This is a genomic window from Ruegeria sp. CE8 (assembly GCF_056537465.1).
In genome coordinates this window covers 1-227,956 of sequence record NZ_JBQFRP010000003.1, presented here as the reverse complement: position 1 = coordinate 227,956, position 227,956 = coordinate 1, and the positions used below count along the sequence as shown (strand labels likewise).

The 227,956-nt window shown below is 57.9% G+C and carries 218 protein-coding genes, 1 tRNA gene and 1 riboswitch (1 of these 220 cut by a window edge); of the genes, 120 read left to right on the top strand and 99 right to left on the bottom strand.

What is annotated here, in order from left to right; translation table 11 throughout:
• Window positions 1-516, bottom strand: the 5' portion of a protein-coding gene (locus ACR0AA_RS06765; RefSeq protein WP_480755838.1) for a cryptochrome/photolyase family protein. It extends 918 nt beyond the left edge of the window; 516 of the gene's 1,434 nt are visible here — the first part of the coding sequence; the start codon lies at window positions 514-516; its stop codon lies beyond the left edge, outside the window.
• Between the two features lie 47 nt (window positions 517-563).
• Window positions 564-1,790, bottom strand: a complete 1,227-nt coding sequence (locus ACR0AA_RS06760; protein ID WP_480755706.1) for an aminotransferase class V-fold PLP-dependent enzyme — start codon at window positions 1,788-1,790, stop codon at window positions 564-566.
• Between the two features lie 274 nt (window positions 1,791-2,064).
• On the opposite strand from ACR0AA_RS06760, the gene ACR0AA_RS06755 reads away from it, so the two are divergent.
• Window positions 2,065-2,442, top strand: coding sequence for a VOC family protein (locus tag ACR0AA_RS06755; protein ID WP_480755705.1), 378 nt, complete (start codon window positions 2,065-2,067; stop codon window positions 2,440-2,442).
• Window positions 2,443-2,495: 53 nt separating this feature from the next.
• Here ACR0AA_RS06755 and pyrH read toward each other — a convergent pair whose 3' ends face one another.
• Window positions 2,496-3,251 (bottom strand): UMP kinase, encoded by a 756-nt coding sequence (gene pyrH, locus ACR0AA_RS06750; protein ID WP_480661407.1) that lies wholly within the window; start codon window positions 3,249-3,251, stop codon window positions 2,496-2,498.
• A gap of 97 nt (window positions 3,252-3,348) precedes the next feature.
• On the opposite strand from pyrH, the gene miaA reads away from it, so the two are divergent.
• From miaA to ACR0AA_RS06720, 6 genes are all read left to right on the top strand, one after another.
• The gene (gene miaA / locus ACR0AA_RS06745; protein ID WP_480755704.1) at window positions 3,349-4,242 is read left to right on the top strand and encodes a tRNA (adenosine(37)-N6)-dimethylallyltransferase MiaA; all 894 of its coding nucleotides are present in this window, start codon (window positions 3,349-3,351) and stop codon (window positions 4,240-4,242) included.
• 324 nt (window positions 4,243-4,566) lie between these two features.
• Window positions 4,567-6,237 carry an ABC transporter substrate-binding protein gene (locus tag ACR0AA_RS06740; RefSeq protein WP_480661405.1) on the top strand — a complete coding sequence of 557 codons (1,671 nt, stop codon included), beginning with the start codon at window positions 4,567-4,569 and terminating at the stop codon, window positions 6,235-6,237.
• Between the two features lie 136 nt (window positions 6,238-6,373).
• Window positions 6,374-7,420: an ABC transporter permease gene (locus ACR0AA_RS06735; RefSeq protein WP_480755837.1), complete on the top strand. Its 1,047-nt coding sequence runs from the start codon at window positions 6,374-6,376 to the stop codon at window positions 7,418-7,420.
• A gap of 13 nt (window positions 7,421-7,433) precedes the next feature.
• Entirely contained in the window at window positions 7,434-8,897 is a 1,464-nt protein-coding gene (locus ACR0AA_RS06730) for an ABC transporter permease (protein ID WP_480661404.1), read from the top strand.
• A gap of 92 nt (window positions 8,898-8,989) precedes the next feature.
• Window positions 8,990-11,077: a dipeptide ABC transporter ATP-binding protein gene (locus ACR0AA_RS06725; protein ID WP_480661403.1), complete on the top strand. Its 2,088-nt coding sequence runs from the start codon at window positions 8,990-8,992 to the stop codon at window positions 11,075-11,077.
• A 447-nt stretch (window positions 11,078-11,524) separates the two neighbouring features.
• Window positions 11,525-12,082: an MFS transporter gene (locus ACR0AA_RS06720; protein WP_480755703.1), complete on the top strand. Its 558-nt coding sequence runs from the start codon at window positions 11,525-11,527 to the stop codon at window positions 12,080-12,082.
• A 10-nt stretch (window positions 12,083-12,092) separates the two neighbouring features.
• Here the strand turns inward: ACR0AA_RS06720 and ACR0AA_RS06715 are convergent, their stop codons facing one another.
• Complete coding sequence (locus ACR0AA_RS06715; RefSeq protein ID WP_480661401.1) at window positions 12,093-12,671, bottom strand: lytic transglycosylase domain-containing protein; 579 nt, start codon at window positions 12,669-12,671, stop codon at window positions 12,093-12,095.
• A 206-nt stretch (window positions 12,672-12,877) separates the two neighbouring features.
• On the opposite strand from ACR0AA_RS06715, the gene ssb reads away from it, so the two are divergent.
• On the top strand, window positions 12,878-13,384 hold the full coding sequence (ssb, locus tag ACR0AA_RS06710) for a single-stranded DNA-binding protein (protein WP_239335674.1): 507 nt from the start codon (window positions 12,878-12,880) through the stop codon (window positions 13,382-13,384).
• Window positions 13,385-13,402: 18 nt separating this feature from the next.
• Entirely contained in the window at window positions 13,403-14,473 is a 1,071-nt protein-coding gene (locus ACR0AA_RS06705) for a site-2 protease family protein (protein WP_480755702.1), read from the top strand.
• On the opposite strand, the gene aroB is transcribed toward ACR0AA_RS06705, so the two are convergent.
• A complete protein-coding gene (gene aroB / locus ACR0AA_RS06700; protein ID WP_480661399.1) occupies window positions 14,474-15,586 on the bottom strand; it encodes a 3-dehydroquinate synthase in 1,113 nt (370 codons plus the stop codon).
• Complete coding sequence (locus tag ACR0AA_RS06695; RefSeq protein ID WP_480661398.1) at window positions 15,587-16,174, bottom strand: shikimate kinase; 588 nt, start codon at window positions 16,172-16,174, stop codon at window positions 15,587-15,589.
• 79 nt (window positions 16,175-16,253) lie between these two features.
• Between ACR0AA_RS06695 and ACR0AA_RS06690 the strand changes: the two genes are divergently transcribed.
• From ACR0AA_RS06690 to ACR0AA_RS06675, 4 genes are all read left to right on the top strand, one after another.
• Window positions 16,254-16,403: a hypothetical protein gene (locus ACR0AA_RS06690; protein ID WP_480755701.1), complete on the top strand. Its 150-nt coding sequence runs from the start codon at window positions 16,254-16,256 to the stop codon at window positions 16,401-16,403.
• Window positions 16,393-17,916, top strand: a complete 1,524-nt coding sequence (locus ACR0AA_RS06685; RefSeq protein WP_480661397.1) for a hypothetical protein — start codon at window positions 16,393-16,395, stop codon at window positions 17,914-17,916. Before ACR0AA_RS06690 ends, ACR0AA_RS06685 begins: the two co-directional genes overlap by 11 nt.
• Before the next feature lie 2 nt (window positions 17,917-17,918).
• Entirely contained in the window at window positions 17,919-18,875 is a 957-nt protein-coding gene (locus ACR0AA_RS06680) for a tyrosine recombinase (RefSeq protein ID WP_480755700.1), read from the top strand.
• Window positions 18,876-18,938: 63 nt separating this feature from the next.
• A complete protein-coding gene (locus tag ACR0AA_RS06675; protein WP_480661395.1) occupies window positions 18,939-20,246 on the top strand; it encodes an HlyC/CorC family transporter in 1,308 nt (435 codons plus the stop codon).
• A 64-nt stretch (window positions 20,247-20,310) separates the two neighbouring features.
• Here ACR0AA_RS06675 and ACR0AA_RS06670 read toward each other — a convergent pair whose 3' ends face one another.
• Window positions 20,311-21,879, bottom strand: a complete 1,569-nt coding sequence (locus ACR0AA_RS06670; protein ID WP_480661394.1) for an ABC transporter substrate-binding protein — start codon at window positions 21,877-21,879, stop codon at window positions 20,311-20,313.
• A 195-nt stretch (window positions 21,880-22,074) separates the two neighbouring features.
• On the opposite strand from ACR0AA_RS06670, the gene ACR0AA_RS06665 reads away from it, so the two are divergent.
• The 5 genes from ACR0AA_RS06665 to ACR0AA_RS06645 all read left to right on the top strand — a co-directional run bounded on the left by ACR0AA_RS06665 (window position 22,075) and on the right by ACR0AA_RS06645 (window position 29,536).
• Window positions 22,075-24,492: a GcvT family protein gene (locus tag ACR0AA_RS06665; RefSeq protein ID WP_480661393.1), complete on the top strand. Its 2,418-nt coding sequence runs from the start codon at window positions 22,075-22,077 to the stop codon at window positions 24,490-24,492.
• 31 nt (window positions 24,493-24,523) lie between these two features.
• The gene (locus tag ACR0AA_RS06660; protein ID WP_480661392.1) at window positions 24,524-25,123 is read left to right on the top strand and encodes a nucleotidyltransferase family protein; all 600 of its coding nucleotides are present in this window, start codon (window positions 24,524-24,526) and stop codon (window positions 25,121-25,123) included.
• A gap of 752 nt (window positions 25,124-25,875) precedes the next feature.
• Window positions 25,876-27,312, top strand: a complete 1,437-nt coding sequence (locus ACR0AA_RS06655) for a Do family serine endopeptidase (protein WP_480661391.1) — start codon at window positions 25,876-25,878, stop codon at window positions 27,310-27,312.
• Between the two features lie 180 nt (window positions 27,313-27,492).
• On the top strand, window positions 27,493-28,173 hold the full coding sequence (locus ACR0AA_RS06650) for a response regulator transcription factor (RefSeq protein ID WP_480661390.1): 681 nt from the start codon (window positions 27,493-27,495) through the stop codon (window positions 28,171-28,173).
• Window positions 28,166-29,536, top strand: coding sequence for a sensor histidine kinase (locus ACR0AA_RS06645; protein ID WP_480661389.1), 1,371 nt, complete (start codon window positions 28,166-28,168; stop codon window positions 29,534-29,536). Before ACR0AA_RS06650 ends, ACR0AA_RS06645 begins: the two co-directional genes overlap by 8 nt.
• Here the strand turns inward: ACR0AA_RS06645 and ACR0AA_RS06640 are convergent.
• Genes ACR0AA_RS06640 through ACR0AA_RS06625 form a run of 4 tightly spaced genes read right to left on the bottom strand, consistent with a single transcriptional unit; the run spans window position 29,533 to window position 32,455 of the window.
• Window positions 29,533-30,000 carry a CYTH domain-containing protein gene (locus ACR0AA_RS06640; RefSeq protein WP_480661388.1) on the bottom strand — a complete coding sequence of 156 codons (468 nt, stop codon included), beginning with the start codon at window positions 29,998-30,000 and terminating at the stop codon, window positions 29,533-29,535. The genes ACR0AA_RS06645 and ACR0AA_RS06640 overlap by 4 nt on opposite strands.
• Window positions 29,997-30,752, bottom strand: a complete 756-nt coding sequence (locus ACR0AA_RS06635; RefSeq protein WP_480661387.1) for a ParA family protein — start codon at window positions 30,750-30,752, stop codon at window positions 29,997-29,999. Before ACR0AA_RS06635 ends, ACR0AA_RS06640 begins: the two co-directional genes overlap by 4 nt.
• 3 nt (window positions 30,753-30,755) lie before the next feature.
• Complete coding sequence (locus tag ACR0AA_RS06630) at window positions 30,756-32,270, bottom strand: CHAD domain-containing protein (protein WP_480661386.1); 1,515 nt, start codon at window positions 32,268-32,270, stop codon at window positions 30,756-30,758.
• Window positions 32,270-32,455, bottom strand: a complete 186-nt coding sequence (locus ACR0AA_RS06625) for a hypothetical protein (RefSeq protein WP_480661385.1) — start codon at window positions 32,453-32,455, stop codon at window positions 32,270-32,272. Before ACR0AA_RS06625 ends, ACR0AA_RS06630 begins: the two co-directional genes overlap by 1 nt.
• A gap of 149 nt (window positions 32,456-32,604) precedes the next feature.
• On the opposite strand from ACR0AA_RS06625, the gene ACR0AA_RS06620 reads away from it, so the two are divergent.
• Window positions 32,605-32,952 carry a TfoX/Sxy family protein gene (locus tag ACR0AA_RS06620; protein ID WP_480755699.1) on the top strand — a complete coding sequence of 116 codons (348 nt, stop codon included), beginning with the start codon at window positions 32,605-32,607 and terminating at the stop codon, window positions 32,950-32,952.
• A 56-nt stretch (window positions 32,953-33,008) separates the two neighbouring features.
• Here ACR0AA_RS06620 and ndk read toward each other — a convergent pair whose 3' ends face one another.
• Window positions 33,009-33,431: a nucleoside-diphosphate kinase gene (ndk, locus tag ACR0AA_RS06615; protein ID WP_170352964.1), complete on the bottom strand. Its 423-nt coding sequence runs from the start codon at window positions 33,429-33,431 to the stop codon at window positions 33,009-33,011.
• Between the two features lie 114 nt (window positions 33,432-33,545).
• Complete coding sequence (locus tag ACR0AA_RS06610; protein ID WP_480661383.1) at window positions 33,546-34,748, bottom strand: multidrug effflux MFS transporter; 1,203 nt, start codon at window positions 34,746-34,748, stop codon at window positions 33,546-33,548.
• 108 nt (window positions 34,749-34,856) lie between these two features.
• On the opposite strand from ACR0AA_RS06610, the gene ACR0AA_RS06605 reads away from it, so the two are divergent.
• From ACR0AA_RS06605 to ACR0AA_RS06575, 7 genes are all read left to right on the top strand, one after another.
• On the top strand, window positions 34,857-36,710 hold the full coding sequence (locus ACR0AA_RS06605; RefSeq protein WP_480755698.1) for an ABC-F family ATP-binding cassette domain-containing protein: 1,854 nt from the start codon (window positions 34,857-34,859) through the stop codon (window positions 36,708-36,710).
• A complete protein-coding gene (locus ACR0AA_RS06600) occupies window positions 36,707-37,330 on the top strand; it encodes a MarC family protein (RefSeq protein ID WP_480661381.1) in 624 nt (207 codons plus the stop codon). Before ACR0AA_RS06605 ends, ACR0AA_RS06600 begins: the two co-directional genes overlap by 4 nt.
• A 41-nt stretch (window positions 37,331-37,371) precedes the next feature.
• Window positions 37,372-37,953, top strand: coding sequence for a retropepsin-like aspartic protease family protein (locus tag ACR0AA_RS06595; protein WP_480661380.1), 582 nt, complete (start codon window positions 37,372-37,374; stop codon window positions 37,951-37,953).
• A gap of 60 nt (window positions 37,954-38,013) precedes the next feature.
• Window positions 38,014-38,634 carry an ImuA family protein gene (locus ACR0AA_RS06590; protein ID WP_480661379.1) on the top strand — a complete coding sequence of 207 codons (621 nt, stop codon included), beginning with the start codon at window positions 38,014-38,016 and terminating at the stop codon, window positions 38,632-38,634.
• 62 nt (window positions 38,635-38,696) lie between these two features.
• A complete protein-coding gene (locus ACR0AA_RS06585) occupies window positions 38,697-39,911 on the top strand; it encodes an MFS transporter (protein ID WP_480661378.1) in 1,215 nt (404 codons plus the stop codon).
• The gene (locus ACR0AA_RS06580; protein ID WP_480661377.1) at window positions 39,908-40,504 is read left to right on the top strand and encodes a YceI family protein; all 597 of its coding nucleotides are present in this window, start codon (window positions 39,908-39,910) and stop codon (window positions 40,502-40,504) included. The genes ACR0AA_RS06585 and ACR0AA_RS06580 overlap by 4 nt, the downstream gene beginning before the upstream one ends.
• An 80-nt stretch (window positions 40,505-40,584) precedes the next feature.
• Window positions 40,585-41,808, top strand: coding sequence for an MFS transporter (locus ACR0AA_RS06575; protein WP_480661376.1), 1,224 nt, complete (start codon window positions 40,585-40,587; stop codon window positions 41,806-41,808).
• A 135-nt stretch (window positions 41,809-41,943) separates the two neighbouring features.
• On the opposite strand, the gene ACR0AA_RS06570 is transcribed toward ACR0AA_RS06575, so the two are convergent.
• The gene (locus tag ACR0AA_RS06570; RefSeq protein ID WP_480661375.1) at window positions 41,944-42,882 is read right to left on the bottom strand and encodes a hypothetical protein; all 939 of its coding nucleotides are present in this window, start codon (window positions 42,880-42,882) and stop codon (window positions 41,944-41,946) included.
• A gap of 174 nt (window positions 42,883-43,056) precedes the next feature.
• Between ACR0AA_RS06570 and metG the strand changes: the two genes are divergently transcribed.
• The 3 genes from metG to ACR0AA_RS06555 all read left to right on the top strand — a co-directional run bounded on the left by metG (window position 43,057) and on the right by ACR0AA_RS06555 (window position 49,381).
• Window positions 43,057-44,775 (top strand): methionine--tRNA ligase, encoded by a 1,719-nt coding sequence (gene metG, locus ACR0AA_RS06565; protein ID WP_480661374.1) that lies wholly within the window; start codon window positions 43,057-43,059, stop codon window positions 44,773-44,775.
• A 286-nt stretch (window positions 44,776-45,061) separates the two neighbouring features.
• Window positions 45,062-46,240 (top strand): efflux RND transporter periplasmic adaptor subunit, encoded by a 1,179-nt coding sequence (locus ACR0AA_RS06560; RefSeq protein WP_480755697.1) that lies wholly within the window; start codon window positions 45,062-45,064, stop codon window positions 46,238-46,240.
• A gap of 3 nt (window positions 46,241-46,243) precedes the next feature.
• Window positions 46,244-49,381, top strand: coding sequence for an efflux RND transporter permease subunit (locus tag ACR0AA_RS06555; protein ID WP_480661372.1), 3,138 nt, complete (start codon window positions 46,244-46,246; stop codon window positions 49,379-49,381).
• 52 nt (window positions 49,382-49,433) lie between these two features.
• Here ACR0AA_RS06555 and glpD read toward each other — a convergent pair whose 3' ends face one another.
• Window positions 49,434-51,026: a glycerol-3-phosphate dehydrogenase gene (gene glpD / locus ACR0AA_RS06550; RefSeq protein WP_480661371.1), complete on the bottom strand. Its 1,593-nt coding sequence runs from the start codon at window positions 51,024-51,026 to the stop codon at window positions 49,434-49,436.
• A 212-nt stretch (window positions 51,027-51,238) separates the two neighbouring features.
• On the opposite strand from glpD, the gene ACR0AA_RS06545 reads away from it, so the two are divergent.
• The 6 genes from ACR0AA_RS06545 (at window position 51,239) to ACR0AA_RS06520 (ending at window position 55,988) form a co-directional block, all read left to right on the top strand.
• Entirely contained in the window at window positions 51,239-52,000 is a 762-nt protein-coding gene (locus ACR0AA_RS06545) for a DeoR/GlpR family DNA-binding transcription regulator (RefSeq protein ID WP_480661370.1), read from the top strand.
• Window positions 52,001-52,115: 115 nt separating this feature from the next.
• The gene (locus tag ACR0AA_RS06540) at window positions 52,116-52,271 is read left to right on the top strand and encodes a DUF5993 family protein (RefSeq protein WP_239337747.1); all 156 of its coding nucleotides are present in this window, start codon (window positions 52,116-52,118) and stop codon (window positions 52,269-52,271) included.
• A gap of 9 nt (window positions 52,272-52,280) precedes the next feature.
• The gene (locus tag ACR0AA_RS06535; protein WP_480661369.1) at window positions 52,281-52,850 is read left to right on the top strand and encodes a disulfide bond formation protein B; all 570 of its coding nucleotides are present in this window, start codon (window positions 52,281-52,283) and stop codon (window positions 52,848-52,850) included.
• 34 nt (window positions 52,851-52,884) lie between these two features.
• Entirely contained in the window at window positions 52,885-53,247 is a 363-nt protein-coding gene (locus tag ACR0AA_RS06530; protein ID WP_480661368.1) for a DUF3302 domain-containing protein, read from the top strand.
• Window positions 53,248-53,268: 21 nt separating this feature from the next.
• Window positions 53,269-54,414 carry an HlyD family secretion protein gene (locus ACR0AA_RS06525; RefSeq protein ID WP_480661367.1) on the top strand — a complete coding sequence of 382 codons (1,146 nt, stop codon included), beginning with the start codon at window positions 53,269-53,271 and terminating at the stop codon, window positions 54,412-54,414.
• A gap of 11 nt (window positions 54,415-54,425) precedes the next feature.
• Window positions 54,426-55,988 carry an efflux transporter outer membrane subunit gene (locus ACR0AA_RS06520; protein ID WP_480661366.1) on the top strand — a complete coding sequence of 521 codons (1,563 nt, stop codon included), beginning with the start codon at window positions 54,426-54,428 and terminating at the stop codon, window positions 55,986-55,988.
• Window positions 55,989-55,991: 3 nt separating this feature from the next.
• Here ACR0AA_RS06520 and mprF read toward each other — a convergent pair whose 3' ends face one another.
• Entirely contained in the window at window positions 55,992-58,601 is a 2,610-nt protein-coding gene (mprF, locus tag ACR0AA_RS06515) for a bifunctional lysylphosphatidylglycerol flippase/synthetase MprF (protein WP_480755696.1), read from the bottom strand.
• 97 nt (window positions 58,602-58,698) lie between these two features.
• Window positions 58,699-59,127 (bottom strand): Lrp/AsnC family transcriptional regulator, encoded by a 429-nt coding sequence (locus tag ACR0AA_RS06510; protein WP_480661364.1) that lies wholly within the window; start codon window positions 59,125-59,127, stop codon window positions 58,699-58,701.
• 86 nt (window positions 59,128-59,213) lie between these two features.
• On the opposite strand from ACR0AA_RS06510, the gene rocF reads away from it, so the two are divergent.
• Genes rocF through ACR0AA_RS06495 form a run of 3 tightly spaced genes read left to right on the top strand, consistent with a single transcriptional unit; the run spans window position 59,214 to window position 62,104 of the window.
• Window positions 59,214-60,134, top strand: a complete 921-nt coding sequence (gene rocF, locus ACR0AA_RS06505; protein ID WP_480661363.1) for an arginase — start codon at window positions 59,214-59,216, stop codon at window positions 60,132-60,134.
• Entirely contained in the window at window positions 60,134-61,054 is a 921-nt protein-coding gene (ctlX, locus tag ACR0AA_RS06500; RefSeq protein ID WP_480661362.1) for a citrulline utilization hydrolase CtlX, read from the top strand. The genes rocF and ctlX overlap by 1 nt, the downstream gene beginning before the upstream one ends.
• Before the next feature lie 6 nt (window positions 61,055-61,060).
• Window positions 61,061-62,104, top strand: coding sequence for an ornithine cyclodeaminase (locus ACR0AA_RS06495; protein ID WP_480661361.1), 1,044 nt, complete (start codon window positions 61,061-61,063; stop codon window positions 62,102-62,104).
• 52 nt (window positions 62,105-62,156) lie between these two features.
• On the opposite strand, the gene ACR0AA_RS06490 is transcribed toward ACR0AA_RS06495, so the two are convergent.
• From ACR0AA_RS06490 to ACR0AA_RS06480, 3 genes are all read right to left on the bottom strand, one after another.
• Window positions 62,157-63,560, bottom strand: a complete 1,404-nt coding sequence (locus ACR0AA_RS06490; protein ID WP_480661360.1) for a TRAP transporter large permease — start codon at window positions 63,558-63,560, stop codon at window positions 62,157-62,159.
• A 3-nt stretch (window positions 63,561-63,563) separates the two neighbouring features.
• A complete protein-coding gene (locus ACR0AA_RS06485) occupies window positions 63,564-64,193 on the bottom strand; it encodes a TRAP transporter small permease subunit (RefSeq protein WP_480661359.1) in 630 nt (209 codons plus the stop codon).
• A 63-nt stretch (window positions 64,194-64,256) separates the two neighbouring features.
• On the bottom strand, window positions 64,257-65,273 hold the full coding sequence (locus ACR0AA_RS06480; protein ID WP_480661358.1) for a C4-dicarboxylate TRAP transporter substrate-binding protein: 1,017 nt from the start codon (window positions 65,271-65,273) through the stop codon (window positions 64,257-64,259).
• Between the two features lie 428 nt (window positions 65,274-65,701).
• On the opposite strand from ACR0AA_RS06480, the gene acs reads away from it, so the two are divergent.
• The 8 genes from acs to ACR0AA_RS06440 all read left to right on the top strand — a co-directional run bounded on the left by acs (window position 65,702) and on the right by ACR0AA_RS06440 (window position 75,122).
• Window positions 65,702-67,666 (top strand): acetate--CoA ligase, encoded by a 1,965-nt coding sequence (gene acs / locus ACR0AA_RS06475; RefSeq protein WP_480661357.1) that lies wholly within the window; start codon window positions 65,702-65,704, stop codon window positions 67,664-67,666.
• 7 nt (window positions 67,667-67,673) lie between these two features.
• Complete coding sequence (locus ACR0AA_RS06470; protein WP_480661356.1) at window positions 67,674-68,357, top strand: adenylate kinase; 684 nt, start codon at window positions 67,674-67,676, stop codon at window positions 68,355-68,357.
• A gap of 185 nt (window positions 68,358-68,542) precedes the next feature.
• Complete coding sequence (locus ACR0AA_RS06465; RefSeq protein WP_239337767.1) at window positions 68,543-68,827, top strand: DUF4212 domain-containing protein; 285 nt, start codon at window positions 68,543-68,545, stop codon at window positions 68,825-68,827.
• A gap of 5 nt (window positions 68,828-68,832) precedes the next feature.
• Entirely contained in the window at window positions 68,833-70,617 is a 1,785-nt protein-coding gene (locus ACR0AA_RS06460) for a sodium:solute symporter family protein (protein WP_480661355.1), read from the top strand.
• A gap of 109 nt (window positions 70,618-70,726) precedes the next feature.
• On the top strand, window positions 70,727-72,550 hold the full coding sequence (locus tag ACR0AA_RS06455; protein ID WP_480755695.1) for a DUF294 nucleotidyltransferase-like domain-containing protein: 1,824 nt from the start codon (window positions 70,727-70,729) through the stop codon (window positions 72,548-72,550).
• A gap of 49 nt (window positions 72,551-72,599) precedes the next feature.
• A complete protein-coding gene (locus ACR0AA_RS06450) occupies window positions 72,600-73,118 on the top strand; it encodes a hypothetical protein (RefSeq protein ID WP_480755694.1) in 519 nt (172 codons plus the stop codon).
• 1 nt (window position 73,119) lies between these two features.
• On the top strand, window positions 73,120-74,532 hold the full coding sequence (locus tag ACR0AA_RS06445) for a 3'-5' exonuclease (protein WP_480661352.1): 1,413 nt from the start codon (window positions 73,120-73,122) through the stop codon (window positions 74,530-74,532).
• A gap of 89 nt (window positions 74,533-74,621) precedes the next feature.
• Complete coding sequence (locus ACR0AA_RS06440) at window positions 74,622-75,122, top strand: flavin reductase family protein (protein WP_480661351.1); 501 nt, start codon at window positions 74,622-74,624, stop codon at window positions 75,120-75,122.
• Window positions 75,123-75,125: 3 nt separating this feature from the next.
• Here the strand turns inward: ACR0AA_RS06440 and ACR0AA_RS06435 are convergent, their stop codons facing one another.
• Genes ACR0AA_RS06435 through ACR0AA_RS06425 form a run of 3 tightly spaced genes read right to left on the bottom strand, consistent with a single transcriptional unit; the run spans window position 75,126 to window position 77,358 of the window.
• Entirely contained in the window at window positions 75,126-75,605 is a 480-nt protein-coding gene (locus ACR0AA_RS06435; protein WP_480755836.1) for a DUF6505 family protein, read from the bottom strand.
• Window positions 75,605-76,300: a biotin/lipoate--protein ligase family protein gene (locus ACR0AA_RS06430; protein WP_480661350.1), complete on the bottom strand. Its 696-nt coding sequence runs from the start codon at window positions 76,298-76,300 to the stop codon at window positions 75,605-75,607. The genes ACR0AA_RS06435 and ACR0AA_RS06430 overlap by 1 nt, the downstream gene beginning before the upstream one ends.
• Window positions 76,297-77,358 carry an Mrp/NBP35 family ATP-binding protein gene (locus tag ACR0AA_RS06425; protein WP_480755693.1) on the bottom strand — a complete coding sequence of 354 codons (1,062 nt, stop codon included), beginning with the start codon at window positions 77,356-77,358 and terminating at the stop codon, window positions 76,297-76,299. Before ACR0AA_RS06425 ends, ACR0AA_RS06430 begins: the two co-directional genes overlap by 4 nt.
• Window positions 77,359-77,490: 132 nt before the next feature.
• Here ACR0AA_RS06425 and ACR0AA_RS06420 point away from each other — a divergent pair, with 132 nt between their 5' ends.
• Window positions 77,491-78,219, top strand: coding sequence for a c-type cytochrome (locus ACR0AA_RS06420; RefSeq protein ID WP_480755692.1), 729 nt, complete (start codon window positions 77,491-77,493; stop codon window positions 78,217-78,219).
• Here ACR0AA_RS06420 and ACR0AA_RS06415 read toward each other — a convergent pair.
• Entirely contained in the window at window positions 78,213-80,165 is a 1,953-nt protein-coding gene (locus ACR0AA_RS06415) for a 4Fe-4S binding protein (protein ID WP_480755691.1), read from the bottom strand. The genes ACR0AA_RS06420 and ACR0AA_RS06415 overlap by 7 nt on opposite strands.
• A gap of 263 nt (window positions 80,166-80,428) precedes the next feature.
• Between ACR0AA_RS06415 and ACR0AA_RS06410 the strand changes: the two genes are divergently transcribed.
• From ACR0AA_RS06410 to ACR0AA_RS06365, 10 genes are all read left to right on the top strand, one after another.
• Window positions 80,429-80,983 (top strand): DUF3305 domain-containing protein, encoded by a 555-nt coding sequence (locus ACR0AA_RS06410; protein ID WP_480661346.1) that lies wholly within the window; start codon window positions 80,429-80,431, stop codon window positions 80,981-80,983.
• Window positions 80,980-81,552 carry a DUF3306 domain-containing protein gene (locus ACR0AA_RS06405; RefSeq protein ID WP_480755690.1) on the top strand — a complete coding sequence of 191 codons (573 nt, stop codon included), beginning with the start codon at window positions 80,980-80,982 and terminating at the stop codon, window positions 81,550-81,552. Before ACR0AA_RS06410 ends, ACR0AA_RS06405 begins: the two co-directional genes overlap by 4 nt.
• 4 nt (window positions 81,553-81,556) lie before the next feature.
• On the top strand, window positions 81,557-82,168 hold the full coding sequence (locus ACR0AA_RS06400; RefSeq protein WP_480755689.1) for a TorD/DmsD family molecular chaperone: 612 nt from the start codon (window positions 81,557-81,559) through the stop codon (window positions 82,166-82,168).
• A 61-nt stretch (window positions 82,169-82,229) separates the two neighbouring features.
• Complete coding sequence (locus ACR0AA_RS06395) at window positions 82,230-82,418, top strand: ubiquinol-cytochrome c reductase iron-sulfur subunit N-terminal domain-containing protein (protein ID WP_480755688.1); 189 nt, start codon at window positions 82,230-82,232, stop codon at window positions 82,416-82,418.
• Between the two features lie 104 nt (window positions 82,419-82,522).
• Window positions 82,523-85,417: a formate dehydrogenase subunit alpha gene (locus ACR0AA_RS06390; protein WP_480755687.1), complete on the top strand. Its 2,895-nt coding sequence runs from the start codon at window positions 82,523-82,525 to the stop codon at window positions 85,415-85,417.
• 11 nt (window positions 85,418-85,428) lie between these two features.
• Window positions 85,429-86,022, top strand: a complete 594-nt coding sequence (gene fdh3B / locus ACR0AA_RS06385; protein WP_058273836.1) for a formate dehydrogenase FDH3 subunit beta — start codon at window positions 85,429-85,431, stop codon at window positions 86,020-86,022.
• 73 nt (window positions 86,023-86,095) lie between these two features.
• Window positions 86,096-87,301 (top strand): formate dehydrogenase subunit gamma, encoded by a 1,206-nt coding sequence (locus ACR0AA_RS06380; protein WP_480661341.1) that lies wholly within the window; start codon window positions 86,096-86,098, stop codon window positions 87,299-87,301.
• Window positions 87,302-88,564: a c-type cytochrome gene (locus tag ACR0AA_RS06375; protein WP_480661340.1), complete on the top strand. Its 1,263-nt coding sequence runs from the start codon at window positions 87,302-87,304 to the stop codon at window positions 88,562-88,564.
• Window positions 88,565-88,577: 13 nt separating this feature from the next.
• Entirely contained in the window at window positions 88,578-88,703 is a 126-nt protein-coding gene (locus ACR0AA_RS06370; RefSeq protein ID WP_480661339.1) for a hypothetical protein, read from the top strand.
• Complete coding sequence (locus tag ACR0AA_RS06365) at window positions 88,704-89,576, top strand: substrate-binding domain-containing protein (RefSeq protein ID WP_480755686.1); 873 nt, start codon at window positions 88,704-88,706, stop codon at window positions 89,574-89,576.
• A 6-nt stretch (window positions 89,577-89,582) separates the two neighbouring features.
• Here the strand turns inward: ACR0AA_RS06365 and ACR0AA_RS06360 are convergent, their stop codons facing one another.
• From ACR0AA_RS06360 to ACR0AA_RS06320, 9 genes are all read right to left on the bottom strand, one after another.
• Window positions 89,583-90,398, bottom strand: coding sequence for an ABC transporter substrate-binding protein (locus tag ACR0AA_RS06360; protein ID WP_480755685.1), 816 nt, complete (start codon window positions 90,396-90,398; stop codon window positions 89,583-89,585).
• 19 nt (window positions 90,399-90,417) lie between these two features.
• Complete coding sequence (locus ACR0AA_RS06355; protein WP_480755684.1) at window positions 90,418-91,152, bottom strand: ATP-binding cassette domain-containing protein; 735 nt, start codon at window positions 91,150-91,152, stop codon at window positions 90,418-90,420.
• Window positions 91,145-91,858 (bottom strand): ABC transporter permease, encoded by a 714-nt coding sequence (locus ACR0AA_RS06350; protein WP_480755683.1) that lies wholly within the window; start codon window positions 91,856-91,858, stop codon window positions 91,145-91,147. The genes ACR0AA_RS06355 and ACR0AA_RS06350 overlap by 8 nt, the downstream gene beginning before the upstream one ends.
• 152 nt (window positions 91,859-92,010) lie before the next feature.
• On the bottom strand, window positions 92,011-93,000 hold the full coding sequence (locus tag ACR0AA_RS06345; protein WP_239337797.1) for an ABC transporter substrate-binding protein: 990 nt from the start codon (window positions 92,998-93,000) through the stop codon (window positions 92,011-92,013).
• A gap of 59 nt (window positions 93,001-93,059) precedes the next feature.
• A complete protein-coding gene (locus ACR0AA_RS06340; protein ID WP_480661334.1) occupies window positions 93,060-93,905 on the bottom strand; it encodes an ABC transporter permease in 846 nt (281 codons plus the stop codon).
• On the bottom strand, window positions 93,902-94,819 hold the full coding sequence (locus ACR0AA_RS06335; protein WP_480755835.1) for an ABC transporter permease: 918 nt from the start codon (window positions 94,817-94,819) through the stop codon (window positions 93,902-93,904). Before ACR0AA_RS06335 ends, ACR0AA_RS06340 begins: the two co-directional genes overlap by 4 nt.
• 7 nt (window positions 94,820-94,826) lie before the next feature.
• Window positions 94,827-95,621 (bottom strand): ABC transporter ATP-binding protein, encoded by a 795-nt coding sequence (locus tag ACR0AA_RS06330; protein WP_480755682.1) that lies wholly within the window; start codon window positions 95,619-95,621, stop codon window positions 94,827-94,829.
• 54 nt (window positions 95,622-95,675) lie between these two features.
• A complete protein-coding gene (hydA, locus tag ACR0AA_RS06325; protein ID WP_480755681.1) occupies window positions 95,676-97,130 on the bottom strand; it encodes a dihydropyrimidinase in 1,455 nt (484 codons plus the stop codon).
• 74 nt (window positions 97,131-97,204) lie between these two features.
• Window positions 97,205-98,455, bottom strand: a complete 1,251-nt coding sequence (locus ACR0AA_RS06320) for a Zn-dependent hydrolase (RefSeq protein WP_480661331.1) — start codon at window positions 98,453-98,455, stop codon at window positions 97,205-97,207.
• 171 nt (window positions 98,456-98,626) lie between these two features.
• Here ACR0AA_RS06320 and ACR0AA_RS06315 point away from each other — a divergent pair, with 171 nt between their 5' ends.
• A complete protein-coding gene (locus tag ACR0AA_RS06315; protein WP_480661330.1) occupies window positions 98,627-99,235 on the top strand; it encodes a TetR family transcriptional regulator C-terminal domain-containing protein in 609 nt (202 codons plus the stop codon).
• 370 nt (window positions 99,236-99,605) lie between these two features.
• On the opposite strand, the gene ACR0AA_RS06310 is transcribed toward ACR0AA_RS06315, so the two are convergent.
• The 4 genes from ACR0AA_RS06310 to ACR0AA_RS06295 all read right to left on the bottom strand — a co-directional run bounded on the left by ACR0AA_RS06310 (window position 99,606) and on the right by ACR0AA_RS06295 (window position 103,695).
• Complete coding sequence (locus ACR0AA_RS06310; protein WP_480755680.1) at window positions 99,606-99,890, bottom strand: hypothetical protein; 285 nt, start codon at window positions 99,888-99,890, stop codon at window positions 99,606-99,608.
• Between the two features lie 328 nt (window positions 99,891-100,218).
• Window positions 100,219-101,523, bottom strand: coding sequence for an NAD-dependent dihydropyrimidine dehydrogenase subunit PreA (preA, locus tag ACR0AA_RS06305; protein ID WP_480661328.1), 1,305 nt, complete (start codon window positions 101,521-101,523; stop codon window positions 100,219-100,221).
• 45 nt (window positions 101,524-101,568) lie between these two features.
• A complete protein-coding gene (locus ACR0AA_RS06300; RefSeq protein WP_480661327.1) occupies window positions 101,569-102,903 on the bottom strand; it encodes an NAD(P)-dependent oxidoreductase in 1,335 nt (444 codons plus the stop codon).
• A gap of 159 nt (window positions 102,904-103,062) precedes the next feature.
• Window positions 103,063-103,695, bottom strand: a complete 633-nt coding sequence (locus tag ACR0AA_RS06295) for a cupin domain-containing protein (RefSeq protein WP_480661326.1) — start codon at window positions 103,693-103,695, stop codon at window positions 103,063-103,065.
• 173 nt (window positions 103,696-103,868) lie between these two features.
• On the opposite strand from ACR0AA_RS06295, the gene ACR0AA_RS06290 reads away from it, so the two are divergent.
• The 3 genes from ACR0AA_RS06290 to ACR0AA_RS06280 all read left to right on the top strand — a co-directional run bounded on the left by ACR0AA_RS06290 (window position 103,869) and on the right by ACR0AA_RS06280 (window position 106,943).
• Entirely contained in the window at window positions 103,869-104,864 is a 996-nt protein-coding gene (locus tag ACR0AA_RS06290) for a hypothetical protein (protein WP_480661325.1), read from the top strand.
• Between the two features lie 72 nt (window positions 104,865-104,936).
• The gene (locus ACR0AA_RS06285; RefSeq protein WP_480661324.1) at window positions 104,937-106,229 is read left to right on the top strand and encodes an O-acetylhomoserine aminocarboxypropyltransferase/cysteine synthase family protein; all 1,293 of its coding nucleotides are present in this window, start codon (window positions 104,937-104,939) and stop codon (window positions 106,227-106,229) included.
• 3 nt (window positions 106,230-106,232) lie between these two features.
• Window positions 106,233-106,943: a GNAT family N-acetyltransferase gene (locus ACR0AA_RS06280; protein ID WP_480755679.1), complete on the top strand. Its 711-nt coding sequence runs from the start codon at window positions 106,233-106,235 to the stop codon at window positions 106,941-106,943.
• A 2-nt stretch (window positions 106,944-106,945) separates the two neighbouring features.
• Here ACR0AA_RS06280 and ACR0AA_RS06275 read toward each other — a convergent pair whose 3' ends face one another.
• The gene (locus ACR0AA_RS06275) at window positions 106,946-107,641 is read right to left on the bottom strand and encodes an SIMPL domain-containing protein (protein WP_480661322.1); all 696 of its coding nucleotides are present in this window, start codon (window positions 107,639-107,641) and stop codon (window positions 106,946-106,948) included.
• A 209-nt stretch (window positions 107,642-107,850) separates the two neighbouring features.
• On the opposite strand from ACR0AA_RS06275, the gene ACR0AA_RS06270 reads away from it, so the two are divergent.
• On the top strand, window positions 107,851-109,746 hold the full coding sequence (locus ACR0AA_RS06270) for a hypothetical protein (protein ID WP_480755678.1): 1,896 nt from the start codon (window positions 107,851-107,853) through the stop codon (window positions 109,744-109,746).
• Window positions 109,747-109,801: 55 nt separating this feature from the next.
• Here the strand turns inward: ACR0AA_RS06270 and hppD are convergent, their stop codons facing one another.
• Window positions 109,802-110,899: a 4-hydroxyphenylpyruvate dioxygenase gene (hppD, locus tag ACR0AA_RS06265; protein WP_480755677.1), complete on the bottom strand. Its 1,098-nt coding sequence runs from the start codon at window positions 110,897-110,899 to the stop codon at window positions 109,802-109,804.
• 146 nt (window positions 110,900-111,045) lie between these two features.
• Between hppD and ACR0AA_RS06260 the strand changes: the two genes are divergently transcribed.
• Together ACR0AA_RS06260 and ACR0AA_RS06255 are read left to right on the top strand one after the other, a co-directional pair.
• Complete coding sequence (locus ACR0AA_RS06260) at window positions 111,046-111,501, top strand: Lrp/AsnC family transcriptional regulator (RefSeq protein WP_239337826.1); 456 nt, start codon at window positions 111,046-111,048, stop codon at window positions 111,499-111,501.
• A 19-nt stretch (window positions 111,502-111,520) separates the two neighbouring features.
• Entirely contained in the window at window positions 111,521-113,401 is a 1,881-nt protein-coding gene (locus tag ACR0AA_RS06255) for a monovalent cation:proton antiporter-2 (CPA2) family protein (RefSeq protein WP_480661318.1), read from the top strand.
• Window positions 113,402-113,429: 28 nt separating this feature from the next.
• On the opposite strand, the gene cobT is transcribed toward ACR0AA_RS06255, so the two are convergent.
• Entirely contained in the window at window positions 113,430-114,443 is a 1,014-nt protein-coding gene (gene cobT, locus ACR0AA_RS06250) for a nicotinate-nucleotide--dimethylbenzimidazole phosphoribosyltransferase (RefSeq protein ID WP_480661317.1), read from the bottom strand.
• A 79-nt stretch (window positions 114,444-114,522) separates the two neighbouring features.
• Here cobT and cobS point away from each other — a divergent pair, with 79 nt between their 5' ends.
• Complete coding sequence (gene cobS / locus ACR0AA_RS06245) at window positions 114,523-115,287, top strand: adenosylcobinamide-GDP ribazoletransferase (RefSeq protein ID WP_480755676.1); 765 nt, start codon at window positions 114,523-114,525, stop codon at window positions 115,285-115,287.
• On the opposite strand, the gene ACR0AA_RS06240 is transcribed toward cobS, so the two are convergent.
• From ACR0AA_RS06240 to ACR0AA_RS06215, 6 genes are all read right to left on the bottom strand, one after another.
• Complete coding sequence (locus tag ACR0AA_RS06240; RefSeq protein ID WP_480661315.1) at window positions 115,284-116,054, bottom strand: potassium channel family protein; 771 nt, start codon at window positions 116,052-116,054, stop codon at window positions 115,284-115,286. The two genes, cobS and ACR0AA_RS06240, sit on opposite strands and share 4 nt — an antisense overlap.
• Window positions 116,055-116,167: 113 nt before the next feature.
• Window positions 116,168-116,683: a CarD family transcriptional regulator gene (locus ACR0AA_RS06235; RefSeq protein ID WP_480661314.1), complete on the bottom strand. Its 516-nt coding sequence runs from the start codon at window positions 116,681-116,683 to the stop codon at window positions 116,168-116,170.
• 284 nt (window positions 116,684-116,967) lie between these two features.
• Window positions 116,968-117,306 carry a ferredoxin FdxA gene (gene fdxA / locus ACR0AA_RS06230; protein WP_480661313.1) on the bottom strand — a complete coding sequence of 113 codons (339 nt, stop codon included), beginning with the start codon at window positions 117,304-117,306 and terminating at the stop codon, window positions 116,968-116,970.
• Between the two features lie 66 nt (window positions 117,307-117,372).
• Window positions 117,373-117,738: an RNA-binding S4 domain-containing protein gene (locus ACR0AA_RS06225; protein ID WP_480661312.1), complete on the bottom strand. Its 366-nt coding sequence runs from the start codon at window positions 117,736-117,738 to the stop codon at window positions 117,373-117,375.
• A 6-nt stretch (window positions 117,739-117,744) separates the two neighbouring features.
• A complete protein-coding gene (locus tag ACR0AA_RS06220; protein WP_480755675.1) occupies window positions 117,745-120,564 on the bottom strand; it encodes a helicase-related protein in 2,820 nt (939 codons plus the stop codon).
• Window positions 120,565-120,586: 22 nt separating this feature from the next.
• The gene (locus ACR0AA_RS06215; protein WP_480661310.1) at window positions 120,587-121,156 is read right to left on the bottom strand and encodes a tetratricopeptide repeat protein; all 570 of its coding nucleotides are present in this window, start codon (window positions 121,154-121,156) and stop codon (window positions 120,587-120,589) included.
• A gap of 70 nt (window positions 121,157-121,226) precedes the next feature.
• Between ACR0AA_RS06215 and ACR0AA_RS06210 the strand changes: the two genes are divergently transcribed.
• The 3 genes from ACR0AA_RS06210 (at window position 121,227) to ACR0AA_RS06200 (ending at window position 124,389) form a co-directional block, all read left to right on the top strand.
• Window positions 121,227-121,517, top strand: a complete 291-nt coding sequence (locus ACR0AA_RS06210; RefSeq protein WP_480661309.1) for an SCP2 sterol-binding domain-containing protein — start codon at window positions 121,227-121,229, stop codon at window positions 121,515-121,517.
• A complete protein-coding gene (locus ACR0AA_RS06205) occupies window positions 121,517-122,494 on the top strand; it encodes an alpha/beta fold hydrolase (protein WP_480661308.1) in 978 nt (325 codons plus the stop codon). The genes ACR0AA_RS06210 and ACR0AA_RS06205 overlap by 1 nt, the downstream gene beginning before the upstream one ends.
• A gap of 74 nt (window positions 122,495-122,568) precedes the next feature.
• Entirely contained in the window at window positions 122,569-124,389 is a 1,821-nt protein-coding gene (locus ACR0AA_RS06200; RefSeq protein ID WP_480755674.1) for a M3 family oligoendopeptidase, read from the top strand.
• On the opposite strand, the gene ACR0AA_RS06195 is transcribed toward ACR0AA_RS06200, so the two are convergent.
• From ACR0AA_RS06195 to ACR0AA_RS06185, 3 genes are read right to left on the bottom strand one after another with little or no spacing between them, the layout of a single operon-like run.
• Window positions 124,386-125,276, bottom strand: a complete 891-nt coding sequence (locus ACR0AA_RS06195) for a DMT family transporter (RefSeq protein ID WP_480755673.1) — start codon at window positions 125,274-125,276, stop codon at window positions 124,386-124,388. The genes ACR0AA_RS06200 and ACR0AA_RS06195 overlap by 4 nt on opposite strands.
• A gap of 13 nt (window positions 125,277-125,289) precedes the next feature.
• Window positions 125,290-125,559, bottom strand: a complete 270-nt coding sequence (locus tag ACR0AA_RS06190; protein WP_480755672.1) for a DksA/TraR family C4-type zinc finger protein — start codon at window positions 125,557-125,559, stop codon at window positions 125,290-125,292.
• A gap of 58 nt (window positions 125,560-125,617) precedes the next feature.
• Window positions 125,618-126,592 carry a Gfo/Idh/MocA family protein gene (locus tag ACR0AA_RS06185; protein WP_480755671.1) on the bottom strand — a complete coding sequence of 325 codons (975 nt, stop codon included), beginning with the start codon at window positions 126,590-126,592 and terminating at the stop codon, window positions 125,618-125,620.
• A 418-nt stretch (window positions 126,593-127,010) separates the two neighbouring features.
• Here ACR0AA_RS06185 and ACR0AA_RS06180 point away from each other — a divergent pair, with 418 nt between their 5' ends.
• Window positions 127,011-128,093, top strand: a complete 1,083-nt coding sequence (locus ACR0AA_RS06180) for a fasciclin domain-containing protein (protein WP_480661303.1) — start codon at window positions 127,011-127,013, stop codon at window positions 128,091-128,093.
• A 42-nt stretch (window positions 128,094-128,135) separates the two neighbouring features.
• Here the strand turns inward: ACR0AA_RS06180 and rpoH are convergent, their stop codons facing one another.
• Window positions 128,136-129,032 carry an RNA polymerase sigma factor RpoH gene (gene rpoH / locus ACR0AA_RS06175; protein ID WP_170421709.1) on the bottom strand — a complete coding sequence of 299 codons (897 nt, stop codon included), beginning with the start codon at window positions 129,030-129,032 and terminating at the stop codon, window positions 128,136-128,138.
• A gap of 146 nt (window positions 129,033-129,178) precedes the next feature.
• Window positions 129,179-130,213, bottom strand: a complete 1,035-nt coding sequence (locus ACR0AA_RS06170) for an RluA family pseudouridine synthase (protein ID WP_480661302.1) — start codon at window positions 130,211-130,213, stop codon at window positions 129,179-129,181.
• On the opposite strand from ACR0AA_RS06170, the gene ACR0AA_RS06165 reads away from it, so the two are divergent.
• Window positions 130,212-130,517, top strand: a complete 306-nt coding sequence (locus ACR0AA_RS06165; RefSeq protein ID WP_480661301.1) for a DUF6476 family protein — start codon at window positions 130,212-130,214, stop codon at window positions 130,515-130,517. The two genes, ACR0AA_RS06170 and ACR0AA_RS06165, sit on opposite strands and share 2 nt — an antisense overlap.
• Before the next feature lie 3 nt (window positions 130,518-130,520).
• On the opposite strand, the gene ACR0AA_RS06160 is transcribed toward ACR0AA_RS06165, so the two are convergent.
• From ACR0AA_RS06160 to ACR0AA_RS06140, 5 genes are all read right to left on the bottom strand, one after another.
• Complete coding sequence (locus ACR0AA_RS06160) at window positions 130,521-131,504, bottom strand: hypothetical protein (protein WP_480755670.1); 984 nt, start codon at window positions 131,502-131,504, stop codon at window positions 130,521-130,523.
• 31 nt (window positions 131,505-131,535) lie between these two features.
• Window positions 131,536-132,534, bottom strand: coding sequence for a glycosyltransferase family 2 protein (locus ACR0AA_RS06155; RefSeq protein ID WP_480661299.1), 999 nt, complete (start codon window positions 132,532-132,534; stop codon window positions 131,536-131,538).
• A 109-nt stretch (window positions 132,535-132,643) separates the two neighbouring features.
• On the bottom strand, window positions 132,644-134,641 hold the full coding sequence (locus tag ACR0AA_RS06150; protein WP_480755669.1) for a tetratricopeptide repeat protein: 1,998 nt from the start codon (window positions 134,639-134,641) through the stop codon (window positions 132,644-132,646).
• Window positions 134,638-135,612 carry a hypothetical protein gene (locus ACR0AA_RS06145; RefSeq protein WP_480755668.1) on the bottom strand — a complete coding sequence of 325 codons (975 nt, stop codon included), beginning with the start codon at window positions 135,610-135,612 and terminating at the stop codon, window positions 134,638-134,640. Before ACR0AA_RS06145 ends, ACR0AA_RS06150 begins: the two co-directional genes overlap by 4 nt.
• The gene (locus ACR0AA_RS06140; RefSeq protein ID WP_480755667.1) at window positions 135,588-136,571 is read right to left on the bottom strand and encodes a glycosyltransferase family 2 protein; all 984 of its coding nucleotides are present in this window, start codon (window positions 136,569-136,571) and stop codon (window positions 135,588-135,590) included. Before ACR0AA_RS06140 ends, ACR0AA_RS06145 begins: the two co-directional genes overlap by 25 nt.
• 517 nt (window positions 136,572-137,088) lie before the next feature.
• Here ACR0AA_RS06140 and ACR0AA_RS06135 point away from each other — a divergent pair.
• The gene (locus ACR0AA_RS06135; protein WP_480755666.1) at window positions 137,089-137,805 is read left to right on the top strand and encodes a hypothetical protein; all 717 of its coding nucleotides are present in this window, start codon (window positions 137,089-137,091) and stop codon (window positions 137,803-137,805) included.
• Window positions 137,806-137,845: 40 nt separating this feature from the next.
• On the opposite strand, the gene ACR0AA_RS06130 is transcribed toward ACR0AA_RS06135, so the two are convergent.
• On the bottom strand, window positions 137,846-138,079 hold the full coding sequence (locus ACR0AA_RS06130; protein ID WP_480755665.1) for a hypothetical protein: 234 nt from the start codon (window positions 138,077-138,079) through the stop codon (window positions 137,846-137,848).
• Window positions 138,080-138,234: 155 nt separating this feature from the next.
• Here ACR0AA_RS06130 and ACR0AA_RS06125 point away from each other — a divergent pair, with 155 nt between their 5' ends.
• Complete coding sequence (locus tag ACR0AA_RS06125) at window positions 138,235-138,489, top strand: hypothetical protein (RefSeq protein WP_480755664.1); 255 nt, start codon at window positions 138,235-138,237, stop codon at window positions 138,487-138,489.
• 242 nt (window positions 138,490-138,731) lie between these two features.
• On the opposite strand, the gene ACR0AA_RS06120 is transcribed toward ACR0AA_RS06125, so the two are convergent.
• Complete coding sequence (locus ACR0AA_RS06120) at window positions 138,732-139,523, bottom strand: hypothetical protein (RefSeq protein ID WP_480755663.1); 792 nt, start codon at window positions 139,521-139,523, stop codon at window positions 138,732-138,734.
• Window positions 139,524-139,798: 275 nt separating this feature from the next.
• A complete protein-coding gene (locus ACR0AA_RS06115; protein ID WP_480755662.1) occupies window positions 139,799-140,071 on the bottom strand; it encodes a hypothetical protein in 273 nt (90 codons plus the stop codon).
• Between the two features lie 734 nt (window positions 140,072-140,805).
• Between ACR0AA_RS06115 and ACR0AA_RS06110 the strand changes: the two genes are divergently transcribed.
• From ACR0AA_RS06110 to ACR0AA_RS06095, 4 genes are all read left to right on the top strand, one after another.
• Window positions 140,806-141,351, top strand: a complete 546-nt coding sequence (locus ACR0AA_RS06110; RefSeq protein ID WP_480755661.1) for a recombinase family protein — start codon at window positions 140,806-140,808, stop codon at window positions 141,349-141,351.
• 1,114 nt (window positions 141,352-142,465) lie between these two features.
• Window positions 142,466-142,774, top strand: a complete 309-nt coding sequence (locus ACR0AA_RS06105) for a hypothetical protein (RefSeq protein WP_480755660.1) — start codon at window positions 142,466-142,468, stop codon at window positions 142,772-142,774.
• A gap of 20 nt (window positions 142,775-142,794) precedes the next feature.
• On the top strand, window positions 142,795-143,289 hold the full coding sequence (gene rnhA, locus ACR0AA_RS06100) for a ribonuclease HI (protein WP_480755659.1): 495 nt from the start codon (window positions 142,795-142,797) through the stop codon (window positions 143,287-143,289).
• Between the two features lie 481 nt (window positions 143,290-143,770).
• Window positions 143,771-145,261: a reverse transcriptase domain-containing protein gene (locus ACR0AA_RS06095; protein ID WP_480755658.1), complete on the top strand. Its 1,491-nt coding sequence runs from the start codon at window positions 143,771-143,773 to the stop codon at window positions 145,259-145,261.
• A gap of 136 nt (window positions 145,262-145,397) precedes the next feature.
• On the opposite strand, the gene ACR0AA_RS06090 is transcribed toward ACR0AA_RS06095, so the two are convergent.
• Together ACR0AA_RS06090 and ACR0AA_RS06085 are read right to left on the bottom strand one after the other, a co-directional pair.
• Window positions 145,398-146,735 (bottom strand): tyrosine-type recombinase/integrase, encoded by a 1,338-nt coding sequence (locus ACR0AA_RS06090; RefSeq protein WP_480755657.1) that lies wholly within the window; start codon window positions 146,733-146,735, stop codon window positions 145,398-145,400.
• A gap of 100 nt (window positions 146,736-146,835) precedes the next feature.
• A tRNA-Leu gene (locus ACR0AA_RS06085) sits at window positions 146,836-146,922 on the bottom strand.
• A 144-nt stretch (window positions 146,923-147,066) separates the two neighbouring features.
• On the opposite strand from ACR0AA_RS06085, the gene ACR0AA_RS06080 reads away from it, so the two are divergent.
• Window positions 147,067-147,726 carry a DsbA family oxidoreductase gene (locus ACR0AA_RS06080; RefSeq protein WP_480661295.1) on the top strand — a complete coding sequence of 220 codons (660 nt, stop codon included), beginning with the start codon at window positions 147,067-147,069 and terminating at the stop codon, window positions 147,724-147,726.
• 39 nt (window positions 147,727-147,765) lie between these two features.
• On the top strand, window positions 147,766-148,422 hold the full coding sequence (lipB, locus tag ACR0AA_RS06075; RefSeq protein WP_480755656.1) for a lipoyl(octanoyl) transferase LipB: 657 nt from the start codon (window positions 147,766-147,768) through the stop codon (window positions 148,420-148,422).
• A gap of 299 nt (window positions 148,423-148,721) precedes the next feature.
• Here lipB and ACR0AA_RS06070 read toward each other — a convergent pair whose 3' ends face one another.
• Window positions 148,722-149,663, bottom strand: a complete 942-nt coding sequence (locus ACR0AA_RS06070) for a cation diffusion facilitator family transporter (protein ID WP_480661293.1) — start codon at window positions 149,661-149,663, stop codon at window positions 148,722-148,724.
• A gap of 84 nt (window positions 149,664-149,747) precedes the next feature.
• Between ACR0AA_RS06070 and ACR0AA_RS06065 the strand changes: the two genes are divergently transcribed.
• A complete protein-coding gene (locus ACR0AA_RS06065; protein ID WP_480755655.1) occupies window positions 149,748-150,173 on the top strand; it encodes a MerR family transcriptional regulator in 426 nt (141 codons plus the stop codon).
• 10 nt (window positions 150,174-150,183) lie between these two features.
• Here the strand turns inward: ACR0AA_RS06065 and ACR0AA_RS06060 are convergent, their stop codons facing one another.
• Window positions 150,184-150,603 (bottom strand): HIT family protein, encoded by a 420-nt coding sequence (locus ACR0AA_RS06060; RefSeq protein ID WP_480755654.1) that lies wholly within the window; start codon window positions 150,601-150,603, stop codon window positions 150,184-150,186.
• Between the two features lie 287 nt (window positions 150,604-150,890).
• On the opposite strand from ACR0AA_RS06060, the gene ctaD reads away from it, so the two are divergent.
• The 4 genes from ctaD (at window position 150,891) to ACR0AA_RS06040 (ending at window position 154,983) form a co-directional block, all read left to right on the top strand.
• Window positions 150,891-152,549, top strand: a complete 1,659-nt coding sequence (gene ctaD, locus ACR0AA_RS06055) for a cytochrome c oxidase subunit I (RefSeq protein ID WP_480661290.1) — start codon at window positions 150,891-150,893, stop codon at window positions 152,547-152,549.
• A 161-nt stretch (window positions 152,550-152,710) separates the two neighbouring features.
• Window positions 152,711-153,739 (top strand): bestrophin family protein, encoded by a 1,029-nt coding sequence (locus tag ACR0AA_RS06050; RefSeq protein WP_480755653.1) that lies wholly within the window; start codon window positions 152,711-152,713, stop codon window positions 153,737-153,739.
• A 105-nt stretch (window positions 153,740-153,844) separates the two neighbouring features.
• Window positions 153,845-154,444: a DsbA family protein gene (locus ACR0AA_RS06045; RefSeq protein WP_480661288.1), complete on the top strand. Its 600-nt coding sequence runs from the start codon at window positions 153,845-153,847 to the stop codon at window positions 154,442-154,444.
• Window positions 154,445-154,488: 44 nt separating this feature from the next.
• Window positions 154,489-154,983: a DUF2244 domain-containing protein gene (locus ACR0AA_RS06040; protein WP_480661287.1), complete on the top strand. Its 495-nt coding sequence runs from the start codon at window positions 154,489-154,491 to the stop codon at window positions 154,981-154,983.
• A gap of 21 nt (window positions 154,984-155,004) precedes the next feature.
• Here the strand turns inward: ACR0AA_RS06040 and ACR0AA_RS06035 are convergent, their stop codons facing one another.
• A complete protein-coding gene (locus ACR0AA_RS06035) occupies window positions 155,005-155,487 on the bottom strand; it encodes a GatB/YqeY domain-containing protein (RefSeq protein ID WP_480661286.1) in 483 nt (160 codons plus the stop codon).
• A gap of 183 nt (window positions 155,488-155,670) precedes the next feature.
• Between ACR0AA_RS06035 and carA the strand changes: the two genes are divergently transcribed.
• Both carA and ACR0AA_RS06025 read left to right on the top strand, forming a co-directional pair.
• Window positions 155,671-156,837 (top strand): glutamine-hydrolyzing carbamoyl-phosphate synthase small subunit, encoded by a 1,167-nt coding sequence (gene carA, locus ACR0AA_RS06030; protein WP_480755652.1) that lies wholly within the window; start codon window positions 155,671-155,673, stop codon window positions 156,835-156,837.
• An 81-nt stretch (window positions 156,838-156,918) separates the two neighbouring features.
• Window positions 156,919-158,793: a glycosyltransferase gene (locus ACR0AA_RS06025; protein WP_480755651.1), complete on the top strand. Its 1,875-nt coding sequence runs from the start codon at window positions 156,919-156,921 to the stop codon at window positions 158,791-158,793.
• Window positions 158,794-158,796: 3 nt separating this feature from the next.
• Here ACR0AA_RS06025 and ACR0AA_RS06020 read toward each other — a convergent pair whose 3' ends face one another.
• Entirely contained in the window at window positions 158,797-159,444 is a 648-nt protein-coding gene (locus tag ACR0AA_RS06020) for a GntR family transcriptional regulator (RefSeq protein WP_239337894.1), read from the bottom strand.
• Between the two features lie 101 nt (window positions 159,445-159,545).
• Between ACR0AA_RS06020 and ACR0AA_RS06015 the strand changes: the two genes are divergently transcribed.
• The 3 genes from ACR0AA_RS06015 to ACR0AA_RS06005 all read left to right on the top strand — a co-directional run bounded on the left by ACR0AA_RS06015 (window position 159,546) and on the right by ACR0AA_RS06005 (window position 161,798).
• Complete coding sequence (locus ACR0AA_RS06015) at window positions 159,546-160,190, top strand: pyrimidine 5'-nucleotidase (RefSeq protein ID WP_480755834.1); 645 nt, start codon at window positions 159,546-159,548, stop codon at window positions 160,188-160,190.
• Window positions 160,191-160,276: 86 nt separating this feature from the next.
• A complete protein-coding gene (locus ACR0AA_RS06010) occupies window positions 160,277-160,525 on the top strand; it encodes a hypothetical protein (RefSeq protein ID WP_239337897.1) in 249 nt (82 codons plus the stop codon).
• 76 nt (window positions 160,526-160,601) lie between these two features.
• Complete coding sequence (locus ACR0AA_RS06005; RefSeq protein ID WP_480661283.1) at window positions 160,602-161,798, top strand: UbiH/UbiF family hydroxylase; 1,197 nt, start codon at window positions 160,602-160,604, stop codon at window positions 161,796-161,798.
• A 12-nt stretch (window positions 161,799-161,810) separates the two neighbouring features.
• Here the strand turns inward: ACR0AA_RS06005 and ACR0AA_RS06000 are convergent, their stop codons facing one another.
• Window positions 161,811-162,938, bottom strand: coding sequence for an aminotransferase class V-fold PLP-dependent enzyme (locus ACR0AA_RS06000; RefSeq protein ID WP_480661282.1), 1,128 nt, complete (start codon window positions 162,936-162,938; stop codon window positions 161,811-161,813).
• Between the two features lie 231 nt (window positions 162,939-163,169).
• Between ACR0AA_RS06000 and ACR0AA_RS05995 the strand changes: the two genes are divergently transcribed.
• Window positions 163,170-163,871, top strand: a complete 702-nt coding sequence (locus ACR0AA_RS05995) for a GntR family transcriptional regulator (RefSeq protein WP_480755650.1) — start codon at window positions 163,170-163,172, stop codon at window positions 163,869-163,871.
• Window positions 163,872-163,877: 6 nt separating this feature from the next.
• On the opposite strand, the gene ACR0AA_RS05990 is transcribed toward ACR0AA_RS05995, so the two are convergent.
• Both ACR0AA_RS05990 and ACR0AA_RS05985 read right to left on the bottom strand, forming a co-directional pair.
• The gene (locus ACR0AA_RS05990) at window positions 163,878-164,336 is read right to left on the bottom strand and encodes an Lrp/AsnC family transcriptional regulator (protein WP_239337907.1); all 459 of its coding nucleotides are present in this window, start codon (window positions 164,334-164,336) and stop codon (window positions 163,878-163,880) included.
• A complete protein-coding gene (locus tag ACR0AA_RS05985; protein WP_480755649.1) occupies window positions 164,333-164,788 on the bottom strand; it encodes an Lrp/AsnC family transcriptional regulator in 456 nt (151 codons plus the stop codon). The genes ACR0AA_RS05990 and ACR0AA_RS05985 overlap by 4 nt, the downstream gene beginning before the upstream one ends.
• A gap of 131 nt (window positions 164,789-164,919) precedes the next feature.
• Between ACR0AA_RS05985 and ilvC the strand changes: the two genes are divergently transcribed.
• Both ilvC and ACR0AA_RS05975 read left to right on the top strand, forming a co-directional pair.
• Window positions 164,920-165,942: a ketol-acid reductoisomerase gene (ilvC, locus tag ACR0AA_RS05980; RefSeq protein WP_480661278.1), complete on the top strand. Its 1,023-nt coding sequence runs from the start codon at window positions 164,920-164,922 to the stop codon at window positions 165,940-165,942.
• 73 nt (window positions 165,943-166,015) lie between these two features.
• Window positions 166,016-166,918, top strand: coding sequence for a DMT family transporter (locus tag ACR0AA_RS05975; protein WP_480661277.1), 903 nt, complete (start codon window positions 166,016-166,018; stop codon window positions 166,916-166,918).
• Here the strand turns inward: ACR0AA_RS05975 and glmM are convergent.
• From glmM to ACR0AA_RS05930, 9 genes are all read right to left on the bottom strand, one after another.
• Window positions 166,915-168,258, bottom strand: coding sequence for a phosphoglucosamine mutase (glmM, locus tag ACR0AA_RS05970; protein WP_480755648.1), 1,344 nt, complete (start codon window positions 168,256-168,258; stop codon window positions 166,915-166,917). The genes ACR0AA_RS05975 and glmM overlap by 4 nt on opposite strands.
• Window positions 168,259-168,292: 34 nt before the next feature.
• Window positions 168,293-169,291, bottom strand: a complete 999-nt coding sequence (gene folP, locus ACR0AA_RS05965) for a dihydropteroate synthase (RefSeq protein WP_480661275.1) — start codon at window positions 169,289-169,291, stop codon at window positions 168,293-168,295.
• Entirely contained in the window at window positions 169,288-170,208 is a 921-nt protein-coding gene (locus ACR0AA_RS05960) for a dihydroneopterin aldolase (RefSeq protein ID WP_480661274.1), read from the bottom strand. Before ACR0AA_RS05960 ends, folP begins: the two co-directional genes overlap by 4 nt.
• Window positions 170,209-170,310: 102 nt before the next feature.
• Window positions 170,311-171,684 (bottom strand): multicopper oxidase family protein, encoded by a 1,374-nt coding sequence (locus tag ACR0AA_RS05955; protein WP_480755647.1) that lies wholly within the window; start codon window positions 171,682-171,684, stop codon window positions 170,311-170,313.
• A 73-nt stretch (window positions 171,685-171,757) separates the two neighbouring features.
• Entirely contained in the window at window positions 171,758-172,399 is a 642-nt protein-coding gene (locus ACR0AA_RS05950) for a cell wall hydrolase (protein ID WP_480661272.1), read from the bottom strand.
• A gap of 186 nt (window positions 172,400-172,585) precedes the next feature.
• A complete protein-coding gene (locus tag ACR0AA_RS05945) occupies window positions 172,586-175,126 on the bottom strand; it encodes a putative PEP-binding protein (RefSeq protein WP_480755646.1) in 2,541 nt (846 codons plus the stop codon).
• Window positions 175,127-175,190: 64 nt separating this feature from the next.
• Window positions 175,191-177,410 (bottom strand): glycine--tRNA ligase subunit beta, encoded by a 2,220-nt coding sequence (glyS, locus tag ACR0AA_RS05940; RefSeq protein ID WP_480755645.1) that lies wholly within the window; start codon window positions 177,408-177,410, stop codon window positions 175,191-175,193.
• A 9-nt stretch (window positions 177,411-177,419) separates the two neighbouring features.
• Window positions 177,420-178,634: a sodium/glutamate symporter gene (gltS, locus tag ACR0AA_RS05935; RefSeq protein ID WP_480755644.1), complete on the bottom strand. Its 1,215-nt coding sequence runs from the start codon at window positions 178,632-178,634 to the stop codon at window positions 177,420-177,422.
• Between the two features lie 7 nt (window positions 178,635-178,641).
• Window positions 178,642-179,166 carry a DUF6446 family protein gene (locus ACR0AA_RS05930; RefSeq protein WP_480755643.1) on the bottom strand — a complete coding sequence of 175 codons (525 nt, stop codon included), beginning with the start codon at window positions 179,164-179,166 and terminating at the stop codon, window positions 178,642-178,644.
• Window positions 179,167-179,257: 91 nt separating this feature from the next.
• On the opposite strand from ACR0AA_RS05930, the gene ACR0AA_RS05925 reads away from it, so the two are divergent.
• Window positions 179,258-179,890 (top strand): MarC family protein, encoded by a 633-nt coding sequence (locus ACR0AA_RS05925; RefSeq protein WP_480755642.1) that lies wholly within the window; start codon window positions 179,258-179,260, stop codon window positions 179,888-179,890.
• An 8-nt stretch (window positions 179,891-179,898) separates the two neighbouring features.
• On the opposite strand, the gene ACR0AA_RS05920 is transcribed toward ACR0AA_RS05925, so the two are convergent.
• Complete coding sequence (locus tag ACR0AA_RS05920; protein ID WP_480661266.1) at window positions 179,899-180,828, bottom strand: glycine--tRNA ligase subunit alpha; 930 nt, start codon at window positions 180,826-180,828, stop codon at window positions 179,899-179,901.
• A gap of 205 nt (window positions 180,829-181,033) precedes the next feature.
• On the opposite strand from ACR0AA_RS05920, the gene ACR0AA_RS05915 reads away from it, so the two are divergent.
• The gene (locus ACR0AA_RS05915; protein ID WP_480755641.1) at window positions 181,034-182,767 is read left to right on the top strand and encodes a serine protease; all 1,734 of its coding nucleotides are present in this window, start codon (window positions 181,034-181,036) and stop codon (window positions 182,765-182,767) included.
• A 53-nt stretch (window positions 182,768-182,820) separates the two neighbouring features.
• Here the strand turns inward: ACR0AA_RS05915 and ACR0AA_RS05910 are convergent, their stop codons facing one another.
• The 5 genes from ACR0AA_RS05910 to metZ form a co-directional block, all read right to left on the bottom strand.
• Entirely contained in the window at window positions 182,821-184,395 is a 1,575-nt protein-coding gene (locus ACR0AA_RS05910; RefSeq protein WP_480755640.1) for a thiamine pyrophosphate-binding protein, read from the bottom strand.
• Window positions 184,395-185,843, bottom strand: coding sequence for a TrkH family potassium uptake protein (locus ACR0AA_RS05905; RefSeq protein ID WP_480755639.1), 1,449 nt, complete (start codon window positions 185,841-185,843; stop codon window positions 184,395-184,397). Before ACR0AA_RS05905 ends, ACR0AA_RS05910 begins: the two co-directional genes overlap by 1 nt.
• A gap of 50 nt (window positions 185,844-185,893) precedes the next feature.
• Window positions 185,894-186,601 carry a hypothetical protein gene (locus ACR0AA_RS05900; protein WP_480661262.1) on the bottom strand — a complete coding sequence of 236 codons (708 nt, stop codon included), beginning with the start codon at window positions 186,599-186,601 and terminating at the stop codon, window positions 185,894-185,896.
• A 279-nt stretch (window positions 186,602-186,880) separates the two neighbouring features.
• Window positions 186,881-187,984, bottom strand: a complete 1,104-nt coding sequence (gene folE2, locus ACR0AA_RS05895; RefSeq protein WP_480661261.1) for a GTP cyclohydrolase FolE2 — start codon at window positions 187,982-187,984, stop codon at window positions 186,881-186,883.
• A gap of 168 nt (window positions 187,985-188,152) precedes the next feature.
• Entirely contained in the window at window positions 188,153-189,343 is a 1,191-nt protein-coding gene (gene metZ, locus ACR0AA_RS05890; RefSeq protein WP_480755638.1) for an O-succinylhomoserine sulfhydrylase, read from the bottom strand.
• 65 nt (window positions 189,344-189,408) lie between these two features.
• A riboswitch (SAM riboswitch) is annotated at window positions 189,409-189,486 on the bottom strand.
• A 207-nt stretch (window positions 189,487-189,693) separates the two neighbouring features.
• Here metZ and ACR0AA_RS05885 point away from each other — a divergent pair.
• Together ACR0AA_RS05885 and ACR0AA_RS05880 are read left to right on the top strand one after the other, a co-directional pair.
• A complete protein-coding gene (locus tag ACR0AA_RS05885; RefSeq protein ID WP_480755637.1) occupies window positions 189,694-190,554 on the top strand; it encodes an alpha/beta hydrolase in 861 nt (286 codons plus the stop codon).
• 23 nt (window positions 190,555-190,577) lie between these two features.
• Window positions 190,578-191,267: a glutathione S-transferase N-terminal domain-containing protein gene (locus ACR0AA_RS05880; protein ID WP_480755636.1), complete on the top strand. Its 690-nt coding sequence runs from the start codon at window positions 190,578-190,580 to the stop codon at window positions 191,265-191,267.
• Window positions 191,268-191,309: 42 nt separating this feature from the next.
• Here ACR0AA_RS05880 and ACR0AA_RS05875 read toward each other — a convergent pair whose 3' ends face one another.
• The gene (locus tag ACR0AA_RS05875; RefSeq protein ID WP_480661257.1) at window positions 191,310-192,260 is read right to left on the bottom strand and encodes a hypothetical protein; all 951 of its coding nucleotides are present in this window, start codon (window positions 192,258-192,260) and stop codon (window positions 191,310-191,312) included.
• Between the two features lie 97 nt (window positions 192,261-192,357).
• Entirely contained in the window at window positions 192,358-192,741 is a 384-nt protein-coding gene (locus ACR0AA_RS05870; protein ID WP_480661256.1) for an OB-fold nucleic acid binding domain-containing protein, read from the bottom strand.
• A gap of 127 nt (window positions 192,742-192,868) precedes the next feature.
• Here ACR0AA_RS05870 and ACR0AA_RS05865 point away from each other — a divergent pair, with 127 nt between their 5' ends.
• A complete protein-coding gene (locus ACR0AA_RS05865; protein ID WP_480661255.1) occupies window positions 192,869-193,192 on the top strand; it encodes a 2Fe-2S iron-sulfur cluster-binding protein in 324 nt (107 codons plus the stop codon).
• A 164-nt stretch (window positions 193,193-193,356) separates the two neighbouring features.
• On the top strand, window positions 193,357-193,977 hold the full coding sequence (locus tag ACR0AA_RS05860) for an FG-GAP repeat domain-containing protein (RefSeq protein WP_480661254.1): 621 nt from the start codon (window positions 193,357-193,359) through the stop codon (window positions 193,975-193,977).
• Between the two features lie 82 nt (window positions 193,978-194,059).
• Here the strand turns inward: ACR0AA_RS05860 and purD are convergent, their stop codons facing one another.
• Entirely contained in the window at window positions 194,060-195,322 is a 1,263-nt protein-coding gene (purD, locus tag ACR0AA_RS05855; protein WP_480661253.1) for a phosphoribosylamine--glycine ligase, read from the bottom strand.
• A gap of 74 nt (window positions 195,323-195,396) precedes the next feature.
• Here purD and xseA point away from each other — a divergent pair, with 74 nt between their 5' ends.
• Entirely contained in the window at window positions 195,397-196,890 is a 1,494-nt protein-coding gene (gene xseA / locus ACR0AA_RS05850; protein WP_480661252.1) for an exodeoxyribonuclease VII large subunit, read from the top strand.
• Between the two features lie 11 nt (window positions 196,891-196,901).
• Here the strand turns inward: xseA and ACR0AA_RS05845 are convergent, their stop codons facing one another.
• Window positions 196,902-197,297 (bottom strand): hypothetical protein, encoded by a 396-nt coding sequence (locus tag ACR0AA_RS05845; protein WP_480661251.1) that lies wholly within the window; start codon window positions 197,295-197,297, stop codon window positions 196,902-196,904.
• A gap of 133 nt (window positions 197,298-197,430) precedes the next feature.
• On the opposite strand from ACR0AA_RS05845, the gene ACR0AA_RS05840 reads away from it, so the two are divergent.
• From ACR0AA_RS05840 to ACR0AA_RS05820, 5 genes are all read left to right on the top strand, one after another.
• On the top strand, window positions 197,431-198,069 hold the full coding sequence (locus tag ACR0AA_RS05840; RefSeq protein ID WP_480661250.1) for a lysoplasmalogenase family protein: 639 nt from the start codon (window positions 197,431-197,433) through the stop codon (window positions 198,067-198,069).
• Window positions 198,070-198,127: 58 nt separating this feature from the next.
• Entirely contained in the window at window positions 198,128-199,291 is a 1,164-nt protein-coding gene (ftsY, locus tag ACR0AA_RS05835; protein WP_480661249.1) for a signal recognition particle-docking protein FtsY, read from the top strand.
• 87 nt (window positions 199,292-199,378) lie between these two features.
• A complete protein-coding gene (locus ACR0AA_RS05830; protein ID WP_480661248.1) occupies window positions 199,379-200,281 on the top strand; it encodes an EamA family transporter in 903 nt (300 codons plus the stop codon).
• Between the two features lie 16 nt (window positions 200,282-200,297).
• Window positions 200,298-200,903 (top strand): inner membrane-spanning protein YciB, encoded by a 606-nt coding sequence (locus ACR0AA_RS05825; RefSeq protein ID WP_480661247.1) that lies wholly within the window; start codon window positions 200,298-200,300, stop codon window positions 200,901-200,903.
• 160 nt (window positions 200,904-201,063) lie between these two features.
• The gene (locus tag ACR0AA_RS05820; protein WP_480755635.1) at window positions 201,064-201,732 is read left to right on the top strand and encodes a Crp/Fnr family transcriptional regulator; all 669 of its coding nucleotides are present in this window, start codon (window positions 201,064-201,066) and stop codon (window positions 201,730-201,732) included.
• Between the two features lie 232 nt (window positions 201,733-201,964).
• Here the strand turns inward: ACR0AA_RS05820 and ACR0AA_RS05815 are convergent, their stop codons facing one another.
• The 6 genes from ACR0AA_RS05815 to rpiA form a co-directional block, all read right to left on the bottom strand.
• On the bottom strand, window positions 201,965-203,401 hold the full coding sequence (locus ACR0AA_RS05815) for a Do family serine endopeptidase (protein ID WP_480661911.1): 1,437 nt from the start codon (window positions 203,399-203,401) through the stop codon (window positions 201,965-201,967).
• A gap of 185 nt (window positions 203,402-203,586) precedes the next feature.
• Window positions 203,587-203,781 (bottom strand): DUF2065 domain-containing protein, encoded by a 195-nt coding sequence (locus tag ACR0AA_RS05810; protein ID WP_480755634.1) that lies wholly within the window; start codon window positions 203,779-203,781, stop codon window positions 203,587-203,589.
• Window positions 203,781-204,659 (bottom strand): protease modulator HflC, encoded by an 879-nt coding sequence (hflC, locus tag ACR0AA_RS05805; protein WP_480661244.1) that lies wholly within the window; start codon window positions 204,657-204,659, stop codon window positions 203,781-203,783. The genes ACR0AA_RS05810 and hflC overlap by 1 nt, the downstream gene beginning before the upstream one ends.
• On the bottom strand, window positions 204,659-205,801 hold the full coding sequence (gene hflK, locus ACR0AA_RS05800; protein WP_480661243.1) for an FtsH protease activity modulator HflK: 1,143 nt from the start codon (window positions 205,799-205,801) through the stop codon (window positions 204,659-204,661). Before hflK ends, hflC begins: the two co-directional genes overlap by 1 nt.
• 72 nt (window positions 205,802-205,873) lie before the next feature.
• Entirely contained in the window at window positions 205,874-207,232 is a 1,359-nt protein-coding gene (gor, locus tag ACR0AA_RS05795) for a glutathione-disulfide reductase (protein WP_480755633.1), read from the bottom strand.
• A gap of 608 nt (window positions 207,233-207,840) precedes the next feature.
• Window positions 207,841-208,626 (bottom strand): ribose-5-phosphate isomerase RpiA, encoded by a 786-nt coding sequence (gene rpiA, locus ACR0AA_RS05790; protein ID WP_480661240.1) that lies wholly within the window; start codon window positions 208,624-208,626, stop codon window positions 207,841-207,843.
• Window positions 208,627-208,793: 167 nt separating this feature from the next.
• Here rpiA and ACR0AA_RS05785 point away from each other — a divergent pair, with 167 nt between their 5' ends.
• From ACR0AA_RS05785 to ACR0AA_RS05770, 4 genes are read left to right on the top strand one after another with little or no spacing between them, the layout of a single operon-like run.
• Window positions 208,794-209,495, top strand: a complete 702-nt coding sequence (locus tag ACR0AA_RS05785) for a glutathione S-transferase family protein (protein ID WP_480755833.1) — start codon at window positions 208,794-208,796, stop codon at window positions 209,493-209,495.
• Window position 209,496: 1 nt separating this feature from the next.
• On the top strand, window positions 209,497-210,870 hold the full coding sequence (locus tag ACR0AA_RS05780; RefSeq protein ID WP_480755632.1) for an L-serine ammonia-lyase: 1,374 nt from the start codon (window positions 209,497-209,499) through the stop codon (window positions 210,868-210,870).
• Between the two features lie 24 nt (window positions 210,871-210,894).
• A complete protein-coding gene (locus tag ACR0AA_RS05775; RefSeq protein ID WP_480755631.1) occupies window positions 210,895-211,305 on the top strand; it encodes a GFA family protein in 411 nt (136 codons plus the stop codon).
• A gap of 40 nt (window positions 211,306-211,345) precedes the next feature.
• Complete coding sequence (locus ACR0AA_RS05770; RefSeq protein ID WP_480755630.1) at window positions 211,346-212,260, top strand: DMT family transporter; 915 nt, start codon at window positions 211,346-211,348, stop codon at window positions 212,258-212,260.
• On the opposite strand, the gene ACR0AA_RS05765 is transcribed toward ACR0AA_RS05770, so the two are convergent.
• A complete protein-coding gene (locus tag ACR0AA_RS05765) occupies window positions 212,205-212,912 on the bottom strand; it encodes a thiamine diphosphokinase (RefSeq protein WP_480661236.1) in 708 nt (235 codons plus the stop codon). The genes ACR0AA_RS05770 and ACR0AA_RS05765 overlap by 56 nt on opposite strands.
• Before the next feature lie 122 nt (window positions 212,913-213,034).
• Between ACR0AA_RS05765 and ACR0AA_RS05760 the strand changes: the two genes are divergently transcribed.
• Together ACR0AA_RS05760 and ACR0AA_RS05755 are read left to right on the top strand one after the other, a co-directional pair.
• Complete coding sequence (locus ACR0AA_RS05760; protein WP_480661235.1) at window positions 213,035-214,693, top strand: hypothetical protein; 1,659 nt, start codon at window positions 213,035-213,037, stop codon at window positions 214,691-214,693.
• A 188-nt stretch (window positions 214,694-214,881) separates the two neighbouring features.
• Window positions 214,882-215,445 carry an N-acetyltransferase family protein gene (locus ACR0AA_RS05755; protein WP_480661234.1) on the top strand — a complete coding sequence of 188 codons (564 nt, stop codon included), beginning with the start codon at window positions 214,882-214,884 and terminating at the stop codon, window positions 215,443-215,445.
• 11 nt (window positions 215,446-215,456) lie between these two features.
• Here the strand turns inward: ACR0AA_RS05755 and ACR0AA_RS05750 are convergent, their stop codons facing one another.
• The 5 genes from ACR0AA_RS05750 to nthA all read right to left on the bottom strand — a co-directional run bounded on the left by ACR0AA_RS05750 (window position 215,457) and on the right by nthA (window position 218,825).
• Window positions 215,457-215,699, bottom strand: coding sequence for a DUF2842 domain-containing protein (locus tag ACR0AA_RS05750; RefSeq protein WP_480661233.1), 243 nt, complete (start codon window positions 215,697-215,699; stop codon window positions 215,457-215,459).
• The gene (locus ACR0AA_RS05745) at window positions 215,699-216,994 is read right to left on the bottom strand and encodes an adenylosuccinate synthase (RefSeq protein ID WP_480755629.1); all 1,296 of its coding nucleotides are present in this window, start codon (window positions 216,992-216,994) and stop codon (window positions 215,699-215,701) included. Before ACR0AA_RS05745 ends, ACR0AA_RS05750 begins: the two co-directional genes overlap by 1 nt.
• A 210-nt stretch (window positions 216,995-217,204) precedes the next feature.
• Entirely contained in the window at window positions 217,205-217,540 is a 336-nt protein-coding gene (locus tag ACR0AA_RS05740; protein WP_480661231.1) for a nitrile hydratase accessory protein, read from the bottom strand.
• Window positions 217,537-218,214 (bottom strand): nitrile hydratase subunit beta, encoded by a 678-nt coding sequence (gene nthB, locus ACR0AA_RS05735; protein WP_480661230.1) that lies wholly within the window; start codon window positions 218,212-218,214, stop codon window positions 217,537-217,539. Before nthB ends, ACR0AA_RS05740 begins: the two co-directional genes overlap by 4 nt.
• The gene (gene nthA / locus ACR0AA_RS05730) at window positions 218,211-218,825 is read right to left on the bottom strand and encodes a nitrile hydratase subunit alpha (RefSeq protein ID WP_480661229.1); all 615 of its coding nucleotides are present in this window, start codon (window positions 218,823-218,825) and stop codon (window positions 218,211-218,213) included. Before nthA ends, nthB begins: the two co-directional genes overlap by 4 nt.
• A gap of 150 nt (window positions 218,826-218,975) precedes the next feature.
• On the opposite strand from nthA, the gene secG reads away from it, so the two are divergent.
• From secG to ACR0AA_RS05675, 11 genes are all read left to right on the top strand, one after another.
• Window positions 218,976-219,341: a preprotein translocase subunit SecG gene (secG, locus tag ACR0AA_RS05725; protein WP_480661228.1), complete on the top strand. Its 366-nt coding sequence runs from the start codon at window positions 218,976-218,978 to the stop codon at window positions 219,339-219,341.
• A gap of 158 nt (window positions 219,342-219,499) precedes the next feature.
• Window positions 219,500-221,143 (top strand): CTP synthase, encoded by a 1,644-nt coding sequence (locus tag ACR0AA_RS05720; RefSeq protein ID WP_480755628.1) that lies wholly within the window; start codon window positions 219,500-219,502, stop codon window positions 221,141-221,143.
• A gap of 102 nt (window positions 221,144-221,245) precedes the next feature.
• Window positions 221,246-222,022: an isocitrate lyase/PEP mutase family protein gene (locus ACR0AA_RS05715; protein ID WP_480755627.1), complete on the top strand. Its 777-nt coding sequence runs from the start codon at window positions 221,246-221,248 to the stop codon at window positions 222,020-222,022.
• Between the two features lie 114 nt (window positions 222,023-222,136).
• Window positions 222,137-222,586 carry a tellurite resistance TerB family protein gene (locus ACR0AA_RS05710; RefSeq protein WP_480661225.1) on the top strand — a complete coding sequence of 150 codons (450 nt, stop codon included), beginning with the start codon at window positions 222,137-222,139 and terminating at the stop codon, window positions 222,584-222,586.
• A 20-nt stretch (window positions 222,587-222,606) separates the two neighbouring features.
• Window positions 222,607-223,044, top strand: a complete 438-nt coding sequence (locus ACR0AA_RS05705) for a tellurite resistance TerB family protein (RefSeq protein WP_480661224.1) — start codon at window positions 222,607-222,609, stop codon at window positions 223,042-223,044.
• Window positions 223,041-223,793, top strand: coding sequence for a phosphate/phosphite/phosphonate ABC transporter substrate-binding protein (locus tag ACR0AA_RS05700; protein WP_480661223.1), 753 nt, complete (start codon window positions 223,041-223,043; stop codon window positions 223,791-223,793). Before ACR0AA_RS05705 ends, ACR0AA_RS05700 begins: the two co-directional genes overlap by 4 nt.
• Window positions 223,794-223,918: 125 nt before the next feature.
• On the top strand, window positions 223,919-224,695 hold the full coding sequence (locus tag ACR0AA_RS05695; RefSeq protein ID WP_480661222.1) for an ABC transporter ATP-binding protein: 777 nt from the start codon (window positions 223,919-223,921) through the stop codon (window positions 224,693-224,695).
• Window positions 224,696-224,727: 32 nt separating this feature from the next.
• The gene (locus tag ACR0AA_RS05690) at window positions 224,728-225,441 is read left to right on the top strand and encodes a transporter substrate-binding domain-containing protein (RefSeq protein ID WP_480661221.1); all 714 of its coding nucleotides are present in this window, start codon (window positions 224,728-224,730) and stop codon (window positions 225,439-225,441) included.
• 72 nt (window positions 225,442-225,513) lie between these two features.
• Window positions 225,514-226,401: an ABC transporter permease gene (locus tag ACR0AA_RS05685; RefSeq protein ID WP_480661907.1), complete on the top strand. Its 888-nt coding sequence runs from the start codon at window positions 225,514-225,516 to the stop codon at window positions 226,399-226,401.
• Entirely contained in the window at window positions 226,398-227,204 is an 807-nt protein-coding gene (locus tag ACR0AA_RS05680; RefSeq protein ID WP_480755626.1) for an ABC transporter permease, read from the top strand. Before ACR0AA_RS05685 ends, ACR0AA_RS05680 begins: the two co-directional genes overlap by 4 nt.
• A 420-nt stretch (window positions 227,205-227,624) precedes the next feature.
• Entirely contained in the window at window positions 227,625-227,864 is a 240-nt protein-coding gene (locus ACR0AA_RS05675) for a hypothetical protein (RefSeq protein WP_480755625.1), read from the top strand.
• Window positions 227,865-227,956: the final 92 nt, after the last annotated feature.

Genomic DNA, 227,956 nt, shown 5'->3' with positions numbered 1-227,956 from the left:
TTGCACATCGGTTGGTACGATTTTTGGCGCGGGAACGTCCCGGTTTTGCACTGCCCTCCACATCGGTGTGAACACGCGGAAAGGCTGGCCGGACTTTGTCGCTACAGTCCAAGGTTCGAACAAAAGATGCCCAGCAAAGGACTTGGCCAAAACGCCTTGTTCAGTCAGACCCGTTTTGATCTTCGTATCCCGCGCGATCGCGTCGGGATCATAAGCGCGCGACCAGAAAACGTGTTTTGCCCCGGTTTGGGAAATCAACTCTTGCAGTACAGACAGCGCATCCCCGCGCCTTAGGATCAGGCGGCTGCCAACCTGTTCAAGCGCGCGGTCAAAAGTTTCAAGGCCCAATCCCAGACGCCATTTCGGAGCTGCCCCAAGGGCCTCGACAGTGCCGTCCAGAATGAACACTGGTATGACCGGACGCCCCGACTCAACAGCTGCAGTTAGCGCCGGATGGTCCGACAGGCGCAAATCCCGTCGGAACCACATTATTACTGGTGACCGCTCGTTTTCCATATCCGCCCTGGTGTTTTCTTCGGATACGAAGCAGAGCGGAAACTGGATCACAAAACGTCGTCAAGTGCATTCAAAAGCTGATCAATTTCCTGTTGAGAGGTGTAGTGCGTAAAGCTTACCCGCAGCACCCCTTCATCCAGATCGACTCCCATCGCCTGTAGTGGGCGCACGGCATAAAAGTCGCCGCCACCCGCCATGATACCATGCCCGACCAGATCGGCGGAAACGGCTTCGGCGTTGCGGTTCAGCGCCAATGCGACCGTGGGCGCACGGCGATTGGCATCGGACGTCCCGATCAGGCGCACAGCATTGCGATCCTTAACAGCATCCAGAACCGGTTGCAGCAGAGCGACCTCTTGCGCGCGCATCAAGTCGTGAACGAAGGCGCCGCGTTCGGTTGCGCCGGATTCGGGCCCGTTGTGATGAGTGCACAGCAGATCGACATAATCTGCCATACCAGCGCTGGCTGCGATCTGGGCGTGGTCGGGACCCGCCGGGGTGAACCGTTTGTACAAAACGTCCCCGTTGAAATAGTGCGCCTGGTTCGGCAGCATTTCACCCAAGGTACGACGGATCACCATGCAGCCCTGATGCGGACCATATGTCTTGTAGGCCGAGAACAGGTAGATATCCGGGCCCAAGTCGCCCACATTCGGAAACCCGTGCGGTGCATAAGATACGCCGTCCACACATACAAACGCGCCGGCGGCATGGGCGATCGCGGTGATTTCGGTGACCGGGTTGATCTCTCCGATTACGTTGGAGCAATGGGGAAAGCACACCAGACGCACGCTTTCGTCCAGCATGTTCTCCAGATCCATCGGGTTTAGCGAACCCGTTTCAGGATCAATCTGCCACTCACGGATTTCAATGCCTTCATCGGCCAGACGCCGCCACGGACCGGAGTTTGCCTCGTGATCCTGATTGGTGACAATGATGGCCTCGCCGGGCTTCATCCATTGGCGAAAAGCCTGTGCCAGAACATACGTGTTTTGCGTAGTTGAAGGCCCAAAACTCAGTTCGTCGGTGTCGACACCGAGAATGGCAGCCATCCGGGCGCGGGCCTCGTCCATTTCCTCACCGGCCAGGCGGCTTGCTTCGTAGGGGCCATAGGGCTGAACTTTGCGCTGCGTATAGTACCGCGTCAGACGGTCGAGCACCGGCTTGCAAGTGTATGACCCGCCTGCATTCTCGAAGAATGCTTGCCCCTGCAGGTTGGGTTCCGAAAATGCCGGAAACTGCGCCCGAACAAAATCAATATCAAGGGATGTCATCCCGCCTCACTCCTTGGTCGTTGTCCACGTCTTGATTGTCGGTCCGCACATGATCCCGGACCGCTCCGAAAACATGGCAGGTCTTCCAGCCAAGCCGCAGCCCAGTCACGAGTCCTCGGTCCGGCGGCAGCCACAGGGACAGTTATCCTCCCGCTCCTGCGACGGGCTCAGATAACCTGACGATTACGACCCGGTCAAGCTCTGCCGCTGATGCCGGATTCTGTCATCAGCCTTTGGCACTCTAGCCACATTCAAACGACCGTGAGGAACGAACATGAGCTTCAAACCCAAGGACTTTCTTGTATGGGGAGAATTACCTGTGCGGGATATGCAACGGGCCATCGCCTTTTACTCTACAGTAACCGGCGCGACACTGGAATTGGAGCAGGATGCGCCCAACCCCATGGCGGTGTTCAAGCCCGCCGATCCCGCGACCGGAGTTGCCCTGCATCTTTACCCCGGCAAACCTGCCGAAAATGGGAAGGGACCGACATTGCACCTGGCCGCTGATGGCGCCTTGGAAGACGTTATGAAACGAGTCGAAGATGCAGGCGGGAAAGTCGTGTCCGAGCCGATTCAAATACCAGCCGGTCGGTTCTTTTATGCGACAGACCCCGATGGCAACTCCGTTGGTTTCTTTGAAAGCACCTAAAAAAAAAGGCCGGGCAGCTTGGCCCGGCCTTATTCAGGATCAAGAGACAGTCGTTAGCCTTGTACCTTGGTATAAGTCCCCTCGCCCGCCAGAATTCCGCGGAACCCGCCGGGCTCATCTAGTCCGAACACGATCAGAGGCAGGTTGTTGTCGCGCGCCAGCGCAATGGCCGAAGCATCCATGACCCGCAGCCGTTTGGCCAGCACATCGTCATAGGTGACCGTGTCATAGCGCACCGCATCCGCGTGCTCTTTGGGGTCTTTGTCATAGACCCCGTCCACGCCATTCTTACCCATGAAGATCGCCTGACAGGCCATTTCGTTCGCGCGCAACGTCGCAGCAGTGTCGGTAGTGAAATATGGGTTGCCGGTGCCGGCGGCAAAGATGCAGACCCGTTTCTTTTCCAGGTGGCGCACAGCGCGGCGGCGGATATAGGGCTCGCAGACTTCGTCCATACGGATGGCCGAGATAACCCGTGTGAACACGCCGATCTCTTCCAGCGCGGACTGCATCCCCAGCGCGTTCATCACCGTGGCCAGCATGCCCATATAGTCGGCCGTCGTCCGCTCCATCCCCTGCGCCGAACCGCTGAGACCGCGGAAGATGTTCCCGCCCCCGATCACCATGCAGATCTCGACGCCCAGATCGTGCACCGATTTGACCTCTTGCGCGATACGCTGAACGGTTGGCGGATGCAGGCCAAACCCCTGATCGCCCATAAGCGCTTCGCCCGAGATCTTCAGCATCACGCGGTCATACTTTGTCTTGGGGGTTTCTTCGGTTACGGCGGCGGTCGGGGAAAGGCTCATGTTGCGCTCCGGGCTGGCACGGGTTTATTTTCCGGCGCAAAATGAAGCAAAACCGCCGCAGGTTCAATGCGGTTGGTAAGGAATGAGGCGGCGCTTAATGACCGATCCCGCAGAAACGCAGATTTTGGACCGCCTGCCCCCAATTCCCAACGACGCGCCCTTGCTGATTGCCGGGCCGACGGCGTCCGGAAAGTCAGCGCTCGCCCTGCTGATCGCCGAGCGGTTCGGCGGCGTGATCGTGAACGCCGATGCAAGCCAGGTCTACAATTGCTGGCGTGTGGTTTCTGCCCGGCCGTCGGCCGAGGAAGAAGCCCGCGTACCGCATCTGCTGTACGGCCATATCCCCTATGACCAGACCTATTCCACCGGCCACTGGCTGCGCGAGGTGAAACCGCTGCTGCAAGGCGGTACGCGCCCGATCATCGTTGGCGGCACGGGGCTCTACTTTTCCGCGCTGACCGAAGGGATGGCCGACATACCTGCCACACCACCCGAAATCCGGGCCGAAGCCGACACGCTGACACTGGAAACCCTGATCGAAGGGATTGATGCCCGGACGCTGGCCCGGATCGATACCCAGAACCGCGCGCGGGTTCAGCGTGCGTGGGAAGTGCAACAGGCCTCGGGCCGTAGTCTCAGCGACTGGCAAGAAGAAACCCCGCCGCCAGTATTGGATGTTAAGAATACTGTTCCCATCGTGTTTGACGTAGACAAACAATGGCTTCTGGAACGGATAACGCGCCGATTTGATCAGATGCTGGAAACAGGTGCGTTGCAAGAAGTGGAAAGGATGCGCGAGCAGTACGATCCAACCCTGCCCGCATTCAAGGCCATCGGCGTACCCGAACTTATGGCCTATCTGAATGGCACCATAACACTGGAAGAGGCCCGTGATCGGGCAACGATTTCAACGCGGCAATTCGCAAAGCGACAGCGCACCTGGTTCCGTGCGCGTATGAAATCCTGGAATCGGATTGATTTATCAAATTGATACATCAAAAAGCTGAGGTGAAAAAACAGCAGTCAGGCGCGTAGGAACAAAGCAGCGAATCCTCTTTGCTTTAAGGGGTGAACAAAGTGGTCTCCCCAAGCTTGGCTGAGCCGAGCATGGTAAACTCTGGTCACCAATGTCGTTTTTGTACCGCGAATGACGATTTCGAACATTGACCTAACCCGATTTCTGGTGCGGAATGTCGGTATGGGGATGTTCAGAATCCGAAATAAGAAAAACCATGAACCTGCCAACCGGAGCATGCCGGCCTGAGCGGTTCCAAGCTACATCCAAAAAATTACTGTATCACAGGGAGTAATGTTAATGAAAAACCAAACAACGACCGGAGCACCGATTCACTGGGCGGCTGAAATGCATGCTCAGGAATATCGGGACGGTAAACTGAACCGACGCGAATTCCTGACCCGCGCCACCGGGCTTGGCGTCACCGCAGCAGCAGCCTATGGCATGATCGGCCTGACCGCGCCGGTACACGCAGCAGGCGAAGACGCCAAGAAAGAAGGCGGCACTTTGCGCGTTCAGCAGGAAGTACGCGCACTGAAGGATCCACGCACCTATGACTGGTCGCAGATCGCGAACGTCACCCGCGGCACGCTGGAGTACCTGGTCGAGTACAACTCGGACGGTACCTTCCGCGGCATGTTGCTGGAAGGCTGGGAAGTAAACGACGACGCGACCGAGTACACTCTGAAAGTCCGCCCGGGCGTCAAGTGGAATAACGGTGACGACTTCACTGCGGATGACGTGGCCCGCAACATCGGGCGCTGGTGTGACAAAAGCTCGGAAACCAACTCGATGGCCGGTCGCTTTGCGACACTGATCGATCCGGAATCCGGTCAGGCAATCGACGGCGCAATCGAGATTGTCGATGCCAACACCGTCAAGCTGAACCTGCCAGCCTCTGACATCTCGCTGATTGCGGGCATGGCGGACTATCCGGCGGCCATCGTTCACAGCTCGTTCAGCGAAACGGACCTTCTCAACAACGTTGGGACAGGACCATACCTGGTTCAGGACCTCGAAGTTGGTGTTAAGGCCACTCTTGTTCGCAACGAAAACCACACATGGTGGGGTGAAGAGGTGTTTGGTCGCCCGGCGTTGGACAGCATCGTCTACATTGACTACGGAACCGACCCGTCCGCATGGCTGGCGGCGCTGGAATCCGACGAAGTGGACATGCTGTATGAATCGGTTGGTGAGTTTATCGACGTGATGGACAGCCTCGGGTACATCAAATCCGAAGTTGTGACCATGAACACCATCGTCATCCGTCCGAACCAGCTGGCCGAGATCGACGGCAAGAAGCCTTACGAAGACAAACGTGTACGTCAGGCCCTGCAAATGGCCGTTGATAACTCGATCTGCCTGGAACTGGGCTATGGTGGTCGTGGTTCGCCTGCGGAGAACCACCACGTTGGTCCGATCCACCCGGATTACTTCGAACTGCCACCGCAGAAGGTCGACCCGGAAGGCGCACGCGCGCTGATGGAAGAAGCCGGAATGATCGATTTCGAGCACGAACTGATCTCGATCGACGACGACTGGCGCCGGAACACCACCGACGCGGTTGCAGCTCAACTGCGCGACGCAGGTATCAAGGTCAAGCGGACCGTTCTGCCGGGCAACACCTTCTGGAACGACTGGGCGAAGTATCCGTACAGCTCGACCAACTGGAACCACCGTCCTCTGGGTGTTCAGATCTGGGCTCTGGCCTATCGTTCTGGCGAAGCCTGGAACGAGTTCGGTTGGGCGAACCCTGAGTTCGACGCCCTGCTGACCGAAGCTCTGGCCATCGCGGATGCGGACAAGCGCCGTGAAGTGGTCGCCAAGGGCGAAGCGATGATCCAGGAAGAAGGCGTGACCATTCAGCCCTACTGGCGTTCGCTGTATCGCCACATGAAGGACGGTCTTGTCGGCACCGACATGCACGTGTCCTTCGAGCACCACCACTACAAGTGGGGCTGGGCAGCCTAAAACCTGCCGGACGATAAACGGGGGCGCCTGATCCGGGCGCCCCTTTCCAGCCGCAGACAGGCCGACACGGGGTCGGATGTCCGAGGCCAGCAAATGGTCCAATGATCTGCGGAACACCCGAACAACAGGGGCCATCATGGGACTATTCATCCTTCGACGGTTCGGCGTCATGCTACTGACAGCATTGTGCCTGACTTTCGTGGTCTTTTTTCTGACCAACCTCTACCCGAACCTGGAAAAGCTTGCGAAAACGCAGGGCAACCAGCGTATGTCCGACCAGCAGGTCGAAACCTGGCTGGAAAACCGCGGTTACCTGCAGCCCACGCTCGTAAAATACGGCCAATGGCTGGGCGTCATGCCGGGCTTTACCAAAACGCTGGAAGACGGCACGTTCGTGGGCACCTGCACACGACCGGGATCGACCGAAGAAACCACCCCAAGATTTTGTGGCGTTCTTCAAGGCGACTGGGGATACTCAACCGTTTTCAAGGATGAAGTCGGCAGTATCGTTAGCAAGCGCCTTGGCAATACCGGTTATCTGATGTTCTGGGTTCTGGTCCTGATGGTGCCATCCGCGCTGCTGGTCGGCGTGCTGGCCGGGATGCGCGAAGGGTCAGCCCTAGATCGGTCCCTGTCCACCTTCTCGATCATCACTACGGCGACACCGGAATATGTTTCGGGCGTTATTTTCATCGCGATCTTTACCTCGTCCACCGTTGGCCTGAAGTGGTTCAAGGGCACGGCAACACAAGCGATGGACAACCCGACATTCGAAAACTTCTTCCTGCCGGTTCTGACCATTGCGCTTTATGGCATGGGCTATATTGCCCGGATGACCCGCGCTTCGATGACCGAAGTGATGACGGCACAATACATCCGGACCGCAAGGCTAAAGGGTGTGTCTTTCGGCAACATCGTTTTGAAACACGCGCTCCGTAACGCGCTGATCGCGCCCTTCACCGTCATCATGCTGCAGTTCCCGTGGCTGCTGAACGGCGTGGTGATCGTTGAAACCCTGTTCAACTACAAGGGCTTCGGCTGGGCACTGGTTCAGGCGGCGGGCAACAACGACATCCAGCTTCTGCTGGCGATTTCGGTCGTGTCGGTCTTTGTGGTGCTGGTGACGCAGCTGATATCCGATATCGGTTATGTCTACCTCAACCCGCGCATCCGTATTTCGTAAGGGAGGATAGATCATGGAACCTCTTAGCTGGACCGGCTCTATCGCCTTTCTGAACCCTATCCTTCTGATCGCATTGGCGGCGCTGCTTGTTTCGATCGTCATCTGGATTATCGGCAGCATCATTCTGCCGGAAACACCGATGACCGTGAATGTCGACGGCACCATCAGCTCGGGCAGTGGTCTGCGCGGACTGACGCAATCGGCCTTGAGATACAGCTTTTTCGCCTGTGTCGCGCTTTCGCTTGCGTATATTCTGCTTGGTATCTTCATGGGCACCGGGGCCGGGATTATCGGAGCAATCTCGCAGCAGTTTCTGCCTGTGTGGCTGTCGTTGATCATCCTGTTCGCAATGTCGATCGCCTTCAAACGGCGCCTTGGCCTTTATGGCAAGCTGTTTGACAGCCCAATCGGCATGATCGGCTTTGGCTTGGTTATGTTCTGGGTCTTCACCGGCATCTTCGGCGCACTGGATCTGATCGTTACGCACGACCCGCTCGTGCAAGTGTCTGGCATGAAGAACAAGGTGCCCGGAACGCCCCTGCCAAGCCCGGAAGAAGGCGAGTATACCTGGTACTTGCTGGGTGGCGATAACCTTGCCCGCGACGTCTTTAGCCGCATGGTCAAGGGCGCCTGGATCGTTGTTCAGATCGCACCGCTGGCGACCATGTTCGCGTTCATGGTTGGGATCACTCTGGGTCTGCCAGCAGGGTACTACGGCGGGCGTCTGGACACGTTCTTGTCGTTCCTGGCAAACCTGATCCTGGCCTTCCCGGTTATCCTGTTGTTCTACCTGCTGGTGACGCCGGAAATCGTGGCAACGGGCGTGCCGAACTATATGGCGGCCGTGTTGTTCGTGTTCCCGATCCTGTTCATTGGCGTTCTGCTGAACTCGCGGTACTACACTCGCCCGAACTTCCGCACGCCGCTGTTAATCGGCGTTCTGGGCATCGCGCTGTGGCTGTACTTGTCACTGATTTCGACCGGCGGATACATCATCAACACTGATGACTACCGCATCTGGGGTCTGCCTACTTATCTGGATCTGTTCGATATTCCGGGCGGTATTCTTGTCGTGTTCGTGTCAGTTGTCTTTGTGAACTCGCCCACCGTGTTCCGTATCGTGCGGGGCCTTGCGATGGACATCAAGACGCGCGACTACGTGGCGGCGGCACAGACCCGTGGTGAAGGTCCGTGGTACATCATGCTGTGGGAAATCCTGCCCAACGCGCGTGGTCCGCTGATCGTCGATTTCTGTCTGCGCATCGGCTATACCACCATCCTGCTGGGAACCCTGGGTTTCTTTGGACTGGGTCTGCCACCGGAAAGCCCGGACTGGGGTTCGACGATCAACGAAGGGCGCAAGCTGCTGTCGATCTACCTGCATCCCGCTCTGCCGCCTGCGCTGGCGCTGCTGTCACTGGTTCTTGGTCTGAACCTGCTGGCCGATGGTCTTCGTGAGGAAAGTCTTAAGGACTGATGTGATCGAGGCCGGGGGCCCTGCCCCCGGACCCCCGAGGTATTTTTAGCCAGATGAAGGGGACCCCCTGACTCTCGCGAGGAGAAACACAGATGAACAAACTGGCGGATTATGACGGGCCAATTCTGGAGATCGACAAGCTGTCGATTTCATTCTTCACCCGTTTGCGGGAAATTCCCGCCGTGATGGATTTCTCGGTCAGCGTCCAACCCGGTGAAGCCGTGGGGCTGGTCGGAGAATCCGGCTGCGGCAAGTCCACGGTTGCGCTTGGGGTCATGCAGGATCTCGGCAAGAACGGCCGCGTCGTTGGAGGCACCATCAAGTTCAAAGGGCGCGATCTGTCCGAGATGAGCGCGGACGAGTTGCGCGACATCCGCGGCAATGAGATCGCGATGATCTATCAGGAACCGATGGCGTCGTTGAACCCGGCAATGAAGATCGGCAAGCAACTGATGGAAGTGCCGATGATCCACGAAGGTGTCGGGGCTGAAGAAGCTTATGCCCGTGCACTGGAAGTGGTGACAGACGTGCGCCTGCCCGACCCTGAGCGGATGCTGAACTCGTTCCCGCACCAGCTGTCGGGTGGTCAACAGCAGCGTATCGTGATCGCGATGGCGCTAATGTCGAAACCCTCACTTCTGATCCTGGACGAACCAACAACCGCGCTGGACGTGACGGTTGAGGCCGCCGTGGTCGAATTGGTCAAGGATCTGGGCAAGAAATACGGCACCTCAATGCTGTTCATCTCGCACAACCTCGGGCTGGTGCTTGAGACCTGCGACCGCTTGTGCGTGATGTATTCAGGTGAGGCGGTCGAGCGCGGTTCCATCCATGATGTGTTCGATGAGATGCAGCACCCTTATACGCAGGCACTTTTCCGGTCGATCCCCCTGCCCGGCGCGGACAAGAACTCGCGCCCGCTGGTGGCCATTCCAGGCAATTTCCCACTTCCGCATGAGCGTCCGCCGGGCTGCAACTTTGGACCACGCTGCGACTATTTCGAAGAAGGTCGCTGCGACGCGCAGAACATCCTGATGGAGGCTGTGCCGGGCAATGACCGTCACCATACACGGTGCCTGAAATTCAAGGAAATCGACTGGAATGCTCCGATCACGGTGGGCGACCAGAAGGAAAAAGGCGAGATTGGTCGAACCGTTCTGAAAATGGACAACCTCAAGAAATACTATGAGGTCGCAGCCAACGCCCTGTTCGGCGGTGGCGAAAAGAAGGTTGTGAAAGCCAACGAAACCCTCAGTTTCGAAGCCCACGAATCTGAAACGCTTGCCATCGTGGGCGAATCCGGATGCGGCAAGTCCACCTTTGCCAAGGTTTTGATGGGGCTTGAAACGGCCACGGACGGCCAAATCCTGCTGGACAACCGCAACATCGAAGACGTGCCCATCGAAGAGCGCGACGCCAAGACGGTGGGTGAAGTTCAGATGGTGTTTCAGAACCCATTCGACACACTAAATCCGTCCATGACGGTCGGTCGCCAAATCATCCGTGCACTGGAAATCTTCGGCGTTGGCAATTCCGAGGCTGAGCGCAAAAAGCGTATGCTGGAGCTGCTGGACCTGGTGAAACTGCCCCGTGCCTTTGCCGACCGGATGCCACGTCAGCTATCGGGCGGCCAGAAACAGCGTGTCGGTATTGCCCGTGCCTTTGCCGGGGATGCCCGGATCGTGGTCGCGGACGAGCCGGTCTCGGCGCTGGACGTGTCCGTTCAGGCCGCTGTCACCGACCTGCTGATGGAGATTCAGCGCGAGCACAAGACGACCCTTCTGTTCATCAGTCATGACCTGTCCATCGTGCGCTATCTCAGTGACCGGGTCATGGTGATGTATTTGGGGCATGTGGTCGAACTGGGCACGACCGATCAGGTATTCTCGCCGCCCTATCACCCGTATACCGAAGCCTTGCTGAGCGCCGTACCCATCGCGGACACGTCGATTGAAAAGCAGCATATCGTATTGGAGGGCGACATTCCTTCGGCCATGAACCCGCCACCCGGCTGCCCGTTCCAGACGCGCTGTCGCTGGAAGTCCGAAGTACCGGGCGGGCTGTGCGAGAAGGACGTGCCACCGGTCAAGCATCTGGCGGAGGGTCATCAGGTGAAGTGTCACCTCGCCGACGACATATTGGCCCGAATGGAGCCTGTCATCAAAATCGCTGCGGAGTAACCGCCACAGACAATTCCACGGCGTCGGCACAAAGTCGGCGCCGTGTCCTATTTCTGCAGGACACATCCGATGCGCTGGAAGGCCGCGTCTTACGGCATTGTGTATTAAAGGTGAGTATTCGATCACACCTCTCGGCGACAGCCGTGCGCGGGCTATTCTGGGTCTGCACTTGTCCGGGACGTTCTGCGCAAGCATAACTGCCCCGTTTATCCCATTCTAAATCGTGCCGGAACTGGGGCATCCGCCATGGCAATTCAGCGTGTACAGCACCTTGGGGATATTGCTGACTGTCAGGTTCAACCAGAGCTTCGCCGAGCGAGTGGATAATGGGCATCGGTTTGCGCCGCTAGTGAGTCTGTCCATCGCGGGTTAGGTTATACCCGCCGACGCAAGGTCTGAGGCGGCAATAACAACTGGCAAAGATGAAGCAGATACAGACAGGATTCTATGGTTGGCGGTTTCCGCCTGCCTGCTTTTTCAACCTCGCACGTGCTGTGCAGCAATGCCCTGTCCCTATTCTACGTCCGTGAGGTCAGCCTGCCAGGATTTGTGCCGGGGCTGTCGTTTTCGATCAAAACAGCCGCCAAGATTGTTGTCATTCTGACGACTCCGGCTCCGTGGCGTTTCCTTTCACCTTTGACCTGGTTGATCCACTCTCGTTGGCCGCGGCTTAGCGCGTTTCTTGTGTTGTCACAGGTCTCGAGCTTGGCCGGGATGATCGCTGGCGCCGCGCTTGAAGGTATTTATTACGGTCTTTTTGCCGGGGTCAGTCTGACCTTTGTTCAGAACCTGGCCACTGGGCGTATGGCGCGGGCCAATACGCTATACGTCAACAGCTTGTTCATCGGAGCGTTGGTCGCCGGTCCATCGGTCGGGGTCATCGCCCACTTCACCTGCTTTCAGACCGTAATTCTTGCGGCTTGCGCACCGATGGTTCCTGCTTTGATTGTATTGGTCGTGACGACTCGAACGCAGACGCCCGCGCAGTTTCGTTCTTCTGAATAACGGAAGCCGGTTAGCCGCCCCAGATCACTTTCACATAGTTCTGGGTTTCCTTATACGGCGGCACGCCGCCGTGCTTTTCCACGGCCTTCGGTCCAGCGTTGTACGCAGCCAACGCCAAACGCCAGGATTTGAACTTGCGGTACTGCCAGGACAAGTACCGAGCCCCACCCTCGAGGTTCTGTTTGGGATCGTGGGGGTTCACACCCAACAGGCGCGCTGTACCTGGCATAAGCTGAGCCAGACCCAATGCACCCTTGTGCGAAACCGCGTGCGGATTCCATCCACTCTCTTGCTGAACCAGTCTCAGGAACAGTTCTTCCGGGACACTGTGCTTTCGGGCTGCCTGCCGCGCCAGCGCCAAATATTGCCCGCGATATTTACCGTTATACCGCTTGCTGAACTTCGGCTGAGCGGTCTTTGGTTTCAGACGGTCGGAGTCGCGGTATTGGGTCGCGGCACGGGTATCCAGTATCTTTGATTGCTTCAGGAAAATGTCCTTACGGCTTTTGGTGGACAGAGTGTCAGCCGTAGCCGGGACCGAAACCAGCGCAAGGCACAGAACAAAAAAACAACCAACTAGAAATCGCATTAATGCCAATCCCGCTCGTCCTCGAACCAATCCAGTATAAATATTTCAGGAAAAAATGAAAGCTTGGTAAACAGGAACAGGGGGATTTCTTACCGACTGTTGCACTCATCAACTGTGTTTTAACCATGACGCAGGCCGTATAGGGTCGCATAGATACATCGCGCCAGATTCGGGCGCATTCGAGTTAGATAAGAACGGGGAAATACATGGCAGGTTCAGTCAACAAGGTCATTCTGGTCGGGAATCTCGGCCGCGATCCCGAAGTCCGGTCGTTCCAGAACGGCGGCAAGGTTTGCAACCTGCGCATCGCTACCTCTGAGACCTGGAAAGATCGCAACACCGGTGAACGTCGTGAGCGTACGGAATGGCACTCGGTGGCGATTTTCTCAGAGCCATTGGCGCGGATTGCTGAACAATACCTGCGTAAAGGCAGCAAAGTTTACATCGAAGGCCAGCTTGAAACCCGCAAATGGCAGGATCAATCCGGTCAGGATCGGTATTCGACCGAGGTCGTCCTGCGCCCCTATCGCGGTGAATTGACCCTGCTGGACAGCCGCGGTGAAGGCGGTGGCGGCGGCGGTTATGGTGGCGGCCAAGCGGGCGGCTATGGCGGCGGTCAGGCCGGCGGTGGCTATGGCGACCCCTATGGCGGACCGTCCAGCGCCCCTGCCCCTGCATCCGGCGGAATCGACGACGACGAGATTCCGTTCTAAAGCAAACGGAGACACGACATGACATGGTCCTTCTCACTCGGCCGCCTACTCGGGTCGGAACTGAAGGTCCATGTCACCTTTTTCCTGCTGTTGGCCTGGGTCGGGTTTGCCGCCTACTCGAATGGCGGGGTGTCGGCCGCCGTCGAAAACCTGATCTTCGTTCTGGCCCTATTTGCCTGTGTTGTCGCGCATGAATTCGGCCACGCGCTGATGGCCCGGCGCTATGGCATCAAAACCCCGGACATCACTTTACTACCCATCGGTGGGTTGGCTCGACTGGAACGGATGCCTGAGAAGCCCATGCAAGAGGTTTGGGTAGCGCTGGCCGGGCCTGCTGTGAACGTGGTGATCTGGATCGTGCTGGTTGCTTTGGGTGCCGGAATGCCACTGGAGTCATTGGCCCGGATCGACTCGACCAATGCGGGGCTGTTGAACCGGTTGGCCTATGTGAATCTGCTGCTCGCCGTATTTAACATGATCCCCGCGTTCCCGATGGATGGCGGTCGCGTGTTTCGCGCGTTGCTGTGCCTAAAGATGGACCGCGTCACAGCTACGCGGGTCGCCGCGCTAGCCGGGCAAGCTGTTGCCGTCGCATTTGGATTTCTCGGACTGAGTACGGGCAACCCGCTGCTGGTCCTGATTGCCGTGTTTGTCTTCGTCGCGGCCAATGCGGAAAGTCAGGATGTCGCAATGCGCTCGGTCGCCCGGCGGGTCCTTGCGCGTGACGCGATGATCACCGAATTCCACGCCCTGACCCCAGCTGACACCCTTGCCACGGCGGCTCAGGCCGTCATCCATACCACACAGCACGAGTTCCCAGTGCTGGAGTCGGATGGAACCCTGCTGGGTTTTGTCGCGCGGGGCACGCTCTTCGCCGCCCTGGCACAGGAAACGCCTCGGTCTGATCTGGCGACTTCAATCATGGAAACCGATATTCCACATGTAGAACTAACCAGCGGTTTGGAAACCGTTCTGGAAAAGCTGCACAAAGGCGCCCCGGCCGTTGCCGTCTGTACGCAGGCTGGTCATATGGTGGGCTACATCACCCGCGAAAACATCGGTGAGTTGATGGTGATCCGCGGGCGCTGATCAGGCCGTCGCCAGAGCATCCTCAAGCACCGACAACACCGCGTCGCGCGGAACGTCAGAGGTGACAAACGCCTGCCCGATCCCTCGCGCCAGGATAAAGCGCAGCTGACCGTCAATGACCTTTTTGTCCTGCGCCATCAAATCGACCAGCGCCTCGGCATCCGGCAAATCTCCGGGAATGTCGGCCAGATCGGTTTTCATCCCCATCGCGCGCAGATGCGACCTTACGCGGCTTGGGTCTTCCTGCGAACACAAGCCCAGACGCGACGACAGCTCGAACGCCAGCGCACAGCCAATGGCAACGCCTTCGCCATGGAGCAGACGGTCAGAATACCCGGTAGCAGCCTCGAGCGCGTGACAGAAAGTATGACCAAGGTTCAACAGTGCGCGGTCGCCTTGCTCGGTCTCGTCCCTCGCCACGATATCCGCTTTCATCTGCACCGAACGCGTGACCGCCCGTACCCGCGCATCCATTTCACCGCCCGAGACGTCAGGGCCGTTGACCTCAAGCCATTCAAAGAACTCGGCATCGCCCAGCAGGCCGTATTTTACCACTTCGCCATAACCTGACAGGAAATCTCGCTGGGTCATCGTGCCCAGCACCGAAGTATCGGCCAGAACCAGCGAAGGCTGATGAAAGGCACCAATCAGGTTTTTGCCCTGCGGCGCGTTGATCCCGGTCTTGCCTCCGACGGAACTGTCCACTTGCGCCAGCAAAGATGTCGGGATTTGTACAAACCGGACGCCGCGCCTTAGAACGGCAGCGGCAAAGCCCGCCAGATCGCCAATGACCCCGCCCCCGAAGGCGACAACCACGTCGCGACGTTCAACCTTTTCCGCCAACAGCCACTCGACTGCACGTTCGAAATGCGGCCAGCTTTTGGTGGCTTCGCCAGCGGGCAAGGCAAGCGACGTCATCTGGATCCCTGCTGCAGCCAGGCCATCGCGCAGTGCTTCAAGGTGCAGCTTCGCCACGTTCTCGTCCGTCAGAACGGCGACCTTGGGGCGATGCAGCAACGGTGCGATCAGCGAACCCGATTGGGCCAGCAGGTCGGGGCCGATTTCTACGTCATAGGACCGTTCGCCCAGCTCTACATGTACAGTTTGGTGCATCTATTTCCGTTCCAATACGTCGGGGCGTGTCAGCAAGGCGTTCACTACCCGCTCCACCATATTCTCGATCGAGGTTTCGCCATCGGACTCAGCCGTCAGATCTGCCTGCGCATAAACCGGCACGCGGGAGTCGTACAAGGTGCGCAGAGTCGCATAGGGGTCGGCCGTGCGCAGCAGAGGCCGCGTATCTTTGTGTTTGACCCTGTTCCAAAGAACGTTCAGGTCAGCCCGCAACCAGACCGACACGCCGCGTTCGGTGATCATCTGGCGGTTCTGCTCGGCCAGAAAGGCACCTCCGCCGGTGGACAGGATACCTTTTTCCTCATCCAGCAGCCGCCCTATAACCTGACTTTCCTTGGTTCGAAAGAAGGCCTCGCCATCACGCTCGAAGATTTCTGGGATTGTCATGTTGGCAGCCGATTCGATCTCGGCATCGCTATCGAGGAAAGGAACCCCAAGCCGCGCGGCCAATGCACGGCCCACGGCTGTCTTTCCAGCCCCCATCATGCCCACAAGAACAACCGTTTTGTGCAGTGCAAAGCCCGCTTCGGTGTCCCCGGAGTGGGTGTTATGCTTAATTTCGCTCATTTCACTGTGAATGACGTGATCTTAGGAAAAATGCCAGCTATAACTATGGCAAAAGACAAAATTGGGGCAGCGTTGAGCAATGGGCCGTCTGATCAAGTTCCTGATATATCTTGTGTGCCTGTGTTTTATCGGGTTGGTGGGGTACGCCTATCTTGGCCCCATTTTTGGCGTGGACTTCTCGGCGCCGCAAGGCGAAATCCGAGAGCCGGTAATTCTGAATGTTGAATAGAGCCGCAGTGGCTGCACTGTTGCTGGCCGGATCGGCACAAGCGCAGCAGGCACCTCTCTCTGTCATCGAATGGTTGAGTGACCCGCCCGAGAATTTACCGGGCACGGTCCTTCTGGAACCGCCGGTGACACAGACAGGTATCCAGCCAGATATCGAAGTCACGCCGCTTGAAGCCATATCGCAACCGCTGGGCCTTGTGTCCTCATCCGTAACCGGTCTGCCGGTAAACCTGTGGCAGAACAGCGATGCGGATCGACTGGCCGAGCTGATCGCCCATGTGCCGGTCAAATATAACCCTGCAATGCAGCGCCTGCTTTTCACCCTGATCCTGACCGAAGGGCGCGCGCCTGCCGGCTCGGACGCCGAAGAAACCCTACTGCTGGCCCGCATCGACCGTTTGATGCAGCTCGGGGCGGCCGACCCGGCGCAATCATTGGTTCAGATGGCAGGGCCGACAAACACTCGCGCACGGTTTCAGCGCTGGTTTGACGCCACCTTGCTGACCGGGGACGAGGATCGCAGCTGCACAGCTCTGATCGCCGCCCCGCATCTGTCGCAGGACTACGGCGCCCAGATATTCTGCAAAGCCCGTCGCGGAGACTGGCCCTCAGCCGCCCTGACATTGGAAGCGGCGCACGCGCTGCAAATTCTGTCGCCCGAAGAGCTGGACGTACTGGACCGCTTTCTCAGCCCCGAGCTTTTCGAGGACGCCGCATATCTGCCGCAGCCCGACGATCCGGACCCTCTGAGCTTTCGCTTGTTCGAAGCGATAGGCGAACGTCTGCCTTCCACGCCCCTGCCCCGCGCCTTTGCGAATGCAGATCTACGTGATGTGGCCGGGTGGAAAGCTCAGATCGAAGCAGCGGAACGGTTGACCCGGATCGGCGCGCTGACACCTAATCAATTGCTGGGACTTTACACCGAACGGTCCCCGGCAGCGTCCGGTGCGGTTTGGGACCGGGTCTCGGCCGTTCAACGGTTTGAGGCTGCTCTGGATTCGGGAAATGTTGAGAAGATCGCTGCAGCCTTGCAAACAGTCTGGGCGCAGATGCGTTCGGTCGGATTGGAAGTGCCCTTCGCCGAGCTTTTTGCCGCGCGCCTGTCGCAGGTAACGCTGAAAGACCCAGCGGTCGAGCAATTGCGCTGGCGTATCCTTCTGCTTTCTGAGCTTTACGAAACAGCAGCTTTGTCCGTTCCTGACGACGCCGAAGAAAATCAGTTCCTGGCAGCGCTGGCACAGGGTGACCCGGGTCGCGCCAAGTCGCCTTCACCTTTGGCAGACGCCGTCGCGCAGGGGTTTGCCTGGGCCGCTCCGGTTCCATCGAATATCGAAGCGATGCTGGACAACGATCAGCTGGGCGAGGCGATTTTGGAAACCATGGACAAGTTTGCCCATGGATCGCGTGGTAACCTTGTTGATCTGACAGCGGCAATCGCAACGCTGCGGCGCGTGGGGCTTGAAGATACCGCCCGCCGCGCGGCGTTGAGCCTGCTGATATTGCAGGACAGCTGACCATGGCAGCCCCGGCGACCCAGGAATTGTGGATTTCCACGTTTTTGCAGACGCAAGCCGCCGAGTTGGGTGCTGCGACCAACACTCTGTTGGCTTATGGGCGCGATCTTAAGGAATTTTCTGGCTGGCTGGATCGTCGCAAATCGAACTTTCCCAGCGCCGAAAGGGAACAGATCGAGCAATACCTGATCGATTGCGACGCACAGGGCCTGTCCCGCTCAACCCGTGCCCGGCGCTTGTCTGCGATCAAACAACTATATCGCTTCGCGTTCGAGGAAGGCTGGCGCGAAACGAACCCGGCCATTCAGATCAAGGGTCCCGGACGGCAAAAGCGTTTGCCCAAGACACTGGACGTTCTCGAAGTCGACCGGTTGCTGGAAGCCGCCCGACGGACCGGCCGTGCCGAAGCTGACCGGGTGCGCAACACCTGCCTGATGGAAGTTCTGTACGCCACCGGCATGCGCGTGACCGAGCTGGTTTCATTGCCCGTGTCCTCGGCCAGGGGCGATCCGCGCATGCTGCTTGTGCTAGGCAAAGGCGGCAAGGAACGGATGGTTCCCCTGTCTCCTTCGGCGCGCGACGCCTTGGCAGCGTGGCTGGTAATCCGAGATGAAACCGAGGATCAACGCGCGGCAAACGGAGGGCAGCGCTCAAAATTCCTGTTTCCATCTCGCGGCAAATCCGGGCATCTGACGCGGCACAGGTTTTTCCTGCTGGTCAAGGAACTGGCAGTGCAAGGTGGCGTTTCGCCCGAAAAGGTCACTCCGCACACGTTGCGCCACGCCTTTGCGACGCATCTGTTGGCGAATGGCGCTGATCTGAGGTCGATCCAGACCCTGCTGGGCCATGCGGATGTCGCGACCACTGAAATTTATACCCATGTTCTGGACGAACGCCTGTCCGAACTGGTGTTGCAGCATCACCCGCTGGCCAAAGACAGCACCGAGGACAATGGCTAACCCCTTGAACCGATGGGCCTGCACCCCCATAACGGTTGCAGTTACACGAACAACCAAGGACCGATGGAACCCACTTCTTCTCTAATCGACGGCGCATTCTGGTTTACCACAGGCGCCATTCTGCTTTTACTTGTCCTGTCGGGCTTTTTCTCGGGTTCTGAAACAGCATTGACCGCGTCTTCGCGCGGGAAGCTGCGTGCGCAGGCTGACAAGGGCTCGCGCGGGGCACAAAAAGCGCTGGATATCACCGATGACAACGAACGGCTGATCGGGTCGGTTCTGCTGGGCAACAACCTGGTCAACATTCTTGCCGCCTCGCTGGCGACTGCACTTTTCACACGGCTGTTCGGTGAAAGCGGCGTCGCGCTGGCAACGCTGGTGATGACACTGCTGGTTCTGGTTTTTGCCGAGGTTTTGCCCAAGACCTATGCCATCACCAACGCGGAAAAGGCCGCCGCCGCTGTGGCACCGATTATCAGCGTTGTGGTCACCGTCTTCTCCCCCATGGTTGCAGCGGTCCGTTTGCTGGTGCGCGGCGTCCTAAGGGTGTTCGGCGTCCAGATCGACCCGGACAGCAACATTCTGGCGGTGCGCGAAGAAATCGCCGGCGCATTGCAGCTTGGCCATTCCGAAGGCGTTGTCGAAAAAGAAGACCGTGACCGAATTCTGGGCGCGTTGGACCTTGGCGACCGTGCGGTCGAAGAAATCATGCTTCACCGCTCGGACATCGAGATGATCGACGCGGACGCACCGCCCGAGGCGATCCTTCAGCAATGTCTGAAAAGCCGACACACCCGCCTGCCGGTATTCCGGAATGAGCAGGAGAACATTGTCGGTGTCGTCCACGCGAAAGACTTGTTCCGGGCGATGTATGCCCACGCCGGAGGCAGTGAAAGCGATGCAAATCGCCTGCAGGAATTCGACATCCTCAAAGTTGCCAACGACCCTTATTTCGTACCCGAAACGACCACTCTGGACGACCAGATGCGAGAGTTCCTGCGGATGCACAGCCACTTTGCGCTGGTCGTCGACGAGTATGGGTCGCTGCGCGGATTGATCACGCTAGAGGATATTCTCGAGGAAATCGTAGGCGAAATTGCCGATGAATTCGACATCGAAGAAGACGTGCCCGTAACACGCACCGACGACGGGCAGTTCCTGGTCGAAGGGTCCATGACAATCCGCGACGCTAACCGCGCAATGGATTGGTCCCTGCCCGACGAAGAGGCCAACACGGTTGCCGGGCTGGTCATCCACGAGGCGCAGATGATCCCCATCGTGGGTCAGGTCTTTTCGTTCCACGGCTTCCGCTTTGAAGTCACCGAACGTCAGGGCAACCGGATCACCGGACTGAAAATCCGCCCTCTCTGACGACTTTCAACGCGTTCAAAGAAAAACCGGCGCTCAATCCTGAGCGCCGGTTTCCCGTTTCAGATCAGGCGAACCAAGTCCGGCTGGCTACGTAGCCGTCCATGAGGTCGCCGTTGGCATGCGCGCCCCATCCGACCACCTTGTCCGAGTAGCCATCAATGAACTGATTGAACATCGGGTTGATCAGGCCACCTTCTTCCCAGACGATCCGGGCCATCTGAGTATAGATCTCTTTGCGCTTGGTTTCGTCCAGCTCCGCCCGCGCCTTAAGCAGCAGAGCGTCGAACTCTTCGTTCTTGAAGCGGGTGTCGTTCCAGTCTGCGGTCGAGAGATACCCAACCGACCACATCTGGTCCTGCACCGGACGACCGCCCCAGTAGGACGCACAGAACGGTTTCTTGTTCCAAACCTCCGACCAGTAGCCATCCGCCGGTTCACGCTGAATTTCCAGCGGAATACCCGCCTCTTGCGCCGACAGCTGGAACAGCTGTGCTGCGTCGATCGCACCCGCGAACGCCGCGTCCGATACGTGCAGCACAATGGGCGAACCGTCGTGACCGGAGGCCTTGTAATGCTCAGCCGCCTTTGCCGGATCGAATTGGCGCTGCTCCATCGTTTTGTCAAAAAGCGGATAGCCTTCATTGATCGGAATGTCGTTGCCAATCGAACCAAAGCCGCGCAGCACCTTATCGACCAGCTCTTCGCGGTTGATTGCGTATTTCAGCGCCAGACGCAGGTCCTTGTTGTCGAACGGCGCGGTGTCGCAATGCATGACAAAGATGTAGTGCCCACGTCCCGAAGTGGCGTTAATTGTTACGCCGGGTGCGCGGCCAAACAGTTTTGCGGTGCGCGGCGGCACGATGTTGATCGCGTGAACCTGGCCTGCCTGCAAAGCAGCCGAACGAGCGGTGTCGTCGTTCAGAACCAGGATCTCGTGGCTGTCGTAATGACCAACACTGTCATCCCAGTGGTTGGCGAATTTCTCAAATCCGTAGCGCACGCCGGGTTCATCCGCGATGACCTTGTAGGCGCCGGTCGAAATCCCCTCGCCCGGGTTATCAATGCCACCGCCCGGCTGCATGATCAGGTGATAGTCCGACATCAGATACGGGAGGTCCGCGTTCGGTGTGGTCAGGGTGATCACCACGTTATTGCCGTCGACACGAACGTCTTCCACACCGCGCATGATGCCCAAAGCGCCGGACTGCGACTCTTCATTAGAATGCCGCGCCAGAGTTAGTTGAACATCCTCAGGGGTCAGGGTTTTGCCATTGTGGAATTCGACACCCTTGCGGATGGCAAAGATCCAAACCTTGCCGTCCTCTGACGATTCCCAGCTTTCTGCGATGCTTGGCGCAAGGCCACCGTCAGCAGTCAGCACGGTCAGCGTGTTGCCATAGGCGCGCAACGCCTTGGCCGTGACATGCGATGCAGACAGCGCCGGGTCCAGAGAATTGGTGCTTTCACCACCTTTCAGCCCCAGAACAAAGTGGCCGCCCTTTTTGGGCGTGTCCGCCAGGCCGGCTTCGGACCAGATCATGCTGGCTGCCGTTGCGCTCAGACCTAGCGCACCAGCCTTTGCCATGAATTCGCGACGGCTCAGCGTTTCGGGGTTGAGGTTGAACTTCTTCATTGGACTGTCCTTGCAGAGTGGTTGACCTGACGTTCGATCGACAGGCCAGTAGTTCGATTCTGTAAACGTCTTGTGACCAGATTTAGCAGGAATGCAAAGCGCTTGGATTGCCCTCCGCGACACTTTCTGTCGCTAGAGCTATTGCATTGGCGGTCTTCCTATTCAGACTGGCGGCGTAATCAGCAGGAGACGTTTATGAAACTCACAACCCAAGTCGCAGTCATTGGCGGAGGCGTCGTTGGATGTTCCGTTCTTTATCACCTGACCAAGCTGGGTTGGTCGGATGTGATGCTGCTGGAACGGTCCGAGCTGACCAGCGGATCGACTTGGCATGCGGCTGGCGGGTTTCACACATTGAACGGCGACACCAACATGGCGGCGCTGCAGGGATACACGATCCGGTTGTACAAAGAACTGGAAGAGATAACTGGTATGTCCTGTGGCCTGCATCATGTGGGCGGCGTGACTCTGGCAGATAATCAGGATCGGTTCGACATGCTGCTGGCCGAACGCGCCAAGCATCGGTTCATGGGGCTGGAGACCGAAATCGTTGGGCCGGATGAAATCAAGAAGATCGCACCGATCACCAACACGGATGGGGTCATCGGAGCGCTATACGACCCACTGGACGGGCATCTGGACCCGTCAGGCACCACCCATGCCTATGCCAAAGCGGCCCGGATGGGCGGTGCTACAATCGAAACGCATTGTATGGTGCGAGAAACCATTCAGCGTAGTGACGGTACCTGGGATGTGGTGACGGACAAAGGCACCATTCATGCCGAGCACGTGGTGAACGCTGGCGGCCTGTGGGCGCGCGAGGTCGGCGCGATGGCAGGTGTCTACTTCCCGCTCCACCCGATGGAGCATCAGTACCTTGTAACGGACTCGATCCCACAGATCGAAGCGATCATCGATGCCGGTGGAGAACACCCGCATGTGATGGACCCCGCCGGGGAAAGCTATTTGCGGCAGGAAGGGCGCGGATTGTGCATCGGGTTCTATGAACAGCCCTGCAAACCCTGGGCGGTTGACGGAACGCCCTGGGAGTTCGGCCATGAGCTGCTGCCTGACGATTACGACAAGATCACCGACAGTATCGAGTTTGCCTACAAACGCTTCCCGGTTCTGGCCGAGGCTGGCGTCAAATCCGTGATCCACGGTCCGTTCACATTTGCGCCGGACGGCAACCCTCTGGTCGGGCCTGTGCCGGGCATGCGCAATTACTGGTCCGCCTGCGGTGTGATGGCCGGGTTCAGTCAGGGCGGCGGCGTTGGCCTGACGCTGGCGCAGTGGATGATCGAAGGCGAGCCCGAGCGGGATGTTTTCGCGATGGACGTCGCCCGCTTCGGCGACTGGATCAGCCCGGGCTACACCCGCCCAAAGGTGATCGAGAACTATCAGAAACGCTTCAGCGTCGCCTACCCCAACGAAGAACTACCCGCCGCGCGTCCGAACCGGACAACGCCGATGTACGACATCTTCAGCGATCTGGGCGCGGTCTGGGGTCAACAATACGGGCTGGAAGTCCCAAATTACTTTGCGCAGGACGGAGAACCCGGATACGAAACTCCCTCATTCCGCCGCTCAGACGCGTTCGACGCGACGGGCCGCGAGGTTCGCGCCGTACGCAACGGCGTCGGGATCAACGAAGTCCACAATTTCGGAAAATACCGCATCACCGGCCCCGGCGCGCGCGACTGGTTGGACCGGATCATGGCCGGACGTATTCCGAAACCGGGGCGGTTGTCTCTGACACCAATGCTGTCGCCTAAAGGCAAGCTAATCGGAGATTTCACCGTATCCTGCCTGAGTGAGACAGAGTTCCAACTGACCGCCTCATACGGCAGTCAGGCCTTCCACATGCGGTGGTTCCTGCAACATCAGGAAGACGGCGTTTCCATTGAAAACGTCAGTGACCGACTGAACGGATTTCAGATCGCGGGACCAAAGGCGGCCAAGGTGCTGGCGGCATGCACCCGCGCTGACATCTCGGACCTCAAGTTTCTGGATGTGCGTCGCATGATCATCGGCATGACCGATTGCACCGTCCAGCGGGTCAGCTACACAGGTGATCTGGGCTACGAAATCTATTGCGACCCGATGGCCCAACGGCAACTCTGGTGGACGCTGTGGCAAGCAGGTCAGCCGCACGGGATGGTTCCTTTTGGCATGCGCGCAATGATGAGCCTGCGTCTGGACAAGTTCTTCGGGTCCTGGATGCGCGAATTTTCCCCGGACTACACTGCCGCCGAAACCGGACTGGATCGCTTCATTTCCTTCTCGAAGAACGTTGACTTTATCGGCCGCGCCGCTGCCGAGCTTGAACGGGTCGAAGGTACGGCGCGTCAGCTGGTGTCGTTCCAAGTCGACACCGACGATGCAGATGTAAACGCCTATGAACCGATCTGGCTGGACGGAGAGGTCGTCGGTTTCTGCACCTCTGGCGGCTATTCGCATTTTTCGGAAAAGTCGATCGCCATGGGGTTCCTACCCTCTGACCGCGCGCGGGATGGGCTGGAAGTCGAGATAGAGATTCTGGGTCAGATGCGCAAAGCCCGCGTGATTTCCGTTCCGCTGTTTGACGCGGACGGCGCGCGCATGCGCGGATGACAATGGGCTGCTCCGGCGGCTATGTAATGGCATGACCAAAATTCCCGTCATCCTTCTGGCCGCCGGACAATCCCGCCGTATGGTAGGTGCGGATAAACTGTTGCAGCGCATCGACGGTATATCCCTGTTGCGCAGATCCGCGCTGACTGCACTTAGGGCCGGACCTGTTATTGTTGCGCTGCCGCCCGCCCCGCACCCCCGTTACGAGACGCTGGCCGGGTTGGATCTGACGAAAGTGGGTATTCCAGACGCTGATGAAGGTATGAACGCCAGCTTGCGGGGCGCACTTGCGCATATGCCGCCCGATGCCAACGCTGTGATGGTATTGCTTGCCGATCTGCCAGACATTGCAGTTGAGGATTTGAAAAGCGTCATCGCCTCTGTCCACGAACAACCAGATAACTTGATCTGGCGCGGCGCGACCTCAGCAGGAAAGCCCGGGCACCCGGTCGTATTTGATCGCCAGCTTTTTGACGAGCTCACCCGCCTGACCGGTGATGATGGTGCGCAATCGGTTGTAAGAGCCCACAAGGATAAAGTGTGCCTTGTTCCTTTGCCGGGCCAGAACGCTTTGTTGGACTTGGATACGCCCGAAGACTGGGCAAGTTGGCGAATACAACGATCCACCTAAAGTGAAGCGGCCCGGTCGATTTCGACCAGGCCGCTTGCCCAAAACAAGACTACCACTTTTCACCAATCCCGAAAACGCGGCCAAAAATGTCTTAAGACACGCTGGCTATTCCGCTGCTGAACCTAAACAAGACCCCCTCGTTAACATGCCGCTCAGCGTTTCCAGTGACTGTGACAAGCCGTTGGCACCCCCTAGTGCCGTCGGCTCCCCCTCGCTTGGGCAAGATCATCGTCACCCATCCGGCGAGTCCAAACAACGTAAAATTGGAAAGAACAGTTAATTTTTTGCATGTCGGGTTGGTTTTTGCGCAACATCCCGCCGAAGGCAAATCTACCTATGAGAGACTAAAGAAATACCCCTGATACGCCAAAATCGGCATTATGCACATTCTTTTTCTGGCATATAATAATCATATTCGGCGCATATGCTTTAACTATGTACAAAGCCAAAAAACAGCCCACAACCAAAAGACGAACAGCTTCGTGCTATGATTTTCGAACGGCCCTTTGTTACCAAAACTGAATCAATTCGGGACATTTCAAAGATTGACCGTCAACTCGGCAACAATAGGCTGATTCGAATCATTTGATTCGCAGCCGGCCAATCTAACTCTTCGGGTCGGAGCGATAGAACGACACGTTTGTGGCGAAATTAAGTTTTCTTAATGCGCGGCACAGGAAACGCACAGACTGATGCCTCATCTCCTCTTTTAACGCGCGGCCGCAATCGCGCGATATAAACAGGAGACCAAAATGAGCATCCGTAAATCCTCCCTGCTTTTGCCACGTGTAAACAGTTGGGCCGGCGCATCCGCGCTTGGCGCCGCGCTGTTGGCCACAACCGCCCTGCCCTCGCTGGCGGACGAGGCACTGGCTGATCTGGTTGAGAGTGTATCCCCCTCAGTGGTGACAATCATCGCCGAGCAGGACGTCGTGCCCGCACAGGCGCAGGGACAGAACTTTGATCTCGAAGGACACCCGTTCGGAGAGTTCTTCAAGCGTTTCGGCGGCCCTGAGGGCTTTCAAATGCCGCAACGCGGTCCGGCTCAAGGACTGGGATCAGGCTTTGTGCTGGATGAAGCCGGCTACATCGTGACCAACCACCATGTCGTCGACAACGCGTCTACTGTGACCGTCCGTCTAAGCGATGATCGCAGTTTTGAGGCCGAGATTATCGGCACCGACCCGCTGACCGACATCGCCATCCTGAAAATCGATGCAGGCGAAACCCTGCAGGCGGTTGAACTGGGCGACAGCGACGTCATTCGCGTCGGCGAGGACGTAGTCGCCATCGGCAACCCGTTCGGCCTGCACTCCACCGTGACCACGGGCATCGTTTCGGCCAAAGGCCGCAACATCTCGGCAGGCCCCTACGCCGAGTTCATTCAGACCGATGCCGCCATCAACAAGGGTAACTCGGGCGGTCCGCTGTTCAACATGGAAGGCGAAGTTGTTGGCGTTAACTCGGCCATCTATTCTCCGACCGGTGGTTCGGTTGGCCTGGGCTTTGCGGTGACTTCGAACATCGTCGAACATATTGCAGCGGACCTGCGTGATGACGGTCAGGTCAGCCGCGGCTGGCTGGGTGTTTCAATCCAGAACGTCAGCCCCGAGATCGCAGCAGCCCTGGGCATTGATGCCTCGACCGGCGCGCTGGTTTCGGACGTCGTTTCCGGCAGCCCCGCCGAAGGCGTCCTGCAGCAAGGCGATGTGATCCTGACGTTCAACGACGAAGCCGTCGACTCCAGCAGCGACCTGCCGATCCTCGTCGGAACGACCAAAGTCGGCACCGACAGTGTCTTGACCGTTCTGCGCGATGGCAAGGAGCAACAGCTTGAGCTGACAATCGGTCAGCATCAAAGCGCCTCGGCCGAGATCGACAAGTCAGTGGACGAAGGCATCTCGGGCACAGCCCTGGGTGTGACCGTCGCCCCGCTGACCGACAGCAACCGCGCCCAGATGGGCGTTGCTGAAAACGTCGACGGCGTGGTCGTGACCGAACTGAAGCCCGACAGCCCTGCGGCCAAGGCTGGTCTGCAACGCGGCGACGTGATCGTGAAGCTGGGTGGCCAGGAAACCGCGACCCCAGACGCGCTGAAAGCCGCGCTGGACAGCGAAAAGACCGATCCGGCCCTCGTGCTGATCAATCGCGGCGGCAACCAGATCTTCGTGGCGGTGGAAATCGCCTGATCTTAAGCCTGTGCGCGCCATTTGATGGGGAATTCTGGCGCGCGCCTCCCTGGCGGATTGAATTGTCCGCTCTCCGCCGGGACTGCCGGGTGCTCCATAACGCACCCGGCACGTATTTTTTCAAATTCTGTGCTTTATCTGATTTTTGTGTTTAAATCCCGCTAGAAAGGAAGGCAAAACATGAGCCGTCGCTTGCTGATCGTCGAAGACGACGAAGACACCCGTGAATTCATCGCCAAAGGTTTTGGCGAAGAAGGCTACGTGGTCGAGCAGGCCGCCGACGGGCGTGAGGGTCTGTACCACGCCACGGATGGCGGATTTGACGCCATTGTGCTGGATCGCATGCTGCCGGGCCTGGACGGCCTTTCGCTGATCAGGTCCATGCGGGCAGCTGGGGTGAAAACCCCGACCTTGATGCTGACCGCGATGAGCGCTGTCGACGAGCGAGTCAAAGGCCTGCGCTCGGGTGCTGATGACTATCTGGTCAAACCGTTTTCGTTTCAGGAACTGCATGCGCGGATCGAAGCCTTACTGCGCCGCCCACAGGAATCCGAGGAAACTGCAACGTTGACTTGCCGCGATCTTGAAATGGACTTGCTGACCCGCAAGGTCACCCGCGACGGGCACGAGATTTCTCTGACCCCGCGCGAGTTTCAGATTCTTGAGTTCTTCCTGCGCCGAAAAAACCGCGTGGTGTCGCGCACCATGCTGCTGGAAGGTGTCTGGGATTACCATTTCGACCCGAATACCAACGTGGTCGACGTTCATATCTCAAAGCTGCGCCGCCAGTTGGATGAAGGCGACCGACCACCTTTGATTGAAACGGTTCGAGGCGCAGGTTACATGATATCCGATGGATAACCTGCGACTTTCGTTTAACAATTCGCGCACCCGATTAGTCCTGGCCAGCATGGTCCTCAGCACCTTGCTGACAGCAATTGTTCTGGGTCTTGTGTATTTCACCGCCAATCGCAGCATTGAGGGTGAAACCCGTTCGGTGGTTTCGGCCGAACTGACCGGTCTGGCCGATGAATATGAACGGCGCGGTCTGATCGGGTTACTACAGGCCATTGAAAGGCGCCTTCCGACCGCATCGGATCGGGACGCACTGTATCTTTTGACCGACCGCTTCGGGGTCAAGTTGGCTGGTAATCTAAAACACTGGCCCACCGAAGTTACCGCGGGCAGCGGTTGGGTCGATCTGGAACTGCGGCGGGCTGACAATGACCAATTGGTGCCAATTTCAGCAGCCTCGGTCCGACTGCCCGGTGGCGAACGCCTGTTGGTCGGGCGCGATGCCTTGGCACGCCAGCAATTCGATCGGGCACTGTTGCGCGCCGTCGCGCTGGCGCTGGCCATTGCTTTGGCACTCAGCTTTCTGACCGGCTGGCTGTTCACCCGGTTGGTGTTTTCCAGATTGTCGGACATCGCAAGTACCGCAGAAAACATCGTTTCCGGCGATCTGTCCCGACGGATGCAACTGCGTGGAACCGGGGATGAATTTGATCAGGTCGCCGGAACTTTGAACACCATGTTGGATCGTATCGAGGAACTGATCAGCAACCTGCGCACGACATCCAATTCGATCGCGCATGACTTGCGATCGCCGCTGTCCCGACTGCGCCAAAGGGTCGAGTCGCTCTCCGATCCCGACAAAAGCGATCTGGACCGCGAAGTTGATGTGGCCCGCGCAACCGCCGAGATCGATCACGTCCTACGCGTTCTTGGACAACTGACCGAAATCTCGCGTGCCGAAGCCGGCGTGGGCCGTGAACAGTTCGAGCCCGTGGATCTGCAGCAGCTTGTCAGCGATGTGGTCGAGCTTTATGAGCCCGTGGCCTCTGATCAAGGCGTTACGCTAGAGGTCACTGGATCTGCAAATGCCGTTCAGGGGCACCGCCCCCTTCTGTCGCAAGCATTGTCGAACCTGCTGGAAAACGCGATGCGCTACGCGCCGGAAGAAACGGCCATTACGATCTCCTTGTCAGAAGACGGTCCCTTCGCCTGCCTGAGCGTACGTGACCGAGGCCCCGGTGTACCCGAAGAGGAGTTGCCCCGACTACAAGTTCCGTTCGTAACGCTCGATCCTGCACGGACCGAGCGAAATGCCGGCCTGGGCCTCGCTCTGGTCGCGGCGATATCCCACATGCATCAGGGGGCATTCGAGGCGCGCAACTGCAACCCGGGCCTCGAAGCGACAATCAAACTGGCGCGCAAGCTTTAATCTGGCACACCATTGATGGCCATCGTCTTGTTTTTGTAACGATTATCCGCGGTTACATCCATTCCGAACCATGCGGGCGGCGTGTATTCCCGCGCCTCGGTTTCCGAAGTGAATTCGACCTCGACCAATTGCAAAGGCGCCAGGTCCCCCAAAAAGATATCCAGTTCAAAGACCCGTCCGTCGGGCAATTGCCCGGTGTAGCGCTCTTTTTCCACCCGGCGCCCTTCGGTCTCGGGCCAGAAGGTGTTGAACTGGTCAGCGGTGATTTCGGCCTCACGTTCGACCCGCACCATCGTGCCGCCACCCTTGAGGGTCAGAAAGTGTTTGTCATCCTTTTGTCGCAGGCGCAGTTCGGTGGAATCGTCCGGCGCCGTCAGATACCCCTGACGGACCACCGCCTTTTGCATAGCGCTCAGGTCAGGCAGATCGGTCACCAGAAACTTACGTTCAATTTCGGTGCTCATTGGCTTGAAACAACTCCGTTTTCAACCTCATCATACAGCGCTTGATAGGCGGCGCTGGCCGCGCTGTGGGGCGCAAAAACACTGACCGGCGCGCGATTTTGCCCCATGCGTTCGATATCTGCCGCGAAGGGGATCGAACTGCGCAGGAACCGTTTGCGATACAGTTTTTGCATCTCGTCCATCGTTTCCAGATGCAGGGTCTTTCGGCGCTGCACCATCGAAAAAAACGCCTTCAGTTTTTTCTTCGGCAATTTCTTGGCGTCGAAAAAGCTGACAAGCTGGTCGAATGTACGTTCCGACAAGGTCGTCGGAATGACCGGGACAACGATTTGATCGGCCGCCTTGAAGACATTTTCGGACAGGGTCGAAAAGTTCGGCGGACAATCCAGAATGATCACGTCGTAGTCGCTGCCTGCCGAAACCAAAGCCTTTTTCAGTCTGGAGCGCTTGTTTCGCATCCGCGACAGAAACACATCGAAATCCCGGAAGTTCATGTTGGCGGGCAGCACGTCCAAGCCTTCGAAATCGCTGGCGCGGATTGATGCCGTAAACCGTTCAACATCTTCGAAGAACCGCGCCTCCGTCAGCTTTTTCGACGGCTTGACCCGAAAGTAAAAGCCAGCCGCCCCCTGCGCGTCCAAGTCACATAACAAAACGGTTTGCCCTGCCATGGCGTAGGAATACGCCAGATTGACCGAAGTTGCGGTCTTACCAACGCCGCCCTTGTTGCTGTAGCAGGCAATGATCTTCAATCCTCAGCCCTCCTTCTGGTGAAACAAGCTACGGAACAGATGCCGGATATCCGGGCTGTCGAAATGCTGAAAACTTGCAACCACCCGGTCGCGCTCGGACTTTTGGCGTTGATTCAGAACTGCAATCAGCCCCCCAACTGACATGGCAATTTGTGCATTGGCACGGCCCTGATTGTTGCTTTGCTGAGCAACAAAATTCAAAAGCGCCACTTGTTGAACTGAGAAGTCGTTGAACAGACCCAGGTTATCCTGCAACTTTTTCAGAGGCTTGATAATCGTCTTGAATGATTTTGCCTTGAACAAAGGTGCAAAAAACTCCATCAGATATCGCAGCTTTTTGCAATCTATGCGCAACTTATGCACGTCTGCGTCGGAGGTGTCAGGAGTAATCCGCCGTGCCAGCTTGCAGACTTTACGATAGCGTTTCCAGATCAGGGCACATGCATATTCATATGCGGCGCGATCCGCATTTTCGCCCGGTTGAAAGTTGCCGTTATCGGCAAAAAACGCCGCCAGATCCGTCATCTTCTGATCATAAGCCTTGGAACGAAAGCGCCGGGAAAGATTGTTGAGCACTTGGGCGCGCTCTTTCTCGAACTGCGCGAACATGGCCTTGGCCCCCTCGTGAAGGTTGGGAGGGATCAGTTTGAAGTAGTCGTCTTTCTCAAGCAGATAGACATCCAGGTCCCGAACCCGGCCTGTTGGGACCATCAAGGCGGAAAACTCGCGCTTCAACTCAGCGGTTTGTTCCGGCGAAAAAACCCCTTTGAACAAGCTGATCACCGAACGCACCCGGCGCAACGAAACACGGTAATCGTGCAAAAACTCGGTATCAATGTCCGCGATTACGCCCGCCTCATTCTGGCGGGCGACGGCAAGATAGGTGCGGATGATATCTGTGGCGACTTCAATCGAGGGCTCTTGCGTGCCAATACTGATTTCAGGTTTGGCTTTGTACACGACCAACGCCGGGAACAAAGCTTGGAACAGGGGTTCGGATCCGGTCGCACCTGCCGCCATCTCATCCAGCTTGTCGCACACGGCCTGAAAGGCGCGGTCGTAACCCCGCATGGGCTGCACGGCCACAAGTGATACCTGACCGTAATCCGAGGACAACGTCATCATGGTACCACGCACCTGCGTCTTCTGCAGATCATCGAGAATGGCAAACGAACGCTTCTCGATTTGCCCTGCCCCCATGCTCATCAGCGCACGCAGTTTTGGAAACCCTGCAAGCGCATCGCGCACGGGGCCCTGGGGTAAATCCTGCGCAAACCTGCCCTTGCCCTTGCATCGCTGGGTTGCAGGGTCCCCCCTACCCAACAGGCGCAACGTTCCACCGGTTTCAATCAGAACCTTGCCCGCCACCCTGAGAGACTGGTCATGGCAATCGAGAAGCTCAAAACCCTGTGCCGGCTTCGCGACCTCAAACCGGGGTTTCAACCCCTTCAGCCCATCGGAAAACACAGCCTCGTCAAATGCACCGGGGATTACATGGATGCTTTTGACCAGAGCCATCAGGACCGTCCCTTTCGCCGCATAGCCAAAAAGTCGCCAACAAAGGCTTCCACGATCTCTTGGACGCCAATACCCTTACCGACCGCCCGAGTTTTCAATACTTTCAGTATTTTTCCGTCCAACGTTAAAAACGTGTTCTTCTTGTCCACGACGGTCCTTTCGGTGGTTTCCTTGTTCTTCGGCATGGACGACCTCATGGCAGCGTGACGTCATGAGGTCACATTCTGGAAATCGGATCAATTTCTATTTCCTTGACCCTACGTAAAAATCTAGTTGCACGGAGTATCCGTAACAATCGAATGACTCTGTCCGATCACCCGGTTAAGACATGGGCATGTCTGACGCCGTCTCATCAATCCGCAACCTTGGCCCTGCCTTTGAACAATCTTGCGCACGCGCGGGCATACACTCGGCGCAGCAATTGCGGGAATTGGGGGCAGACGAGGCCTACGCCCGCCTGTTGCAGGCAGGCACGCGTCCACATTTCATCGGATATTATGTGCTGGTGATGGGGCTGCAGGGTCGCCCGTGGAACGACTGCAAAGGCGAGGAAAAGAAAGCCCTGCGCAAAAAGTTCGACGCGATTAAATCCAGCATCAGCACGGCGCCGGAACCCCAGATGATCTCTGATCTGGATGCGATTGGCATACGGGTTGCGCCGAAGGATCTTAAACAGGTCTGAAACGAAAAAGGCCGCACCCGGTTGGGATGCGGCCCTGATCTTTGACTGGTGTCGGATTAGCCGACCAGTTCGATGCCCGAGAAGAAGTAGGCGATCTCAACAGCCGCAGTTTCCGGGGCGTCCGAACCGTGGACCGAGTTTTCGCCAACCGACTCGGCGAACTCGGCGCGGATGGTGCCGGCTGCTGCGTCTGCGGGGTTGGTTGCGCCCATCACTTCGCGGTTTTTGGCAATGGCGCCTTCGCCTTCCAGAACCTGAACAACAACCGGTGCCGACGACATGAATTCGCACAGTTCGTCATAGAACGGACGCTCGGCGTGTACTTCGTAGAACTTGCCAGCTTGCTCTTTGGTCATGTGGATGCGCTTTTGCGCAACGATGCGCAGGCCGGCGTCTTCGAACTTGGCGTTGATTTTGCCAGTCAGGTTGCGGCGGGTTGCATCGGGTTTGATGATCGAGAATGTGCGTTCCAGTGCCATGTCGGCCTCTCCTTACTATATGGCGCGAGGTCCGCGCCGAAATCCATCGCGCGCCGCCTAACACGGTATGTGCCTCATGAAAAGTGGAATGATTGCGACCAAGGGAATTGGCGATCAGATTGTGTCCGGCAAGGGCTCCAGCGCGTCGACCCGGCGAACGTAAACAACGGCGAGCAGGCCGACAAAGCTGCTGGCAAACATCATCCCAAGTACCAGGTACGGCCCGTTTTCAGGCGTAACGAAAGCGCCTGTCATTGATGTCAGCACTGCCCCCAACGCCACGATCATGGCCCCGGATAGCCCCGCCGCGCTGCCGGCCAGCTTTGGGCGAACCGACATCACCCCGGCCGAGGCATTGGCATTGGTCAGCCCGTTGCCGAAACCCACGAAAACAGCTGAGCCAAAGAACACCCAGACTGACCCTTGATCCGCCAGGAAAAGTAGCAAGCCACAGAGAGGTCCAATCGAGGCGAAAACCCGGCCGATCAGGATCATCGTCGTCAGCTGCGTTCTGGCCGCGATCCGCCCGGTAATGAAGTTGCCGACCATGAAACCACCGGTGATGATACCAATCCCGAGGCCCAGCAAGGCAGGGCTCAGATCAAACCAAACAGCGGCCACAAGGGGCGCACCGGTGATAAAGCTAAAGAAGGCACCGATCGAGAAAGCGGCGCACAGCGCATAGCCCCAGAACCGGCGCGCACGAAACAGATGCGGGTATTCCTTCAATTGGGCAGAGAACGTTGCGGATCGGTTCGTATTCGTCTCGCCCATGTCCGCCCACAACAGTAGCAGCATTCCGGAACCAAGAGCGGAGTACAATACGAACCCGGCCCTCCAGCCAAACAGCGTATCCAACGCGCCGCCCAGCATCGGTCCCAGCATCGGAGCGAGAGCCATCGCCATAGCGACGTAGCCGAGTTTGCTGGCGGCCTCATTGGGGGTATACAGGTCGCGGATCGACGCGCTGGACAGCACAGGCCCGGCCACGACGGCCGCTTGCAGCAGGCGGAAACCAAGGAATACCCAGATCGACTCGGCCAAGACGCAACCCAAAGAGGCGAGCGCGAAAATACCCATGGAAATAAGCAGGATCGGCCTGCGACCAAATCGGTCCGACAAAGGCCCCATGATCAACTGCAGTACGGCGGACACAGCCAGATAGCCAGCAACCGACAGGTTGATCAGGGCGTAGTCGACCTGAAAGTCCTCTCCCATCCGCGCAAGCGACGGCAGAAACATGTTCAACGACAACACCGACAGCGCCGTGGCGAAAATCAATGTGATCAAAGAAGGGGGCGTCTTGGCCGCGCGCATGAGGAAAACCGTCGAGAAAAATCAATCGGACCAGCGCTAACACATCGTCTGAGCTTTGAACATGTCAAGCTGCTGGCGGCTGCATCACCGCTCTGCTAAGAGCGCGTCATGCTACGGATCGAAGACATAACCTACGCGGTTGAAGGCCGCCCCCTTTTCGACGGGGCCAGTGCGACAATTCCCGACGGCCACAAGGTTGGTCTTGTGGGGCGGAACGGCACGGGGAAAACCACCCTGTTCCGACTTATCCGCGGTGAGCTGGCCTTGGAATCGGGCAATATCGTGCTGCCGAAACGCGCCCGGATTGGTGGAGTGGCGCAAGAGGTGCCTTCCTCCGATGTCTCGCTGATCAACACGGTGCTGGCGGCCGATACCGAACGCAGTTCGTTGATGGCTGAGGCCGACAGCGCCACCGATCCCGCACGAATTGCCGAGATCCAAACCCGTCTGGCCGATATCGACGCCTGGTCGGCTGAGGCGCGCGCGGCCTCGATCCTCAAAGGTCTGGGCTTTGATGACGAGGACCAGTTGCGCCCCTGTTCCGATTTCTCGGGCGGTTGGCGAATGCGGGTTGCTCTTGCAGCGGTTCTGTTCTCCCAGCCTGATCTGCTGTTATTGGACGAACCGACCAACTATCTGGACCTCGAAGGTGCCTTGTGGCTGGAAAGCTATCTGGCCAAGTATCCGCACACGGTCATCATCATCAGTCACGACCGCGGATTACTGAACCGGGCGGTCGGATCAATCCTGCATCTGGAAGACCGCAAGCTGACCTACTATGCGGTTCCCTATGACAAGTTCGCAGAACGCCGCGCCGAACGTCTGGCACAGGCTGAATCCGAGAACGCCAAGGCCAAGGCCCGCATCGCCCATCTACAAAGCTTTGTGGACCGCTTCCGCTACAAGGCGTCCAAAGCGGTTCAGGCGCAGTCTCGCCTGAAGATGATAGAACGCATCCAACTGGTCTCGACCCCACAAGAGGCTGCTTTGCGCGCGTTCTCATTCCCCGAGCCCGAGGAACTGTCCCCACCGATCATCCAGATCGAAGGCGGTGCGACCGGCTATGGCAAAACTGAAGTGTTGCGCCGTCTGAACCTGCGCATCGATCAGGACGACCGCATCGCCCTGTTGGGGAAGAACGGCCAAGGTAAATCGACCTTGTCCAAGCTGCTGTCCGACCGCCTGCCCCTGATGGCCGGCAAGATGACCCGCAGCAACAGGCTGCGCATCGGCTATTTTGCGCAACATCAGGTGGACGAACTGCATGTGGACGAGACGCCGCTGGACCACCTACGGCGGCTGCGGCCGGATGAAGCTCCCGGCAAGTGGCGCTCGCGTCTGGCCGGGTTCGGGTTGAACGCGGATCAGGCGGAAACTCTGGTCGGTCGGCTGTCCGGCGGTCAAAAGGCACGGCTGTCGTTGCTGATCGCCACCATCGACGCGCCGCATATGCTGATCCTCGACGAACCGACCAACCACCTGGACATCGAAAGCCGCGAGGCACTGGTTGAGGCGCTGACCGCCTATTCCGGTGCAGTGGTTCTGGTCAGCCACGACATGCACCTGCTGTCGCTGGTTGCGGATCGGCTATGGCTGGTCTCGGACGGAACGGTCAAACCTTTCGACGGCGATCTTGAAACCTATCGCACCATGCTGCTGGCCCGCGACAAACCGATAAAAGAAAAGCCGCAGACCGCAAAACCCAAGCGCCCCTCGCGCGAGGCGGTGCTCGCGCTGCGCGCAGACCTGCGCAAATGCGAGGACCGGATCGAGAAACTGACGGATATGCAAGAGAAGCTCTCGGCCAAACTGGCGGACCCTGCCCTGTACGAGGATAACAAGATCAACGATCTTGAGGCGTGGAACCGCAAGTTCGCCGAAGTGGTCGAAGCCATGCAAAAGGCCGAGGCCCTCTGGGTCGCCGCCGCCGAACGCCTCGAAAACGCTGAGAACGCGGCATGATGGATTTTGCCTTTTTTATCACCGCCTTCACTACCCTGTTCGTGGTGATCGACCCCTTTGGCACAACGCCGATCTTCGTGGCGCTGACACAGGGTATGGACTCCCGCGCCCGCCGTAAGGTCGCGTTGCGTACCTGTGCGACGGCCTCAGGCATCCTGATCGCCTTTGCCGCCTTCGGCGAGGCGGTTTTGGGCTTTGTCGGTATCTCTATGGAGGCGTTCAAGGTCGCCGGAGGCGCGTTGCTGTTCCTGACCGCGCTGGACATGTTGTTCGAGCGCCGCACCAAACGCCGCGAGGATCGGGTCGAAGAAGAAGAGGAACACCCGGACCCGTCGGTGTTCCCTCTGGCCATTCCGCTGGTCGCCGGACCGGGGTCAATTGCGACGATCATCCTGCTGGCCGGACAACATCCCGGCATTCTCGGCATCGCCGAAGCCTGCATCGTCATGCTGGCGGTCATGGCCGTGGTGTTGACGTTTTTTCTGTCAGGCGGCCTGATTGCGCGCATGCTGGGCAAAACCGGACTGAACGTGCTGACGCGGTTGCTGGGCATGTTGCTGGCGGCGCTGTCGGTTCAGTTCATTCTGGATGGCCTTAAGGCCTTTGGATTTGCGTCATAAATCCCCATATACCTTTAAGGTGAATTGGTTAGGGTAACAGTATGGATGGCGACAGCATTGCACGTTTGGCGTATCTGGGACTGCTTGGCGCGGCCGTGGCGGCGTGGTTTTTCTCGCAAAATCGCCAATCGCTGAACAAGACGCTGCAACAGGTGGTTGCCTGGGTGCTGATCTTCATCGGCGTCATCGCTGTTGTCGGCCTGTGGGAGGACATCCGAACAACCGTCAGCCCCGCCCCGCAGATGACAGTCACGGGCCAAACGGTCGAGGTTCCGCGCGCCTATGACGGGCATTACTACCTGCCTGTTGAGGTGAATGGAGAGCCGATCACCTTCCTTGTCGACACGGGCGCAAGCCAGATTGTCCTGAGCGAACAAGACGCCAAGCGCATTGGCGTTGATCCCGACCAACTGAACTATTTTGGTCGCGCCGCCACCGCGAACGGAGAGGTTCGCACAGCACCGGTGCGACTCGATACCCTGACCCTTGGGCCGATCACCGACCGAAACGTGTCAGCCTGGGTGAATGAGGGTGAGTTGCATCAATCGCTGTTGGGCATGGATTATTTGCATCGGTTCTCGAATATCCAGTTCGCCGATGGCCGTCTGATTTTGGCGCGCTGAACGGGTCAACGGCCCCATTCCTTAATTGAGAACAAAGTGAGAACATGCTAATCTGACGGCATGTCTACAAACCTTCTTGGCCGCAAACCCGCGCGTGAGGCGCCGGGGATACATCTCCATCCGCAGATCAGCCTGCAACTGGCCCGCGTGCACGAGGCCTGCGGCCCTGCCCGGCGCAGCTTTGCCATGTGGTTGGCTGGTCAGGCACAGGGGCCGGTGCTGTGGATTTCGCCCGCGTGGGAACCGGGGCAGCTGAACCCTGACGGGATGATGGCCTTTGCCGATCCGGCCCGGTTCCTGTTCGTCCGCCCGACCCGATCCGAAGACCTGCTGTGGTGTATCGAAGAGGCGCTGCGCAGCGGGGCCATCCCGTTGGTCATCGGTGATCTGCCGGGCGCGCCGGGCCTGACGCCAGTGCGGCGGATGCATCTGGCCGCAGAACAAGGCGGCGCGATGGGGCGGGCTCCACTGGGGCTGCTGCTGACGCCCGGTGACGACGGCGCGCAGGGGGTCGAGACGCGCTGGCACATGGCGGCGACCCACAAGGCCGAGGCCCGACGCTGGACCCTGACCCGCCGACGCGCCCGCGCCCTGCCCCCGGTCAGCTGGCACGCCACCCAGACCAAACCGCGTGCTGGCCTGCACCTGCAGCAGATCGCCACAGAAGACACACCCGTGTGATCATGCGCCCCTCACGGGAGTTGTGACTGGCCAAAACATGGGGCGAGCCCTAGCGTTTCCGCATGAGCCACGCGATCCACGATAGTTCGTACTCCTGGCTGCGCCTTGCGATCACCCTGATCATCGCAACCGTGGCAAATGTGGGAATGTGGGCCGTCATCGTCGTGATGCCCGCTGTCGAAGCGCAGTTCGGCGCCGGACGAGCCGAAGCGGCGATGCCCTACACGCTGGCCATGATCGGATTTGCTCTGGGCAATCTGTGGATGGGGCATTTGGTGGACCGGCTGGGTGTAACCAAAGCCCTGATCGGGGCCGCAATCCTAAGCGCCGTCAGCTATCTGTTGGCAACGCTGTCCCCCAGCATTGTTCTATTGTCCGTCGCACATCTTCTTTTGGGTCTCGGTGCGTCAATCGGCTTTGGACCTTTGATCGCCGATATCTCGCACTGGTTCATGAAGCGACGCGGGATCGCAGTGGGCCTCGTGGCCAGCGGCAACTACTTGTCCGGGGCAATCTGGCCCACCTTACTGTCCGGCATATTGGCGCGAGAAGGCTGGCAGCAGGTTTACCTGACACTGGCGGTCATAACGTTGGTCGTCGTCATCCCCCTATCCCTGCTATTGCGTCGCCAAGTCCCGGACGAGGCGCACAGCACCGCCGCATTCGCGGCGCAAATCAAAGCGCGAAGCGTCGGAATATCACCCCGGACGCTGCAGTATGTTCTAGGGTTGGCCGGGGTCTCGTGCTGCGTCGCGATGTCGATGCCACAGGTGCATATCGTGTCCTACTGCGTCGGGTTGGGATATGGACCCGCAGTTGGTGCCGAGATGCTGTCTCTGATGCTGTTCGGGGGGGTCATCAGCCGAGTCATCTCGGGCCTTGTCGCCGATCAACTGGGTGGCGTTCGAACAGTCCTGATTGGCTCGGTCCTGCAATGCCTCGCCCTGTTTTTGTTCCTGCCCTACGACGGGATGGTTACGCTGTACGTGATCAGCCTGCTCTTTGGACTGTCACAAGGCGGCATTGTCCCCGGCTATGCCCTAGTGGTGCGCGAATACATGCCCCCTCAAGAAGCAGGTGCACGTGTGGGGTTTGTCATGATGATGACCATCATGGGCATGGCTTTGGGAGGATGGATGTCCGGCTGGATCTACGACGTCACCGGCAGTTACCAACTGGCCTTCATAAACGGCATCCTCTGGAACGGCCTGAATATCGGCATTCTGCTGTTCCTGCTCAGCCGTTCCCGGCCGCGCAGGCAAGAGGTTCCGGCATGAGAGCGCTGACAAGACGATTCATGCTGGCGGGTCTGGCGACGTTGCCGTTGGCACGACAAACGCAGGCCGCTTTGATTCCTTACATGTTGTCTCCGGTCGGGACATCTGTCGGCTTTTCCTTCACGCTCTCTGGGGTCGCCCAGTCAGGCACGATGCCGATCCAATCCGCCAACATCCAAATCGACACCGATCAGTTGCAAAACAGCCGCGTCACCGTGGTTTTGAATGTGGCCGCTGCACGCACCAGGCTGCCCTTTGCCCGCGGCCCGATGCTGAGTCAAAGCGTTCTGAACGCACAGGACTTTCCAACCATCACATTCAAATCCACCCAAATTCAGCTTGGCCCAACCGGCCGCATCTCCGAAGGCGCGACCATAACCGGAGATCTGACCGTTCGCGGTGTGACGCGCCCGGTGACGCTCAGAGCCAATCTCTATCGCAGACCCGGCACTGCGGCGGATGCTCTGAGCGCTCTGTCCATTCGGCTATCCGGTGCATTGAACCGCAATGCGTTTGGCGCATCCGGATACCCGGATCTGGTCGCGGACACCGTCTCTCTCAACATCCGAGCCGAACTGGTCCGCAAGACCTGACACACGAAAGGCAAAAAACGACGCGCAAAAGTCGAATTAGCACGCGCAATGCGGGCTAATACAGTAATGCTGGCCCTACTATGCGCACGATCATTTCTTTTGCCGCCCTATTTCTTTCGGTCATTCTTCTGCAGCTCTCGACGGGCGGCGTGGGACCATTGGACGCCATTTCGGGCCTGACGCTAAACTTCTCAACCGAACAAATCGGTTTGCTGGGATCGGCGCATTTTCTTGGATTTTTTATTGGGTGCTGGTGGGCCCCGCGGCTTATGGGCAACGTCGGCCACTCTCGCGCCTTTGCGGTCTGCACTGCTTTGGGTGCGATGGGACTGATCGGTCACACCCTGACCGACAACCCGTATATCTGGGCAGCGCTTAGGATCGCATCCGGAACCTGCGTCGCGGGCAGCTATACTGTGATCGAGGCATGGTTGAACACCAAGGTCACCAATGAGACGCGCGGGCGCGCCATGGGCACTTACCGCATCGTCGATATGGGGGCTTCCCTCGGCGCGCAGCTGATCATCGCCGTTCTGCCACCCGCATCTTATGTCTCTTACAACCTGTTGGCGATTCTGTGCTGCGCCGCTCTTTTGCCCCTTACGATGACGCGAGCCAGTCAGCCCGAAACGCCCGATGCTCCGCGCCTGCGACCGAAACTGGCTTGGCGCAGTTCACCATTGGCGGTCGCTGGCGTGATTGTGGCCGCGTTGAGCTCGGCTTCATTCCGGATGGTGGGCCCCGTCTATGGGCAAGAGGTTGGACTGGGCGTTGATCAAATCGCCTTCTTTCTGGCCTCTTTTGTTCTGGGCGGGGCGCTTGCCCAGTATCCGATGGGTTGGCTTGCGGACAAATACGACCGGCGCTGGGTATTGATCTGGCTTTCCGTTGCCGCGGTTCTGAGTTGCGGAGTAACAATGGCAGCAAGCGGAACAGGCACGATAGGCGTCATGACGGCCGCCGTTCTGTTTGGTTTCACAACGTTCCCCATCTTCTCGGTGTCATCGGCGCACGCAAATGACTTTGCCACAACGGAACAACGGGTTGAATTATCGGCCGCGCTGATGTTCTGGTACGCGCTGGGTGCAATTGCCTCGCCCTATGTTTCGTCCACCTTGATCCAACAGTTCGGCCCGGGTGCACTGTTTGCCTTCGTGGCACTGGGGCATGTGTTCCTGATTGTTTTCGGCCTTGCACGAATGCGGTCGCGTCCGACACCGGAAGAGAGAACCAACTATGTCTATGCGCCACGCACGTCGTTCACGATTGGCCGCTTGCTGAAACGGTCCCGCGAAGGGCGATAGCACAAGAGGCGGGAGTTTCCCGGGTTGGCAACGTTATCGATTGGCCACAGATTCCTCGTGAACCGATCCGAACTCATCGACTTGCTCGATGGTCAACCTCTCAAGCGATTGCGCGGGGGGGGGGAGCCCGGAATGCTACTCCGACGGCGGCGGGGACGGGATCATTTCATCCAAAAGCGAGCCCGCTTCATAACCCAGCAGGTCAACTTCCATACGCCCCGGATCCCCGAACGCCCAGGCACCGACAAGACGTTGCATTCGCTCATAGCCGACGAAATCGGCCATCGCTTTGTTCCCATGCGCGTTTTCGGCAAACATGACCTGGCCCGCCGCGACTTTCTCGGGCATCACCCGCTCCAGATACAGTTCGACGACGTTTATTCCCGTCACATTCGACCCACCGTGATGAACGACATACATATCGTCCCAGACTTCTTTGCTGACCGCAGCGCGCGCGTCCGACACTGCCTTGTGTAACGTGGCCAGCTCAGCCCGCGCCGCTTCGCGCATGTTGGCCGCCCAAATCGGGCGCATGTCGTTGATTGCATCTGTCACGTCCTGCCGCGTGAGTGTCCCGCGTTTGACCGCCCCGCTGACAAAGCTACTAGCGCCTTCCAGCATCTGCCGTTGCCGGGCGATTTCTTCTTTCGGAAGGTCGAGGTCGTTGATCGCGGCCAGCAGGGTGTCGATTTCCTGTGCGATCGTTGCAAAATCCTGCTTCCAGCGCGGATTCTCGCTGCCTTCGTTCGGCCATGGGGTGACTGCTCCGATAATCCCAAGCAGAACGTGAGAAGTTGACTTGAAAATGAGATAGTTCGGTGCACCCCTCGGGAACGAAACCTCGCCATTGTCGGACATGATGGTGACGTCCCGCGCGATCACCATAACCGGCCGGGTTTCTGCTGTCAGCGCATCCTGACCCCGGCGAAAAATCGACAGCATCGCTTTGTCGAAGGCCCCAACAGCGTCCATGGCTTTACTTTGATCGGCCCAAACGCCGGGTGGTACCGCAAAAAGGCCCAAACAGAGAATAACGGTCAGATGTTTCAGGCGTTCAACCGAAAATAGTTTCATATTGCCCCCCGCGTGACTGATGCACCTAATTATACACGTTTACGGGAAATTACGCGAAAGCCCGTGTCAGACCCGCTCTTACCAGCCTTTCGGTCGCTTATCCGCGAATGCGGGGTTTTGCTGGCCCGTTACATAATGTAGACGGGCGCGCAGACAGTTACGCGGATACGGAACATGGCTCGGATTCTCATCACCTCGGCGATACCCTACATCAACGGGATCAAGCACCTCGGAAACCTGATCGGCTCGCAATTGCCGGCGGATCTGTACGCGCGCTACCAGCGCGGCCGGGGGAACGAGGTCATGTTCCTGTGCGCCACGGACGAGCACGGCACACCGGCCGAGTTAGCGGCCGCAAAAGCAGGTAAGCCGGTCGCAGAGTATTGCGCCGAGATGCATGGCGTACAGTCCGACATCGCAAACCGCTTTGGGCTGAGCTTTGACCACTTTGGCCGATCTTCCAGCGAGCAGAACAAGCATCTGACGCAACATTTTGCCGGTAAGTTGGACGACGCGGGCCTGATCCGCGAAGTGAGCGAGAAACAGGTCTATTCCAACGCCGATGGCCGCTTTCTGCCTGACCGTTACATCGAGGGCACCTGCCCCAACTGCGGGTATGAGCGCGCGCGCGGTGATCAGTGCGAAAACTGCACCAAGCAACTGGACCCGACTGACCTGATCGAACCGCGCTCGGCCATTTCCGGCTCGACCGATCTGGAAGTGCGCGAGACCAAGCACCTGTATCTGCGTCAATCTGCGATGAAAGATCAGTTGGACGCATGGATTGACAGCAAGAGCGACTGGCCGATCCTGACGACATCCATTGCCAAGAAGTGGCTACATGATGGTGACGGACTGCAGGATCGTGGTATCACCCGCGATCTGGACTGGGGTGTACCGGTCAAGAAGGGCGATCAGGACTGGCCGGGGATGGAAGGCAAAGTCTTCTATGTCTGGTTCGATGCGCCCATCGAGTACATCGCCTGCGCCAAGGAATGGGCGGATGCGAATGGCAAATCTGATGCCGACTGGGAACGCTGGTGGCGCACCGACAAGGGCGCGGATGACGTGCGCTATGTCCAGTTCATGGGCAAGGACAACGTGCCCTTCCACACCCTGTCTTTCCCGGCGACCATTCTGGGTTCGGGCGAGCCGTGGAAGATGGTCGATCACCTGAAATCCTTCAACTACCTGAACTATGACGGTGGCCAATTCTCGACCTCTCAGGGTCGTGGCGTGTTCATGGATCAGGCGCTGGATATCCTGCCCGCCGACTTCTGGCGTTGGTGGCTGCTGAGCCACGCGCCGGAAAGCAGCGACAGTGAGTTCACGTGGGAGAACTTCCAACAATCGGTGAACAAGGATCTGGCCGACGTTTTGGGCAACTTTGTCAGCCGGATCACGAAATTCTGTCGCTCGAAATTCGGTGAGGCCGTTCCCGAGGGCGGCGCATACGGCGAGCGTGAGCAAGCCCTGATCGACGATCTGACCAAACGCGTCCGCGCCTATGAGGGGCATCTGGAGGCAATGGAGGTTCGCAAATCCGCGCAGGAACTGCGCGCGATCTGGGTCGCGGGCAACGAATACCTTCAGGCCGCCGCGCCGTGGTCGACCTTCAAGGAAGACCCGGAACAGGCCGCTGCCCAGGTGCGCCTGGGCCTCAACCTGATCCGCCTCTATGCAGTACTCAGCGCACCGTTCATTCCGGAAACTTCGGCAAAAATGCTCAGCGCGATGAATACGCTTGATACTGGCTGGCCCGAAGATGTGTCTGCCGCGTTGAGCGCCCTTCCCGCCGGACATGACTTCACGGTCCCGGATGTGCTGTTCGCCAAAATCACGGATGATCAACGTGAAGACTGGCAGTCCCGGTTCGCAGGCACGCGGGACTAAAAAGTCATTCAGACGACCAACCGGGAAGGCAATTTTGCCCCCCCCTTTTCTTTGGTCATCCGCTGAGCCCGCCTATTGCCACGGCACCAATCCGCCGAATACTTATCGAAAAGTGCCGGTAAACCTGCCACCTGTCATGATAATTTCAGGATCCGTGTTCCGGTAACAGGCGTGAACAAGGTTGAGAAATACATTCAAACCCGCCATCCTGACGAAAAGTTCCAGCGACTCGGCCCGTCAGTGACGGTTCGGGTCGCATATAGTTTTCTTCAACGAGGCAATCGCCATGTCCCTTGTACCGACGTTTTCGAAATCCCATCACGGCAGCCGTGCCGGCAAGCTCATCTGGCCTTCCGCCGCTGTGATCTGTCTGGGACTGGCAAATGCCGCCGTCGCACAGGACCAAAGCGACGCCCCGCCACCGAAAGTCTCGATTGCAGCCGCTTATACCGAAGAGATAACGGATGAGGCCGTGTTCATCGGGCGCGCCGAGGCGATCGACAAGGTCGACATCGTTGCCCGGGTAAACGGGTTCCTGGAAACCCAGGATGTTGAAGACGGTGCGCTGGTTCAAAAAGACGACCTGCTGTTCACTATCGAACCCGATCTTTACGAGGCGACATTGGAAGCCCGCAAGGCTGATCTGGACCGAGCCGAGGCCAATCTTGAACTGGCCAAGGTCGATCTGGCCCGGAAGGAAGAGTTGTATAAACGCGACGCCACGCCAGAATCCGAGCGTGACATCGCCCGCGCCAATGAACTGGTCGCCGAGGCCGAGGTCAAAGCGGCACATGCGGCCATTCAGCAAGCCGAATTGGATTTGAGCTATACCGAGATCCACGCACCGTTTGCGGGCCGGATCGGTCGCGTGGAAACAAGTGTCGGCGACGTGGTGGGGCCAACAAACCCGCCGCTCGTGAACCTTGTGAGCGAGGCACCCATCTACGTGAATTTCTCGTTGAATGAAAAGCAGTTCACCACGGTTCTTGAACAATACGGCGAAAGCGCTGCGTCGTTGGCCGAAAGCAACAAAAGCCCGAATGTGCACCTCACACTGCCCAACGGAACAGATTTGGATGAGACCGGCAGAATTGTGTTTGTCGACAACCGCATCGACCCACTGACCGGTGCGATCACGGTTCGGGCAGAATTCCCTAACGAAAATCGGTTTATCATCGATGGACAATTCCTGAGCGTTCAGATCGAGGCGCTTGAGCCCACGCTTCAGGTGCTGGTCCCGCAGGCCGCATTGCAGCGCGATCAGCGTGGCGAGTTTGTTCTGGTGGTCAATGACAAGCAACTGGTCGAACAGCGCTATATCACCACTGGCGATACCGTCGGAACTGCGATCATCGTGCTGGATGGCTTGCGCGAAGGCGAAAGCGTGATCGTCGAGGGCCTGCAAAGGGTTCGCCCAGGTGTGGCGGTAGATGCCGTCGTCGCCTCTGAACAGCCGGGAGAATAACGGATGTTCTCGGCCCTGTTCATCAGCCGGCCCAAGCTGGCGCTTGTTATTTCGCTTGTCCTGACCATCATGGGCGGTATCGGCTATCTGGTTTTGCCGGTTGCCCAGTTCCCGGACATTACACCACCTGTGGTCAGCGTAACGACCACCTACACCGGCGCAAACGCCGAAACCGTGGAAAACACCGTTGCCGCGCCGATCGAGGCGCAAGTCAACGGTGTGGACGACATGATTTATATGACGTCTACCTCGTCCGATAACGGCTCGTATTCGCTGAATATCACGTTCGAAGTGGGCACCGATCCCGATATTGCCTCGGTCAACGTGCAGAACCGCGTGGCGCAGGCGATGTCCTCGCTGCCGTCCGAGGTAACGTCGTCAGGTGTTGTCACGCAAAAAGCGTCGACCAACATGCTGTTGCTGGTGACGCTAACATCACCGAACGGCACTTATGACAGCGTGTTCCTTTCCAACTATGCCTCGATCAACCTGAAAGACGCGCTGGCGCGGGTTCAGGGCGTTGGTAAGGCGGACGTTCTGACCAATCTGGAATACGCCATGCGTATCTGGATGGACCCCGACAAGATGGCAGCTCTGTCCATCACTCCAGGGGACGTGATCAGCGCCATTCGTGAACAGAACGTCGAGGTATCGGCCGGTTCCATCGGCGCGCCGCCGGTGCCGGAAGGACAAACCTTTCAATACACCATCAAGACCAAAGGCCGCCTGACCTCGGCTGCCGAGTTTGGTGACATTGTCATCCGCACTGGTGATGCAGGGTCAATCGTGCGTGTCAAAGATATCGCCAAGGTGGAGCTAGGCGCGCAATACTATGCTGCTTCGGGCTATTTCGACAGCGTTCCTGCCACCGTTATCGGCATCTATCAGGCCCCCGGCGCGAACGCGCTGGCGGTCTCTGAACGGGTCGAAGCCGAACTGGAACGGTTGTCACGCACCTTCCCGACGGATGTGGAATACGACGTCCCCTTCAACACCACTGACTTTGTAGAACAGTCTTTGAATGACGTGGTTACAACCCTGATCCTGACTTTCACGCTGGTGATCACGGTTGTGTTTGTTTTCCTTGGCAGCTGGCGGGCAACCATCATTCCCGCGGTTGCGATCCCGGTCTCACTGATCGGTACATTTGCCTTCCTGCTCTTGTTCGGCATGTCGCTGAACACGATTTCGTTGTTCGCGCTGGTGCTGGCCATCGGGATCGTGGTGGATGACGCCATCGTTGTGGTCGAAAACGTCGAACGGATCATCGCAGATGAAGGTCTTCCACCGGCTGAGGCGACACGCAAAGCCATGGGGCAAATCACCGGTCCGGTGATTGCAACCACGCTGGTTCTGTTGGCGGTGTTTGTGCCTGTGACCTTCATGCCCGGCATCTCGGGGCGGCTCTATTCGCAATTCGCCGTGACGATCTCAACCGCGGTTGTGATCTCATCGATCAATGCTTTGACCCTTTCGCCCGCTTTGTGTGGGCTTGTGCTGAAACCGCGCTCAGGCCCGCCCAAAGGACTGTTGGCGTTGTTTGAAAACTTTATCGGCTCCATTCGGACGGGCTATGTCGCGATTGTTCGCAAGCTGCTTATTCTGCCGGTTGTCGGGCTGGGCGTCATTGTCGTGCTGGCCATGGGTACGGGCACGATCATGTCCAACACATCCAGCGGCTTCCTTCCTCTTGAGGACAACGGTTATCTGTTTGTTGATATTCAGCTTCCCGATGCCGCGACTCTGGAACGGACCGAGGTTGTGTCCGGCCGGGTCGACGATCAGATTCAGCAGATCCCGGGCGTGGCGAGCACGGTTCTGATCAACGGTTTCTCGATCCTCAACGGCACAACCACAAACGGCGCCGCGATCTTTGTGAACCTCGACAACTGGGACGACCGTCAAGAAGACGACCTGAGTGCGGATGCTATTCTGCAAAAGGTCTTGGCCATCGCATACGGTGAGTCCGCGGCTTCGATCGTGGCATTCAACCCGCCACCAATTCAAGGCCTCGGGAACTCGGCAGGTGTTGAGATGGAGGTTCAGCAAACTGGCGGCGGCACGCCGCAGGATCTGGCCTCGGCCGTGGGGTCGTTCGTCTATGCGGCGAACCAGCGCCCCGAAATCGGACAGGCCTACACCACCTTCCGCGCAAACGTGCCACAGCTGTTTGTCGATCTGGACCGCGAAAAAGCCAAAACGCTGGAAGTCTCGGTCGCCGAGGTTTTCCAGACGATGCAGGCGCAATTGGGGTCGTATTACGTGAACGACTTCAACCTGTTCGGGCGGGTCTATCGTGTAATGATCCAGGCCGAAGGGTCGTATCGCGACAATGTCGACGATATCTCGAACCTTTACGTGCGTTCGACCAAAGGTGAGATGGTGCCCTTGGGTACGCTCATCGATGTCGAAAACGTTCTGGGCCCGGTTTTGCTGAAGCGTCACAACCTGTTCAGATCCGCGACTGTGACAGCGGTTCCGGCTGAGGGTCTTTCGACCGGGGATGCGATCACAGTGATGACCGAAGAATCGGCCACCGCCCTGCCACCTGGATACGCCTTTGAATGGACCGGGACTGCGCAACAGCAGTTGGCTTCGGGTGGTCTGGTCATCGTGATCCTCGGGCTGGCGATCCTGTTTGGGTATCTGTTCCTCGTGGGGCAATACGAAAGCTGGACTATGCCGGTATCGATCCTGCTGTCGGTGATCGTGGCGCTGTTTGGTGCTGTGGCCGCTGTGGCCATCGTTGGCAGCGACATCAACCTGTACACGCAGATCGGGATGATCATGCTTGTGGGGCTCGCCTCGAAAAACGGCATTCTTATCGTTGAATTCGCGATGGAGCAAAGGGCCAAAGGCCTGTCGATCCGGGACGCCGCCGCCGAAGCCGCCTATCAGCGTTTCCGCGCGGTGATGATGACAGCCTTGTCGTTCCTCTTGGGTGTGGTTCCGCTGCTCGCAGCAAGCGGCGCGGGCGCAGCGAGCCAGAAGGCAATTGGTGTGGCCGTATTCGGCGGGATGCTGGCGGCCACACTGGTCGGCGTTATCCTTGTGCCGGTCCTCTACGCCTTGATGCAAAGCCTGCGGGAGTGGATCAAGGGAACCAAGAACGATCCCGACCCATCCGAGGAAGCCGCGTGATCCAAAACAAAAAGCCCCGCCAATCCGGCGGGGCTTTTTTCGGGCCGTTTGCCTAGGCCGTAACGACCGCCGGCGCGTTTTGATGATCCATCCAGCGCTGAATGTGCTCGATTTGCTCTGCGGTCAGTCTCAGGCCCATCTTGTTCCGGCGCCACACGACGTCTTCGGCCGTGCGGGCGTATTCCTTGTCCATCAACCACGCCAATTCCCGCGCGCTCAGAGTCGCGCCAAAGTCTTCGCCCAAATCTGCTGCAGACGTGGCTTCCCCAAGAATTGTCCGGGCTTCGGTGCCATAGGCGCGGACCAACCGCTCGGCCCAAGGGCGGTCAAGAAACCCGTAGGCCGCCAATAGTCCCTCAACCAGATCCTGCACGCCATGGACCGGAAAGTCACCTCCGGGCAACGCAACGCCAGCTGTCCATGGGCCGGGCAAATCGGGGAAATGCTCGGCCACCTTTTCCATGGCGCTTTCCGCCAGGCGCCGGTAGGTGGTGATCTTTCCTCCAAACACATTCAACACCGGCGCCCCGCCCTGCGCGTCGACCTTCAGCGTGTAATCGCGAGTCGCAGCTGTCGCACTGCTGGCCCCATCGTCGTACAGAGGACGGACACCGGAATAGGTCCATACGATATCATCGCGCGTCACCGGCTGCTTGAAGTACTTTGTAGCGAACGCGCACAGATAATCCTGCTCTTCCTCGGTACAGACCGGTGGCTCCGACGGGTCCGGATGGTCCTGATCCGTTGTACCGATCAGCGTATAGTCCCGCTCATACGGAATGGCGAAGATGATGCGCCCGTCTTCACCCTGAAAGAAATAGCACTTGTCGTGGTCGTAGAGTTTGCGCGTCACGATATGGCTGCCACGCACCAGGCGAACTCCTTCGCGGGAGTTGATCCGGATCTTGGTCTGGATGATGTCTCCGACCCACGGTCCACCCGCATTGATCAGCATTCTGGCGCGAATTTCACTTGTTTCTCCGCTTTGTTGATCGCGGATTGTGACCTTCCACAGATCATCGACCCGTTCAGCGGAGAGAACTTCAGTCTGCACCAGAATTTTCGCGCCGCGAGCCTCAGCATCGCGGGCATTCAGTACCACCAGCCGGGAGTCTTCGATCCAGCAGTCGGAATACTCGTAAGCGGTTTCGAACTTATCCTGCAGCGGCGCACCTTCCGGAGCGCTGCGCAGGTTCAGCGAAGCTGTTCCCGGCAGGATTTTGCGACCACCAAGGTGGTCGTACATAAACAACCCCAAACGGATCAGCCACGCCGGGCGCTGTCCCCGCATCCACGGCATCACGGTACTCAGCAACCGGGACGTCGGTGTCTCGGAGTCAAACCGCATGTCAGCGTGATACGGCAGCACAAAGCGCATCGGCCAACTGATATGGGGCATCGCCCGCAGTAGTGTTTCGCGCTCAATCAGAGCCTCTCTCACCAGGCGAAACTCGAAGAATTCCAGATATCGCAATCCGCCATGAAACAGCTTGGTTGAAGCCGAAGAAGTTGCCGACGCCAGATCGTTCATCTCTGCCAAGGTGACAGACATCCCTCGCCCGGCCGCATCACGGGCAATACCACACCCGTTGATCCCGCCACCGATGATGAAAAGGTCTGTGACCTCGCCACTTTGCCGTTCCATATCCGGATGATTCCCTATGCTGGAAAAGTCGCGGCCATTAACCCGGCGCAAGCGCGTTTCGTCAATGCGATTATTCGTATTTTTTCGTTTTTACTTCCAAACAGCGTTGGATTGTTTAATTTTGACCTTCACTCACTGAATTCGCGTTCGAATGCTTGCAAAATCCTCTAGTTCGAACAAAAACGAACTTACTTATTTATCCGGAGCCAAACATGTCTCTTTCCTTTCGCCAGTCGGATATTCTGAACGTAGCCAGAAAAGACGGTCGGGTAATGGTTGAAGAACTGGCTGACCGGTTCGGTGTGACGGTCCAAACCATTCGCCGCGACCTTTCCGAGCTGGCCGATATGGGGAAACTGGACCGCGTGCATGGCGGTGCGGTCCTGCGGTCCGGCGTCTCAAACATAGGTTATGAAGACCGCCGTGCGCTGAACGAAGATGCCAAGGCACGTATTGCGCTGACCTGTGCTGGTGACATTCCGGACGGCGCGTCGGTGTTTATGAATATCGGCACTTCGACCGAGGCTGTCGCGCGCCAGCTGCTAAACCATAAGGATCTGATGGTCGTCACCAACAACATGAACGTCGCCAACATTCTGGTGGAAAACCCCAATTGCGAAATTGTCGTTGCAGGGGGCGTCCTGCGTCGTTCGGATGGCGGGCTGATTGGCAATCTGACGATATCGACCATTAGGCAGTTCAAGTTCGACTACGCCGTTATCGGCTGCTCTGCGCTGGATACCGACGGCGATCTACTGGACTTTGATTTTCAAGAGGTCCACGTCAGCCAGTCAATTCTCGCCCAGACACGGCGCACATTTCTTGTGGCCGATCATTCGAAGTTTCAAAGGGCAGCTCCGGCCCGCATCTCATCCTTGGCCGAAATCGATACGTTCTACACCGACCATCCGCTGACAGCCTATCTGCGCGACCGGTGCAACGAATGGGATACTACCGTGCGCATATGCCAATAACAGCGTAAGTGGTTCGCCTAAAAGGTGAACCTTGCAACCCTTTCCTTGCCAGATACCATTTCGCCTGACAGTATCCCCGTATTGCGATCGTTGCACGGAAGGGGAGAACCGGGCCATGATAGCGCTTTTATTTGCGTTACTTACAGCCACGATGGGGCTGAACTATTTTCGAAGAACAACGGCAGCCAACACGCTGTTCATTTTCACGCTGGCGTTGAGTGTGTACTGGCTGAAGTTTCACGCCACCAGCCAGCTGACGATTCAGTTGTAGGGGGCGGCGATGACACCGGACCTGTCCCGAACATTGAATGCCATCGGCATGCTTGCCGTGAGCCTCGTGCTATTGCTGGCCTATATCTACCAGCTGACGCTGTATGAACTGCCCTGCCCGCTTTGCCTGCTGCAACGCGTTGGCTTTGTCGCCGTGGGCGTCGGTCTGGGACTGAACCTTCTATACGGAGCCCGCCCCCAACACTATGCGTTAATGCTGATTGCCGCATTGTTCGGCGGCAGCGTCGCGGTGCGGCAAATCCTTCTGCACATCGTACCGGGCACCGGTCATTACGGCTCACCCGTTCTGGGACTGCATTACTACACTTGGGCCGCCATTTGCTTTTTTCTGATCCTGCTGGGCACGGCAATCATGCTGATGTTTGAACGCCAATATGCCACCGACACGTCGGACCAACCGCGCTTTGGCGGCAGCACTTTGGCAAAGACGGCGTTCTTCGTCATGCTTGGGCTCGCTGTGCTGAACGCAGTTTCAACCTTGATCGAGTGCGGCCCGGGAATTTGCGCCGACCCGCCAACCAGCTACAAATTGATTGACGAACTAGGCACCAACAATTGAGGATGGGATAACCTTCCCAAACGGAGGCACGAACATGGGGTTACTTGGGCAGCCGCTGGACTACTATGACTACCTGACGTTTCTTGCATTGATATTGCTGCTGGCGGCGGTGATGGCTCTGTTCCTGTTCGTCATGGGTTTACCGGGACGCATCGCGATCAAACGTAACCACCCTCATGCTGAGGCGATCAAGATCATGGGGTGGATGGGGTTTCTGGCCATCGTCCCATGGGTCCACGCCTTTATCTGGGCTTTCCACGACGGAACCGTTGTCGATATTCGCCGCATGCCCGACGATGAACGGGAGGCTGTTCGCAAGGAAATCAAGCGGTTGGGTGGTGAGCTGACGGAAGAGTACCGCGACCCGCTTGACCCGGACGAGACGCAAAAAAGCTAAGGCCAAAGGAAACTACAAAATATGTTCGTCGCCCTCGGCATTACGCTTTTTTACATCATCTTCGTCTGGTTTATCTTCTTCAAAGTGAAGTGGCTGAAGTTCAGTATCACTTGGGGGATCGTGACCTTCTGGGTGGGTGCCCACCTGTTGTTGGTCTTTCTGGTTGCACTACGGTTCTTCCAACCCTTCTCGATCGACAGCCATGTGGTCCGTTCGACCATCCAGATCGTCCCGCGCCTGACCGAACCGACGATCCTGACCGAAGTGCTGGTGGAGCCCAACACGCCCGTTCTCAAAGGTGATCCGCTCTATCGCTTTGACGACACGGTCTTCTCACTTGAGGTTGAATCCGCTACCGCGCAATTGGTGGCCGCAGAGCAGAACGCCAAAATCCTCGAACAGGACGTGATTGTCGCGGCCGAAGCCGTTGAGCGCGCGAATGCCCAGTTGGCTTATGCGCAGACTCAGCAGGCGCGGTACGAAAATCTGGTGCCTGCAGGTGGTGCGCGTCAGGACGAGCTGGATCGCTGGAACGAACAGGTAACCGAGGATCAGGCACAAATCAAAGAGGCCGAAGCAAATCTGGAGAAGGCCAATCTGGCTTTGGACTCGCAGATCGACGGGATCAATACCGGCATCCTGCAGGCGCAGGCTCAGTTGGATAAGGCTCAGTATTTTCTCGACAATACCACGATCTATGCACCCGAAGACGGCATGATCGTGTCTCAACAGGCGCGGCCGGGGCTTGTCGTTGGTGATATCCGTCTGGGGGCGATTGCCAGCTTTGTAACCAAGGACAACCCCTACATTCTGGCCACTTACAGACAACAGAATCTGAAGTTTGTCGAAGTCGGTCAACCCGTCGAGGTCGCGCTTGACCTCTATCCCGGAGAAATCCTGACTGGCAAGGTCGAGGCAATCTGGTGGGCCACCCGACAGGGTCAGTATCTTCCCTCGGGCCGCCTGCCCGGGTTTGAATTGCCGAAACTGCCAGGACGTATCGCGGTGCAGATCTCGGTCGACATCCCTGACGATCACACCTTCCCTGCTGGCGGTCACGCGGCCGTCGCGATCTACACCGGGCAAGGCAAGAGCTTTGAATTTTTGCGGCGGATCAATATCCGGCTGTATTCCTTCGCCAACTTCATTCGACCATTGGATATCTGAGGACGCTTAGCATGACCCGGGCCAGACTTTACCGCCGATTGATGGGCACGGCCCTGTGTGCAACGCTCTTCGTGGGGTGCGCACCGGTCGGTCCGGATTTCGTGCGGCCCAACTCTCCGGTCGTCAAGCAGTGGATCGAGGTGAACAGTCCAAGCGCGGGACAAAGTGGGCTGACCTCGCGCAGCGCACCGGTGGTTAAATGGTGGGAAACCTTCAACGATCCCACGCTGAACAAGCTGATCGCCGAAGCGTATGCCCAGAACCTTGATCTGCAGGTGGCGGGCGCCCGTGTCCTGCAAGCGCGCGCGCAATTGGGCATCGCCTTCGGTGAGCTCTATCCGCAATCGCAGGCCATCGGCGCATCCATCGAACGCCGCCAGGTCAGCGACAACCTCGGGCCAATTTCCGATATCCGCAGGATCATCCCGCTCGACACCGAGTTTTCAACGTCTCAAGTCGGGTTCGACGCCCAATGGGAGCTGGACGTCTGGGGCCAGCAACGCCGCGGCGTACAGGCCGCGCGCTCCAATCTGGCTTTGCAGGTGGCAAACTATGACGACGCGCTGGTCACACTGACCGGAGATGTCGCGGCGCTCTACGTTAACATCCGGGCGCTGCAGGAGTCGCTGGCGGTCGCGCGCGAGAACATCCAACTACAACAGGAGTCCGCCGACCTGACCCAGCTGCGGTTTAACAACGGCGTGACCACCGAACTGGACGTTCAGGAATCGCAAGCCTTGCTGAACAACACCAAGGCTTTGGTTCCCGAAATCGAAAGCGACCTTCAACAGGCTAAGAATGCTTTGGCGGTCTTGCTTGGCGCGACGCCTTCCCGGATGACCAGCCTGCTGGGTAACTCTGGTCGCATCCCGTCGGCACGTTCCAACGTGGCGGTCGGTGTTCCGGCCGAACTGCTGCGTCGCCGCCCCGACGTCCGCGCGGCGGAACTGGCAGCAGCAACGCAATCAGCTCAGGTCGGTATCGCGCTGGCGGATCTGTATCCGCAGTTTATCCTGTCCGGCGCAATTGGCCTGCAGGCGTCGGGCGGGCGTGACCTGTTCTCGTCGACCAGCAGCACGGGACTGGCCAATGCTGGTGTGGTCTGGAACGTGCTGAACTACGGCCGGATTAAAAACAACGTGCGAGCGCAGGATGCTGCCTATCAGGCGCTGATCGCCAATTATCAGAATACGGTCCTGACCGCCTATTCCGAGGTTGAAAGCGCGATGGTGGCCTACGCACAGTCCCGCAAGCAGGTCGGGTTTTATGAAAACAGCGTCGCGGCTTCGCGCAAAGCGGCCGAGATCGCCATCGACCAGTACCGGGACGGCATCGCCAGCTATTCTCGGATCCTAAACACGCAGACTTCCCTGCTGCGGTCGCAGGCCAATCTGATCGAAGCGCGTCAGCAAGTGTCCAGCAATTTGGTTGCTGTTTACAAAGGATTGGGCGGCGGCTGGCAAATCCGCCAAAACCAGGAATTCCTGCCCGAAACCGTTCTGGCTGAGATGGCATATCGCACCGATTGGGGCGACCTGCTGGAGAAAACCCCAACGCGCGCCAGCCTGAACTGACCCTTACTTGGTCAGCCCGCGTAACCCGCCTGAGATCAAAATATTCACCTCGTACAGAATCCTCGGGGCCGCCAGACCACCAGGGCTGGCCAGATAGTTCGGGCTCCATTCCGGGTCAAACTTCTGCTTGAAGGACCGAAGCCCTTCGAAGTGATAAAACTGCTCGCCATGTTCATAAACGAACCCGCCAACCCGGTTCCAGAAGGATGCCAGTTGCCTGTTCTCGATCCCGGAAAACGGTGCAGCCCCGAGCGAGAACCAATGGAACCCCTGCTCTGCCCCCCAGGTCATCATCTCGGCGAACAGCGCGTCCATAATAAAGTTCGACCCATCAGGCTCATACCGCATCAGGTCCAGCGATAGTTCCGACTTATGCCCGCCCTGAAAGAGGTTGGCAAAGGCCACGATCTTTCCGGTAGCAGCCTTTTTCAGCACCGCGAAATCGAAATAGGACAGGTATTCATCGTCAAAGCCACCGAGCGCAAAGCCCTTTTCCTCTCCGGCCTTGTGCTCCAACCAGTCATCTGAGATTTTGCGCAACTCTGGCAGCGCCGGGGCCAGGTTTTCCTTTGGAAGGATCTCGAACACGTATCCTTCGCGTTCGGCCCTGTGCTTGGCCTGACGGAACCTTTTGCGCGGCTTTCCGTCCAGTGAAAAATCCTTCAGCGGAACACGCGCAACCTCTCCGATTTTCAGGATCGAGAGGCCCAGATCCAGAAACGTTGGCAGGTACTTGGTCGAGACGCTGTAGAACGCGCACAGCTTGCCCTCGCGATCCGCCATCTCGCGCAATTGCCAGATAAGTTGTTGGCCAGCCTTTTCTTCCCCCACAGGCTCGCCTTTACTGATCAGTGCGTTGCCGGTATCGGCATAGGCCAGAAACGCCTTGTCGTCTGGGGAAATAAGGAACTGTTTGTCGCCGGTGAGGGAAATTTGCGCCTCGGTGTCTTCGCTTTCCAGCGCCAGCCGTTCGACAACTTCCGGTATCTCGGTCCGCATCGGCTCGGGAACCTCTCGCCCAAACAGCGAGTTTACGGCCACAATACCAAGGATGACCGCCACAACGAGACTGGAACGTAAGAAGCGCGAGGCGTTACCGTTCCAGGCGAATTCCCACCAAAGGGCGTTCTGGTATTCGACATGTGAATAAGCGAACAGTCCGATCCAAAAGATGACCAGAAGCAAGGCAATAACGCTGACCAGCCACGGAATATTCAGGCGGAAGATCGACGCGCCGCTGACCCGGTAAAAGGCTCCGCGAAACGTGGCAAGCAGGGCGATGGTGCCAAGCATTGTGATTGCTTCGTGGATGTCTAGGCCCTTGGTTAGCGATGCAATGAACCCCGCGACCATCAACAACATGGCGACCACCCAGGCTCGGTACAGCTTGCGGAACAGCCCCCGCGACACGAGGAGCAGCAAAACCCCAACCGCACTGCCGGCAAGGTGAGACGCCTCAACGAATGACAGGGGCAGGAAGTCACGCAATGCGCCCAGGCTCTGGCTATTTGTGGGCAATGCTCCGGACACCAACAGGATGACCCCGGCGACGGCAGCAACCCCCGCGGCAACCATCGGGATGATCGGGCGGATCACGCGATAAACCCATGTCGCCGCCCCGCTGATGTGGTGGCGGTGCGTCAGCGCTGACGCAACCGCGATGGACAATGTGGCAATTGCAAACGGCAGAAACGTGTAGACCAACCGATAAAGCAACAGCGCTGCGATCACGTCGGACCGCCCCGAGGCTCCTAGTCCAGCGATCAGAGTTGCTTCGAACGCGCCGATCCCGCCTGGGGCGTGGCTGAGGATGCCGACGGCGATGGCGCCAATGTAGATTGTGAAGAAGAACGGATATCCAACCCCAATGTCATCCGGCATCAAAACGTATAGGGTCATCGATGCCCCGAACAGATCACCGACCGCGGCCAGCGTCAGAAGTCCGGCCAGTTTGCCGCCCGGCAGGTTGAAGCCCAACCCTCCCGTAGCCAGTCTGCGCCCGCCTCTGGAAAGCCAAATGAACAAGCTTGCCAGCGCTGCCAGCAAGCACACACCGATCACGGTTTCGGTGACATCACTTATGGGCAAAATCTTGGAGATTCCGTCCGGATGCAGCGTTAGCAATGTGCCCAACAGCAAAACAAAACCCGACCAGAAAGCGATCCATGAGGTGGCAATAACACCCGCGACCCTGCCTAAATCCAGTCCAAGAGACGCGTAGATCCGATACCTGATCGCCGTGCCCGTAATGTAGGAAAATCCAAGACAATTCGACACCGCGTACCCGCAGGCCCCGGCCATGCCAGCCACTGGCAACGGCACCTCTCCATCTGCCACACTTTGCACCGCGAATACGTCATAGAGCGACAGTGAGAAAAAGCTAAACGCTGTCCAACACAGCGCGATGAGCATCAGTTTCCACGATGTGTTCGCAACGTCCGTCTGCACATCAGCCCATTTCACGTGGGATGACAGCTCGTGTAGAACAATCAGTGCGATGAGGGTCACAAGAATCGGTATTGCGATCCTGACCACGGGCTTTTCAAGAAACCCCGACACCCGTTCCGCCAAGCGTACAGCCCAGAGTTCTTCGACGTTCTCTTGCGTTGCCATGCTTTGTCCCTGCTCTCAGGCCTTTTCACGTCCTGCGCGGTTGGATCACGCAAAGCAACTTTTGCACATTTTCTTTCAGGCTCAAAGCACTACGCGGTCAGAACCGCCCCTTTCGGGTCGAGAGCAGCAGGTTGGTCTCGGACCGGGTTATCCCCTCCATGCGGCGAATCTGGAACAGAACCTCGTCCAGCTCGGCCAGTGTTTCGGTCCAGATTTCAGCGATCAGGTCCCAGCTGCCGTTCGTGGAATGCACAGCGCGCACCTGACGCATGGCGGCGATGCGGGCCATCGTGCGCTCGGTTCCCCGGCCTTCGATTTCCAGCATCATTAAGCCGCGCACGGGGCTTTGCGCCACGTCCTGACGGGTGAGAACGGTGAACCCAACGATCTCGCCTGACTGTTTCAGGCGCTGCAACCGGCTGCGTACGGTCGTGCGTGTCACACCCAGCGTTTCAGCGAGTTCAGACAGCGATGCCCGCGCATCCCGGTGCAAAGCGCTCAGCAGCCTACTATCCAAATCGTCCATGATTGCTTTCCGGTTCGTATATCTAAGTGTCATTTTGAACATTTTGCTGCCTTTTCGCAAGCCACCCTGAGTGGCTAGATAGTCATATGGATACTGAAAACGTGATATTGGTCGGTGCGCCGATGGACGCTGGCAAACGCCGTCAGGGGTGCCGCATGGGTCCCGACGCGTATCGGGTGGCGGGCCTACAAGAAGCCCTGACAGATCTTGGGCATCAAGTAACGGATATCGGCAATGTCAGCGCCGATCCGTCGGATGTGCCAGAGCACCCGCATCTTGTCGCCCTGCCCGAATGTGTAGGCTGGACCGGTGCGCTCAGCCGCGCGGCGCAGGAAACAGCACCCAAGGGCCTGCCGATTTTCATGGGAGGTGACCACGCCTTGTCGATGGGCACCGTCGCTGGCATGGCCGCACATGCCAACCGGATCGGGCGGCCGCTGTTTGTGCTCTGGCTGGATGCGCACAGCGATTTTCACACTCCGGACAGCACCGGCAGCGGTAACCTGCACGGCACTCCCGTAGCCTACTTCACCGGGCAACCCGGGTTTGACGCCTTCCCACCTTTAGCCGCCCCCGTTCCGACAGACCGCGTGGGTATGATCGGTCTGAGGTCCGTGGATCCTGCAGAACGCGCCCGACTGGAGCAGGATCAGGCCATGCTGGCGGATATGCGCAGCATCGATGAACATGGCATCAAGGCACCGTTGATTGCATTCCTGGACCGTGTCCGGGCGGCAAACGGCCTTCTTCACGTCTCGCTGGATGTCGACTTTCTGGACCCATCTGTCGCCCCAGCCGTGGGCACCACCGTTCCCGGAGGCGCGACCGAACGCGAAGCCCATCTGGTGATGGAACTTCTGCACGAAAGCGGTCTGGTCTGCTCACTGGATCTGGTCGAACTGAATCCGTTCCTTGATGAACGTGGACGCACTGCGAAACTTATGGTTGATCTGGCCGCCTCCTTGCTGGGTCGCCGCATCTTCGACCGCCCGACCCGGAGCTTCTGATGAATTCCCTTCAATCTCCCTCTGCCGTCGTTATGGTACGCCCGCACGAGTTTGTTTCGAACCCTGAGACACGCCACGACAATGCGTTTCAGACGCTGGCACACCGATCCGCCGAAGCGACTTCAGCAGCCGCGCGCGACGAACATGATCGCGCGGTCGAACAACTGCGCGAGGCAGGTGTAACCGTTCATGTCTTTGACGATCACGGCCAATTGAACACGCCTGACAGCGTTTTTCCCAATAACTGGTTCTCGACACATCCCGGTGGGCACGTCGCGATTTACCCGATGTTTGTTCCGTCGCGCCGACGCGAACGCCGCTTAGATGTTATCGAATTGCTGAAGCAGGAATACCGCGTTCAGGACGTGATTGACTATTCAGGGCTGGAACAGGATAACCTTGCGCTGGAAGGTACCGGAGCAATGGTTCTCGATCACGTCGGGCGCATTGCTTACACGGTCAAATCCAACCGCGCTGATCCTGTTCTGCTAGAGCGGTTCTGCACGAACTTCAACTACGAACCCATCGCGTTCGAAGCTCGGGATGCTGAAGGCAGAGATGTCTATCACACCAATGTCCTGATGGGGATCGGTACGCATTATGCTCTGATCTGTCTTGACATGATCACCGACGCCGAACGCCGTGCAACCGTGCGGGCGCGATTGGAAGAATCCGGTCGCACTGTCATCGACTTGTCGCATGACCAGATCGCGAATTTTGCCGGAAACACCATTGAGCTCAGCGGGCGTGACGGCCTTGTGCTGGCATTGTCCAGCCGCGCCAGGGATGCGCTGACGCCCAAACAGATCAACATCATCGAAGACAGCGCAACCCTGCTGCCTTTGTCGGTTCCGACCATAGAAACAGCCGGTGGATCAGTACGTTGCATGATCGCCGGTATCCACCTTTCCCGCCGATAGGAGATCATGATGCAACCTTCTGACAAGGCGCTTGTGCCCTTTGTATCCGTCGACAACATGATGCGGCTGGTGCATCACATCGGGCTTGAAAAGATGATCACCCAGATCGCGGCCCAAATTGAATCCGATTTCAAACGCTGGGAGAGCTTTGACAAGACACCCCGCATCCCAGCCCACTCGCCCCATGGCGTGATCGAGCTGATGCCGACCTCGGACGGTGAGGCCTACGGATTCAAATACGTCAACGGGCACCCCAAGAACACATCCGAGGGTCTGCAGACCGTCACCGCCTTTGGCCTGCTGGCTGACGTCTATACCGGCTACCCGACCCTGTTGACCGAGATGACAATGCTGACCGCGCTGCGCACCGCCGCGACCTCGGCTTTGGTGGGCAGTTATCTGGCCCCGAAAAACTCACGCGTCATGGCAATGATCGGGAACGGCGCGCAGTCTGAATTCCAATGTCTGGCGTTCAAGGCCATGTGTGGGATCGACACGGTACGTCTGTTCGACACCGATCGCGCAGCGACCGAGAAATGTGCGGCAAACCTAAAGAACTCCGGTCTGACTGTCGTGCAGTGCAAAACAGCCGAGGATGCCATCGAGGGCGCGCAGATCATCACCACCTGCACGGCGGACAAGAAATACGCCACGATCCTGACCGACAACATGGTTGGCCCGGGCGTGCATATCAACGCCATTGGCGGCGACTGCCCAGGCAAAACCGAGTTGCATCGCGATATCCTGCTGCGGTCTGAGATCTTTGTCGAATACCCCGAACAAACCCGTATCGAAGGCGAGATTCAGGCGTTGGATGACAATCATCCGGTCACTGAGATGTGGCAGGTGATGACCGGTCAGGCCAAAGGTCGCCTGGATGACCGCCAGATCACGCTGTTTGACAGCGTTGGCTTCGCGATCGAGGACTTCTCGGCCCTGCGATACATCCAGTCCGCCATCGAAGGCACTGATTTCTTTGAACCTCTGGACATGCTGGCCGACCCTGATGACCCGCGTGACCTCTACGGGATGCTGATGCGGGCGAGCTGAAGAACCCGCACTTCACGTCGACTAGCCCCCGGCTCACCACCGGGGGCTTTTTCTATCCGGCTAATGACGGCAAGTAGAGTACGATGCCAGGAAACGCCACAAGCAATGCGATGGTCACGCCATCGGCAATGAAGAACGGCGTCACCCCTTTGAACACGTCCTGAACGCTCAGATCCGGGCGCACGCCTGCGACCACGAAACAGTTCAGACCGATGGGCGGTGTGATCAGACAGAATTCCGCCATCTTCACCACCAGAATACCAAACCAGATGGCGCACATCGGCCCCGACATGCCGAAAGCGCTGTCGGCAGCACTGACTGTTTCGCCACCGTTCAGGGCCATGACTGCCGGATAGACCACCGGCAAGGTCAGCAACAGCATCCCAATCGCGTCCATGAACATGCCAAGCACGGCATAGGCCAAGAGGATGCAGATCAGGATCAGCATCGGCGACATTTCCAAAGAGGTGATCCAATCCGAGAACGCGCCCGGCAGATCCGCAAAACCGAGGAAACGCACATAGATCAGCACACCCCAGATGATCGTGAAGATCATGGCTGTCAGTTTCGCGGTTTCCAGAAGTGCCGACTTCAACTCGGGCCACCGCATACCGTGAAACAGGGCAAAACAGAACACGATGAAGGCCCCGATCGCACCACCTTCAGTCGGTGTACCCCAGGCCTTCTCACCGAACGGGTTATAGACAAAGCAGATGATGATCAGGATCACCGCGACAATCGGAATTGCACCCGGAAGGGATGCAAAGCGCTGTTTCCAAGTGAACCCTGTGACCGGAGGGCCGACGGATTTGAATACAACTGCGATGCCCACGATCAGCAGGCCGTACACAACGGCAGAAAATGCCCCTGGAATAAACCCGGCGAGCAGCAGTTTGCCCACATCCTGCTCGACAATGATCGCGTAGATCACAAGGATCGCGGACGGCGGGATCAGCGATGCCAGCGTTCCGCCCGCAGCGACAACCCCGGCCGCGAATTGCTTGTTGTAGCCGACCTTCAGCATCTCGGGGATCGCGATCCGTGCGAACACGGCGGATGTGGCCACCGAGGCACCAGATACTGCCGCGAAACCCGCAGTCGCGAATACAGTTGAAACCGCGAGCCCCCCGGGCACCCACGCGACCCAGCGTTTCGCGGCCTCGAACAGCGCGCGCGTGAGCCCCGCGTAATAGGCCAGATAGCCGATCAGGATGAATGTGGGGATCAGGCTGAGCGTGTGCGCTGCAACCTTGGAGTGCGGCACCTGCCCCGCCGTTTTGACGGCGACCGTCAGTGCCTTGCCAAAGCGGTCGGGGTCATAGCCGAACTTCGCCCAGAATATCCAGACCAAGCCAATCAGCCCCGCAAGACCGGCAGCAAAGGCCACGCGCATTCCGGTCACAACCAGAACCAGCAGGCCACCTGTGACCCACAGGCCAATCTCAATCGTGTCCATACGCTAGTCCTGCCCTTCGAATTGCTCGGCTTCGGCGGCTGCCTGCGCCGCCGCATCCTGTATCAGAGGCACCGCAACCGGGCTTTCAACCCCCAGTAAAAAGGCACGACCATAGCCCCAAACCTGCAATAGCAGCCGCAAGCAAAGAACCGAGAATGCAACCGGGGCCAGCAGCTTGGCAGGCCAGAGCGGGATGCCGATGTCGATTGAACTGTCGCGACTCCACATCGGGGCACCGAAGTCGAACGAGCGGTCAAAGTGGGACCAGCTGCCCCAAACAAGCGCCAGCATCAGCACCAGGATCAAAATCACCGAGATCAGCTCGAACAGCCACAGTGCCCGCCCGTGCAAGCGCGAGATCACAATATCCATTCGGATATGGCCGCCATCGCGCTGAACGTAGGAAATCCCCAAAAACGCAATCAACGGCATCGCTTGTTCGATCCAGTCGACATACCCCGGCAAGGGTGCGTTGATCGCATTGCGACCGCTGACCGAAACAACAGCCAGAACCATAAGCCCAAACACGGCAACACCGCTGATTAGCGCGAGAAATCGCTCCAACCTCAGCAGCTTACGATCCAATGAACTCAGGAGGCTGTTGTCCTCAAGCACCGTGGCCTGTCCTGCCATACCGGTGTTCCCCTGTATTTTGATTGTTGTCCGGGTGCCCCCATGGGCACCCGGATGTCGCGATTAATTACCGCTGCGCTGTTGTTCCAGCGTGGATTGGACCAGATCATACAGATCCTGCGCGGGAAGGCCCTGAGCGGACATGTCCGCAATCCACTGTTCGCGGATCGGGTCAGCAGCCTTTGTGCGGAACTCGGCGATCACCGCATCGTCGATCTGCACTTTCTCAACACCTTTTTCGGACAGAACACCATCCCACTGCTCCAGCAAAGTGCCGTAGTTGGCCAGATAGTGATCAATCGCTTCGTCGATTGAGCTATCCAGCGCTTCGCGATGCTCGGCGGGCAGTGCTTCATAGGCGTCGATGTTGACCACGACCGGGCAGTTTACGGTGCCGGGGTTCAGGTTGGCTGTCCACCAGTCGGCCTCGTTGATCGTGCCGAAGGACAGATGCGCGTGCTGGGCGAAGGCCACTGTGTCCACAACGCCAGATTCCATCGCGTTGAAAGCTTCGGTCGCAGGCACCGATGTCGGAACGCCACCAACGGCTTCGAACGCCTGACCCAGACCACCCGTGGCGCGAACGCGCATCCCTTCGAATTCGGCCAGTTCATCGCGCGGCTCGCCAGTGCCAACCAGGTTATACTGCGGCATCGGAGAGGTCATGATGATGCGCGCGTTCCACTGCGCCATCTCATCTTTGACGGCGGGGTGATCGTAAACAGCGTGGCTGACCGCGACCTCTTCATCCAGATTGCTGACGCCAAGGAACGGCAGCTCTAGAACGGTAATCGCGCGGTTCTTGTCGCGGTGGTACCCGGCACAGAACTGCGCCATCTCGAACGCGCCGATTTCAATCCCGTCAAGGTTCTCGCGTGGCTTGGACAGCCCGCCATAGCTGACGTTGATGGTGAAATCGCCATTGGTCTTCTCGCTGACCAGTTCCGCGAGCTTTTCAACGTGTTCGGTAAATGCGCGGCGCTTGCCCCAGACTGAGGCATTCCACTCGGTTGCGGCGGCCTCGGACACGAACGCAACACCCAAAGCGGCCACAGCGGCGCCGCTCAACATCTTTTTCATATTGATTTCTCCCTTTGTTGCACCCCCTTGCCGAGGCGCTTGCGCTCAAAGCTAGCGCCAACATCGGTATGTGCCAACCCCCGGGCATCATTCCCTACGAGCGGTAAGCGCAGCCGTCATACGCTAACAACCAAAAGACGAGTCCCAAATGACTTCAACACTACACTGGACGGGCCGCTGCCACTGTAGAATTCCGTTACATCCTAAATGTTGTTTTCATTATTATTTTTCATTTTCTTGAGTTTTTGTTTACAGCTTTCGCGAAATGAAAGAAATGAATTTACAAACTAATCCTGAGATTTCTGTAATTTATTTCATTGTTTTCAGCTCTCCGTATTATTGGAAGCAGGGAGGATATGGGTCGACATTGCCAGTTCAGCAGGCAAAATCGGCCCAGTTCAATATAGTCCAGAGGGAGGAGCCTCAGAATGACAACCGCTGCCCAGGCAGAAGCCACGACCTTTCCGCCGTCCGCCGACACTATAGCCCGTGCGCATGTCAACGCTGAAAAATACAACGAGATGTATGCGGCCTCCATCAATGACCCTGTGGCGTTCTGGGATGAACAAGGCAAGCGGGTGGACTGGATCAAGCCCTACACGCAGGTCAAGGATGTCAGCTATGACTTCGGCTCGGTTGGAATCAACTGGTATGCGGACGGTACGCTGAACGTTTCTGCAAACTGTCTGGACCGCCACCTGAAGACCCGCGGCGATCAGACCGCGATCATCTGGGAGCCGGATGATCCAAACGACGAAGCGCAGCACATTACATATGCCGAGTTGCACCGTCGCACCTGTCGGATGGCCAACATTCTGGAATCGATGGGCGTCCGCAAAGGCGACCGGGTCGTGATCTATCTGCCGATGATCCCCGAAGCCGCCTATGCCATGCTGGCATGCGCGCGGATTGGTGCAATCCATTCGATTGTTTTTGCTGGGTTCTCTCCCGACGCTCTGGCCGCACGGATCAATGGCTGTGACGCGAAGGTTGTCATCACCGCTGACGAAGCACCGCGTGGCGGTCGCAAAACCCCGCTGAAGTCCAACGCGGACGCCGCCCTGCTGCACTGCAAGGACACCGTGAAGTGTCTGGTCGTCAAGCGCACCGGTGGTCAGACCACGTGGATCAACGGTCGTGACTATGACTACAACGAAATGGCGCTTGAGGCGGATGACTACTGCGCGCCTGCTGAGATGAGCGCCGAGGACCCGCTGTTCATCCTTTACACCTCCGGCTCGACCGGTCAGCCCAAGGGTGTTGTGCATACCACTGGTGGTTACCTCGTTTACGCGTCGCTGACCCACGAGATTACGTTCGATTATCACGATGGCGACGTTTACTGGTGTACCGCTGACGTGGGCTGGGTCACCGGCCACAGCTACATCGTCTATGGCCCGCTGGCCAACGGTGCGACGACGCTGATGTTCGAAGGTGTTCCAACCTATCCGGACGCCAGCCGCTTTTGGCAGGTTTGCGAAAAGCACAAGGTGAACCAGTTCTATACGGCTCCGACTGCGATCCGTGCCCTGATGGGTCAGGGTAATGAGTTTGTTGAAAAGTGCGACCTGAGCGACCTGAAGGTCCTTGGAACCGTGGGAGAACCGATCAACCCCGAAGCGTGGAACTGGTACAACGAGGTTGTCGGCAAAGGCAATTGCCCGATCGTGGATACCTGGTGGCAGACCGAAACGGGCGGTCACCTGATGACCCCCCTGCCCGGCGCCCACGCAATGAAACCCGGCTCGGCCATGAAGCCCTTCTTTGGCATCCTACCGGTGGTTCTGGACCCGCAATCCGGCGTCGAGATCAAAGGCGATGGCGTCGAAGGCGTTCTGTGTATCAAAGACAGCTGGCCCGGACAGATGCGCACCGTCTGGGGCGATCACGAGCGTTTCGAGAAGACCTATTTCTCGGACTACAAAGGTTACTACTTCACCGGTGACGGCTGCCGTCGCGATGAGGATGGCGATTATTGGATCACGGGCCGTGTTGACGACGTGATCAACGTCTCGGGTCACCGCATGGGCACGGCCGAGGTCGAAAGTGCCCTGGTCGCACATGCCGCGGTGGCCGAGGCCGCTGTGGTTGGCTATCCCCATGATATCAAAGGGCAAGGTATCTATTGCTATGTCACTCTGATGAATGACCGAGAGCCGTCGGATGAGCTGCTGAAAGAACTGCGCACCTGGGTCCGGACCGAGATTGGTCCGATCGCTTCACCGGATGTAATTCAGTGGGCCCCGGGCCTGCCCAAGACCCGTTCGGGCAAGATCATGCGCCGTATCCTGCGCAAGATAGCCGAGAACGACTTCGGCTCGCTGGGTGACACTTCGACACTGGCCGATCCGTCGGTTGTCGAAGACCTGATCGAAAACCGCGCGAACAAGTGAGGATGTGATGGACGCTGCCACGACCATAACTCCCGCCGTACTGATCCTTCTCGGCCCTCCGGGCGCCGGGAAAGGCACACAGGCGCGGATGCTGGAAGACAAGTTCGGGCTGGTGCAACTCAGCACCGGTGATTTGCTGCGTGCGGCCGTTGCTGCGGGCACCGAGGCGGGCAAGGCCGCGAAGGCGGTGATGGAAGCCGGCGATCTGGTCAGCGACGAGATTGTCATCGCCATCCTGCGCGACCGGCTGGCCGAGCCTGATTGCACCAAGGGCGTAATCCTGGACGGCTTCCCGCGCACCACGGTTCAGGCCGAAGCGCTGGACGGGTTGTTGGCGGAAACCGGGCAGAAAATCAATGCCGCAATCAGTCTTGAGGTCGAGGACGAGGAAATGGTGATCCGCATCTCGGGGCGCTACACCTGCGGCGGCTGCGGCGAAGGTTACCATGATACGTTCAAGGTCCCGAAGGTTGAAGGTGAATGTGACAAGTGCGGCAGCACCGAGTTCAAGCGCCGTGCTGATGACAACGCCGAGACCGTCGCCTCGCGTCTTGCGGCCTATCACGCACAAACCGCGCCGCTGATTACGTATTACCAAGACCATGGCGTTCTGAAAGGCCTGAACGCCATGGGCAATATCGAAGACATCGCTGGCAATCTGGAAAGGATCGTCAGCGACGCGATGAACTAAGGGAAGACGGCCTGCCCTGAATAAGGGCCGAATTCCTAAAGGAAAACTTCAATGGACCCGCCCTGGCGGACCGGAGAAGTCTTGCCTGACGCCAAGCCGGCGTTCGGCATATCGAAAAGCGGCCCCGCGCGCTGGAGGAATAAGACAACGGGCCGCCCTAGGAGGAAGCGAAGGAGGAACCCGCAATGGCGGATCAATCAACAAACTCCGCGCAGACTGCCGAAGCCGACAAAGGCTATTGGCAGGCCAACCTGCGTCTCATCTACATCAGCCTCGTCATCTGGGCGCTGGTGTCTTTTGGATTCGGCATTCTGCTGCGTCCGTTGCTGTCCGGCATCGAAGTCGGCGGCACCGATCTGGGCTTTTGGTTCGCCCAGCAGGGCTCGATCCTGGTCTTTCTGGTGCTGATCTTCAACTACGCCTGGCGCATGAACAAGCTGGACGCTGAATACGGCGTGGATGAGGAGTAAGCAGCATGGACCAGTTTACCATCAACCTGCTGTTTGTCGGCGCGTCCTTTGCGCTGTACATCGGCATCGCGATCTGGGCCCGTGCGGGCTCCACATCCGAATTCTACGCCGCCGGTCGCGGCGTTCACCCGGTCACCAACGGTATGGCGACAGCGGCGGACTGGATGTCTGCGGCCTCGTTCATCTCGATGGCGGGCCTGATTGCCTTTACAGGTTATGACAACTCGACCTTCCTGATGGGTTGGACCGGTGGCTACGTTCTGCTGGCTCTGCTGCTTGCGCCCTACCTGCGTAAGTTCGGCAAGTACACCGTCTCGGAGTTCATCGGCGACCGCTTCTACAGCCAGACCGCACGTGTTGTTGCGGTGATCTGTCTGATCGTCGCGTCGGTGACCTACGTGATCGGTCAGATGACCGGCGTGGGCGTGGCCTTTGGCCGTTTCCTTGAGGTGTCGAACACATCTGGTCTGTTGATCGGCGCCTGTGTGGTGTTTGCCTACGCGGTGTTCGGTGGGATGAAAGGCGTGACCTATACTCAGGTCGCTCAGTACTGCGTGCTGATCACCGCCTACACCATCCCGGCGATCTTCATCTCGCTGCAACTGACCGGTACGCCTGTTCCGGCGCTGGGTCTGTTCAGCGACACTGCAAGTGGTGAGCCGCTGCTGACCAAACTGGACGCAATCGTGACCGAGCTGGGCTTTGCCGAGTACACGGCGCACCACTCGAACACGCTGAACATGGTTCTGTTCACTCTGTCGCTGATGATCGGTACCGCTGGTCTGCCGCACGTGATCATGCGCTTCTTCACCGTGCCGAAAGTGTCTGACGCCCGCTGGTCCGCTGGCTGGACGCTGGTCTTCATCGCGCTGCTTTACCTGACCGCCCCCGCGGTTGGCGCAATGGCCCGACTGAACATCACCGACATGATGTGGCCCAACGGTGGCATCGAAGGTGGCGCTGTTTCGGTTGAAGAGATTGACACCGATCCGCGTTACGACTGGATGCAGACGTGGCAGAAAACCGGCTTGTTGGATTGGGAAGACAAGAACGGCGACGGCAAGATCCAGTACTACAACGATCAGAACGCCGATATGCAGGCGCTTGCGGAAGAAAAAGGCTGGGTCGGTAACGAGCTGACCAAGTTCAACCGCGACATCCTGGTTCTGGCCAACCCCGAGATCGCCAACCTGCCGGGTTGGGTGATCGGTCTGGTCGCTGCCGGTGGTCTTGCGGCTGCTCTGTCGACCGCTGCGGGTCTGTTGCTGGCGATCTCGTCTGCGGTATCCCACGACCTTGTCAAAGGTGCGATCAACCCGCAAATCTCTGAAAAAGGGGAACTGTTGGCGGCGCGGATCGCAATGGCTGTCGCCATCGTTGTTGCAACCTACCTGGGCCTGAACCCACCGGGCTTTGCGGCGCAAACGGTGGCTCTGGCCTTCGGTCTGGCGGCTGCCTCGATCTTCCCGGCGCTGATGATGGGGATCTTCTCGACCCGCATCAACAACACCGGTGCCGTCGCAGGTATGCTGGCTGGTCTGACCGTGACCCTGGTCTATATCTTCCTGCACAAGGGCTGGCTGTTCATTCCGGATACCAACTCGTTCACCGATGCTGACCCGCTTCTGGGTCCGATCAAGTCGACTTCGTTCGGCGCCATCGGTGCGATGATCAACTTCGGCGTTGCTTACGTCGTCGCTGGAATGACCAAAGAGACTCCGCCGGAGATCGTAGAATTGGTCGAAAGCGTGCGTATTCCCCGTGGCGCAGGCGCAGCTCAGAATAAATGAGCATGATGCGGCATATGGTAAACTTCCTTATGCCGCGTTTTTCGATCTACTGTTCCCGCCCGGCACTCAACCGGGCGGGATTTTTCAACCAGAAACCAAGGAGTGACTGATGCCCCTGTCCCATGACCAGATCACCCGGTTTCTAAAGTCCGTACATCCCTATGATGCCCTGCCCCCGGAAACATTAGATCAGGTGGCAAAGCAGATCGAGGTGTGGGAGGTCGACGAGGACTTTCCCGTCTACGAATTGGGCCACACCCTGCCCGGCGTCTTTGTGATCTACGAGGGGCAAGTTGAAATTACCGATGAGAACGACGCCGTCGTGTCCCATCTTGGCCTGCGGAACTCGTTCGGAGAGCGCGGTCTGCTGAAGGACGGTAAGGCCGCTACCAAAGCGCGCGCGCATACGCCATCGGTGTTGCTGGTCCTGCCTCCTGATCTAGTGCGCCAGCTCATTGACGGTCACGAGGTCGTTTCGAAATTCTTCAACCGGACCCGATCGAACCGGTCCGGCCCGCAGAGCCTGGCCACCAGCGCAATTGATGTTCTGATGGCACATAACCCCGCGACCTGCCCACCGGGCACGCCGGTTCAAGAAGCCGCCCGGATGATGCGCGACAGGCACATTTCCTCGCTTTGCATTACCGAGGCGGATGACCTTCTGGGCATTGCCACCCTGCGCGATATCTCGGGTAAATACGTGGCCAACGGCATGCCCGCCGACACGCCAATCTCGTCGATCATGACGGCAAACCCGATCACACTGTCGCCTTCGGATATCGGTTCGGATGTTCTTCACGTGATGATGGAACGCGGGATCGGCCATATTCCGATCAGCGAGGGTGGACGTCTGGTCGGTATCGTGACGCAGACGGACCTGACCCACTATCAGGCAGTAAACTCGGCCGAGTTGGTCCGTCGGATTGCACAAGCTTCGTCGGCGGATCAGATGGCGGCTGTGACCGCTGAAATCCCTCAACTTCTGGTGCAATTGGTTGCTGCGGGAAACCGGCATGAAATCGTAACACGCCTGATTACCGACATCGCAGACACGGCCACCCGCCGTCTGCTCTCACTCGCCGAGGATCAGCTGGGCCCTCCACCCGTTCCTTACTTATGGCTGGCCTGCGGGTCGCAAGGGCGGCAGGAGCAAACCGGCGTCTCGGATCAGGACAACTGCCTGATGCTGGATGACAGCGTGACTGACGATGACATGGGTTATTACGCGGACCTTGCGAAGTTTGTCTCCGACGGTCTCGACACCTGCGGGTATTTCTATTGCCCGGGCGATATGATGGCCACCAATCCGCGGTGGTGTCAGCCAGTGCGTGTCTGGCGCGATTACTTCAGCGGCTGGATCGCCAAACCAGACCCCGAGGCGCAGATGCTCGCCTCGGTCATGTTCGATCTGCGCCCGATTGGCGGTGCCTTCCACCTGTTCGATGATCTGCAGGCCGAAACACTGGCGGCGGCCAAGGCAAACTCGATCTTTGTCGCGCATATGATCTCGAACTCACTAAAGCACACGCCTCCGCTGGGCCTGTTGCGCGGGATTGCCACGATCCGCTCCGGCGAGCATCGCAACACACTGGACCTCAAACACAACGGTGTTGTGCCGGTGGTCGATCTTGCGCGCATCTACAGCCTTCAGGGCCAGTTGACCGAAGCCAATACCAGTGCCCGACTGAAAGCGGCGGGAGCCGCCAATATCCTCAGCCCCTCTGGCGCGCGGGATTTGCTGGATGCTTATGATTTGATTGCCGAAACCCGTCTGGAACATCAGGTCAGGCTTGTAAAAGCAGACCAAAAGCCGGACAATTTTCTGCCTCCTTCAGACCTTTCGGACTTTGAGAGAAGCCATCTTCGGGATGCGTTCGTTGTGGTAAAAACCATGCAATCTGCGGTGGGCCACGGCAAAGGAGTGCTGGGCTAGATCCGGCAAATCAAGATCGGCGGAAGCGCCTGAACTACGGAGAGACATCATGTTTCTGGAACTGATCGGCACCATTTTTGCAGGCTTCGCCTTTGCCGGTATCGTAATGGTGCTGAACAAGCTTACAGGTGGCCGTCTGCCCCGCTGGATAACCCCTGTCGCTGCTGGCTTGGGCATGATCGGCGTGACAATTGCCAGCGAATACTCGTGGTATGACCGGACGCGCGACGCGCTTCCCGAGGGTATGACTGTTATCCAAGAGGTCGAAAGCCGCGCCTTCTACCGCCCCTGGACCTATGCCGTGCCCTTCGTCGACCGCTTTGCCGCCATTGATGCGGGTACCGTGCGCACCAACGAACAAGTACCCGAACAGCGTCTGGTTGATCTGTATTTATTCGGTCGTTGGGCCCCGGTTTCGAAACTACCGGTAGCCGTCGACTGCAAGGCATTCAGCCGCGCAAACCTTGCGGACGGAGCCGAATTTGGTGATGACGGCCGCCTGTTGAACGCAGACTGGATCGACGTCACCGCCAACGACCCGATCGTCGAGGCAACCTGCGGAGTGTAACATGTTGACCCGGTTGAGCCTGCGCCTGCGCATCTTTCTGTTTTTCTGCCTTCTGGCTGTGGGATCGCTTGCAGTCAGCACACTGGCCTTGTGGTTCAGCTACCGGCGCGCTGCGAACCCTGAATTGGCCAACGCTTTCGTGTTTGCGGAAATCGTGATGGCCTTTGGCTTTCTTGCCCTGATAGCGGCGGTCTGGCTTTTGTTTGATGACAACGTCGCCAAGCCAATCGAAAGAATTTCGGCCCAACTTCGGGCGCGGGCGCATGCGGGCGTCAGCGCTGAAATGGACGTGCAGGCCGCGCGATACCTGGGAGATCTGGCGCCTGCAGCAGCCGGACTGGCAGATCAGCTGTCAGACAAAACGATGGATGTGGCACAGGCCGTCGCCGAAGAAACTGCACACCTCGCGGCGGAAAAAAAGCGTCTGACCGCCCTTTTGACGGACATCCCGGTTGCGATGCTGCTGGCCAGCCCGACCCATAAGATTGTTTTGTACGACGGTCAGGCGGCCGAAGTTCTGGCGCAAATTGCGCACCCGCGCCTGAACGCGTCCCTTTTTGAGTACCTGAAGCGTGGTCCGCTGGAGGACGCATACGCAAAACTGGCAAAAACCGGATTTGAGGTCGCCTGCACCCTGACCAGCATCGACGGCACGCAAAGCTATAGCGCGCGTCTGAAACCACTGGGTGATGCGCCGGGATACATGCTGATTTTCGACGACAGCGCGGCCAATATCGCGCCCGAAGCGGCCCGGCCCTTGGTGTACGACTTCAATCTGCTAAGCGCGGCCAGCGATGACGCCTTTGAAAGTCTCGCGCTGCGTGATTTGTGTTTTGTCGTGTTTGACACCGAAACCACCGGCCTGCTGCCTCACAAGGACGAAATCGTTCAGATCGGAGCCGTCCGGGTTATCAACGGGCGCATCGTCGACGGCGAGCGGTTGGACCTGTTGGTCGACCCGGGAATCCCTATCCCACCGGCCTCGACCAAGGTACACAAGATCAGCGACCGGATGGTTCAGGGCGCCCCCGACATCGCCGAGGCTGGTCGCGTTTTGCATCAGTTTGCGCGTGACGCGGTGATCGTGGCCCACAACGCCCCCTTTGACATGGCCTTCCTCCGGCGACATGCCAAGCGTATGAATGTCGAATGGGACCATCCAATCCTGGACACGGTGCTGCTGTCCGCAGTCCTGTTCGGCGCAAGCGACAAACACACTTTGGACGCTTTGTGCGAAAGGCTCGGCGTCACCATTCCTGAAGATCTGCGCCATACGGCGCTGGGGGATGCTGTCGCGACCGCCGAGGCGTTGGTCAGAATGCTGCCGATGCTACAGGCGCGCGGAATGAGGACCTTTGGCCTGGTTATTGAGGCAACACGACAACATGGCCGCCTGTTGGAAGACCTGAACTAAGCTGAAAAATACGCGAGCCGAACTCAGCTTTTCATGGACAATCCCGGCGCGCCATGGCACCTCAGGCGCGGCCACGGGATGAACGCGCAATGACGGAAAAACACTTTACCCCAACTCCGGATCAAAGCATCGCATTTCGCGAAGCGTTGGGGTGTTTCGGCACCGGTGTGACGGTGGTCACCACGAACACTGCGCAGGGACCGCGGGCCATCACGGTCAACTCCTTCGCCTCGGTCTCATTGGCCCCTCCCCTTGTCTTGTGGTGTTTGGCCAAAGAATCCAACCGGTTCGATGACTTCAACGCTAGTCAGCACTACTCGATTCACGTGATGGCGCTGGATCAGCAGGAACAGGCCCTACGGTTTGCGCGCGACGGTCGGGATTTCTCTCATGCCGAGTGGGCACATGATTCCGACGGCAGACCACATCTATCCGGTTGCCTGGCCCGGTTCGATTGTCAGGTCCACGCCCGACATGATGGGGGCGATCACCTGATCCTTGTCGGCGAGGTTCAGAAGGTTATGTACCGCACCGGAGAAGGCCTAATCTTCAAACGCGGCCAATTCGGCGGTTTTGCGGATCTGATCTGACGTCTACTCGTCCAATGACCCGTGAACGGCCAAGGCTTCAAGCTGGGTTTCTTGCGGTATGATTACGCGAAACGCTTCGCGCACACCTGTGACAGACAGCTCCCGAGCTACGGTCAGCAGAGTATTCGGCCCGTGCTCATCACACAGTTCGGACATATGCGCGACCTCTGCGCGCGCGACATCCATGGCGGCCTCAACCGAGGGTGCGCCATAGAATTTGACAAAGTGCTCGGCCAAGTTCTGGGTAATTCCGTCTAGTTCAGCAGGTTCAACCTGTGTGACCGCAACAAATGTCACACGCCCAAAGGTTTCAACCCCCAGCCAACCGTTTGCAAACGCCTGTCGCGACTTACCTTCCAGATCGCCTTCGCCCCAGTTCGAAAACTCGAACCCACCCGAAATGCACCACTCGCCCGTTCGGGCCGGAGAGTGGAACACGTTCATATCGCTCTCATCGAAATGGATCGCGCGGGCCAGTTTCATCATTCGTTCTCCAACAATTCCGTCAGTGGGCGAAGTTGTGTGTCGGAACCGGAGCGGATCAACATCCCGAACCGCTCATCCGTTCCCAGGAACACGCCTGCTTCCCCGTATGGCTCTCCGACGCCGTTCAATAGGCCCATCCACTCGGCGTGCAGTGGGGCGTTGCCGTCCTCCTGCCAGCGATTGAGCCATGTGAGCATATGACGTGACCAGCTTTCGACAAGCTGCGTTGCCGATACGTCCGCGCAGCCTTCGTCATATAGGGCGGTGACATCCGGCGTTTCTCCCGGCGCATCGCTGGTCTGCAACAGCGCCAGTTCCCAGCCGACGATCAGCCAGTCCGGCTCTGTTTCCACGTCCGTGCCCGAGGCCGCAACGCGGAACATGCCGCATTTCGCGCCATTGACACAAATCAACCCTTCCCAGCCAAGATGAACCGCGACCTCGGGCGGTGCCAAAGCGCCCAGCGCATTCTGAAACCCCACGGCGCAAAGCGGCATCATCGCCATCGCATCGCGCAATAGAACCTCCGGAGCAAAAACGATCGCGACGCGCAGGCGATCTGCCTGAATATTGTAGACTACCGTCCCCGCATCGCAGCCCAGCGCGGCCATCGCCTGCGCGCGCTCGAACGGGTCTTCCCCGCCCTGCACCGGGTGGCCCGTCAGCAAAGGGGGGAAGACCGGCTCGTTCATGCGTTGCCCTTGGCAATCATGTCGCGTGCGATCTTGCGGAAGGACTCAGCCTGCGGACTGTCAGGCTTGCTAACAACAATTGGCGCGCCACCGTCTGCTGCCACACGAATATCCAGATGCAACGGGATTTCACCCAGCAACGGAACGCCCAGCGCCTCAGCCTCGGAGGCGACACCGCCATGACCGAACACATGTTCCTCATGCCCGCAGTTCGAGCAGATATGGGTCGACATATTCTCGATCATCCCGACAATCGGCGTCTTGAGTTGGTTGAACATGTCGATCCCCTTGCGCGCGTCGATCAGGGCAACATCCTGCGGGGTCGAGACAACGATGGCACCGTCCACTTTGAACTTCTGGCTCAGCGTCAGTTGCACGTCACCCGTGCCCGGTGGCAGATCGACGATCAGAACATCCAGAGCGCCCCACTGCACCTGACTCATCATCTGCTGCAATGCGCCCATCAGCATTGGACCGCGCCAGACAACCGCCTGACCTTCATTGGTCATCAGCCCCATCGACATCATGGTGACGCCATGATTGCGCAACGGTAGGATTGTCTTCCCATCCGGGCTGGCCGGTCGGCCGGAAACGCCCAGCATCCGGGGTTGCGACGGGCCGTAGACATCGGCATCCAACAGACCGACCCGGCGGCCTTCGGCGGCCAGAGCACAGGCCAGGTTAGCCGATACGGTCGACTTACCCACGCCGCCCTTACCCGAAGCGACCGCGATAATCCGGTCCACACCGGGGACAGCCTGCGGGCCGGTTTGCGAGGGTTTCGGCTTTGGCTTCAAATCAGGCGGAGCCTTGTCAGAATGCGCGGTCAGCATGGCCGACACCTTGTCGACGCCGTCAACCATCTGAGCGGCCTGCTCGGCGGCAGCGCGGACGGGTTCCATCCGCTCGGCCTGCTTCGGATCGATCTCCAAAACAAAGCGCACGGTATCGCCCTCAACGTTCAATGCGCGGACAACACCGGCACTTACGATGTCCTGTCCGGAAACGGGGTCGGTGATTTTTCTCAGGTTCGCCAGAACCGCGTCACGAACACTCATGCGTCATTCTCCTTTTGGAACCCGCCTGATAGGGCTCTGCGTATCGACAAGCTGTGGTTGCCGCTCATTGCATGTGTCTCCGTCTCATTCAGTTTAATTGACGCATTTAGTGCCATACCGTTAGGCTGCGGCATGCGCTTTGTCCTCTTGTGCCTGAGCCTGACGCTCTCTGCCACCCCCTCTTGGTCGCAAGAGGCAATTGGTCTTGCAGCACCGGCTGAGGTTTCAGACTCTGGTCTGCTGCAACATATCCTTCCACGCTTTTCTCTCAAGACCGGGATACGCGTTATTGCAGATGACTCGGGCGTTTTGGTTTTGGAAACCGCCCCGCCCGGTGATCCCGTCTTTGCCCGCGATGGTGTGATCTATCACCTGCGGATCGAAGACGACGCCAAACATGAACGGTTCCGTGACTGGCTGTTATCCGATATCGGCAAGCGAACAGTTGAAAGCTTTGCGCCGGATCAGGGCGCGCCCTTCTCGGCCAGTTTCGATGTCGCGGCTGCGGAATCCGAAACGGTGATCGACGGCGACGCCCTGCGTGGCGAAGAACTGTCGATGACCCATTGCGGCAGGTGCCACGTAATCGGACCAAAGAACCGGATGAACGGTCTAGGATCGACACCATCTTTCGCGGTCCTGCGCGCCATGCCTGACTGGTCGGAGCGGTTTGAGGCGTTCTTTGCCCTGAACCCCCACCCCGCATTCACGCAGATTGACGGGCTGACCGCCCCGTTTGATCCTCAACGCCCTTCGCCCATATACCCGGTCGAGATGACGCTTGAGGACCTTGAAGCCATTCTTGCCTTCGTCTCAGTCATCAGCGCTGCAGACTTGGGTGCCCCGCTACAGCTTCAATGATCCTTTCGTTTTGAGAAGTAGTCCTCGGTCGTGACAACACGAGGCTTTGGGTTGGATTGAAACGGATTGTCCTGCTGCTGGAACTGGGCCTTCACACGACAGTTGTCGCACATCTGGATCATCCGCGCCTTGTCCGAGGTGGCAAACATCGGATGCGTGCCCGAAAGTTTCTCCATGATCCGCTCAACAGTGGATTTCACACCGAACAAGGCCCCGCATTCCACGCAGGCAAACGGTTCTTCTTCGTTCAGGACTTGCTGAGACAGGGCCGCGTCGCTCAGATCAAATTGTGGAACGAGCGCGATTGCATCTTCGGGGCAGATACCTTTGCACAGGCCGCATTGCAGACAGGCATCCTGCTGGAAGTTCAATTGCGGTTTATCCGGGTTATCGATCAGCGCGCCCGACGGGCACAGCGACACACAGCTGAGGCACAGGGTACAGGCATCCGTGTTCACCGCAATTGCGCCGTAGGGTGCGTTATCCGGCAGCGGCAATGGTGCCTCAATGCCCGGATTCAAAGCTTGCGCCGCCAACCGAGCGATCTGTCTGCGGTTGCCCAAGGGTAGAACCGGGTCAGTCAAGGGCTCTGGCACATCCTGCCGATAAAGAATGTCAGACATGGCGACCGGATCAGCCTCGTCAATCAAACCCAGAGCATTCGGGGCAGCGATGGCTTGGGCCAGCGCAAGTTCTCGATCCAGCGCATCACGCTCGGTCGTCGGGGCCAACAGGACATCGACGCGCGAAAAGCCATGGGCCAGAGCGGCCAGCATCTCGGCATGGCCAAAGCCCGAAATCACGTTCAGTTCCAGTGGGATCACGTCCGCAGGCAACCCGCGCCCAAAACGAGCCGCCAGACGGATCATCTCGGCCCCGTGGGCATCGTGAACCAATAGCCGCGGTGCAGTCCCACCTGCACGTCGGTAAGTGCGCGCGAGAATATGCATGCGTGACAACAACGCCGATACCGGTGGATCCTCATAAGTGATTGCGGTCGAGGGGCAAACCGCAGCGCACTCGCCACAGCCAGCGCAGATCATCGGGTCAATCTCTACGTGTTCTCCGGCTGGTGTGATGGCTCCAGTCGGGCAGATATCCAGACAGTTCGTACAGGCGACCTGTTCGGCGCGCGAATGGGCACACAGCGTTTCTTCCATCCGCACATACAACGGCTTTTCAAAGGTCCCGACCAACTGAGCCGCTTCAAAGGCCAGTCGCTCCACGGCCAATACGTCCTGTGGATCGGCCCGCAAGTACCCTTCGCGCTTGGCCGGGGCCTGTACGAAGGGCGTTCCCCCTGTCAGATCAAGAACAATATCACAGGCTGAACGCGCCTTGTCCCTGGCATCAGTCCAGGAAAACACACCCCGCCCGCCGGGCTCAAGCTGCTGAAACGCGTCTAATTGCAGAGTAAACCCACCCAGCGCCCCGCTGAGCGCTTTGATACGTCCCCGCACAACATCAAAAGCGCGCGACATCGGCTCGGCTTCATCGGTAACCAGTACCGTCACCGCGAGTATGTCCGACAACCGATCAGCAAGCCCGAAGGCAGTTTCACCGGGACCAATGATCAAGCAAGTCCCTTCGCTGAAGACATCAACGCTGGGCGTGACAGGTTGCGGCAACATCGCCTCCGCCGCCAGGGCAGCCATCTTGGGCGTCGCGTCCTCGCCTTGCTCGGACCAACCGGCCCGATCACGCAGATCGACAAACCCGGGGGCTTCGATATTCAGCTCTTCGGCAAGGGCCTGGAACGTGTCCTGTTCCTGCCCGCAGGCAATGATGGCGTCTCCGCCCTGCATAAACGCCGCCGCAAGCTCCATTTCGCGTGTGCATAGCGCAGTGTGAACTTTTGAGCATTCGGCCCCGCAGGCTGAGGCAATTTCCTCGGCATTCAGAGGCTGAGACCCAGCGCAATCGCATAGAAGTAGTTTGGTGCTCATGATCCTCCCCCGGAAAGTCTCCGTCGCTCCGCTTCGTAGGCTGTATCCCGCCCGCGGCAATGTAAACCCTTTGGCAAATCGAGGCGATTTCACACGCAAATGCCTGTCTTATCAAAGAAACACAGGCATCTGCGCGATGAAATCACGAATATGCTACCCCGGACTACGACTAAGGTCGTAGGGCTTGGGCTTGGCACCAAAGCGCTTTGTGTACCATAGTGGACCCGAGGAAAGACAGGGGAGAGTCTTTCGGGGAGGAGCCAGTGGCCAAGGCCGCAAGCCAGGTAGAAATGCCGATAGGCGTCGTTGTGCGCAAAACACCCGGTGTAACCCGCTGGGCGAAATGGAACTGGCGTGCCGTTGCCGTCCTGCCCGGTGCAGGTCCTGCGGACTGGCTTGAAATGCGCCGCGAGGGCGAAGCTGTCGAGTACCACGCCGCCACACTCCCTCTGACATTGTGGGCGGATGAGAGCGAAGCCTACATGGTCAACCTCTCTGACGGGCAGCCATCCATCTATCTGGTTCTGCGTGATGAGCTAAAGGGCGAACAGCCCCTGAATGCGGTGCTGGTCACGGCGTCTCCGTTCGAAGGACAGGATTACGCGGATACCGGCGAAGAGATCGTCGAGAAAATTCCAATGACCGAAGGATTGATCGCTTGGGTTCGGGATTTCGCGCTGGAACACCACCGGGAAGAAGTTTTCGTCAAACGCCGCCGAGATAAGAAACGGACCGACCTTGTTGAGGAAGGCAAGGGTGATGCCCGTATCCGGCAGGAGTCAGACGTCTACCGCGCCCCGCGGAGGATCGTGCAATGACCCAAGTCCGCGATTTCTGGTCCCGTCGCAAGGCCGCCGTTCAGGCGGAAGCCGAGGCCGAGGTTGTCGCGGCCGAGAAACAGGATGTTGCCCTTCAGCAGGCCAAGCTGGAAGAAAAGAGCGACGCTGAGATTCTGGCCGAATTCAATCTTCCCGACCCCGATCAGCTGCAGGCTGGTGACGACGTTTCAGGCTTTATGGCCAAAGCGGTCCCTGACCGGCTGCGCCGCCGGGCCTTGCGCCGGCTTTGGCGCTTGAACCCGGTATTGGCCAACGTTGATGGGCTGGTGGATTATGGCGAAGACTACACGGACGCCGCCTGCGTGATCGAAAACATCCAGACCGCGTATCAGGTGGGAAAAGGCATGCTCGCCCATGTCGAAGCGCTGGCGGCCGAGACTGACAAAGATGAGACTGACGAGACGCTCAACATTGAAGTGCCGTCAGAAGCACCTGTGGCCACCGAAGAGCCCGCACCAAAGCCGGTGTTTGTGGCGGAAGTCGACGAACCGGAAGAGGAAGATAGCCCTCCTGCCCCGCGCCGCATGAAATTTGAATTCGAAGGATAACCCTATGACCGCAAGCAACGCGCAAAATCTGGATGTCTCGGCCGAGGATCGCCTGCGCGCGGATTTCTACAACTTTCTTGGGCTGCTGCTGGCAGCCCCGCCGGATCAGATTCTGTTGGATCAGGTGTCGGGTTTGACCGGAGACGACACCGATCTGGGTCAGGCCATTCAGGCCATGGCGCGTGTTGCGAAAGTGACAAAGCCCGCAGCGGCAGAGCGCGAATTCAACGCGCTGTTCATCGGGTTGGGCCGTGGCGAGCTTCTGCCTTATGCCAGTTTCTACCTCACGGGATTCCTGAACGAGAAACCACTAGCACAGCTACGCAATGACATGGCCGCACGCGGGATCACCCGCGCCCAAAACGTGTTCGAGCCCGAAGACAACATCGCCTCGCTGATGGAGATGATGGCAGGCATGATCGTTGGGCGTTTCGGTCAGCCTGCGTCTTTGGAAGACCAGAAGGCTTTCTGGAGCAAACACATCGGCCCTTGGGCCACGCATTTTTATTCGGATTTGGAAGGTGCTGAAAACTCGGTTCTCTATGCCTCGGTCGGCACTGCTGGTCGGGTGTTCACGGAAATCGAACGCGAGGCCTTCCGAATGACGACGGCGTAAAGCGCTGTCATTCGCCGACGCCCTGAAAGGCGTCAAAGTGCAAATGGGAGAGGAGAAACCCATGAGCAAGACCAAGGAAGAAGGCGCAACCCGCCGTGACTTCCTCAAACTGGCCGGAACCGCTGCACCTGCTGCCGTTGCCGCTGCCAGCCTGACTGGACAGGCCGAAGCAGCCGAGCTGCCAGAGGACGAAAACCGGATGCAGGACACCGCGCATACCCGCGCATATCTCGACAGCGCCCGGTTCTAACCCGGACGACGTCACACCCGACTGACGGTTGCGATTGGCCCTGACGTCGGCATCAGCAGTACCAAGCCAGCCGTGGCTTACACGGCGCGCAAGGGAGGAACGAAATGCTTAGGAAAAAGACCAACGGGGTTGCGAGACGCCCCCAGCGGACAAGTATCCTGTCCCAAATCGGCGAGAAAACCGTCGATCGCCGCGCATTCCTGCGTGGCTCGGGCCTGACGATCGGCGGCCTTGCCGCGATCAGCGCCACGGGTGGAACCGTGACGCCAGCCAGTGCCCAGACCGCGGCCAATCAGGCCGTCGAGAATATCAAATCCGTATGCACCCACTGCTCGGTCGGCTGTACAGTCGTCGCCGAAGTGCAGAACGGCGTCTGGATCGGGCAGGAACCCGGTTGGGACAGCCCGTTCAACCTGGGTGCACATTGTGCCAAGGGGGCTGCGGTTCGCGAGCACGCCCACGGCGAGCGCCGCCTCAAGTATCCGATGAAAAAGGAAGGCGGCGAGTGGAAGCGCATCAGCTGGGAAGAGGCGATCAACGAGATCGGCGACGGCATGATGAGCATCCGCGAGGAATCCGGGCCGGACAGCGTCTACTGGCTGGGCTCGGCCAAGCATAACAACGAACAGGCCTATCTTTTCCGCAAGTTCGCCGCCTATTGGGGTACGAACAACGTGGACCATCAGGCCCGAATCTGCCACTCAACCACTGTTGCGGGTGTTGCGAACACATGGGGCTACGGCGCCATGACCAATTCGTACAATGACATCCATAACTCACGTGCCATCTTCATCATCGGCGGCAACCCGGCCGAGGCGCACCCCGTCTCGCTGCTGCATGTTCTGCGCGCGAAAGAGCAAAACAACGCGCCGCTGATCGTATGCGACCCGCGCTTTACACGCACCGCGGCCCATGCGGATGAGTATGTCCGCTTCCGCCCCGGCACGGACGTTGCGCTGATCTGGGGTATTCTGTGGCACATCTTCGACAACGGTTGGGAGGACAAAGAGTTCATCCGCACCCGTGTCTGGGGCATGGACCAGATCCGTGAAGAGGTTGCCAAGTGGAACCCGGACGAGGTCGAGCGTGTCACCGGAACACCAGGCTCACAGCTAAAGCGTGTTGCACGGACAATGGCCAACAACCGTCCTGGTACGGTGATCTGGTGCATGGGCGGTACGCAGCACACCAACGGCAACAACAACACCCGCGCTTACTGCGTGCTTCAGCTTGCTCTGGGCAACATGGGCACATCGGGTGGTGGCACCAACATCTTCCGCGGCCATGACAACGTGCAGGGCGCGACGGACCTTGGTGTTCTGTCTCACACCCTGCCCGGCTACTATGGCCTGTCGAAGGGTGCATGGGGCCACTGGGCACGCGTCTGGGGTGAAGAACCCGAATGGCTCGCTGGCCAGTTTGCCACGATTAAAGACAAGGAAGGCAAGGACAAACCGCTTCAGAACGAACGCGGCATCCCTGTTTCCCGCTGGATCGACGGTGTTCTGGAAGACCCGGCAAACATGGATCAGGACAACAACGTCCGCGCCATGGTGCTTTGGGGCCACGCGCCCAACTCACAGACCCGGATGACGGAAATGAAGACGGCGATGGAGAAGCTGGACATGCTGGTCGTTATCGACCCGTATCCCACCGTCTCGGCCGTGCTGCATGACCGTACCGATGGCGTCTACCTATTGCCCGCCTGTACGCAGTTCGAAACCCGTGGCTCGGTCACGGCATCGAACCGCTCGCTGCAGTGGCGTGACAAGGTGGTGGAACCGCTGTTCGAAAGCCTGCCGGACGAAGTCATCATGGCCAAGTTCGCCAACAAATTCGGATGGGCGGATCGTCTGTTCCGTAACATCGAAATGGACGACCCGGAAACACCGAATGTTGAAAGCATCACGCGTGAGTTCAACTCGGGCCTCTGGACCATCGGTTACACCGGTCAGTCACCGGAACGCCTGAAAAGCCACATGGCCAACCAGCACACGTTCGACAGAACCACGCTGCAGGCCATTGGTGGACCAAACGACGGCGAGTATTACGGTCTGCCCTGGCCCTGCTGGGGCACGGCAGAGATGGGTCATACAGGGACACCAAACCTCTATGACATGTCCAAACCGGTGGCCGAAGGTGGCCTGACCTTCCGTGCCCGCTTTGGCGTGGAACGTGATGGCGACAACCTGCTGGCCGAAGGGGTCTACAGCGCTGGGTCGGAAATTCAGGATGGTTATCCCGAATTCACGATGCAGATGCTGATGGACCTTGGTTGGGACGGTGACCTGACCGCTGAAGAGCGGGCAGCAATCGACGCCGTTGCAGGGCCAGAGACCAACTGGAAAACCGACCTGTCTGGCGGTATCCAGCGGGTCGCGATCGAGCATGGCTGTGCGCCCTTCGGGAACGCAAAAGCACGCGCGGTCGTCTGGACCTTCCCGGATCCGATCCCACTGCACCGCGAACCGCTTTATACACCGCGGCGCGATCTGGTGGAGGATTATCCAACCTACGAGGACCGTCAGGCTTATCGCCTGCCCACCCTTTATGCCTCGATCCAAAAGAACGACTTTTCAAAGGATTACCCGATAATCCTGACGTCTGGTCGTCTGGTCGAATATGAAGGCGGCGGTGATGAGACGCGGTCAAATCCGTGGCTGGCCGAGCTGCAGCAAGACATGTTCGTCGAGATCAATCCCCGCGATGCCAACAACCTTGGCATTCGTGACGGATCACAGGTCTGGGTCGAAGGTCCCGAGGGCGGCAAGGTCAAGGTGATGGCGATGCTGACCAACAGGGTCGGTGCCGGCGTGGCCTTTATGCCGTTCCACTTTGGCGGCCATTTCCAGGGCGAAGACCAGCGGCACAAATACCCCGCAGGTGCAGACCCCTATGTGCTGGGTGAAAGTACCAACACCGCCCAGACCTATGGCTATGATTCCGTGACCCAGATGCAGGAGACCAAGTGTACTCTCTGCAAGATCTCGGCAGCGTAAGGAGGACGATAATGGCTAGAGCAAAGTTTCTCTGCGACGCTGAACGCTGCATCGAGTGTAACGCCTGCGTAACCGCGTGTAAGAATGAACACGAGGTGCCGTGGGGCATCAACCGCCGCAGGGTGGTGACGATCAATGACGGCAACCCGGGCGAGCGCTCGATCTCGGTGGCCTGCATGCATTGTTCGGATGCGCCTTGCATGGCGGTGTGCCCGGTCGACTGCTTCTATCAGAATGAAGAAGGCGTCGTCCTGCACTCCAAGGACCTGTGCATTGGCTGTGGCTATTGCTTCTATGCGTGCCCCTTCGGCGCGCCGCAATACCCACAAGCAGGCAACTTCGGTTCGCGCGGCAAGATGGACAAATGTACCTTCTGTGCCGGTGGTCCCGAAGAAAACAACTCGACCGCAGAGTTCGCAAAATACGGTCGCAATCGGATCGCCGAGGGCAAACTGCCCATCTGTGCCGAGATGTGTTCCACCAAGGCCCTGCTCGCCGGTGACGGCGACGTTGTGTCCGCCATCTACCGTGAGCGCGTCGTCGCGCGCGGGTTTGGCTCGGGTGCTTGGGGTTGGGGTACGGCCTACGACCAGAAAGACGGGTAAAACCGTCTTTGGGAACCAGACAGACGACCCGCGTTCGTGGGTCGTCTGAACAGGGATTTTGACCGAGGTTCAGATGTTCCGCTTACTCGCCGTATTGCTGCTGACGTGTACGATGGCCCAGACCGCTGTGGCCCAATCAAGTGAAGCCGAAGCCCCTGCCCCTACTGACAGGGCGCAGACCGGGGGCGCGACGACGCTTGAGGATATCATGGCGCGACAGCGCGGTGAAAAGGTGGATAACAGCTATCGCTCGGGCAATACAGGCCAGGACAACGCCGAAGGTTTACTTGGTCAGTTGGGTACGCGCGGAGTTGCCTCGGACAGCGATGTCTATCGCGCGCTGCGCTATGGTTCGGCTGATGTGACAGTGTCGTCCAAAGGCCCGGCGGCCGGCGTACTAATTCAGGACGGCGGCATGTGGTGGCTGAACTTCCGTACCGGTCCGCTGCGTGAATATGGCAGCTATATTATTGGCGGAATGCTTGTCGTTCTGCTGCTGTTCTTCCTGATCCGGGGCAAGATAAGGATCGACGGCGAAAAGACGGGGCGGACCGTCACCCGCTTTGGTGGCTTTGAAAGGTTCGGCCATTGGCTGTTTGCCGGGTCATTCCTGATCCTGGGCATCACAGGTTTGTTGACCCTTTACGGTCGCGACTTCCTGATCCCGATCTTCGGCAAGGAAGGTTTCGCGGCAATCGCTCAGGGGTGCAAATGGCTGCACAATAACCTCGCATGGGCTTTCATGCTGGGGCTGATCATCGTCACCGTGAACTGGATCAGCCATAACTTCCCCAACCGGGTCGACCTGAAATGGCTCGCCGCGGGCGGCGGCCTTTTCACGAAAGGCAGCCATCCCCCAGCCAAGAAATTCAATGCCGGACAAAAGATCATCTTCTGGCTTTGCATACTGCTTGGCGTTTCGATCAGTCTGTCCGGATTGTCGCTGCTGTTCCCGTTTGAAATGCCGCTGTTTGCCAAGACATTCTCGATCGCCAACGCCACAGGCATCCCGCAAATGCTGGGGCTGAACCTGCCGGTGCAAATGTCCCCGCAGGAGGAAATGCAATACGCCCAAGTTTGGCACGTCATGGTCGCCTACGCCTTCATCGCCATTATTTTGGCTCATATCTACTTGGGTTCGGTCGGAATGGAGGGTGCATTCGACGCCATGGGAACCGGAGAGGTAGAAGAGCAATGGGCCCGCGAGCATCATTCGCTGTGGCTGGAAGAGGTGCAGGCAAAAGAGGCCAGCGAAGGAGCGGCCTCGCCCGCCGAATAAATGCGCAGGCTTGCTCTGGCACTGCTGCTGCTGCCCCTGCCCGCGATGGCCGAGTTCTTTACGCTCAAGGGCCATGGCGGACCCATCATGGGCATTGCCACGGCACCAGACGGACGGATCGCTACAGCCAGCTTTGACAACTCGGTCGGAGTTTGGACGGATGAAACCCCAAATTGGCTGGAGGGCCACGAAGCGGCCGTAAATTCCGTGGTGTTCAATGGCACTGCGATCTATTCGGCCGGAGACGACTTCACCTTGCGCCAATGGCCCGGAGGTCAGGTCGTCGGACAACACAAAGGCAAAATTGTTGGTATCGCCGCGTCGAAAACCCATGTGGCAACGGCCAGTTGGGATGGAACCATCGGACTATGGCCAGTCGATGGCTCGGCGCCATCGTTACTCGGGCCGACTGGAAGCGGTGTGAATGCCGTCGAATTCTCTGCAGACGGTTCGGAACTGTATTCCGCAGGTATCGATGGTTCACTACGCATATGGGACGTTGCCAGCGGACAGGAAACCAACCGGTTCGTGGAACACGGGTTTGGCATCAATGAGCTGGTGCTGAACGAGCAGGACAACTGGATTGCTTATGGTGCAGTTGACGGCGTCACTCGCATCCTTGATCTGACGACCGGGGACGAACGCGATTTCACGCTGGAACGCCGCCCGATTCTGGCATTGGCCCTCAGCCCTGATCGTAACATGCTGGCTGTAGGGGACGGCGAAGGCTACATCATGGTGATCGACACGGTCGAATGGCGTATCGCGCAGGATTTCAGGGCCACCTTACGCGGCCCGGTCTGGGCGCTGGCCTTTTCCACTGACGGGCAGAACCTGCACGCGGGCGGCATTGACGAGGCCATGTATAGCTGGCCAGTCGCTGCGCTAGGAGATCAGGAACAGATGGCTGCGGCTGAGCCCAGCTTTCTGAAAGATCCCGAGGAAATGGAAAATGGGGAACGTCAGTTCGCCCGCAAATGTTCGATCTGCCATAGCCTGACCCCGGATGGCCAACGCCGAGCAGGTCCGACGCTGCATGGCGTGTTTGGGCGCAAAGCAGGTACACTTCCGGGATATTTTTACTCGGACACGCTGCAAGACTCTGATATCATTTGGAATGACGAAACGATAAACACTTTGTTTGACGAAGGGCCGGACCATTACATCCCGGGGTCGAAGATGCCGATGCAACGGATTACTCAACCTCAGGACCGGGACGACCTGATCGCCTTCCTGCGCCGCGCAACGGCACCGGAAAACTGAGCCGGAGGAGACTATGAAAGCCTTTCTTGTAGCTGTCGCCGTAATGGCGGTGATAACTGTCGCCGCGCCATTTGCGCTGCAACAGATCGGCTTCAGTGCAGCAGATGCAGGGACCGGCTCGGCTGTGCGTCTCGACTGAATGTCCGAATACCTGACCACCAAAGAACTGGCCGACCTGCTGCGCATTGGCGAGCGGAAGGCCTACGATCTCGCCTCGTCGGGCGAGGTTCCCTGCGTGCGCGCCATGGGCAAGCTGCTGTTTCCACGGGCCGAGGTGATTGCCTGGCTGAACGCCTCGCGTTCCGGCCCGCAGGTGGCAGAGCCACCCCTGCCCCCGATTGTCGCGGGCAGCCATGATCCGCTGCTGGACTGGGCGCTGCGCGAAAGTGGTTCGGGTCTGGCGACGTACTATGACGGATCATTCGACGGATTGACGCGCCTCAAGGATCGAACGGCACAGGCAGCGGCACTGCATATTCATGAAGATGACGGGTTCAACACCCAAAACCTTCGAGACGCTTTGGGTGAGGCGCCGGTCGTTCTGTTCGAAGTCGCGCAACGGCAGCGTGGATTGCTATTGGCTCCGAGCGCGGCGGATATCGAGGACTTTGCGAACTTAAAAGGCCGACGCGTCATCTTGCGTCAGGACAGTGCGGCCAGCCAAAGGTTGTTCGATGCACAACTGGACGCCCACGGCATGACACGTGACGATCTGGAAACCCTGCCGACCTGCGCCCGCACCGAAGAGGAGTTGGCCATAGCCCTGCATGACAGCAAGGCCGAGGCCGGTTTCGGGCTAGGCGCACTGGCCGGGCTGTACGACCTAGGGTTTGTCCCCACGCATTCCGAGCGTCTGGATCTTGCGATCTGGCGGCGGGCCTATTTCGACGAACCGATGCTCAAACTGCTGAGTTTTCTGCAATCGGAAAGGTTCGCAACCCGCGCGGATGAGTTCGGTGGCTACGACCTTTCCGGACTTGGAACCATCCACCATAATGGTGCCAGCGGGTGATTTGCCTCAGTTTGCGTTCGGAAAGAACAACTGCTGGCCATTCAGTTGATAAGACTTAATGGCCGCCTGCCCGTCCGGGCCGACAAGCCAGTCAATAAAACGCTGTCCGGCCGCCGCACGCACGCCAGAATGTTTCTCTGGATTCACGAGGATTACACCATACTGGTTGAACAGAAGCGGGTCGCCTTCGACCAACACTTCAAGGTTTCCTCTGTTGCCAAATGATTCCCACGTCGCGCGATCGGTCAAAGTATAAGCATCCATGCCGCTGGCTACGTTCAATGTCGCCCCCATGCCGGAGCCCGTTTCGCGGTACCAAGTGCCCGAGACACCGGTCGGATCGACACCTGCGGCATTCCAATGGCGCATTTCGGCCTTGTGGGTGCCGCTGTCATCCCCACGCGAGGCAAATGGTGCCTTCGCTTCGGACACCGCAGTCAGAGCTGCCACAATATCTGATCTGCCCTTGATCTTGGCTGGATCGGATTTTGGCCCGACGAGAACAAAATCATTGTACATGACATCAAACCGTTCAACGCCCCAACCGTCTGCGACGAACTGCTCCTCGTCCGCTTTGGCATGGACCAGCAGAACGTCGCCGTCCCCGTTGATCGCGTTTCGGATCGCCTGACCAGTGCCGACTGCCACAACGCGCACGTCGATCCCGGTCTCTGCTTCGAACCACGGAAGGATGTAATCCAACAGCCCCGAATTCTGGGTCGAGGTTGTCGATTGCACCACGATAAAAGGCTCTTCGGCCAGTGCCGGGCCTGCAAAAAAGCCAAGTGAAACTAATGCTGCCCGAAAGACGTTCCGGATCATTCCGAACTCCATTTTTTTGTTATGTGACCAAGCCACCTGCCAGATACCTGCGAGAGGCATCGCTTCGGGGGGCATCCAATACCTGCTGTGCGTCCCCGTGTTCAACCACACGGCCACCGTGCATCATTACGATATCCGCCGCCAGTCGACGTGCCTGACCAACGTCATGCGTGACCATGACGATCCGCACCCCGCGGGTCGAGGCGCGCAGGATCATCCGTTCGATCATCTGTGTGGCGCTGGGATCCAGAGCGCTCGTCGGCTCGTCCAGGAACAGCGTGTCCGGGTCCAACGCCAGCGCGCGCAGTATGGCCAGCCTTTGCGCCTCACCACCAGACAGCGATCTGGCGGATTGGCGCGCCTTGCTTTCCAGCCCGCCTTCGGCCAGCAATTCCGCGATGCGCGCCTTACGAGCCGTGCGATGCAGACCCTGCCGTTTCAAAACAAAACCCATGTTGGCCGCGACTGACCGGCGCAACAGAACGGGTTTCTGAAAGACCATCGCCTGCCGCGCCTTGTGGTCCTTATTCAAGGGAACACCATCCTGTTCCACGCGCCCCCTGTCGGGTGCAATCAAGCCGTGCAGGCACCGCAGCAACAGGCTTTTACCTGCCCCATTTGGCCCAAGGATCAAAGTCGGCCCCGGCCCATCCAAATCCAAGCGCGGAACATCCAGCAAGGCGGTGCCCTTCTTTGAGATCTGCAAACCACTGACCGAGATATGACGAACCGTTTCAGGGACCAGGTCACGCATGACGCAACCCCTCCTTCTCGGCCCGCAGGCTGAGCGTGCTGACCATCGCGTTCACCGCCACCGCAATACCGATCAGGATCGCCCCTAGCGCCAGCGCCAGCGCCAGATTTCCCTTTGAGGTTTCCAACGCGATGGTCGTCGTCATGACGCGGGTGACGTGGTTTATGTTGCCGCCGACGATGATGACCGCACCAACTTCGGCAATGGCGCGGCCGAACCCGGCCAACAGGGCAGTAACAAGCGCCAGCCGCGCGTCCCACAGCAGCACAGGAACAGAGGCCAAACGAGACACGCCCAGCGAACGGAGCTGTTCCGAGTATTCCTCGGCCAACATCTCAACCACCTGGCGCGTCAGCGCAGCCACGATTGGCGTCACCAGAACGACCTGTGCGATGATCATCGCGGTTGGTGTGTAGAGCAGTTCAAGAACTCCCAAAGGTCCCGACCGCGATAACATCAGATAGACCAGCAAACCCACGACAACCGGCGGGAAGCCCATCAGTGCGTTCATGAGAATGATCAACACTCGTCGCCCGGGAAAACGCGCAACGGCCAATGCAGCGCCAACAGGCATGCCAATCAAAGCGGAAATCAAAACCGCAAAAATGGAAACTTTCAGGGAAAGCAGCACAATCGCCCAAAGCTCTGGATTCCCATTCAGGATCAGGGCGAAAGCAGTTCTGAATTCTGTTGCAAATCCCTGCATTTTATCCAATCAATCTGCCATTTCGTACGAAATGCGCTGTTATTCATAGAATTCTACGCTTTTTCCTACTCAAGTACAGACACAATTCCGACACTAGAAACAGGAAACGCGGCCCCAATTGGGACCGCGCCAAATTCTCAGTGCGACAGAGATCAGTTCAGAGCGGCATCCGTGATCTGATGCGTCCAAGCGCCATCCGGTTGTTTGGTGATCACTGGATCAGAACCACCGGCCAGCAACGTTGCCACTGTTCGCTCGAAATCCGCTGGGTCGAGCGCGCCATTTGAACCGGCAGTCAGCTTGGCAATCTCACCCATCATGCGCTTTTGATGCTCTTCGGTCTGTGCACCTGTCGCGTCATTCTCGAGCACGATGTCAGCCGCTTCTTCCGGGTTCTCTTCGGCGTATTTCCAGCCTTTCATGGATGCCCGAACGAACCGTTCCATCTTGTCGACGAAAGCCGCGTCGCTCAGGTTTTCTTCCAGAACATACAGACCGTCTTCCAGCGTCGCGACACCTTGATCTTCGTATTTGAAAGTCACCAGCTCATCGGGACTGACGCCGGAGTCGATGACCTGCCAGTACTCATTGTAGGTCATCGTGCTGATGCAGTCAGCCTGACGTTGCAGCAGCGGGTCGACGTTGAAACCTTGCTTTAGCACCTCAACACCGCTTTCGCTTTTGCCACCGGTGTCGATACCCAACTGGCTCATCCAGCTCATGAACGGGAATTCGTTGCCGAAGAACCAAACGCCCAGCGTGCGGTTTTTAAGGTCTTCGGGCGCGGCAATACCGGCGTCTTTCCAGCAGGTCAGCATCATGCCCGAGCTTTTGAACGGCTGCGCAATGTTCACCAACGGCAGACCTTTTTCCCGCGCGGCCAGAGCGGCGGGCATCCATTCAACGGTTACATCGGCACCACCCCCGGCAATAACTTGCGTTGGCGCAATGTCCGGGCCACCGGGCAGAATTGTGACGTCCAGCCCCTCTTCCTCATAGAACCCCTTGTCCTTAGCGACGTAGTAACCTGCGAACTGCGCCTGCGTGACCCACTTCAATTGCAATGTCACCTCATCCGCAGCGAAAGCCGAACTGGCGGCCAGGCTAAAGGCGGCTATCGCCCCGCTGAGTAGCTTATTCATCTTCATATCTCCTAGTTTCTGTTGGTGCCCCATTTTCGGGGTCTGTTGAATTATTGTTGTTATCCGCGTTGCGACGGGTGCCAGAATGTCACCGCCTTTTCGATCATTGCGACCAGCCCATAAAATGCTGTCCCGGCCAATGCCGCCACCACGATCTCGGCCCAGACCATATCAAGCGACAACTGCCCGACGCTGGTCGAAATCCGGAAGCCCATGCCAAGCGTTGGCGAGCCAAAGAACTCTGCCACGATAGCGCCGATCAGCGCCAGAGTAGTAGAAATCTTTAAGCCGTTGAAGATAAAGGGCATCGCGGCTGGCAAGCGCAGCTTCAGGAAACTCTGCCAGTAAGTTGCCGCGTAGGTCTCCATAAGGTCGCGCTGCATGGCCGTGGCCTCTCGCAAACCAGCGACGGTGTTCACCAGCATCGGGAAGAAGACCATCACCACGACCACGGCAGCTTTGGAGTGCCAGTCAAACCCGAACCACATCACCAGAATGGGCGCCGTACCGACGATGGGCAAAGCTGCCACAAAGTTGCCAACTGGCAGAAGCCCAAGCCGCAGGAAATCCCACCGATCCACGGCGATCGCCATCAGGAAGGCGGCGCTGCAGCCAATAATATAGCCGCTGAGCGCCCCTTTGATGATGGTCTGAAAGAAGTCTGCCCAAAGGATCGGCAGGCTATCGGCGAAGCGTACCGCGATGACGGATGGCGCAGGCAGGATGACCAAGGGTACTTCAAGACCTCGGACCACCAGTTCCCACATAGCGATGATGGTCAGGCCAAAGATCATCGGGGCCAAAAACCGTACCGCGCGACTGTCAGCCTGCGGTCCGCTGGCGAGACGGCTGTTCACCCACCACCCAAATAGCCACAGGAAGATTGCAAAGAGAACAAGGATCATTGCGACATCCCCATCCGCTTTAGCACCGAGCGTTCTAGTACGCCAAGCAACCCGACCAGACAGGCCGCCAGAATGGCTGCCGCAAACAAAGCGGACCAGATTTGAACCGTCTGGCCGTAATAGCTGCCTGCCAGCAAGCGTGCACCTAGTCCGGCGACGGCACCCGTCGGCAACTCACCCACGATTGCCCCCACTAACGATGCTGCAATACCGATCTTCAATGAAGTAAACAGATATGGCATCGAGGCCGGCAAACGCAGTTTCCAAAAGCCCTGAGACCGGCTTGCGTTGTAGGTGCGCAGCAGGTCCAGTTGCATTGCGTCGGGGCTGCGCAGCCCCTTCACCATACCGACCACGACGGGGAAGAAGCTCAGATAGGCCGAGATGATTGCTTTGGGGATGATCCCCTGAATGCCGATCGAATACAGCACCACGATGATCATCGGCGCCAAAGCGATGATAGGAATCGTCTGGCTGACGATGGCCCACGGCATGACTGACAAGTCCATAACCCGGCTATGCACGATCCCCACCGCTAGCAAAATCCCCAGACCGGTGCCGATCGCAAAGCCCAGCATCGTCGCGCTAAGCGTGACCCAGCCATGATAGATCAGGGACCGTTTCGAGGTGATTTTCTTCTCGACTGTTGTCTCCCACAACTCTTCAGCCACCTGATGCGGAGCAGGCAAGCGTGGTCGGTCTTGCTCCCAAGTCTCATCAATGGCGTAGGGGTTGTCGATTACCAGTTCAAACTCGCTCATATCGCGCCGATCAACCGCCTTAGGAGGATCAACCTGCTCTCCTGCCCGTTCAAATTCGGTCAGAACGCCCTTGATGTTCATTGGTACGCTAGCGGCGTACCAGAACAGGATAATGACGCCAACCACAGTCAGGACCGCCCCGATAGTTTTGATCCCTGTACTATTCATCCGCATGCCCTGCCCGCAGGCCCTCGCGCACGCGATGAGCGACCTCTATGAACTCGGGCGTGTCTCGAATATCCAACGGCCGCTCTTTTGGCAGCGGGCTGTCGATCACATCCGTTATCCGTCCCGGTCGCGGGCTCATTACCACGATCTTGGTGCTGAGATACACGGCCTCGGGGATCGAGTGCGTGACGAAACCGATGGTCTTTTCCGTCCTTGCCCAAAGTGCCAGAAGTTGTTCGTTCAGGTGATCGCGAACAATTTCGTCCAGCGCTCCAAACGGTTCATCCATCAACAGGATATCCGCATCGAAAGCCAGCGCTCTGGCAATACTGGCGCGTTGCTGCATTCCGCCGGACAGTTGCCATGGGAATTTCCCACCAAACCCTTCAAGATCAACGAGTTCTAAAACGTTTCTCACACGCTCATCTTGCTCAGCAGCCGAATACCCCATGATCTCAAGCGGTAGCTTGATGTTCTTGGCGATGGTGCGCCATGGATACAGACCCGCAGCCTGAAACACGTACCCGTAAGCACGGTTCCGCCGCGCCTCATCCGGGGTCATACCATTGACCGTCAGGGTTCCTCCGGTCGGTGTTTCAAGCGCAGCGATACAGCGTAGAAAGGTGGTTTTGCCGCAGCCAGAGGGACCGATGAAACTGACGAATTCGCCCTTTCCGACGGTCAGGTTCACATCTTTCAGCGCGTGGATTGGTCCGTCATTGGTTTGGAAGGTCAGATCAAGCTGCCTTGCCTCAATCACGGGCTGGGTAGTGCTTTCAGTATTCATTCCATAGCCTTGAAAAGATTTGATTTTGGGCCGCAGTTTTGCGGCCCGCACCCATCATACTCCGGTAGCCGGGATGCCCGTCCGTTCAACCGGCCTCGGCGCTGTCAGCTCTTTCCAGGTGCTCAACGCTTTGTTCACGTGACCGTTGGGTTCGCGCGCCACGAAATCGCCATGCCCTTCTTGTGTGCGAATTTCCCCGTCATGCACAGCCACATGACCGCGGGTCAGTGTAAAGCGTGGCAGGCCCTTCACCTCTTTGCCTTCGAACACGTTGTAATCGATCGAGGATTGCTGAGAATCCGCACTGATCGTCTTGGTTTTCTCGGGGTCCCAAACGACGATATCCGCGTCGGCTCCGACAAGGATCGCGCCCTTTTTCGGATAGCAATTCATGATCTTGGCGATGTTTGTCGATGTAACCGCCACAAACTCGTTCATCGTCAGGCGCCCGGTGTTCACCCCATGTGTCCAGAGCATCGGCATCCGGTCCTCCAACCCTCCGGTACCGTTCGGGATCTTGGTAAAGTCGCCGACTCCGTACCGCTTTTGCTCGGTGGTGAACGCACAGTGGTCCGTAGCCACAACGCTGAGAGTGCCGGAGTGCAGGCCGTTCCAAAGGCTGTCCTGATGCTGCTTGTTTCGGAATGGAGGGCTCATGACCCGGCGCGCTGCGTGATCCCAGTCCTGATGGAAGTATTCGCTTTCATCCAATGTCAGGTGTTGGATTAGAGGCTCGCCCCAAACGCGCTTGCCCTGCATCTTGGCCCGTCGGATCGCTTCATGCGCCTCTTCGCAAGACGTATGGACCACATAGAGCGGCACACCCGCCATATCCGCGATCATGATGGCGCGGTTGGTCGCCTCGCCCTCAACTTGCGGCGGTCGGGAATAAGCATGCGCCTCGGGTCCGGTGTTGCCCTCGGCCAGCAGCTTGGCGCTGAGTTCGGCCACAACATCACCGTTCTCGGCATGCACCATCGCAATGCCGCCTAGTTCCGCCAGACGTTTGAACGAGGCGAACAATTCATCGTCGTTCACCATCAACGCGCCCTTGTAGGCCATGAAGTGCTTGAACGTGTTGATCCCCCGCGTTTCGATCACGGTCTTGATATCATCGAACACCTGCTCCCCCCACCAAGTCACGGCCATGTGGAACGAGTAGTCGCAATTTGCGCGGGTTGATTTGTTGTCCCAGCGCTTCAGAGCATCCAACAGGCTTTCACCCGGATTTGGCAGGGCGAAATCGACAACCATTGTCGTGCCGCCAGCCAGCGCGGCACGCGTGCCGCTTTCGAAGTCATCGCTGGAATACGTGCCCATGAACGGCATCTCAAGATGCGTATGCGGGTCGATCCCGCCCGGCATCACATAACAACCGGTGGCGTCCAGTTCCTTGTCACCCTTCAGGCCCATTCCGATCTCGGTGATTATACCGTCTTCGACTTTGACGTCGGCTTTGTACGACAGATCAGCAGTAACGACGGTTCCGTTCTTGATCACAGTAGACATGTTTTTCTCCCTGCGGGCGCTTTGCGCCTCATGTTGTTTTAACTTGAGAATACGACGGTTAGGCCAATTCCCTTTTATTCAACGATTTCTGCGGTTTCGACGACGGCATGAAACAAGACGTCCGCACCTGCCGCGGCCCATTCCTTGCTGATCTCTTCTGCCTCATTGTGGCTCAAACCGTCAACGCAAGGGCACATGACCATCGCGGTCGGCGCGACCCGGTTGATCCAGCAGGCGTCGTGCCCTGCGCCCGAGATGATATCGGTATGCGAGTATCCCAACCGCTCGGCCGCATCGCGCACTGCTGCGACACAGCCCTCGTCGAACTTCACGGGGTCAAAGCCGCCGACTTTTTCGAATTCGATCTGCAGGCCCATCTCATCGACAATATCCTTGGCCGCGACTTGCAGGCGATTTTCCATATCGGTGATGACGTCCAATTCCGGCGAGCGGAAATCGACCGTGAACACAGCCTTGCCGGGGATCACGTTACGAGAATTGGGATAGACATCGATATGCCCGGCCGCACCCACAGCGTGAGGGGCATGAGACCACGCAATCTCGTCCACCTTTTCCAGAATACGCGCCATCGCGAGCCCGGCGTTTTTGCGCATCGGCATCGGGGTCGAGCCGGTATGCGCGTCCTTGCCGGTCACGGTGACTTGGGTCCAGCTCAGGCCCTGCCCGTGCGTGACGACGCCGATATCCTTGCCCTCGGCCTCAAGGATGGGCCCCTGTTCGATATGCAACTCGAAGAACGCATGCATTTTGCGGGCACCGACCTCTTCATCTCCACGCCATCCAATGCGGTTCAGCTCATCGCCGAACTTCTTGCCCTCGGCATCTTCGCGGTCATAGGCCCAGTCCTGCGTGTGCATCCCGGCAAACACGCCCGAGGACAGCATTGCCGGGGCGTAACGCGTGCCCTCCTCGTTGGTCCAGTTGGTCGCCACAATCGGGTGTTTCGTCTTGATTCCCAGATCATTCAGCGTGCGGATAATCTCCAGACCGCCCAACACGCCCAGCACGCCGTCATACTTGCCACCGGTAGGTTGGGTATCCAGGTGCGAGCCGACATAAACCGGCAGCGCGTCCGGGTCGGTCCCTTCGCGGCGGGCAAACATGTTGCCCATCTGGTCAAGCCCCATGGTGCAACCCGCATCCTCGCACCAACTCTGGAACAAGGCGCGCCCTTCCGCATCCTCATCCGTCAGGGTCTGACGGTTGTTGCCGCCCGCAACACCGGGGCCGATCTTGGCCATCTCCATCAGGCTGTCCCAAAGTCTGTCGCCATTGATCCTGAGGTTTTGCGCCGGAGCTGCCATCTTGTTCTTCCCTGTTGCTTGCGATTTAGCTCGCTTTTGGTGTCTTGATTTGACCATCTGGTCAAACTCACGCTATCACGGGTTCGACATCAGTCAAGAAATTGCATGGTGCCGCCGGAAAATTCGGCATATTTGGTGCCCGCTTGGTGGAAAAAGAGACGACCAGGAAACATGCCCAAAGACCGCGCCCCGACCCGAATTCAGAAAAAGAACCGCGCCGCGATTCTCGAGGCTGCGCTGAACGTGTTTTCCGCGCATGGCTTCCGCGGGGCAACCGTTGACCAGATCGCCGCTGAGGCCGGGCTGAGCAAGCCGAACTTGCTGTATTACTTCCCATCCAAAGAGGCGATCCACACCGCCCTGCTATCCGGCCTGTTGGAAACATGGCTGGCGCCGCTACATGATCTCGACGAATCCGGCGACCCGATGGAAGAGATCCTCTCCTATACCCGCCGAAAACTGCAGATGAGCCGCGAGTTACCGCGCGAAAGCCGCCTGTTCGCCAATGAGCTAGTTCAGGGCGCACCACGCATTCACGAGGCGCTTTCGAATGACCTTAAGGCACTGGTCGATGAAAAGACCGCGATTCTGACGGGTTGGATGGATGACGGAAAAATAGCACGGCTGCATCCCTATCACCTGATTTTCTCGATCTGGGCACTGACGCAGCACTACGCGGATTTCGATGTTCAGGTCCGTTCGATCCTGGGCCATGAAGACCCGTTCGAGGGGGCCGAACCGTTTATCGATACGCTTTATCGTAAACTACTGACGCCCTGACAAAGGGTAACGTGCGACGGCCATAGCAAGTAACTTCCGCGCGCGACGATAAGGCGACCTGCGGCGGCTTTGGCGCTGCCAATATTCTGGCGTAGCTGCGTTTCTATTTCAGACTGCTCAAAGTCGCTCAGCTTTTTTCCGTCATGGCAGCAACTGCGAAGTGAGGCGATACGTGGTTGCACGCCCCTTCGCGCTTACAGGCGACGACGAGCTATCAAGGGAATTGCGCAGTTTCGTATGGAGGTCTCGCAACGAATGTGATCCCCGCAAAAATAGCTTTTCAAGCAGCACAAGATCCGGCCGTTTCGAACGCGCTTCCTCCGAAAAAGATAATGGGACCGACAGAGTGAACAACAGTAGTCTCGAAGGCCTAATCACGAGCCCCCAGGTTGGCAGAAACAACTTCGACGAAGGTAACCGTGCTACGGACACGCGCGGCGACAAGCGTTTCGGCGAAAGCAGCGACAGCAAAAGAAGCGACAAAAGCAAAGGTGCTGGCAGCGGTAAGGGCAGTGACAAGGGGAAAGGCGGCGGCAAAGGTAAGGGCAAAGGGAAAGGCAGCGGCAAAGACAAAGACAAAGACGATGACGATTACGATTACTAAGATACCGACGGTAGCGAAAACGATGGCTCCCCAAAAAGTCTGATACTTCAAAATACCCGCCTTTTGGCTTTTGAGCGGCTTTGAGAAAGCCCGGCTTTTTCGAGGTCTCTCTCTTTCCACCAAACACACGGGATGTATTGGCCGTTACCCCGGTGACTTAGCTGGCACTCAGCTAAGCAAGGTATTCTTTTTGAACGTTTTTCCCGCCGGGCGGAAACTCACCCTTTGGTTATAGATAATAATTAATAGCGGACCATTGGGGCTTTTACCGGGCAAACATACCGCTGTCATTTCGAAGGACGAACAAATGTGTCAACGGAAATTCGGCTCCCCAAAAAGGGCCAACATTTGCCAGCCCTTTGTTGTTTTTGCAGTCGACCTACTCGGCGGCTTTTGCCATCGGGTTGTTCGGATGGGTTGTCCAGTTCGCGTATTCCGGCTGAACTTCCCGTCCGGTACGCGGATCGACCTCTCCGGCCTCCATTGGCACCATCGAGATACACCCGTCTACCGGGCAGACATCCACGCATAGGTTACAGGCGACGCATTCGTCATCCATAACCTCGAACACCCGGTCTTCGGACATCGAGATCGCCTGGTGGCTGGTGTCCTCACAGGCCGCGTAGCACCGGCCGCATTTGATGCACTGATCCTGATCAATCTTGGCTTTGGCCACGTAGTTCAGGTTCAGATACTGCCAGTCGGTGACGTTCGGAACAGCCAGGCCAACGATTTCAGAGACGTCTTTGTAACCTTTTTCATCCATCCATTTGGATAGGCCAGCCGTCAGTTCGTCGATGATCTTGAACCCATAGGTCATGGCCGCGGTGCAAACCTGAACGGTGCCGCATCCCAATGCCATGAACTCTGCCGCATCGCGCCATGTGGTCACGCCACCGATACCCGAGATCGGCAGGCCATGCGTGGCCTGCGCCCGCGAAATCTCGGACACCATGGATAGAGCGATCGGCTTCACCGCCGGACCACAATACCCACCGTGGCTGCCCTTGCCGTCAATTGACGGTTCCGGGCTAAACGTGTCCAAATTGACGCTGGTGATCGAGTTGATCGTGTTGATCAGTGACACAGCATCCGCACCACCATTTTTAGCAGCTTCGGCGGGCTTGCGGATATCGGTAATGTTTGGCGTCAGCTTCACGATGACCGGACGGTCATAGTATTGCTTGCACCAGCGGGTCACCATTTCGATGTATTCCGGCACCTGCCCCACGGCCGATCCCATTCCGCGTTCGCTCATCCCGTGAGGGCAACCGAAATTCAGCTCAATCCCGTCTGCGCCGGTCTCGGCCACGCGCGGCAGGATGGCTTTCCAAGCCTCTTCCTCGCACGGCACCATGATCGAGGCGATCAGCGCGCGGTCCGGGTAGTCAGCCTTGACCCGGGCCATCTCCTCGAGGTTCACCTCAAGCGGCCGGTCGGTGATGAGTTCGATGTTATTCAGCCCCAGCAACCGACGGTCAGCCCCGTAAATTGCCCCATAGCGCGGGCCATTCACGTTCACGACCGGCGGCCCTTCGGATCCCAGCGTTTTCCACACAACTCCGCCCCATCCAGCCTCGAATGCGCGGCGCACATTGTATTCCTTGTCCGTCGGCGGCGCGGACGCCAGCCAGTAGGGGTTCGGGCTTTCTATTCCCAGAAAGTTTGTCTTCAAATCAGCCATTTATCCGGCCTCCCTGATGCGATTCAGCATCCATGTTTTTGTGTTTCACGCGGTCAGACTTGCGTGGATATCCATCGCGGCGTCACGACCTTCGGCCACTGCTGTCACGGTCAGGTCTTCTCCACCTGCCGCGCAGTCGCCACCCGCCCAAACACCGGCCATCGATGTGCGCCCGGCCTCATTCACAGCAATCTTGTTGCCATCCAGCTTTAGCCCCTCAGGCGCGCCATCCAGCTTTTGCCCAATGGCCTTGAGCACCTGATCAGCGGGCACGCGGATCATCTCTCCGGTGCCGGAAAGCTGACCGTCCTGACTGGAAGTATACTCCAATTCGATCTCGGCCGCTGCCCCGTTTCCATGAACAGCCACGGGCTGCACGTTGGTCATGATCTTGACGCCGTGCGAGGACGCGAGATCCTGCTCATACCGGCTGGCCCCCATGGCATCCCGGCCACGGCGGTAGGCGATCGTGACATGTTCAGCGCCCAGCAGTTTCGACTTTACCGCAGCGTCCACTGCGGTCATTCCGCCGCCGATCACCACGACATTGCGGCCCACCGGCAGATGCGACAGGTCCGAGGCTTGCCGAACGTCCGAGATGAAATCGACCGCGTGGCGGACACCGTCCAGATCAGCACCCTGCGCTCGCAAGGCGTTCACCCCGGCAAGGCCGATAGACAGGAAGACGGCATCGTAATTCTCAACCAGACCGTCCAGCGAGACGCCTTCACCCAGCACAGAACCCGTTTCAATCGAGATCCCGCCGATTTTCAGCAACCAGTCGACCTCGGCCTGGGCAAAGTCGTTGGTCGATTTATACGCAGCGATCCCGTATTCGTTCAGACCGCCGGGTTTGGGGCGACTTTCGTGGATTACTACGTCATTACCCAGCATCGCCAGCCGATGCGCACAGGCCAGGCCTGCTGGCCCTGCCCCGATCACGGCAACCGTTTTGCCCGTGGGCGCAGCCCGCTCAAACGGGTGATCTCCGGCCACCATGACACTGTCTGTCGCGTAGCGCTGCAGACGACCGATCTCAACCGGCTGCCCTTCTGCAGTTTCGCGCACACAGGCCTCTTCGCACAATGTCTCAGTGGGACAAACGCGGGCGCACATGCCGCCCAGAATGTTCTGCGCCAGAATGGTCTCGCCCGCAGCTTCGGGTTGGCCAGCCTGTATCTGCCGCATGAACAGCGGAATATCGATATCCGTTGGACAAGCCGTCACACATGGCGCGTCGTAACAAAAATAGCACCGATCTGCTGCCACAGCCGCCTCATGCGCGGCCAGAGGCGGATGCAGATCCGTGAAATTCGAGGTCAGCTCATCGCTGGACAGCCGCCCGGAGACAATGCCGGAGGCAATCTGGCCCTGTGCCATCACTCTACTCCCTGTAGATATGTTCGTTATGACCTCAGCTTGCCACAATCTGATTTTTTATCAATTGGTAAAATTTGCCAAATGGTCAAAAAATCAAAAAACCGCGCATCGAGGCGCGGTTTTCAGCTGGTTTCGCCTGTTTTTCACGCAAATGGATGTTCAAATCATTTCGGACAAGTGACCGGATTTCACCCAGATACGCGCTCCTGACGACCCAGCGACGGCGTTGGACTGCGTTCCGGGCGGCAATCTCAGCCAATCCCAGGTCGCAAATTCTTCACCAGATTCCTGAAGCCCGCCCTCAATCACGAACAGTTCCAGACCCTGAGCTGCATCCAGATCCAGTGTCTCACCCGGTTCCAGATTAAGAACACGAACCTCTTCATGTTCGTCCTTAAAAAGCCGAACCGTGCCTTCACCATTGATCGAGCGGCGCAGTTCGGTCCGGTCTTCGGGGTCGAACTGGTGCAGCTTGACCAAGATCGTCGCGCCCTCTTTGGCCGACGGCGTGTGGGAAGATGTCGGAGGATTGCGAACATAGCTGCCAACAGGAAAGTCACCGGTTTCGTCCTGAAAAACACCATCCAGCACCAGATACTCTTCGCCCCCGTCATGGGTATGCGGGGCAAATGCGCTACCCGGGGCGAAACGAACGATAGTTGTGGCCCGCGCCACCTCTTCGCCAATACGATCGAGCATTTTGCGCTCGACACCAGCGGCAGGTGACGCGACCCATTCGCTCTGGTCGAAATGAACTGCGACCCGCTTGGTGAAATCCGCGTTGACCCTCATAAGCCCTCTCCTTTGCACGCCCAAAGCATTACATGGGATCGCCTCGACCGTTTTCAAATTTCCCGTCTGGAAAATCCTTCACATCTGGTTTTGACGACCCGCGCTGCGTACTGTACGTCGAGGACAAACCGAGCAGCGCCGGAATTCGGCAGGAAAATTCTGAAAGTGACCCGATGAAGGCCAACGACCAGAAATTTAACATCGTCATCATCGGGCAAAACAATCGGCTTCAATACGAGGCCCTGTTATTCGCCGCGTCTTTGCGGCACAGCAGCCCCGATTTTGCCGGTCGATTACTTGTTGCTGTTCCCCAACCCGGGCCGCGCTGGCCACAGGACCCCAGCATTCAAAATGAGGACGTTCTCAAGGCCCTGCGCCAGTTGGATGCTGAGATATTGCCATTCGACAACACGGTTTTCGGTAACAGCTATCCGCATGGCAACAAGATTGAAGCGCTTCTGGCCATGCCCGAGGGCGAACCGTTTGTTTTTTTTGACAGCGACACGCTGATCACCGGTGACCTCAACAGTGTGCCCTTTGATTTCGATCGCCCTGGCGCCTCACTGCAGGTTGAAGGCACCTGGCCCAAGCCCACTCTCTACGGCCCCGGATTTGATGGCATCTGGAGCGCGCTCTACCGGAGGTTCGGACTGGATTTCGAAAGCTCGCTGGATACCAGTCAACCGTTGGATTACTGGCGGCGCTATCTGTACTTCAACGCCGGGTATTTCTTCTATTCCTGCCCGCGAAAGTTCGGCGCGCGTTTTCTGGAATATGCCCGCACGATCCGGGATGGGGATATTCCGGAACTGGCAGGCCAGAACCTTGATCCGTGGTTGGATCAGGCCGCTCTGCCGTTGGTCCTCCATTCTTTTGGCGGCGGCCGTGATGCCCTGCCCCCGGGCCTGCTGGATGGCTCCGTCAGTTGTCACTACCGGCTGTTTCCGCTGCTCTACGCCCGTGAAAGCGATCACGCGGTCGAGGTGCTGGAAACCGTTGTGGCACCAAACCGGATCAAGAAGGTGCTCAAGGGCTATGACCCGATCAAGAAGCTGGTTATTCAGCGCAAGGGCCACAAGATCCGGGCACTGTTCGACCGTGAAAACCTGCCCCAGCGCGAGCAGGTCATTCGCAATCAGATACGCAGCAAAGGCCTTTGGATGCGTTGACAGGATTGTTGTGCGCGCGGGCCCAATCGCCTAGAGATTCAGCAACACACATTCCAACAGGAGATTTCCAAGATGTCTGACGGCCCTACCTACGGTTTTGACACGCTTCAAATTCATGCGGGCGCGCGGCCCGATCCGGCAACTGGCGCACGTCAGACACCTATCTACCAGACCACGGCCTACGTATTCCGCGACGCAGACCACGCGGCCGCTTTGTTCAACCTGCAAGAGGTTGGCTTCATCTATTCCCGCCTGACCAACCCGACCGTGGCCGTACTGCAGGAACGCATCGCCACGCTGGAAGGTGGTGTCGGCGCGGTGTGCTGTTCTTCGGGCCACGCGGCACAGATCATGGCGTTGTTCCCGCTGATGGGACCGGGCTGCAACGTGGTGGCTTCGACCCGTCTGTACGGCGGCACGGTTACGCAGTTCAGCCAGACCATCAAACGGTTCGGTTGGTCGGCGAAGTTCGTCGACACCGATGATCTGGACGCCGTGAAGGACGCCATAGATGAAAACACCCGCGCGGTGTTCTGCGAGTCCATCGCCAACCCCGGTGGTTATGTCACCGATATCCGCGCTTTGGCCGATGTGGCTGACGCTGCGGGCATTCCGCTGATCGTCGACAATACCTCGGCCACGCCTTACCTGTGCCGCCCCATTGAACAGGGCGCGACGCTGGTGGTGCATTCGACCACAAAGTACCTGACCGGCAACGGTACCGTCACCGGCGGTTGCATCGTGGATTCAGGCAAGTTCGACTGGTCGGCAAATGACAAGTTCCCCTCGCTGAGCGAGCCGGAGCAGGCTTATCACGGCCTGAAATTCCATGAGACCTTCGGCCCGCTTGCCTTCACCTTCCACGGGATTGCTATCGGCCTGCGCGATCTGGGTATGACGATGAACCCACAGGCGGCGCATTACACGCTGCTGGGCATTGAAACGCTGTCCTTGCGGATGGAGCGTCACGTCGAAAACGCGCAAAAGATTGCGGCCTGGCTTGAGGCAGATGACCGCGTGGAATACGTCACCTATGCTGGCCTGCCCTCCTCGCCCTATCACGAACGGGTCAAGGCGCATTACAAGAAGGGCGCGGGTGCGCTGTTCACCTTCGCGGTCAAAGGCGGCTATGACGCTTGCATCAAACTGGTCAACGCGCTGGAAATCTTCAGCCACGTGGCCAACCTGGGCGATGCACGGTCGTTGATCATCCATTCAGCCTCGACCACGCACCGTCAGTTGACGCCAGAGCAGCAAGAAGCCGCAGGCGCGAGCCCGAACGTTGTGCGTTTGTCTATTGGCATCGAAGACGCAGATGACCTGATCGCGGATTTGGACCAGGCGCTGGCCAAAGCATCGGCCTGACAGATGAGCGGGCACGATACCAACGATCTGGGCCAACCCATCGGACTGCCGGTGTCAGGCGACTTCCCTCGCCCGACCCCGCCTTATACGCCGATGGGCGGCCGCCATTGTTCCGTCGTGCCGCTGGACGTGAACCGGCACGCGCCCGGATTGTTCCGGGCGTTTGCCAACGACACGGATGGCCACAATTGGACTTACCTGCCCTATGGCCCGTTCGACAGTGAACACGCGTTTGAAGATTGGGCGCGTGCAAACTGTATGGACGCCGATCCAATGTTTCACACAGTACTGGACAGCAACGAAACACCCGTCGGCATGGCTTCGTTCCTGCGGATTGAACCCGCGGCGGGAGCGATTGAGGTCGGGCACATCCACTTCTCGCCCCTGCTGCAACGGAAACCTCAGTCGACAGAAACCATGTTCCTGATGATGCGCCGCGTCTTCGACGAGTTGGGATATCGTCGCTATGAATGGAAATGCGACGCACTAAACACGCCGTCATGCCGGGCGGCCGAGCGGTTGGGTTTCACCTACGAAGGCACATTCCGACAGGCTACGCACTATAAAGGCCGCAATCGGGATACTGCTTGGTATTCCATCATCGACAGCGAATGGCCCCGTATCCGCAGCGCTTTCGAGGCGTGGCTATCACCGGACAATTTCGATCAGACGGGCCAACAACGACAACCGCTGATAGCCCGCGCCAACACCTGAGATCACTCAGAGATTTCGAATTCCATCGTAACGGTGACCGAAACGGAAACCTCTCCGCCAGCGACCGGTACGCCACCCGCTTCTGCGGCGCTGAATTCACGCATCATAGCCACGGGACGAACTCCGCCGACCTGTTCGCTGATCTCCTGAACCGGTCCGAGCGTCACGTTTGCCGCCTGTGCAAGCTGTTCGGCCTTGGCCGTTGCTTCTGCAACCGCATTGGCCCTCGCCCGCGCTTCCAGCGGCTTGGGATCTTGTACACCAAAGCTCAGCCCGCCAAAGTCATTGGCGCCGTCCTGAATAACTGCGTCCATGATCGTTCCAAGCTGCGACAGGTCACGAACGCGGACGAAAACGCGATTCGATGCAACAAAGCCGGAAATCTCCGGCCGATCTCCGGTCGAGCTGTTCCGATTGTTCCAAACCGGCGACAAAGACACATCACGGGTCTGCACGTCGCGCGTTTCGATCCCAAGCTCTTGCAGGCGATTCAGCACCTGCGCCACGGCGTCCGATGTGGCTTTCATGGCGTTCGACGCCTGCGCGTCCTCATTGGTGACGCCCAGCGTTATGGTCGCCATGTCAGGCGCGGCCTGCACAGTTCCCGCAGCGTCAACAGTGATGCGACGTTCTTCCGCATGGGCGAGGCCGGCCACCGACATCGACAATACTGCGGCCAGAAAAGCGATTTTATTCAAGGTCTTCCCTCCGATTTGCTTTGTCCCAACATGGGGTGGCGGTGGTCTGCCGAACAAGGGGAAAGACCGGCTTTTTCTTTCCCTCGGCGGGATCCTGCTTTAATGTCACTCTGCGAACGAACAGTCGTTTGCACAGATGCTGACAATTATGGTTCTTCCGGATTATGAAACCCGCCTTTGCGCTGTCTTTTTCTAGCACCGGAATATCCTTGCACCACCATTCGGACGACGATTGGTTCTGCGTTGGCGAGGTCTCTCTGGATGCGCCGGACCTGAATACGCAGATCGTCGCATTGCGAGACAAAGGCTTTGCCCTCGAAAACGACCTGAACTGCAAGCTGGTTATCCCAACGGATCAGGTGCGATTTCTGTCCATAACGACCGACGGGCTTGGCCCCAAAGAAAGCGCCGACAAAGCGCGCGCCGAACTGGCCGATGCCACGCCTTACGAACTGGATGAATTGGCCTTTGACACAGCGACAGATGGTCCGGTCATCCATGTAGCGGCGGTTGCCAAACAAACCCTGGAAGAAGCGCGGAGCTTTGCGACTGAGCATGGGTTTGTCCCCGTTCAATACAGCACCCTGGTCGAAGGACAGGACTTCCCGTCTGAACCCACGTTCCACGTCGACGATGCGAACACCCCGACGGTAGCTGAGCCAGACGAGGTAGAAGCACCCTCTGCCAACGAACCCGGCCCCGCCGTTCATGCAATTGCCGAATCCGAGACCCCGACAGAATTTCGCTCCGCCCCGACGGTGAAGTCCCCAGCCAACGCACCTGCAACTCAGCCCATCACTCGGTATGCCATTCCTGCGGCTGCGGCCTGTGTGATCGTTGGCATTGCCGCGGCCATATGGTCACTGACAGGTCCCGACGATGAGGAACTTACCGCAGCGGACACCGTTCAGGTCGAGGATACCGAGTCAGCCGTTGAACCCTTGGCCAGTGACACCCAGATTACCCAAGCAGCGCCGGAACCAGAGGTAGTCGACGAGCCGGAAATTGCGGTCATTACCCCACCGGAAGCCCAGCAACCTGCGCCGGATGAAGAAGCGGCACTGGATCTTGTCGAGGAAACGGCTCCGGACCTGAGCGCCACCGACGCCGCGATCCTAGAGGCGCTGAATGTTGCGCCGACCGCCGTCGAACAGGTCGAGCAAGACGCCGAGCCTCAGCAATCTGCAACGCAGACAAGTATCGAGATTACCGCTCCAGGCCCTCTGCCTGACCCGATACTGGCACCGCCCGAAGACCTGTATCTTGCAACACTGGACAAACCAGACCTGTCGCAGGACGCCGTGGCGCTGCCCCCTGTCAGCAGTTTTGAAACCGACCTGCCGTTCGAACAGTCCGCGCTGCCTGCGCAAGCTGGTGCTCAATTCGATCTGGACGAACGCGGCCTGGTCACGCCCAGTGCCGATGGAACACTGAACCCCGACGGGGTTGTTGTTTATCTGGGCCGTCCAGCCAAAGTTCCTCCGGCCGTTCCGGTCAGGTTCGAACAGGAACCAATTGAGGAAGACCCAGCAGACCGGCTGGCGCAATACCGCCCAAAACCACGGCCCAGTAACCTGTTGGAAAGCTTTGAGCGCCAGCAACTGGGCGGGCGCACGCGCGAGGAACTGGCTGTACTGCGCCCGAAATTGCGCCCCGCGTCCGTGCAGGAAGAGACCGAGGTTGATCACACGCCGACCGCTTTGGCTGTCGTTCGGGTACCACGACCCAAAACGCGACCCGCCGGGCTTGCGCCGCCGACCAGCACTCAGACCGCTAATCTTGGGTCGACCGCTGCGATTGATCAAAGCTCCGATGAGCCAGGGTCTTTCCAACCGAAAAGCGTTGCGCCCAAAATACCCTCGACCGCTTCGGTGGCACGACAGGCGACGATCGACAATGCGATCAACCTGCGTAAACTGAACCTGATTGGTGTCTACGGCACCCCGGCCAACCGGCGCGCCCTGGTCCGGTTGCCGAGTGGCCGGTACAAAAAGCTGAAAGTCGGAGACAGGCTGGACGGCGGCAGCGTCATCGCCATCGGTGACAGCGAGCTGCGATATCAAAAGCGTGGCAAGAACGTGACCTTGAAGATGCCTCGAAGCTAAAGGCACAAAAAAGGCGGCCTAAATGACCGCCTTTCACATGATTCAAGAAGAACTTTTAAGCGGCTGAAATTTCACCGCTTTCGATCTGCTCGCGCTCGATGGATTCGAACAGAGCCTGAAAGTTCCCTTCGCCAAAGCCATCATCGCCTTTGCGCTGGATGAACTCGAAAAAGATCGGGCCAATCACGGTTTTCGAGAAGATTTGCAGCAGTATCCGCGTCTCTCCACCATCCAGAACGCCCTCGCCATCGATAAGAATGCCGTGCTTCATCATCCGGTCCAAAGGTTCTTCATGGTCCGCGACGCGGTCTTTGGACATCTCGTAATACGCCTCGTTCGGGCCCGGCATGAACTTCAGACCTTTTTCGGCAATCGCGTCGGTCGACGCGTAGATGTCTTCGCTGCCGACGGCGATGTGCTGAATACCTTCACCTTTGTATTTCTTCAGGTAAGATACGATCTGCCCGGTTTCGCCCCGGTCTTCGTTGATCGGAATGCGGATACGGCCGCAGGGCGACGTCAGCGCGCGGCTAAACAGGCCAGTGAACTTGCCCTGAATGTCGAAGAACCGGATTTCGCGGAAGTTGAACAGGTCCTCGTAGAACTTGAACCACTTGTCCATATTGCCCTTGTAGACATTGTGGGTCAGGTGATCGAGGTAATAGAACCCATCCCCGCGCGGCTTCGACTGAGTGGTCCAGTTGAACTCGTGATTGTAAGGCGATGTTTCATAATACTGATCGATGAAATAGATCAGCGATCCACCGATGCCCCTGATTGCCGGAACGTCCATGGTTTTGTCAGCCGCTTCGTAGGGTTCAGCCCCTTTAGCCACCGCGTGCTCATAGGCCTTTTGCGCATCCACAACACGCCATCCCATCGCGGGCGCGCAGGGTCCGTGCTCTTCTACGAACTTGGCTGCGAAGCTTTCCGGATCGGCATTCAGGATGTAAGTTACATCGCCCTGCTGCCACAGCTCAACGAGGGGTTTGTCCTTGTGGTGCCCGACCAATTCAAACCCCATTTTCGCGAAAAGATCGCGCAGTTCCTGAGGCTCGGGATGGGCGAATTCGACAAACTCGAACCCATCGGTTCCGGCCGGGTTTTCAGGGCTGATAACAGATTTCGGGGCGTTGTGCGGGAAAGGACCCATGGCGCGTCTCCGTAAAAACAGGAATTTCTTTGCTGATTCCAAAATACGCCTTATCAAGCGCTGTTTCTGCGCATAGTTTTCGTGTAAACTGCATACATGCGCGCAAATCACGCACGAAATTAAGAAATTTTGGAGAAATTCCGCATATGCTGGATTCCACCGATACGCGTTTGCTGTCTGCCCTGCAAAAGGACGCCCACCTGACCGCGCATCAACTGGGCGAAATGCTGAACCTTTCCCCAAGTCAGGCCGGGCGTCGACGTCAACGGTTAGAGGCCGAAGGCTACATCACTGGTTATGCCGCTCGGCTGGACCCACTGAAACTGGGGCTGCAGGTTCAGGGCTTTATTCAGGTGCATCTGGGCACCCACGGCCCAGAACAATCCGAAAGCTTTGCCCGCATGGTAAACACCCGCCCCGAGATCACCAGCGCCTGGACGATGACCGGCGAGGCAGATTACCTGCTGCATGTCTATTGCGACGATCTTTCCGCGCTCAATCGCTTGCTTCACCAAGTGATACTGCCGCATCCTGCAGTGGCACGGGTGCACAGCCAGATCGTGATGGACCAACTTAAACGCGACGCACCGTTGCCCACCTGACCGGACCGAGAGGACAGACATGGACGATTTCCTTTACCAGGCTTCAATCTATCTGGCTGCCGCCGTGATAGCAGTGCCGTTGTCGGCACGTCTGGGGTTAGGGTCAGTTCTGGGCTATCTGGCTGCTGGCATTGTCATCGGTCCCGTTTTTGGACTGGTCGGCGCCGAGACTGAAAGCCTGCAGCATGTGGCCGAATTCGGCGTCGTCATGATGCTGTTCCTGATCGGGCTTGAGCTGGAACCAAGGGCGCTATGGGACATGCGGGATCGGCTACTGGGTCTTGGGGGCCTGCAGGTTCTGCTGTCCACAGCCGCGATCGCCGCTGTAGCCATGTATGCAAACCACCCGTGGTCCGTCGCTTTGGCTGTCGGGTTGACCCTGTCTCTGTCCTCGACCGCGATTGTTCTGCAGACCCTTTCGGAAAAGGGACTTATGCAGACAAATGGCGGTCGGGCCACGTTCTCGGTGCTGCTGACCCAGGATATCGCTGTCATTCCAATTCTGGCCTTGCTGCCGCTACTGGCTCTGCCAGCAATTCCCCATCTCGAAAGCGACGGCTCGATTGATCGAGGTACGGGCGCAGCGCATGACGCGGCTCATCACAGCCTGTCTCTGGTCGAAGGCTTGCCGGGCTGGGCCGTCACGTTGGTTACGATTGGCGCGGTTGCCTTTGTCATTCTGGCGGGCATCTACCTGACACGCCCCCTCTTCCGCTTCATACACGCCACGCGCCTGCGCGAGATGTATACGGCGCTGGCGCTGATGATCGTCGTGGGCATTTCCTTCCTGATGACCCTTGTTGGACTTTCCCCTGCCCTTGGCGCGTTTCTGGCGGGCGTTGTTCTGGCCAGCTCGGAGTTCCGGCACGAAATGGAAAGCGATCTTGAACCGTTCAAGGGACTGTTTCTTGGGCTGTTTTTCATCACCGTCGGCGCTGGCATTGATGTCGGGTACTTTTTCAACGACCCGCTTGACCTGATCGGGCTGGCACTGCTGGTCATATTGGCCAAAGGGATCATTCTGTTTCTGGTCGGGCGCGCATTCCGGTTGCGCGGCCGGGATCACTGGCTGTTCACGTTGGGCTTGGCTCAGGCGGGCGAGTTTGGCTTTGTCCTGCTGGCCTTTTCGACCCAGCAGAACGTCATTCCTCCGGATCTGTCCCAAAAGCTGCTGATGATCATCGCGCTGACCATGCTGATCACACCGCTTTTGTTCATCATCTACGACCAGCTATCGCGCCGTATCGGTGACGGCGTTCCTCAGGCCGAGCCGGATGAGATCGACGAAAAAGGCCCGGTCATCATCGCGGGGATTGGGCGTTTTGGTCAGATCGTAAACCGGCTGGTCCGGGCCAGCGGATTCAAGACAGTTGTGCTGGACCATGATATCGAGACGATCCAACTGATGCGCCGATTTGGCGTCAAAGGATTCTTAGGCGACCCGACACGGCCCGAGTTGCTGCGCGCCGCTGGAATTGAAAAGGCGGCCGTATTGGTGGCCGCAATGGATGACCCCAAACAGGTCACACGACTGGTCGGCTATGCCCGCCGCCAACGCCCCGACCTGCATATCGTGGCACGGGCGCATGATCGCACCCATGTCTACGAGCTGTATCAGGCCGGTGCAAACGACATTGTGCGTGAGATGTTCGACGGGTCGCTACGGGCGGGCCGCTATGTCCTGGAGAACATTGGACTGAGCGAATATGAGGCCGCGCAGGCCGAGCAGACCTTTTACCACCATGACCGGTCTTCTGTGCGTGATCTGGCTGAATTGTGGATTCCCGGTATGCCAACCGCAGACAACAAGAAGTACATTGAACGCGCGCAGCAGCTTGAGAAAGACCTTGAGACCGAATTGCTGGAACTGGCCGAAAAACACGCGAAGAAATCGGCCTGACCCGTTTTTGCGGATCAGGCCATTTTGATCAGCCGTCCGAAACGCCCGCTTCGGCAAATGTCGCCATACCGGAATGGCACGCGACAGCGCTTTTGAGGATGTTGATGGCCAGCGCCCCGCCCGAGCCTTCGCCCAGTCGCAGCCCAAGGCTCAACAGCGGTTCCTTTCCAAGTTTGGCCAGCACAGCACCGTGCGCCCCTTCGGCGCTTTGGTGGCCTGCGACGGTGTGATCCAGCGCGCCCTCGGACGCATCGGCCAGGCAGGTCGCAGCAGCCGAACAGATAAAGCCATCCAGAATGACCGGAATACGCAGGGCACGGGCTGCAGCGATGGCACCGGCCATGGCCGCGATTTCACGCCCACCCAGACAGCGTAGGATTTCCAGCCCATCGCCGGATCCGCCATGCAGGGCCACACCTTCGGCCACGACGCGGGTTTTATTGGCCAGACCAGCATCGTCGACACCGGTACCGCGACCGGTCCAGTCCGCGGCCTCACCGCCGAACAAAGCACAAGCGATGGCAGCCGCCGGGGTGGTGTTGCCGATCCCCATCTCGCCAACCACCAGCAAATCCGCGTCAGGGTCGACAGCTGCCCACCCTACACGCAGCGCCTCCAGCAGTTCATCCTCGGACATGGCCGGGCCAGTGGTGAAATCTGCAGTTGGCCGGTCCAGATCCAGCGCGTGGACATCCATCGTCGCACCGGCCGCCTTGGCCAGTTGGTTGATCGCCGCGCCGCCATGTTCAAAGTTCATGACCATCTGCACGGTCACTTCTGGTGGAAAAGCCGATACGCCCTGTGCAGTAACGCCATGATTGCCAGCAAAAACGATGACTTGCGGGGCAGAGATCTGCGGCCGGGCATCCCCACGCCAGCCAGCGTACCAAATCGCCAGATCCTCTAGCCGTCCCAATGCGCCAGGGGGTTTCGTCAGTTGTCCGTTTCGGTCAGCGGCGCCCTGTAGCGCGTCGCCATCCGGTCCCGGCGCGTTCTTCAGAGCTTCTCGGAGAGTATTCAGGTCATTCAGTTCGGGCAGCATCCAAAGCCTCGTTGCATCAGAGTGGTCCTGTGTGTTTAACCGAAGCGTCCGAACCAACAAGACCCCGAAAGGCGCGAGAGTGAACAAAAACGACACCAAACTCTTTTCCGCGTGGGATTTTCCGCTGTCGCTGGTGCTGCTGACGCGCCTGCCGATACCGCGCCTGCCGGAAAACGTGTTTTCAAGGCAAGCCAACGCGGCCTGGGCTTTTCCACTGGTGGGGCTGGTGGTCGGCCTTCTGGCCTGCGCTTTCGGCTGGGCAGTTATGGCTGTTGGCCTGCCCGCAGTGGCTAGCGCGGCGATCCTGGTGGCGGGTCTGGTCATAGCTACGGGAGCAATGCACGAGGACGGGCTTGCAGACACGGTCGACGGTTTTTGGGGCGGTTTCACCACCGAGCGTCGGCTGGAAATCATGAAAGACAGCCATATTGGTGCCTACGGTGTCCTGACTCTGATCTTCACGCAATTGCTACGCGTCGCATTGATTGCAGCCCTACTGGCCGCAAGCGAATACGCAGGAATTCTGGCGGCCTGCGTCATTTCTCGCGCATTCATGCCGATGCTTATGTCCGTGCTGCCGAACGCCCGAAACAGCGGATTGAGCCATTCGGTCGGAGGCCCAAAGGCCGAAACTGCAGCAATTGGTTTCGGCCTTGCTTTTGGCTTGTCCTTATTGCTGCTTGGATCAAGCGCTTTGATCCCCACTGTTTTTTCGGCTCTGGCCGTCGGTTGCCTTGCTATGCTGGCCAAAGCCAAAATCAACGGTCAGACAGGGGATGTACTGGGCGCATCACAACAACTGGCAGAGCTTACGTTTTTGGCTGCAGTGACCGCAGCGATCTAACTCGTCCCACCGGTTTCAATCCTAAGCGTTTCGCCACAATGTTTGCAGTGCACTGCATCGGGGTCGTGCCGGTACAGGCCGCAATTTGCGCACCTGTGGCGCACTTTCTGCGGCATGAAGATTGCCTGGGCCAACCGGACGAACAACGCCACGCCGACAATCATGATAAAGACCGAAAACAGCTTTCCCGCGGGCGTGGCCAGAGTGATATCTCCGAACCCGGTCGTGGTTAGAGTGGCCATGGTGAAATAGAGCGCGTCGATATAAGCGTTCGGACTATTTTCGGGGATGAAGAACACCAAAACCGCCGTCGAGGTGGCGAATACGAAGACCAACAGGTTGATCGCTGCAATTACCGCGTCCTCATGCGTGCGAAAGAAATCGCTGTCGCGCCGCAAATCCCTGAGCAAATGATAGGAATGGATCAGACGCAAAGCACGCAAGATTCGCAGGAACGCCAGGTTCCACGGCAAAAAAAGATCAACCAGAAGAGAAACGATCACAACTATATCGGCCAGCGTGTAGATTTTGCGCAGCAACTTCCACCGATCTTTCGCAATCCACATCCGTGCAGAAAAATCCAGAACGATGAAAAACCCTATGATCAGACTGGCAACTGTGAAACCCAGACCGTGCTCGCCCCTAGCTGTGGCCACGAAGAAAATGATTGTGACCGCATCAAACAAGATCAGGACATACCGAAACCAGACCGAAATCGGGTCGTGCCCAACATACAGATACTTAACTGTTTGCTTCAAATTCACCATCTACGTGCCTCTGCCTATTGGGAAATTAACGGCAATTCAGACATTCACCAAGCCGCGAACACAAAAAAGCCGCCCCCTTTCGAGAGCGGCTTGGACATTGAAAACTGTTGCGGTTACGCGGCAGCAGCGCGCGAGGTCAGAACCTCATCAACCTGCTTGGCAGCAGACACTTCATCGGCACCGGAAACAGCAGCGACTTCGCGGGTCAGACGCTCCAGCGCGGCTTCGTACAGCTGACGCTCAGAGTAGCTCTGCTCGCGTTGGTCATCGGTGCGGTGCAGGTCACGAACAACTTCTGCGATGGAGATCAGGTCACCCGAGTTGATTTTCTGCTCGTATTCCTGTGCCCGGCGCGACCACATGGCGCGTTTCACCTTGGCCTTGCCCTTCAGCGTTTTCATCGCCTGGCTGATAACGTCCGGCGAGCTAAGCGAGCGCAGACCGGATTCCGTGACCTTATTGGTCGGCACCCGCAGGGTCATCTTGTCTTTCTCAAAGGAAATGACAAACAGCTCGAGTGAGTATCCCGCGACTTCCTGCTCTTCGATCGAGATGATCTGACCCACGCCATGGGCGGGGTAGACAACATAGTCGTTCGGGCGGAACTCAAGCTTTTTCGACTTAGACATACAGGTTCATCCTTGGTTACGAGAGCGAGGATCAGACAACAAAATACCCCAAACCGTGCCATCATCAGGCCCGGTCAGGCTGTGAATTTGTCAAAAAATCAGAACTCCAAAGTGTGCATACTTACGGAGTCATCCCCATCTCATTCATCATTCAGCTTCCGAGTATATCACAAAATTGCGACGCCCGAAAGGCCAGCGCCCCTGAACCTTAGAAAGCCTGATGTTTTTCAGGGGCATACGTCTTGAATTGGCAATTGAACCTACCGGTTCAATGAGCGAATCGCTTAGCCACCTTCGCCGGGTGCTTCAGAGAAATACTTCTCCATCTTACCCTCTTCACCGTCGCGTTCTTCTGCACCGGGCAAAGGGTCTTTTTTGGTCACGATCACCGGCCACTGTTCCGAATACTTCCGGTTGAACTCAACCCATTGATCCATGCCCGGTTCGGTGTCGGGGCGGATGGCGTCGGCGGGGCATTCCGGTTCGCACACGCCGCAGTCAATGCATTCATCGGGATGAATGACCAGTGTGTTCTCACCTTCATAGAAACAGTCCACCGGGCATACTTCGACGCAGTCGGTGTATTTGCAGGCGATGCAGTTTTCGGTGACAACATAGGTCATTGTGGGATTCCCATTAGCGGTTTGGGCGTCTAGCTAATCCAGTATTATACTGTCTTCAAGGGCGGATCAGCCCTCTTTGGTGCGAGAAAGATCAAGCGCGCGTCGATCTTTCTTAGTCGGACGACCTTTTCCCTCAAATCCCGGATTTTTGGAAGGCACGTCCTTCTTTTCCGTCATATCAGAGTACAACGTCTGCGCCTCGGGTGCCGGGCCGCGGCGATCGCCCAACTTCTCAACCCGTACAACCCGCACGATACGGCCCTGCGGGAAGGTCAGAACATCACCGGGGGCCACGGCCTGCGCCGGTTTCAAGACCCGGTTTCCGTTCAACCTGACGTGGCCACCGCTGACCTGCTTGGCGGCCAGGCTGCGGGTCTTGAAGAACCGCGCCTGCCACAACCATTTGTCGATCCGCAGCTTGGCCTCGGCCATAGGCGTTTAGTTACCGTCTTTCAAACCCATCAGCGCTGCTGCGAACGGGTTATCCGGATCGATCGCCTTTTCCTTCCGGGGTGGACGGGACGAGAAGGTCTTACCACCTTGCGGTTTTCCACCCTTCTTGCCCTGTGGCTTACCGCGGCCGTCCTGAGGCTTGCCACGCGGCTTGCCTTTGCCCTGCCCCTGACCCTGCCGCTGTTCACGTCTCGGGCCTCGATTGGCCTGACGCGGACGACCCCAGGTGAAGGTATAAAATACCTCAACCTCAGTCTCATCCGAAGTGGGAGCCTCGGCTGCCGCCTCCGTGCTTTCGATGGCCTCGGCTGCTGCCTCGGCGGGTACGGCGACCTCTTCAGTCGCGGCCTCGGGTGCCGGTGTTTCTGCGTCGGCAGGTTGTTCGGTCGCTTCTACCGCGGGCTCTTCGGCCTCAACCGATGCCGCCTTCACCTTTTCACGCTCACCGCGCTCGGCTTTGTAGCCCAGGCCCTGCATCAGGTCTGCGAACTGTTCAAGCGTCATGCCGGTGATCGACAGCATGTCAGGCTTGGCCTCGAACCCGCCCCGGCTGTCTTCTGCGCGCAGCATGTCGGCCAGACGCTCCAGCATATCGATACGGATGGAACGTTCGCCTGCATCGCGGTAGCCGCACATGGTGTCGTAGCCCTCGGGCGCATCCTTGGCGAACGGAACCGTGACCAGACCCGGAGGTGGCGCATCGGGGAATTCCTGCAGACCGCCGGCCAGTGCCCACAGTACCAGACGCAGACGCGTCGGGGCGGGCTTCAGCAGCAGCGGCATGAAGATGGTGAACTGGCCAAACCGGATACCGTGCTTGCGCAATGCGCCACGGGCGTCCTGATCCAGATCCTTGACCTCTTGCGCGACTCCCGCACGGGGCAGAACACCAAGCGCCTCGACCATACGGAAGGCAAATCCTTTGGCCAGGCCCGACAGTTCTTCATCCCGCGACAGATTCAGCAGCGGTTCGAACAGAGCGGCCACTTTGCGGTCGATGAAGTGCTGCAGGCGGCGCTGCACTTTCTGCTCGACTTCAGGGCCTGCGGCCTCATCCACAAACACCTCGACCATCGGCTTGAGTGGCTCTGCCCCGGCAACCAGCTTGCCGACGGCATATTCGCCCCACATCAGGCCACCCTGATCGGTAAAATCAATTTCGGTATCGGGCGCATTGTAGAAACGGTCGGCACGCAGATGGAATTGCGGCGCGAGTGCTTGCAGGGAAGCCGTTTTCAAAGCTTTCGCCTCGGTTCCTTGCGCGCTTTTGTCCGGGATAAACCGGAACCCTTCCAGACGACCGACGAATTCTCCTTCGACGGTCACTTCACCCTTGTCATTTACTTCGGCCAAAAGGGCCTCCTTCTGTTTGAGCCGGCGCAGCAACACAGATGTGCGCCGGTCCACAAATCTTTGAGTCAAACGATCGTGCAGAGCGTCCGACAGCCTGTCTTCTACAGTGCGCGTTTCGGCGCGCCAATGCGATTCGTCACGGACCCAGCCGTTTCGTTGCGCAACATATGTCCAAGTGCGAATATATGCCAACCTTTTGGACAACGCATCAATATCTCCGTCCGTTTTATCGATACGGCGGATTTGCCGCGCCATGAAATCATCTGGGATCGAACCGCGTTCGTGCAAGTGGCCGTAGATAACTTCGAGCAAGCTGGCGTGCTCGGAGTGACTGATACCGCGAAAATCGGGGATTCGGCACACATCCCACAACAATCGGATCGATGGACCGTCACTGGCGCGCGCCGCAACCTCTGCAACTTGCGAGAGCGATTTCAGCACATTCAGGTCGTCCGCAGGACGCGCCTTGATCAGATGTTCGCTGTCCGGGCTAACCTCAAGGGAGGCAATCAGGGCCTCAACCGAGCCAAACCGCAGGGCGGCATTCCGCCAGTTCAGCTTTTTCATCGGCGTAAACCGGCTGTCCATAATCGCCTGCGCGACACCTTCGTCCAGCGGCGGGGCCTCACCGGTCACGCCAAAGGTTCCGTCCGACATGCCTCGCCCCGCCCGACCGGCAATCTGAGCCAGTTCGTTTGGCGCAAGCGGGCGCATCCGCCGGCCATCGAACTTGGTCAGCGACGAGAACGCCACGTGGTTCACATCCAGGTTCAAGCCCATCCCAATCGCATCCGTTGCGACCAGATAGTCGACCTCACCGTACTGATAGAGGTCTACCTGCGCGTTCCGGGTCCGTGGGCTGAGCGCCCCCATGACCACTGCCGCACCGCCCTTTTGACGGCGCAGCAGTTCGGCAATGGCATAGACGTTTTCGACCGAAAATCCGACAATGGCACTGCGCGGGGGCATCCGGCTGATCTTTTTCGAGCCGGAATAGACCAGCTGCGACATCCTCTCGCGGCGCACGAACTGTGCCTCGGGGACAAGCGCCGAGATCGGGCCGCGCATGGTATCGGAGCCCAGGAACAAAGTTTCACTGGTGCCTCGCGAACGCAGCAGGCGGTCGGTGAAAACGTGGCCACGTTCGGGGTCAGCACAAAGCTGGATTTCGTCGATGGCGACGAAATCCGCCCCCATGCCTTCGGGCATCGCCTCAACCGTACAGACCCAATACTGAGTGCGCGGCGGTACGATCCGTTCTTCTCCAGTTACCAACGCCACAACCGACGGCCCCCGGATCGCGACGATCTTATCATAGACCTCGCGTGCCAGCAGACGCAGCGGCAGGCCGATCACACCAGTCCGGTGCCCCAGCATCCGCTCGATCGCGTAATGGGTTTTACCTGTGTTAGTCGGGCCAAGTACGGCCACGATTCGGGATGACCCGCTCACCTTTGCCCCCTGCCCCGGTTCTTTAGAGGGCCGAGCCCTCGACCTGAGGCTTCAGTCGATTCACGGCATTGGTTACTTCTTCGTGATGGGGATGTATAGCCAAAGCACGGTCATAGGCTTCCAGAGCTTTGTCGGGCTGACCGATGATCTCGAAAATCAGGCCCAATCCGTAGATGGCCTCGTAATTGTTCGGGTTCAGCGTCAGCGCATGCTCCAGATCGGCTGCGGCCATGCCGAAACGATCGATCCCGAAGAACACGGACGCCCGAACATGCCAACCTTCGGCAAATTGAGGCGCGTGATCCGTTAACGCCGTCAGATGCTCAATTGCGGCTTGTGTGTCCCCATCATCCAGCGCCTCTCGACCACGCTCCAGCAGTAAATCTGCCGAGGCTGATCCGGATTGCGCCCACAACGCCTTGAGCTGGCGATCAATGTTGATCGACTGTTCGGGGGTTGCCTGCGACAATTGCTGCAATAGCTGTTCCTCATCCCGGGAATCCGCCGTTTGTGCAGAACAAGGGAAGGAAAACGTGACTAGAAGCGCTGTTGCCGCAACGATACCTTTGAGATTGGTGCTTGCAATGCTCATAACAACGTTCAGTGTAGCGCAGCGCCCGTGGATGTCCATTCCCGGCGCACAAAACATAGTGAGGAGAATCATGAGCGACACTCTGGAAAAAGCCGCAGCCGCATTGAACGAAAAACTGTCGGGCGGCGATTTTAGCGCATCGGCAAAATTTGCCATCGCCGATCTGGGCTCGATCGTTCTGGACGCAAGCGGTGCGCGCGTCAGCGACGAAGACACCGACGTGACCATGAGCGCGGATGCCGAGACGTTCGAACAAATCCTCAGCGGTGAACTGAACCCAACCGGTGCCTTCATGTCCGGCAAGTTGACCGTAGATGGCGACATGGGCGTGGCCATGCAGCTGGCGTCGGTGCTGGCCTGATGAAACTGTCGCCGGCCCCTTTCTTTGATGACATGGCCGGCGTCCCCGCCGGTGGTAAAGCCCATTGGCTGAACACAGCGGACGATACACGCATTCGGGTTGGCCACTGGCTGCCCGAAGGCGATGCCTGCGGCACGGTTATGATGTTCCCCGGCCGTACTGAATACATCGAGAAATATGGCGACGCCTCTGCCGAGTTTACCGGCAGGGGATTTGCCTTTTTGGCCGTCGACTGGCGCGGTCAGGGCTTGGCGGACCGGCTGTTGGATGATCCCAGGATTGGTCACGTCGACAAGTTCACGGACTATCAAAAGGACGTCCAGGCCACCCTGGATCTGGCGACCGAGCTTAACCTGCCAAAGCCATGGTTCGTCATTGGACATTCCATGGGCGGTGCAATCGGCCTGCGCGCCGCGTTGGAGAAGAACTGTTTCGCAGCCTGCGCGTTTACCGGACCGATGTGGGGCATCTTCTTCACACCGATCATGAAGCCGCTCAGCCGTCTGACTGCCTATTGGGGGCCCCGGATCGGGTTGGGGGAAAAAACTCCACCCACCACGTCTTTGGAGAGCTACGTCGCATCCCAATGCTTTGAAGGCAATGTGCTGACCCGCGATCCGGCAATGTTCCAGATGATGAAGGACCAGTTGGCCGCACATCCTGAACTTGCCCTTGGCGCGCCTTCGACAATCTGGTTGCGCGAGGCGTTGGATGAATGCGCTTGGTTGATGGAACAAACAGCTCCTGAAACTCCCAGTCTGACCTTCCTGGGCAGCCATGAACAGATCGTCGACCGCAAGGCTATTCGCGCCCGCATGGCGAACTGGCCCAGTGGCACTTTGGTCGAAATCCCTGATGGCGAGCACGAAGTTCTGATGGAGGCGCCCGATGTGCGCGGGCCGGTCTTTGACCAACTGGCCGCTCATTTCAAGGCCGCGTTGCCTGATGCGGTGCCGGAACCGGTTCTGTCTTCTTAGGTCAGAACATGCACCGCTTGTGATCCCCGCCTTGCGCGCCTAGATGTTGGCGAAAGCTATTATCGAGGTGATCCATGCGCGACCTTCCCTTTCCCGTCCGTGACGCAAACGCAGTCGGAGGTGCCGAAAATCTGGGCGACCTGCCGGAATGGGATCTGACCGATCTGTACACGTCAGAAGACGCGCCCGAGCTATCCCGAGATCTGGACTGGCTGGAAGGTGAATGCGCCTCGTTTGCCGCAGATTACGAGGGCAAGCTGGCAAAGTTGGACGCCGCGGGCCTTCTGAATTGTGTTCAACGCAATGAAAAGATCAACGCCATCGCAGGTCGCGTCATGTCGTTCGCTGGTCTGCGCTACTATCAGCTGACCACCGACGCAGAGCGCGCCAAGTTCCTGTCAGACATGCAGGAAAAGATTACGATTTTCACCACCCCGCTGGTGTTCTTCACGCTCGAGATCAACCGCATCGACGATGACGTGCTGAAGGCCCATTTTGACGCCAACGCCGATCTGGCGCGCTATGAGCCCGTCTTCCGCCGCATTCGCGCGATGAAGCCCTATCAACTGTCTGACGAACTTGAAAAATTCCTCCACGATCTCGGCGTCGTTGGCGATGCTTGGGAACGTCTGTTCGACGAAACCATCGCCGGTCTGACGTTCACCGTCGACGGCGAAGAGCTGAACATCGAAGGCACTTTGAACCTGTTGACCGAGCAGGACCGCGCCAAACGTGAAGCCGCTTCGCGCGAGTTGGCAAGCGTGTTTCAGAACAACATCAAGACCTTTGCCCGCGTCCACAACACGCAGGCCAAGGAAAAGGAAATCGTTGATCGCTGGCGCAACATGCCGACCGCGCAAACCGGACGCCATTTATCCAATGACGTGGAACCTGAAGTGGTTGAAGCCCTACGTGAGGCGGTTGTGGCCGCCTATCCCAAACTGAGCCATCGTTATTACGAACTGAAACGCAAATGGCTTGGTCTGGACGTCATGCAGGTTTGGGATCGTAACGCTCCCTTGCCGATGGAAGACACCCGCATTGTCGGTTGGGACGAAGCGGAAAAGACGGTGATGGACGCTTACAATGCGTTTGACCCACGCATGGGTGAAATTGCGGCGCCCTTCTTCTCGAAAGGCTGGATTGACGCAGCTGCAAAGCCGGGCAAGGCACCGGGCGCATTTGCGCATCCGACCGTCACCGAGGTGCACCCCTATGTGATGCTCAACTATCTGGGCAAGCCGCGCGACGTGATGACGCTGGCGCATGAACTGGGCCACGGCGTCCACCAGGTGCTGGCCGCCGATCAGGGCGAGATGCTGTCGTCAACGCCGCTTACGCTGGCCGAAACGGCATCCGTGTTCGGTGAAATGCTGACCTTCCGCAAGATGTTGGACAAGGCCGAAACCCCCGAACAGCGCAAGGTGCTGCTGGCCGGCAAGGTCGAGGACATGATCAACACGGTCGTTCGCCAAATCGCATTCTACGACTTCGAATGCAAACTGCATGCCGCCCGCCGCGAAGGCGAACTGACCCCGGATGACATCAATGCCCTGTGGATGAGCGTCCAGGCAGAAAGCCTTGGGCCCGCATTTGAATTCATGGATGGGTACGAAACCTTCTGGGCCTATATCCCGCATTTCGTACACTCACCCTTCTACGTTTACGCATACGCTTTCGGCGACGGCTTGGTGAACGCGCTCTATTCCGTTTACGCAAGCGGATCGGAAGGATTCGAGGACAAGTATTTCGAGATGCTGCGCGCCGGCGGGTCGAAGCACCACAAGGAACTGCTTGCCCCGTTTGGACTGGACGCAAGCGATCCGAAGTTCTGGGACAAAGGCCTGTCGATGATTTCCGGCTTCATCGACGAGCTGGAAGCGATGGAAGATTAATCGCTTTTGGCTTTGGTCGTCAGGAACACTGCGGCCACGATAAGCACTGCCCCAAGGGCCGCGATCGGAGTGATTGCGGCCCCCAGGAACAAGGCCGAATTGATGAACGTGAACACCACAGACGCAGCGAACATCAATGTAGCTGTAAGCGTCGAAACCCGCGCCGCAGCCTCATACCACAAGTAGTAGGCCAAGGCGGTCGGCAGTACCCCCAGCAGAATCAGGAACACAACGTCGCTGGCCGTTGGGACCTGCAGTGAAAAGATAGCCAACGGAAGCAGCAACACCCCTGAGCACAGGAAGATCCCGAACAGGAAATTCAAACGCTCGCCGGTTGATTCCGAATTTCGCATCGCCCGGCTGCTGGAAATCAGGAATACGGCCCAGCTGAGGCCCGCTCCTATTTCAAGAAGATCACCGAACAGAGGTTCTCCACCTCCTTGGAAATCCTGATAAACCGTTAGGAACACGCCAAAAATTGCCAGGACCGTTGCCAGAACATCCGTGCGTGTGACGGGTGTATCCGCAAAGAAATACAGGAAAACCAACACAAAGAACGGCGCTGTATTCTCAAGAACCATGGCGTTCGCCGCACCTGTATGTTCAAGCCCGATGTGAAACAGGATGTAGTTGACCACCGTGGACAATACGGCCAGCCGAAAGTTCCAGTCGCCGATCCGGATCGACACCGAGACCTTCATGACCCGCAGCATGCAATAGATGGCAAGCGCCGCGATAAACAATCGCGTCACAGCGATCTGCAGCCCGCCGAGATCGCTGGTCAAATAGCGGACAATGACACTGTGTGTGCCCCACAAGAACGCCGCCAAAAACCCAAGAACCAGCCCATTCTGCAAAAGCGGCTGTTTCACTTTGGTTTCGGGCATCCTATCGCCCTGCCTATTTCAGCTGACTGTCTTTGGACCCGCGACGGTTTATGCCAGACCGGGCCTTGAAAGCCCCGTCCCGCTCTTGCTGGCAATCGAGGCACAATTTCACCCCGGGCAAAGCTAGGCACCGCTTCTCAGGGATCGGTTCTTCACATTCGGCGCAATGAGTCAGACTTTCCCCGACAGGCCGCCTTTGCGCCTGCATCCGGGCCAGTTCATCCGAAATGGACGCTTCAATCTGTTCACTCACCGCGCCGTCGCGGGCCCAGCCGCCTGCCATGGTCTCCCTCCTGATCGGGTGACCGTCAGATTAGACCGGCCTGGCGCGACGTGGCAAGTCAGAGCGCGACTGCGCCCTCGAACACCTGATCGATCATCTCCTGCGTACCGCGCGAAAACTCCAAGGGGCACGGGTAATCGATACCGTCGCGGACCGAACGGCAGAAGGCTTCGACCTGAAGCTTATAGTGGTCATCGCCGGGGAAGCGTGTGACCTGCATTTCAAGGCCCGGTCGGTGTAGTTCCACCCGCGCCTCACCGAATACACGTGCGTTGAACGGAGCAGTCAGGCGGATTACGCCGCCTTCGCCATGAAACATCATTTCCTGATGCGGATGCATCCGTATGGACACGTAGCTGGAGTAGGTAAAGCCCGGAAATTGCGCCCGAATTTCGGTAAAGGCGTCTATGCCGTCCTCCCACCGGATCGCGGATTCGACGGACAGAGGCTCCTGCCCCGTCGCAAACCTGGCGCTGCCGATTACGTAGACTCCAATGTCCCGCAACCCTCCGCCGCCGGTCTCTGCCCTATTGCGGATGTTCCCAGTGTCTGCACGATTATCAAAGCTAAATGCCCCGGTTACATGCACGAGCTTTCCAATCGCTCCGTCTGCGATCAGTTGGCGCACGAACTGCCATTGCGGGTGATGCACGATCATATAGGCCTCGGCGGCCAGCAAACCGGTCTCATCCCTCTTTTGGATCAATGGCGCGAACTCGGTCGCCGCCATGGTCATCGGCTTTTCGCACAGCACATGTTTCCCGGCCTCCAGCGCCTTTAGACTCCATTCGACGTGCAAGTGATTGGGCAGCGGGATGTAGACTGCTTCGATCTTGGGATCCGCCAAAAGCGCGTCATAGCTGCCGTAAACCGTCAGATCAGGGCAGAACCGCTGGAACGGCTCAGCTTTGGCTGCATCCGACGTGGCCAAGCCTGCCAACCGTGCACCATCGGCTGCGTTAATTGCTGGAGCCATATGTTGGCGCGCAAACTTCGCGGCACCCAAAACGCCCCATTGAACCGGCTGCTGCATGACGCATCCTCATTGTCTGACTGCTTGCGCTAACTGTATCAATCAACTGGGGGTAAGTCAGGTTTTTCTTGGTCTTGATAACGGCTGGCGTCGGCAGATTGAAACTCCTCCCGATCCAACTTTTTCACAACGGTCAGGGCACTGGGAACGGCTGCGGACCCGGATTGAGCTTGTCGAAATTAGATTGCGAACACTGTTTCGCAGGCTCAGTAGCGGCAGCGCTAACACACTGAAAAAACAAACACAAAACTTTCAATTTCCCCACTGATGAATCAGCGCAACATCAGCAATCCTCTGAATTTCTTGATCCGTTTCATTTTCTCCGACGTAGCAACTATGTCACCGGGCAATTGGCATTGTGTGCCGCTGGAGCGCCCGGGATTTATGTTGTGACCAACTGGGTGGGAGATAGCCAGAAATGCCAACACCGACAGACACAATGACGCCGACGATCACGGGAACCGTGTTAATGAGTGGTGCCGTCGGCTCGTTCGACGAGAACAACGAAGATTTCGACATCCTGCGCGAGGCCGTCGTCGCCGCCGGGCTGGCTGGAGCACTGGACGATCCTGAAGCCAGCCTGACCGTTTTCGCGCCGAACGACGCAGCGTTCGTCGGTCTGGCGCAAACGTTGGGCTACACCGGCTCGGACGAGGCGGGCGCGCTTGGGCACATTGTCAAAGCACTGACCCTGTTAGGTGGCGGAGACCCGATACCCCTGTTGACGGACATCCTGAAGTACCATGTGGTTAACGGTGCTTTCGATCTCGAAGCAGTGGCTGGTTTGGGCAACGGCGCTCAGATCGAGACGCTTCAGGGCTCATCAGTCGAGCTGAATTTGGAAAGCGCGCCGCCAAGCCTGGGCGACGCGGATGACGGCATTGCCGACCCTGGCCTGATCGGGTTTGATGTGGAAGCGTCCAACGGGATCATCCACATCCTCAACGGCGTTTTGCTGCCCGTATCCGTTAGCGACATTCTGGGTCAGAAAAACACCGACTTCATCCTCGGCGATGACTCGGACGAGTTTTACTTTACCGGTCGCGGTCAGGATTTTGTCCATGGCGGTGGCGGACGGGATGTCATCAACACAGGAAAAGGTGATGATGTAGCGCTGGGTGGCGCCGGTAATGATGTCATCTTTGGAGGGCGCGGAAAGGACATTCTGCGCGGTGATGAGGGCGAAGACACGATATTCGGCGGCCGAGGGTCGGATGTGATCGATGGCGGAGCCGACAATGACACCCTGTTCGGCGGTCGCGGCAAAGACATGTTCGTCTTTGAAAACGGTGACGGCGATGACTGGATTGTCGATTTCAAAGTCGGAAAAGACAAGATCGACCTATCTGGTTATGAAGGCATTTCCAGCTTTGAAGACATCGAAGACGACATCTCGGGTGGCCTATTCCGCACGACGATCGAGTTGGATGACGGCGACAGCATTGACCTGACCGGCGTCTGGCCTGGCCAATTGTCCGAAAACGATTTCATCTTCGCGTAAAACAAATCAGCCCGCCAATTCGGCGGGCTGATGCTTGTTGGGTCAGACGGTGCCCAACATTCCTTTTTCACGCGCAAGCTCGCGCATTTTCTTCTGCAGCTTTTCGAACGCGCGCACTTCGATCTGCCGGATACGTTCGCGGCTGACGTTGTATTGCGTGCTCAGCTCTTCCAGCGTGACGGGTTGATCCATCAGACGTCGTTGGGTCAGGATGTCCTTTTCACGGTCATTCAGTACATCCAGCGCAGCAGCCAGCAGTTCACGACGCGCATCCAATTCATCGCGCGCTTCGTAGTCACCGGCCTGGTCTGCGTCTTCATCCTCAAGCCAGTCCTGCCACTGCATAGTGCCTTCGCCCTCGGACCCGACGGTCGCGTTCAGCGAGGCGTCCCCGCCGGACATCCGGCGGTTCATGCTGATGACTTCTTCTTCGGTCACACCCAGATCGTTGGCGATCTGTTTGACGTTCTCGGGGCGCAGGTCGCCTTCTTCCAAGGCGCCGATGCGGGCTTTGGCCTTGCGCAGATTGAAGAACAGCTTCTTCTGCGCCGACGTAGTGCCCAGTTTTACCAATGACCACGACCGCAGGATGTATTCCTGAATCGAGGCACGGATCCACCACATCGCATAAGTCGCCAGACGGAATCCCTTTTCCGGATCAAACCGTTTGACGGCTTGCATCAAGCCCACGTTGGCCTCGGAAATCACTTCGGCTTGAGGCAGTCCATAGCCGCGATAGCCCATGGCGATCTTGGCCGCTAGCCGCAAGTGCGACGTGACCATCTTATGCGCGGCCTCAGTGTCTTGCTCTTCGACCCAGCGCTTGGCCAGCATGTATTCTTCTTCCGGCTCTAGCAGGGGAAACTTGCGAATTTCCTGCATATAGCGGTTCAGGCCGCCCTCGGGCGTCGGCGCGGGGAGATTTGCGTAATTTGCCATGTTTCATGTCCCTCCGACAAATGTTTACCTTGTTAACATAGGATATGGGAACAGGTCCCGATCCATTCAAGAGGTACCGTTAACAGTCTGAAATTAACGATTGATAAAGGAAAGCTAAGAACGCGTTACTCACATAACTTTGCGTATTATGTCAGCGGCGCGCGCAACTGTTCAATCAGATTTTCTATGTCATCGGGTAAATCTGCCTCGAACCGCATGGTTTCACCGGTTACAGGGTGCTCAAAGCCCAAAACGGCAGCATGAAGCGCCTGTCGCGGAAAGCTACGCACCGCCTCGGCAGCGGCAGCACCGAACGCTTTTGCGGCGAGTTTGCGCTTACCACCATACACAGGGTCGCCGACCAGACCATGCCCCGCATGGGCCATATGCACGCGAATCTGATGCGTACGGCCGGTTTCCAGCCAACACTCAATCAAGGCGATGCCAGCAGGATGACCAAATGTCTCAACCAACCGCGCTCGCGTCACCGCGTGTCGACCGCCATGAAACAGCACAGCCTGTTTCTGACGGTCAGTCTTATGCCGGGCCAATTGCGTGGTCAGGCGCATGATATTGCCCGGCTCAAAACTGACACCCTTGATTCCGCGCAACCGGGGATCATTTGCATCCGGCACGCCATAGCAAATCGCGCGATAATAGCGTTCCACACTATGTGCTTCGAACTGCGCCGCAAGCCCGTGATGCGCCGCATCCGACTTGGCGACGACCAGCAATCCGCTGGTCTCTTTGTCGATGCGGTGCACGATGCCGGGGCGTTTGACACCGCCTACGCCAGACAGATCCTCGCCACAATGATGCAACAGAGCGTTGACCAGAGTGCCGTTGGGTGATCCCGGCGCTGGGTGCACGACCATACCGGCCGGTTTGTTAATAACGATCAGGTCCGCGTCTTCGAACATAATCTCCAGCGGGATATCTTCGGGACCTATGTGGCTGTCCTCAGCCTCGGCCACAGTGATGACGATCGCCGCCCCTTCGGCCACCTTGGACTTGGGGTCGCGGACCTCAGCGCCGTCGATCGTAACGGCACCGTCGTCGATCAACCGGGTCAGCCGCGTTCGGGACAGGTTTTCATCGGCTGGCACATCCCGTGAAAGCGCCTTATCAAGGCGAGGCGGCGGATCGGCCGCGATGTGAAATTCAATCTGACGGGTGCCCATGACTGTCCCTTCCGAACCCCAAGAACCGCAGGAAACGCCACAGCTACGCCTGCTGCGGAGAATGGTCATGCTGCTGACCGCGGTGATGATTGGCGGGGTTCTAGTGACATTCGCACTGATTGTCATCCGACTATCGGACAGAACCCCCACCCTGCCCGACCAGATCGAGTTGCCGGACGGTGCAAAGGCGCAAGCCGTAACGATCGGCAACAACTGGTACGCAGTCGTCACCGACGACAACCGCATCCTGATCTTCGACAAGACGACCGGAAAGCAGCGTCAGGAAATCCCTATCGCGGAATGATGGTCAGCTGTCCAATGCCATCCGGAACACGATTTCTGACGCTTTGCGCAATGCCTCGTACTCTTCGGGCGAATCCCTGCGGAACGTCTTATCCCCTTCATCCAATTGCTTGGAGCTGAACAGTTCGGACCGGTCGGGAAAGAACTCCTGCCGGAACGCGATGTCTTCGTTGGCTAGAAACTCGTCCAGCCACGCGCGTTCGTCGGGTTCCAACACGTCATTTCGGCGCACCATAACCGGATCCTCAACGACGAGCCGACGCAATTGACGGCTTTTCTTGCGGCCAATCGCACGGGAGACGATTCCAAATGCCTCGCTGGCAGCACGCGACTGAGACGGGTTTGACGCATGGCCGCCGGTACGGCCTTCCTCCAGCGGCGTACCGATCCGCGACAGGAAATCATCGACAACACTGCCCTGAACCATTTCGGAGCGTTCGTACAAAAGCGGAGCCACCGAGACACCAGGAAAGGCAGTCCGGATCTGCGCCAGCTTGGCGGAAAGACTATAAATTTCTGGCTGATCGCGGATCTGATCCAATTGATGGCGAATATACTCGGTCCCACCATTGGGCAATCGCCCGTTTTTGGCGCGCTGCTTGTAGTCCGCTTCGAAAAAGTCGGAGTAGCGGCGACAATAGAATGTGATCCGCAGCGATCGCGATGGTATATCAGCAAACACTTCGGCCAACCTGTTCAGATCACAGGAATAGAACATCTCGGAAGATACAAGACAGGTCTGATCGGCATGCGCATCGTATTCACTGGTCATGGCAGCGCGAAACTGATCCATCGGCTGAGAGGTCTGATTGATATGAAACGCAATGATATTGTGGCTTACCGCGAGACGCCTCTTACCCTCTAGCCTGCGTCGGCCGGTTTCCATGTACCGCAAACCGATCTCGTTCAGGACACCCGGATTTCCGCGCAAGTACCCCTGCAGGGCAGTTGTGCCGGTCTTGGGCATTCCCATATGCAGCCAAAGCATTATTGCGCTCCTGTCCCTGAGAAATTTCGCGTCATGCCTGTTGGCTTGCCGCGAACCCTGCGGTCATCTGCTGCATGAGGTCTTGCATCTCGGGCAAGTCGCGCAGTTGTTCGATCTGCCGTCGATGCAGATCACAGGATGCGTGATGCAGTGAAGCAGTCTCGGGATCGGACAGCATCTCATAGTAATATGCGCGCTTGCGATCCAGAATGGCGTCGATCGAGGTATTTGTCTCGGCATTCTGGTTCATCATGTTCCAGTATTCCAAACCAAGGCTTTCGCCCAGATGGTGGGCGCGACCGCGCATCTTTTTGACCAGATAGCTTTCGCAGGACTTCAACGCGTAATGGTTGACCTGCACCAGATCATACCCAAAAGAGTCCCGTGCCGACCGCCAGCTTTTGTCAAAATAGCGCTCAGGCATCAACTGACCCGATCCGTTGTACCAGTGGCACTCTTCCATGGTCTCAACCGTTGGCCGCTTGGGGCGATGAACGCCCAGCGCGTCCCAAATTCCCCGTTGGAACATGGTTTTAAAGCCCCACGCCTGAGGCGGTCGAAATATCCGCTCTGGCGCCGCTTGCCGGAACTGATCCGACAAAAATCGATCCTCGTATTGCACGACCCCAGCATTTCCAAACAACCGCCAGGTCATTGAAATCGTTTTTGCATCGGGGATGGCGTCCGTCAGTGCCCGCAGAGTGTTATCCCCTGTCTTGACGTTGATGTGCTCGTCGGCGTCGATGACGATGACCCAGTCCTGCGGTCGTGCAACCTCCATCCTGAGAAAGGTCTTGTAAGCCCGTTTTTGCGGGCTGGTTTTCCGGCGCGAGTTGTTGTCGACATGGGTCAGAACGCCTGTGTCGTCCAGGCGCTGCAACAAAGCATCTGTTCCGTCCGTGCAGTCGTTGGTCATCACAACCATTTGGTCGACACCAATCGCGCGATTATGCGCCACCCACTCCAGCACAAACGGGCCTTCGTTCTTCATCGGTGTGATGCTGATGTATCGCGGGTCCTGATCGGCCATACGTGACTGCCCTGTTCGTTTTTTGTTGCCCAATGCTGATTGGGGTCATTTAAAATTTGTGTGTAAATTACGTTGAGTTGATGGAACTACCAAGGGGAAATGCGATCATTTACCCTCTGGCCCGCTTTAACTGATTGGAAAACCTCTTGAGCGTCGGGCACAAGTCCCGTGCTTTTTGTAGAAACGCACGGGCCGCGTCTTTTTCACCGCGCTGCAACAAAATGCGCCCGGCCTCGCCTTGAATGGCTGCTGTGTTGTCGTCAAGCTCTGCCGCCTGAATGATCTGGTTCTGACCCTGTTCCACTGCTCCGTTCTTTTCCAGCAGCTGCCCCATCGCAAAAACCAGAAAGGCGTTGCCCGGGTCGCACGCCAACGCATCCGCCATTGTGATCCGAGCCGCAGACCCGTTTCCGTCGGCCTGAAGGAGCTCGGCCAATCGTTTATGATAGAGCGGATTATCTGGCACACTGGCCAAAACCATCCGCGTTGAATCAATTGCTTTTGCAATCGAAGTCTCACCCATATGTACAGCCAGTTTGGCACTGAAACTCTGAACGCGCGGGTCCGATTCCGGCATGTCGGTCATGCGAACAAGCCCATCATGCAGCTGATTCAGACGCGGTTGGTTTTCGAACAGTCTGCGAGCCTTTTGGTCCAGAGAAAGTTCTGACCAGTCCAGCAGCAGGAAATCAAAATTGCATGGAAGGCGCACCAATACTTTGCGCTGAGCAACATGGGAATTGAAGTTGAACCACGGCCTGCGGATCACCTTTTGCAGCGACCAGTCGGTAGGAGGAAACAGCCGCAGCGAGATTTGGTCCCGATAAACGACCCGAGAGCCGAAAACCAAAACGTCCGGTCTGATCGGCTTAGCCCAAAACGCGCGACTGAATGCCTGCCCTGCCTGCCAGCGCTTTCGCTTTTCCCCCAATACCGCGGCCTTCATGGCACCGCAGACCGCGTGGTCTTCAGGCCAAACATTGGGGTCTTGCAGGGCCTTTTCGACCATTTCGGCAGACGCATCCCATTTACCTGCATAAAACAGGTTAAGCGCCTGAAGAAGAGGAAGAAATGCGTTGTCCGCGCCGTCTTCCAGAAGCCGCGCTGCGATACTCGTCGCCTCGACAGTCCGATCGTCCGAATGCAATCGGTTCATGTGAAACAGCGCTTTGGAATAAATGTGCGACGCTTCGGATGCGTTCAAAAACCCATTTGAACCTGCGTGCAGTTTTTTAATAGTGACTTCATTCGCCCGAGCAATCTCTTCCTCGGTCAACACATCCCGAAACACTTTGCGCTGCTGCCCCGAGATGCGGGCGGCGGCCATGGAGAAGGCAGAGATGACCGGCGCAATTACCTGATCCGCCCGCGACATCGTATAAAGCTCCAGAAAGTCGCGCTTGGCTCGGGTCATCCCGGACACATCGGCGATGTCGGACATTTGCAGCAGGTTCGGAAACCGTTTCTGGAACCGCCTGACCAGCTCGGGCTGATCAGAAAACATGATCGCTGTCTTATCGGCATTTTTCTCTAGATGCGCCTCATACAACTCTTCTGGCTCGATTTTCGCGGGCCAGGTCGTGTGTTTCCATGGTAATCCGTTCAGAATGTCGCCGCGGCGGATATGATAGGCCGACACGCCCTGCCCTGACAGCTTGGCATCCGCGCGGTCCATCACTTTGCGGATTTCTTCGGTGAATCCGACCTGTCGGATAAAGTCGCGGTATCTTGGGCGAATGGCTTCGATATCTTCCCAGGGAAAAGCCAGAACCTCGAACCCTTCCTCAACCAGCACCGAACTGCCGGAATTGAGATGTGCGATCAGGCGATCAGGTGACGCGTCGTTCTGAAAAGACCAGATTGGTAGAGCATCCTGCGCAAGGGCGCTGAATGCCTCCTGGCTCAGGAAGTGTTCATCCATCCATCCTTGCGCAAACAGCTCCTGTGGGTGATTCAGTTCCGGTGCATCAGCTCCCTGAGGGAACCAGTTCACCCGAAAGGTTGTACCAAAATCCTCGGCCAGACGTATGCAGGTCAGCATCATCAGCAACCGTGCGCCCATGCGGTCCTTCCGCTGGCCGATGAACACGCCCTTGGCGGGGGTCATTGGGCATCCTTTGCCATCTCGGCCATCGCTTGTCGGCGCAGTCGGCGAAACCGCTGCCTCGCCCGCTGCACCAAATCCGGGTGCCGCTCCCCTCCGGCGGCTTCGATCCCCCGCATATACAGTGGCAGTCGGCGCCGCGCGCGCATCATCCTGTAATACTCGGTTGAATCCAACGATCCATCCATCGCCCCCAGCATGACCGGCTTTAGGATATCGAGTTTTCGAAGCATCGGCGCAGCAAAGTGGTTCGAATACCACGTCTTGAGCAACATCACGTTGTCGCCTTGCAGACGCCCAACCTGCTGGCGGTCCAGATCGAATAACGGGTCATAGAACACGTAGACCTTACCCGCAGCCTGAACCGTCTGCGCCGCATCGCTCATCGGCAGGTCCCAGTCCTGCACACGACCGAACCGATACCGCGTTTCCCAGGGCACAAGTCGTTCATCGAGCGTCGTTTGCGGGTTGAATGCAATCACGTTAGCGCCGGGAACATGCGCCGAAAAAGTCAAAGCCCCAAAGCCCCCCATCGACGCACCCGCGAAAACGACCTGATCGAACCGCTCAAAAAACCCTTCAGCGACCTTGCTTTCGAAATACGAAAGGATCTCGGCGTCGCGATACCACGCTTTGGTGCGCGCAAAGACCCCCATGTGAGACCACCCTTCGTCCCGAAAGAACTTCCACCCCCAAGGCTCGCGCGCGAATGACAGGTCGTTGGCATTTGCGATATTGTCGAAGCTGACCACCAGCCGTGTGGTGTCGCGCTGATGGAACAGGATCGAATGACGCTCCAGCTTTTGCAGGAAACCGGTTCCGTCTCCACCGGGATAAAGCTCTACAAACCATGGCGGAGCGGGGTCGGTCAGAATACGCTCATACCCGGTCTTGCGGTCGGGATGTTCCGGTTTCAGCTGCTCTTTTGAAAGTTCGTCTGCCATGGCCATCAGATCAGATTGTCGGCCAGCCATGAGCGAAACTCGACCCATTCCGGACGCATCTTGATTTCGGACACCTTGGCGCGATGCCAATCGCAGGCCTGCGCGTGCAGCTCTTTTAGTTCCGCATCCGATTTCAACTCTTCCAGCAATGGCGCAGCGCGGCGCACCGCGGGCAGGATGGACTGGTCGGTCTCTTTGTTGGCATTCATGTCCTGCCAGTAGGACTGCCCCTGATCCACCTTGATATGGTTCGTCCGCCCCCGATCACGCTTGATCAGGAAACCGTCCATAGACCGAACCGAATAGTGATGAAGCCGCCCCAGCGAATGGTCAAACCTGCGCCATGCCCGCCAGCCGACCTTCTCAGCCGGGAACAGTTTGCCGCCAGCATCGGACCAGGCAATCTCGGACGCTTTTTCCTCTTCGAACCCTTTCGGGCGATGCGGCCCAAATCGCGTAAACTTGCCGTTGTTCCGAAACAGCGTTTTCAGACCGTAGGCGCGGCCCGAATGATAGGGATACTCCTGATCGCTCATCGAAAAGGTTTCGGTCACCGGCCTGTCCTCAAAACTGATGTTCCCGGAACTCCCAAACAATTTCCACGCAAACGAGATAGCGTCGACCGGCTGCCCTGCCCGGCTTTCGACTTCAGCGATCAGAGCACCAAAACCATTGTCGCCGCAGCGGATATTCCAGAATTCGTCCACGTCCAGACACAGCAGCCACTCGGCCTCTTTGACCTTGGGTTGGCGCCGCGCACGGCGCAGCATCTGGTGCTGAGGATTCCCGCCCTCTTTCACCTCGTTGCAGACATGGGTGGCCAGGCCCAGCTCTTGCAACCTAACTGCAATCTTGTCCGTTCCGTCGTCACAGTCATTGGTGAAGATCACAAAATGATCGACACCCAACGTTTTGTGGAACGCGACCCATTCCAGCATGTAAGGGCCTTCGTTCTTCATCGTTGTGAATACGGTGATCGACTGAGACATTAATACCCTTCCCGAAACTGTCTTGCCTCACACATACACATCCCGATCCGCGCGGGCGAGACAGGAAATTGCCGGGAGAGCATTCCAACGCGAACTGGTGCAACTGTACACAGCAGATGCACTGACAATTCATCAGTTTGGGTTAGATGTTGGTGCGGTCGAGAAGCATCTAGAACAATCGAACTAGCGCTCACAACCCCTTATTTTTATGAGCATAACGCCCTCGGACAGCCTTCGGGTTCCCCAAAATGTGTGCTGTCCTAAGGCGTATTGTGTGTCGTGGTGCCAGTCAAGGGGCCTTGGCATTTGATCAAAGAATAGAGACCATTACGCGGTAAACCCCACTGATTAGTCCGACGCGCCTTCCTTTGAACTCTTGTATCACCCGTATGCAGGCCACAGCCCCGGGTGTCGGCTAGCTTCAACTCTGCTACTTTGCGTGCAGGTTTTGGAACGAGCCCGAAGGCAGGTATACTCGGCACACGAATTTTCGAAGTTGTCCTTTGGGAGAAGCGGTATGAAAATTGTGACTGTCCAAGTTTCACTCCTCCTTTTTGCGTTCAGTATAGTGTCAATCGCCGCCCCTTCGCTGTCAAACGCCAATCCACTCAACGATTGGAACGTTTCCTGCGGTGTAGACAGTGGATCATACGAAAAAAACGGAAAGACACATGTATTTCGGACCAGTTCGAACCACTGTGTCGGAGGAACATTTAAGCAGCGGTCCGAAATATTTACGCGGAATGTAGCTCCGAACCACAAGGGTGCATACCAATTTTCATCCAAAGTTTCGTTCACGTCACCCAGTTCAGATGAGTTTAGTATTTTTCAAATTCATGATGGGCGAAATGGGTGTGCTCCACCGTTCAAGCTTAATGTTGAACCAAATGGTAGGTTGTCGCTAGAAGGTGCTTATAAAGTTGGAAGCCAGCCCGGGAACAACTGCGTACAAATCGCCTCCTACTCCGGCAAATACTCGAATGCCAAAATCAGACGAGATGGTTCAGAACACATGTTGAACGTCACGATTGCTTTTGATGGAAATGGTGGTTTTCGTTTTTGGGTGTCACTAGATGGCGCACCCCAGATCTCAGGTGCTTACGAACCTCCTTCATCGGGAAAGTTCTTTGCCGCTGAGCGTTACTATTTCAAACACGGTATCTACTCCTATCGCGTATTCCCATATGTACTCACCTCCACAGACCTGAAGGTAAAACGCGTTCGAGTGAAATAGGAAATTAGACCCACGCCGTTGGACTCATTTGACAAGAGCGTCAAGGTATAGGTGCATTCGCACATCCTTCGAATTGGGGAACTCCTGCCCGCAACAGGATAAGATAAGAACGGTTGAACTCGTCACGCGCGGCGGCTTTTACGCACTCAGCAGCGTCGAGGTTGGCTTTGGCTTCGACGTTGTCCTGCGCCGCCACTTTGGCGTCGGTCTCGGAACCGTCAAAGTCAGCCATCCGGTCATTCACGGCGGCAATCACAGCGCGGGCATCAGACACCCTCAGGCCAGCCTCTCGGAATTCCCTGTGGGCGGACCCTAGGCACCTTCACGAATACCTCTTTGCAGACCCCGGTACGTGGGAGAATGACGCCATCCGGGCCATCATCAAAGGACATCTCAAACAGGCCGAACCAAACACCAACCCCAAACCCGATGGATGCCAACTCGTACGGTGAAGTGCGCGACGGCGAGCAAAGCGACATGATGCTGGTCCGAGAGCTTCAAATCAGGTTGGTCGAATTGCTTTCAGTTTCAAGCAATGAGGTTGGTAAGCCAGAGGTGGACGCGCCGGAAACCTATGATGAGCTCCTATTGCAGATCAGAGCCGAACCGGAAGAACCGCTGCCGCAAACGCTTGGAAAGTCGATGCTACCTTCCCGTAAGAGGCAACGGTTCAGGGACAAATAATGCAAGCAGTTAACGGAAGCAACCAAGCCGAAGGTCATTCTGCCCGGCGATCCCAACCACGATTAGAGTTTCTGTCGCAATGGCTCCGCCATCACTCGGGAACCGAGTGTGGCGGCTTCTACTTAATCCGCGAAAAGTTAGCCTTCGATGCCCGACTGAATAGCAATTTGTAGTATCGGCAAGTTATCCGCCAGTAGAATAAAATGTTCATAGTGATTAGAAGCAGTGCTTTGAACATCCAACTACTTGTACCTAAGTGACAGGTTGGTTGGCCATTCTACCGCCATTGAGCAACTATCTGGGAATGGATTTCCCGGCTGACCCAAGTAACCCCATTTCCAATCTACGCCATCGAAACAAAACCGGACACGAACATCGTTGTTCTTCCCCCAAATAACCCCAACATCATCTTCAGGAAGCTTTTGCAAATCATGCTCGTCTCCATCCAGAATATGGCTTCCGGTAATCACGATTGTTCCGTCGTCTCTAAACCCATATAGCCTTAACACATCCTTGTTAACGCCATATAACCGGGCAACAAAATTGGTACCCGCAATAGTATTCTGACTTCTACCGTCGTGAATTCTGTCAGTAATTACTTTGTAACCCCCATCATCCAAGTAGAATACTAAATCCAAAACATCTCGATTTTTGCCTCTCAAGATACTGGTGAACCCGCTACCCGATTTGATTTCAACATTACAGCGCAGATTGTCTCCATCTACGGTGTTTTGAAAGTTGGCCTTAGACCAGTCATATTCCTCGGGCGGGCCAATTCTCACAGTGTTCAACTTTTCGCCGCCTACGAAGACATTCCTAGTACCATCAGAGCCGCACCGGTAGGAAGGCATAGACTGAGCCGCTTCATTTCTCGCGCAAGTCGCGCTATCTCCCTCTCCTAAATCTGTATGGAAACCGCAAGTTGGATAATGATAGATTATTCCAGTATCGCTACTGCATTTTCGGCAAGCATGCGCGCCTGACGCAATAAGGCACAACGCAGAAACTGAAGCAAAAACAAAAAAAATTCGCATAGTGTCCACCTCTAAGAAATTTACTTATCTCTCCAGTCTGACACTTAGCCTGTTGGCGATCAATCCACTTGCACGAGCTGCACTTGATCTTCGGTCGAACGGAAACTGGAAAAACAGGAAATTACTTTGAAACAAAGCCTTGGAAAACTCCATTTGGTGGATCTGAAACACGAAATGCCTCGCGGCGGAAATGAAAAGGCTCCCGCGTCAACGGAGGCTTTTAAACTCCCTCAACACCATCTCAAGTGTAGCGGTAAACTTACTCAGATTGAAGTTTAGTGTACGCTTTCGCTCATGCAGATATCTCCATACCACGAAAGCATCTGAATGGTGGTCCAAGGCATCTCTAATACTGTAGTCGGTACAAAAAAGTCAGGGTGTTGCGGAGCAACTGAACGCCTGAACTCTTTATCAAGCCTCTCTTTGCTTTCTGCCTTCAAAGCTTCAAACAGGTTCAGAAGGTTATGCTCTTGTTTGACGTTTGGATCGTCATAATCGAAGACGTACCAAGCCTTCAGCGCGAATTCCATGGAAAGCGCCAAAAGCATCGGCTCAATTCCCAAATATACTCGAGTTTCTTCCTCATCACGTGAGAGGAATTCGTCCTTCTGGAAACCCTCTACTTGTCGAAGGATTGAACTGGCAGCAAAGGGGCATCATTTTGGTCACTTCAAAGAGTATGTTCAGACGCTGCTGGAACAAGCCAAGGAAGGCACGACTTATTTGGATATGATCTGCAAACGTGATTGCTGATTGATGCCGCAAGTATTTTGACGAAAAAGTTTGAGAGCCGGAGATAGATATAGATGCCGCGTATACCCCCCGGTGGGGTCACCTCAGGGCCACCTCTCGCCACCTGTGGGAACGTCCCTTTATGACAATAATAACAAGAGGTTGACGCACATTCCTGCATGAATCATCTACACGTTGCATCATGTTGGTGCGGCATTACCAAGAATAGGAATGGTAGAATGATCGTCTTTGATTTTTGCGTCGGCCCCTTTGACTTGCTCGTCGAGCATTATCCGCATTCAACGCCCCTTAAGGTGACACGTGAGGGACCGGGCGAGACTTTCGTTGACGTTGGTCGCCACCGCCTGACGTTCACGAACCACAGAAGGTGCCCCAAGGCGTCTTGAACGCATGAGTCTCATTTGACCTGAGTGTAACAAGACAAGTGCCAACCCCATCAAACCCGTCTCATTTAAGTGGGGTTGACATTTAAAGCACACATTCTTACTTAACCTTAAGAGATAAACGATACACATTCGGAGACAGGCACATGCTTATCGGATACGCGCGGACGTCAACCGCAGACCAGATTGCAGGCTTTGAGGCCCAGCAGCGTGAGCTTACCGAACATGGATGTGAGAAGGTGTTCGCGGAACAGGTCAGCAGTGTGAAGCAGCGTGACCAGCTTGAGGCGGCCATAGACTTTGCCCGTGAGGGGGACACTCTGGTCGTTACCAAGCTAGACCGTCTGGCGCGTTCGGTCCCTGACCTCATCGACATTCGCAAGCGGCTTTCAGACAAGGGCGTTCAACTGCACATCATGAACATGCCCATGATGAACGACAATGCCACTGCACAGATGCTTGAGACCATCCTCGGGGCTGTTGCTCAGTTTGAACGTGAGGTGATGCTTGAACGGCAGCGTGAAGGGATTGCTAAGGCCAAGGCTGAAGGGAAGTTCAAGGGACGCCCAGCAATGGATGAGACCAAGGCAACAGCCATCCGTGAGGCATTCCAGAGCGGCGTGAAACCGAAAGACATCATGGCTGAGTTTGGTATCAGCCGAGCGAGCGTTTACCGCATCGGGCGGAGTTGACCCTCATACAAGCAGAAAACTAATTCAACCACACTATTGCCCTGAACCACGTCAGCAACTGCCTGACTACTGATTACATCCGTAGGTGGGATTTGCCCCCACTATAGCCGTACAGAAAAGTTAGACGAGCTGGTTAACCCCCATACAAGCCCTAGGTCCCGTCAGGTAATTTCGACGTGTCTGTGCATAAGGGCGTTATCAGTTGAAAAGCCAAGTTGCACACAGTGCAGCAAGGGTGGTGTTGGTAAAAGGTCCCTCCGCATACGTAGTAGTAACCCTATAGGCCACCGTTAAGGTGCGTCGACCTTCGTCTCCTTCATCAAACACCAACCATGTGAAGTATTCGCCTGAAGGTAATGCAGTTTCACTGCCAACACGTTCAGGTGCCCCCTATGGCTCGCTCCGCTCGTGGAGAGACCAAGTGATGATGATCGACATTCATCACACCACAATCCCATCGTAAGGAACTCCCTAATGAACATTGTCACATCCCTTCAGGGGAACCTTAAGGCGTGCGCTCGGTGCAGCCATACGTTTGAGCCTAGAAGGTCCAACCAGAAGTATTGCTCAGTCAAATGCAAGAAGGCGGGCAGTAAGAACAGCACAAGAGGTGGCCGCGTGGTGGAGAGCAAGATGCGGTCTGGGGCGCATTATGAGCGTGCGGGACACTTGGAACAAATGGTCTACTCTGTCGCTCCCTCAGAGCGTCTTGGTGTCATGCGACATATTCTGTCTTACATCACTGTAGATGGGGGTCTCAGAAACATTCTGTGTGACCCCAAGTTGCTGCGGGCACAGCCCCGAAAGTCAGGGCGAAAGAACATAGCACAGGCAGCAAGCTCATATACCCAGAGGTTCTATGGTCTTTCCATCCAGACCTTTGTCCGCAGGGTGCAAGCTGGGGCTGAGATTGATGGCATTGAGGTGACGCGTCTTTTTATGGCTTCGCCTTCCATCCCAGACATCAAGACCAAGCTGTCTCCGGCCAACGTCCATTGTTGGTACCAGAGCGGAGTGGGTCGACCGTGTCCCCATAAGGAGCAATCAGGACGTCCACAACGGGCGTCTTTTTCATTTTTGGAGAAGCATAATGGAACTGAATTAACAGAACCGCGTGGCCGACAAAAGGCTGCGCCGTATCGGCTACACCAAGCGTAGAGCGTTCACGAAGCGCTTGCGGTCAACAGCACGTGCCCGTCTGGACCACGACAAGATTGACGATCAGCTTGCCCTTTGGGCCGACCGACGAAGCCACTGGGCCAGCATGAGAGTGCGCCCTGAAGTGGTGGTTACAGTCAACACCGTGCGTGAAAGCATGGTCAAACAGTTGGAGCGTGAGGTCTCACAGAGCGAAGCGCTTTCATTCTTGGTTGAGCTTGGCGTGGTCGCCATGACCGACCGCAAACAAACCACAGCCCCCTAACGAACGAAGAAGAACCCCAAATGACAAATACTGAAATCACTATTCACACTGATGGCTCTTGCCTTGGAAATCCCGGTCGCGGGGGCTGGGCTGCAATAGTCCGAAGATACGAAGACGGCAAAGAAATCAAGAAGCGGCCCGTCTTTGGCAATGTCGCGCACACCACAAACAACAGGATGGAAATGGCAGCCGCCATTCAGGGTTTGCGCCAAATCAGGCGTGACGAGAAAGCCCAGATCACGGTCTATTCCGACAGTTGGCTGCTCATCCAAGGGATGACCGAATGGGTGCCCAAATGGAAAGCTAACGGCTGGCGTAAAACAAGCGGCAAGCCCGTCGAGAACCGCGACCTTTGGGAAGAACTTCTGGTCGTATCAGACAGATTGAACGTGCAATGGGAGTGGGTGCGGGGTCACGCTGGGGACGCAAGGAATGAAGAAGTCGACGGGTTGGCTGTAGCGGCAGCTATTGGTTCTACGAGCCGCTGCCCGCAAGACCGAGGCTATGCGGCTTAAGAGTGCTCTTGTGCGTCATGCTAGAAACTGGAGATGGCTGTCGCCGGGTCGTGATTTGCGATCTTTTGGCAACTAATGTCTGGGCATAAAACTCCAGCCGCTACGGTAAGCAGCACTGATTGATGCAAGAATGCCACAAAGGCTCACAACTGCGCCCAATTAAACAAAAATCTTCAGTTCGCAACTTGAAGTGTTCCTAGTCCGTTCCCAAGTCGATTTCATCGTCGTCTTTAGGGCGGCGCAGTCGATCGTTTAAACTGTCAAGTCCTGTGGCCAGGTACATGCAGATTTCGAGTACCATTTGTTGGGCTCCTGTATTTATACCGGCGACGCGGCTTCGGTTTCCGGTAATCCCGGTTGTTATGTAAATGACAATATAAGCGAACACGTCGAAAAGATGGGCACCACGCAGAACAGTCGGGGCCGGAACGAATAAGGGCAAGTGTCCTGCCTAATGTTTCGGCCCCTCTCGCGTAGGAAAATGGAACCAAGCTTTTCACCTAAAGACCTTAAACACTACCCTCATTTTGACCGCAGACTTTCCATCAAAGAGGCCGAAGAAATTGTTTCTGACCCCGCGCGGGTCGCCGCAAATAAATTCTATCCCTTCTTTCTGTATGAAGAGACTTGGCAGCCATTTAGGACAGCTGAAAAAGAACGACCAGAGCCGAAGTCACGGCCCATCCGATATGCTGCTCGTCGGGACGCCTATATCCTTACACATTACAGAAGAATCCTCGCCGAGAGATATGAAGAACGCCTTTCCAATTTGGGTATAGAACACTGCCCAATTGCATACCGGAAGATTCCCAAGGGTGGCGGCGGAGGCAAGTGCAACATTGACTTTGCGAAGGATGCCTTTGACGAGATTGAGAAACAAGGCGACTGCGTCGCCATCGCACTCGACATCAAAGGCTACTTCGAGAACTTGGATCACGAGCGTATCAAAGCGGTCTGGTGTGACCTTCTAGCCGTTGACAGACTACCCCCCGATCACTTCACCGTCTTTAAGAATGTCACCCGGTATCACGTTGTAGACCAAAAGGATGTTTACCGCCGTCTTGGATACATTGAGATGGTCAGCGTTAATGGCTATCCCCGCGAGCGCTACACTGTTCCTTTCAAGAAGATGCCAACCCAGCTCTGTTCCCCTGCTGATTTCCGCGCCAAGATTTGCGGCGGCGACCCCACACTTCCAAGTTTGGTACGGTCCAACTCAGACGAAGAAGGCAACCTCCTCAACCATGGAGTACCGCAAGGCGCACCGATTTCCGATCTGATTGCAAACTTCTATCTTCTCGGCTTCGATGTAGCGATGAACCAGTATGCGGAGGCCCGGGGCGGTCGTTATATGAGGTATTCAGACGACATTCTTTTGATTGTTCCGGGCGGTGAAACCGAGGCGGATGAAGCAGAGGCATTCGCTGTGGGCGAAATACGCAAATACGGTGAAGAGCTTCAGATCAAAGAAGCCAAGACTTGTATTGTTCGCTTCCTGCGCGAGGATGATGCCCTAGCCTTTCAGCATGTACGCGGACCTCAGGGAAAGAACGGCTTTGAATATCTCGGCTTCCGCTTCGATGGCCGTCAGGTCTATGTCCGCGACAGCACCATATCCCGGCTGTACCGCAAGGTGGCTCTATCCGCAAAGGGCGTGGCGCGTGGCTTTGCAAAAGCGCATCCCAAAATGAACGCCTCAGAGATATTGGCTACCTTCAACTACTCCGACTTCAGCCAGAGATTCAGCCGTGTTCATCCGGAAGAACTTTCGCCAGACGACTACGGCACATGGACGTTCTACAGCTACCTAAAGCGCGCATCTGAAACATTCGGAGCGCGCGGAGCACCGATCTTGCCACAGGCGCGTAACTTCAAAGCGATTATGAAACAGCGTATTGCCGAGGCGATGGTCAGGGCTGTGGTCCAAAGGGATAAAGCCGCAGCAGCGGCAACCGAAGCGGAAGCTGAATAGTTACTTTTGGTTACTAACGAAAACAAAGGGTTACGCCGAAAGGGCGCATGGGCATTAGCGAAGAAATGCAAAAGCGTATCCAAACTCAGATGTGTCAGCACGTCGATTAGGTGGAAGGTCTGTTGTGCCGCAGGGTTTAAAGCCCAGCCTTAACGCCCCACCTAGCGAACTCTCTCAGCCGCGCCTCACGCCCACCATAAGTATTCTCAGCGACCGACTGAGCGGAGTGCCCGAGATACCCATGACGCACTTCTACAGGTGCCCCTGCATCTCTCAGCTTATCGCTTGCCCTGTGGCGCAACCCGTGGACCTTCATGCGCTTGTCGTCAGTGTTCTTTTTGACCGCTTTCATCAGCGCCGCAGAGGCAGCCGTAGGGCCACCGTCACGGCCATAAGAAGGGAACAGTGGCTCGTCCCCCTTACGACCCTCTACACGCTCCCTTAGGGATTCCCTGAGGCTTTCTGAGGCAATCGGAACATACCTATCACTGTTGCTATTCTTGATGCCGTTGATTTCGTTTGGAGTGATCAGGATGGATGGAGTTTCCCCTTTTAGGTCCACGTCGCTTACGCGCAGACCACAGGCTTCACCAAGCCGCATCCCGGTGCCTTTTAGCACCCGCCACATATCAGGAAGGTCTTCGCTTCGACCGCCCTCTAATGTCTTCTGCACGGCGTCGACGACGCTGTCTGGCAATGGAACGTTCTTATCCAGAGAGCTAACCTGTTCCTTAGGCCACGGCAGGCGCTCGAAATGGTTTCGCTCAGACGGTATCTCCAATTCCCTGACGGCATGGTTGTAGGCAGCGGCTACTATGATCACCTCACGCTGACACGACTTGAGGGCCAGAGGTTGTCCGTTGGCTTTCTTGAGACCTAGCAAATGGTCCATAAAGCTACGCGCCGTCCGACGGTCGATGCTGTCAATGGTTACATCTTCGAGGGGCTTGCCTAGGGCGTTACTCAGTCGATTGAATGTGCGATCAATTCTGACCATCGCCTTTCGATCATCGGCCAGACCCTTATCCTTGGCGTAGGTGTCCCTCATGTCCGCCAGCGATGGCTTCGGGGGTTCTCGGTCAGGGTTCAGGACAGCAGCTACCACTTCCGGGTCCTCACCACGGGCCGCCAGACTGTGCCCCACTACTCCACGTGTCCAGCTATCGTCAGGGTCCAAGCCCTGCACACTTTCCATGTATTGCTCCGCGAGGCGCTGTGCGTCGATGAACTTCTGAGTGGCAGACCGAGTGTCAACCTCAGGGTGCCGCCTGTAGGTATCCTCAACAATGGCGTCAAAATTTCTCAGGTGAAATTGATACTCGCGCTGGAATGCCGCCCCTTCACGCGCCTTAATGTGCTTCTGATAAGCATCCTCGCCACGAATTTCGCGCACCCGCTTCGGCCACCGCTTACGAAAACGCCATTGTGTGGGGCTAATAGGGTCGATGTACTTGATCTTCATTCTAAGGGCCATTGTGTGCTGTCCGTGTGTGCTGTTTGCGTTACGCGACACACTCGGAAAATGCTGAATGCCCTTGTTTATAAGGCCCAAAACTAACTGATCAAGCTAGTTCTGGTGCGGTCGAGAAGACTCGAACTTCCACGGGAGTTACCCCACAGCGACCTCAACGCTGCGCGTCTACCAATTCCGCCACGACCGCACTGCCAGTGACTTGGTAGAGGCGCGTATAGACGGTGGCGAACAGGATGTGAAGAGGCAAAAAACACGCTGGTTTGAATTCCTCTTTACTGCCCATATCTGTAGCGCGTACATCGCTAATCGCCCCTGTTCTCGGAGCCCGTCCATGACCGCGCAAGAATCACGTCCAATTGTTCAGATTGATATCGTCTCGGACGTTGTCTGCCCGTGGTGCATCGTTGGCTTTCGCCAACTAGACCAGGCTTTGCGGGAACAAAACGTACTGGCTCAGCTCAGATGGCATCCGTTCGAGCTGAACCCGAACATGCCCGCCGAAGGTCAGAACCTGCGAGAGCACATCATGGAAAAGTACGGTTCGACAGCCGAACAAAGCCAGCAGGCGCGTGACCGGCTGACCCAGCTCGGGGATGAACTTGGTTTTACCTTCAATTTCAGTGATGACAGCCGCATGGTGAACACTTTTGCCGCGCATCAACTGTTGGACTGGGCCGAGTCTCAGGGTCGCCAGCATCCTCTGAAGATGGCCCTTTTCGCGGCATATTTCACCGACCAAAAGGACGTCTCCAAGATCGAAGTCCTGCTGGATGCCGTCCAGGCCGCAGAGCTGGACCGGGCAGCGGCCCGCGCGGCTCTGGAATCTGGCAATCACGTCGCCCCGGTTCGTGAGAAACAGCAATTCTGGACGAACAACGGTGTTTCCGGTGTCCCTTCAATGGTGTTCGGTGGGAAGTACTTGGTCACAGGGGCTCAGGGGACCGAGACGTACACGAACGTTCTGCAGCGGTGCCTGGCCGAGGCCGCGTGACCTCTTTTCTTCGCCCTGCCCCAGCGATAAGGAACCGCCATGGAATGGAAGATCACTGACGGGCTGACCGACTACAACGATGCTGTCGTCTTTATGGAGGCGCGCGTGGCCGCGATTGCGGCTGGCGAAGCAGACGAATGCGTCTGGCTGCTGGAGCACCCGCCACTTTATACTGCTGGTACATCGGCCCGGATCGAGGATCTGACCGATCCGGATCGCTTTCCGGTATATGAGGCCAAACGCGGCGGCGAGTATACCTATCACGGTCCCGGCCAACGTGTAGCGTATGTCATGCTTGATCTGAACAAACGCGGCAAAGACGTGCGCCGTTTCGTCAAGCAACTTGAAGAATGGGTGATCGCGGCGCTTGCCGAGTTCAACGTGCACGGGGAAATCCGGGACGGTCGCGTCGGGGTTTGGGTGCGACGCAACGATAAACCTTTGACCGCATCCGGCAAACCTGCGGAAGACAAGGTAGCCGCCATCGGGTTGCGTTTGCGCAAATGGGTCAGCTTCCACGGAATATCGATCAACGTTGAACCGGATCTGGATCACTTCTCGGGCATTGTGCCCTGCGGCATCACCGAACATGGAGTGACGTCACTGGTCGACTTGGGTCTGCCGGTCACTTTGGCCGATGTAGACATAGCTTTGCAAAAAACCTTTTCGGAAATTTTTGACCAGATCAACGCGTGATACTGCGAATCATTTAGTATTAACTATAGGTTAACAATACCGGGAAACAGCCACCTTCTGTTTCCATAGCGATCGAAAATTTCCCAATAGCTACGGTTTAATTGGCGTAAAATTACTAAAAACTCACTCAAATAGATACATCCCGCGCGTTTAAGGGTAATATGAATTTACCGTTCTTAGAGTGAGTGGTGTGTTAACCGGTGATCTTGGGTCATCCCATGAAGTCGGAAAAGTTCTTTGTTAACGAGTCTGCCGTTCCGACCCCAAATCGGAGCGGCAATTCTCATCCCACACCGCGCTTAGCCTTCCCCATGCCCGAAACGCGATGACCCGACGCAGGCGCAATCCTCCTGTTCGATCTCCAGCGTCGCGTGCCCGATACCGAACCGATCACTCAGCGCTTGCCTGACGTTGGACCTGACCCCTTCTGCGCGTGACCAAGCTTGGGTTTCAATGACTAGATGGGCCGTCAGAGCGGGTTCGCGCTCCTGCATGCTCCAAAGGTGGATATGGTGAACCTCGGCGACACCTGGCAGGCTCTCAATGGCGGAGGCAACCTCTTCGGGGTCGAGTTCGGGCGGCGCGGCCAGCATCAGGACGCGGATGGTTTCGCCAATCTCGCTTTTGACGTGCCACAGGATGTAGATAGAAATCATGATCGTGACTGTCGGGTCCACCCATGTCCAGTTGAACAGGATCACCGCGCTGCCGGCGATGATGACTGCAACGGAGCCCAAAGCGTCAGCTACGTTATGTAGAAAGGCCGCCCGAATGTTCATGCTTTCCTTGGCCATCGTATAGGTCAGCGCAGCAGTGATGAGGTCTACGATCAGGGCCAAGGCTGCGATCCAGACGACGATCCAGCCGTTAATGGGCTCTGGTTCGAAAAACCGCATGACGCCTTCGTAGAACAGGTACACTGACAGCACGATCAATGTTGTGTAATTGACCAGTGCGGCGACGACCTCGGCCCGGCCATAGCCAAAGCTCATGCGGGGATCTGCCGGACGCCGGGCAATCTTGCGGGCGAAAAAGGCGATGACCAACGCAATAGCATCCGAGAAATTGTGCAGGGCATCCGCGATCAGCGCCAGCGACCCAGAGAAGATACCCCCTACAACCTGCGCCAGTGTCAGGAACATGTTGACGGCAATCGCCCAAATCACTCGCGCATCCCCTGCTTCGGGGTCGATGTGAGTGTGCGCGTGACTGTGCCCCTTGTGAGAATGATCATGCGGCATCTTTTTTGTGTGTCCCTTGTTACGACTCCACACCGCATGTAATTCCTCTAGTTACTAGAGGTTCAAGAGCCCAAGGCAAAAAATATGCATTCGATTGGAAGTCTGTCGCGCCGGACCGGGGTAAAAGTTCCGACGATCCGGTTTTATGAAGACAAAGGGCTGTTGCCCAAGCCAGAGCGAACGGCGGGCAATCAGCGCAGGTATGATGAGACAGCATTGAAACGGCTGCTCTTTATTCGCCATTGCCGTGATTTGGGATTGCCGCTGGCCGATGTCGTGGGCTTGCTGTCCCTTGAGGGCGCGTCGGGCAGCGACCTCAACCGGGCACACGAAATTGCCGAGAAGCAACGGGCCGACCTCAGGGACCGTATTGCCCGCCTGCAAATTCTCGAGGCTGAACTGACCCGAATTTCAGCGGCTTGCGACGGAAAACACGACCACGTCTGCGCCGTGCTTCACGCCTTTGGTGACCATAGCGAATGCATGGGTGCGCACTCGAATACAAAGTAAATCGGGTCGCTCAGTTCAGCGCGGCTTTGACCTTTTCACCATGCTCCGCGATCAGATCAAAGTCGCCCATCGTTCCGGGCGCGCGCACCGCGACGCCGTCATGGCGTGGCAGGATGTGGAAATGCAGGTGGAACACTTCCTGACCACCGGCGGCCTCATTGAATTGCTGGATCGTGACGCCATCCGCATCGAATGCCTTGACCACAGCCTTCGCCAGTTTCTGAACTGTTGCCATCACGGCTGCCAGTTGCTCGGGCGAGGCGTCCAGAATGTTGCGGCACGGCGTTTTCGGGATCACCAACAAATGCCCGTCCGCCCGTGGCATGATATCCATGAACGCCAGCGTTTCGTTATCTTCGTACACACGGGTCGAAGGGATTTCCCCACGCAAAATCTTGGCAAAGATGTTTTCGGGATCATATGCGGCCATTTCAAGTCTCCGGTTGCAACGTCGCCACAGTTCTGCGGCGCACCTGGGCGCGGGTCAAGCGGCGAAAGCACTCAAAGGCTCGCCCCCTTGAATTCCCGGCGCGGATCCCCAAATGAGTGCGGAATTTGGTCGATTTTCCGCGGGTCAGCCTCCTACCCGCGACAATTAATCTTGATCCAGATCAAACTCGACCATTGAAGGTGCCCTCTGCGCATTCTAAAACCAGCAGGAATCCCGCGCGTTGGAGAGGTCCAACTGTGCGGTGTAGTTGCAACAGGAGGCACCTAATGGCAGACGCAGCCATTCATGGTCATGGGCATGAAGACGAGCGCAGCTTTTTCCAGCGCTGGTTCATGTCGACCAACCACAAGGACATCGGGATTCTCTACTTGGTCGTCTCGGCACTTGCCGGTCTGATCTCGGTTCTGATGACCGTCTACATGCGGCTCGAACTGATGCACCCCGGTGTTCAGTACATGTGCCTGGAAGGCTTCATGGCCGACCCATGTACCCCCAACGGACACCTGTGGAATGTTATGATCACCTACCACGGTGTTCTGATGATGTTCTTCGTTGTTATCCCTGCCCTCTTCGGCGGATTTGGCAACTATTTCATGCCGTTGCAGATCGGTGCGCCGGATATGGCCTTCCCGCGGATGAATAACCTGTCCTTTTGGCTGTATGTCGCTGGTACGTCGCTGGGCGTGGCCTCGCTGCTCAGCCCCGGTGGTAACGACCAGCTGGGTTCGGGCGTGGGCTGGGTGCTTTACCCACCGCTGTCGACGACCGAAGGCGGCATGTCCATGGACCTTGCGATCTTCGCCGTGCACGTATCGGGCGCCTCCTCGATCCTCGGCGCGATCAACATGATCACCACCTTCCTGAACATGCGTGCCCCGGGCATGACCCTGTTCAAGGTGCCGCTGTTCAGCTGGTCGATCTTCGTGACTTCGTGGCTGATTCTGCTGTCGCTGCCGGTTCTGGCGGGCGCGATCACCATGTTGCTGATGGACCGCAACTTCGGCTTCACCTTCTTTGATCCGGCCGGTGGCGGCGACCCGATCCTGTATCAGCACATCCTGTGGTTCTTCGGCCACCCGGAAGTGTATATCGTGATCCTGCCCGGTTTTGGCATCATCAGCCACGTGATTGCGACCTTCGCACGCAAGCCGATCTTCGGTTACCTGCCGATGGTCTGGGCGATCATCGCGATCGGTGTTCTGGGTTTTGTTGTTTGGGCGCACCACATGTACACCGTTGGCATGTCGCTGCGTCAGCAGGCGTATTTCATGCTGGCCACGATGGTCATCGCGGTTCCGACCGGCGTTAAGGTCTTTTCGTGGATCGCGACCATGTGGGGTGGTTCCATCGAGTTCAAGACGCCCATGCTGTTCGCCTTTGGCTTCCTGTTCCTGTTCACCGTTGGCGGTGTGACCGGCGTTGTGCTGTCGCAGGCTGGTGTGGACCGTGCCTATCACGACACCTACTACGTCGTTGCGCACTTCCACTACGTGATGTCGCTGGGTGCCGTTTTCGCAATCTTTGCTGGTGTCTACTTCTACTTCAGCAAGATGACGGGCCGTCAGTATTCCGAGTTCTGGGGCAAGGTTCACTTCTGGCTGTTCTTCATCGGCGCCAACCTGACCTTCTTCCCGCAGCACTTCCTGGGCCGTCAGGGCATGCCGCGCCGCTACATCGACTACCCCGAGGCGTTTGCCCAGTGGAACTTTGTATCGTCGATCGGCGCGTTCATCTCGTTCGCCTCGTTCCTGCTGTTCTTCGGCATCGTGATCTACGCCCTGCTGCGCGGCGCGAAAGAAACCCGTCCGAACCCGTGGAACGAATACGCGGACACGCTGGAATGGACCCTGCCCACTCCGCCGCCAGAGCACACGTTCGAGCAGCTGCCGAAGCAGGAAGACTGGGACAAAGGCCACGCGCACTGATCCCGGCACTATAGAAACCGATCAAAGCCCCGCCCAGTGCGGGGCTTTTTTCTTGCCTGCCTTTCGCCGCCTGTTTCGACGCGCACGTAGACACACGCAAGATCGTCCGAATAGTATTCAAAAACAGGAATTAGCGACGCCCAAGCAGACGATACTTAACCATGTTACTTCACGACGGCATTTCTATTCGGAAGCTCATCAAAGGATCCGCTGGCTTTATCTGTATCGTGCTGGCGTGGATCTTTCTGGTTTTGGTGGTCGATGAGCTCACCCCAATTGACCTGATTTCGAACCCCAGCCCACCGGTCGCCATGCTGGGATTGGCCGTTGCGTTCTTCCTGGGGTTCAAGAACACATCCGCATATGGGCGTTGGACAGAAGCAAGACGCGTATGGGGCGAAATCGCCAATTCAAGCCGCGATTGGGGGAACACAATCGGTACGCTCGTCCAACCGGACGGCACTCAGATCGAACCGGAGCTGAGGTGCGAGTTGGTTGAACGGCATATCGCCTGGCTAAACATGCTGGCCTATCAACTGCGCCAACCTTCCCCCAGTGGACGCACACGCAGGCCGTGGATGTTCGGCCATTCGCCGTTGTCCGACCGGCAAGAGCTGCATCAGAAACCCGAGAACTGGCAGAAAAGCCAACTGGACACGGACTTGCCGCGCCTTGAGGGAAAGAATAATCGCGCAGCCTGTCTTCTGAACCTGCAAGCCCGGCGGCTGTCGGAAATGGCGCAAGACGGTAAGATCTCGCCCTACTGGCATGTGGCGCTGATGGATCGCTTGGGCCGGTTCACAGCGGCGCAAGGTCAGTGTGAGCGTCTCAAGAACACCCCCTTTCCCCGCCAGGTGGCCGAGGTCGGCCGCATGTTCAGCTGGATCTTCATCTTCATGCTGCCCCTGGCCTTCAACGACGAGCGTTCGGTCATTACCGGGGACGACGTTTCGATGATGAAGGCCGTGATGGTCGACTGGCTCACCTTTGCCCCGTTTGGCGCTTTGGTGTGCTGGATTTTCTTCGTCACCGAACGCGTCAGCGCCTCAATGGAAGATCCGTTCGAAGGCGATGTCACCGATGTCCCAATCTCGGCCTTGTGCCGGACAATCGAAATCGATCTGCGTCAGATAACCGAATGCGGGGTTGCACCTCAACCAGCGCAACCCATCGAAAAAGCTCTGTTTTAAGTTGCCGGTTATTAGCGGGCTGGCCGCCCGGTTTCAGGGCAAATTCGAAAACCTGACCGTTTTAGGGTATCATACATTCTGAAACTCTGCGATCGGAGTAAACAGATGCCCGAATTAGATTTTTGGTATTCCATTGGCAGCACTTACAGCTACCTGACGATCATGCGCCTCGATGAATGGTGCGACGAACATGACGCGACGGTCAACTGGCGACCGTTCAACGTGCGCACCGTGATGTCCGAACAGAAGAATATTCCCTTCGCAGGCAAGCCGATAAAATCCGCGTATATGTGGCGCGACATCGAACGACGCGCCGCCAAGTATCACCTTCATGCCCAGCTTCCCGCGCCCTATCCGATCTCGGATCTCGCTCTGGCCAATCAGGTGGCCTTGCTGGGGATGTCGGACGGTTGGGGCAAAGCATTTACCCAGAACCTGTACCGCATCTGGTTCGAAGACGGGATCGAAGCCGGAAGCGAAGCGGCCATATCCGAAGCCCTGCACCGCTGCCAGCAGGACCCGCGCCTGACGCTGGCCCGTGCCCGCAGCCCCGACACAGTTGCGGCGCTGGAAACGCAAACCGATCAGGCCACGAAGCTGGGCGTATTTGGTGCCCCCAGCCTAGTCGTGCGCGGAGAGGTTTTTTGGGGCGATGACCGCCTTGACGACGCTTTGTCCTGGGCCAGAGTCGGCCACGTCACCTGATCTTTCCCATTCGACACCCGATGGTGTTGCGCTATTTTTGAACCATGCCTTACCGATGGAATCAAACCTCCAGTTCCGAGCAGGAGTTGCGCCTGTGGCCACATAACTCCCTGCCCCCACGCTGGGCCATGTGGGTGGTGTTTTCCGTATTCCTGTTTGGCCTGATTCCCCTTCTCGCCGTGCTTGGCTCGGTTCTTCTGTGGGGATTGCTGCCCTTTTTACTTGTGACAGTCCTGGGGCTATGGCTGGCGATTCAGTCCAATTACAAGGCACGCAGCGTGTTCGAGATTCTGACGCTGAACGGCACGCAGGCCCGGTTGGTGCACCACCATCCGCGTCGGGGTCAGCAAGAGTGGAGCTGCAATCGCTATTGGGCGCGCCCCGAGATGCACGTGTATGGAGGCCCGGTTCCCAACTACGTCACGCTGATCGGAGAGGGGCGCGAAGTGGAAATCGGTGCTTTTCTGTCGGAAGAAGAGCGAATTGCTCTTTATGATGAGCTCACAAAAAAACTGCGCGAACCGGTCGCGCAGCCTTAGAATTCTCTGATTGATTAGCGCTCAGCAGCCGCCGTTTGAGGCGCAGAGCTGATCCTTGACCATTGGGCCGACCTTACCGAAGTCCATCTGGCCGGTGTAACGGGTTTTGAGCTCGCCCATCACCTTGCCCATATCGCGGATCGAACCGGCGCCCGTGGCAGTGATCGCGGTCTGAATGGCTTTGGTTACTTCGTCATCGTCCAATTGCTTGGGCAGGAATTCCTCGATGACCTCGACCTCGCGCAGCTCCCGCTCGGCCAGATCCAGCCGGCCGCCCTCTTCGTAGGCACGGGCGCTTTCCTTGCGTTGTTTGGTCATTTTACCAAGGATTTCAAGCACCTCGGCGTCGCCGCAACCTTTGGCTTCTTCGTTATCAGACGCACGCGAGGCGATGTCACGATCCTTGATCGCAGCATTAATCAGCCGCAGCGTCGACAACCGCTCGGCGTCCTTATCTTTCATTGCTTGCTTAAGGGCTGTGTTGACCCTTGATCGCATATCCATATGTTCTGTCCATCCCCATGGCAAAGGAACCCTGACCATATCGAAACAAAAAGCGCGATACAACAGGGGGTCAATATACCTAACCCATTGATTTAAAACAATAGCCCAAAAATTGAACAGACTTGACCCGAGCGTTCAACCCCCTTAGGTATGCGCCGGTTTACCTTGCAGGAGAGTCGCGCCATGGCCCAGAACGCCCCGTCCAAGCCCACCGCATGTCTGGCATTGGCCGACGGTACATTGTTCTACGGTATGGGCTTCGGCGCCACCGGCCAGACCGTTGCCGAACTGTGCTTCAACACCGCCATGACCGGTTATCAGGAAATCATGACCGACCCCTCCTACGCGGGACAGATCGTGACCTTCACATTCCCTCATATTGGTAATGTAGGTGTGAACCCCGAGGATGACGAGACCGGCGACCCGGTTGCGGCCGGAATGGTGGTCAAGTGGGACCCGACAGAGCCGTCGAACTGGCGCTCGGCCGAAGAACTGAAAACATGGCTTGAACGCCGCGGACGGATCGCCATCGGTGGCGTTGACACCCGTCGCCTGACCCGTGCCATCCGTCAGCAGGGCGCACCACATGTGGCGCTGGCGCATGATCCCGAGGGCAATTTCGACATCGAGGCTCTGGTCGCTGCCGCACGTGGCTTTGCCGGTCTCGAAGGTATGGACCTGGCCAAAGACGTCACCTGCGCCCAAAGCTATCGCTGGGACGAGATGCGGTGGGCTTGGCCGGACGGCTACAAGCGTCAGGAAGCCCCCGTGCATAAGGTCGTCGCCGTCGATTTCGGCGCAAAGCGGAACATTCTGCGCTGCCTCGCCTCCGCTGGTTGCGATGTGACCGTACTGCCGGCCACGGCCACCGCCGCCGAAGTGTTGGCCCACAACCCCGAAGGCGTTTTCCTGTCGAACGGCCCCGGCGACCCGGCGGCCACGGGTGAATACGCGGTGCCTATGATCAAAGAGGTTTTGGACACCACTGACCTGCCCGTCTTTGGTATTTGTCTGGGCCACCAGATGCTGGCGCTGGCTCTGGGCGGTCAGACCGTCAAGATGAACCACGGCCACCACGGCGCGAACCACCCTGTCAAGGATCTGGATACCGGCAAGGTCGAAATCACCTCGATGAACCACGGTTTTGCGGTGGATGCACAATCCCTGCCTGAAGGCGTAGTCGAGACACACCGCTCACTGTTTGACGGATCGAACTGCGGCATTCGGATGTCGGATCGCCCGGTCTATTCGGTTCAGTACCACCCCGAAGCTTCGCCCGGCCCGCAGGACAGCTTCTACCTGTTCGAACGCTTTGCCGAGGCGATGGCGGGTCGGAAGGCGAAGGCTTAATCGCCTCATCGTTCGATGTTAACCCGCTGTTAACCTTGATTGAGCAACCCTGACGCCGGGTCACCGCGTCAGGGTTTTTTTATGGTCGAACTGAACCTGCAGCAATTCGCGCGCGCCGCGCCGATTTCTGTTCGGGCGCGAAAACCCCTGGGCACCTGCCTGGTTGAGCGTGGTTGCATTACTCCCCCGCAACTGGAAAAAGCGCTGCATCTGCAATCCAGACAACAGGCCCCGCTGGGCGAGATTCTTGTGGGTGAAGGCTGGGTCAGCCGCCAGGAGGTCATGGAAGCGCTATCGGAACAGCACTGCCTGCAAATAGCAGACCTCGAAAACATGGCGCCGCCGCGGGATTTGTGTGACATCAGACCAGTCGACTTCTGGTTGGAACACAATGTGGTCCCATGGCAGCGCATCGGGCCGATTTTGTTGGTGGCAACCGCGTGCCCGGATCGCTTTGCTGCTGTTCGTGCCGCGTTGTCGGACACCGAACACACAATTGCACCCGTGCTTGCGTCGGCAAGCCAGATTGATCGGGCAATTGCCCAAACCTTCTCCGGTGCGCTGGCCGAGGCTGCGGAAACGCGGGTTGATGAGGATCAAAGCTGCCGGTCCTGGACGCCAACGGCCCGCGCGGGGCCTGTCGTGGCGCTGGTCGGGCTCGTTTGTTTTTTGGCGGCCTTCCCTGTTGCCGGTCTGACCATCCTTCTGACTGCCGCCGTTGCTTCCCTGGTCCTGTTTATGGTTTTGCGCCTGGCCGGATTACTCTCGTTCCTTGGGCAACGCAGGCAGAATCGTACAAACTCCGAAACCGTTCCGGTACCGCTGCGATTACCACGTGTTTCGGTCATGGTGCCACTTTACAAAGAAAGAGAGATCGCAGGCGCTCTGATAAAGCGGCTTCATCGCCTGACGTATCCCAAAGCCTTGCTCGACGTCATTCTGGTTCTCGAAGTTTCGGATAATGTCACGCGCACCGCGCTGAAAAAGGTCAATCTGCCCAGTTGGATAAGTACCGTTGAAGTCCCTGAACTAAACGGGCTAACCACAAAGCCCCGCGCGATGAATTACGCGCTGAATTTTTGCCGTGGCGACATTCTGGGCGTTTGGGATGCCGAGGACGCTCCGCAGCCCGATCAGATAGAACGCGTCGTCGGGCATTTCGCACGGGCCGGTGAGGATGTTGTCTGTTTGCAAGGCGTTCTGGATTACTACAATCCCCGAACCAACTGGCGATCACGGTGTTTTACCATCGAATACAACAGCTGGTTTCGGATTATCCTGCAGGGTATTGCGCGTCTGGGTCTGGTAGTTCCGCTTGGCGGCACGACCTTCTTTTTCCGCAGAGATAAACTGTTGGAACTAGGCGGCTGGGATGCCCACAACGTGACCGAAGACGCTGATCTGGGTGTCCGCCTCAGTCGCGCGGGTTATCGGACCGAGATGGTCGATACCACGACATATGAAGAAGCGAACTTTCGCGCTTGGCCATGGGTCAAACAGCGCTCGCGCTGGCTCAAGGGTTTCATGGTGACCTTTCTGGTTCATATGCGCGCGCCGATGCGTTTGCTCAGGGAACTTGGGCTAAAGCGTTTTCTTGGGGTCCAGGCGTTTTTTCTTGGCACCATCGGTCAGTTTCTGCTGGCCCCTGTGCTGTGGGTGTTCTGGCTGGCGACGTTGGGCATTGCAGGCCCGTTCGATCCAATCTTGTCCAAAGGTGTGTTCTACGCCTTGCTCAGCCTTTTTCTTGCTGCCGAACTCACGAATTTGATTGCCGGAATGCTCGCGGTTAGCGCTCGGGAAAGGCGGTTCCTCATGCTATGGGTTCCGACCATGCCTCTGTATTTTCCACTTGGCGTTCTCGCCGCCTACAAAGCGCTGTGGGAATTGGCCAGCAACCCGTTCTTCTGGGACAAAACCCAGCATGGGCAGGCCAGTGAAGAAGTTAAGCCGCTCTAGAAATCAGTTCTCGCGCAGCACCGCATCCTGTTTCAGACGTGTCATGAACGCGACAGAGATATGGTCCTTCAGCGCGCGTTCGGCGGCCTCTTCATCCCGCGCGGCGATCGCCTCGACAATGCCTTTGTGTTCGCTTTGCGCGATCTCACCGCGCCCCTGGACGGCCAGGGATGTGGTCGCCATCAACGCCATGGTCCGATGAACAAGGTCCAGTTGCTGCACCAGATACCGGTTGTGCGAGGCCAGATGGATCTGTTCATGAAACCGACGGTTCGCCCGAGACAGCGCCGACGGGTCGTTCACCAGCGCATCATCTGCTTCAACCATATCCTGAAGCACTTTGATTTCTTCCTCGGTGGCATGCTTTGCAGCCAGCTTTGCTGCCAACCCTTCAAGCTCGCGCCGCACAACATACAATTCGGCCATCTGATTGTGGTCCAACGAGGCCACGATCAGCGAACGCCCGTCGCGTTCCAGCAGGGATTGCGTCTCCAGCCGCTGCAGCGCTTCGCGGATCGGTGTGCGGGACACGCCGAAACGTTCCGCCAACTCACTTTCGACCAATCGGTCGCCGGGCTTGTACACGCCCACGTCAATCGCTTCGAGAATAAGGCTGTAGGCGTCTTTGTTGGGTTGTCGGGATTGCGGCATGGGGTGTTTTGTCTCCTCGTTCGGACATGTCTATCCGCCTCTGGCCCCCGCAATCAAGTGCACCATTGAAAACCATGCGCCCGCGCCCTAAACCCAAAGCCATGGTCAAACCTTCCTTTGCTCACGTCACCCAATGGGTGTTCGACCTCGACAACACTCTTTACCCGCCTCATATGCGCCTGTTCGATCAGATCGAGGTGCTGATGACGGATTACGTGGTGCAGGCTATTGGCGTCGACCGAGTCGAAGCGGATCGGCTTCGCTCGCATTACTGGCGGCAATATGGCACCACGCTGGCCGGGTTGATGGCCGAACACAACTTGGACCCCGATCCGTATCTTCATGCCGTCCATCAGGTGGACATGAGCCACATGGACCCTGACGCCGAACTTGCCGACCACATCCGGTCCCTGCCCGGACGTCGCATCGTCTACACGAATGGGAGTGCGCCTTATGCTGAGCGGGTCTTGGAGGCACGGGGCCTGAGTGGGCTGTTCGATGCCATCTATGGGGTCGAGCACGCAGGATACCGGCCAAAGCCCGAAAAAGCCGCGTTCGAAGCGATATTTACCAAGGATGGCATTGATACCGCCAAGGCAGCAATGTTCGAGGATGACCCACGTAATCTGACTGCTCCGCACGCGATGGGAATGCGCACCGTTCATGTCGCCCCCGAGCCGCATGAAGCTGATCACATACACCATTACACCTATGATTTGACCGCGTTTTTGGCCCGCCTGCGATAGGCTGTCACACTGCGACGATCTGCACATTCTGCAGGTGCGAAATCGCCCCTATATGCGCTTCTGCGACGAACAGAACTGGAGACCCCATGAGCGCGATCGAGATGCCTCGGCGCCTGCCAATCTGGCAGCGCCTGTTGTTTGCAATTCCCCTGTTTGGCTGGATGGCCCGCGATGCCGCTCATGCGAAGGGCGAAGATTGGGGCTATACCGCAGCTGCGATTTTCAGCATGTGGGGCTGCTCGGCCCTGTTGTTTGGCTTGCCCGGACTTTATATCCCGGCGGTGATGATGGTGCCGGTTATGTTCCTGATCCTCATCCTGATTTCACGCGGCTAACACACGAGACAGGATGTCACTTGGCACGCCCCCCGGAACCGCACTAGGTTCTGCGCAAGACACGGAGGCCAAGGCCATGAAAGACAGCTGTGACATCCTGATTTCCGGCGGCGGAATCGCCGGACTGACTGCTGCGGCGGCCTTTGGAACTGCCGGGTTCGACGTAGTCTGCGTCGACCCCTCACCGCCCATTACCGAACGCGACGTAGACGGATCCGATTTGCGGACCACCGCTTTTCTGCAACCGGCACATGGGCTTCTTGAACAATGTGGGTTGTGGCAACGGTTGGACGCACACGCGGCCCCCCTGCAGATCATGCGAATTGTCGATGCCGGCGGCGACGTGCCTGAACCCCGCGTTGTACGTGATTTCAACGCCGCCGATATCTCGGACCAGCCCTTTGGCTGGAACCTGCCCAACTGGTTGCTGCGGCGTGAGATGGTAGCACGTCTGGCCGAGCTGCCCAATGTTGACTTCCGCCCCGGGACCGGAACAGTAAGCCTGTTCACCCGCACCGCCGAAGCGCGCGTTGGTCTGAGTGACGGCAGCCGCATCCGCTGTAAGTTGGTGGTGGCTGCTGACGGGCGCAGTTCCCCCATGCGAGAAGCGGCTGGGATCAACGTTCACACCACACGCTATGGCCAAAAGGCACTGGCCTTTGCGGTCACACACCCCATCCCTCATGAAAACGTCTCGACCGAGATCCACCGCTCAGGCGGGCCATTCACCTTGGTCCCCCTCCCCGACTGGCAAGGTCAGCCGTCGTCCGCAATTGTGTGGATGGAGCGCGGCCCCCGCGCGGTTGAACTGCTGAATACCGAGCCCGAGGCGTTCGAGGCGCTGATGACCGAGCGGTCTTGCGGATTGTTCGGACCGTTGAAATTGGCCTCGCGCCGGACGATCTGGCCGATCATCAGCCAGTCCGCAGAGCGCTTGTCCGGTGAGCGAATTGCACTGATGGCCGAGGCAGCCCATGTGGTGCCCCCGATCGGTGCGCAAGGCCTGAACATGTCACTGGGCGATTTGCGCAGCCTGCTGGATCTTGCGCAGGCTCGACCCGATGGTTTGGGTGACGCACAGATGCTGGACGCCTATCACAAGGCGCGCCACACCGAGATTGAGATGCGGGTCAAAGGCATCGACCTGTTGAACCGCGCGTCGATGATCGAAGCACGGCCATTGAGGGACGTACGGGCGATGGGGCTGAACGCACTCTACTCCCTGCCGCCTGTTCGCAAGACACTCATGCAGATGGGCCTCGGCGTACGCTGAGGCCCCCCAAGGTCACAGAACCTGGTCCAACACGCGCTTGAGACGCGCGATTGTGCCGTCAACGTCATACAGCTTGTCCAGACCGAACAGCCCCAGACGGAATGTGCTGAACCCTTCGGGCTCATCACATTGCAGGGGAACGCCAGCTGCGATCTGCATGCCCAGAGCACCAAATTTCTTGCCATTCTGAATCTCGGGATCGGACGTGTAGCTGACAACAACGCCGGGGGCACCGAAACCGTCCGCAGCGACCGAAACAATACCTTTGTCCCGCAGCATTGCCCGGACACCATCGCCTAGTGCCCATTGCGCATCGCGGAGTTTTTCGAACCCATAGTCGCGGGTCTCAATCATCGTGTCGCGGAAGGCCTTCAATGCATCCGTTGGCATGGTGGCATGGTAGGCGTGACCGCCGTTTTCATAGGCCTGCATGATTTGACGCCATTTCTTCAGATCGACGGCAAAGCTGTCCGAGGTTGTCTCTTCCAACCGCGCTTCGGCCCGTTCCGACAACATGACCAGACCGGCGCAAGGCGACGCGCTCCATCCTTTCTGCGGGGCCGAGATTAGAACGTCCACGCCAGTCGCCTTCATATCAACCCAGGCGCAGCCGGATGCGATACAGTCCAGTACCATCAGAGCTCCGACCTCATGCGCCGCCGCTGCCATGGCGGTCACGTAGTCATCCGGAAGAATGACGCCGGCCGCAGTTTCCACGTGCGGCGCAAACACGATGTCCGGGCGCTGCTCACGAATGGTGGCGACGACTTCTTCGATCGGCGCGGGCGCAAAGGGGGACGGGCTGGAGTTGCCGGTCTCGCGCGCCTTGAGCACAGTAGCAGACGCGGTCAGCCCGCCTGTTTCGATGATCTGGCTCCAACGATAGGAAAACCACCCGTTCCGCACGACCAGAACGTTGGCGTTGCGCGCGAACTGCCGGGCCACGGCCTCCATCCCATAGGTGCCACCACCTGGAATGACCGCAACGCCGTCCGCGTTATACACCTCTTTCAAAAGACCCGATATGTCACGCATCACCTGCTGAAACTGAACCGACATGTGGTTCAGCGACCGGTCCGTGAACACGACCGAGAATTCTTCGAGCCCATTGGGGTCAACGGTATCCAATAGCGCTGGCATGGTTTGTCCTTTCGATTTGTCGACTGCTGGCTCACGCCTCCAGCACGTATCTCTCAGCCAGCACTCAAACCCAAATCTTGACCCAAGGGAACCCAAAATATTAACGACTAATTTACTAATTTTGCGTCCAATGAAACAACAAATGACGCCAATTAGTGTCAGCAACCCTTTACACTTTGACGTGTTTCTGACCAGATACGTTCACTTTGTGGAAGAAAGGTATTTCGACACGTGAATGCGCATAAGCGGATCAGTTTTCAAGTTGTTCGGGACGAAGTTAAACGAAGGATCGAAAGCCGCGTTTGGCCTCAGGGATCATTGCTGCCGACGGAAACGCAACTTGCCGAAGAGTTCAATTGCGCACGCGCCACAGTCAACCGTGCCCTGCGTGAGCTTGCAGAACAAGGCTTTGTAGAAAGAAAACGCAAAAGCGGAACGCGAGTCAAAAAAGAACCCAGCAAGCATGCAAAACTTGAATTTTCCCTGACACGCCAGACAGTTGAAGGCCAAAACGCAACCTACCGCTATTCGCTGGTCGAGCGTAATGTCGTGGATATCCCCGGCTGGTTGGCATCGCAGATAGGCGTTACATCCGACGCGCGCATCCTGCACGTCATTTGCATGCATTACGCCGACAATCGCCCGTTTCAGCTAGAGGAACGCTGGATCAACATCGATGCGGTGCCAGAGGTGGAACATGCCGATCTGAACACACATGGCCCGCACGAGTGGCTGTTGCACGCAGCCCCCTTTACCGAGGCCGAAGTCGCCTTTTGCGCGATTTCAGCCGATGGCCGGTTGGCTGAATTCATGGGTACAATCGCGGGCACTTCTATGATCCAATTGGAACGCACCACCTGGAAAAACGGTCAGCCAATGACATTTGCACGGATGACACACCACCCCGGATATTGCATCCGCACCCGGTATTAACGCGGCCTAACCAATCGGGCCGGGCAATCGCTCCTCACTCAGCAGGACGTTGGCTTCTACATCCCCTGCGCCGGGCAATGTCATGATCCGTCGGCGCAGCACTCGTTCAAAGTCTGAGAGATCACGCGCGACCACACGCAGACGGTAATCGTACAGCCCCAAAACGTGTTCGACCGTTTGAACTTCTGGAATGGCGCTTACTGCACGCTCAAAGTCCTCCAGGCTGATCTGCCCCTTGCGCGCCAGTTTCACACCGAGGAATACGGTGACGCCAAACCCAAGCGCTTCGGCATTCAATCGCAACCTGCGCCCCTTGATGACGCCAGCGGTTTCCAACCTCCGAATTCGACGCCAGGTCGCTGGTTGTGACAAGCCCAACTTGCGCCCCAACGCCCCGGCACTTTGCGAGGCGTCCTGCGCAAGGGCGAGCAGAATCTTTCGGTCCAATTCATCAAGGTCTGTCATACCGGCAGGACCTCTTCGCTTTTGACCCTGGCGATGTGCATCAGCGCCTCGATATCCGCGATATGCGGCAGGGTAAGAATGCGGTCTCGGTACAGCTTCTGATAGTGAGACATGTTCCGGGCGAGCACAGAAAGGCGAACATCCACGCGCCCCAAAAAGGTTTGAAATTCGATGACCTCGGGGACTTGTCGGGCGGCGGCCGTGAACTCATCGAAGGCACGTGGCTGCGTTTTGTCGAGCGTAACGCGCAGCGAAACCTCGACCGCGTAGCCAAGCGTCGCCCAGTCAATCACTGCCTCTTGTCCTTGGATGATCCCAGCCGCCTGCATCTTTTCAAGCCGACGCCAACAGACGCCTTGGCTGATCCGGCAACGCTCGGCCAGTTCCCCTGCTGACAGGCTGGGGTCGGCCTGAAAATGGCGCAGGATTCGCCTATCAACATCACCGAGCATGAATTTTTTACTTTCTGTATAAATTACGAATAAATTCTCACGTTCAGGCGCAGAAATCAAGAGTATGAGCATCGCAATCCTTGCGAACTCGCAGTAGAACCTCGGCAATCGAAACGGAAAGGACCGGCGACATGCGCGTTTATTACGATCGCGATTGCGACATCAACCTGATCAAAGACAAGAAAGTGGCGATCCTGGGCTATGGCTCGCAGGGGCACGCCCACGCACTGAACCTGCGCGACTCTGGCGCGAAGAACCTTGTCGTCGCTCTGCGCGAAGGTTCCGCATCGGCCAAGAAAGCCGAAGCTGAAGGCCTCGAAGTCATGGGCATCGCCGAAGCGGCCGCTTGGTGCGACGTTATCATGTTCACCATGCCCGACGAACTGCAGGCCGAAACCTACAAGAAATACGTCCACGACAACATCAAGCCGGGCTCGGCCATCGCGTTTGCTCACGGCCTGAACGTCCACTTCGGCCTGATCGAGCCGAAAGAAGGCGTCGACGTCATCATGATGGCCCCCAAAGGCCCCGGCCACACTGTGCGTGGCGAATATGTCAAAGGCGGCGGCGTGCCCTGCCTGGTCGCTGTACACAACGACGCAACCGGCAAAGCGTTGGAAATCGGCCTGTCGTATTGCTCGGCCATCGGTGGCGGCCGCTCGGGCATCATCGAAACCAACTTCCGCGAAGAGTGTGAAACCGATCTGTTCGGCGAGCAGGCCGTTCTGTGTGGTGGTCTGGTCGAACTGATCCGCTGCGGTTTTGAAACGCTGGTCGAAGCCGGTTACGCGCCGGAAATGGCCTACTTCGAGTGTCTGCACGAAGTGAAGCTGATCGTCGACCTGATCTATGAAGGCGGCATCGCAAACATGGATTACTCAATCTCGAACACTGCTGAGTACGGTCAGTACGTCACCGGCCCGCGTATCCTTAAGTACGACGAAACCAAAGCGCGTATGAAAGAGGTTCTTGACGACATCCAGCAGGGTAAATTCGTTCGTGACTTCATGCTGGAAAACGCTGTTGGTCAGCCGACCATCAAAGCGTCGCGCCGCGCCAATGACGAGCACATGATCGAGGAGACCGGTGCGAAACTGCGCGCCATGATGCCTTGGATCTCGGCAGGCAAAATGGTCGACAAGGAAAAGAACTGATCCAAACCTGAGTTCGCGAAAGGGCGGCCCTGCGGGTCGCCCTTTTTTGTCCCCCTCGGAGCCAAGGCCACAAATGGTCCAGAACCCGACATCCCGCGACTGGAGCGGCGTTATTACCCTGGGCCTCATTTGGGGCGGCACCTTCATGGTTGTTGCCATGGCACTTGAGGGATACGGGCCGATTACTGTCGCGACAGCACGGACCACCCTTGGTGCAGTGATGCTGTTGGGGCTGATGGCAGTTACGAACCGCAAACTACCTTCCGGGTCAGCAGCCCTTTGGACGTCGGTCATAATAATCGGAATCCTGTCAACTGCACTGCCCTTCGTTCTGCTGAGCTGGGGGCAGCAATACGTGCCGTCGGCCTTTGCCGGGCTGTCCATGGCAGCGATTCCCCTAATGGTGCTGCCGCTTGCGCATTTCTTTTCGGACGAGCCTTTGAACTTACGTCGGTTCGTGGGCGTCACCCTCGGTTTCTGTGGTGCATTGGTGTTGATCGGCCCCGGTTTGACACAACTTGGCCAAGGGTCGGAACCACTAGCCCAATTGGCCTGCATTGGCGCTGCGCTGTGCTACTCCTGCGCGTCGATCCTGACGCGACAATGCCCGCCGATTGATCCGGTCGTTCTGGCCGCGCTGACCCTGCTGGTCGGAGCGGTAATCCTGCTGCCAATCATGTTCGTAACCGAAGGCGTGCCAACCTGGGAAGGAAGCCGCCCCAGCGTTGCCATCATCGTGCTCGGACTTGTACCCACTGCATTCGCAACGCTGCTACGAGTCTCCGTAATTCGCAGTGCGGGATCGGTGTTCATGACACTGGTCAACTACCAAGTACCGATCTGGTCAATGGTTTTTGGCGCGTGGGTCCTGTCCGAAGCACTGCCGCTGCGCTTTTACGTGGCGCTTGCCATGATCCTGACCGGACTGGCCATAAGCCAGTGGTTCAGCCTGCGCAAAATGCTGATCGGGCGTTAACCCGCGACTGCTTCGACCTCGGCGACGATCCCATCGACAACTTGCGTTAACAGGGCGTCGTCCTCGCACTCCGCCATAACCCGGATCAGAGGTTCCGTTCCAGACTTGCGGATCAGCAGACGCCCCTGCCCGTTCAGCCGTGATTCAGCATCGGCAATCGCCGCCTGAACGCTGGCCGCTTCGAGCGGAGTCTGCCCTTCACCGTAGCGCACGTTTTTCAACATTTGCGGCACGGTTTCGAACTGGACCGACAACTCTGATGCCTTAAGACCCGTATTGACCATCTCGGCCAGGAAATGGAGCCCGGCCATCAGACCATCACCGGTTGTCGCGTAATCGCTCATGACGATGTGGCCCGATTGCTCTCCGCCCAGGTTGAACCCGCCTTCGCGCATCCGCTCCACAACGTATCGATCTCCGACACCCGTCCGCTCCAAACGCAGTCCATGTTCGGTCAGGTGCCTCTCCAGCCCCAGGTTCGACATCACGGTTGCAACCAGTGCGCCACCTTTAAGGCGATCCGCCGCGGCCCAGCTTGTCGCCAAAAGCGCCATCAACTGATCGCCGTCCGCCACCTGTCCATGCTCGTCGACCATGACAACGCGATCAGCATCACCGTCCAGGCAAATGCCGACATCGGCACCATGGGCCACAACCGTCTCTGCAGCCAGCTGCGGGTTGGTTGATCCGCAATTCAGGTTGATGTTCTTGCCATTTGGCGCGATTCCCACCGGGATCACGTCCGCACCCAACTCCCAAAGAACCTCGGGCGCTGTTCGGTGTGCCGCGCCGTTGGCGCAATCGACCACGACCTTCAGCCCGTCCAGTCGCAAGTCGCGGGAGAGCGATGACTTTACGCGTTCACCATAACGGAACCGAGCGTCGTCTACTCGGCGGGCGCGACCGATATTCTGGGCCTGCGCGGGCTTGACACCCTCTTCGATCAGTTTTTCGATCTCGACCTCGGCCTGGTCCGACAGCTTGTAGCCATCCGGCCCAAAGAACTTGATGCCATTGTCCTCGGCCGGGTTGTGACTGGCCGAAATCATGACCCCCAAATCCGCACGCATGGATCGCGTCATCAGACCAACAGCTGGTGTCGGCACCGGACCAAGCAACAACACGTTCATACCGGTCGATGTCAGTCCGGCGGTCAACGCGTTTTCCAGCATATAGCCCGACAGGCGCGTATCCTTTCCGATAACGACCCGGTGCGCGCCGGACTGGTCGCGGCGGAAATACCGCCCCACGGCAGCCCCGATGCGCAAAGCCATCTCGGCCGTGATCGGATGCGTATTGGCGGTGCCCCGCACACCATCGGTTCCGAACAGCTTGCGCATTACTTCACTCCGTTATTTCTTGCCTGCGACCGGATTACCGGACGGCAGCCCACAGGCGCAAGGCCTGAGCTGTTTCGGCTACGTCATGCACGCGCAGAATCTGCACGCCTTGTGACAATCCGGCCAACCCGACGGCGATTGATCCCGGTGCCCGAGCGTCCTTGCGCGGCTCTTTGCCAATCTGGCCAATAAGTCCTTTTCGGGACACGCCCAACAGAATCGGACAGCCCAACCCGTGGAACAAACTGATACCCTGCAGCAAGGCAAGGTTATGCGCCTCGGTTTTGCCAAAGCCTATGCCTGGGTCGACCACAATCTGATCCCGGTTCAACCCGAGCTTTTCGAGATAGGCCACTTGCCCTTCAAGAAAATCGTACACGTCCAGCAGAACGTCGTCATAGGTCGGATCGTCCTGCATTGTGGCCGGATCGCCCTGCATATGCATCACGCAAACCGGAGCGCCGACTTCGGCGCAAAACGGAGCCAGTTCCGGGTCGAATGTAAAGCCGGACACATCGTTGATCAGCCCTGCTCCGGCCTCCCACGCGGCTTTGGCAACGGCGGATTTGCGCGTATCGATGGACACCAACGCGTCAGTGTGGGTTCTGATGGCTTCGATCAGCGGACGGGTCCGGGCGATCTCCTCACCTTCATGCACGAAAGTCGCGCCTGGCCGGGTCGATTCGCCGCCGATATCCAGAATGGCGACGTCCTGAGACACCATATGCTCCGCCGCAGACAACGCGGCCTGGACCGAGTTGTGCACTCCTCCATCCGAAAAGCTGTCCGGTGTCGCGTTCAGAATACCCATGATGCGCGGTCGATCCATGGATAGACCCGCAATGTCCGCGCGCGGACGCGTCAGGCGGCTCAGAGCGTCTTGTGGGACATCCTGTGCCGCAAGGATCTGCGGCGTTTCTGATCGGCTCAGCCGTTCAACATGGGTGAACCACAGCGATTGCCCAGCCAAAGGCACCGCACCCGAAGGCCGGTTCGCACCATGCTGAATCAAAGGCCGGAAGTACTCGGTCACAGTTGCGCCTGATCCACAGGCACAGCACGCAAGGGCGTTTTCGGCGCATCAGGCAGCGCACCGCCGATCACCAGCATCTCACTTGCCTCGAATGTGGCTGCGAACCACGCGGCCAGCGCGACGGCATCCGATGGTGCGGCAGACGGGCCATCAACGGCGTCCAACACGATTTTCGATGGTGCCCAGACGCAGATCTGGCCGTTCTTCATGGCCCAATCCAACTCAGTCCGCGTCGACACAACGACACAACGATGATCGCGTGCCGCCAGAACCCATGCGTTCTGTTCGATCGCCAGCAGATCAATCCGGCGCTGGGTCATCGCGTGACCTGTCTGAGCGACGGGCATTTCCGACGCGCCGACACAAAGGATCAGCGGGCGCTGGCGGTTTTCCAGTTGATCAATCCAACCGGTCAGGTTGGGTGAGCCAATTGCTTCGTTCGACAGAAAAACCAAACGCGGATGCGGCCGTTCTTCCTCGACCATGTCGTGGTGGAGGGCATCCTTTCCGCGCACAATCTCGACGCCCAATGCACCGGGACCACGATCCAGTTTTTCTATTCTAACAAAAGCCCTTACAGCCTGAGGTTCAAGCAGAATCCTCTCTGCCACGCGGTCCGCAAGGGTTTCAAGCAGATTGAGACGCTCAGCCGCGAGCTCATATGCGATGGCTTCGGTCACACGGTCATAGGACAGAATGCGATCCACGTCATCGTCGATCGGGTCAGTCAACGGGCGCACTTCAACCACGATGTTAAAGCAAATGCGCTGCGTCGTTCCGCGCTCGGCCTGGAAAGCACCGATCTCAACCTCGACGATGTGGTCGCGCAGCGAAATACGATCCAGCGGCCCCCGGGTGGCGGTCGCTTCGGACCGCTCGGACGGATGCGCAAAGGCGAGACGGATTTCAGAACTCATGCGGCAAACCTTTTCGGGCTTCGTGGACGTGTTTGCCCAAACTAAACGATGCGCGCGCGTATAACACCGCGACATGCGTCTTTCCAGCCACCGAATGCGGCGTTAGGTGACCCGGAACCAGCTCATCATACCCGAAGAGGCATGCCCGAGCATATGGCAATGCAGCAGCCAATCGCCGGGATTGTCGGTAACAAGCGCAATTTGTCGGGTCTGGCCCCGCTCGACCAATATCGTGTCACGCCAAGGCCCCAAGCTGCCGTCCGGCAGGACTAGCCGGAAATGGTGGCCGTGCAAGTGCATCGCATGGGGAAAGGCCGTTTCGTTGACAAACTCAACCCGAAAAGTCTGGCCCAAACTGGCGTCGAGAAACGGATCTTTGGGGCGCTCCGCATACCCGTTCAATGCCCAGAACCGGCCCAACTGGGCCAACTCTCGGCCGGTCAATTCGGTATCCCCCAGGCTGGCGCTTTCAAGCCAGCGCATTGCACCGCCCTGCAAAACCATGCGGTGCAGGGGTGCGGCATCAATCTGAAGATCCGGCATGTTATTCGCGGGCAACGGCTCAATACCCTGCCGCCGTTTTGCTGCGGATCCGGTGGAAATCGGGAACCGCGCAAGCCCAAATCCCCCATCCCTTTCGACGCTGACGAGACTGGCGACATCGCCAGCAGCAGAGGTAACATCCACGAAAAGGTCAGCCCGCTGCGCCGGGGCAAGAGGAAAACTATCCGAAACTGGCATTGGCTCAGCCAACGGCATCCCGTCCAAGGCTACAACCCAGCCGGTCAGCCCGTCCAATGCCACATCAAAAATCCTGGCGTTTGAAGCGTTGATCAGACGCAATCGCAACCGTTCACCCGATCCGACGGAATATGCGGGATCAAAGCCGCCATTGACAGACACAAGGTTGCCCAGCCGCCCCGCATGGCTGAGGTCGTGCCCATTGTCGAAATCATTGACGATATGCGCGGTTTCCGGATCAAGTCGCCAGTCGTCGAGCATCAACGTCAGATCCTGATCAACATCCGACGGGCTGGCTTCTTCAACGATCAGTGGTCCATAAAGGCCGCGTGCCACTTGCTCAACAGATCGATTGTGCGAGTGGTACCAATATGTCCCGGCATCCGGGACCAGGAAGTCGTAATCGAAACTCCCTCCGGGCTCGACGGCCTCCTGCGTCAGCCCCGGTACGCCGTCCATAGCATTGTCGATCCGAATACCATGCCAGTGTACTGCGGTCGGCTGAGGAAGCTTGTTGACCAGCGTTCGGCTGACACGCTGCCCCTGAGGCAATCGGATTTCCACACCGGGAACGCCGCCGCCATAAGTCCAAACGGGAGTAGCTGGATAACCGTCCGGCGCGATCTGCTGCATTGCTTCTTGCGCGACCAGATCAGCCCCGACCGACTGCGCAGCCTTGGGCAGCAGCAACAAAGCGGTCGAAGTTTGCAGAAACCGTCTGCGGGCTAACATCATGGCGGACCTCCTGGTCCGCTACTTAGGTCATAAAACGACCCGCGCCATCAAGGTTCCAGCGCGGGTGCGTCAATCAGTTGCTCGCAGTGCGGTAGTTGTGGCGATAGAAAATGTGAACGCCAATCCGCGCAGTTTCTTTGTAGACGCGCGACCAGGACGGGCGCACCGCTTTGGTGTGGTAGTGGGTCGCCCCTTCGGTCAGCCCAACGCCAACACCGTCGATTGCGGCGCGCGCGACCTTGGAAACACGCTCATAGGCCTTTTTCTCGCGGATCACTTCCTTTTGGCCGTCGCAGGTGTAGGTAAACTGGCACTGGTACTTCTTGCCCGTCCCCTGCTTGATCACCCCGCAGAGCGAGTTCGGAAAGCGGCCACTTTCGACCCGGTTCAGGATCACTTCGGCCACGGCAAACTGCCCGCGGACGCTTTCGCCGCGCGCTTCAAAGTACAGCGCTTCGGCCAAGCATTTAAAGTGCTCATCCCCGTTAGCCTTTGGCAACTGATCCAGCCAAGCCTTCGAGTAAGAGACTTTTTGCAGTACAGGCGCCTTTCGGGGCTTGAACAGATTCAGATAGTCGCGAAAGTTTTGTCCCGGCAGTTCGCTCCGGGTCACAAGCTCACGTTTGGCAGATTCGGTGGCTTCTTTCTCAGCGAAAGAAACACTCGGCAGCACGGTTGCCGCCATCGTGGCAACAGCCATTATGTATCGTAGCATCAGATAACCTCGCACAGGCACATTCTGCGCCATACCCTCCCCCGGCGGGCGCGACGAGGCTCTTACCGAATTCAATCGGCCACGTCCAGTTCTGAGGAAAAAGCAAGTGGAAAATCGCCGTTTCGTCAACAATATTTGACGACGGCGCTCTCTGTCTCCTACTAATTCTAGTTTCGGAGTTGGCTGTCAACCCCCAAGTCTGGACGAAATCGCCAGTTGAGCGGCAGCCAGCCGAGCGACGGGGACTCGGAAGGGGGAACAGGACACATAGTCAAACCCCAAATCACGGCAAATGGCGATTGATTCGGGGTTACCGCCATGTTCACCGCAAACCGAAAGGGTCACATCCGGTTGTGCCTGCCGTCCACGTTCAGCCCCAAGTTTAAGAAGCTCACCTACCCCGTCCGGGTCCAGCACATGAAACGGATCTTCGACAAAGACACCCTGCCGCACATAGGCCGACATGAACCGGCCCGCATCATCCCGAGACAGCCCGTAGGTCATCTGTGTCAGGTCGTTGGTGCCGAAACTCAGAAACGCAGTCTGTGGCGCGATCTCATCGGCCCGCAGGCAAGCCCGCGGAGTTTCGACCATCACGCCCAGTCGGTATTCGAACTCCTGCCCGCGTTCGGCAGCGACGGAGGCAGCCACAGAATCGATGCGCGCCTTGACCAGTTCAACCTCGCGCTTGGCGGACACCAGCGGGATCATCACCTCTGGCACGACCGGCGCACCATCTTTGCTGGCCTCAAGCGTCGCCTCGAAAATCGCACGCGCCTGCATGTCATAGATTTCCGGCACTGTGACACCCAGACGAACACCACGCAGGCCCAGCATCGGGTTGTACTCGGTCATTGCGGCGACGCGGCGCTCGACATCCGAGACCGGCAAATCCAAAGCCTCGGCCAGCTCGTGCTGCCCTCCGCGCGTAGTCGGCAGGAATTCGTGTAATGGCGGATCGAACAGGCGGATGCAGACGGGCTGCCCTTCCATGATTCTGAATAGCTGCACAAAGTCGTCGCGCTGCATCGGCAGCAAGCGTTCCAGCACAGCTGCACGGCCGGAGGACGTTTGCGCAAAAATCATCTCGCGCATCACGATCAGACGACCGGGATCAAAGAACATGTGCTCGGTCCGGCACAGCCCGATTCCCTGCGCCATGAAATTCCGCGCAGTTTGCGCGTCAGCCGGCGTGTCGGCGTTGGCGCGAATTGCAATGTCGCGCTCTTGGTCGGCCCAACCCATCAGGGTTTGGAAACAGTCATCCAAGGCGGCTTCCAGCATAGTCGGCATCCCAGCCAGCACCTGCCCCGAACTGCCGTCGATAGTCAGTGTGTCGCCCGTCTTGAAAACGCGCCCGTCCGGTGCGGTCAGCTGTTTTGCCTTGGTCTGAAAGCGCATCTCTGACGCACCGACGATACAGGGCAGCCCCAAACCACGGCCAATCACCGCCGCATGGCTGGTCATGCCGCCCTTTTCGGTCAGCACGGCCACCGCTGCATGCATCCCACGCACGTCTTCCGGAGACGTCTCACGGCGCACCAGAATGCAGGGCTCGCCCCGCGCGGCGCTTGCCTGCGCCTCAGCCGAGGTGAACACGATCTTGCCTGTCGCTGCGCCAGGGCTGGCGGCGATACCGGTGGTCAGCGTGTCCCGACGCGCATCCGGATGGACTTGCCGGTGCAGCAACTCATTCAGCGAGTGCGGATCGACCCGCATCACCGCCTCTTGTGGCGGGATAATACCGTCCTCGGCCAAACGCACGGCGATCCGCATCGCAGCCCGGGCACTGCGCTGCACACGCACGCCATCCAAAATATGAACATGGCCGTTTTCGATCACAAACTCGACCTGCATTTCCTCGCGCAGCTTGATCCGCATCAGCGCCGCATGCGCTTTTAGATCTGCAAACGCCTCGGGCGCGACATCTTCCAAAGACGCTCCGCGCGGGTCCTTCTCAAGGTAAAGCGCGGCAACGCCTTCTCCCAACGCGTCCCTGCCCTGGCTCTGGCTAAGATACCGACCGGTTATCTGAGGCAATCCGGTCGTCGGATCGATCAGCTGCAGAACCCCCGACCCGCACTCGCCCTGACCGACGCCCGGGATCATCTCTTGGATCACAAGCCCCAGCCCCGCATCCGCAGGCGCACCCTTGGCCTGACGCAGCAACCGGGCCGAGGTGCCATCCCATGCCCGCGCCATTGAGCGCAGAACAGCGATCAACTGCTCGCCCCGATCCTGCGGAAAGGCTTCGTCGGTTTCGTCCTCATAGGCGCGCAGAGATTCCTTCAGCCCCTCGCGCCCATCCGCTTCGATCTCGTCGAACACGTCCGGGTCAAGGCGGGCAACATGAACGGCGTAGCTTTGCACAAAGCGCAGGTACAGCGCAGCGGCTGCTTCGACACCCATTGAATCCGACAGGTCGACATAGCGTGCATCATTCATGCCGATGTTCAGAATGGCTCCCGGGCCGCCCCAGTCCGGGTCTTCAGAGCTGGGTCGAACACATAACAGAGCGGTCTGGTCGAACTGGTCAAGAATGGCGCTAATGTCCGGCACCAACCCGTCCGAGATCTGATGAACGGCGTCAAACGACAAGGCAACCGTCCGCGGCACCGGCAGGTCCAACCGGACCAGACGTTGCAGGCATTTCGCCCGGCCGCCATGGGTATTGGCGGCAACGGGGGCTTCGGACGTGATCAGCGTGGTATTCGGATTATTCTGCACTGCGGCACCTTTTGGTTTGCACGCAGCATAAGCCCCTGCACCAATGGCGCAAGGGCGTTCTGGATCAGCCTTCGATGCGGCTCAGATCGGCAACACTGGAACAGACCTGACGGATCTGGCTCAGCAGGTTTAGACGGTTACGGCGCAGGATGTCGTTGTCCGTATTGACCTGAACATCCTCAAAGAACGCATCCACCGGGCCGCGCAGATCGGCCATGGCCGACATGGCGGCGGGGAAATCCTCGGCCGTCAGCGCCGGATCAATCTTGGCCTGTGCAGCTTCCAACGCGCCGAACAGAGCCTTTTCACTTTCGGTCTCTGCAAACTTGATATCGGCACCATAGGAATATTCGACCCCGTCCTTTTCCTCGGCTTGCGTCAGGATATTGTTGGCGCGCTTGAAGCCCTGCACGAGGTTCTCGCCATCCTCGGTCGAGATCACCTCGTTCAGAGCGCGGGCACGTTTGACCAACAGGTTGAGGTCGTCATTCCCCTCCATCGCGATACAGGCGTCGATGATGTCGTGGCGGATGCCTTCGTCGCGAAGGAAGGTCTTGAGGCGGTCGTGGAAAAAAGAAAGAAGATCGTCGGACGCGTCTGGAACACTGTTTTCCAGTCGTAGAAAATCAGCAGCCGGGCTGTCTCCTAGCTTGTCTTTGACCGCTTGGAAGGCCGCACCGAAGACACCGTGATCCGCAATTTCGTCCAACAGATCTTCAACATTCGATTTCGGCAAGGAATCGTTGATGGCACTTTCTGCACGTATCAACTGGCTGTCAAAAAGCCGATCCAAAGTTAGACGCAAATCGTTTTCAAGTATCAACCGTGTCACGCCCAACGCCGCGCGACGCAGCGCAAACGGGTCTTTCGAGCCGGTCGGCTTCTCATCAATCGCCCAGAATCCGGTCAGCGTGTCCAGCTTGTCGGCCAGTGCTACGGTCACCGACAGCGGTGCGGTCGGGACGTCATCGGAAGGGCCAAGCGGCGAGTAATGCTCCTCCGCCACGGCGGCCACGGCGGCGTCTTCGCCTGCGGCTTCGACGTAGTACCGCCCCATAAGCCCCTGAAGCTCTGGGAATTCATAGACCATCTCGGAACTCAGATCGGCCTTGGCCAGACGCGCGGCTTTCTCGGCCTGATCGGCATCTGCGCCAGTTACTGAGGCCAACTCACGGGTCAACGCGGCAATACGGTCGATCCGTTCCGCTTGCGTGCCAAGCTTGTTGTGGAACGTCACATTCTCCAGCGCGCGGGTCCATTGGGCGATGTCCGATTTGGCAACGCGCAGGTCATTCTCCCAGAAGAACTTGGCATCGGCCAGACGCGCCGACAAAACCTTTTGGTTCCCCGCCAGGATGGTCGCGCCATTGTCGGTGGTTTCGCGGTTGGCAACGGTGATGAACCGTTCGATCCGGCCGGTCTTGGGATTGCGAACCGAGAAGAACTTCTGATGCTCTTTCATCGAGGTCTGCAGAACCTCGGGCGGCAGTTCCAGAAACTCGTCATCGATCTGGCCCATCAAGACCACGGGCCATTCGACCAGACCGGCAACCTCGGCCAGCAGGCCCTTGTCGTCGACCACTTCCAGTCCCGCCGCAAAGGCAAGATTCTGGGCGTCGTTCCAGATGTGCTCTGCGCGCTCCGCAGGCGACAGCACAACAAAGGCGCGCTTCAGTTTGGCGGCATAATCCTCGAAGGACGACACGGCAAAACGCCCCGGTGCCATGAACCGGTGGCCTTCGGTAGTGTCGCTGGTCTTGATGCCGTCGATCTCCATCGGCACAACCTGCGCGCCGGTCTCGTCGGTCAGAATGCACAGGATCGAGTGCAGCGGGCGCACCCAGCGCAAACCACCACTGCCCCAGCGCATCGATTTCGGCCAGGGGAAGTTGCGGATCGTCACCTCGAGAACCTCGGCGATGATCTCAGCCGCCGGACGGCCGGGTTTTTCGATGGTGGCGAAATAGACCGCACCTTTGGGTGTTTCGCGTTCTTCCAGCTGATCGCGGTTCAGACCTGCGCCGCGCAGGAAGCCCTCGATGGCTTTGTCCGGCGCGCCCACTTTCGGACCTTTGCGTTCTTCGCGGGTGGTGGGGCTTTCGGCCAGCAACCCTTCTACCGCCAGCGTCAAACGGCGCGGTGTTGTCAGCGAAGCGGCAGAAGCATAGGTCAAACCAGCCTCGACCAAACCATCGGTGATCCGCTTTTTCAGGTCTTCACCGGCGCGGGTCTGCATGCGCGCGGGGATTTCCTCGGAAAACAATTCGATCAGCAGGTCGGGCATATTCGGTCCTTAGAAATTGACGATCGTCTGAATGACGATGGCATTAGCGATATCCACAAAGAATGCGGATACAAGGGGCAGCACGATAAAGGCAATAGGCGATGGGCCATATCGCTTGGTGACTGCGGTCATATTTGCAATAGCGGTCGGGGTGGCACCCAGAGCAAAACCTCCGAACCCGGCGGCCAGAACGGCGGCGCGATAGTTGGAGCCCATGACAGGAAACAGAACCCAGATCACGAAGGCAACTGTGAACAGCGTCTGGGCGGACATGATAACCACGATCGCCAGGCCGAGCTCCGCGATGGTCCAAAGCTGCAGGCTCATCAGAGACATCGCCAGAAAGGCACCCAGCGAAAATTCAGAGATCAGCGCCAACGAAGGCGTGCGTTCGACCGGTGGCCGGTTGGGCGCAAGCCAGGCGCGCAGGTTTGCAATCACAATGCCCATAATCAGACAGGGGACGAACAGAGGCAGCTTCAGACCGGCAGCGCTGATTGCCTCGCCCAGCGAATACCCCGCGATGATTGCCAGGTTGAGGAACAGCAGAACCCGCATGATCGACAGGTGGTCGATCCTGCTGGACGCATCATCCCCGTCGGCGGGCAGGCCCACAGTATGCTCTTCATCAGGACGCGCGGGGTTGAGGTTGCGCCCTTCGACCAGAAGCCTTGCAATCGGACCCCCGACCAGTGCGGCCAGCACCAGCCCGAGCGTTGCGACAGCGACCCCCAATTCAGTCGCCCCGTCCAGGCCGGTGGCCTCCGCCACTTCTGGCGCCCAGGCAATTGCGGTGCCGTGTCCACCGATCAGCGCAGCCGAGCCGAAGAGAACCCCAGCCTGTGCCGGGTAGCCAAACATCGACGCCCCCAGCGCGCCGATCCCATTTTGCGCTACGATCGTGATCAACGTCAGTATCAGCAGCAAAAACAGTGGCTTACCACCCGAAATCAAATCGGAAATCCGCGCATTCAACCCGATACCTGCAAAGAACACCACCAACAGGAAATCCCGTGTTGCAAGATCAAAGGACAGTTCAATATCGAAGACCAGATACAGAAACAGCACGACCAGAGAGGCCAGCAATCCGCCCGTAACGGGTTCGGGAATGTTGAATTGACGCAGTGTGGCGATGCGCGTGTTGATCTCGGCCCCAAGAAGATACACCGCAAATCCCAGCGTGGCTGTTAGAAAATCGGGTATCTGCAGGGTTTCGGCAGTCATCCTGTCCTCAATTCTGTGGCCGGTCCGGGCATTCCTCGCCAATCACGGTGCCGTCATATGCCTTTTCCCCGCAATTGTTCAGGACGTGCCAGACATATCCTTTACCGTCATTTGTAACCGCAACAATACGATCAACACCAAAATGGATGTTCTTGGCTCCCATGAATGCTTTGGCATCGCCGGATTTCAGGGCATCCGCCAATGCGACTGCGTCATAGCAATCGAACCACCCGGGTGCTGTCAGCGGCTCTGCATCCTCGACGACGATATGGGTTTCCTGGATCTGCGCAGGCGTCAAATCGGTTTCGAAACAGGCTCGGTAGCGGATAGGAGAGCTGTCTGCGTTAATCGCCTGAAACGCGCTGTAGGAAATCGGCGTGGGCTCTTCGCCACCTTCCGTCGCCAACATGACGTCCTGCCCCGGCTTGGATTCAACATCATAGTAAAAGCCGTAAATCTGCAGGTAATACATCCCGACACCGGCCACAACAGCCGAGACCAATAGAATGATCGCAAGCAATTTTCCTGTCATCGTCTTTTCCTTCTGCTCACGATGCCTCTTTCACGAACGGTAAAAATAGGACAGGTTCCAATTGTTTACAGGCCGCAAAGAGACTTTTGGAATGGACAGCACCCTTGCCGTAGGATTTTTCGGAGCGCTTTTTGCGATCATGAATCCCATTACGAACCTGCCGGTTTTCCTCAGCGTCACGGACGGCTTGCCACCTGCCGAGCAACGAAAGGTTGCGACGAAGACCGCCATCTACTGCCTGATCCTCGGCGGTGCGTTTGCGGCCATTGGCAACCAGACGCTGGGCCTGTTTGGTATCAGCGTGGATGATCTGCGCGTCGCTGGCGGTCTGGTTGTCCTGATGATCGGGCTGAACATGCTGAACGGCAAACCCAGCACGTCGCACCATGGGACCGAAGGGGAACGGCAGTCCTATCCCGAACCGGACACCGTTGCCTTTTACCCGCTGGCCTTCCCGATTCTTGTGGGACCGGGCACGATAACGACGCTGATCCTGTATGCGCACCATATCAAAAACACCATCGATGCCACTGTTTACGCAGGTGTTTTTCTGATCGTTCTGTTGCTGCTGTTCGTGACGTTCTGGAACGCTTCGGCCATAGCGAAACGCCTGTCCGAAAACGCGCGCGTCATCATGAGCCGGTTCATGGGCATGATCCTGTCGGCCATCGCGATCGGGATGATCGCGGCTGGCCTCAAGGTCTTGCTGCCCGGACTGGCCTGAGCGGCGCATTAAGCCTCGAACCCGGCTGCCTCGGTCAACAGAAATGCATCCGCGCATTGTTTCGCCAAAGCCCGCACTCGCCCGATATAGGCCTGGCGCTCGGTTACCGAGATCACGCCGCGCGCGTCGAGCAGATTGAACACGTGGCTGGCCTTGATGCACTGATCATAAGCCGGGTGCGCCATGATGATGCGCTTGCCAGTCTTTGGGTCGTCATGTTCCTGCGCCAGAATGGCCGCGCATTCGGCCTCAGCCTCTTCGAAGTGGCGCAGCAGAACCTCGGTGTTGGCCACGTCAAAGTTCCAGCGGGCGTATTCTTCTTCGGTCTGCTTAAAGATGTCGCCATAGGTCAGCGGGCTGGGCGACTGAGGGTCGTTGAAGGGCATGTCCATCACGTGGTCAATGCCAAGCACATACATTGCCAGACGCTCCAAACCATAGGTCAACTCGCCCGAAACCGGCGCGCAATCGTGACCGCCAACCTGTTGGAAATAGGTGAATTGGCTGACTTCCATACCGTCGCACCAAACTTCCCAACCAAGACCCCAGGCGCCAAGGGTTGGGCTTTCCCAGTCATCCTCGACAAATCGGATGTCGTGCAGGTTCATGTCGATGCCGATCGCCTCGAGCGAGCCCAGATACAGTTCCTGCAGATCCGGCGGGCTGGGTTTGATCAGCACCTGATACTGGTAATAGTGCTGCAACCGGTTCGGGTTCTCACCGTAGCGTCCGTCCGTCGGGCGGCGCGAGGGTTGAACGTAAGCTGCAGCCCAGGCTTTGGAGCCCAGAGCGCGCAAAGTCGTCGCCGGGTGGAATGTCCCTGCCCCGACCTCCATGTCATAAGACTGCAGAATGGCGCAGCCTTTCGAGGCCCAATAGGACTGCAGTCGCAGGATAATCTCCTGAAAAGAACGTGGTGCGCTGGACGGTTCGGTCATGACATTCCCTTTGGGCACATCCGCGCCCTGTTCCGGTCGGTTTTGTCCTTCCTATGCAAGGGGCCAACGGGCGTCAACGGGCGTCAGCGCCCATGCTGTCACTGCGCGGCCACACTGGAAATTCCCCGTATTCCGGGCATGGCGTTCCGCGCATCAAATCGCGTAGTCTCCGGCAAAGATAAAACACTGCGGACACGGGCAGACAATGACACGCATATTCACGGCTATATTGTTTCTTTTTCTATGCGGCACGCGAGCCGTTTTTGCACAGCAGGATGCTGGTGTGTGGGTACAGGTCGAAGCGCAACCGTCGCTGCGTGAAGCGCAGGAACGGGCGCAGGCATATGCAAATTTCCTGCCTGACGTAAACGGATTTCGTCTGAACTCTGGTTGGTATGCCATTGTTATCGGGCCCTATTTGCGCAATGACGCCGAGCAGGTTTTGCGTGTTTACCGGGCCGAGGGGCAGATACCGGCAGACAGCTACATCGCATTCTCGAATGCGCTGGGTCAGCAATTCTGGCCAATCGGCGCGAATATCCTCGACCGGGGTGTCGTGACGGCCCCCGTTGAACCCCAGCCGGAACAGCCGTCGGTCGGGCTGACACCGCAGGCGTCTGATGAAACGCGGTCGCAAGCTTTGCAAAGCGAACGCCTGCTGACCGCGAAAGAACGTCAGGACCTGCAGACCGCGCTTCAGGCGGCTGGCTTCTATAACTCGACAATCGACGGTGCGTTTGGTCAAGGCACGCGCCGTTCGATGGGCGATTGGCAGCGGTTTAACGGCTACGAGGCGACCGGCGTTTTGACGACCGCGCAGCGTAAAGCACTGATGGATGACTTTAACGCCCCCCTGCTGAGCGTGGGGATGGATCGCCATTCGGACGCGCAGGCCGGTATCAATGTAGATCTGCCGATGGGTGTCATTGCGTTTGACCGGTACGAAGCACCGTTTGTCCACTTCAACAACTCGACCGATCTGGGCGCAAAGGCTCTGCTGATCAGCCAGAAAGGCGACAAAGCCACGTTGCGCGCCTTGTACGAGGTGATGCAGTCGCTGGAAATCGTTCCGCTCGACGGCCCCCGGCAGTTGCGTGGCGACAGCTTTACCCTTGAAGGTCGCGGCAACGGAATCGTGTCCTATAGCGAGGCGCGGCTGGATAACGGCCAGATCAAAGGATTTACCCTGGTTTGGCCCGAGGGCGACGATGCCCGTTGGGCCAGAGTGCTGGCGGCAATCAAGGCCAGCTTCACGCCAACCGGCGCGGTGCTGGACGCTTCGGCCGGAGCGGACGCTGAGCAACGTATCGATCTGGTCTCAGGCCTGCAGATCCGCAAACCTCGCCTGTCCCGCTCGGGCTTTTTTGCCGACGCCGCTGGCACTGTCCTGACCGTGTCCGAGGCGGTCAATAACTGCACGCGTATCACGCTGGATGGCGATCAGGAGCTTCAGGTCGCCTGGTCGGACGCGGATCTGGGAATCGCTGTTCTGCGGCCCAACCGTAATCTGGTTCCGGTCAACGTGGCAGAATTCAGCACAGACGCTCCACGCATCCAATCCGAGGTCGCAGTGTCCGGGTTTTCCTATCAAGGCGCATTGGGTGCGCCGACGCTCACCTACGGCCAAATCGCTGACCTGCGCGGATTGAATGGCGAAGACGGAGTAAAGCGTCTGGCGCTGGCAGCTCAGCCGGGCGACGCTGGCGGGCCGGTTTTTGACGGCAATGGCCAGGTTGTTGGCATGCTGCTGCCGACGCCGACCGAGGGGCGCACCCTGCCCGAAACCGTCAGCCTTGCCGCCACTGCGAACCGACTAAACGAGGCATTAGCCAAGGCCGGAGTGTCGGGCCAATCGGGCCAATCCGCAGCACAAGTTTCCCCCAACGAGCTTAGCCGACGTGCCACCGGGATGACCGTTTTGGTCCATTGCTGGGATTGATACGCGCCAAGTGAGAAACAAGCGCCGCTCTTTCGGGCGGCGCTTTTTGTTGGCTAGAGGATATCCGGCGTGACGCGGATCAGGGTCGGAACCGGCGCGTCGAATGCCGAACGAACTGCGGCCTGCATCTCGTCCAGATTGGACGGCGCAGCCGACAAAGCGCCAAACGCCTCGGCCAATTTACAGAAATCCGGGTTGCGGGCCACGACTGCATTCGCGGCGATCTGTCCCCTGACCATGCTGTCTTCGATCTCTTTGAGTTTCCCATTGTCCCAAAGGATGATCGGCAGAGACAGGCCCATTTCGACGGCGACGCCAAGCTCCTGCATTGTATAATGAAAACCATAATCGCCAGCGATTACCGCAGTCGGTTTCCCCCTGCGGGCCACAGCCCCACCAATCCCAGCCGGTAGCGCATAGCCCAAAGTGCCGAACCCCGTTGGGTGGTGCCAATGGTAGGGATAAGCCATGTCCCAGACTTCTTTGGCGACGTAGGCGAACTGGGTCATGTCTGAATAGATCATGGTGTCGCCCGGCATGGCTTCGCGCAATGCGTCCATGACCGGAACAATGCCAGGGCGTTCCACATCGACCTCAGCCCGCCAGCGGTTGCGCGCCTCGGCCACTTCTGCCGCTGACCAGCCGGTCGCAGGTTTCACATGATCAGTGGCTTCCAAAAGCGCGCGAGCAAAGCTTTCACCATCTGCCTGCAGCTTGACCGCTGCCCGGTGGCGATCAGACAGAACTTTCGGATCGAGATCGACGCGCACCAGATTGGCAGAGTTGCCCAATGAATCGCGCCACAGGTCCACTTCGCCCAATTCCGCGCCCACCACGACCACAAGATCTGCTGAGGCGATGAAATCCGCGCTGCCTGGTCGTGGAAGCATGGCTCCAAAATCCAGTGCATAACCCAGCCCGGCCATTCCACGCCCGGCATAGGTGGTGAAACAGGCCGCACCCAATTCAGTCAGGATCTGCCGCCACAAGTTGGATCGTGCCCCGCCGCCTAGAATAAACAATGGACGCCGCGCGATATTCAGCATGGACATCACTGGTGCAATGTCCGGCGGCAGGACCTTTGTCGGCAACGCAGGTTGGTTTGGAAACGGTGCAGGGTCAGCGTCAGCTTCGAGCTGCGCAATAGGCACCTGAATATGCTTTGGACGTGGGCGGCTGAGTTCGAATTCCTCGAAGGCGCGTTCAACCAACCCATAGGCTGCCTCAGCCGTATTGGCCTGACGCGACCAGTCAGTCACGGTTTCGGCTGCCGCCCGCTGATCTTTCATCTGATGCAATTGGCCATGCACAGCCTGCGCTTCGTCCAGACAGGACGACAAAACCAGCATCGGCACCGAATCCGTATAGGCCTGCCCCATCGGCGTCATGATATTGCACAGCCCTGGCCCCGTGATGACATAGGCGACGCCCGGCTTTCCAGTCGCTCGAGCATAGCCATCGGCCATGAAGCCCGCGCCCTGCTCGTGCCGGGCTAAAACGTGCGTAATGCCCGCCTCTTCGATCCCGCGATACATTTCCTGATTATGCACGCCGGGAATGCCAAAGATGACATCCACACCGCGATCCCTGAGCATATGCGAAATTTGCGCACCAAGGGGTCTTTTCATCAGTTTCTCCAGAATTGGACAGTGAACAGAGCGTAGACGGCCAACAGCTCAAGCCGTCCGACCAACATACCGATAGAAAGCAACCACTTGGCGGTGTCACTGAGCCCCGCAAAGTTGCCAGCCGGTCCGATTTTATCCCCCAGCCCCGGCCCGACATTGGCCAAAGCTGTGGCTGCCCCAGAGACCGATGTGATGAAATCCAGTCCTGTCAGCGCCAGCGCCCAGGCGAGCACACCCAGCGAAACCACGAAAAACATGAAAAAGCTCATCACAGAGGTCAGAACATCAGGCCCAATCGTGCGGCCGTCATACTGAGGTGTAAAGACACCATGTGGTGTACGAATCCGGCGGATCTGGGTTTTGATCGAGGCAAACAGCAGCTGATACCGGAAGATCTTGATCGAACAGGCGGTAGACCCCGCGCACCCGCCGATCAGACCGATCAGAAAGAACATCATGATCGGAAAGCTGCCCCAGCCCATATAGTCGACGCTGGCATAGCCCGTGCCAGAAATGATCGACGTTATGTTGAACAAGGACTCCCGAACGGCCTGTTCCCAATGATGTGGAAAGACAGACGTCAGAAAGACTGCCATGATGACAACCAATACCAAAATAGTAGCCAGGAAAGTTCGAATCTGACTGTCGCGAAAAATCGATTTCGTATTGCCATTTGCGAACTGGACATATCGGACGAATGGCAGCGCCGCCAGGATCATGAAGACCGAGGCCGCATATTCGGCAGGGCCGGAAAACGTCCCAAAGGACGCATCGTAGTTCGAGAAGCCACCGGTTGAAATGGTCGTCAGTGAATGAACCACGGCATCAAAAAAACCCATCCCCAGGCCCGCGTAAACCAAAGCGCAGACAACGGTCAAAAAGACGTAGATCAGAGAAATCTGGCCCGCGATCTCCTGCGCGCGCGGCAAGATTTTCCCCATGGTTTCAAATCCTTCCGATCGGAAGATCTGCATACCACCGACGCGAAGTTCGGGCAGGAAAACCATTGCTACGACGATGATGCCGATACCGCCAAGCCATTGCAGCAATCCCCGCCACAGCAACAGGCCCCGCGGCAGGTTATCGAGCCCCGAGAGAACGGTCGAACCGGTTGTCGTCAGACCAGACATTGCCTCGAAGTAAGCATCGACAAAACGCAGTTCGGTCTCACCGAACAGGAACGGTATCGCTCCGAAAAAGGGCAGCGCGACCCAAACGCCGGTGGTCAGCAAAAAGGTTTGACGGATCGTCAGACCTTCGCCCACCCCGTTGGAACAGCTCATCGCCAGAATGACGCCGGTCAGAATCGTGATGACGCCGCTTTCCAGAAACACGTGCCACTCACCCCGGCCTTCAATGAAGTCCGCAAGCATGGGCAGCATCATGGTCGCCCCAAGAATGGCGACCAACAGGCCAATCACATATCCAACCGGGCGCATGTCCGTCATGAGGCGCAGCGTTGGCGCGCCTGCACGACTGTGTCAAGCGGTGTCCGGTTTTACTCTTTCGTTTTAACCGCAGGTGATGGCATCGCAGGCGGTTTGGACGGTGCCCGTGTACGACGCACCGGAGCCTCAGCCGCTTGAGACGTTGCCGGTTTTGCCGCCTCAGACGCAGCAACCGACGGATTTACGTTTGCCGGCTGGGCCTCAACTGGTTTAACGGCCGGCTTGACCGGAGCCTTTGGCGCCTCGGTCTTGACGCTCACCTGAGGCGGCGTTGGCTTGGCGGCCTGAGCTTTAGGCGCAGGCGTTTTCGCGACCGCCGGTTTTTGCGCAACCGGCTTCGGTTTGGCAGCTATTGCTGGTTTCGCTGCCGGCTGATTTTTCGCGACAGCGGGTTTTGCCACCGGTTTACTTGGAACCTCGGCAGTTTTTGCCGCTACCGGAGCCGTCTTTGGCGCGGCCGGCTTGGGTGATTCGACCTTTGGTTTGGTAACCGTTTTCTTGCGGGCGACGGGCTTGGGTTTCGCGACCGGCGCTGGCTTGGCCTTTGCAGCCGGTTTTGCCTTGGGTTTGACCTGTTCCGATGGTGCAACCGGTGTCGGAGCTGCGGCTGACGCGTGCAAAGCGTGCACTGACACAAACGGCAGTTCCATTGCCGAGCGGGTCAAAATCTGCATTATTTTCATTTGGTTGCTAACCGCATATCCGGCCATACGAATGGCCGCAGCCTGAAACTCCAGCGGTTGGGAAATCGGGTTCATACGTTAGTTCTCCTCTGAAATCGATGCAGCCGACAAAAGAGTGAAGGGCCCTGCCCGTCCCGATTTCTCGGGCGGATTGCGCAGTCAAGCAACTCTGAGCGTCGCACGTCCCAGCTTCCTTTCAGGGTGGCAGACCCTGCAAAAAATGCGCACCTGCCACGGCTGCATTCCGTGCCAGTGTACCGCGAACAACCGTGCGAGCGCAGCAATATTCGCTGCGCTGCGGCGGAAAACCGCCGTTAGTCTAACTTTGATACTTTTATTGTCTGTTCTGAACGGTCACCCGACGTGGAACAGAGTGCTGAACATCCTTGGATCCAGGCTGGCCGAAACAAAGGTCGGACCTTCCGTCAGAACCGAGACCGCGTCGTGGCTGTGCAGACTTTCCTGATGGCTGGCAACCACACGGAAATCGCCGACATGGTGGTCGGCCAGCAACTCGGCGCAGAACAGACGGGCCGCATCTTCGACGAAGATCGGGTTGGCGGCATTGAGCTCTGCAAAGGCTTGTTCGTCTTCGCGTTTGACCATCACCTGGGTTTCTGTCGGCACTGCACGTCGGCAAATGGCGATCAGGTCCTCGAACCACAGACAATCCGCGTCACAATCGACCACGACCGAAATTCGGGCCACCGACCGCTGCGAATGCGGCGTTGCCAGCTGCCCGCGAGTTGAACGCGCGTGTTCGCTGAGCTCCAGCGAACAAGGGCAAGTCGAAGAGTAGACATAGTCCAGATGCATGATCTTCTGACGCACGCCGCCCTGTTCTACCAGCTCAAGCGCGATGTCGTAGTATTGGTACCCTTGCAGGCCAGATCGCAGGCTTTTTACCCGGTCAGGGTACGAAAACCGCATCTGAATACGTGCGTCGAAACTGTCCAAGTCGGATATGTAGTCATCAAGCGCCGCTTCCATCACCTCAAAGCTGAAGGTGCGTTCGGCATGCTTGTAGAACGAGCGCATGATCCGGGACATGTTGATACCTTTCTTTTCGGCATCAAGGCTAACCGTTCCGGTGATCGAGGTTTCGAGCGTTAAGTCTTCGCCATGCTTGCGATGGAACCGGATCGGCAGGCGGAAATTGGAAATCCCGACATGCTGGATCTGTTGCTTGGCACCGCGGATCAGGCTGGACGGACCGTTTTGTAGGTCCGGCAATGTGGCGCGATACGCGCTGTCGACTGCGAACCCCTCGGGGTAGTTACGCGATAACGACGGGTAATTTACCGGAACCAGACCGGGCACCAGCCGAGCAATCGCCGGGTCCAGCTGACTGATCTCGGTTTCGGTCGCTGACTCGGCCCACTTCCGCAATGTCTTCAGTGCGGCTTCGGCTTCGTCGTTGCCGGGCGTGTCCTCAATGTCGCGGGGGTGCACGTTCATCGATCGGGTTCCTCGGTTGATCGCCGGACTATATACAGCTTCGGCGCGTTTTCCAGTGTACCTTTATACGCTGGAAATCACAGTCCGGATCGAAATTCGGCGAATAACGCATGAGTTGCGTCATTTTCACTTAGTTTCGATCCGGATTTCGGTAAACCGCCGTCGCTGTTAACGTTGCGACACATCCAGGGCCTGTTTGATGTCGGCAAGCAAATCGCCGGCATCTTCCAACCCCACGGAAAAGCGAATGAGGCCGGGTGTAATGCCCAACTCGTCCTTCTGCTCATCACTCAGCCGCTGGTGGGTGGTCGTGGCCGGGTGTGTCGCGATCGATTTGGCATCCCCCAGATTGTTGGAGATCACCGGGATTGTCAGCGCGTTCAGGAACGCAAACGCAGCTTCCTTACCGCCTTTGATATCCAGCGACAGAACGGTTCCGCCCTTGCCGCCCAGCTGGGTCTGAACCAACGCATTCTGAGCGTGGGTTTTCAGGCCGGGATACAAGGTGCGTTCAAGCGCCGAATGCCCTTCCAGCGCCTCGGCAATAACCTGCGCTGTCTCGGCCTGAGCGTTAACGCGCAGCGCCATTGTCTCGAGACCTTTCAGCATGATCCAGGCATTGAACGGGCTCAACGCGCCGCCGGTGTGTTTCAGATAGGGTTCAACGGTTCCCCGGATGAAGTCCTTGGTACCGATGATGACACCGCCCAGAGCACGCCCCTGACCGTCGATATGCTTGGTCGCGGAGTAGACGACAACGTCGGCCCCCTGCTCGATCGCGCGCGAGAAGACAGGCGTGGAAAAGACATTGTCCACGATCACAAGCGCATCAACCGCATGAGCCAGCTCGGCAACTGCCGCGATGTCGATCACCTCGAGCGTTGGGTTCGACATGGATTCGAAGAACACGGCTTTCGTGTCCGGCCGGATAGCGGTCTGCCACGCGTCCAGATCGGTGCCGTCCACAAACGTAACCTCAACACCAAAGCGGGTCAGGATGTTCTCGAGGATATACAGGCACGACCCGAACAAAGCTTTGGCCGACACCACATGATCGCCCGCCTTCAGCATCGAGGTCAGTGCCGCGTTTACCGCAGCCATGCCCGACGCAGTGGCAAACGCATCCTCTCCGCCTTCCAGCGCCGCAATACGCTGTTCGAACATGGACACGGTTGGGTTGCCGTAGCGGGCATAGATGAACTCGTCCGGGCCGGTCTCAATGAACCGCGCCTCGGCCTGCTCGGCCGTCTCGTAGACAAAGCCTTGCGTCAGAAAGATCGCTTCGCTGACCTCATTGTATTGGCTGCGACGGGTGCCGCCATGGACGGCTTGGGTGCGTTTGTTCCAGCTCTCGCTCATCTCATTCCTCTCGACCCTTGTCAGGCAAGGGCATCAAAAAAACCCCAGACGCGGTCAAGCGAAAGGGGCCTTTCATCCTGACCTTTTAGCGGTTTTGTTTAGCGTGGCCCGCAATCCGGTAACAAATCGCCACGTGGTGCCGTTGCCCTTACGCCGCACTTGCGAATTCGTCAACCCTGACTGGGGCAACGTCACGGTTCTGTAACCGCTCTTTCACCAAAGCGTTATAGCGTTATGACACATCGGCACCACAACATCTTGTGTGAGGCGGAGCCAAGCCAGTTGTCAGGATCAATGCCATCGGAGACACCGTCACCCGGCACCGCAGCCCCCGATCACCCCGCAGCGCCTTGCGTCAGACCCGAGATACACAGGGGCCGGTCATCATCATGACCCACGGCTTCAAGTATCGGCCAGAAGACGGCAAGGCGTGCCCGCACCGGCATATTTTTGTCCCCTCACCCAACGCCGATGTCGTGGCATTGCGCCAGCTGTCCGCAACAACGGGCTTTGGCTCCGGTTTCGATGATGAGGGCCTGGGCATCGCCTTTGGATGGAATGCGCGGGCACCATTGTCGGCGAGCCGCCGACGTGCCGTTGACGCCGGGCGTGCGCTTGCGGATGTGATCCGCTACTTGCGCCGTCTCAACCCGAATCGACCGATCCATTTCATCGAGCATTCGATGGGTACGGAACTGGCGCTGGAAGCTCTGCACCACATCCAAACCGGATCGCTGAGCCGCATCATTTCGATGACCGGCGGCGCGTATCAAAGCCGAACGCTGAGCGCGCTGGAAACCCCGGCAGGTCGTCAGGCCGAGTTCATCAACGTGACCAGCCGAGAAAACGACATGTTTGATTTCATGTATGAATGGCTGATCCAGCCACCCCAGCGCGGCGACCGTAGCATCGGCCTCGGGTTCGACGCTCCAAACGCGGTGCCCCTGCAGATCGATTGCTCTGATACGCTTGACCATCATTCGCGCATGATCTTCCCGGTCGGCGCCCCGCAACGCCGTGTCTGCCACTGGTACAGTTACACCCGTCCCGGCGTTCTGCGCCTGTACAACGCCCTGTTGCGCAATCAGGACCACCTAAGCCTGCACCAACTGCGCGGCGGCTTCCCGGAACAGTCCGCCCGCCGTTGGTCACGGCTTTTTGCGCTGCCTCGCCCGCACGACCTCTTGCCGTTTGCACAGAAAGCCTCATGATCTTCTCAACTTGAGGAGACGCCATGATCGACCTGTATTTCTGGCCCACGCCGAATGGCTGGAAGGTATCCATCGCCTTGGAAGAGATGGAGCTGCCCTACACCACCCACCTGATCAATATCGGCAAGGGCGATCAGTTCGATCCCGAATTCCTGAAGATCGCCCCCAACAATCGGATGCCCGCGATCGTTGATCCTGACGGCCCGGACGGCGAACCGATCTCGGTGTTCGAAAGCGGCGCGATCCTGATGTATCTGGCTCGCAAAACCGGGCGCTTCTATGGGAAAACCGAGCGGGACCGGATCGCAGTCGAGGAATGGCTGATGTGGCAGATGGGCGGCGTCGGCCCGATGGCCGGTCAGGCACATCACTTCCTGAAATACGCGCCCAACATGGACCCACCACAGGACCTACCCTACGCCAAAGACCGCTATCGGGCAGAGGTTGGGCGGCTGTATGGCGTGCTGGATCGACGGCTGGCCGAGAACGAATACGTCGCGGGCGATTTCTACTCGATCGCCGACATGTCGATCTGGGGCTGGGCCAGCCTGTGGGAAGGTCAGCAGCAGATATTGGAGGACAAACCCCATTTCACCCGCTGGCTTGAAACGGTGAGCGCCCGCCCGGCGGTCCAGGCAGGACGCGCATTACACGCCGAGCTGCGAGGCGATCATAGGGACAAACAGGCGCAAGAAGTTTTGTTCAAACGCTAAGAAATGCGCCCGAGCTGTGGTCTTGACGACTGCCTATAGCTTCTACACTGACCCACCGCTGCGACTTGGAGGGTCATCGTTGAATTGTTCAAAAAATCGCGCAAGGCCAACCAGTGGAGAGGTGTGAGGAAGATCGACCAGTGCAATAGATTCGCGGCCTTGTGCCCGCATCAACTGCCCGTACATGTGGTCACCCGCAAAGTCCGTAAGCCAGAAGCCTGCTTCCGCGTGGATATTGGCTTGGTCGAATACTGTGCGTTTTTCGCAAATGGTCATTCGCCCCGCAGGGCGGACGCTGAGATATTCAACCTCGACACGCGCCTCTCCATCAATCTCATGATATACTGAAATTACCTGATTGAGGTCATCCTCCTGCTCTATCCTGCAGTAATAGCTCAGCATCTCGACCTCTGGCTCGAGGGTCTCAGCGTTCACGGTGTTAACGTTGGTGTTAACGAGAAAGAGCCCATTCTCACCCACAGGACCGGATTTAGTGCGATCATCGGCGCTATCTGGTGCGGATTTGAGAATTTGAAACGCCTCATTCGGGGGTATGCCCGTTCGAATACGCGAGTACATTCGCTTGGTTCCGAGAGAGTATTTTTCAAATGTACTGGGTAGCCAATTCAGCCCGAGCCACAAAAAAAATCCGCCGAATACGACTCCGAAAATCAACCAGGCAGTGGCTTGTCCGCGATTGTGGTCCGGCGCGGTTGCCTGCAAGGTTTCGAATAGTGGAAAGAGCATCAGAACCAGCCCAAGCACAATTGCTGTGGTAAGCGTTTCCCACCAGACGCGCGGATAAGTAAGTACTAAACTCATAATGACCGTAATACAGAACAGGGCTGCACCAGCTCGGATCAGGGGGGCCTGTAACAATGCAGAAGGCCCAAAGAGCCACCAGCCAAGTGACCATTGTACGAATATGGCCAAAAGACAGGCTATGATGAGTCTGCGCAACCGGATAATACGGTAAAAATACTTGTTGTTCATAATTTATCGCCTTTAAGTTGCAGCACTTTCTTCACTTAAGTTTGGCGAAATCATGACGTTTCCAACCAACTGATGTCAGTTTGGCAGGCACCCGCCGTTATGTTGGCGGTTTATGCTCCCCCCGCACCAGCACATCCAGCATTCCCGAGATATCCTCGACCTCTTCCGCGATCACATGAGTCACCGAATGCGCCCGCTGCATCCGACCAGTGACCCGCAGCAGCCTTCCCGAAATCACCGCACGGCGGAATTGTTCGTAGATCTTGCGCCAGACCACCACGTTCACGATGCCGGTCTCATCCTCAAGCGTGACAAAGATCACGCCCTTGGCAGTGCCCGGCCTCTGCCGCAGGATCACCAGCCCCGCAACGGCCACCAGCGCGCCGTCGGGTGGGTCATCCAGCCGATTGGCCGGCAGGCACGCGGGTGGGCGTGGCCAGGTCCGGTCCGAGGATGCAGGGCGGGCAGACAGCACAATCATGGGAACAAAGATAGAACATACGTAAGGAAAGTCCAGAGGCGGCGCGACGAGTCGCAAATGAGACTGGAAAGAGCTAAATGCCTTCACTAAGGAAGAATTCGACAAGCGAAAGAGGAAGACGCACGCAATGGCAAAGATCACCTATGTCGAGCACAGCGGTACCGAACACACTGTTGACGTCGCCAACGGCCTGACCGTCATGGAAGGTGCCCGCGACAACAATATCCCCGGCATCGAGGCCGACTGCGGCGGCGCCTGCGCCTGTTCGACCTGCCATGTCTACATCCACCCAGACTGGGTCGAGAAGGTTCCTGCCAAGGATGACATGGAAGAGGACATGCTGGACTTTGCCTACGAGCCCGACCCCGCCCGTTCTCGCCTGACCTGCCAGATCAAAGTCACCGACGAATTGGATGGCCTCGTCGTTCAGATGCCCGAAAAGCAAATCTAATGCCCTCCAAAGCGCCGCGCCTGCCCGTCCGCGTTTGGCAAGGTCGGGCGCGCGGCGCGCTATTCGGGGTGTGCGCGTGGCTGGCCGGCGTGGCCTCCGCGGCTGCCGAAACTGCCATAAGCGCACGTTTCACTGAACCAACAGATCGTTACGCTCATGGAGTCTTGGGCGATAACATCGAATATGGCACGCTGGAGATTACGGCTTCCAACGCTGCGTCCCAGAGACGTCTGAACCAGCCCGCCTCCGAATACTCGACAGTCACGGTCAATCTACCGTTTGATCGCGTCTTCGAAGACCTGGAGCCGCGCATCGTCGATGTCGATCAGGACGGCACATCCGAAGTCATCGTCATCGAATCCAGTATTCGTGAAGGTGCACAGCTGGCAATCTACGACTCACGTGGCGAAAAGATCGCCGCCACGCCCCATATCGGCACCCGCTTCCGCTGGCTTGCTCCGGTCGGAGCCGCCGACCTGGATGGGGATGGGAATATCGAAATTGCCTATGTCGACCGCCCGCATTTGGCCAAAACCTTACGCATCTGGCGCTTCGAAAATGGAAAGCTGACCGAGATCGCCTCGCTGCCCAACCTCACCAATCATCGCATCGGCGAGGATTTTATCTCGGGCGGCCTGCGTGACTGCGGCGACACCCCGGAATTGATACTCGTCAATGACAACTGGACGCGTGTCAAAAGCGTCTCATTCCAGCAAGACTGGATCTCCACTGACCTCGGCCCCTTCACTGGCCCCAAAAGCCTGAAGCGTGCCACGACCTGCTGATCCGCTATTTCATCTGGCTAAAAATACCTTGGGGGGCGAGGCCGCAGGCCGAGGGGGCAAAGCCCCCTAGCCGATCAGTCCCTTAGAGCGCCCGCCACCCTATGTCGCGACGATAGTAGCCTTCTGGCCAATCAACACCTTCGACCATCTCGTAAACCCGATCCCTCGCTTCTTTTAGCGTCTCACCGCGCGCGGTGACGTTCAGAACCCGTCCGCCCGCAGCCTGCAACTGCCCATCAACGGCCTTGGTGCCTGCGTGAAAGACCATGTTACTGCTGTCTTCAGGAAGCGCATCCAAACCTTTGATTACGGTTCCTTTAGTATAGTTTCCGGGATACCCCTGCGCCGCCATTACAACCGTCATTGCGTGGTCGTCGGCCCAGTTCACCTGCGTCTCGCTCAACCGCCCTTCGGCAGCGGCGTGCAGCAGGTCTAAAACTTGCGCTCCAAGCCGCATCATCAGGACCTGGCATTCCGGATCGCCAAATCGAACATTGTATTCAACCAGCCGAGGCTGACCGTCCTTGATCATCAAACCCGCGTACAGAACGCCCTGAAATGGCATGCCGCGGCGCTTCATTTCGGCCATGGTCGGGCGCACGATCTCTTCCATTGCTCGCGTTTCGATCTCGGCACTCAGAACTGGCGCGGGGGAATACGCACCCATGCCGCCGGTGTTCAAACCTGTGTCACCCTCTCCGACACGTTTGTGGTCTTGGGCTGTGCCGATGGACAGAATGTCCTCACCATCACACAACACGAACAACGACGCTTCTTCGCCCTCCATGAATTCTTCGATGACCACTTCGGCCCCTGCACCTCCGAACGCGCCGCCGAACATGTCGTCGATGGCGTCCAACGCCGTCTGTTCGTCCATCGCGACGATCACGCCTTTGCCTGCCGCCAGACCATCAGCCTTGACGACGATAGGCGCGCCTTGTTCGCGGATATAGGTTTTGGCGGGCTCAGCCTCAGTGAACCGGGCATAAGCTGCCGTAGGCGCATTCGAGGCGTCACAGATTTCCTTGGTAAAGCTCTTTGACGCCTCCAGTTGAGCCGCATCGGCAGACGGGCCAAAGACCAGAACGCCCGCTTCACGCAGCCGATCTGCGACACCGGCGGCCAAGGGGGCCTCGGGGCCGACGATCACGAAATCAATCGCGTTCTCTTCGGCAAAGCTGACGACCGCGCCACCGTTCTCGATATCCAGCGCTGCGCACTCGGCGATCTGAGCGATCCCGGCATTTCCCGGCGCAACGATCAGTCGGTCACATTTGGGGTTTTGCATCACCGCCCAGGCGAGGCTGTGTTCGCGCCCGCCGCTGCCGAGAATAAGGATGTTCATGAAGGTCTCCGATCTGCTTGGCCTCGCCTTCCGGGCGTTCTAAGCTGGGCGGGCATTTGACACAAGGCGCTGAAATGTCCGACCTGCTTGATGACCCGATCCCGGGCCAAAACACCCCTGAATATACCGTTTCGGACATCTCGGGCGAGGTGAAACGCACACTTGAAGGCGCGTTCGGGCGAATCCGTGTCCGCGGTGAAGTCGGCCGCGTGTTCAAGGCACGGTCGGGCCACCTGTACTATGACATCAAGGATGACCGGAATGTTCTGGCCTGCACCACATGGAAAGGTCAGATTTCCGGTCTGTCTGTCGTTCCCGAAGAAGGTCTTGAAGTTGTCGTCACCGGTCGATTGACGGCCTTCGGCGCTCAGTCAAAGTACAACCTGAACGTCGATGAGGTCGCTGTCGCCGGACAAGGTGCCCTGATGGCCCTGCTGGAAAAGCGTAAGAAGCAGCTTGAAGCCGAAGGCCTTTTCGCTCCCGAGCGGAAAAAACCACTGCCCTATCTGCCACAGATCATTGGCGTTGTGACCTCTCCGTCCGGGGCCGTGATCCGGGATATCCTTCACCGCCTGCGTGACCGCTTTCCGCGCAAGGTGCTGATCTGGCCCGTTGCCGTACAAGGTGCCAACTGCGCGCCAGAGGTCGCGCGCGCGATTGATGGGTTCAACAAACTGACGCCGGGCGGCGCGCTGCCCCGCCCTGATCTGATCATCGTCGCGCGTGGCGGCGGATCAATCGAAGACCTTTGGGGGTTCAACGAAGAGATCGTCGCGCGGGCTACCGCCGCCTCGGAGATTCCCTTGATTTCGGCGGTAGGCCACGAAACGGATACGACGCTGATAGACTTTGTCTCGGACCGTCGCGCACCGACGCCAACGGCCGCCGCAGAGCTTGCTGTCCCTGTTCGCATGGAATTGCTGGCCTGGACGGGCGAACAAGGCGCGCGCCTGTCCCGGGCGGCCACAGATGCTGTACAGCGGCGTTCTCAGCGCTTGCGCGACCTGTCCCGAGCGTTGCCGCGCCCCGATAGCCTGTTGAACACACCGCGCCAACGCCTTGACTTAATTGCAGATCGACTCACACCTGCTTTAGAGCGCGGCGTTCAAAACCGTCGCCTGCAAGTCGTTGAACTGTCAGCACATCTGCGACCGTCTACATTGCGGAATTTGGTTTCGAACAGAAATGAGGCTCTGCGAAATCTATCGTCGCGGTTATCTCTGCGACCGATCCAGCGGGAAATCCAGCAACAGCGGCAGAATATCAACGGCTTGGCCGACCGCATGAATGCAGCGCAAGTCACTCGTTTGGATCGCATGCGGCAAAAGCTGGATGCCGCCGACCGGTTGAGGGAAACGCTCAGCTACAAAGCAACTCTGCAACGGGGTTACGCGGTTGTCCGGGCCGAGGATCAAGTTCTGACAACTAAAGAGCAGGCATCGAAACACAGCGCATTCGAGATCGAGTTCGCAGATGGAGTACTGAAGACCGGGCAGGTTCCGGCCGCCCGGACATCCTCGAAGAATCCCGCTAAGAAAGACGCGCCAGATCAGGGATCGTTGTTCTAAACCTAAGCTCGCTAAACGCCAACATCGGGGCCAAGGCAGACCATCTCTTCATCGATGTCGTCGGCCTCGTACAACACCGTCATATCCGGATTGCCTTCGAACTGAGCGATCAGGCCGCCGCCGGATTCAGTGAAAACCCAGCACTGCGGATCAAGACGGTCTTCGTAGATAAAGCAGATCTGCTCACCCTGTTCGTACCAGACACCTTCCTTGCACCTTCCATCCAGAAACGACCAGATCACGCGCCGGTTGGGCAAATAGCGTTCGACCCCGTACACCGTCCCCTGGAATCCATAGAACAAAGTCTTTCCGCGTGTGTACCTGTCGAATTCGGACCCCGACAATGCTGGCTGGGCCGCGGCAGTCTGAGCGGTCAGAATCAAGAGAATCGCAATTCGCGTCAGCATGGACGCATTTTGTCAGATGCGGTTCCGCATCGCCAACAGACAATTCCCCGCCACAGCTGCCTTAACGTCACTGCTTGAGTTGTTCATGCGTTCCCGGTGAAGTTGCTTGAAAAACGCCAACGGGGGACCTTTCATGACGATGGCATTAATCTGGATCGCCGCCGCAAGCGCACTGGCTTACCTGCCCATGTCGCCGCGACCTGCCAGCGCATTGCGATCAGTATTCAAAACTGCCTCAGTCGCGCTGCTGGCTCTGGTTGCAGCGCTAAGCGGCGCTCCGGTCCTGTTGACCATTGCGCTGGCTTTGTGCGCCGCAGGCGATGCGCTGTTGTCGCGCGAAACGGAGTCGACCTTCATGGCAGGTATCGGCGCATTCGCCGCAGGTCATCTGGCCTATATCGCATTGTTTCTGAGCAACCCTGCCAGTGACGCCGCCCTGATCTTTGACAGACCGGGCATCTTTTGGACGCTGATCATCCTTGGGATCGTGGCTGCAGCCCTGCTGGCCCCACGCGCCGGAGACCTCAAGATTCCGGTTCTGGGGTACATTCCGATCATCCTTGGCATGGGCGTTACGGTTCTTGCCTTACCCGAAGCGGGCGCTTTGCGATGGGCCTTGCCCGCTGCGCTGGCATTCATCGCGTCGGATCTGATCCTGGCGACCGAGAAGTTTTTGCTGCCCGCTGGCCATCCGGCCCTCAGGGTTACACCCTTCATGATCTGGATCCTGTATTGGTGCGCGCAGGCGGGGCTGCTACTTGCGTTGTCGTGACCCTTTGCACTTGCCGCAAATCCGCATTAGGTGAGGGGAACACCTGCGGAGACCAAAAATGGCGTTTTTCTCAAAGCTAAAGGACAAGCTGTTCAAATCCTCGTCCCGTCTCGAACAGGGGCTGGACGCCATCGTAGAAGATGGTGGTGAGGAAACTGCCGCCCCCGATCCCATTATACCCGATCCTGAGCCGCAGCCGGAACCGGTTCCCGAAGTTCCTCAGCCGGTGCCGGAAACCCCGGACCCAGCGCCAGTGCCGCAGCCAGTAGAAACGCCTGAACCTGCACCAGTCGACCCCACGCCTGCCCCGCCGCCACCCGAGACTGCGCCATCCAAGGGTGTTCTCGGGCGACTGTTTGGTCGCAGCGAAACAAAAACCATCATTCGGCGCACGTTGGATGACGACATGCTCGAGCAACTCGAAGAGCTGCTGATCGCCTCAGATATGGGTGTGGATACCGCGCTGCGCGTCACCTCCAACATGGCCGAGGGGCGGTTGGGCCGAAAAATGTCCACACAAGAGATCAAGCAGTTGCTGGCGCAGGAAGTCACCCGCGTTATGAAGCCAGTCGCCAAGCCCTTGCCGATCTACCCCAAACGTCCGCAGGTGGTGCTGGTCGTTGGCGTGAACGGATCAGGCAAAACCACGACCATCGGCAAACTGGCAAGCCAGTTCAAAGCCGCAGGCAAGAAGGTCGTCATCGCTGCCGGAGACACGTTCCGGGCTGCCGCCGTTGAACAGCTGCAGGTCTGGGGTGATCGCGCGGGCGTGCCCGTCCTGACTGCACCCGAAGGGTCCGACCCGGCCTCACTGGCCTTTGACGCACTGACCCGCGCCCAGCAAGACGGTGCGGACCTTCTCATGATCGACACGGCTGGTCGCTTGCAAAACCGGGCCGACCTGATGGAGGAACTGGCCAAAATCGTCCGCGTGATCCGTAAGATCGACGATACCGCCCCGCACAACACTTTGCTGGTTCTGGACGCCACAACCGGGCAGAACGCGCTGAGCCAGGTCGAGACCTTCCGCAATCTGGCCGATGTTTCGGGCCTAGTGATGACCAAACTCGACGGCACCGCCAAGGGCGGCGTGCTGGTCGCGCTGGCAGACAAGTTTGGCCTGCCCATCCACGCAATCGGCGTCGGTGAGCAGATCGACGATCTCGCGCCCTTCGATCCCGAAGAATTTGCCGCCGCCCTGACCGGCCTTGAACAAAGCTGATCCGAAACTTCATCTGACCCAAAATACCTTCCGTGCGTCTGGGGGTGGAAATCCCCCTGCCTCAACACCCAGCGAAAAGACTGACACTTGAGCGACTGGCTGATCTCTCTTGAAGGCACCGAAGCTGGCCACCAATTGGCCTTGAGTCTCGCTTTGATGGCGGCTTTTTTGCACGCCGTCTTCGGCGCGCTGCAAAAGGGTCGCCACGACCCCTGGCTGTCACGCGGGGCCATTGACGCAAGCTACTGCCTGATGGCAGCCCCCTTTGCGTTCTTCGTGGTGCCGTGGCCAGAACCCTATATGTGGCCAATCTTTGCAGTCGTCTGGCTGATCCACATTGCTTACAAGACGCTGCAGGCAATGGCTTACACCAAGGGATCTTACACCGTTGTTTACCCGGTGGTGCGCGGCACCGGCCCCTTGTTCACCGTGATCGGTGCTTATCTGCTGTTCGGCGAGACCTTTACGGGCATGCAATGGTTTGGTGTTCTGGTTTTGCTGGCAGGTATCTTTGGGTTGGCGGCCTATAACTTTCGGTTTCTCGAAACCAACCGGGAAACACTGGGCATCGCACTGGCGCTGGCCATCGCAACCGGCCTGTTCGTCGCGCTCTACACCACCTATGACGCCTACGGCATCCGAGCCACCGCCGATCCCTTCACCTTTCTGGCGTGGTTCTTCATGATCGACGGGGCCGCCATGCCGATCTATTCCTTCCTCAGGTGGCGCGCGATGATCAACCGCCCCGCCATCGGTCCGCTGATGTTGCGCGGGTTGGCAGGCGGCATCATCGCACCTATGTCCTTCGGAGCGATCATGCTGGCCACCCGACTGGACAAAGTCGGCGAGGCCGCTGTTCTGCGTGAAACCTCGACCGTGTTTGCCGCTCTCATCGGCTGGCTGGTTTTGAAGGAAACCGTGGGGCCAAGGCGGATTGCGCTGATGGCATTGATTGCATTGGGCGCCGTAATAGTTGAAATGGGCGGGTAAGCAGCAGGAAACCGACATGTCAGGCAAAAAAGAAATCAACCCGTTTCTGAAACAGGCGCTGGAGCTTGGCCCCCCTCTGGCCTTCTTCTTCATCTACCTGCGCTTGCGGGACGACAGCTTTATGATCAGTGGAACTGAATACTCTGGCTTCATCGTGGCCACCATCATCTTTGTACCGCTGATGCTGGCCGCCATGGGGATCCTCTGGTACCTGACGGGCAAGCTTAGCCGGATGCAGATCTTCACCGCATTTATGGTCATTTTCTTCGGCGGACTAACGGCCTGGTTCAATGACGAGCGGTTCTTCAAGATGAAAACCACGTTGGTGTACGGGTTCTTCTCGGTAATCCTGGGAATTGGTCTGCTGCAGGGGAAATCCTATCTGGCGTATGTTCTGGATGAGATGCTTCCCATGCGCCATGAGGGGTGGATGATCCTGACCCGGCGCCTGTGCGGTTGCTTCGCCGTTTTGGCCGTGGCCAACGAATTTGTATGGCGCACCATGTCGACTGACCTATGGGTCAAGATCGAAACCTTCGCTTTTCCAATCGCGTTGATGGTGTTTCTGATGCTGCAGTTCAGCCTTCTGCAAAGCTACATGGATGACCCCGACCACCAATAGGCGAAACGGCAAAAAACGCATTCTGCCTATGCGTTCGCACGGAAAACGGGGCGCCGACGTATCCTAGCTGCGTCGAACCCGACAAAATCCTTGGTTTTATTGCCCGGCTGTGGAACATTGGGGCACCACTCATACCAACAGCCGGAGCACTCTCAACCACATGACGGCTATCCCCAACAGCGGCTTTCTGTCCGAGGCATCAGACCGGCTTAGGGCGATGCTTTCCGCGCAGGCATCCGAGATATCTTTGGATCGAGGGGAAGTTCTGTTCGAACAAGGGGACGAAGGCGACGCGCTGTATGCCATTCTAGAAGGCACGCTTGAAGTTTCCTTCTTGGCGATGAGTGGCCGCAAGTTGTCATTGACCCTTATGAAGCCCGGTGAGGTATTCGGTGAGATCGCGCTTTTTGACAGCGGACCGCGGACAGCCACAATCGCAGCGGCCGAACCATCTCGGGTACTGCGCGTCCGCCGCAGCGATGTCATGGACCAGATCCGCCAGCATCCCGACCTTGCCGTCGACATGATCCGGCTGGCCGGTTTGCGCATGCGGTGGATGGGGTCGCAGCTAAATGAACAGGTGTTCCTGCCGATGCCCATTCGTCTGGCGCGCAAATTGCTGCATTTGTCCGCCCTTCAAGGCGAACCGGTGGACCGCATCACGTTATCGCAAAGCGAGCTGGCCGAGTTCGTGGGGGCCACGCGCGAGGCCGTGTCCAAAACGATTTCCACATGGAAGCGGGACAATGTCGTCGAGGCTTCTCGCGGTGGGTTGATGATCCAGGACTTTGAAGCCCTGAAAGAATTGGCCGAATCCGACCTCATCTAACTCAATTCGAGAGCTTGTGACCTCCTTCACATACGAAAGACGGCGCAATAGCTATGTTGAGAAGCGTTACCGTAGGAGGTCAGAGAATCATCCCCGATATCTGTCCACTGGCCTCTCCCTGTACCAGAGCCACGCGCCTCCCCGGCGTGTGGCTCACTTGCTTTCAGCGGCGCCAGAATTGAAAGGGCCGGAGCAATTGCCCCGGCCCTTTCACAACAATTGAAGTGGTGCGTTACTCGCCCAGGCTCAGCGCAACAAAGCGTGGGTCACCCCCGCGTCGCACCAGCAACAGCAGAGATTTACGTCCAGCCTCACGCGCTTCTTCCATGCGCGCCTCCAGGTCTTCAATCGACGTCACCTTTTGCTGACCGGCTTCGGTGATCAGATCACCGGCGCGCAGACCCTTGGAAAAGGCTTCCGAGGCTTCGTCAACTTCGGTGACGACCAACCCTTCGGCATCCTCTTCAAGACCAAGATCCGTGCGCAGCGTGTCGGTCAGCGGCGAGATGGTCAGGCCCAGAATGTCGGCGTTTTCTTCGGTCGGAGCCTCAGAGGTTTCGTCATCGCCGTCTTCTGCCCGCTCGGCGTCCTCACGACGGCCCAGCGTGACCAGAACCGTCTGTGTGCCACCGTCACGATGGACCACGACGCGCACCGATTTGCCGACCGTTGTCTCGCCGACCTGACGTACCAGGCCGCGCGTATCTTCGACTTCGACCCCATCAAAGCTGAGGATCACGTCACCGGCAAGCAGCCCGGCATCCTTGGCCGGCCCGTCCGGCACATCGCTGATCAGCGCGCCGCCGGGTTTGTCCAATCCCATCGCCTCGGCCATATCCTCGGTCACGTCCTGAATGCGCACGCCCAACCAACCGCGCCGGGTTTCACCGAACTCACGCAGTTGATCGACCACCTTCACAACGACATTGGATGCCATCGAGAAGCCAATCCCGATCGAACCGCCATTGGGCGATAGGATCGCAGTGTTCACGCCGATCACCTCGCCGTCCATATTGAACAGCGGACCGCCCGAGTTGCCCCGGTTGATTGCCGCGTCTGTCTGGATGTAATCGTCATATGATCCGCTCAGCGCACGGTTCCGCGCCGAAACAATACCAGCGGAAACCGAAAAACCCTGACCCAGCGGGTTGCCCATGGCGATGACCCAATCTCCGACGCGTGCAATATCGCTGTCGCCGAATTGCACATACTGCAGCGGGCTTGAAGCTTCGACCTTGAGCAGCGCGATATCGGTTTTCTCGTCGGTGCCGATCACTTTGGCAGGCAGCTCTTTCTTGGGCTGGCCATCGCCGGGGAAGAATTCGATCAGAATCTCATCCGCTTCCGCAATAACGTGATTGTTGGTGACGATATAGCCGTCCTCTGAAATCACGAAACCAGAGCCCAAAGCGTTGCTGCGACGCGGGCGGTTGCCTTCATCGCCGTTGCGGTCCTGAAACTCGCGGAAGAAATCCTCGAACGGGGATCCCTCGGGTACGATTCCCTGCGGTCCAGTCTGGCCCTCGATCAACGTGGAAGTTGTGATATTGACCACAGCCGGGCTGATCTTTTCCGCCAGAGGCGCTAGGCTTTCGCCCCGCGCCTGGGCCGAGACGGTCTGAGCCAGAACAAGCATCATCCCTACGAAGACCAGCCACATCAACCGCATTAAACCAACACCCTCGTCCTGCCGGACCGAAATACTGCGTGCTTGTGCCTGCACTTGGGAACTCCTTGTCAACAAATCTTGCCGAACCGCCCGCAGGCAGCCTTTCTTAGGAACCAATGTAGTCAGTTTGTCCAAGCCCGCAACTCGGGATCGCGGGGAAATCACCGGCAATTGAGGTGACAGTATCAAAACCCGACCTGATACGCGCCCCAAAGCAGCACCAGACCGGTCACGACACACAAAAGCCCGGTCGGCCGCCGGGCCTGTTCGGGGATGGAGCGCAACGCCTCCAACATACGCTCAATAAGCGAAGGGGCCAGCGCGTAGGCCAGCCCCTCGACAATCAGTACCAGCCCAAAGGCCAGAAGGATCAGTCCCATTACCGGCCCGCCTGCCCGGTGGGTGACTTCAGGTAATTGAAGAACTCGGAATCCGGGCTCAGCACCATCGAGCTGTTTCCGCCCTGCAGAGCGTTCTCATACGCGCTCAGCGAACGGTAGAACTCAAAAAACTCTGGGTCCGCGCCATAGGCTTCGGCAAAGATTGCGTTGCGTTCGGCGTCAGCCTCACCGCGGATGATCTCGGCCTCACGATTGGCATCCGACACCAGTTCAACCACGGTCCGGTCAGCCTGCGCGCGGACGCGCTGCGCGGCTTCGTTACCACGGGCGCGTTCGTCGGTCGCCTCACGTTCCCGTTCGGCTTTCATCCGGTCGAACGTCGCCTCGAGGTTAGCTTGTGGCAGGTCGGTGGCCTTCAAACGCACGTCGATCACGTTCACGCCCAGCGCCTGCGCTTCGGCAATTGCACTGTTCCGGATACGCAGCATCAGCGCGGCACGGTCCGAGCTGAGGATATCGCGGGACGATACCGAACCCAGAACCTCACGCGTTTCAGCGCGCAGGATACGGTCAAGGCGGTCTTCGGCGACAGGAATGCCGCCTACACCAACGGCCTGACGGAACCGGTTCAGGTCCGAGATCCGGTAGCGGGCAAAGGCATCAACAACCAGACGACGGTCGTCCAAAGGCGTAACCTCCAGCGGTTGAACGTCGATGGACAGGATTCGGTCGTCATAGCGGACAACTTCCTGAATCACCGGAATCTTGAATGCCAGACCGGGTTCTTCTTTTACGGCCACGACGCGACCAAACTGCAGGACCAGCGCGCGTTCACGCTCGTCCACAATGAAGATCGAAGACAACCCGACAACGCCAAGGATCACGACGAGGATAAGAATGATAGGTGACTTACGCATCAGTTGCTCCCCTCGGCCTGGTTGCGGCGCAGTTCGTTCAGCGGCAGATAAGGCACGACGCCCTGCCCCTGACCGGTCGAGTTTTCGTCAAGAATGATCTTGTCCACGTCACCCAGAACCTGCTCCATCCGCTCAAGATAGAGGCGTTTGCGGGTCACGTCCGGGGCTTTGGAGTATTCCTCCAGAACCGCGCTAAAGCGGCTGGCTTCACCCTGCGCGCTGTTGATCTGCTGGGCGCGATACGCCTCGGCTTCTTCCAGAACCTGTGCAGCTTCACCGCGCGCTTCCGCCAAAACGCGGTTCGCATAGGCGTCGGCCACGTTCTGAAGACGGTCACGTTCCTGTGCAGCGGCCTGAACGTCGCGGAATGCGGCAATCACGTCCTGCGGCGGATCGGCCTTGTCAAAGTTCACGCGTACGATGTTTATGCCTGAATCATAACTGTCCATTGTGGATTGGATCAGTTCCTGCAGCCGGTCCGCGATGACACCACGATCCCGGTTCAGGATCGGGGCCAGTTCGCTTTGCGCGATGATTTCGCGCATCGCCGATTCCGAAACCGCTCGGATTGTTTGACGCGGGTCCCGCAGATTGAAGAGGAATCTAGCCGGGTCGCTGATGTTCCAGACGACCTGATAGTCAATGTCGACCACGTTTTCGTCACCGGTCAGCATCAGACCATCGTCGCTGCCACGCGTGCCGCCCATGTCTTCGGTTTGTTCACGGGTGACCGGGATGACTTCAGCAGTCACAAAGGGCCATGGGGCAAAGTTCAGACCCGGATTGCCGACGGCCGAGAACTCGCCCAGAAACAGCTCAACCGACTGTTCTTCGGGCTTGACGGTATAGAAGCTGGCTGCGCCCCAAAGCACAGCCGCAACAACCACACCGATCAGCACAGTGCCTTTGGTAAAGATGGGACCGCCCCCACCTGCACCCTGACCGCCGCCACGGCCCGAACCGCCGCGGCCGCCCATCAGGACGCGCAGTTGCTCTTGACCCTTCTTCATCAGCTCATCGATCTCGGGGATCTGCGGGCCGTCGCCTTCGGGGGGCTTGCGCCCGTCCCCGTTGTCACCCCGATTTCCTCCGCCTCCGGATGAGCCTCCGCCCCCCCAGGGGCCACCGCTGTTGCCCGCCATATGTATCAATTCCTTCGTGTTGGACCGTGTGATCACGGGTTCCCTTGTAACTTGTGTGCGCGCGGTTGCAAATCAAGCAGTGCGCACAGGTTGCCGCATTGTCACCAGTTCTTCGGCCATTACCGGGTGAACGGCAACCGTTCGGTCGAAATCTTCCTTGGTTGCGCCCATCTTGACGGCAATACCCGCCAGCTGGATCATCTCGCCCGCGCCGGGTGCAACTATGTGGCAGCCCAGAACCTTGCGGGTCGCCTTGCTGACGATCAGCTTCATCAGCACGCGCTGTGTTCCACCGGCAAACGCCTTTTGCATCGGCTTGAACGAAGTCGCATAAACGTCAATCGGTTCCTGTGCCGCTGCGTCTTCTTCACTGAGGCCCACCGTGCCGAATTCCGGCTGCGTAAAGATCGCGGTCGGGATCAGTTCGTGATCCACCGGTGTGGGGTTGCCCTTGAACACGGTTTCTACAAAGGCCATGCCTTCACGGATTGCCACGGGCGTCAGGTTCACGCGATCAGTGACGTCCCCGATGGCATAGATCGACGGCACGCCAGTCTGACTGTACTCATCCACCACGATCTCACCTTTGCGGCCACGCTCAACGCCCAGCGCCTCAAGGCCCAGATTGTCAGCGTTCGGAGCGCGCCCAGTCGCATACATCACCAGGTCGAACTGATCCTCGGTGCCGTCGGTGGCTTTGACGCGGATCTTGTCACCCACTTTGGTCATCTCCAGCACATTGGTGCCCAAGCGAACGTCGATGCCGTTCTGGCGCATTTCTTCGCAGATCAGACCGCGCGCTTCTTCGTCAAAGCCGCGCAGGATTTGCGCGCCACGATAAAACTGAGTGGTCTTCACCCCCATCCCGTTCATAATCCCGGCGAACTCGCTGGCGATGTAACCGCCGCCGACAATCAGGATGCTTTCCGGCAGCTTGTCGAGGTGGAAGATTTCGTTCGACGTGATCGCCAAGTCCGATCCCGGGAATTCGGGCACGACCGGACGACCGCCGGTAGCGATCAGGATGTGCTTGGCCGTCTTACGTGTGCCGTCGGCCAGCTCGACCGTGTGGGCATCAACAACAGTGGCACGCTGATCAAAGCTTTCGACACCGTTGTTTTTCAGGATATTGCGGTAGATGCCTTCCAGCCGGTCCAGTTCGGTCACCAGTTTGCCATGGAAGGTTTTCCAATTCAGCGCGCCGGGCTGAATGTCCCAGCCATAGGCCTGCGCATCGCCCACCATGCCCGAGAACTCGCTGGCAAAGACCATCAGCTTTTTGGGCACACAGCCCCGGATGACGCAAGTACCGCCATAGCGATCCTCTTCCGCCAGCGCCACCTTGGCTCCGTTCTCGCCAGCTGCCACACGCGCGGCGCGAACCCCGCCTGAACCTCCGCCGATGACGAACAGATCATAGTCAAAGCTCATTTGTCCTGCCTCTTCCAAACTTCAGCAATCGCCACAAAGACGTTGCAAAGGGGTGTACTCTATCTCGCGCTGCTGTCCATAGCCTTCCGTTTGGCAAGCTGAGCCTCCCAGGGGGCATCCAAATCCGGCCAATATTGACGCAACGCGTTGATGAACTCGTCAGATATGCTCTGCGGTATTCCTTTCAACGGAAAATCCGCGAAGCTGTGATCGTTTCGAAGGCGAATACAGATTGTTCGGGCTGGAATAGGCGCCCACCGTTTAACCCGCAGAACCTCAATCGCCCTTAATTCACTCCAGCCGCAGGATACTAATTCACACAGTCCGCCCGGCTTCTTGTAAGCAAAGCATAGCCCCTCGGGTGCGACAGAGGCCACGATATCTGTCCTGCGTAACAATTGAACCAAATAGATAAGTATGCTCACAGCCAGAATGCCAAACGTCAAATCATAGAAAATAGCGGTTGGGCCTTCCGAGCGCGGTGCGTACCTGAAGTAGGCAAACGGCATCAGCCCCAGCAACGTAGCCCCGCCGCCCCTGACCATCAAACGCATAGATCGCGACAGCCGAGTTTCCCTGACCAAATAGGTCGGTCCCGCATCCAACCCTTAGTCCGCCAGATCCGAAAATAGGTTCTCTCCGCCCCCGACCAACTGGTCCAGCTCGATCGTTCCTTCGTTAATATCGCGCAACTCGACCCGGCCATCGCCGTGGCCGATCACAACTTTGTCACAGATGTCGATGAATAACCCGTTCTCGACCACACCCGGCACCTGGTTCAACACCAGCGCCAGTTGCCGGGGGTTTCCGATGCGCTGAAGGTGAAGGTCAAGGATGTGGTTACCCTCATCGGTGACAAACGGCGCCTCTCCGTTCATACGCAGCGCGCCAGAGGTGCCCAGCACATCCATCGTATCCAGCGCCTCTTCGATCAGGGTCCGCGTGGTTTGCCACCCAAATGGGATCACCTCGACCGGCAAAGGGAACGCACCCAGCGTTTCGACCTCTTTTCCTGCATCCGCAATCACCACCATCTGGTCGCTGGCCGTTGCGACGATCTTTTCCTGCAGATGCGCGCCACCGCCGCCCTTGATCAGGTTCAGGTCGCCGTCGAACTCATCCGCGCCGTCGATGGTCAGGTCCAGCCAGCCGGCCTGATCCAGCGAGACGACCTCGATCCCCAGTTCACGCGCCAGTTGCGCGGTGCGGGTCGACGTTGGAACGCCCTTGATCCGCAATCCTTCGTCCTGCACCCGTTCACCCAAACGCCGAACCATCCAGGCGGCAGTCGATCCGGTGCCCAGCCCGACGCGCATTCCGTCCTGAACCATTTCGGCGGCACGGCGCGCAGCTACATATTTGGCCTTGTCGATGGGTGACAGATCTCCGGTCATGGCAACATTCCCCTATAGTACCAAGGGACTTATACGAAATGCTCTGCTCAACTGCGAGCGCCAATTCGCCCGTCGCCAGAGCTAAGATGACGCAAAAATACGCGTTTCCGATTGGAAACGTCGCAATCGGCGCGTTGGACACCGAAGCTAGTGTATACATACACCCCATGAACGCGCCTTACAGACTGCACTATGCCCCCGACAACGCCTCCCTGGTGATCAGACTGGTGCTGGAAGAGATGGGCCTGTCGTTTGAAACGGCGCTGGTGGATCGTCGGCAAAACGCGCAGGACGGTCCGGCCTACAGGGCGCTAAACCCAAACGGTCTGATCCCGGTTCTCGAAACACCGCAAGGCCCAATCTTTGAGACGGCGGCGATCCTGTTATGGCTGTCCGATACGCACGGCCAGATGGCGCCTGCCCCGGACAGCCCGGATCGGGCAGCGTTCCTAAAGTGGCTCTTTTTTGCCTCGAACACGCTGCACGCGGATCTGCGCGTTCTGTTCTACGCCGAAAAATACATCGAAGCGGCGCAAGCCGACACATTGCGTCACGGTATCCGCCCCCGGCTGCGCCGGCATCTTCGGGTTCTTGATGACGTAGCCCGTAAAGCACCCAACTGGTTGCACACCGACCAGCCTTCGGTGCTGACCTACTACATTGCCTGCCAGATGCGTTGGATGGCCCTTTATCCGGCCCGAGCTGATCGCAGTTGGTATCAATTGGCGGATACGCCTTATCTGCAAACCATTCTGACGCACCTAGAAAACCGCCCCGCAACCCGGGCTGCCATCTCGGCAGAGGGGTTGGGGGCTACCCCCTTCACCAGTCCAGCTTACGCTAAACCTCCAGAAGGCTCTGCTACCTGATATGTTCCTGTCTGTCTTCGATATGTTCAAAGTGGGCATCGGCCCGTCCTCGTCACACACCATGGGGCCTATGGTTGCCGCCGCACGGTTCCTGGACCTGATGCGCGAGTCTCCGTTTGAATTTGCGGGACTACGCGGATCGTTGCACGGGTCACTGGCCTTTACCGGGGTCGGTCACGCAACCGATCGCGCCACAATCCTTGGGCTGGCGGGGTTTGTGCCCGACACCTATGACAACGACAAGGCCGAGGCCGCACTGGCCGCTATCGCCAAAACACACTCCGTCACGCCCGAGGGGCTGCCGACCCTGAAGTTCGATCCGAAAAACGATCTGATCTTCGACTACGATCACAACCTGCCCGGCCACGCCAACGGGATGATCCTGATGGCCACCGACGCGCAAGGCGACGTGATCCTGCGTCAGGTCTACTACTCCGTCGGCGGCGGCTTTGTCCTGACCGAAGAAGAATTGGCCGAGGGCAAGGCCACCAACGACGGACCGCCCGTGCCCTTCCCGTTCCATTCGGCAGCCGAAATGCTGGAGATGGCCAAGACAAGCGGCAAGAGCATTGCCCAGATGAAGCGCGAGAACGAAATCGCACGCGGCTGCGCTGACAGTTTCGCCAAAGGCACTGCACGCCTTTGGGAGGTCATGAACAACTGCATCGAACGCGGTCTGAAGACCGACGGCATCCTGCCCGGCGGGCTAAATGTACGCCGTCGCGCCAAAGGCATTCACGACGCGCTGTTGGCCGAGCGCGGCATGAACCTGAACGCGCCGCACACCATTAACGATTGGATGAGCGTCTATGCGATGGCAGTTAACGAGGAAAACGCTGCGGGCGGGCAAGTCGTCACCGCTCCCACCAACGGTGCGGCGGGCACTATGCCAGCAGTCCTGCGCTATTACCTCGACCACGTGCCGGGGGCCTCAGAGAGCCATATCGAAGACTTCCTGCTGACGGCAGCCGCCATTGGCGGTCTGGTCAAGTACAACGCCTCGATCTCGGGCGCTGAGGCGGGCTGTCAGGCCGAGGTCGGAAGTGCTTCGGCCATGGCCGCGGCGGGTCTGTGCGCTGTGATGGGTGGCACGCCCGAACAGGTGGAGAACGCGGCAGAGATCGCGCTGGAGCATCATCTGGGTATGACCTGTGACCCGGTTGCCGGGCTGGTGCAGGTGCCCTGCATCGAACGTAACGGACTTGCGGCGATCAAGGCCGTCTCGGCAGCGTCACTGGCGCTGCGCGGTGACGGGCAGCATTTCGTGCCGCTGGATGCAGTAATCGAGACGATGCGCCAGACAGGGCATGATATGCACGAGAAATACAAGGAAACATCTCTGGGCGGACTGGCGGTGAACGTGCCAAACTGCTGACATTGACAGCGACGGAGGACAGCGATGCAAGGACACTGCCTGTGCGGCACCATCCGATACGAAGTTGATCCTCCGGTCCTGTCCTGCGTGAGCTGCCATTGCGACAGTTGCCGCAGGCAATGCGCTGCCCCGATGACGACCTATTTCGGCGTGCGGGACGGGCAATGGCGCTGGACGGGAGAACTGCCAAAGACCTTCAACTCATCCCCTGGGGTCGAGCGCAGCTTTTGCCCCAATTGCGGAACGCCGATCTCGTTCCGCTCACAATCCATGTCAGACGTGCTGCACCTGTATGTCGCCACGCTGGAAGACCCCAACCAGCTGCAGCCGACACTGCATGTCGCCCACGAAGAAAGGCTGACATGGCTGAAACTGGATGACGACCTGCCTGTTTGCATCGGGCCGGACTACACCAAGGTTCAGCCCCTGCCCTAAGCGCTTTCAACCGACTGACAAAACCCGTAGCGTCGCGGGTATGACACAGGACCGTCCCGTATTCGGCATCTTCTTGATGCTATGCTTTTGCGTGCTCGCGCCGCTGGGCGATTCAATTGCCAAGCTGTTGGGCGAGACGACCCCGGTCGGCATTCTGGTCTTCATTCGTTTTGCTGTTCAGGCGCTGATTCTGATTCCGCTGGTAGCACTGACTAGTCGGCCCTGGCGCATGAGCAGGCGCATCCTGCGGCTTGCAATCATCCGCACGGTTCTGCACATCCTCGGCATCGCAGCAATGTTCAGTGCGCTTCTGTACCTGCCGCTGGCGGATGCGGTTGCCATCGCATTTGTTATGCCCTTCATCATGTTGCTGCTTGGAAAATACGTGTTGGGCGAAGAGGTCGGCATGCGTCGCCTGATCGCCTGCATTGTCGGCTTCGGTGGTACTTTGCTGGTCATTCAGCCCAGCTTTATTCAGGTCGGTGCAGCCGCCCTTTTGCCCTTGGGCGTTGCTGTGGTCTTCTCATTGTTCATGTTGGTGACGCGTCAATTCGCAAAAGAGACCGACCCAATTGCGCTGCAAGCCGTGTCCGGGGTGATCGCGACGGTCCTGCTGCTGCCTGTTCTGATAGCTGGAACGCATGGCGGAGTTTGGCAGCTGTCCCTTGTGGTGCCCGCAAGCGACAGCCACCTCCTGCTCATCGGGATAGGTGTGTTGGGAACAGTCGCGCATTTGTTCATGACCTGGTCGTTGCGGTATGCGCCGTCGGCCACTCTGGCCCCCATGCAATACCTTGAGATCCCGGTTGCAACGTTTTTTGGTTGGCTGATCTTCCATGACCTGCCGAATGGCCTGGCAGCAATGGGCATCGGCATCACCGTCGCGGCGGGCCTTTATGTCATTCTTCGCGAGCGGGCCAGTGCCCGATCTGTCCCGACAGAAACGCCTGCGTGACCTGATCCAAAGCGTAACGTGGCACCATAACCAGCATCCCCGGCGCGTCCGCAGTTAGCTCGACCTCGGCCAATGCCCGGTTGGACGTGCCGATCTGCCCGCCGGGTTCCATCACAAGATCGTCGATCGGCCACTCCAGCCCCCGGCTCGTTCCGGTTACCCGTCGAAACGGAAACAAGGAAACCGCGTCCCCCGGCGTTATGCTGAGGGCAATCCGGGGTGGCGCATGGAAAACCACCTCACGTTCACCCAAAAGGACGCAGGGCCGATCCTGTCTTTCAATCAGCGTGTTGAGCACCGCGAGTTGATGATCCAGCCGCCCGCCCAGAAAACCGACACCCAGCACAAGAGGCGCGTCGATGCTGCGCAGCGCCTTGTCGAAATCCGTACTGTCTTGTTCACGTATCGGAAACAGACGGTCCGGCGGTATCCGGTCTTTGTGCCGATTTTGAAGCGAATCGAAATCACCAATCACCGCATCCGGAATACGACCTGATTCCACCAGCGGGGCTGCCCCGCCATCGGCGGCCACAACCGTTTCGGCGCGAATCGTCACCAGATTCAGGTCCTCCGGGCCAATTTGACCGCCGCCAACCAGCGCAATTGGCTCGTTTGACCGCACAATTGACTGTTTTTTTCTAAGATTGATCATTTTTTCCGGATTTGGACACATTGAGACCACAAAATGATAGGTTCATGCATAGAGTTCCGAGCCAATGCGTGTGCCTGCACAAGGCTGGTTGGCTCTCGTAGTTTGTAGAGGACGTGCGTCTGATGGTACAGAATAACAAGGTATTGACCGTTTCTTATGGAACCTTCTCCTGCACATTGGAAGGTTTTGACGATTCATTCGAAACGATGAAAGCCATTGCCGAATACTTCCGTGATCTTGCTGCCGATGATCGTTACTTCGGTTCAGAGCCACCGCAGCCGGACGCCGAAATGCTGACACGGATAGCGCAACGCGAAGCCTCGAAACATGTAGAAGCCAGCCAAAGCGACTCGGGCCTGCTGCTGCGCGCGACCCAGCCAGCGGCTGCGCCCGCGCCCGCGGCGGTTTCGCCAACTGCACAACCCGAACCAACGCACCTCAGCAACACGCCGCCCGCTCAGGGGTCCGCATCCTTCTTTGCCGACGCCGAGCCAGTCGAAAACGCTCCGCCCCCAGCGGCGGATAGCATCGCCGCCAAACTGCAGCGCATTCGCGCCGTTGTGTCCCATTCCGAGGAAAATTCGGTCATTTATGCCGAAGACGAAGAAACAAACCTGGTCAACCAACCAGCCGCCCCCATGGACGCAGTCGCAGCCGCGTTTGAGGCCGGCTCGCTCGAATCCTCGGACTTGACCGATACGACCGAAGCGAAAACAGAAGACACCGTGGAAGCGGTGACCGAGGCGACGACTTCAACGTTCGCAGCGGAAGACACCGATAACATCGTCACCCCACCGGAGCCGGAGATACAGGCCGAAGAAGACGACACCGCCGAGGAGCCGATTGAACCGACCCAATCGTTCGCCATGGGTGCGGGTACCGAGTACGAGGACGAAGAAGAAACACCCTCTCCATCCGTTCTGTTCACTGATCTTGAGGAAAGCACAGACGCAGATGAGGCCGGCAATATTCTGGGCGAAGAGGCCGAGGGTGAGCAAACCGACGAAGTCGCCGAAACCAGAGAGGGCTATCTGACCGCCGAGGATGAGACGAACGTGCTCCGCGAAATCTCGAAGGTTGAGGCCACGATGGCGAGTCTTACATCGCATTCCTCGTCTGACGAGACCGCTCTGGATCAGGACATGTCGCGTCTGATGGACAAGGCAGACGTTCAGATGGACGATCCAGCCACCAACAAGCAGCGCGAAACCTATTCGCATCTGCGCTCGGCTGTCGCTGCGACCGAAGCTGAACGCGCAGATCAAAACAAGGCAGACGATGACTCGGTTGAAAGCGGCTATCGCGGCGATCTGACTTCGGTCGTCAGCCCGCGCCGTCCGGAAATCCAGGTCACCAGCATGCGCCCGCAGTCGGATACGTCCACGCCGCTGAAGCTGGTGGCGGAACAGCGCGTCGACACCAATGAGCAAGACGCAGGACCGGTGACCCCCCGTCGCGTGACTTCGAGTTCGGAAGAGGAGACCAGCGAGGAAGGTGGTTTTGCCCTGTTCGCTCAGGAGCAAGGCGCTCAGTCGTTGCCCGATCTTCTGGAGGCCGCCGCAGCGTATTTGTCATTCATCGAAGGTCAGGAACAGTTTTCGCGCCCGCAACTGATGAACAAGATCCGCTCGCTCAAGCAGGACGACTTCAATCGCGAAGAAAGCCTGCGCTCTTTCGGTCAGCTGCTGCGTGACGGCAAGATCGAGAAAGCCGGTGGCGGTCGTTTCGCGGCATCCACGCAGATCGGGTTCCGCCCCGATGATGAGCGCGCCGCGGGTTAAAACCACTCACGAAACGTCAAGTTTAGGGGCCGAGGTTAACTTTTGGCCCCTTTTTTTGTGCGCCTTGGTCCAATAGCCTCAGGAAAGCTGGCTCCGCTTGCCTGCCGCCTATGCTGCGCTGCAGAAAAATGGTAGAATCAATAGGGTCTGAGTTTCCCTGATACCCACGTTCAAGCAGAGGCTGCGCCATGTACGAACTACCGATCCGTCGTCTGCGAATTTTCGACAAATCCAAAATCGTCAGCCATTTCAGAAGCCTGGACCAAGAAACTCTGAAATCGCGTTTTGGTATCCCGGTCGATCCGGAATTCGTGGAATTCTACTTGTCCGGGTTGTTTGACAACGCCGCTTTGGTCTTCGGCGCATTCCCCGATTCCCACCTGCGCGGCGTGGGTGAGCTACACATCGTCCCCGACAGCCGAAACAACGTGGCCGAGGCAGCGTTTACTGTTGAACCTGCATGGCAGGATCAAGGAGTGGGCGATGCTCTGTTGTCGCGGATCATAACAGCGGCTCGTAACCGCGGGATACGTGAAGTCCATATGCTGTGCTTGGCTACGAACCAAAAGATGCGGCGGCTGGCGCTGAAGCACAAAGCGGATCTGAACCTCATCACCGGACAGGTAGAGGCGACCGTCGCCGCCCCCTGGCCCACCCCATTCAGCCTGGCCGAAGAGATTTCGGGTGAATATCATGCGATGGCTCGTGCCATCCTAAGCTGGCCGCAAACAGAGGCGAAAGATGCGGGATAAGGAAAACCGGATCAGTCCTGCGACTGATCCGGGTCTTCTTTTCCGACGCCCTTGAAGACGAATTTGAAGGGCAAGGCCCACAGGATGCCTAGCACCACGTAAACCAGAAGCTCCAGCCAGATCGGCGGACGGTCGAGCCAGTTCACGACCGTCACCACCGCCACAATGTACAGCGGCAGACCAATCAGCAGCAGCACCAGCGACCAGCGGCGGCGCGCCTTGTAACTGAGGCCGCTTTTCTGCCCCTCACCCATCAGTCGGCGAACGGGTCGGTCACCAGAATGGTGTCGTCCCGCTCCGGGCTGGTGGATAGCAATGCGACGGGGCATTCGATCAGTTCTTCAACGCGGCGCACGTATTTGATGGCGTTTGCGGGAAGATCCGCCCAACTGCGTGCACCTTCGGTGGATTCGCTCCAGCCCGGCATTTCTTCGTAGATCGGTGTACAGCGCGCCTGCTGGTCGGCGGCAGTCGGCAGATAATCCAGACGTTCGCCGTCCAGCTCATACGCGACGCAGATCTTCAGGGTTTCGAACCCGTCCAGAACGTCCAGCTTGGTCAGCGAGATGCCGTTCACGCCGCTGGTCGCACAGGTCTGGCGCACAAGGCAGGCGTCAAACCAACCGCAACGACGCTTGCGCCCCGTCGTGGTTCCGAACTCGTGCCCACGTTCGCCGAGGCGTTGACCGTCGTCGTCGTCCAACTCGGTCGGGAACGGTCCCTCGCCCACGCGGGTTGTGTAGGCTTTGACGATGCCCAGAACGAAATCGATAGACCCCGGCCCGATACCGACACCTGTGGCGGCCTGACCCGCGATGACATTCGACGATGTCACAAAAGGATAGGTACCAAAGTCAATGTCCAACAGCGCGCCCTGCGCCCCTTCGAACAGGATACGCTTACCGGCTTTGCGCTTTTCGTTCAGCACTTTCCAGACCGGTGCCGCGAAGGGCAGGATTTCTGCCGCAACTTCTTTCAGCTGAGCGATCAACGCGTCCCGGTCGACAGGCTCAATACCCAGACCTTTGCGCAAAGGGTCATGGTGTTGCAGCGCCCGGTCAACACGCGCTTCAAGCGTCGCTTCATCCGCAAGGTCAGCTACACGCACAGAGCGGCGGCCAACCTTGTCTTCGTAGGCCGGGCCGATACCGCGGCCGGTGGTTCCAATTTTGGTGCCCTTGCTGGCAGCTTCTTCGCGGGCGCGATCCAGTTCGCCGTGAATGGGCAGGATCAGGGGGGTGTTTTCCGCAATCATCAGCGTCTCGGGCGAGATGTCGACGCCCTGCGCCCGGATAGTTCCGATCTCTTTGATCAGATGCCATGGGTCCAGAACGACGCCATTGCCGATAACGCTCAGCTTACCACCGCGCACAACGCCCGAGGGCAGCGCGTGCAGCTTGTAGACCTCACCATCGATGACCAGTGTATGACCGGCGTTATGTCCGCCCTGAAAGCGTGCAATCACGTCTGCCCGCTCGCTGAGCCAATCGACGATCTTGCCTTTTCCTTCGTCACCCCACTGGGCGCCGACAACAACCACATTGGCCATATCAGGTCCTTTTGCGCTGAGTTATCAAACTCGGCTCGTATAACGGGGGGAATGCGGTAGGGAAACCGGTAATTCGACGCATGCTGCAATCGCGCTTCGCACGATGCCTCCGGCGGAAGTGTTTTTGACCAGATGAAGCCCGGATCCCTTGTTCATCTGGCTGAAAATACCTTGGGGGAGCGCCCGCAAGGGCGGCGGGGGCAGTGCCCCCTACGCCTTGGCCAACCGCACCGGCTGCCCGTGTGGCGTGGTCAGATAAGCCTCTTCCCATCTGTCGCGCAGTTGGCTGACATCATCGGAGGCTGCAGCCCCCTGCTCGGCCAATAGCGCCTCGAGCGTTTCGAGCCACGCGAAAAAGTAGTCGTCGCCGCCATTTAGTTCGCGGTGCAGCCCGTGACGTTTCAGGGTAGCCGAGAACCGAGTTGCCCAATCCGGCCAGCCTAATCGCCCTGCCTCATTCAAAGCGACCGTCACAGCGAATACCTGCGCGTGCCAGGGCTCGGCGAAAACCGGTTCGGGCGCGGTATGGTTAAGACAAGTGCTCATGCGGGCTCCAGATAGCTTTGCCAGAGGTCCAGAACGACTTCGTCCTTTGAATGCTCGGGGTTTGCCCAAAGCTCGGACGCGGGGAAGGCCACGGCATAAAGTGGCTCGGGGACTTCGCCCAACCTATGCGCATTTGAGTCCGGCAGCACATGCGTTCCATGCACCCTTAGGATGCGGCCTTGCGCTCCGGCGGCATACATAGGCAACCGGGTGTGCCCGCCGTCGACAAGGCGGTTTGCTGCCGGGTTAGCGGTCACAACCTCTTGCCCAACTTCGAATTTCACCGGAACGTCCGAGGGACGATCTGCCGGCCCGCCGCTAGCCAATACACCGGCAACGGCTTCAGCCCTCAAAGCGCGGCCTGCCAGCGGGTGTGAGTCGTCACCCGCCTGGCCGCGCAAATCCTTTTCGGTCAGCACGCCAGTTTCGACCAACAGATCGGCCAGAGCTGAAATCCACTTCTCGTAATATGAGAACCGCGTGTAGTCCTTGGGCGACAGACGCTCGCGCGCGTGACGTTTTACGTCGATATTCCACTGACCCAACGAGTCTGCGGCCACCGTCACTGCCAACGCTCTAGCGTGCCAATCTTCTGCGAAGTTCGGAGCGTCTTCGGGCTCAGGGCATACAGGCCCGTCGCCGAACCGCCCACCCATGTCGTGAACGCGGGTCATGAGGGCACCTTTGGCAATCCGGTGCCGATCATGCTGTCGCGGGTAACCAGAGCGGCCAGTTCCTCGTCACTGAGGCCATCTGTTGCCTCGGGGCGCATCGGGAGAACGAGGTACCGCACCTCGGCAGTCGAATCCCAAACACGAACCGAAGTCGTTTCAGGTAAGCTCACCCCGAAATCTGCCAGCACTTTGCGCGGCTCACGCACGGCCCGGGCGCGGTAGGCGTCGGATTTGTACCAACCTGGTGGAATACCCAGCAGCGGCCATGGGTAGCAGCTACACAAGGTGCACACGACCATATTGTGCTGGTCGGGCGTGTTCTCGACCACCACCATGTGTTCGCCCTGGCGCCCATAATAGCCAAGATCCGCAATGACTGGCGTGGCATCTTTGAGCAGAGCGGCCTTGAAGTCCGGATCAACCCAAGCCTTGGCAACAACGCGCGCGCCATTCTGGGGACCGATCTTGTTCTGATAGGTGTCGATTATCTCATCCAGCGCGGCCGGATCGATCAGGCCCTTCCGGGTCAGAATCGTTTCCAGCGCCTTGACGCGCAACGCGGGTTCAGGCGGCAAATGGGCGTGCGGGTGGTCATGATCGTCATGTGGCATGGCCGCAGCCTGCGCGAGGTGCAGGCTTGCTGTCCAGTCCCTTTACCGTGATCTGGAACATCACCGTTCTTGATGCCAACTCATCCCTTGCCCCCGATGGCAAACTTGCATAGATACCACGCGATACACGCCACGCTGTACAGGAACACCATGGAAAACGTCGTTCTCATCATCCATCTCCTCCTGGCCCTGGGCCTGATTGCCGTTGTTCTGATGCAGCGGTCCGAAGGCGGTGGCCTTGGCATGGGTGGCGGTGGTGGCGGTGCTATGACCGGTCGCGCCGCAGCGACTGCTCTGGGCAAGGTGACCTGGATTCTGGCCGCATGTTTCATCGTGACTTCGATCACGCTGACCATTCTGGCCGCACAGAAGTCCTCGGGCAGCTCGGTGATCGACCGTTTGGGCGTTCCGGCCCCTGCGGCGACCGAAGAAAGCACACCGGCGGTGCCGTCGGCTGATGATCTGCTGCCTCCGGCAGAAGGCGACAACGCGCCGCTGATCCCGCAGGCCAACTGATCCACAAAACCTAGAAACCTGAAAGAGGACTGCAACAGCATCTTGCGGTTCTCTTGCGCTATTGGCGCGAATCCTTTATACGTGAAGTCCCGTGATGCAGCGGTTTTTCGGAACCGCCGGGCAGCTGATTTTGACGTCTCACGGGAGCAGCCGAAAACATGGCGCGTTTTATTTTCATCACTGGTGGTGTGGTTTCATCCTTGGGCAAAGGACTGGCTTCGGCGGCTTTGGGCGCGCTGTTGCAGGCCCGGGGATATTCGGTGCGTCTGCGCAAGCTGGACCCCTATCTGAACGTGGATCCGGGTACGATGTCGCCGTTTGAACATGGCGAAGTGTTCGTGACCGACGACGGGGCCGAGACCGATCTGGACCTCGGCCACTATGAACGTTTCACAGGTGTTGCCGCCCGCAAGACCGACTCGGTCAGCTCGGGCCGGATTTATTCCAACGTGTTGGAAAAGGAACGCCGCGGCGATTACCTTGGCAAGACCATTCAGGTAATCCCGCACGTCACCAACGAAATCAAAGACTTCATCGCCATTGGCGAAGATGAGGTCGATTTCATGCTCTGCGAAATCGGCGGCACCGTAGGCGACATCGAAGGCTTGCCCTTCTTCGAGGCCATCCGTCAGTTCAGTCAGGACAAGCCGCGCGGTCAATGCCTGTTTATGCACCTGACACTGCTGCCTTATATCAAAGCGTCTGGCGAGCTGAAAACCAAACCGACCCAGCACTCGGTGAAAGAGCTGCGCTCGATCGGACTGGCTCCTGATATTCTGGTTTGCCGGTCCGAGGGTCCGATCCCCACCAAGGAACGCGAGAAGCTGGCGCTGTTCTGTAATGTCCGCCCCGACAGCGTTATCGCAGCACAGGACCTCAGCACCATCTATGATGCCCCGCTGGCCTATCACCGCGAAGGCTTGGATCAGGCCGTTCTGGACGCGTTCCAGATCAGCCCCGCACCCAAGCCCGATCTGGCGAAATGGGAAGACGTCAGCGACCGTATCCACAATGCGGAAGGTGAAGTGAAAGTTGCCATCGTCGGCAAATACACTCAGTTGGAAGACGCCTATAAGTCGATTGCCGAGGCCCTGACCCACGGCGGCATGGCCAACCGCGTTAAGGTCAAGGTTGAATGGGTTGATGCCGAGGTGTTCGACAAAGAAGACGTTGCGCCGCATCTTGAAGGGTTCCATGCGATCCTCGTCCCCGGCGGATTTGGCGAGCGTGGTACCGAAGGCAAGATCAAGGCGGCGCAGTACGCGCGCGAACATAAGGTTCCCTATCTTGGAATCTGCCTCGGCATGCAGATGGCTGTGATCGAAGCCGCGCGCAACGCTGCAGGGATCACTGAGGCCGGATCCGAGGAATTCGACCACGAAGCTGGTAAAAAGCGTTTCGAACCCGTTGTTTATCACCTCAAAGAGTGGGTACAGGGCAACCACAAGGTCGAACGCAAAGTCGGCGACGACAAGGGCGGCACCATGCGTCTTGGCGCATACGATGCTGTGTTGGCCGAAGGGTCCAAAGTGGCCGAAGTCTATGGTGGCACCAATATCGAGGAACGTCACCGTCATCGGTACGAGGTCGATATCAAATACCGCGATAAGCTGGAAAAAGCTGGCCTGAATTTCTCGGGCATGTCGCCCGATGGCCGCCTGCCCGAGATTGTCGAATGGTCGGACCACCCGTGGTTCATCGGGGTGCAGTATCACCCCGAATTGAAGTCCAAACCGTTTGACCCCCATCCGCTGTTCCGCGACTTTGTGCGCGCAGCAAAAGATACATCGCGTCTGGTCTGATCACGGGCCGGTAACGGGATTGTACACTTCGGCGCAAAACATCTTTACGCGCCGAGGGTTTGCACGGTTAACTGCCGCCATAACAGCGACAGGAGACCGGTCATGACAAACCAGACAACGCGCGCAGAAACCTTTGCCGCCCTGCATAAAAAGGGCGACCCGGTCATCCTCTACAACATCTGGGACGCAGGCAGCGCTGGGGCCGTGCGGGACGCCGGGGCCAAAGCAGTTGCGACAGGCAGCGCACCGGTGGCAATGGCGCAGGGGTTCAGCGACGGCCAGAACATCCCGATGGACGTTGCCCTGGATAACGTCCGCAGGATCGTTGGTGCCGTCGAAATTCCCGTAACTCTGGATTTCGAAGGGGCTTATGCCGAGGGCGTCGAGGGCATCATCAGCAATGTCCAGCTTGCGCTTGAGACAGGCGTCATTGGTTTCAACTTTGAAGATCAGGTCGTAGGCACGAAAGACCTGCATGACATCGAAACGCAGGCTGCCCGCGTCAGCGCAATGCGTGAAGGATGCGATGTTGCTGGTGTGCCCGCCTTTATTAATGCGCGAACGGACATCTTCCTGAAGGCCGCCCCGGAAACACATGATGAGGCCATGTTGGAGGATGCCATGGCCCGTGCCAAAGCTTATGCCAATGCAGGTGCCAATGGATTCTTCGCCCCGGGACTAAAAGACGAGGGAATGATCGCACGTCTTTGCGAATCGACCGAGCTGCCGGTGAATATCATCGCCTTGCCCGGCACGCCGGATACCGCGACGCTGGCGTCGCTGGGCGTTGCACGGATCAGCTATGGCCCTGTGCCGTACCGGCATATGCTGGGCTGGTTGCAGGAACAGGCAAAGCAGGCACTGCAAAAAGGCAATTGATCTTCTATACGATGTAATGCCCGACAAGCGAAAACCGGCAAAGTTGCGACCATTCATGGCTATGACGGGTGGTCAGCGCTTGGCGGTGCACAAAATATGGAATAACCTCGCGGTATGTTGAAAAAATTCCTCCAGGCTTTCCGCCCGCCACAACACGATCATTTGCCCGACCCGGATGCCGAGCTGGCGCTGGGTGCTTTGATGGTCCGCGTGGCGCAGGCGGATCGGGACTACAAGCTGGAAGAGATCAGCCTGATCGACCGCATTCTTGCGCGGCTTTACCAGCACAACGCGATCGAAGCTGCCAAGGTTCGGGCCACATGCGAAAAACTGCACGCAGCCGCACCTGAGACCGACACGTTTGGCAAACTGATCCGAGAGACCACCGATCTGCACGAACGTCTGGCTGCTCTGGACGCGTTGTGGGAAGTCGTTCTGGCCGACGGAAACTCGGACGAAGGCGAGATGAAGATCGTCGAGGAGGCCCGCATCGCTATGGGCCTGAGCTATAACGACAGTCAGGAAGCGCGAGAACGGGTGCAAAGGCGCTTGGAAGAGAAGTAGTCCCCTTCTATATCTTTCTCATGTTTAGCGATTTTCTGTCCCGGCTCACGCAGCCTCAGCCCGATCCACTTGCCGATGATGACGCCCGGTTGGCCCTGACGGCCCTTCTGGTGCGCATCGCCCGGTCCGACAATGACTATGCCGACAGCGAAATGGCCCGAATCGATAGGATTTCGGCTGAACGCTATGGTCTGTCCCCCTTCGAAGCGGCAGGCCTCCGCGCCCGCGCCGAGGATTTGGAGGCCGAAGCCCCCGACACAGTCCGTTTTACCCGCGCGATCAAAGAAGCCGTCGCATACGAAGACCGACTTGGAGTTGTGCAGGCCCTGTGGTCTGTGGTGCTTGCTGACGGGCATCGCACAGAGGAAGAGGACTCTCTGCTGCGTCTGGTTGTCAGTCTACTGGGGGTCAGCGACGTTGATTCGGCACTGGCCCGACAGAAGGCGGCCAAATCGTGATCGCGATGCTGGGCATGTACGACATGCCCGCTCTGCAACTGGCCAATGATCGGTTCTGGTCGTTGATTCGAGGCCATATTGGCTTCGGGCCGACGCATTTGACCCGAGGTGCCGACGTTTGGGACGTCTGGCACAGTCCCGACCTTGTCTTTGCCCAAACCTGCGGCATGCCCTATCGCACGCGCCTGCACGGCAAGGTGCAGCTTGTAGGCACGCCTGACTATGGGTTGCCTGAATGTCCTACGGGATACTACAGGTCCATTATCGTAGCCCGTCAGGACGATCCGCGCGATCTGGATCAATTGGCAGACGGTACGTTCGCCTATAACGAAGCGCTTTCACAGTCTGGCTGGGCAGCCCCCATGGTGCATCTGTCCCGACACAGCCACCTTCCCACGGCTGTTCTGGAAACTGGTGGCCACGCCCTGTCTGCAACCGCCGTTGCCGAGGGCCGCGCCGATTATGCTTCTTTGGATGCGCTGACTTGGGAGCTGCTCAAAGAGCATACGAATCTGGGTGGTGAACTGCGTGAAGTTGCGGGAACCCAACCTTCGCCTGCCCTGCCTTACATCACCGCCGCCAGGCAAGACGCGCCGGACATCGCCCGCGCGGTTCGCGCGGCCATCGATGACCTGTCGCTCGCAGACCGGAAGGTTCTGCATTTGAACGGTCTGATTGACATCCCCGCCGACCAATACTTGGCAGTTCCCAATCCGCCGCCCGGCGCGACCGAATTGCTCGATATGTAACCAATTTGGTCAGAACGTCTGGTCAATTTGACGGTTTCAGGCCCGTTCCGCGTCATTTGCGCATTGCATTGCGCAAAATTTTAAGCCCTAGTACCGCACCAACACCAATAACAACTGGACCACCCGTGACAGATTCCACTCCGGTCATCGAGATCAAGAACCTACACAAGAGCTTTGGCAATCTTGAGGTATTGAAAGGGGTGGATATTACCGCCAGACGCGGCGATGTCGTATCACTCATCGGCTCGTCAGGTTCCGGAAAGTCGACACTTTTGCGCTGCTGTAACCTCTTGGAGGACAGCCAGGAAGGTGAGATCCTGTTCAAGGGCGAACCTGTGCGCTGGACCGGAAACACGCATCACCGCCGTCCGGCCGATCCGAAACAGGTGCTGCGCATTCGCACGAATTTGTCGATGGTGTTCCAGCAATTCAACCTGTGGGCCCATATGACTATCCTGCAAAACGTGATGGAGGCCCCGGTGACCGTCATGGGCCGCGACAAGGACGAGGTTGAGGACAGTGCCCGCAAGTACCTGGAAAAGGTCGGTATCGGCGATAAGTGCGACGTCTATCCTGCGCAATTGTCAGGTGGTCAGCAGCAACGCGCCGCGATCGCCCGCGGTCTGTGCATGGAGCCCGAGGCCCTGTTGTTCGACGAACCGACCTCGGCGCTGGACCCTGAACTGGAACAGGAAGTTATCAAGGTGATAAAGGACTTGGCCGCCGAAGGCCGCACCATGATCATCGTGACGCACGATATGAAAATGGCCGCTGATATCTCAAGCCACGTCGTGTTCCTGCATCAAGGCCTCATCGAAGAAGAAGGTCTGCCCGAAGACATCTTCACGACCCCTGAATCCGCGCGGCTTCAGGGCTTTCTATCCGCCACCAAGGCGGCATAAATTCAGGACAGAACCAATAAGGGGAGTAACCAATGAAAAAACTGATTCTGACAACCGCTGCACTGGCGCTGAGCGCTGGGATGGCCATGGCCGACACTGTCCGCATGGGCACCGAGGGCGCCTACCCTCCGTGGAACTTCATCAATGACGCCGGCGAGATCGACGGCTTCGAGCGTGAACTGGGCGATGAGCTGTGCAAGCGTGCGAATCTGGAATGCGAGTGGGTCAAGAACGACTGGGACTCGATCATTCCGAACCTAGTGTCGGGCAACTATGACGTCATCATCGCGGGCATGTCGATCACCGACGAGCGGGACGAAGTGATTGATTTCACCCAAAACTACACGCCGCCGGATCCGTCGGCTTATGTTGCAACCTCGGACGACGTTGATGTCGCGAATGGCGTTGTTGCCGCGCAGACAGGCACCATTCAGGCTGCGTACATCGCGGAATCCGGTGCAACTCTGGTCGAGTTCGCCAGCCCCGAAGAAACGATTGCGGCTGTGCGCAACGGCGAAGCTGACGCCGTGCTGGCCGACAAGTCGTTCCTGGCACCGATCGCGGACGAAGACGCAGACCTGCGCTTTGTTGCCGAAGACGTCCCGCTGGGCGGTGGTGTCGGCATCGGTGTCCGCGAGTCGGACGGCGAGCTGAAAGAGAAGCTCAACGCAGCCATCCAGTCCATGAAGGACGACGGCAGCCTGAACGAGCTGATCACCAAGTGGGAAGTGTCATCGACCTTCTGATCTGAACCAGGTCGCGCGCCCTGATTACCGGGGCGCGCAGCCCCTGAGCCTTAGCACCTCAAGAGGCCCGCCATTTTCTCGTTTTGCACTGATCCCGATACGCTGGGCACGTTCCGCTGGTTTTCCTGCTATCTGACCAACGGCGTACACTGGTCGTTCTATCTGTCGTTCCTGAAGGTCCTGCTACTGCTGGCCGTCACCGCCCCCGTGGCATTGAGTTTTGGGTTCGTCGGCGCGATGGCCGCCCGATCACATATCCCGCCCGTCAGCTGGCTGGGCAAAGGTTACATCGCCATTGTAAGGGGCGTACCGGATATCGCCTTCTTCATGTTCTTCGTGATCGCACTGGATCAGGCCTTTGAATGGACGCGGCACAAGATTCTGTGCCCCGACTGGACGGACCCGATCCGTCAGGGCAACGACTTCATCGTATGCCAATCGGCAAAACTGCCGCTGAGTGCCGCACCGGAATGGGTGCATGAAACCTACGGTTTCTTCCTCGCGGTCATCACCTTCTCGATCGTTTTCGGTGCATTTGCGGCCAACGTACTTTTCGGCGGTATGCGCGCTGTTCCGCATGCGCAGCTTGAAACCGCCGAAGCCTATGGCATGACGCGCCGCCAGACCTTTTGGCGCATTCTGGTTCCGCAGATGTGGGTGTACGCCCTGCCCGGTCTGTCGAACCTGTGGATGGTGCTGATCAAGGCCACGCCGCTGCTGTTCCTGCTGGGCATCGAAGACATCGTCTATTGGGCCCGCGAGTTGGGCGGCACCAAGACCTCAAAATTCACACAATACCCCCACGGCGACTGGCGCATGTGGTACTTTCTGGCCCTGCTGATATTCTACCTCGGCATGACCCGTGCGTCAGAACTGGGGCTCGAAAAGTTGATGCGCCGCCTGTCCCATGGTCAGGCCACATCGGGCGGAGAGCTTCTGCGCAAGGAGACCACCGCATGAGCTGCATCCAAACCATCCAGGACTACGGCCTGCGCTCCATCGGCCTCGGCGAACGTCTGCTGCCACGCAACGACTTTACCCTGTGTGAACAGTTCACCCTGATCGGTTCAGGCATGATCTGGAACATCTATTTCGGCATCATGGCGCTGGCGACCGGGTTCTTTCTGGCCACCGCTGTGGCCCTGGGCAAGGCGTCCACCAACAAGTGGCTGCGCAAACCGTCGGAATGGTTCATCTTTATCTTCCGCGGCTCTCCGCTTTTCATCCAGTTCTTCTTTGCCTACTTCTTCTTCCTGTCGTTGAAAAAGTCCTACCCCATGTTCGACGCTCTGACGTCGGCCTGGCTGGGGGCACTGATCGTTCTGTTCCTGAATACCGCAGCCTATTCGGGCGAAATCTTCTATGGCGCGCTGCGTTCGATCCCCAAGGGCGATATCGAGGCAGCCGATGCCTATGGCATGTCGGGCTGGTCGCGGTTCCGTCGCATCATCTGGCCGACCATGCTGCGTCTGGCATGGCCCGCCTACACGAACGAGGCGATCTTCCTGTTCCACGCCACCACACTGGTCTTTTTCTCGGCCTTCCCGGCCTGGCAACAACGCGGTGACGCGCTGTATTATGCCAGCTATTTCGCGGACAAAACGTTCAACCCGTTTATCCCCTACCCGATTCTCGCCTTCTATTTCATCTTGCTGACGCTGGTGATCGTCGGGGGGTTCGGGCTGGTCAACAAGCGATTGAACCGCCATTTGCCGGCGGCGCGAAAAGCCAAAATGCGGTTCCGTTTAAACCTGGCGCGCTGATCGCTCCCACAATGTTTTGATGAAAACGGGCTTGCGATTGCAGGTCCGTTTTTCTGACTTACGTAAACTGCCGGCGAGATCCCGATGTGGAGCCAATATTTGAGGAAGATGGTACCGCCTCCCTGGCTTGAACAGGGGACCTCTGGATCCACAAGAGACCCCGAACTTCGAGGGAATCTTCTGTATTTCAAATCACTAAATGAATCGGAAAAAACTTTGGGCAGCAATTTGGGCAGTAGATTTTGTAAGTACTTTTGTCATTGTTGTTTTAAATAGAGATCGCTTAAAGACTTGGTCACAATAAATGACAAAAATCTAAATTTTTCTGTTTAAAGACAAATATTTACGGACATTAACTCAGAGATATCTTGGTGGTTGGCTCTATTCATTGTCCATGTTTGAGGTGAAGAGTTGTCCAAAATGAAAACTCGCCTTTCCGGTGACCCGCGGATCGAAATCGTAAATGGAAACAGTTATTGGGTGCAGGCCTACTACACGCCTAGTGGCAAGAGGACGCGGGTCACGGCCAAATCCGCGCGGGCAGCAAAACAGTTGGCTAAGGAACGATTGGCAACAGAACTGCGCGACAAGGCAATCGCACACGGCTACACCACTTTTGAAAAATTCGCAGCGAAATACATTAGGGTCAGGATGCATTGATTTTCAAAGCGCTGCGTGATTCACGGCTCGAAAACCGGAGCGGTGATATGAGCGACCTTTTCTGGCTGACTGCTGAGCAGATGGCCAAACTT

Coding starts and splice junctions, on each gene's coding strand:
- secG (WP_480661228.1), top strand. CDS start 218,976: ATGGAAAACGTCGTTCTCATCATCCATCTCCTCCTGGCCCTGGGCCTG.
- gltS (WP_480755644.1), bottom strand. CDS start 178,634: ATGACTGCCGAAACCCTGCAGATACCCGATTTTCTAACAGCCACGCTG.
- ACR0AA_RS05900 (WP_480661262.1), bottom strand. CDS start 186,601: ATGAACCCGATTTCCCAACCGCTGGAGTTTCAGGCTGCGGCCATTCGT.
- ACR0AA_RS05840 (WP_480661250.1), top strand. CDS start 197,431: ATGACGATGGCATTAATCTGGATCGCCGCCGCAAGCGCACTGGCTTAC.
- mprF (WP_480755696.1), bottom strand. CDS start 58,601: ATGGCAACGCAAGAGAACGTCGAAGAACTCTGGGCTGTACGCTTGGCG.
- ACR0AA_RS06760 (WP_480755706.1), bottom strand. CDS start 1,790: ATGACATCCCTTGATATTGATTTTGTTCGGGCGCAGTTTCCGGCATTT.
- ACR0AA_RS06150 (WP_480755669.1), bottom strand. CDS start 134,641: ATGACCCCCGCCAAGGGCGTGTTCATCGGCCAGCGGAAGGACCGCATG.
- carA (WP_480755652.1), top strand. CDS start 155,671: ATGGCCCAGAACGCCCCGTCCAAGCCCACCGCATGTCTGGCATTGGCC.
- ACR0AA_RS05990 (WP_239337907.1), bottom strand. CDS start 164,336: ATGACAGACCTTGATGAATTGGACCGAAAGATTCTGCTCGCCCTTGCG.
- ACR0AA_RS05710 (WP_480661225.1), top strand. CDS start 222,137: ATGTTGAAAAAATTCCTCCAGGCTTTCCGCCCGCCACAACACGATCAT.
- ACR0AA_RS05820 (WP_480755635.1), top strand. CDS start 201,064: ATGACGGCTATCCCCAACAGCGGCTTTCTGTCCGAGGCATCAGACCGG.
- ACR0AA_RS05865 (WP_480661255.1), top strand. CDS start 192,869: ATGGCAAAGATCACCTATGTCGAGCACAGCGGTACCGAACACACTGTT.
- ACR0AA_RS06280 (WP_480755679.1), top strand. CDS start 106,233: ATGAGCGGGCACGATACCAACGATCTGGGCCAACCCATCGGACTGCCG.
- ACR0AA_RS06435 (WP_480755836.1), bottom strand. CDS start 75,605: ATGAAACTGGCCCGCGCGATCCATTTCGATGAGAGCGATATGAACGTG.
- ACR0AA_RS06000 (WP_480661282.1), bottom strand. CDS start 162,938: ATGCCAGCGCTATTGGATACCGTTGACCCCAATGGGCTCGAAGAATTC.
- miaA (WP_480755704.1), top strand. CDS start 3,349: ATGACCGATCCCGCAGAAACGCAGATTTTGGACCGCCTGCCCCCAATT.
- ACR0AA_RS06755 (WP_480755705.1), top strand. CDS start 2,065: ATGAGCTTCAAACCCAAGGACTTTCTTGTATGGGGAGAATTACCTGTG.
- rocF (WP_480661363.1), top strand. CDS start 59,214: ATGGATACTGAAAACGTGATATTGGTCGGTGCGCCGATGGACGCTGGC.
- preA (WP_480661328.1), bottom strand. CDS start 101,523: ATGGCTGATTTGAAGACAAACTTTCTGGGAATAGAAAGCCCGAACCCC.
- ACR0AA_RS06440 (WP_480661351.1), top strand. CDS start 74,622: ATGACGGAAAAACACTTTACCCCAACTCCGGATCAAAGCATCGCATTT.
- ACR0AA_RS06620 (WP_480755699.1), top strand. CDS start 32,605: ATGTCTGACGCCGTCTCATCAATCCGCAACCTTGGCCCTGCCTTTGAA.
- ACR0AA_RS06080 (WP_480661295.1), top strand. CDS start 147,067: ATGACCGCGCAAGAATCACGTCCAATTGTTCAGATTGATATCGTCTCG.
- ACR0AA_RS06090 (WP_480755657.1), bottom strand. CDS start 146,735: ATGGCCCTTAGAATGAAGATCAAGTACATCGACCCTATTAGCCCCACA.
- ACR0AA_RS06690 (WP_480755701.1), top strand. CDS start 16,254: ATGGGCCGTCTGATCAAGTTCCTGATATATCTTGTGTGCCTGTGTTTT.
- ACR0AA_RS05690 (WP_480661221.1), top strand. CDS start 224,728: ATGAAAAAACTGATTCTGACAACCGCTGCACTGGCGCTGAGCGCTGGG.
- ACR0AA_RS06485 (WP_480661359.1), bottom strand. CDS start 64,193: ATGGCAGGACAGGCCACGGTGCTTGAGGACAACAGCCTCCTGAGTTCA.
- ACR0AA_RS05760 (WP_480661235.1), top strand. CDS start 213,035: ATGGTACAGAATAACAAGGTATTGACCGTTTCTTATGGAACCTTCTCC.
- ACR0AA_RS06495 (WP_480661361.1), top strand. CDS start 61,061: ATGATGCAACCTTCTGACAAGGCGCTTGTGCCCTTTGTATCCGTCGAC.
- ACR0AA_RS06190 (WP_480755672.1), bottom strand. CDS start 125,559: ATGGCAGGCGGCTGGGCCCGCGACGGCGCGGTGAGTGAACAGATTGAA.
- ACR0AA_RS06200 (WP_480755674.1), top strand. CDS start 122,569: ATGCGCGACCTTCCCTTTCCCGTCCGTGACGCAAACGCAGTCGGAGGT.
- ACR0AA_RS06185 (WP_480755671.1), bottom strand. CDS start 126,592: ATGCAGCAGCCGGTTCAATGGGGCGTTTTGGGTGCCGCGAAGTTTGCG.
- ACR0AA_RS06285 (WP_480661324.1), top strand. CDS start 104,937: ATGTCTGACGGCCCTACCTACGGTTTTGACACGCTTCAAATTCATGCG.
- ACR0AA_RS06295 (WP_480661326.1), bottom strand. CDS start 103,695: ATGAGGGTCAACGCGGATTTCACCAAGCGGGTCGCAGTTCATTTCGAC.
- ACR0AA_RS06585 (WP_480661378.1), top strand. CDS start 38,697: ATGAGCCACGCGATCCACGATAGTTCGTACTCCTGGCTGCGCCTTGCG.
- ACR0AA_RS06060 (WP_480755654.1), bottom strand. CDS start 150,603: ATGGCCGCATATGATCCCGAAAACATCTTTGCCAAGATTTTGCGTGGG.
- ACR0AA_RS06110 (WP_480755661.1), top strand. CDS start 140,806: ATGCTTATCGGATACGCGCGGACGTCAACCGCAGACCAGATTGCAGGC.
- ftsY (WP_480661249.1), top strand. CDS start 198,128: ATGGCGTTTTTCTCAAAGCTAAAGGACAAGCTGTTCAAATCCTCGTCC.
- ACR0AA_RS06445 (WP_480661352.1), top strand. CDS start 73,120: ATGTTGACCCGGTTGAGCCTGCGCCTGCGCATCTTTCTGTTTTTCTGC.
- ACR0AA_RS06155 (WP_480661299.1), bottom strand. CDS start 132,534: ATGGCCGATCAGGACCCGCGATACATCAGCATCACACCGATGAAGAAC.
- ACR0AA_RS05875 (WP_480661257.1), bottom strand. CDS start 192,260: ATGAACAACAAGTATTTTTACCGTATTATCCGGTTGCGCAGACTCATC.
- ACR0AA_RS06035 (WP_480661286.1), bottom strand. CDS start 155,487: ATGGATATGCGATCAAGGGTCAACACAGCCCTTAAGCAAGCAATGAAA.
- ACR0AA_RS05870 (WP_480661256.1), bottom strand. CDS start 192,741: ATGATTGTGCTGTCTGCCCGCCCTGCATCCTCGGACCGGACCTGGCCA.
- cobT (WP_480661317.1), bottom strand. CDS start 114,443: ATGCTGCCCGAACTGAATGACCTGAATACTCTCCGAGAAGCTCTGAAG.
- ACR0AA_RS05780 (WP_480755632.1), top strand. CDS start 209,497: ATGTTCCTGTCTGTCTTCGATATGTTCAAAGTGGGCATCGGCCCGTCC.
- ACR0AA_RS05675 (WP_480755625.1), top strand. CDS start 227,625: ATGAAAACTCGCCTTTCCGGTGACCCGCGGATCGAAATCGTAAATGGA.
- hflC (WP_480661244.1), bottom strand. CDS start 204,659: ATGCGTAAGTCACCTATCATTCTTATCCTCGTCGTGATCCTTGGCGTT.
- fdh3B (WP_058273836.1), top strand. CDS start 85,429: ATGGCTAGAGCAAAGTTTCTCTGCGACGCTGAACGCTGCATCGAGTGT.
- ACR0AA_RS06535 (WP_480661369.1), top strand. CDS start 52,281: ATGACACCGGACCTGTCCCGAACATTGAATGCCATCGGCATGCTTGCC.
- ACR0AA_RS06455 (WP_480755695.1), top strand. CDS start 70,727: ATGCCCCTGTCCCATGACCAGATCACCCGGTTTCTAAAGTCCGTACAT.
- ACR0AA_RS05705 (WP_480661224.1), top strand. CDS start 222,607: ATGTTTAGCGATTTTCTGTCCCGGCTCACGCAGCCTCAGCCCGATCCA.
- ACR0AA_RS05765 (WP_480661236.1), bottom strand. CDS start 212,912: ATGATCAATCTTAGAAAAAAACAGTCAATTGTGCGGTCAAACGAGCCA.
- nthA (WP_480661229.1), bottom strand. CDS start 218,825: ATGCCACATGACGATCATGACCACCCGCACGCCCATTTGCCGCCTGAA.
- ACR0AA_RS06010 (WP_239337897.1), top strand. CDS start 160,277: ATGAGCGCGATCGAGATGCCTCGGCGCCTGCCAATCTGGCAGCGCCTG.
- ACR0AA_RS06340 (WP_480661334.1), bottom strand. CDS start 93,905: ATGATCCTTGTTCTCTTTGCAATCTTCCTGTGGCTATTTGGGTGGTGG.
- ACR0AA_RS06065 (WP_480755655.1), top strand. CDS start 149,748: ATGCATTCGATTGGAAGTCTGTCGCGCCGGACCGGGGTAAAAGTTCCG.
- ACR0AA_RS06205 (WP_480661308.1), top strand. CDS start 121,517: ATGAAACTGTCGCCGGCCCCTTTCTTTGATGACATGGCCGGCGTCCCC.
- ACR0AA_RS06395 (WP_480755688.1), top strand. CDS start 82,230: ATGAGCAAGACCAAGGAAGAAGGCGCAACCCGCCGTGACTTCCTCAAA.
- ACR0AA_RS06045 (WP_480661288.1), top strand. CDS start 153,845: ATGCCCGAATTAGATTTTTGGTATTCCATTGGCAGCACTTACAGCTAC.
- ACR0AA_RS06705 (WP_480755702.1), top strand. CDS start 13,403: ATGACATGGTCCTTCTCACTCGGCCGCCTACTCGGGTCGGAACTGAAG.
- ACR0AA_RS06115 (WP_480755662.1), bottom strand. CDS start 140,071: ATGCTTTTGGCGCTTTCCATGGAATTCGCGCTGAAGGCTTGGTACGTC.
- ACR0AA_RS06070 (WP_480661293.1), bottom strand. CDS start 149,663: ATGCCGCATGATCATTCTCACAAGGGGCACAGTCACGCGCACACTCAC.
- ACR0AA_RS06180 (WP_480661303.1), top strand. CDS start 127,011: ATGCCAACACCGACAGACACAATGACGCCGACGATCACGGGAACCGTG.
- ACR0AA_RS06260 (WP_239337826.1), top strand. CDS start 111,046: ATGCTGGATTCCACCGATACGCGTTTGCTGTCTGCCCTGCAAAAGGAC.
- ACR0AA_RS06125 (WP_480755664.1), top strand. CDS start 138,235: ATGGATGCCAACTCGTACGGTGAAGTGCGCGACGGCGAGCAAAGCGAC.
- ACR0AA_RS06020 (WP_239337894.1), bottom strand. CDS start 159,444: ATGCCGCAATCCCGACAACCCAACAAAGACGCCTACAGCCTTATTCTC.
- ACR0AA_RS06610 (WP_480661383.1), bottom strand. CDS start 34,748: ATGCGCGCGGCCAAGACGCCCCCTTCTTTGATCACATTGATTTTCGCC.
- ACR0AA_RS06040 (WP_480661287.1), top strand. CDS start 154,489: ATGCCTTACCGATGGAATCAAACCTCCAGTTCCGAGCAGGAGTTGCGC.
- nthB (WP_480661230.1), bottom strand. CDS start 218,214: ATGACCCGCGTTCACGACATGGGTGGGCGGTTCGGCGACGGGCCTGTA.
- ACR0AA_RS06720 (WP_480755703.1), top strand. CDS start 11,525: ATGGTTGGCGGTTTCCGCCTGCCTGCTTTTTCAACCTCGCACGTGCTG.
- ACR0AA_RS06685 (WP_480661397.1), top strand. CDS start 16,393: ATGTTGAATAGAGCCGCAGTGGCTGCACTGTTGCTGGCCGGATCGGCA.
- ACR0AA_RS05770 (WP_480755630.1), top strand. CDS start 211,346: ATGACACAGGACCGTCCCGTATTCGGCATCTTCTTGATGCTATGCTTT.
- ACR0AA_RS06725 (WP_480661403.1), top strand. CDS start 8,990: ATGAACAAACTGGCGGATTATGACGGGCCAATTCTGGAGATCGACAAG.
- pyrH (WP_480661407.1), bottom strand. CDS start 3,251: ATGAGCCTTTCCCCGACCGCCGCCGTAACCGAAGAAACCCCCAAGACA.
- ACR0AA_RS06380 (WP_480661341.1), top strand. CDS start 86,096: ATGTTCCGCTTACTCGCCGTATTGCTGCTGACGTGTACGATGGCCCAG.
- ACR0AA_RS06465 (WP_239337767.1), top strand. CDS start 68,543: ATGGCGGATCAATCAACAAACTCCGCGCAGACTGCCGAAGCCGACAAA.
- ACR0AA_RS06470 (WP_480661356.1), top strand. CDS start 67,674: ATGGACGCTGCCACGACCATAACTCCCGCCGTACTGATCCTTCTCGGC.
- ACR0AA_RS06510 (WP_480661364.1), bottom strand. CDS start 59,127: ATGGACGATTTGGATAGTAGGCTGCTGAGCGCTTTGCACCGGGATGCG.
- ACR0AA_RS06165 (WP_480661301.1), top strand. CDS start 130,212: ATGACTGTCCCTTCCGAACCCCAAGAACCGCAGGAAACGCCACAGCTA.
- ACR0AA_RS05785 (WP_480755833.1), top strand. CDS start 208,794: ATGAACGCGCCTTACAGACTGCACTATGCCCCCGACAACGCCTCCCTG.
- ACR0AA_RS06590 (WP_480661379.1), top strand. CDS start 38,014: ATGTCTACAAACCTTCTTGGCCGCAAACCCGCGCGTGAGGCGCCGGGG.
- ACR0AA_RS06135 (WP_480755666.1), top strand. CDS start 137,089: ATGAAAATTGTGACTGTCCAAGTTTCACTCCTCCTTTTTGCGTTCAGT.
- ACR0AA_RS06670 (WP_480661394.1), bottom strand. CDS start 21,879: ATGAAGAAGTTCAACCTCAACCCCGAAACGCTGAGCCGTCGCGAATTC.
- ACR0AA_RS06480 (WP_480661358.1), bottom strand. CDS start 65,273: ATGAAAAAGATGTTGAGCGGCGCCGCTGTGGCCGCTTTGGGTGTTGCG.
- ACR0AA_RS06170 (WP_480661302.1), bottom strand. CDS start 130,213: ATGGGCACCCGTCAGATTGAATTTCACATCGCGGCCGATCCGCCGCCT.
- ACR0AA_RS06675 (WP_480661395.1), top strand. CDS start 18,939: ATGGAACCCACTTCTTCTCTAATCGACGGCGCATTCTGGTTTACCACA.
- ACR0AA_RS06350 (WP_480755683.1), bottom strand. CDS start 91,858: ATGCAGGGATTTGCAACAGAATTCAGAACTGCTTTCGCCCTGATCCTG.
- ssb (WP_239335674.1), top strand. CDS start 12,878: ATGGCAGGTTCAGTCAACAAGGTCATTCTGGTCGGGAATCTCGGCCGC.
- ACR0AA_RS06405 (WP_480755690.1), top strand. CDS start 80,980: ATGACCCAAGTCCGCGATTTCTGGTCCCGTCGCAAGGCCGCCGTTCAG.
- ACR0AA_RS05985 (WP_480755649.1), bottom strand. CDS start 164,788: ATGCTCGGTGATGTTGATAGGCGAATCCTGCGCCATTTTCAGGCCGAC.
- ACR0AA_RS06695 (WP_480661398.1), bottom strand. CDS start 16,174: ATGAGCGAAATTAAGCATAACACCCACTCCGGGGACACCGAAGCGGGC.
- ACR0AA_RS05680 (WP_480755626.1), top strand. CDS start 226,398: ATGAGCTGCATCCAAACCATCCAGGACTACGGCCTGCGCTCCATCGGC.
- glmM (WP_480755648.1), bottom strand. CDS start 168,258: ATGCGCAAGCTGTTCGGAACCGATGGTGTGCGGGGCACCGCCAATACG.
- ACR0AA_RS06715 (WP_480661401.1), bottom strand. CDS start 12,671: ATGCGATTTCTAGTTGGTTGTTTTTTTGTTCTGTGCCTTGCGCTGGTT.
- ACR0AA_RS06450 (WP_480755694.1), top strand. CDS start 72,600: ATGTTTCTGGAACTGATCGGCACCATTTTTGCAGGCTTCGCCTTTGCC.
- ACR0AA_RS05720 (WP_480755628.1), top strand. CDS start 219,500: ATGGCGCGTTTTATTTTCATCACTGGTGGTGTGGTTTCATCCTTGGGC.
- ACR0AA_RS06320 (WP_480661331.1), bottom strand. CDS start 98,455: ATGGCAGCTCCGGCGCAAAACCTCAGGATCAATGGCGACAGACTTTGG.
- ACR0AA_RS06525 (WP_480661367.1), top strand. CDS start 53,269: ATGTTCGTCGCCCTCGGCATTACGCTTTTTTACATCATCTTCGTCTGG.
- fdxA (WP_480661313.1), bottom strand. CDS start 117,306: ATGACCTATGTTGTCACCGAAAACTGCATCGCCTGCAAATACACCGAC.
- ACR0AA_RS05775 (WP_480755631.1), top strand. CDS start 210,895: ATGCAAGGACACTGCCTGTGCGGCACCATCCGATACGAAGTTGATCCT.
- ACR0AA_RS06210 (WP_480661309.1), top strand. CDS start 121,227: ATGAGCGACACTCTGGAAAAAGCCGCAGCCGCATTGAACGAAAAACTG.
- hydA (WP_480755681.1), bottom strand. CDS start 97,130: ATGTCTACTGTGATCAAGAACGGAACCGTCGTTACTGCTGATCTGTCG.
- rpiA (WP_480661240.1), bottom strand. CDS start 208,626: ATGACCGGAGATCTGTCACCCATCGACAAGGCCAAATATGTAGCTGCG.
- ACR0AA_RS06390 (WP_480755687.1), top strand. CDS start 82,523: ATGCTTAGGAAAAAGACCAACGGGGTTGCGAGACGCCCCCAGCGGACA.
- ACR0AA_RS06730 (WP_480661404.1), top strand. CDS start 7,434: ATGGAACCTCTTAGCTGGACCGGCTCTATCGCCTTTCTGAACCCTATC.
- ACR0AA_RS06665 (WP_480661393.1), top strand. CDS start 22,075: ATGAAACTCACAACCCAAGTCGCAGTCATTGGCGGAGGCGTCGTTGGA.
- ACR0AA_RS06195 (WP_480755673.1), bottom strand. CDS start 125,276: ATGCCCGAAACCAAAGTGAAACAGCCGCTTTTGCAGAATGGGCTGGTT.
- ACR0AA_RS06360 (WP_480755685.1), bottom strand. CDS start 90,398: ATGATCCGGAACGTCTTTCGGGCAGCATTAGTTTCACTTGGCTTTTTT.
- ACR0AA_RS06365 (WP_480755686.1), top strand. CDS start 88,704: ATGTCCGAATACCTGACCACCAAAGAACTGGCCGACCTGCTGCGCATT.
- ACR0AA_RS05845 (WP_480661251.1), bottom strand. CDS start 197,297: ATGCTGACGCGAATTGCGATTCTCTTGATTCTGACCGCTCAGACTGCC.
- ACR0AA_RS06600 (WP_480661381.1), top strand. CDS start 36,707: ATGATGGATTTTGCCTTTTTTATCACCGCCTTCACTACCCTGTTCGTG.
- ACR0AA_RS06575 (WP_480661376.1), top strand. CDS start 40,585: ATGCGCACGATCATTTCTTTTGCCGCCCTATTTCTTTCGGTCATTCTT.
- ACR0AA_RS05955 (WP_480755647.1), bottom strand. CDS start 171,684: ATGATGTTAGCCCGCAGACGGTTTCTGCAAACTTCGACCGCTTTGTTG.
- ACR0AA_RS06650 (WP_480661390.1), top strand. CDS start 27,493: ATGAGCCGTCGCTTGCTGATCGTCGAAGACGACGAAGACACCCGTGAA.
- ACR0AA_RS06235 (WP_480661314.1), bottom strand. CDS start 116,683: ATGTCTAAGTCGAAAAAGCTTGAGTTCCGCCCGAACGACTATGTTGTC.
- ACR0AA_RS06530 (WP_480661368.1), top strand. CDS start 52,885: ATGGGGTTACTTGGGCAGCCGCTGGACTACTATGACTACCTGACGTTT.
- ACR0AA_RS05715 (WP_480755627.1), top strand. CDS start 221,246: ATGACAAACCAGACAACGCGCGCAGAAACCTTTGCCGCCCTGCATAAA.
- ACR0AA_RS06025 (WP_480755651.1), top strand. CDS start 156,919: ATGGTCGAACTGAACCTGCAGCAATTCGCGCGCGCCGCGCCGATTTCT.
- ACR0AA_RS06290 (WP_480661325.1), top strand. CDS start 103,869: ATGAAGGCCAACGACCAGAAATTTAACATCGTCATCATCGGGCAAAAC.
- acs (WP_480661357.1), top strand. CDS start 65,702: ATGACAACCGCTGCCCAGGCAGAAGCCACGACCTTTCCGCCGTCCGCC.
- ACR0AA_RS05755 (WP_480661234.1), top strand. CDS start 214,882: ATGTACGAACTACCGATCCGTCGTCTGCGAATTTTCGACAAATCCAAA.
- ACR0AA_RS05960 (WP_480661274.1), bottom strand. CDS start 170,208: ATGAGTTCTGAAATCCGTCTCGCCTTTGCGCATCCGTCCGAGCGGTCC.
- ACR0AA_RS06140 (WP_480755667.1), bottom strand. CDS start 136,571: ATGTCTCAGTCGATCACCGTATTCACAACGATGAAGAACGAAGGCCCT.
- ACR0AA_RS06555 (WP_480661372.1), top strand. CDS start 46,244: ATGTTCTCGGCCCTGTTCATCAGCCGGCCCAAGCTGGCGCTTGTTATT.
- glpD (WP_480661371.1), bottom strand. CDS start 51,026: ATGGAACGGCAAAGTGGCGAGGTCACAGACCTTTTCATCATCGGTGGC.
- ACR0AA_RS06605 (WP_480755698.1), top strand. CDS start 34,857: ATGCTACGGATCGAAGACATAACCTACGCGGTTGAAGGCCGCCCCCTT.
- gor (WP_480755633.1), bottom strand. CDS start 207,232: ATGAGCTTTGACTATGATCTGTTCGTCATCGGCGGAGGTTCAGGCGGG.
- ACR0AA_RS05810 (WP_480755634.1), bottom strand. CDS start 203,781: ATGGGACTGATCCTTCTGGCCTTTGGGCTGGTACTGATTGTCGAGGGG.
- ACR0AA_RS06625 (WP_480661385.1), bottom strand. CDS start 32,455: ATGCCGAAGAACAAGGAAACCACCGAAAGGACCGTCGTGGACAAGAAG.
- ACR0AA_RS06425 (WP_480755693.1), bottom strand. CDS start 77,358: ATGAGTGTTCGTGACGCGGTTCTGGCGAACCTGAGAAAAATCACCGAC.
- ilvC (WP_480661278.1), top strand. CDS start 164,920: ATGCGCGTTTATTACGATCGCGATTGCGACATCAACCTGATCAAAGAC.
- ACR0AA_RS06050 (WP_480755653.1), top strand. CDS start 152,711: ATGTTACTTCACGACGGCATTTCTATTCGGAAGCTCATCAAAGGATCC.
- purD (WP_480661253.1), bottom strand. CDS start 195,322: ATGAACATCCTTATTCTCGGCAGCGGCGGGCGCGAACACAGCCTCGCC.
- ACR0AA_RS05880 (WP_480755636.1), top strand. CDS start 190,578: ATGATCGACCTGTATTTCTGGCCCACGCCGAATGGCTGGAAGGTATCC.
- ACR0AA_RS06015 (WP_480755834.1), top strand. CDS start 159,546: ATGGTCAAACCTTCCTTTGCTCACGTCACCCAATGGGTGTTCGACCTC.
- ACR0AA_RS05950 (WP_480661272.1), bottom strand. CDS start 172,399: ATGCTACGATACATAATGGCTGTTGCCACGATGGCGGCAACCGTGCTG.
- xseA (WP_480661252.1), top strand. CDS start 195,397: ATGTCCGACCTGCTTGATGACCCGATCCCGGGCCAAAACACCCCTGAA.
- ACR0AA_RS06545 (WP_480661370.1), top strand. CDS start 51,239: ATGTCTCTTTCCTTTCGCCAGTCGGATATTCTGAACGTAGCCAGAAAA.
- ACR0AA_RS05905 (WP_480755639.1), bottom strand. CDS start 185,843: ATGACGGACATGCGCCCGGTTGGATATGTGATTGGCCTGTTGGTCGCC.
- ACR0AA_RS05745 (WP_480755629.1), bottom strand. CDS start 216,994: ATGGCCAATGTGGTTGTTGTCGGCGCCCAGTGGGGTGACGAAGGAAAA.
- ACR0AA_RS06215 (WP_480661310.1), bottom strand. CDS start 121,156: ATGAGCATTGCAAGCACCAATCTCAAAGGTATCGTTGCGGCAACAGCG.
- lipB (WP_480755656.1), top strand. CDS start 147,766: ATGGAATGGAAGATCACTGACGGGCTGACCGACTACAACGATGCTGTC.
- ACR0AA_RS06560 (WP_480755697.1), top strand. CDS start 45,062: ATGTCCCTTGTACCGACGTTTTCGAAATCCCATCACGGCAGCCGTGCC.
- aroB (WP_480661399.1), bottom strand. CDS start 15,586: ATGCACCAAACTGTACATGTAGAGCTGGGCGAACGGTCCTATGACGTA.
- ACR0AA_RS06355 (WP_480755684.1), bottom strand. CDS start 91,152: ATGCGTGACCTGGTCCCTGAAACGGTTCGTCATATCTCGGTCAGTGGT.
- ACR0AA_RS06300 (WP_480661327.1), bottom strand. CDS start 102,903: ATGGCACAGGGCCAGATTGCCTCCGGCATTGTCTCCGGGCGGCTGTCC.
- glyS (WP_480755645.1), bottom strand. CDS start 177,410: ATGCCCGACCTGCTGATCGAATTGTTTTCCGAGGAAATCCCCGCGCGC.
- hppD (WP_480755677.1), bottom strand. CDS start 110,899: ATGGGTCCTTTCCCGCACAACGCCCCGAAATCTGTTATCAGCCCTGAA.
- ACR0AA_RS06370 (WP_480661339.1), top strand. CDS start 88,578: ATGAAAGCCTTTCTTGTAGCTGTCGCCGTAATGGCGGTGATAACTGTC.
- ACR0AA_RS06315 (WP_480661330.1), top strand. CDS start 98,627: ATGCCCAAAGACCGCGCCCCGACCCGAATTCAGAAAAAGAACCGCGCC.
- ACR0AA_RS06735 (WP_480755837.1), top strand. CDS start 6,374: ATGGGACTATTCATCCTTCGACGGTTCGGCGTCATGCTACTGACAGCA.
- ctaD (WP_480661290.1), top strand. CDS start 150,891: ATGGCAGACGCAGCCATTCATGGTCATGGGCATGAAGACGAGCGCAGC.
- ndk (WP_170352964.1), bottom strand. CDS start 33,431: ATGGCACTGGAACGCACATTCTCGATCATCAAACCCGATGCAACCCGC.
- hflK (WP_480661243.1), bottom strand. CDS start 205,801: ATGGCGGGCAACAGCGGTGGCCCCTGGGGGGGCGGAGGCTCATCCGGA.
- ACR0AA_RS05740 (WP_480661231.1), bottom strand. CDS start 217,540: ATGAGCACTTGTCTTAACCATACCGCGCCCGAACCGGTTTTCGCCGAG.
- ACR0AA_RS06145 (WP_480755668.1), bottom strand. CDS start 135,612: ATGGCTGGCCGACAATCTGATCTGATGGCCATGGCAGACGAACTTTCA.
- ctlX (WP_480661362.1), top strand. CDS start 60,134: ATGAATTCCCTTCAATCTCCCTCTGCCGTCGTTATGGTACGCCCGCAC.
- ACR0AA_RS06460 (WP_480661355.1), top strand. CDS start 68,833: ATGGACCAGTTTACCATCAACCTGCTGTTTGTCGGCGCGTCCTTTGCG.
- ACR0AA_RS06255 (WP_480661318.1), top strand. CDS start 111,521: ATGGACGATTTCCTTTACCAGGCTTCAATCTATCTGGCTGCCGCCGTG.
- ACR0AA_RS06660 (WP_480661392.1), top strand. CDS start 24,524: ATGACCAAAATTCCCGTCATCCTTCTGGCCGCCGGACAATCCCGCCGT.
- ACR0AA_RS05920 (WP_480661266.1), bottom strand. CDS start 180,828: ATGACCGAACCGTCCAGCGCACCACGTTCTTTTCAGGAGATTATCCTG.
- ACR0AA_RS06420 (WP_480755692.1), top strand. CDS start 77,491: ATGCGCTTTGTCCTCTTGTGCCTGAGCCTGACGCTCTCTGCCACCCCC.
- ACR0AA_RS06680 (WP_480755700.1), top strand. CDS start 17,919: ATGGCAGCCCCGGCGACCCAGGAATTGTGGATTTCCACGTTTTTGCAG.
- ACR0AA_RS05750 (WP_480661233.1), bottom strand. CDS start 215,699: ATGGGTGAGGGGCAGAAAAGCGGCCTCAGTTACAAGGCGCGCCGCCGC.
- ACR0AA_RS05930 (WP_480755643.1), bottom strand. CDS start 179,166: ATGACAGGAAAATTGCTTGCGATCATTCTATTGGTCTCGGCTGTTGTG.
- ACR0AA_RS05815 (WP_480661911.1), bottom strand. CDS start 203,401: ATGCGGTTGATGTGGCTGGTCTTCGTAGGGATGATGCTTGTTCTGGCT.
- ACR0AA_RS05925 (WP_480755642.1), top strand. CDS start 179,258: ATGGACAGCACCCTTGCCGTAGGATTTTTCGGAGCGCTTTTTGCGATC.
- rnhA (WP_480755659.1), top strand. CDS start 142,795: ATGACAAATACTGAAATCACTATTCACACTGATGGCTCTTGCCTTGGA.
- ACR0AA_RS05910 (WP_480755640.1), bottom strand. CDS start 184,395: ATGAAAAGACCCCTTGGTGCGCAAATTTCGCATATGCTCAGGGATCGC.
- ACR0AA_RS05915 (WP_480755641.1), top strand. CDS start 181,034: ATGACACGCATATTCACGGCTATATTGTTTCTTTTTCTATGCGGCACG.
- ACR0AA_RS06225 (WP_480661312.1), bottom strand. CDS start 117,738: ATGGCCGAGGCCAAGCTGCGGATCGACAAATGGTTGTGGCAGGCGCGG.
- ACR0AA_RS06540 (WP_239337747.1), top strand. CDS start 52,116: ATGATAGCGCTTTTATTTGCGTTACTTACAGCCACGATGGGGCTGAAC.
- ACR0AA_RS06640 (WP_480661388.1), bottom strand. CDS start 30,000: ATGAGCACCGAAATTGAACGTAAGTTTCTGGTGACCGATCTGCCTGAC.
- ACR0AA_RS06490 (WP_480661360.1), bottom strand. CDS start 63,560: ATGGACACGATTGAGATTGGCCTGTGGGTCACAGGTGGCCTGCTGGTT.
- ACR0AA_RS06630 (WP_480661386.1), bottom strand. CDS start 32,270: ATGGCTCTGGTCAAAAGCATCCATGTAATCCCCGGTGCATTTGACGAG.
- ACR0AA_RS06645 (WP_480661389.1), top strand. CDS start 28,166: ATGGATAACCTGCGACTTTCGTTTAACAATTCGCGCACCCGATTAGTC.
- ACR0AA_RS06160 (WP_480755670.1), bottom strand. CDS start 131,504: ATGCTTTGGCTGCATATGGGAATGCCCAAGACCGGCACAACTGCCCTG.
- ACR0AA_RS06400 (WP_480755689.1), top strand. CDS start 81,557: ATGACCGCAAGCAACGCGCAAAATCTGGATGTCTCGGCCGAGGATCGC.
- ACR0AA_RS06095 (WP_480755658.1), top strand. CDS start 143,771: ATGGAACCAAGCTTTTCACCTAAAGACCTTAAACACTACCCTCATTTT.
- ACR0AA_RS06520 (WP_480661366.1), top strand. CDS start 54,426: ATGACCCGGGCCAGACTTTACCGCCGATTGATGGGCACGGCCCTGTGT.
- folE2 (WP_480661261.1), bottom strand. CDS start 187,984: ATGAACGTGCACCCCCGCGACATTGAGGACACGCCCGGCAACGACGAA.
- ACR0AA_RS05825 (WP_480661247.1), top strand. CDS start 200,298: ATGTCAGGCAAAAAAGAAATCAACCCGTTTCTGAAACAGGCGCTGGAG.
- ACR0AA_RS06580 (WP_480661377.1), top strand. CDS start 39,908: ATGAGAGCGCTGACAAGACGATTCATGCTGGCGGGTCTGGCGACGTTG.
- ACR0AA_RS06415 (WP_480755691.1), bottom strand. CDS start 80,165: ATGAGCACCAAACTACTTCTATGCGATTGCGCTGGGTCTCAGCCTCTG.
- ACR0AA_RS06740 (WP_480661405.1), top strand. CDS start 4,567: ATGAAAAACCAAACAACGACCGGAGCACCGATTCACTGGGCGGCTGAA.
- ACR0AA_RS06330 (WP_480755682.1), bottom strand. CDS start 95,621: ATGAATACTGAAAGCACTACCCAGCCCGTGATTGAGGCAAGGCAGCTT.
- ACR0AA_RS06655 (WP_480661391.1), top strand. CDS start 25,876: ATGAGCATCCGTAAATCCTCCCTGCTTTTGCCACGTGTAAACAGTTGG.
- ACR0AA_RS06240 (WP_480661315.1), bottom strand. CDS start 116,054: ATGGTGAATTTGAAGCAAACAGTTAAGTATCTGTATGTTGGGCACGAC.
- ACR0AA_RS06005 (WP_480661283.1), top strand. CDS start 160,602: ATGAAAGACAGCTGTGACATCCTGATTTCCGGCGGCGGAATCGCCGGA.
- rpoH (WP_170421709.1), bottom strand. CDS start 129,032: ATGGCAAATTACGCAAATCTCCCCGCGCCGACGCCCGAGGGCGGCCTG.
- ACR0AA_RS06375 (WP_480661340.1), top strand. CDS start 87,302: ATGCGCAGGCTTGCTCTGGCACTGCTGCTGCTGCCCCTGCCCGCGATG.
- ACR0AA_RS06345 (WP_239337797.1), bottom strand. CDS start 93,000: ATGAATAAGCTACTCAGCGGGGCGATAGCCGCCTTTAGCCTGGCCGCC.
- ACR0AA_RS06570 (WP_480661375.1), bottom strand. CDS start 42,882: ATGAAACTATTTTCGGTTGAACGCCTGAAACATCTGACCGTTATTCTC.
- ACR0AA_RS06595 (WP_480661380.1), top strand. CDS start 37,372: ATGGATGGCGACAGCATTGCACGTTTGGCGTATCTGGGACTGCTTGGC.
- ACR0AA_RS06120 (WP_480755663.1), bottom strand. CDS start 139,523: ATGCGAATTTTTTTTGTTTTTGCTTCAGTTTCTGCGTTGTGCCTTATT.
- metZ (WP_480755638.1), bottom strand. CDS start 189,343: ATGAGCGAGAGCTGGAACAAACGCACCCAAGCCGTCCATGGCGGCACC.
- ACR0AA_RS06430 (WP_480661350.1), bottom strand. CDS start 76,300: ATGAACGAGCCGGTCTTCCCCCCTTTGCTGACGGGCCACCCGGTGCAG.
- metG (WP_480661374.1), top strand. CDS start 43,057: ATGGCTCGGATTCTCATCACCTCGGCGATACCCTACATCAACGGGATC.
- ACR0AA_RS05975 (WP_480661277.1), top strand. CDS start 166,016: ATGGTCCAGAACCCGACATCCCGCGACTGGAGCGGCGTTATTACCCTG.